Consider the following 183,714-nt stretch of genomic DNA (forward strand, 5'->3'; position numbering starts at 1 on the left):
AAAAACTAACTTCTGAGTTAAATTTAGATGCCAATCAACAAACACAAGTAAAACAACTTTTAGCAGATCGTAATGCTAAAGCTGAAAAGTTTAAAGAAGCCAGAAAAGACAAAAAAGACAGCAATGTAAAACCAACAGCTGCTGAAAAAGAAGCTTTCAAAAAACAAATGATGGACGAAAAAGAGGCTAATGATGCAAAAATGAAAGCGATTTTGAATGCGGACCAATACAGCAAATGGAAAAACATTCAGAAAGAAAATCAAGATAAGATGAAAAATAAAATGAAAGAACGAAAAGACCAAGAATAAAAAAAGAGGCTCGTAAGCCTCTTTTTATTTGTATAAATCTATACCTTAGGATTTAGAATTAAATCAATTCTTTTAATACAATCTTCATAGTGATATTTTGTTTCTGCATTTGTTCCTAATGCTTTTGCTGCCGTAAGCGATTTTTTTAATGTATTTAATTCTCCACGTACTAAAGCTCTAAGATCAGACTGAGAAACATTATAATAACCCGATGATCTTTCTGTTGGTTTCATCTCTTCAGTCATCAAAGTTCCCATTCTGTCGATATAAGCACGTTGAAGATTTCGACGATAAATGGTAACATTTGCAGCGCTGCCAGCCTCTTTCCAAATTCCTTTTCTCATATCTTTAAAGAAATCTAAAGCTTTATAAGTATCAGCACCCAAAATTTCATTATCCATTAATCTGCCAATGCGTCCTAAACTTAATAAGTTATTTAGATGTCTAACTTGTAAATTTCTAAACCTTTCAGTATAACCAGCATAATCAGTATTCTTTAAAGTATTTAAGTTTACAATCCATGTTGGAGATGCAAAAGCATTTGTCTGTAACCAATTCATTGCTTCAATTTGCTTTACCTTTGGAACAACTTCGTATACATTTCCTGCCTGATTTGGGTTTTTAAGGTTTTCATACACTCCCCCAACATTTGTTACAACGTGACCTACATAACGGCTCCAAACATCCAATAATTCCTTATACAATTCATCTAAATCTTCATAGTTGTTGGTAACATTACTCGTCCATTCATTTAAATGATTGGCAACAAATTCAAGATTTTTAAGTCCATAAGAACTCGCTTTCATTGAGTTATTTCCGATATCTTCTGTTTGAGAAGAAGGATCGAAAGTACTGCTTTGTTTACCATATTTATAAACCGGATTTCCTGCCTTATCCAAAATCCATTTGTCTAACGTTGGCGTTTCGTCTTGAGGAGTTTTTGAATTTGGAATTACTCTATACCCCCAATTTAAAGCGTAATGATCGTAAGCACCCATTTTACGAATAAAACGAACATTTTTATCTCCAGGTTGTGCAATATAGTTGTATCTCGCATAATCCATGATACTTGCTGCAATACCGTTTTTTTGTGTAAAATCACCATTTCTGTAACTTTCTGTATCAAAAGCACAACTTGCTCCCATATTATGAGGAAAACCTAATGCGTGACCAACCTCGTGAGCAATTACCATTCGCATCATTTCGCCCATTTCTTCATCACTAGTCTGCAATGTTCTAGCTGATGGATTTGCAGCTCCCGTTTCTAACAAATAACGATTCCTGTATGAACGCAAATGATTGTGATACCAGATAACATCACTTTCTATAATTTCTCCAGTTCTAGGATCAGAAACACTAGGTCCAACAGCATTTCTTGTTGTACTGGCAACATAACGTATTACAGAGTAACGAACATCTTCTGGGCTAAAATCAGGGTCTTCCTCTTTTGTTGGAGCATCTTTGGCAATAATAGCATTTTTAAAACCAGCAGTTTCAAAAGGTTTTTGCCATTCTTCAATTCCTTGTTTAATATATTTTCTAAGTTTTTCCGGCGTAGCTGGATCCAAATAATATACAATTGGTTTTATTGGCTCAACCAATTCTCCTCTTGCGTAAGCTTCAGGATCTTTTGGCTCTAATCTCCATCGTCTGATATACGTTTTAAGATCCGATTTCAATTCGTTGCTTCCATAATCGTATTGACTTATGGTAAACCATCCTACACGTGGATCTGCTAATCTAGGTTTCATCGGCACTTCTGGCAGTAAAACCATAGACTGATTCATCTGAATACTAATTGACTCTGTTTCTTCTAACATTGAAGGTTTTGAGGCATTATAAGTCATATCCTGAATCACTTCAATATTCATAGGAAAACTTTTAATCGTATTAATAAAACTTCTTGAATCATCAAGTCCTTTTACTTTATACGTTTCTCTCATTTGACCAGAAATCCCGCTGATTGCTTTTACATCTGTACTGTAAAATTTAGTAACATCGATAACTGTATTTGCAGAATCTTTACTAAAAGCAACAATATCAAAAGCAAATAATGTAGGATCGTAATTATTTGATTTAACAGAAATACTTATCGGTAAAGTATCATTTGCAACAGCATTATATGATTTTGATTTGATTAGAATTTTATCTTGAAAACGCTGCCAAACGATCAATTGTTCATTTGTTTCAGAACCTGCGTTTACGTATCCGCCACCAAGATTAGAAGGCAGTTTAGACAATCTGCTTACCAAAAGCATATCTTTGTTTAGATATTTATTTGGAATTTCGAAGTAAAACTTTTTATCTACTTTATGAACCGTAAAAAGACCTTCGTCAGAAACGGCATCTTTGGTAATTACTTTACTGTACTCTTTGATAGAAGAATCAGATTTTTTTTCTGCTGGGGCTCCAGCGCTCTCTTCTTTTTTGGATTTCTTTTTTGTCGATTGGGCAAACTGACTTTCAGGAAATAACATAAAAACTGCCATTGCAGTAAAAATGAAAATTTTCTTCATTTATTATAGGTTTTAATGGTTATTTGTTAAACAAAAATAATTTTTGAATGCAATTATACAAGTATTTTACTTGTCATTAACTTTTTATTAACTAAATATAAAATAAAGTTTACAACAATAAAAAAGGTTTGACTTTTTGTAAAGTCAAACCTTTTAAAATAAATAGTTACTATGAATTAAAATGTTTTCGAAACTTTATCGATCGCATTAATTGTAAAATCTAAATCTTCATACGTCAAAGCATCTGTTATAAACCATGTTTCATAAGCTGATGGCGCAATATAAACACCTTCCTGCAATAAACCGTGGAAGAATTTTTTAAACGTTTCGTTATCTCCTTTTGCTGCAGTTTGAAAATCTACAACAGGATTTGCATCAAAATGAACAGAAATCATCGAACCAACTCTATTGATTGTAAAAACAACATTATTTGCTTTTAAAACTCTATCGATTCCCGCTTCTAAATAAGCCGTTTTTTCTTCTAAACGAGTAAAAATTTCACGATCATTATCTAACGCTTTCAACATTGCATAGCCGGCAGCCATTGCTAACGGATTTCCAGATAATGTTCCTGCTTGATAAACTGGTCCTAGAGGCGCTAAATAATTCATGATTTCTTCGCGTGCAGCAAAAGCTCCAACTGGTAATCCGCCGCCAATAACTTTCCCGAAAGTTACGATATCAGCATTGATATTATACAATTCCTGAACACCTCCGCGAGCCAAACGGAAACCTGTCATAACTTCATCAAAAATCAATAAAATCCCGTTTGCAGTACACAGATCTCTTAAGCCTTGCAAGAAACCTTCTTGAGGTGGAATACAACCCATATTTCCTGCAACTGCTTCAATTATAATAGCAGCAATTTCACCTTTATTAGCTTCGATTAAAGTTTTTACATTCTCTAGATCATTGTATTTTGCTAACAAAGTATCCTTTGCAGTTCCTTCTGTAACACCTGGACTATTTGGCGAACCAAAAGTTACAGCACCACTTCCTGCCTGAATCAAAAACGAATCAGAATGTCCATGATAGCATCCAGCAAATTTGATAATTTTATCTCTCTTTGTAAATCCGCGAGCCAAACGAATTGCGCTCATACAAGCTTCTGTCCCTGAATTTACAAAACGTATTTTATCAATATTTGGAACCATTGAAACTGCCAAAGCTGCAATTTCGGTTTCCAATTCAGTCGGCATTCCAAATGAAGTTCCCAATTTTGCTTTTTCGATCACTGCGTCAACAACCGGCTGATAAGCATGACCTAAAACCATCGGTCCCCAAGAGTTAATATAATCTATTAATTTGTTTCCGTCTTCATCATATAAATAAGCACCTTTGGCACTTTTGACAAAAATTGGAGTTCCTCCAACTGCTTTAAACGCTCTTACTGGCGAATTTACACCACCTGGAATTACTTTTTCTGCTTCAGCAAAAAGCTGACTACTTCTTTTATATAACATTCTTATTTTTGATTTTAGAATTCAGATTTTAGATTAAAACTGAAAACCTATTTTAATTTCTAGATTTATTTCAACAGAACTGAAAACTGTCATTGAGACTGAACACTAAAAACTGAATACTTAATTACTTAACCTTAAGTCTCTGCCCAATCGAAATTGCATTATCCGTTAGATTATTTTTTCTTTTTAAATCCTCGACCAATAAATTGAATTTTTTTGAAATGGAATACAGTGTATCTCCTTTTTGAACCTCATACAAATTCGGATCGTATTGACTCATGTTAATCTTTGGATCAGAAGCTGCATCATAAGATGATTTTTTTGGCGGATTCGAGGTATTTATTGGCACATAGTTTCTTCCTGTAACCTGACAATCATATTGATGTAGATTATAGCGCTCAATATAACTGATTAACTTATCTGGATATTTCGGATCTGTTGCGTAGCCACAAGCCCTAAGTCCTTTTGCCCAAGCTTTGTAATCGTCTTTTTCATAAGTAAACAAAGACTCGTATCTCTTTTTTCCAACCAAAAATAAAGCATGGTCTCTATAAGATTCTGCCGGTTCTGGATATTTTCTAAAACATTCCTGAGCTGAATCATCATCGTGACGAACACTTTCTCCCAGCCAATCTTTATGGCATTTAATTCCAAAATGATTATTAGCCTCAAGTGCCAGATCACCTTTTCCCGCACCTGATTCTAAAATTCCCTGCGCCAAAATTATACTAGCCGGAATTCCATATGTTTTCATGTTTCCAATTGCAATATCTTTATACTGCAAAACATAATTATTAATTAAATCATTGGTTACAACTGTTTTTGAAGTAGAATGAATAACCTCAGTTGTATTATTTGTAGAAGGATAATTTTTACCTATTGGTTTAGCAGGAGTAGTTTTTTTAGTCGTCGCTACTCGCGGTTTCTGAACCGCAGCTGCTTTTTTTGTCGTGGCAATAGCTGGTTTACTAGAAGAACAGCTTGCCAAAACCAATATCGTAAATAACAGTACAATTTTTTTAATCATTCGTTTTAAGTATTGGTAATTTTTTCTGCATCAACTTCATATTCATTCCATCAACTCCCTGTAATCCACCTGTGTGAATAAGTAAAATTTTTGAATGTGCAGGAAAATATTTTTTGCCTATTAAATCTATAACGCCAAAAACCATTTTTCCTGTATAAATTGGATCTAAGGGCACTTTTGTTTTTTCAAAAAATGCATTTATAAATTCGATTAATTCTAAATTTATCTTGCCATAACCTCCAAAATGATAGTCAGAAATTAAATTCCAGTTATCTTGTTTGGCAAAAATACGAATTTCATCTTGTAAAAAGTCACCTTTTAACGCTGGAAAACCCAAAATTTTCTGATTTTCCGCTGAACTATTTATTAATCCCGAAATAGTTCCTCCAGTTCCAACAGCACAGCAAACATAATTAAAAACAACATCTTCCTGTGTTAAAATTTCTTCACAGCCTTTTACAGCAAACTCATTTGTGCCGCCTTCAGGCACTAAATAAAAGTCTCCAAACTTGTTTTTTAACTTCTCAATAAACTTATTTTCACTCTTAAGTCGATAATCTTCTCGCGAAACAAATTCAAACTGCATTCCGTTTTCCTGAGCAAATTTCAAAGTTGGATTTTCTTCAATTTTATCCCCAAGTTCATCGCCGCGAATAATTCCAATAGTTTTAAAACCCTGCTCTTTTCCTGCATACGCCACCGCAGCAATATGATTAGAAAATGCGCCGCCAAAAGTTAATAAAGTATCTTGATTTTCGACTTTCGCCTGAATTAAATTGTATTTTAATTTCCTAAATTTATTCCCCGAAACAAACGGATGAATTAAATCTTCTCGCTTTATAGTCAAAGAAATATCATCTGGAAAACTAATATTAATAGGTTGATTGAAAACTGGATTCATTTTAATTTGATATAATTTAAAAACCGAAAAAAAGATCTGTTTTTTAAATAATTTAAGTTCGTTTCATTATGGTAAGCTTCTCTTTCAAAACTAATATTTCGATATGCCAGATCTTTGTTTTTATACTGAATTAAGCGAAATAGAAATTCGAAAGCGTACCAAATAAAAAACGGAATTATTAAAAATTCTAACTGCTGTCTTAAATGAATTTTTTCATGATTAACAAAAACGCCATTTGTTTTATCAAAATCATATTTCATCAAAACAAATGGAAATACAGCCATTCCGCGATATCCTTTTGGAATTAAATATTTGCTAACAATCAGAAACATTGGCTATAAAATTTATAAATTTGTAGCTATAAAATTGTTCATTTTCATTAAAATCATAATCAATTATTTCTATTTTTGATTTTTATATTTATTAAAACTGAACGCGAAGCAGATTTATGAAAGAGCAAAGTAATGAAAATAAATTAATCGAAGGTGAAGATTTTTACTATACAGCCGAAGGTTATAAATGCTTTACTGAAAAACATCATTTAAAACGTGGTTATTGCTGCAAAAGCGGGTGCCGCCATTGTCCGTACGGTTTTGATAAACGAACTGGAGAAATCAGAAAAAAAACAAATTAGATAATGTGGTAATTTGAAAATTAGATAATTGATATAAATTCCAATTTTTGAAATTCCAAATTCCAATCTAAAATCAATAATCTAAAATATTATATGGATATCCATTCAAGAAAATTCAGGATTAAGATCCACAAATCCTATCATAGGTCGGATATCCGTTATCCTTAGTTTTTTTAAAATTAGAAAATGTACCGATGAGTCAATTTGAGAATGAGAATTATTTCAGATCGAATTTACATTGACAGGTATTTCGCTCCTATGGAGCTTTTACCAACTGGCCGTATTCTTTTCTACAAATATTAAGCCTTTCCAAGCCTTTGAACAGCGCCGTTAGGAGCGAAATATTTATAGAAATAAAATTTATCGGTCAGAATTTAGCCCCAGCGGGGCGACATAATCTAAAGAACAAAAAATTAATCTGTTGTTAATCTAATAAAAGTACCTTAGCGTCTTAGAAGCTTAGCAACTCAGCACCTTAAAAGAAAATGACTTTCAAAGAACAAATACAACAAGGAATTCCTTCAATATTACCTTCAAAAGCAGCATACGATCCAGCTATTAATCACGCTCCAAAAAGAAAAGAAATTCTTTCGGCAGAAGAGAAAAAACTGGCTTTAAAAAATGCATTGCGTTATTTTGAACCCAAACATCATGCTGAACTAATTCCTGAATTTTCAGAAGAACTAGAAAAATACGGACGTATTTATATGTATCGCCTTCGTCCGGAGTACAGAATGTACGCAAGACCAATTGACGAATATCCAGGTAAATCATTACAGGCAAAAGCAATTATGCACATGATTCAGAACAATCTGGATTATGCTGTAGCACAGCATCCGCACGAATTGATTACATATGGCGGAAATGGAGCTGTTTTTCAAAACTGGGCACAGTATTTATTGACGATGCAATACTTATCTGAAATGACAGACGAGCAGACTTTAACAATGTATTCTGGACATCCGATGGGATTATTTCCTTCGCATAAAGAAGCGCCGAGAGTCGTGGTTACAAACGGAATGGTTATCCCAAATTATTCTAAACCTGACGATTGGGAAAAAATGAATGCGCTTGGTGTTTCTCAATACGGACAAATGACGGCAGGAAGTTATATGTACATTGGACCGCAGGGAATTGTACACGGAACTACGATTACAGTTTTAAACGGTTTTAGAAAAATAAAACAAAATCCCGAAGGAAGTTTATTTGTAACTTCTGGTCTTGGCGGAATGTCTGGCGCACAGCCAAAAGCTGGAAATATTGCAGGTTGTATTACGGTTTGTGCCGAAGTAAATCCAAAAATCACTAAAATTCGCCATGAGCAAGGATGGATTAATGAAGTAGTAACTTCTACAGATGAATTGGTAGCGAGAGTAGCTTTGGCGAAAGCCAATAAAGAAACAGTTTCAATTGCTTATCTAGGAAATGTGGTTGACGTTTGGGAACGTTTTGACCAGGAAAACATTAAAATTGACTTAGGTTCAGACCAAACTTCACTTCATAATCCTTGGGCTGGAGGTTATTATCCAGTTGGGATTTCTTTTGAAGAAGCAAATGACCTTATGGCCGACAATCCAGAATTATTCAAAGAAAAAGTTCAGGAAACATTGCGTCGTCATGCTGCCGCGATTAATAAACATACGGCAAAAGGAACGTACTTTTTTGATTACGGAAATGCTTTTTTACTTGAGGCTTCACGTGCAGGCGCAGATGTAATGGCAGAAAATAATATCGATTTCAAATATCCTAGTTACGTTCAGGATATTATGGGGCCAATGTGTTTTGATTACGGATTTGGTCCTTTTAGATGGGTTTGTACATCTGGAAAACCTGAAGATTTGCAAAAAACAGATGCAATTGCAAGTCAAGTTTTAGAGGAAATGGCAAAAACAGCTCCAAATGAAATTCAGCAGCAGATGCAGGATAATATCAAATGGATAAAAGGCGCGCAGGAAAACAAACTTGTTGTAGGCTCTCAAGCCCGAATTCTTTATGCTGATGCCGAAGGAAGAATTAAAATCGCCGAAGCTTTTAATCAGGCGATTGCAAAAGGCGAAATTGGTACTGTTGTTTTAGGACGCGATCATCACGACGTTTCTGGAACCGATTCTCCTTATAGAGAAACGTCAAACATTTATGACGGATCACGCTTTACAGCCGATATGGCGATTCATAATGTGATTGGCGACAGCTTTAGAGGAGCAACTTGGGTATCTATTCATAATGGCGGCGGAGTTGGCTGGGGAGAGGTTATAAACGGCGGTTTTGGTATGGTTCTTGATGGTTCTAAGGAGGCTTCAAAACGTTTAGCATCAATGCTTTTTTGGGATGTTAATAACGGAATTTCAAGAAGAAGCTGGGCTCGAAATGATGAAGCCATTTTTGCCATAAAAAGAGCTATGCAAGTAGAGCCATTATTAAAAGTAACTTTGCCTAATATTGTTGACGAAAGTCTGCTTTAATTAAAAAGGTGTTTATTATTTAATAAAATGTCATCCTGAGCGAAGTCGAAGGCTTATAGTAACAAAAGACCTTCAATTTCGCTCAGCCTGATAAATACAAAAGAGAACATTAAATTTTTTATAACTATGAAAACATTCAAATTAGTTCCGATTTTTCTGCTAATGATCTTATCGTCATGCAGCAGTGTTACTGTATATTCTGATTACGACAAAAGTGTCGATTTTGCGCCTTATAAAACGTATGCTTTCTTTAAACCTGGAATTGATAAAGTCGAAATTTCTGATTTGGATAAAAGACGTATTCTTCGCGCAATCGATCAACAGATGCAAGCAAAAGGATTTACAAAAAGTGATAATCCAGACTTATTGGTAAATATTTTTACCAAATCTAGAGAGCAGGTTGACGTAAATCAATTTAGCGCTGGATGGGGTTATGGCTGGGGATGGGGATGGAATCCTTATATGATGTACGGCGGAAACCAAACTACTGTTTCTACTTCTACTGAAGGAACTTTATACATCGACCTAATTGATGCAAAAAAGAAAGAAATGATCTGGCAAGGTGAGGGAATTGGTGTTTTAACTAGAAACATCGATAAAAAAGATGAGCGAATTGCAGAATTTGTAGGCAAAATTTTAGCTCAATATCCTCCTGTAAAAAAATAATTATTTACTTTTGCTATTCAATTAATATAAAAAATGACAAACTTTAACAACATTATTATCGCTATTATCAGCATTATTGCAATTCAGCAATAATAGCGAGGTGTTATATAAGTATGTAAAATATAATTATAAGAACCTCCCACATTGGGAGGTTTTTTATTTTAAAAATAATTAAAAGTCGCCACGAATTACACAAATTAGCACGAATTATTTTTTCTCTTAGAGAATAAAATTAGTGTCAATTCGTGTAATTCGTGGCAAAAAACAAAACAACATGAGTTTATTCAACGAAATCCTTAATGCAAAAAAGCAGCTTGAAAATGTAGTTGCCGCGACGCCTCTTACCCAAAATCTAAATCTTTCAGACGAATTTAAATCGACTATTTTACTAAAAAGAGAAGATTTACAAATCGTACGTTCTTATAAAATTAGAGGCGCTTATAATAAGATTTCTTCCTTAACTGAAAAAGAAAAAGTAAACGGGATTGTTTGTGCCAGTGCAGGAAATCATGCTCAAGGTGTTGCTTATTCTTGTAATCTACTGCAAATAAAAGGCAAAATTTACATGCCAAAAACCACTCCAAAGCAAAAAGTTAAACAAGTGCAATTGTTTGGGAAATCGTTTGTAGAAATTGTTTTAACCGGAGATACTTTTGATGATGCTTATGCTTCGGCAACGGCAGATGCTATCAAGAACCACAAAACATTTATCCATCCTTTTGATGATGAAAAAGTAATTGCCGGACAGGGAACTGTAGGTTTAGAAATTCTCGAAAGTTATAAAGAACCTATAGATTATGTTTTTGTACCCATTGGCGGCGGCGGACTGGCTTCTGGATTGTCTGAAGTTTTTAAACATTTAAGTCCAAATACCAAAATCATTGGCGTTGAGCCCAAAGGTGCTCCTTCGATGAAAACTTCTATCGAAGAAAACAAAAACACAGCCTTAAAAACAATTGATAAATTTGTTGATGGCGCCGCTGTAAAACAAGTTGGCGATAAAACTTTTGAAATCTGTCGTTATAATCTTGAAGATATTATTCTCGTTCCAGAAGGAAAAGTATGTACAACTATTTTACGTTTGTACAATGAAGAAGCAATGGTTGTAGAACCTGCGGGTGCATTAACAATTGCTGCTTTAGATTTTTATAAAGACAAAATAAAAGGAAAAACTGTGGTTTGCGTTGTCAGCGGAAGCAACAATGATATTGAAAGAACTGCCGAAATAAAAGAGCGATCGCTGCTTTATGAAGGTTTAATGCATTATTTTATGATTCAATTTCCGCAGCGCCCTGGAGCTTTAAAAGAGTTTGTAAACAACATTTTAGGACCCGATGATGATATTACTTATTTTCAATTTGCTAAAAAGAATAGTCGAGAAGTAGGTTCTGTAGTTGTAGGTTTAGAGTTGAAAAAGAAAAAAGACATAATGCCTATTAAAATGAAAATGACGCAATATGGTTTTGAATTTCAATATTTAAACGACAATCAGGATTTGTTTACACAGCTGATTGGATAATTATTTCCTGACTGATAAATATCAGCAAATAAAGAAGAAGTTATAACGTATTTTTGCAAATCAATTTTATTTAGACAAACATGGAAACGCTTAAAGACATTTCAAACATAGAAGACATAAAACAAATGGTTAACAGCTTTTATGATAATGTTAGAAAAGACGATCTTATTGGTCCTATTTTCAATGATAAATTGCAAGATCGCTGGGAACCGCATTTGCAAAAAATGTACGGTTTTTGGCAGACTATATTATTTGATGTTCGTGCTTATTCCGGAACACCCTTTCCGCCTCACAAACAATTACCTGTAGATAGAACTCATTTTGACCGCTGGATTCAAATTTTCAATACTACAATCGATGCGCAGTTTGCTGGAGAAATTACCGAAGAAGCGAAAATGCGTGCAACGAACATGGCTTATATGTTCAATCATAAAATCGAACATTTTAGAAATGTCGAAAATGAATTAAAAAGCGCACTTAATAAATCTTAAAAAAACAATACTTTGATTCAATTTAAGTCAAAATCATAATATATCCTTCGCCTGTAAACTTCCTTTAAAACCTATAAAAACGCAATAAAACTTAATTTCGAACAAAAAAATTGTAATGAATAGCAAAAATTAGCGACCTAAATTCGTAATTTTACATTCTAATCTACAACGTTTTCGAAATGAATGCATCTATAGAAACCAATCCGCTTTTAGAGAGATTGCCAAAACATTTAAAGCAATTTATTAAACCTCAAGATTATAGTGATTATACTCCAATTAATCAGGCGGTTTGGCGATACGTTATGCGCAAAAATGTAGATTATCTTTCAAAAGTAGCGCACCATTCGTATTTAGAAGGTTTACGCAAAACAGGAATCGAAATAGATTCTATCCCAAGTATGTACGGTATGAACCGTATTCTTACTGAAATCGGCTGGGCTGCTGTTGCTGTTGACGGATTTATTCCGCCAAATGCATTTATGGAGTTTCAAGCCTACAATGTTTTGGTTATTGCATCGGATATTCGACAATTAGAACATATTGAATATACTCCTGCACCAGACATTATTCACGAAGGTGCCGGCCACGCCCCTATTATTGCCAATCCAGAATATGCAGAATATTTAAGACGTTTTGGTGAAATTGGGTGCAAAGCGATTTCTTCTCATAAAGATTATCAGATGTACGAAGCGATTCGTTTACTTTCTATTTTAAAAGAAGCCGAAGATACGCCGCAGGAAAAAATCGATGAGGCTGAAAAAGCGGTTGCCGATTTACAAAACGATATGGACGAATTGTCTGAAATGGCTCAAATTAGAAACCTGCATTGGTGGACTGTTGAATATGGTTTAATTGGAACTGTCGAAAATCCGAAAATTTATGGTGCAGGATTACTTTCTTCGATTGGAGAAAGTGCTTGGTGCATGACAGATAATGTAAAGAAAATCCCTTATGATATTTCGGCTGCAAATCAAAATTTTGATATTACGCAGTTGCAACCACAGCTTTATGTAACCCCAAATTTTTCTTATTTAAGTTTAATTTTGGAGGAGTTTGCTAATAAAATGGCATTGCGAACCGGCGGTCTTTCTGGAATTAAAAAACTAATTCATTCAAATGCTTTAGGAACAATTGAGTTAAGTACTGGTTTACAAATTTCGGGAGTTTTTACCAATGTTATTGAAGATGAAGGAAAGCCTGTTTATATACAAACAACTGGAAAAACAGCTTTGGCTTACCGAGAAAAAGAATTAGTCGGTCATGGAACGTTAACGCATCCGCACGGTTTTGGAAGTCCGATTGGAAAGCTAAAAGGCTTTAATCTTGCCATTGAAGATATGAGCCCGAAAGATTTACAGGCCTACAGCATTGTTGAAAACGAAACTGTAAAACTGGAATTCGAAGGTAATATTATTGTTGAAGGTGAAATTATTACAGGATCAAGAAACTTACATGGAGAAATTATTCTGATCAGTTTTAGAAATTGCACAGTAACGCATGGCGAAACTATTTTATTTCAGCCAGATTGGGGAAATTACGATATGGCAATTGGTAAAAAAGTCGTTTCTGCATTTTCTGGTCCTGCCGACGTAAATAGCTTTGACTTAATTAATATAGTACCAACAACAAAAACTATTAAAGCAAAACATTCTGAAGAACGTGGTGATTTAGAAGGTTTATATGCTAAAGTTAGAGATCTTAGAAAAAATAAAGGCTCTAAAAAAGAGCTGAAATCTGTTTTTGAAAATCTAAAAAACAATCATTCAAATGATTGGCTGTTGTCTGTTGAAATTACAGAACTTTTGAAAGATTCTGAAGAAAAACAACTTTTACAGGAAGTATTGGTTTACTTGGATCAATTGAAAGAAAAACGTCCTGAAATTGCGCATTTAATTTCTGGAGGATTGGATTTGATTTTTGATAAAGAAACTGTTTAAGCTTTAAGGCACAAAGTTTTTCTTCATCAAATTGCAAGAATTGCTTCCTGCTTTAGCTGGAGGCAATTCAAAAAATCATTTTAATCCTTTTATCTCGATAGCCATCGCGAGTGGTAAAAAACCTCTGTTTCTTTGAACCTTTGCCTCTTTGAACCTCAAAAACTACAATTTCAAATCCTCACTTAAATCTGCATCAGATTCAATCGTTTTGCCATTGTATTGTAATTTCCAGCCCATTGAATTAGTTAGGATTAAAATTTTAGACAACTCACTTATCAAACGGTTTTGTGCGTTACTTTTTAATGAAGATTTTTCGATTTTCTTTGCCAGATTGGCTTTTACCGATTTGTTGATTTTATTGTAATCATCACCTGTAAAGGGATTCAGCTTGCTTTGTTCAACATCGTAAAACTGAATATCAGGATTTATAGTAATCTCTTCTTTTGGAATATTTAAAATCGTGATGGTTTTATTTTTTTCATCGATGTCGTATTTCATTTTATGCAAATCATAAGCAACGGTAACATTTGCATTTACCACAATAAGTGCTTTTTTCTCAAATGAAATCATATCCATCAAATACTTCTGCTGGTTTTTATAAGTGATTACTTCAGAGAAATGCCCTTCGGTAACAACCAATTTTCCAACATTAAGTATTTTCTCTTGAATTAAATTGGTATTATAATCGATTGTTGAATCGTCATCTTTTTTGAACTCGCAATATTTAAAAGCCAAAACGATGACTAAAATAATAACACCAACGCCAATAATTCTTTTTACTAAGTTTTGCATTCTGATAAAATGTTTAGACGAATTTACTTCTTTTTTTAGTTTTTTTCGCCACGAATTTCACTAATTACGCTAATTTTTTAGTATGTACTTTTTTAAATTAAGAAATAAACACAAAGCATAGAATTAACAAAAATTCGTGAAATTCGTGGCAAAAAAGCGCAGCAAAATCCATTAAAATGGATAACCAATAGCGATATTCAAAATCAGATTATCTTTTCGCCATGTACTGCTTCCAAAATTAATATCATCGATAACCCAGCGTTGTCCGTCTGGCAATGCAGGATTTCGAAGCGGGAAAGCCAAATCTGTTCTTAGAATCAGGAACGATAAATCAAATCGTAATCCAGCTCCAGCGCCTATTGCAATTTGTTTCATAAAATCTTTTGAAATTTCGGCTCCAGGTTTATTCGGGTCGGCATTTAGAAGCCAGATGTTTCCAGCATCGAGAAATACTGCTCCTCTTACAATGCTAAAAAGCTTTGCCCTGTATTCTGTATTAAATTCCAACTTTATATCTGCAGATTGATCTGGTGTGTAATTATCGTTTGTTGTTGGCGGAATCACATAACTTCCCGGCCCTAAAGTTCTTGCTCTAAAGGCACGAATACTATTTGTTCCTCCAACTACAAACTGCTTTGAAGCTGGCAGTGTATTCGAATTTCCGTAAGCAAACCCCGCACCTACTATAAGTCTGCTTGCCAATTCGCTTTCTTTTCCTAATTTTAAATAATGTCTAAAGTCAGATCTAATTTTTACATACTGACTAAATGGAACATCGAGTATTTTTATTGTGTCATTTTTCTTGATATTAGCTCCTGTAACTAAACCTGTAAGATTTCCTGCTAAATCTATTTCGCCATTAAAATAGATTGTATTTTTTCGGCGCTTTTGCATTGTATTGGTATACGTATAACTGTAGGTAGGGCCAAAAATAAGCTGCTTTTCAATTACTTTTCCCAATGCTGCATCTTCTTCAATATCTTCTAAATATTCTGGCGTAACATGATTTGGGCTTACATAAGTTATATCTATAACGTTCAATTGATGCTCTTTACGAATGTTTTCTTTCCATAAATAACCAAATGATGTATTAAAAGAATTCAAAGCATACAACTGCGTTCTTTTTTGATATTCATATCGCACTGTAGCTTTAGTTCTTGGCACAAATTCGCTGTTTCCTTCAATATTAAAAGGAGTTACAAATCTTGGCCAAGTCAAACTTGTTTCGGCCCCAAGCTTATAAATATTTTTACCTTTATTTACACCTCCAAGCTGAAAATCGGCTCCGCCAAAAATAGAAGCCGTCAGCAGTTCCGCACCTTTAAGTAAATTTCGGTTATTCCAATTCAAGTTAATCTCCGTTCCCGTATAACTCGCTGAATTTGTTTTTCCTAAAACTTCAACCCGTATAAACTTTTTAGGCAGAAGCGTTAAATAATAATAAGAATCTAAAGCATTTTTTATGCTGTCTGAAGGCTTGAATTCATTTTTCACAAAACTAAAAGTTCCCAGATTCACAAAGCGATTCAAAGTAAGATTATGATCTTTTCGATTATACAAATCTCCTTTTTTAAAATATATTGTTCTGTCAAAAACCCTTGGTTTAAAAGTCTCTGTCGTGTCAATAATTGTAAAATCCTTGTATTGTGTAATATTCTTTTTTCTATAAACTGCACTGTCGTTTGTTAAAGAATAATTTGGGTAAACAAATATGTTATTAATTTTATATGCGGTTAATGCTTTAGGCGGCGTATCAGGTTTTATTATTATTTTGATTTTTACCTCGTGATCGCCTTTACTGCTGTCTACTCTAGCTAAAAGATAATCCGGATTAAAATAAAAATAACCTTTCTCTTTTAGTCTGGCATCAATACGTTCACGTTCTGCTTTTATAACGTCTAAGTCGTATGGTTTTCCTACTTTCAATAAACTTCTTCGGCTTGATCTTCCAATTATTCTGGACATTGCCAGAGAATCATCAGGAAAAGTTACACTTTTTATTATATACTGTTTTTTTGGTATAACGGTATATTCTGCTGTAACACGTTTACTTCTAACGGTAGAATCTGCACTTACCTGCGTTTTAAAATAACCTCGATTTTCAGTAAAATTTCGTAAAACTGCGGCATTATAATCTAAATCGACTTTGCTAAAAAGTACGGGCGCCTCGCCTACTTTATTTCGCAGCCAATATCTGGTTCCTTTTTGTTTTTTAGGTTCACCGGCAAGATTATAAATCAATAATTTAGGGCGCAGGCCAAAAATCTGTTTGTTAGGTTTTGGGCGCAACAAACCTTCTAATTCTGTTTCTAGAGCTTTTCTATCTTTCTTTTTCATGATCGAGTCTTTCACCGTTACAGATGCTCCTGTATAAAGTAAATCGCCCTCTGGCAGATATTTTGTATTACTGCAGCCTAAGACAAAAAAAAGGCTGAATAGTACAAAATACTCTACATATCGATTTTCTATATGATTATGTTTTTTGCTCATTACCTTTTATTTGATTTTCTTTTAGCTCTTGCTCTTCTTTCTCTTTCTGTTTTCTTTTTTCTTTGCGAATTTTCTCTTCCTTAATCATTTGCTTTTCTTGTTCTGAACGATGAAAAAGCTCTCTAAACTTATTGTAGCTCATCGTAATAATAAAAGCAACTCCAGTTTCTACAACCTGACCTTCTACTGCAACTTGGTATTGATTTTTTCTGTAAGCACGAACCATATATCGGCCGTCTTTTGTAATTTGATAATCTAAGGCAACATCGCCGGCAATATTGGTGCTTTCTTCATTGGCGCGTTCTGCACCTTCAACTCCAAAACTGCTTCCAACAGTTACTTTCAAACGATCATCAAGGAGTTTTTTAGAAACTGCAACATTCAAATCGGTTCTATTTTGCATCGTTCCCGAAGTATAATCTTCAGATGATTCTAAATCAAAATTAATTTCAAATCCTGTAATTAAATCACCTGCCAGATTATTTAATTGCTGCGAAAGAATTTTACTCACACTTTGTCTTGCCAAAGATTCTGCACTCGTACCTCCGCTCTCGCTCGCAAATGGATTTTCACCCACAAATCTATTCAACAATAAAAGGGCAAAAACCTGCTTATTTAATTCTGCAGGATCTTGTTCTAACTGCTTCAGTTTTGCTTGCGTTTTCGACACAACATCAGAAGAAACATCATAATTCCCATCAGGAAGATTGATTCCAAAAGAAATATCTGGCTTCATTAATTCTCCATTCATCTTCAACAAAGTCTGAAAAGGAAGTTTTTGTTTATATGTATTTCTAATCGCTGAATCATCACTTGGAATCTGATTTCCTAACAAATCAATCGGCGCAGCATTTACTTTATAAATTGCTGTAATATTTAAATTTGCCATTGTAGGCTCACCATTCCAAGTAATATAACTTCCTTTTTGAATATCGAATTTTCTTTTAATTCCGTTAAAATTCATTTCATACGCTCCATCCGAAAATTCATATTTCCCTGTTAAAGTTGTTTTTCCTGACTGGTCAATTCCGCCGACTAATTCTGCTTCTCCTTTTAGTTTTAAATAATCTCCATTTGCTTTATCAATCAACAAAGTAAGTTCTGCTTCTTTATCAATTGAAATCGCAACATTTACATCCATTCCTTTTACTTGCGATTGATCCAGTTTATTTTGCAAATCAACAGTTTGTTTTAGATACATATTATCTTCATCAACAAACTCTACAATTCCTTCACGATCGGCTATTGAAGGATCTGACTGCGGCATTACGACCGTAAACTTAGTTTCTTTATTGATTTTGATTGTTCCGCCAACCACAGGACTTTCAAAATTTCCTTTGATAGTAAGTTTGGTGTCTAAAAATAAATCTCCATAGAATAAATCATTATCAACTTCTTTAGAATGTATTGCTCTAAAATCGTCTGCAGTAACAGTCAAATCAAAATTATAATCTCTAAAATCTGTCGATTTTATAGTTCCATTTACTTCTAATTCATTTTGATTTTCATCAGAAAGAGAGAATTTATCAAATAAAATGGTTTCATTATTAAAAGCAATTGTCTCATTTCCTGTTTTAAAATAAGAGTTTAACTGCGTTACTCTAAAACCGGCATCATTAAAATTAAGTTCTCCGTTTATTTTTGGAGCAGCTGCGTTTCCTATAATTTTAAAATTACCCGATAAGTATCCTGTTCCCTCAGTAATGTTTCCCATACTAAAACCTTGAATACTTTTAATATTCAGTTTATTTATGGCAACGTCAAAATCGAAATTTCCTGCATCAATTGTGTAGGTTCCATTCAAATTAACATCATTTCCTTCATCACTCAAAGTCACATTTGCGGCTAGAAGATTTGCTGCTTTGTTGTCTACTTTTACTTCTAAATCTCCTACTTTTTCACCTTTAAAAGTAAAATCATCAATTTTTAAATTTGAAGTAAAAATTGGATTCGTCATTATATTTTCGACTAAAGCAGAACCGTTAATCAAACCTTGCATCAACAACTCATCTTTTTTAACCATATTCATAATGGTTTCGATTTTGAAGTTCACAAAATCAACTTGAAGCGGTGCATTATTCTGTGTTCCCTGCGATTGAACTTTTAATTCATTTCCGTTATTATCCAAATAAAATTTACTGACATATAAACGCTTGCCTCCAAATTCAATCGCATTCTCTGAATCGATATTCCATTTATCATAATTTAGAATAAAGTTCTCAGCATCTATTTTAAATATGTTTTTCGAATCTTCTGCCTTAAATTCCCCGGCAATAAAATACTGTTGCTTATCTTTTGCATCTTTCACTTCAAGTGCATAATTCAATACATTATTTTCAACTTTTCCAGACAAACTGGTAAATGGAATTTTTAACGAGCCGCTTTCAATTGTTGCAATTGAAACTGAGTATTCTAAAGCATTTTCTTTCGCTTCGATATTAATTTTTCCATCAGCAATTGTATTTTCAGCATATACAATTCTTGGGATTGTTCCTTTTATTTCTAAAGAATCGGTTATGTTATTGTAGTTTCCTGAGATTTTAATGGGTTCTAAACTAGTAAGTTTTGGAATCAGTTTAAACAAAATTGGATCATTGTTTACGGTCAAGGTAAAAGCTAATCTTTGTTCATCAGATTCTCCGTTTACTTTCGGATTTTTTAAATCGATATATTTTGACAATGATTTTTTAATGGCTGCAGCCAAAGTTGTCAATTTGTATTTTCCATCTACTTCTGCTTTTAAAAACTGAGAAGATATTTTAATATTATTTCTAGTATTATCTGAAAAAGCAATTACACGCACCGAATCTAAAACAATCGGCTCAGTATCTTGCAAAATCTGAATATTCGAAAGAAACACTTTTCCGTTCAAAAAATCTGGATTACTATTCGCGATATCTGCGTCGATATTTCCACGAAGTTTCATTGGCCCCGCATGCAGATTCAATTTTTCTAAATCGGCAATGTCAAGATTTAATTTAAGTTTTACGGTTGGAAATTTATCTTTTGTATCACCGCTCGCTGTTAAAGTAAAATTCAAATTAGGGTCTTGCATTCCTGATTTTACAGCAAAAGAACCATTTGCAATATTTCCTTTTAATGCTAAATCTTTATAAGTATAACGATTAAAAACGGCTTTCTTAACCAATCCGTCAATTGCTGCATTTGCCGTTTTTGGGTCTAGACCGTTTCCTTTTACTTTCGCTTTAAGCGTAATTTTTCCGATTGAGTCATTTTTGATCAATCTGCCTAAATCAAAATCAAGCAAATAAACGGTCGCGTCATATTTCTCTCTTTTTTTAATTCGTTGATCAAATAAAGCGTCCACTTTTGCATTTCCAAAACTGCTGTTTAAAGTCAAATTGGTTTTAAAATTCTGAGCCGAACCTTTAAACTTTCCGCTTAGATTAAGCTGAGACGGCAATTGAATGTTTTTCGGAATTGTTCCTGCGGGTACAAACGAATTAATATCTTTTGAAGTGCTCGACAGTTTTTTAATATCTAAATCATAATATGCTTTTTGTGCGTCAGGAAGTCCCGTAATTTTTCCCGAAAGAGAAACTTTTGTAGTTCCAATTCCGCTCATTTCAAACTTCGGAATATTTAAGTCTTTTACCTTTCCGTTTACACGACTGTTTACATATAAAATTGCATTTGGATTACTTTTAAAAGGGTTTGTTTTCTGTAAATCCGGCACAAACAATAAAATATCTTTAAAACCTATTTTTGATTCTTTAAAATCAGCATCAATAGAAAGATTTGCAATGTCTTTTTGAAGTGCGGCAAGTGATTTATATGCTGCTTTAATTTTATCTTTTACAAGTGTTTGCGGAGTTTTTAAATACAGATTGTTTAAATAGGCATTTTGAGGTCCGTAAAAGAAATCTGTTTTTAAAGCCTGAATATTCAAGCCGCTTTTTTCGCTTACCGTCAGTGCTTTTATGTTTCCCGAAATCGTATCATTGGCATAATACAATTTCTCAGCCTGAAAGTTCATTTTACTTAAATCTAAATGACTGTAATCTAAACCCTTTGAAATTGGTTTTGACTGCATATCATCAAATTTAAAAGCAACATTTTCTATGTCGATTTTATTTAGTTTCGCTTTCCAGCCGGCTTGCTTGATTGCTGTTGTATCTAAATTTGGAGTTTGAATTTGTTTGTCTTTTATTCCCAATCTCAGATTTCCGCTTAAATCTTTAAGTTCAAAAGCATTAAGATCAACAAGCTGTTTGTCTAAATTAATTTCATTGAATGATAATTTTAAACTTCCGAGTTTTATTCCTGAATCTAATTTTGAATCTTTGTTATCATAAGCAATATCAATTTTTGACAAACTGATTTTACCTAATTTTAAATTGAAATCCGTTCGCTGCGAAATTGTATCAGCGGTTTTTACTGAAACTTCGGCAATTTTTTCTACAACGTCCTGATTCAAAACTAATTTTAATCCATCAAGATCAATATTCGGAATATCAAAATTCATTTTATCGAGATCAAATTCCTTGAATTTGGTGCCAAAATGTGTTAGTTTTACGCGAACATCGTTCTTCGAATAATCATCTTTAAAGTTGAAATTAACGTTATCGAGATTTATTTTTACAACTGATATTTTAAAGGGTTTACTATCTGGATCCTCTACTTGTGCCTCTTTAGATTCAAAGGCTTTGATGATATAATCGAAATTGAAAACGCCGTCTTTGTTTCGTGAAATATTGGCTTTTACATTTTCTAGCGAAACAGAGTTAATCTCTAGTTCACTGCTGACAATTTTAAAAAGATCTACATCCAATTCTAAACGTTTTCCTGCCAGAAGTGTATCTTTTTTTTGATCTTCAAAATAAAATCCCTCCAAAACTATGTCTTTTGGAAATTTAATTGAGATATGGTCTAAGGAAACTTTAGTTTTAATTTTATCTTGAAGATAAGTAACTGCTTTGTCTTTTACATAATTCTGAACTGACGGAATCTGAATTAGGATAATAAGAAGTAATAAAAGCGTAATTACAGAAACCAAGCACCATAATAGTACACGTAATGTTTTTTTTATATAATGAATGGTTTTCTTATTCATGCGCTGCTAACACAATTAGATTATAGTTGCATTTTGTATAAAACGGCATCGCTGCTGTTTACAAATTTGTAAATTTTAATTCTTAACAATTTACACAATTACATGCAATTATTCCAAATTTTATAGGTAAATAATTGTTTTCTTACTTTTTTTTGTTCAACCGCGAAGACACTAATTTGCTGATTTTTTAGAATACATTTAGCAAAAATCTATTGTCCAATACTAATCAAACAACAATATAGTTCTCAAAATTAGAACTTAATATGCGGTAATTTTTCTCCTAAAAGATCTATTTTATTCTGAAGTTTTGCTAAGAATTTTTGATGCTGCTCTGATTCAGGATTAAAACTGCGATGGCGTAAGCTTTTTTGAATTTCATCTACTTCCTGCATTGCTGAAAAGTTTTCTTGTGAAATACAATTCTCACTAAAAAGTTTCCAAATATAATCGATCGCTATTTGGTTAGGATGCAGCATATCTTCGGCGTAAAAACGATAATCGCGAAGTTCGTCCATCATAATTTCGTAAGAAGGGAAATAGTTGAAAGTCGAAAGTCGAAAGTCAAAAGTTTGATGCAAAGCTGTAAATAAATGTGACTTGCTTAATTGATTTTCGACAAATCCATCTTTTATATGACGTACTGGAGAGATCGTAAAAATGAAGTTTATATTAGAATTTAAAGCGTTAATTAAATCGATTGTGTTTTGAATACTTTTCTGAATTACATCAACTGATAATAATTGCTTTGAAAATTGCTTTTGAGGCACTTTATGACAATTGGCAACGACTTCATTACTTTCAATATTTCTATAAATCCACGAAGTTCCAAAAGTGATAATAATGTGAGTAGCTTCTTTAATTTTTATGTGCGTTTCTGTAACAGCTTTATTAAGTGTTTCGAGTAATTCTTGCCTGTCTGAATTGCTTAAATCAGAATGGACTTCAAAACTATGCCAGCGCTCGTTATGAAAAAAAACATCTTTCTCTGTAAATAGATCTTGCTTGCAAACTCTTTCCACTATTTTTTCAATTGAAACAGGATTGAATATAATTCCAAACGGATTTGTCTCATTCTGAAATTTAAAATAATCAAATTTATCCGCCATATTTTCTGCAAAACAAGAACCAATAGAAAGTACTCTCGAATTATAATCGATTGGATGATTACTTTTTGAAATTGGAATTTGGGTTCTGAATTGCATGGCTTTTTATTTAAACACGAATTTCACCAATTTTCACCAATAAAAAAACCAAATACAAAAGTATTTGGTTTCTAGTTGAGTTTTAAACTTATTTGTATAATTAATAAGTGTATATTGTAGTCTCTTCATTCTTAAAAGAGTCAGTTTCAGTTTGTTTTACAGGATACCCTTTTTCATTGTATTCATAAACAGTATTCAAAACACTTGTTGTCGTGTTTTCTCCATATTTATAAACATTTGTTGATTTTGTTACATTATTAATAGAAGCACTCGTATCAAAATCAACTAACAAATTAAAACCTAAAATATTTTTACGTGGACTGTTTTTACTGTCATACTCATATGTTTTATTATAAGTATTGCCACTATAAGTCTCTGTTTTATTGATAAGATTACCATTTAAATAGGTTAAAACTCCTTCTGAGCTTTTTTCTTCTTTTTTTGTCACAGGGTCAACAGAATATGTTATAAATGAAATTGTACCATTAGCATTATGCGTATATACATTTTTAGATATATATATTTTCTCTTTAGATATTTCTGTTAATAAATCTATTTTTAATTTTCCATTTTCATAGGTAAACTCATTTTTTGAACTAATATTTCCTTCTTTTGCAATATCTTCAATTTTAGTTATTACACTTCCAGTGTATGTATAAACTTCTTTGTCACCACCACTATATGTTGTACTTACTATTTTATTCCCATTATACACAATTGTTGACAAATCGTTGTCTCCAGGTTCATTTGAATATATATAATTAACCGTTTTTGGTAAAATTACATTTGTTTCATTTTCAGAATCATCACTAGAGCAAGAAGAAATTAATACTGTTGATAAGGCTGTAAAAAGGCATAAAATTTTTTTCATTTTGATTTGGTTAAAATTATTATTGCTGCAAACGTACTGTTATACAAAATCAAAACCTTACGGGATTCCACATTAAAAAATACAAATAAGCTTTATATGCTTCGTAATGTATTAATGGTAAACAAAATATATAAGCAATTCCTTAGTAAAAAAACCAAATACGGAAGTATTTGGTTTTTTGTCAACATAAAATTATTTATACTTAATAAGTATATTCTGTTGTAGAATTGATTGTCGTACCATCAGTTCTAAATTCAGTTTTCTTAGTTGGATATCCATCTGAATTATATTCATATGTTGTTTTATAAACATAAGTACCAGAAGTAGATGTATCAGTATGTTTAAGAAGATTATTAACATCTGCCTCATCCTGATCAAGCAATAAACTAAATCCTAAAATATTTTTACTTGGATTATTATTTGTATCGTACTCATAAAGTCTTGTAGTAACATACACTGGCTCTGAAGCTGTTTGAGAATCTACCTTTTTTATCAAATTACCATTTTGGAATGTCAAAACTTCAAGATAAGAATTTTTTGTTTCTATTCCTGTTGTAGCGTTTGTACTGTATGATTCTTTATTAATTGTACCATCAGTATTATAAGTGTAAACTGATCTGCCTTTGTATTGACCAGTTGGAAATTGTGAAGTAAAATTTTCAGCGTAAGCAACACTTGTTAACTTTTCTAAGTTGTAACTATATACTACTTCATACGTTTTTGTAGCTTTACTATCTACAATATCATAATCAGCTTCTTTTATAATTTTATTTCCGTCATAAGTATATTCAGTTTTGTTATTATTACTGACAATGCTCACAATTTTATTTCCATCGTAAGTAAATGTTGCAGTATTATTTTCTTCAGGATAAGCGGGATTAGTATATTTTACCGTTTTAGGCAAAATTGCAGTTTTTGTTTTCCCTGAGTTATCATCATTTGAAGAACAAGATGTAATTGTTAAAATCAAAGCGCCAAATAAGCATAAAAATTTTTTCATAATCAATTAAGTTTATAGTTTATATTATTTTGCAAAAATAAAAACACACAAACCTGAAAATAAGAACTATACGCTTTTTAAATATCAAAATAAGACAACATACACTTTGATAATTAGATTATAACATTAAACAAAATTTACATTTTTAATAACAAAAACCAACTTCACAAACTAAAACAATTCCTTACTTTTGCATCTTCCACTTTTCTAAAAAACATCTATGAAATTATTATATTCTTATATAATCAAACATAAAATGCTCTTATTTTTTGCTTTGATTATGGCCTCTATCAACATTTGTTTCAGTTTATCAGACTCTATTATTACAGGTAAATTAATGCAGGACTGCGGTGTTGGACTGGCAAAATACAAAGGAAACGAAATGGCTTTTATAAAATCGTTATCCTTCTGGCTTGGGCTTTCGCTTGCTGCAGCGATGATTTCCAGGATTACCAAAAACTTTCAGGATTATTTTACCAATGTTGTAATTCAGAGAACTGGTGCTCAAATGTATACGGACGGAATTAAAAAATCACTCGATTTACCTTATGCCGAATTTGAGGATCAACGAAGCGGTGAAACTTTGAGTAAATTAACTAAAGTTCGAACTGATTCTGAAAAGCTGATTACGCTTTCTATTTCATTGATTTTTCAAACTATAATCGGATTCATATTTGTAATTGTTTACGTTGCTCGAATCGATTTTCGTATTTCAATCATTTTTTTAATCACAGCTCCAATTATTGCTTTAGTAAGTTCTTATTTGGGTAAAAAAATTAAAGTTGTTTCTAGAAAAATCGTGAATCAAACTAATGCTTTGGCTGGTTCTACAACAGAGAGTTTACGAAATATCGAATTGGTAAAAAGTCTAGGTTTAACGTATCAGGAAGAGAAACGTTTGAATTTAAATACATTCAAGATTCTGCAGTTGGAATTAGAAAAAATCCGTTTTATTAGAAGTTTGAGTTTTATTCAAGGAACAACGGTTCATTTTTTAAGAACTTGTGTCGTTTTCACGTTGTATTATTTCTTGTTTGGAAATAAAATCATTGTGGGTGATTTACTAACAATGGTATTTTTTACTTTTTTCATTTTTGGTCCACTTCAGGAACTTGGAAATTTCATTATTGCAGTTAATGAAACTAAAGTTTCAATGGAGAATTTCAAAACTTTACTGAGCGCTCCGAAAGAATTCCGCCCGAAAAACCCTAAACATGTTGGAGCCATTCAATCCTTATTATTTTCGAATGTAAGTTTCAAACATAGAACGGCAAAATTTAAAGCGGTTGAGAATATTAATTTTGAAATTAAACAAGGACAGACTGTTGCTTTTGTTGGTCCGTCGGGCTCAGGAAAAACCACTTTAGTAAAATTATTGGTTGGTTTGTATACACCCGCAGAAGGCCGAGTTCTTTACAATGATATTGATTCGACCGAAATTGATTTACTTGATTTACGAAAACAGTTAGGTTTTGTCACACAAGATGCACAGTTATTCTCAGGAACTATTCGTGAAAACTTACTATTTGTAAAACCAAATGCAACCGATGAAGATTTATATGATGCTTTAAAGCGTGCAAGCTGCGACAAACTTCTTAAACGTGCCGAAGATGGTTTAAACACTACAATAGGCGAAGGCGGAATAAAAGTTTCTGGCGGAGAAAAACAACGTTTATCTATTGCCAGAGCTATTCTGAGAAACCCGAATTTATTGATTTTTGATGAAGCAACTTCGGCTTTGGATTCGATTACTGAAGAAGAAATTAATGCTACAATCAGAAATATATCTGATAAAAATAGAATAACAGTTTTAATCGCGCATCGTTTATCAACTGTAATGCATGCTGATAGAATATTTGTTTTAGAACAAGGTAAAATAATCGAGCAAGGTAAACATGAAGATTTGATTATTGAAAAAGGACTTTATTACGCTATGTGGCGCCAGCAGATTGGCGAGCGTAAGTAGGTTTTCTAAAGGTTCTAAGATACTAAGGAACTAAGGTTCTAAGTTTCTTTAACAATCGAAAAACTTACTATTTGTCATTTCAACGAAGGAGAAATCGCACTAGTATATCGACAAAGATTGGCGACTTTCTTTTACGGATTTCCGCGTGTGATTTCTCCTTTCAGTCGAAATGACATAAAATGAGAAAATATTATAAATACAAAACCCGACAGATTTTAAAAATCTGTCGGGTTTGTTTTTCATATATCAAAACCTCAGAGCCTTAGTCCCTTAGTATCTCAGAACCTTTATTTAACAAAATCAACCGCTTTAGCCAAAGCCTCAGCAATTCCGTCAACATTTTTACCTCCTGCAGTTGCGAAGAAAGGTTGTCCTCCTCCTCCACCTTGAATATATTTTCCTAATTCGCGAACAACTTGTCCAGCGTTTAAGTTTTTGGCAGCTACAACTTCTTTAGAAATATAACATGTTAACATTGGCTTACCTTCGTGAGCTGTAGCGAAAACTACAAATAGATTATTATAAGAATTACCCAATTCATAAGCTAAATCTTTTGCTCCTTCTGGATTTAAATCTACTTGTTTAGCTAAGAATTGAACTCCGTTGATTTCTTGCAATTCTTTCGCCAAATCCGCTTTCATATTTTTAGCTTTATCTTTCAATAAAACCTCCAATTGTTTTTTCAATTGAGCATTTTCGTCTTGCAATGCCTGAATCGCTTTTACAGGATCTTGAGCGTTTTTAAGTGCTTCTTTAATTTCACTAAAAGAAACAGCTTGAGACTCAAAATACTCTTTTGCTGCCTCACTTGTAATGGCTTCAATTCTTCTAATCCCTGATGCAACAGCACCTTCAGAAACAATTTTAAAATGCCAAATATCAGATGTATTTGCAACGTGTGTTCCTCCGCATAATTCAACTGAATCTCCAAATTTAATCATACGAACTAAATCGCCGTATTTCTCTCCAAACAAAGCAATTGCGCCTTCTTCAAGAGCTTGATCTTTTGGGATTGCTCTTTTCTCGATTAATGGTAGACTTTCACGAATCCTTGCATTTACGAAATTCTCTACTTCTGCCAATTCCTCGTCACTAACTTTAGAAAAGTGTGAAAAGTCAAAACGTAATGAAGAATTACGAACCATCGAACCTTTTTGCTCAATATGAGTTCCTAAAATTTTTCTCAAACCTTGGTGCAATAAATGCGTAGCCGAATGATTTGATGAAGTTTTAGCTCTTTGAGTAGCATCTACAACAGCATTAAAAGTTCCTGTAATATTTTCAGGCAGCGATTTTGCTAAATGTATTGTTTGGTTATTCTCTTTTTTAGTATCGATGATATAAATAATATCTCCGTTTTGAGATTCTAAATATCCTTTATCACCTGTTTGTCCTCCGCTTTCTCCATAAAATGGAGTTGCATTGAAAACCAATTGGTAGATTTCACCATCTTTTACACTGTCAACTCTACGGTATTTTGTTATTTTTACTTGGTGAGATAATCTGTCATAACCTATAAACTCCTGAATATCATCTTCAACAATTACGTTCCAGTCTCCAGCCGTAACTTTTGAAGCAGCACGAGATCTTTCTTTTTGTAATTGCAATTGTTCTTGGAATCCAGCTTCATCCAGTTTCAATCCTTTTTCAGAAAGAATCAAAGCCGTTAAATCGATTGGAAAACCATAAGTATCATACAATTCGAATGCTTTTTTACCATCGATTGTATCACCTTGATTATTTAAAATTACAGCATCTAAAAGAATCAAACCTTGATCTAATGTACGTAAGAAAGAGTTTTCCTCTTCACGAATTACATTCGAACAAAGTGCTTTCTGCGTTCTGATTTCTGGGAAAGAATCTCCCATTTGCTCGCTCAAAGTTTCAACCAATTTATAAATGAATGGCTCTTTTGTGTTTAAGAATGTAAATCCGTAACGAATTGCACGACGCAAAATTCTACGAATTACATATCCAGCTCCTGTATTTGACGGTAATTGTCCATCGGCAATAGCAAAAGCTACAGCACGAACGTGATCTGCCACAACACGAATTGCGATATTTACTTTGTCTTCGGCTTCGTTTGAAGCTTTAACAGTATAATTTGCTCCTGTAATAGTTTCGATTTCTCTAATCAAAGGCATGAAAACATCAGTATCATAGTTTGATGTTTTTCCTTGTAATGCCATACACAAACGCTCAAATCCCATTCCGGTGTCAACGTGTTGTGCAGGAAGTTTTTCTAGAGAACCGTCAGCTTTACGGTTGAATTCCATGAATACATTATTCCAGATTTCAACAACTTGCGGATGATCGTTATTCACCAAACTTTTTCCAGAAACTGCAGCTTTTTCTTCTGGAGTACGTAAATCAACGTGAATTTCAGAACAAGGTCCGCATGGTCCTTGATCTCCCATTTCCCAGAAATTATCTTTTTTATTTCCAAGAATAATTCGGTCTTCGTCAATTAAAGTTTTCCAAATATCCCAAGCTTCCTGATCAAACGGAACGTTATCTTCTTTACTTCCTTCAAAAACAGAAACATAAAGATTCTCTTTTGGAATTTTATACACTTCTGTCAATAATTCCCAAGCCCAGTTGATTGCTTCTTTCTTAAAATAATCTCCAAAAGACCAGTTTCCTAACATCTCAAACATAGTGTGGTGGTAAGTATCGATACCAACCTCTTCAAGATCATTATGTTTTCCTGAAACACGAAGACATTTTTGCGTATCGGCGATTCTTGGACTTTTTGGAGTTCCATTCCCTAAGAAAAATTCTTTAAACTGGGCCATTCCCGAGTTATTGAACATTAAGGTTGGATCGTCTTTAAGTACAATAGGAGCCGAAGGAACAATTGTATGCCCTTTACTCTCAAAAAAATCTAAAAATTGTTTACGTACGTCTTGTGATTTCATGTTTTATAATGAGATAATTTGAAAATGTGTCAATTAGATAATGCGACAATTAAATAATTAAAAATAATTCTTAAACAATAATTAACTAATTGTCACATTTTCTAATTATCTAATTATCTAATTGCTTTATCTTGAAAAAAAGCCCCGAACAACTGAAACATTTACTAATTTTGTTCGACTAACTACTTTTACAAGCTGCAAAAATAGGGTATTTTAAAATATGGCGAAAGTAAAATATTATTACGACTCAGAAAATCTGGCTTATACAAAAATAAAAACCAGAAAAAGGATTAAATTCGGCTATGTTATGCTGTTTTTATTGGCTTCGGCGTTATTTGGTTTTTTAGTTTTTGTACTTCTGCTAAACACTCCCTATTTTGAAACCCCAAAAGATCGTTTGCAAGCACGTGAAATCGAAAATCTAAAACTGCATTATTCTATTTTGAATAAAAAAATGGATGAAATTGACGCTGTTGCTGAAGCACTAGAAGATCGAGACAATAATATTTACAGAGTTTATTTTAATAAAGCTGAAATTCCAGATTCTATTAGAAAAGCTGGATTTAGAGATCCTGAAAGATATAAAAGATTAGAAGGATACAATAATTCGCAATTGGTTCTAAACACCACAAAACGAATCGATAAACTTTCAAAGGAGCTGGCAATTCAATCTAAATCATTAGACGAAATATTAAAATTGGCAAGCACTAAAGGAAACTTATTGTTAGCCATTCCGGCAATTCAGCCCGTTCAAAATGAAAGTCTAAAAAGAGTTGCATCTGGTTTTGGATATAGAATCGATCCTTTTACGAAAGTGAGAAAAATGCACAACGGAATGGATTTTACTGCCAGCACTGGCTCTCCTGTTTTTGCCACTGGAGACGGTGTTGTCGAAAGAGCTGATGCGGCTGCATCTGGATTTGGAAATCATGTTGTAATCAGGCATGGTTTTGGTTACGAAAGTTTGTACGCTCATTTAAGCAAGTACAATTGTCGACCGGGACAAAAAGTAAAAAGAGGAGATATAATTGGTTATGTAGGAAGCACCGGAAGATCTGAAGGACCGCATTGTCATTATGAAGTTCATAAAGATGGTAAAGTCGTAAATCCGCTGAATTTTTATTATGGAAACATTTCTGCAGTCGAATATGTTGCGATTTCTCAAATGGCAAACCAAGAAAATCAGTCATTAGATTAATAGTATAAAAAGTACTATTTTTGAAATAAATTAGAAAGAAAAAAACATGCACATTGAGCTTTCAAAAGATAAAAGATATTTCAGTATTGGCGAAGTTGCCAAAGCTTTTAATGTCAATGCATCATTAATTCGGTTTTGGGACAGCGAATTTGATATTCTGAAACCAAAAAAGAATGCCAAAGGCAACAGAATGTTTACGCCTGATGATATTACCAATTTACAATTGATTTATCATCTTGTTAAAGAAAGAGGTTTTACACTGGAAGGCGCAAAAACACACTTAAAAGAGGGTCAAAAGAAAACATTAGATAAATTCGAAATAATACGTAAATTAGAGACGATAAAAACACAATTGAACGAAATAAAAAACGAATTGTAATTAAAAATAGAAATAAACTTAAATCAAAACTAATATGAAAAAATGGTTAATCCCTGTAGGAATTATTGTTGTACTAATTGCTATTGTTGCATTTTGGTCAATTGGAATTAAAAATACTGCTTTACAGCACAGTCAAGCGGTTAACAAAGATTGGGGAAATGTACAAACTGCTTACCAAAGAAGAAATGACCTTATTGGAAACTTAGTAAACACGGTAAAAGGTGCTGCTGATTTTGAAAAATCAACTTTAACGGCGGTTATTGAAGCTCGTGCAAAAGCTACTTCTGTAACTATTGACCCAAGTAATGTAACTCCAGAACAATTAGCACAATTCAACCAAGCTCAAAGCGGCGTAACTTCATCATTATCAAGATTATTGGTTTCTGTTGAGCAATACCCAACTTTAAAAGCTAATGAGAATTTCTTAAAATTACAGGATGAATTAGCTAGTACTGAAAACCAAATTTTAACAGCTAGAACTCGTTTTAACGAAAGCGTACAAGTTTATAATGGTTACATTTTATCGATCCCGAACAAATGGTTCTTGAGTGAATACAAAGAAAAACCATACTTTGAAGCTGTAGCAGGTGCTGATAAACCAGTTGAAGTAAAATTCTAAGAATTAGATTTAATATTTTAGATTAACGATTGTAGATTTTAGAATTAATCTGAAATCTACAATCGTTAATTTTCACTCAAAAATAATTTCAATGTCAAAAGTAGAAGATTTTTTAAGCAAAGAAGAAGAGCAAGAAATTGTTGAAGCTATTCGTATGGCCGAAAAAAACACTTCTGGCGAAATTAGAGTTCATATAGAAAGAACATCTTCTAAAGCTCATTATGACCGAGCTTTAGAAGTTTTTCATGAATTAAAAATGCATGAAACCAGATTAAAAAATGGTGTATTGCTTTATTTTGCTGTTGATGATAAAAATTTTGTAATCTGCGGCGACAAAGGAATTAATGATTTAGTTGCAGACGATTTTTGGCATTGTACCAAAGACATTATGACTAATCATTTTAAATCCGGAAACTTTAAACAAGGTATTGTTGATGGCATTTTGAATGCAGGCGAGCAATTGAAAAAATATTTTCCTTCATTGGCAGACGATACAAACGAATTATCTAACGAAATCTCAAAAGGATAAATAATGAAAAATTCAAAAAATAAAATCTTAAATTCCAATAGAATTTTTCAGTTTGCCTTTTTACTTATAGTGCTTTTTACTTCTAATAGTATTTTTGCACAATTTGAGATTCCTAAAAAACCTGATTTTCAAACCTCGGTATATGATTATGCGAATGTTTTAAGTGCTTCTGAAAAAACGCAGTTAGAAGAAAAACTAATTCGATATTCAGATTCTACTTCAACACAAATTGTAGTCATTACAATTGAAAGTTTAAAAGGAGAAGACGTTAGTCAATTGGCAACAAAATGGGCTCAAACTTGGGGGCTAGGCCAAGCAAAAGAAGACAATGGTGTTATTATCTTACTGGCAAAAGCCGAAAAGAAAATCGCTATAAATCCTGGATATGGCTTGGAAGATAGATTGACAGCTGGTATTGGCGGAACCATTATTCGTAATATTATTATCCCTGAATTTAAAGCAGGAAGTTATTACCGTGGACTTGATAAAGGTGCCGACGCACTTTTTGACGTTTTTACTGGCAAATATAAAGGCGAACGCAAACAATCTAAAGGGAAAGATTTCCCAATACTCCCGTTCATTATAATTGTTGTAATTGTTTTAATTTTACTCTCTCGAAATAAAAGAGACGGAGGAGGAAATTCTGGCAACAATGGCGGCGGCGGTCCCAGCCTGCTCGATGTAATTATTCTAAGTAATCTTGGTAGAAGCAGCGGCGGATTTGGAGGTTTTGGCGGCGGATCATCTGGAGGTGGTTTTGGCGGAGGCGGAGGCTTCGGCGGTGGATTTGGCGGCGGAGGATTCTCTGGTGGTGGTTCTAGCGGAGGCTGGTAAACTAATTTTGTTTTATATACCAATTCGGCTAAAGCTTAGTATCAAATTTTCTTTGTTTTAGGTTTCAAGTTTAAAAAATCTTACTTTTACAAATTACAATTCAATATAGATGTTATCACATAAAGCAAAATACGCCCTTAAGGCCTTACTTTATTTAGCAGAACAAGACGAAAATCACATTTCTAGAACTATAGAAATTGCTGATGGCGCTAACATTCCTAAAAAGTTTTTAGAACAGATTTTATTAGATCTAAAACGAGGACGTTTTGTGAGCAGCAAGCAGGGAAAATTTGGTGGATATTATCTGATAAAATCAAAAAACGACATCACTTTGGCAGAAATTCACCGATTATTTGACGGTGCAATTGCACTTTTGCCATGCGCTTCTTTAAATTTTTATGAGCCTTGCTCTGATTGTAAAACCGAGTCTGAATGCAGTCTGCGTCACGGTTTAATGCTTATCAGAGATAAAACTTTGAAGGCAATGGAAGGCATCACAATCGCTTCATTAGTAAACAAATAAAAAAATATTTTCTAATTCCTAGTAAATCCATAGAATTAATTATATATATTTGCCAAAAATAATTAACAAACCATTTACAAAATTTTAACTCATGAAAGTACATTTTAGTTCATCAGGTGTAACAAAACTTTGGCAAAACAATTCTACAAGACTTTTCGAAGCTGTGAAAAGCAATTCCTCTATAATGTGTATGTGTTGATTTAAAAAAATTTTATTTTAAACTCTACTAATCACATATACTTAATATAAAAATGAAAACATTTACACAAAATATCTTTACAATAGTATTCTTTTTAATCTTCTCTGTCTCATTTGCACAAAACATTGAAGGTGTTGTTACAACAAGCGAAAATATACCTTTAGAAGCCGTTAACGTAGTAGTTAAAGGAACTACTAACAGCGCTGTTACTGACAACAGCGGAAAATTCACAATCGATTCAAAAGGAAGACTGCCTTTGACTCTTTTAATTCAGTACGTTGGATATACAACAGCTGAAATCGAAGTAACTGCAATACCAGTAAATCCAATTCAAGTTCTGCTAAAAGAAGAAAATGAACTTATTGAAGTTGTAGTATCTTCAAGACGTCGTATCGAAAAAGTTCAAGATGTGCCAATTGCGATCTCAGTTATTACTGGAAAACAGGCTGAGCAAACTGGAGCTTTTAATGTTAATAGAATTAAAGAATTAGTTCCATCAGTACAACTTTATTCTTCAAACCCAAGAAATACAGGTATCAATATTAGAAGTTTAGGCTCTCCTTTCGGATTGACAAATGATGGTATTGATCCAGGTGTTGGTTTCTACGTTGATGGTGTTTACTATGCACGTCCGGCAGCTACAACTCTAGATTTTATCGACATCGAACAAATTGAGGTATTGCGTGGTCCGCAAGGATCATTGTTTGGAAAAAACACAACTTCGGGAGCCTTTAATATAACAACTCGCAAACCAAGTTTTACTACTGGTGCAGATTTTGAAGTAAGCTACGGAAATTTTGCTTTCTTGCAAGCCAAAGCTTCGGTAACTGGCGCTTTAGGTAAAAAGGTTGCTGGTAGATTGTCTTTCTCTGGAACTCAACGTGATGGTTTAGTTGATAATATTGTAACTGGAAGACCTACAAATACATTAAACAATCAAGGAATTAGAGGTCAATTACTTTTTACACCTTCTGTAAATACAAATATTATTCTGGCTGCTGATATTACAACACAGCGTCCAGATGGATACGCTCAGGTTATTGCAGGTGTTGCGCCTACACAAAGAGCAGCTTATCGCCAGTTTGATGCTATTATCAAAGATTTAAATTATAAGCTTCCAAGTCAAAATGCATTTGATCGTAAAATTGATCAAGATACACCATGGCGTTCTGGACAAGATATGGGAGGTGTTTCGTTGAATATTGACACAAAAATTGGAGGCGGAACTCTTACTTCTACAACTGCTTGGCGTTTTTGGAATTGGGATCCGTCAAACGACAGAGATTTTACAGGATTACAAGTATTGGCTAAATCGCAAAACCCAACAAGACAAACACAGTTAACACAAGAAGTACGTTATGCAGGGCAACTTACATCAAAATTAAGCGGTGTTGCTGGAGTATTCTTCATTGACCAAACATCGCAAACAAATGGTACCGAAGAATCTGGAAATGCACAATGGAGATTTGCTCAAAGTTCAACAAGCCCATTATGGAAAACTCCAGGTCTTTTTGAAGGTTACGGCATCAAAACCGACGCTCGTATTAGAGCATCAAGTGCTGCAGTATTTGGACAATTGGACTGGGCATTAACGGAACGTTTACATGTTTTACCAGGTTTGAGATATAACTTCGATAAAAAAGATGCTCATTATGCTAGAACAACATACGGCGGATTGCAAACAACAGATCCTGCATTGCTGGCTTTGAAAAAACAAGTTTACTCAGATCAAGCTTTTGATTCTAGTACTGATAATACTGATTTTTCAGGAAATATTACTGTTACTTATAAATTCAGCGACAAAATCAACGCTTACGGAACTTATGCTAAAAGTTACAAACCAGTAGGTGTAAATGTTGCTGGTCTGCCAACAGATTCAAAAGGACAGCCATTGTTAGATCTTGCAGTTATTAAACCTGAAAAGGTGAATCACTATGAGATTGGAATTAAAACTTCTCCGTTTAAAAATTCTATTTTCAATTTAGCCTTTTTTGATACTGATATTAAAGATTTTCAAACAAACGTTCAAGCTGCAGAATTGGGTGTAAATAGAGGTTATCTTGCTAATGCTGACAAAGTACGAGTAAAAGGCGCCGAGCTTGATGCTAGTTTTGTTGTAAACACACACTTAACTATAAATGCAGCTGCGACTTATACTGACGGTAAGTATGTTAAATTTACAAATGCACCGCTTCCATTAGAAGAAACTGGAGCTCCGGTATCGTTCAAAGATGTTTCTGGAACTGCTTTACCAGGTGCTTCAAGATGGGCAGGATCTTTAGGAGGTGAACTTTCTGATAATGCAAGATTTTTTGGAAATGCAGGAAAAGTTTTTGTAGCTGTCGATTCATACGCTCGTTCTGAATTTTCCTCAAGCCCTTCGGCATCAAAATATTTAGTTGTTCCGGGTTATGCAATCTTTAATGCTCGTTTAGGTTTCCGTGCATCACAAGGATTATCAGTTCACTTTTGGGGACGAAATCTTTTAAACAAAGATTATTATGAGCAATTATTGCCAGCGGGAGGAAACGCTGGACAATATGCTGGTGTACTTGGTGATCAAAGAACTTACGGAGTTACATTGAAATACAACTTATAACTCTAACTTAAAGTTAGAAACTAAATGACGAGATACGTTTAAAGCGTATCTCGTTTTTTTTTATCAAAAGAATACAAAAGACATAAACTGTTATTTTAAAAACTTTTAGCAGCATTTTGTTTCATTTTTAAAAATGATCTTTATTTATTGATGATTTTATGTAAATGAATCTTTTTCTTAATCTCGGCAATAGCAATATCAAACGGGAATTAATCAAATACAAAAATGCAGTACTACTACAATTTTACAGTTTCAAAAAACCAGATTTCATTTGATCCATATTGGTATCGTAAATCTAATTTACTTCAAAACTTCATTTTAGGGGTAATTATTTTAGTATTAGGAGTCTCCTCTTCGCATTTAATCGAGTTAAGAGGCGGATTATTTATCTCCTTTCTTATTACTACTTTTATATTTCTCAATGGCATTTACAGATGGAAAATTAAAAATAAAACAACATTACTTTTTGACAAAACTGATGGTGCTCTTTATAGAATTACACCGCTTGAAAAAAAGAAAATCATTGCATTTAACAGCATTTTAAGTATTACGACAAAATCAAGATCACTCCATTTTAATTATATTCTGACAGTTAAAAACAAAACTTTAATTAAAAATATTTATTTAACTGATGATATAAAAGTTGAAAATCAAAATAATCCTGAGGTACGTTTTTTAGAAATGGAAATTATCCCTCAATTGGAGTCCTTTTTAAACTTAAAAAAAGAAGGTTTTACGGTTGTTGATTCTGAATTAATTAACATTTAATTTTCAAAACAATCACAAAATCAAACCAAAAGCGTAATAAAAAACGATTCCTATTTCAATTCATTTATTCTCATTTGTATATATTCGCAGCCTGAATTTATTGGTTGAATGAAGTTTTTCAAATTAGTACTTATTTTAAGCTTAATAAGTCCCTCTTTATCGGCGCAAAATCAAAAGAAAACTGATCAACAGACACTGACTTGGATTAGGTATTACAATATCTTGCCTTTGAGCGAGAAATGGGCATTTCACTCTGAATTTGACAATCGAAGCTTTCTTAATCCTATTCATGAAAACTTATTTGCAATACGAATTCAAGGACGATATCGTGCTACAAAAACTATCGATTTAGGCGGAGGTTTTGCTTATTTTAATGTAAATACTCAAGACCCAAATGTTGATCCTGATTTTTCGATTCCAGAATATCGAGCACAGCAGGATATTACTTTTATAAACGATATCGCCAAAATCACTTTTCATAATCGTTTTCAGCTTGAAGAACGCTTTTTTCAGAAAGCGACCAAAACAGAATTACTTGACAACTATTGGTTTGCTTACCGATTCCGTTATAGACTGCAGTCAACATTTACGTTATGGGAAAAAGAAAAACGAAGTTTAAAAGCAACAATATCTGATGAAATCATGTTTAATTTCGGAAAAGATAACAAGCGAAATACATTCGATCAAAACAGACTTTATGCAGCGCTTCGCTATCACATTAACCCAAACATTGGTTTAGAACTAGGTTACTTAAAAAGCTTTCAAAGACGCGCCAGCGGAATCGATTTTTATGACCGAGATATTATCCGGTTTACAATTTATCATAAGATTAATCGAAGATTTTAGATTTAAAAAAAAAACCGANNTCGGTTTTTTTTTTAAATCTTTGCTCCTTTGCTCCTTTGAACCTTAAAATCAAAATCCTCTTTGTTTTCTTCCTTTTTTACTTTCGGCAAAGTTTCCAATTTTATAAGCTAGAGAAAACATTACATATCTTTTTAAAACTGTATTTTCTTCATCTCGAATCGAAGTTGGCGAAATGGTTCTTGTCGCGCTTTGATTCTGATTTAAAACATCATATACTTTTACTTTTGCATATAATTTTTTATCCAAAAACCCATAAGATAAACTTGTATTCCAAAGGAAAAAATCCTTTTTAAAATCATCTGAAATATTTGAATTATATGTATATCCAAAATCATTTCCGAAGATTAAATTAGCAGGCCAATACGATGTTGTCTGCATATTAATTCTGTGAATTACGTTTGAAGTAGCATCTCTCGAATAATTTTCATAACGTGTTTCATTATAAGATAAACTATAAGATGGCGCAATTGAAAGCACTTCTCCATAATCATAAGAAGCATATACACTTGGAGTAATTACAACTGATTTTGCATAATACAAAACCGCATTTGTAAATCCTTTATCAAAATTATAATTACCGCTTAAACGCAAACCGTATCTGATTGTATGTGCATCTTTCTTAATCTGCTGATTCCAGTTTCCTCCAAGCGAAGCTGAATAAGTTCCTGAAATGTTTACGTAAGTTGTGTTTCTTTTTCCACTATCATCATAAATCGAGGTAGAAACAACATCATTATTATAATAATCTCCTTTAAGGAATAAACTATAACCTGAACGCGTTCTAAAATCAAAATTTTTAAAATCGATACCTGCTGTATTTTTTTCAATCGGATTTAGATTTGGATTTCCTACAACGCTATTCAGCGGATTATTTAAATCAGCAACTGGCATTAATTGTGTTGCTGACGGAAGCGCATTAGAATAATCGTATTTAAAAGTTAAGTTTTTAGAACGATTAAATTTATATCGAAGCTGTGCTGTTCCATAAGGCAGCATATATCTTTTATTCAGATCTGTAGTTTGATTTAAATAAAAAGAATGATTATCAAACTCTACAATTGATGTTCTCGAATTTACATTAAGTGTAAATTTACTTTTCTGCCAGGAAATACCAACTTTTGGTGTAATCGAGTTTTGCTTTGATGTTGTATAATTAGTCAGCGATAAATTTAAATCTGAATATTCTTGTGATGCATCGTCAAAATTAAATGTTTTTTGATCGTTCATTGAACTCTGCCAGTCAAAATTGGTTCCGAATCTTAATCTAAGTGAATCTGTAACTGGTTCTGTATATTCTACATCAAGTGAATACGCATCACTTTTTGATTCATTTTTTGCATTCTGATTTCTTTCATCATTTGGCTTATTATCCTGATAAAAAATAGTCTCAGAAATGTTGATTCCGTTCGAATCATTTTTAGTGTTATTGTTATTAAAAACCACACTTAAATTTCGCGATTCCTTTTCAAAAGTTTTGTTGAAATTAATACTATTGGCAAAACTCGTATTAGAACTTTCTGTATGCGATGCAGCTGTACTTTCGTTTAAAGCGTCGCCATTTTCATTCTCAGAAAAAGTCGAAGAAGAAGAATTGCTGTTTGATTGAGATAAATTCAATTTAGGAGCAAAAACAATCTGCATAGAAGGATTGATTTTGTATTCTAATTCAAAATTGGCTTTGTTTCCTGTGTTTTCATTTTTAGTTTTAGAATCCGCTTCGGTCAAAATATTTCCTGTTGGCAAGAAACTAAGCTGATTCGATTTACTTTCGTTTTTGGTCACAGCATTGGTAAAATTATAACTGCTCATAAACTCCAAATTTTTTGTCCAGTCATCAGAATAATTAATTCCAGCCAAAGTAGACTGCGTAATTCCCTTTCCTCCGCTTCCAGAACCTTGACCGCCGCCTCTTGCATTTCGTCCGCCTCCCATATTATCAAATACCTCATCCATCGAGAATCCGGTTGAGTTGATATTGTTGGATGAAGCCAGTACACTTATTTTTTGTTTGTTCTTAAAAAAGTTCATCATTAAACTGCTCTCATAACGTTCGTCTGAACCATATCCGCCAAGCACTTTTCCGAAATAACCTTTATTTTTTTTCTCGTCGATTGTAATATTTATACTCGAATAATCTGAAGTCGATTCTTGTTTTGCAAGTTCTTCTTTTTTGGTTTTAAAATCAGAAACCTGAACTTTTTTAATAATATCAGCCGGAAGATTTTTAATAGCAATAGCTCCATCTTTATCAAAAAATGCTTTTCCGTTGACTAAAACCTGATTGACTTCTCGCCCATTTACTGTAATTTTTCCAGTATTATCAACATCAAATCCTGGCAGCTGTTTCAATAAAGTTTCCACGTTTGCATCTGGACGCACTTTATAAGAACCAGCATTAAATTCTAGTGTATCTTTTTTAATGGTAATTGGCGGTGCTTCACTTTTAACTATTACTTCATTTAAAACATTTGCATTTTCAAGCATATACAGCTTTCCGAAGTCTTTACTTTCTGTAAGTCCTTTTTGTTCTTCGTAATAGGTCTGATATCCCGTATAATTTACTTTTAAAAAAACTGGTTTATCATACTTTTTAGTATTGATAATAAAATTTCCGTTTTTATCGGTCGTAGCATATTCTATAATTGTAGAATCTTTTACAGCTGTAAAATAAACCGTAGCGAGCTCGAGAGGAAGCTGTGAATTAATATCAACTACAGTTCCTTTAACAACAATATTATTCTGTGCATTTGCCGAATAAACAAAAGCTAAAAACAATAGAAATGAATAAATTTTGGTCATAAAATTGGGTTAGTTAGATCAGTAAGACTTAAATAATTGCAAAAGGTTTAATTGTTTATTTTACATTTATTTAAATGTAATTCCGATAAAAAATTGATACTGTTATAGTATAGACACAAAACATAAAAAAATCCCCTATTCAAGGGGACTTCTTTTTTTACTTTTCTCTAATATAAATATCAATCGGAACTCCTGCAAAGTCCCAATTATCTCGAATTTTATTCTCTAAATATCTTTTGTACGGCTCTTTTACATATTGCGGCATGTTTGCAAAAAACACAAACTGAGGTGTTTGCGTTGGCAATTGCATACAATATTTAATTTTTACATATTTACCTTTTGTAGCCGGCGGCGGGTATGCTTCAATTACTTTCAACATGTATTCGTTGAATTTTGAAGTCGAAATTCTTTGTTTTCTATTTTCAAAAACTTGAACTGTAGCTTCTAATGCTTTTAGTAAACGTTGTTTTGTTAATGCCGAAACAAACAAAATTGGCACATCTGTAAATGGCATTAATTCTTTTTTGATTCTTTCTTCGTAATCACGGCTTGACATGGTGTCTTTTTCGACCAAATCCCATTTGTTTACTAAGATTACAACACCCTTACGGTTTTTCTCGGCAAGCCAAAAAATACTTTGATCCTGACCTTCAAAACCACGAGTTGCATCAATTACTAAGATACAAACATCGGCATGTTCAATAGCTCTTACAGAACGCATTACAGAGTAAAACTCTAAATCTTCTTTAACTTTTGCTTTACGACGGATTCCTGCAGTATCAACTAAATTAAATTCAAAACCAAAACGGTCAAATTTTGTATCAATCGCATCACGAGTTGTACCAGCAATATCTGTTACAATATAACGATCCTGACCAATTAAGGCATTGATAAAACTTGATTTTCCTGCATTTGGACGTCCTACAACTGCAAAACGAGGTAATTCTTCAGTAACTTCAACTGGTTCTTTTTCTGGAAATGCGTCAATTAAAGCATCTAATAAATCTCCAGTTCCGCTTCCTGAGATACTTGCAAACGTAAAATAATCTCCTAAACCAAGATTATAAAACTCAATTGCATCTTTCTCACGCATTGCGTTATCAACTTTATTTACAGCCAACAAAACTGGTTTTGTTACTTTGCGCAACAATTTAGCAACCGTTTCATCCATTGGTGTAATTCCTTCTTCAACATCTACAACAAAAATAATAACATCGGCTTCGTCGATAGCAAGCTCAACTTGTTTACGGATTTCACCTTCAAATACGTCATCAGATCCGCGAACGTATCCACCCGTATCAATTACAGAAAACTCTTTTCCGTTCCACTCGCTTTTACCATAGTTTCTATCACGGGTAACCCCAGATACTGAATCTACAATAGCTTCTCTTCTTTGTATCAGCCTATTAAAAAGGGTCGATTTCCCTACATTAGGTCTTCCTACTATCGCAACAATGTTATTCATTTTTTTGAATTTTAGATTCCTGATTTACAATTTTAGATTTGTTTTTTGACTAAATCACAATAAATTATAAATCTCAAATGCTTTATTTAAATTTTTTGCAAAGGTAGTTAAAAAAAGTTGCTGAGATGCTACGTTTCTAAGTACCTAAGATTTTATATTTTTTGTTTCTAGTTCAGGTTTCAGGTTGAACGCTAGAACCGAACTTGAAACCTGAAACTTGAAATAGTTTAAACTCTATTGATTATAACCAAATCGTTTCAACATATTAGCGTTGCTTCTCCAGTTTTTATTCACCTTTACATAAAGCTCAATGTGAATTTGCTTTCCGAAGAATTTCTCTAAATCAACACGAGCATCCATTCCTACTTTCTTTAGAGCGGCACCTTTATGGCCAATGATAATTCCTTTTTGAGTATCACGTTCTACCATAATTACTGAACGGATTCTGATAATATTAGCATCTTCATGAAATTCCTCTGTCACGATTTCAACCGCGTATGGAATTTCTTTAGCGTAATTCAATAAGATTTTTTCACGAATAGTTTCATTTACAAAAAAGCGTTCCGGTTTATCCGTTAACTGATCTTTAGGATAATAAGCTGGCGATTCTGGCAATAATTCGATAATTCTGCCAAAAACTTCCGGTACATTAAAGTTCTGTAAAGCTGAGATTGGAAAGATTTCTGCATTTGGCACTTTTTCTTTCCAAAAAGCAACCTGCTCTTCTAATTGTTCCTGATTTGAATTGTCGATTTTATTCAACAATAACAAAACTGGGATTTTAGCATAAATAATTTTATTGAAAAAAGCTTCATCTTTTAAGTCTTGCTCTCCTATTTCGACCATATAGATTAAAATATCAGCATCTTCAAAAGCCGATTTTACGAAGTTCATCATCGACTCTTGCATTTCATACGCCGGTTTTATAATTCCGGGAGTATCAGAAAGTACCAATTGAAAATCTTCGCCATTTACAATTCCTAGAATTCTATGACGTGTTGTTTGTGCTTTTGATGTAATGATAGATAGTCTTTCACCAACAAAGGCATTCATTAGTGTTGATTTTCCAACGTTTGGATTCCCGATGATGTTTACAAAACCTGCTTTATGTGACATTTGCATAATATTTTAAGGTGCAAAGGTAGTCATATCAACTCAATACAGAAAATAAAACATTTTTTTAAGTTTTCGTTGGATTTCTAAAAAATCGGCGTATCTTTGCACCCGAAACATCGCGGGATAGAGCAGTAGGCAGCTCGTCGGGCTCATAACCCGAAGGTCACAGGTTCGAGTCCTGTTCCCGCTACTAAGAAAAACACCACTTGAAAAAGTTGGTGTTTTTTTCGTTTATAGCATTTTGTATTATGGAAGAATTTGTAGTTTACATTCTTTACTCAGAAAAATTTAATAAAAATTATACTGGCTTTACTTCTAATCTAATTGAAAGATTCAAATCTCACAATCATCTTGAAACAAAAGGTTACACACTAAAATTCAGACCTTGGACAGTTATTCATATTGAATTTTTCAGTTCTAAATCTGAAGCAATGAAAAGAGAAAAATACTTAAAAACAGGAATAGGAAGAGAATTTATTAAAAATATCATTTTAAACTTATAGCTCGCCGGACTCATATCCGCCGCGGCGGACACAGGTTCAAGTCCTGATCCCGCTACTAAGTAAAGCTTCAGAGAAATCTGGAGCTTTTTTTGTTTTCTACCTTTCTGATTCTCTTTGTGGGCACAGATTGCAAATCTGCGCTATCGCTATCTACATATCGGAGCGATCAGGGTTTCAGTCCAAAATTCTCCTTCTTTACTACATTTAAAAAAACTACAGGACTAACTCCTGCAGAATATCAAAAATCCCTTCTAAAATGAGTTCAATATTATAGAATTGAACTCCTATTTTATAAATTAAAACCTCGAAACAATCTGCATTCGGGATATTTGCGCTTATTATTAATAATCTTAAAAAATGATAAAAGCATCGAAAGTTATAATACAAAGTATTTTCATCTTCCTTCTTCTCTCAGCTATTTAACCCTTTAATCAGGGAATTAAACTATAAATTACGACAATGAAATATTTAATCACTATTTTATTTTTCACATTACTTGCCTGTAAAAGTGTTCATCAAACCAATATTCAAAGTGTTGAAAATGCGATTACAAATAATGCTGTTCAGTTATTAGAAGACAAACGATTTCATTCTGTTTCCGTTGCAGTGCTTAAAGATGGAAAAAGCACAATAAAACATTTTGGTGAACTAACTATCGGAAAAGGAAACAAGCCAAACGATTCTACACTATATGAACTAGCTTCTGTAACTAAAACTTTTACAGGATATATAGCAGCGAAAGCTGTGCTTGACAAAAAAATAAATTTAGATGATGATATTAGAGTTTATCTTGATGAACCTTATCCTAATCTTGAATTTAAAGGTGAACCTATAAAAATCAGACACCTCATCACCCATACAAGTGGATTTCCTAATTTCCCTATAAAAAGCGAAAATAAAAAAGCTTTTTTTGAAGGATTAAAACTAATCAAAATTGAAACAAAACCTGGAGAAGTATATTACTATTCAAACACGGCTCCAGAGTTGACAGCATATATACTTGAAAAAGTATATCAAAAGCCTTTTGAGGAATTGGTAATGGATTTTGTTTTGAAGCCAAATAAAATGAACGAAACCAAGTTTGCACTAAATGAAAATGATAGAACAAAATTAGTAAAAGGTTATAACGATAAAAACGAGTTAATGCCTAACTTCACTAGGACTTTATGGGGTGGAATTTCGGGATTGCATTCTACGACTACGGATTTAGTGAAATATATGAAATTGCAACTAGACAAGTCAAATCCTATTGTAAACGAATCTCATAAAAAATTATACAAAGAAGGTACTGATTTTTGGGAAGGTTATCATTGGTACATCATAAAAAATGATGACGAATTAATTTATAGACATCACGGAGGTATATACGGAATGCAGAATTGGTTTGTGATTTATCCAAAACAAAATATAGGAATATCCATATTGACAAACACCAGCTTTAATGAAACAGGCGAAATTTTAGAAAAAGTAGTTGATAAATTGTATGCTGATATAAATAAAAAATAAATAGCGCATAACAACTAAGTGCTAAATTCTAATTTAGTTTCTGGATTGAACTTTAATGCAAAACTGAATATTTCCGCTTCAATTTCCACCAGTTAGCCAAGCTGCAACCGCTTGGATTTAAATCAAGTCAATTTATATTATTTTTTTTAATTATTAATTTTAAGATGTTAATGCAAAAATCGCATAATAACCTCAATAAACTAGTGAGATAATTGACAGCTCCTGTTACTAAGACAAAGCTTCAGAGAAATCTGGAGCCTTTTTTTTGTTTATACCTTGATTCTCTTTGCGGGCGCGAAATCACGAGACATTCAGACAGCTTTCCCCAAGAAATCTTCGAAGAGCGGGGTTACAAGCCAGTCGCTACAAGCCAGTCGCCAAATGAATATAAAACCACAAGCAAATAGGTACCAATTTATACAGTTTTGAGCTTTTGAGACCTTTTCTAATTTTTCTTATATGAATTTTGGATTTAAATAATTCAAAGCACTTTTTATGAAAAAAAACTTTTTACTACTGATCATTTTATTTGTCTTTTATTCTGCCAATGCTCAAAATGGAACTGATCTTTATCAGAAAAATAATGAAATTAAATTAAACGCTCTTGCTCCTTTATGGCAATCTTTTCAGGTTGGTTATGAAAGACATTTAAATCATAATTCGTCATTAGGAATTTCTTTTTATTATGTGTTTGACAATAAAAAGAATGAAAAGGATTTAAATTATTCAATATCTCCGTATTACAGAAGATATTTTGGTAAAAAATACGCATCAGGCTGGTTTGTTGAAGGATTTGGAATGCTGGCTTCAACAGATGGCAAAAAAATATACGCTTCAGAAGATCATTCTATATATACTGAAAATCCCGACGTTATTAATTTTGCTCTCGGTGCCGGCGGAGGCTGGAAGTGGGTCAGTAAAAGCGGATTTCTTTTTGAAGCAAATATTGGTTATGGTGGTATATTAATCAATGCAGATAAAACAGATCATACTATTGTTGCAAAATTTGGGCTTAGTGCTGGATATAGATTTTAATAAAACTTATGATTCAATCTAAAAAAAACGTCAAATTCTTACGACAACTTTATTAAAATCATCCATAAACTGGTTAGATATTTGAATGCTTCCCACTACTAAGACAAAGCTTCAGAGAAATTCTGAGGCTTTTTTTATATCTGATGTTTTTTATTGCGGACCAATAGTAAATACAATACGAGCAGTGTAGTTATCAACCGGAGTTGTAACAGACACTCCTCGTACTCGAAGGTTTAAACCAATATTAGTTACTTCTGCTAATGATAAAACAGCAACTACTCTAAATAACTCTGTATCATTTGTAAGAACCTCCTGATAGGGCGCCGCTTGATTTGGAGTCATACTACAAAGCACACATAATCCTGATCCGTTATTTAGTTTTCTTACATCGATTTTTAGCGCATTATTCCAGGTAGGATTGGGTTCATATCGTACCGAAATCTTACCAGTACCTAAAAGAGCCGGCACTGTCAAATTTAAACTCATTTGAGTAGAGGTACTTTCATAGGTTCCTGCATAATCAGATCCTGCTTCTGTAATGGTTGGAACAACAGGACTCCAATCTGTACCTACTACTGTAATCGTTTGAGATTTAGCAGCTATACATACCAATAAAGCGCCCGCTAAAAGCAATAACCTTATAGATGCATTTATTCGATTTTTCATACTGGAATGTTTCACCATCTTTTTAGTTACTAATAGTATAGGTTATCGTAATTATTTTACTAGTTGTTTGTACCAATTTCTTATAATCATCAACTTCTAAAGAAATATTCAGCAAGTGTCCGTTATTAATACCATTTCCTGTATAAGCACCGCCAATACCCGTTATAATTGTAGTAGGCGAAGTGGTTAGTGTAACTTTACCGGCTGAAGTTCCAAGAGTACCTCCGCCGCTACCAGTAGCAGCTGCAGCTTGAAGTTTTACAAATAGTCCCGCAAAGGACTGATCAATTTGGGCACTAATAAATCTTGAAGGCGTTGTTGTTTTTTTAGCAGAGGTATAGTTCAACCATTTTGTGGTATTAACAGCAGGAATCGTCAGCGGACGACCCGCTTCTGTTGGAGCCAAAAAGTTAAAAGAAATAGCAGTCATACTCGGTTCAACATCAAGTAATGCAACTTCTGAAAGATTTATATTAATATTACGGTTTCCAGACGTTTGCGCTGAAAGAAAAAAAGTACCACAAAAAAACAGCAATACCCCAAAAACAAATTGAATTGAATTAAAAATCATTTTTTATCTTTTGAAGTGTTAAAACCTACTTTCATTGGTTTTTGCAAATATTTTATTTCTTTCTCTGTTTTACTTATCTTAATCTGAACTTGTTTTTCTTCATTAGGGTTAAGTGTTAAATTTATTTCATTAGTAAGAATTTTATATTTGCTGTCTAATGCGCTGCGATATACCTTTAACTTCCAATCTCCTGGTCTTAGGTATGTAAAATCAAAAGGCTTGGTTATTTTACATATTTTTCTAAAAACCTGATTATCTGATATTATTTCGACAATTACACTTTGTTCTTTGTTGGCAATATCTTTGTCATCGAGTATTATAATTCCTTTAATATTTGAGGCTTTTGTAATACCAAAATCGAGATAATTTCCTCCTTCTACTATCGTGACTTTAGCAGGAATATCAATATCTGTAATATCTTTTACCCCCAGTGTTCCTTGTTCTATCTCAAGAAAATAAGTATCGGGTTTTACATTTTTAAACAAAAAATGACCCCGTTCATCAGTAATAGCTGAGTAAGGCCCCAAATGAAGTTTTACACCTTGTATTTGTGCACTCTCTAAAGTAGTGATATTTCCTTCAAAAAAACCATACTCTTTGACTTTTTTAATAGGCGCATGAATATCCAGCGCATACCGTACAGAAAATGAAAAATCTTTATTCTCTAGTTGCTTTTGTGCTAAAGCATATCGAGAAAGCATGTTTATTTGCTGTCTTGGTGATATTCTGTAATTTAATGCCAGTTCCAGAAGATTTCTATCTCTATAGTATTCCTCAAGATAGTATGTATTTTGATAGAATAAACTCAGATACCATCGATCATCAATAGTCGCATTTATACGTCCTCCATATAAAAACAGTTTCTCATCCTTTGCTGCATATCGACTCACAGTGGAATAACTGCCATAAAGGCTTATAGAATTTCGCTTGTAATTATAGCTTACGTTTGCAGTTTGTATTGATGTTTTACCCGTTGAATTAATCAAAAAATTAGTTGTTTCTGCGAAAAACATTTGAAAATTGACCGAAAACTTATAAATATCCTGAGTTAATTCGATACGATTAAATCTTTCTTTATAAAAAAACTGTTTATGCTCCATTCTGTCTTCATATTCCTGAGTTCCGCTAAACAAAGAAACCGCTCCACTTTTTAAATAGTTATAACGTATTCCTATTTGAAAAGCTTCTCTAAATGGAGCCGCACCATAGAGCGTATCTCTTTCAAAATTTCTCGCATCCTTTTGATAATTAGCAGAAAGGTTCAGTTTGGGTAAAACCCGGTAATTAACGTTGGAAGTAAAAAATTGCGTATCTGTATAATAACCTGAAAAATGAGGAGATGCATATATATAACTTGCACTAACATTTAGATCATTAAAATAAGTTTGGGCTTGCAGCTGCCATGCAGTTCCTTGTGTTTTTTCATTATTACTTACAGCATATTCTCCTTGTATACCAATTTTATCAAAAACATTTGTCTCACCAGAAACATAATGCAAATGATCCTCCTGATCAATATCTTTTCGTTTCAGTAAATATCCGTAGCGTATATTATTTTTGGCATTAAAGTTCACTTTAGCATAAACATTAATCTCCTCTTTAATATCTTTAAAAAAACGCGGTTTATTGTAAAACCCACCTACCTCTAATTTCTTGTATTTTTGTCTTAGTTCTATACCTCTTCCATATCTTGAAAACTCGGTCAAAAATGATGAGTAAAAGATCTTATCTCCTAAATGAACATAAAAATTATTGGATTTATAATTAATAAAATATTCTTCATACTGAGAAAAGACAGTTAATCCGAAACGATCCGGACCGATTGCCCTAAATTCAAGAAATTTTGTATTCTCTTCATTTAAAGCTCCTCTTCCATAAATTTCTCCCTGAAAACCAGAGTCATAGTCATTTCGCTGCTGCGTCCCAATATACGTTGCAGCTACTCTAATAGGAAAACGAAGCCAGACATCTTCATTTACCGGAAAAGCGGGAATAACATTTGTAATCTGCGAGGCAAAAACAGATTGCGTAGTGTCGCTTTTTATAGAAGCCGTAAGTTTAATTAAGTTTTGTGACGGCTTGGGTTGTTTAAGATCAGTAGATTGATATGCGTTTATTGTTGCCGCCATCCCAGGTAATAACAAAATAGGATTATCTCCTTTTACAAAAGTTGCTGCAGAAGTCTCGATAAAGATATTTTCTTCAACGTTTCCCTCATTTTTTAGAATAAAAAAGCTATGAATAGTATCTCCAGCTTTTACATAGCTTGGCGTAGAAATAACATCTAATGTTATCCGCTGTACCTGACTTACCATTAACGCAAAATCTTGAGAATACAAAATAGCATTTGTTTTATCATTAATAATTAAATGCATGCTGTCTTTACCTTTTGATGCATTAATTGGTACTTGAATAGCTGCTAAATATATTTTAGTTTCATTTGCAGCTAAATCAAGTTCATAAGGAGCTGCGGCTAAAATCCAGCCTTTTGGAAGTGTGACTTTTGGAGTAACCAAAATATCTTTTGAAAATGGATTAGTAATCTTAAAAACCAATGTCTGTACTTTTCCCGGAGTAAGAAACTCATTCTGGTTTACTAAATTAACCGCAAGGTTTTGCGCCTGAAAAAAATAAGGAATAATGAATAATAATATAATTATTATTTTATTCATTTGGTATATTTAGTTCAACATTTATTCCAAAAACATGATCATCACTACTACTCGCAAGTATCGAAGCATTATATTTTCCAGAAGGAACTGAACTTAAATCTATAGTAAACAGCTTGGAATTGTTAGGCAGCAAACTCATTATATCGCTCTTGAATTTTCCTTTATTACTACCGTCTTTACTGTCAAATATCTCGATGGAAGCTTCAACAAGATGAAATACTTCTCCATTATTTGAAATTGAAAGTTCTAAAATATTCTTTCCGGTAATTTTCTTTAAATCAATAGCATCAAAAGTCATTAAAGCACTTGCTGGTTTTTCATTTGTGGTAATGATCTGAATGCTATAACGAATGAGTGTTCGCAGCTGAATACCATTTTTGACATTATTGGGTACAATATCATCAACAGGTTCGACCATTACAACGCTCCAAAAACTGCCGCCGGGAGTGTTTTCTGGAATAATGATTTCATAAGATACACTTGCCTTACCTTTACCTTCTATTTTTAATAAATCAGTATTTAATTTAATCCATTTTAAATTGCTCCTCTTATTTTTTCCATAATCTTCATAAAATGAAGTACCTGTCGCATTATAGCTGTAGTCTTGCTGATAAAGCCTTACATTTTGAGGAGCATCGGAAGTGTTTTCAATTGTGATAATTCCTTTTTGCAGTGTTCCTTCTTTTAGTCTGTAATTATGCGTCAAACCATTGGTAATAACAATACTTGCGAATAAATTAGTGTACGCAAAGAAAACTGCAATAAAAAAGAGTGCTTTTTTTAAAGTCATTATAGTAGGTATTTAAGATATTCAGGTAGTTTTGGGGAAACAAAAAAAGTGCCTCCTGATTTTACGTAAGCGACACTATTTTTGTTCAAAGATCTTGTAAAAAATACTGCTTTTAGTTTTCAGCAATAGTATAAGTAACTGTTACAGATGGCGTAGAGGCAAATAAACCTGTGTAATTATTAGCATGTAATGAATAAGTCAAATTGTGTCCGTTTGAAGCACCATCTCCAGTATATGAAGCTCCAATTGCTGATACAATTTGCTGGTCAGCAGCAGTAAGAGTAATTGCACTGCCGGCAATAGTCCCCAGTGTTCCTCCTCCATTTGATCCAGTAGCTGTAGCTGCCTGAACTCTTACATCTAATCCAGGTACAACTGCATCCATTTTGACAGATACTTTAGCCGTTTTTGCACTTGCTGTTGGAATGTAAGAATAATTGAGCCACAAACTAGCATTGTTAGCAGGAGCTACAATAGGCAGACCTGCCTCTACAGGAGCAGTAAAAGCCATAGTAATATTTTTTGACAACGCTGGTTCAATATCCACAATAGCGACTGTGGGAATTGTAATTCCTACTGTGTGAAAATCTGTTCTAGTGTCTTGAGCATGGGCTTTGCCAAAAACAACCATAAAAAATACAACCGATAAAATGTTAAATTTTTTCATACGAAATGTTTTATATTTTATATAAAATTATAAAATTTTCAAACATATCTCTATAAAATCTTACAATTTTAATAAGTTTTTTTACTTAACAATCTTCAACTTCCTATTTTATGTATAACAGCCGCAACAATGATTAACAATACCATTACTACAAATTAAAAAAAACATAATTGCTTCTTTTACAAAATCTGTTAAGCAAATCTATATCGATCATAAGTCATAAAAATCATTTTGATGCATTCATTTTAATAAAAAAGATTAAGCTGGCAATAGTATAAAGCATTGCTGAAAACAAAAAATATCATTACTCTATTTTGTAAGATCCAGAGAAAAATTTACGACCCGAAAGTAACGGATTAGCTTATCTTGTTCTAAAATAGTTTTACACAAAACGTAAAAATATTGAAAGATAATTTATCTCAAATTTGAATATACTATCTAATGAAAAATGCTTCTATGAGATGCTTTTTTATCTTTGAAATTAAGACTTTTTAGTCTGGACTTTGTTTTTAATAACATTCATTCTGGAACAGAAAACAGAACAGGGAAGAAATGCAAAAAAGATTCCGAGAAATCTGAAGTTTTTTTGTTTTTACAGCTTTTCAAATTGAAATTAAAAAAATATAAAAACTAGATATGCAGATTGACAAGAAATGCTAACAATTAAGACTTTGGTGATTTTTTAATTATTTTTTTCCATATCAGAACAAAAAATAATGAAGTTACTGCCAAGATAAAAAACATATTACTAAAGGTAAATTCCGATGTAACAGTTGTAAAAATATAATCGGTATGCTGTTCAGGAATAAATCCTCCTTTTGTTTTCGAAAAATCTTGCTGAGATGTATCATAACCTTTTCTGTTAAAATCCTGAAGACCAAAATAACACAATAGAAAGATTGAAATTAAAGTTATAACGAAATAAAGAATTGTTTTGTTTCTCATAAATTTAAATAAAGATTAATCGACTCTATTTTTATTTTTCATTGCATCATAATTATCAATAAAAGCTGAAAGTTCAAATAATGGTGTTAATTGATTTAAGTCTTCTTTTCTTGTTGGCATATTATGAAAATCATAATTATCTACTTGTGTCATAAATTTGTATTCCCCAACCAAATTATCTAACAATACCGAGCCGCCATAAAATATTTCGTTATAATTTTCTTTATTAATTCCGGGAGAATATATTATCAATTGTAAGCTATCATTTTCAACTATTGGAAAAAATTTCATTTTAGAAGGTTCCAATTTCAACTGATCCGACAAGTAAATAATCTCCGTTGATAACTTCTTATCTTTCTTTTGTCTAAAAGCTATAAATTTCCAGCTTTTAATTTTTGGAGATTTTTCTACCATTTTCTGCACGGTTGGTATTAATTGTTTTACACCATCTGCAGAAATGGTTAAAGATTTAATTCCATTTTTTATTGAGTTTACTTCAAATGCGAGTCCACCTTCAATTGTGCTTGCATGGTTTAAAATTTCTTTTAAGACTTTATCATTATTTGTTACTTTACTAAACCTTTCTTCATTTGCCACAAACCAATTCCAAAATAACCTGATCTGTTTATCCTTTAATTCTGCTGTATTTTCCTGTTCTATTTTTTTGTTACAACCTGCAATTGATATAAATAAGATCAAGTATATTAGTATGTTTTTCATTTTATATCACAACATTTTTATAGTAAAACAAATATAGAAATACTAATAGATATGTAAACAAAAAATTGAATCTACAATATCTAATTAAGCTCCAACCACTTTTTTTATGATAGCTTTTTATAATAACTAATTGGATGAGCGGCGGTTCTTTTTATTTACTTTTCGCAATTCTAAATCCAAAACCGTCATTTCGAGTATCTTTTGGAGATTGGTATCGCACTTCGGGCATATGAATTCCATATTCTAATGGTTTTCCATCTGCACTTTGGGTTTCGTAAAACCAACTAACGCCTTTCGAAATTTTATATTTTCCTTCTCCTTCTATTGGTCCTTGAGGATTCTGTTTGCTTACCAAGCTATCCTTTTCAGGATTATACCAATCAGAAACCCATTCACCCACATTTCCAGTCATATCATGAATTCCTAATTCATTAGGTTTAAGAAGTCCAACTTTATGAAAAATGCTGTCTGAGTTTTCTTTTACCCAACCAATCTCGATTGGATTATTGCTGCCGCTATATTTGTAGTTTTTAGTTTTCTTTCCACCTTTGGCAGCATATTCCCACTCGGCTTCTGTTGACAATCTTCCTCCTGCCCATTTTGCATAGTCATTTGCTTCATCCCAAGTTGCAAGCATTGGATTATTATCTATCCATTTATAATGCACCCTTTTTCCGTAGGCATTTTCAATAGGTGCGTCAGGCATTTTTCTGCCTGTTTTTTTACAAAACTCTTTAAACTGCTTGACCGTTATTTCATATTTACTTATATAAAAGTTATCAAGTTCAACCATTCGGTGTGGACTTGTAAAACCATTTATTGTGTCACCTTTGGGAGTAATAATAATTTGGTTTTTGCCTTGCTCAAAAGTCCCTCCTTCTACAAAAATCCAATCAATATTGTCTTCTTTACAGGAAGTGAATGCAAAAAAAACAAGAAAAATTATAACTATTTGTGTTTTCATACTATGTGTTTAAAATTACTTCTAAAATGTGCAAAAATACCAGTGTTAACTGACAGAAACTACCGTTAGAAGTTCGAGCTTTTCTACTTGATTTCTTATTCAGGCTTTATTAAATTGTCTTTTACTTTAGCATAAATATCAAGACTTATAAACTTGTCATTTTTAATTTCACAGTCTTTCATAGTTCCTTCGTATTGAAAGTCAAGTTTAGCCATTGCGTTTTTACAATTCGTATTTTCCGACTCAACAAATCCTTCAATTCTGTTAAGGTCTAAATTTTCAAATCCATAATTACAAATTAAGGGCATTGCTTCTTTCATAATTCCATGTCCCCAAAAATTTGGAATTAACCAAAAACCGATTTCTGCTTTTTTATGTTCTTTACTTAAATTATTTAATCCACCCGCTCCGTAGAATGTTTTGTTATCAGCCGAACAAATAGCAAACCAAATTCCTGTTTCATTTTTTTCAAGGTCAGCAAAAAAGGACATTTGTTCTTTAGTTGCTTCCAATGTTTGAAAACTCACTCCATAATATTTAATAACTTCTGGATGTGAAAGTCCTTTGAAAACATTTTCAAGATCACTATCTGCAAATTGCCGCAGTAAAACTCTTTCGGTTTTTATAGTTGGAAATTCTTTTTTCATGATTTTTTATAAGTTTCTGATTATTTGTTTTAGTCTTCAAATACTGAACGCTAACTTATTTATATGTAAGACAAAACCATAAATATCCATCCAAATTTGAATAGACATATATAATAAATTTCACACATCTTTGACTTTCAAATATATAATTTTTTCAATACAAACTATCAAAAGGATTTTCAGTTTGATTGCTATTTATCGACACTTATAGGACTGGTTGTGAAAGCAAAAAGAAGAGAAAATTTAAGATGTGCATTCTAAAATATTGTAATAATCAAGGGTCATTTGTTTAGACATTTGAATACTTCCTACTACTAATAAAAAAAGCTTCAGATTTCTCTGAAGCCTTTCTTGTTTTTAAATGAATGTCAGCATGAGCAAAACGCTACCAAATCGTTATTCTATCTTTCTCTGGTAAAAACATTTTATCTCCAGGTTTTACATTAAATGCATTGTAAAAAGGTGTCGTATTCATTAGCGGACCATTAACACGCCAATTTGGCGGCGAATGCGGATTATTGTTGATCCATAAACGCAGGAACTCGTCTTTCATTTTTACTCTCCATATTTTGGCTATAGAAATAAAGAAGCGTTGGTCTGGAGTAAAGCCGTCAATTTTTTCATTCCCTTTTCCTTGTTCTGTCATTTTAAAAGCATCGTAAGCAACTGCTATTCCAGCAATATCTGCCGTATTTTCGCCAACTGTCATTGCGCCGTTAATATGTAAATCCCCCAAAACAGTATAGGTACTATACAAATTGATAACCTGTTGTATTCTAGATTTAAACTGCGCGTAATCTTCTTTTGTCCACCAGTTTTTCAGGTTTCCATCCTTGTCATATTGCGCACCTTGATCATCAAAAGTATGGGTTATTTCGTGGCCAATAACCATTCCGATACCTCCATAATTAAGTGCATCATCTGCATTATTATCAAAATATGGAGCTTGTAAAATCCCTGCAGGAAAAACAATTTCATTTGCAGTAGGATTATTATATGCCGTAACTGTTGGAGTTGTAGTATACCATTCTGATTTATCAACTGGTTTGCCCAATTTTACCAATTGAAACTGATATGCAGCCGCAGCGGCCGAAACCATATTTTCAAAATAGGTGTTTCTAGCTATGTGTACATTGCTATAATCTCTCCATTTATCTGGATATCCTATTTTCTTCGTAATGGCAAATAATTTTTCTTTGGCTTTTTGTTTCGTAATAGGACTCATCCATTCTAATTTGTCAATTCTTTTGCCATACGCTTTTTGTAAATTATTCACGAGAATTAACATGCGTTTTTTAGCATCTTCTGGAAAATATTTCTTTACATACAATTCTCCCAGCGCATCGCCTAAGTAATTATCAACAACATTAGCCATTTTTTCTCCGCGTGATTTTTGTACAGCTTGACCAGAAAGCACCTTAGTGTACTCAAATGAGGCATCTACAAAAGGTTTACTCAAATCATCTGCATATCTTTCTATAGCATTTGCTTTCAAGTAAATTTTCCAATTATTAATAGGAATGGTTTTTAAGAGCTTATTTAGAGCGTCATAATAGGCTGGCTGACTTACATTAATAAAATCGGTTTTAGCTCCTAAATTATTTAAAAAAGTATTCCAATCTATGTTCGGATGTCTTTTTACAAGATCTGTTACAGCCGTTTTATTATAATTTGCCTGCACATCTCGAAGTTCAACTTTTGTTTTATGTGAACCAGCAATTTGTTTGTCAATACCGTAAACTAAATCAGCATTCTTTTTAGCCTCTTCGGCACTGCTGCCTGTTTGTTGAAATAATGCAGTAAGGTATTTTTTGTATGATTCCTGTATAGCTGCAGTCGATGAATCTGATTTGAAATAATAATCCCTGTCAGGCAAGCCAATCCCTGTTTGATAAAGTTGAGCAATGTTCATGCTGCTGTTTTTATCATCGGGTGACACTCCAAAAGCTATAATAGAAGAATTGCCTGCTTTTTCTTCATTAGCTACAAATTTCATTAACGACGGTAAATCACTAATGGCTTCAATTTTAGCAAGCAAGGGTTTGATTGGTGTATAACCACGTTTGTCAATGGTTACAGTATCCATACCTGATGCATAAAAATCGCCTACTTTTTGCGCTATACTTCCTGCTGAATTCTCACTTTTAGAAATACTGTCTAATATTCGCTGCAGGCGCATTCGCTGCGGAAAATTCATAAACATATAGGCGCCTACTCCGGCTTGAGATGGTGGTATTGATACAGAATCGTACCATTTGCCATTTACATATTTAAAAAAGTCATTACCAGGTGTCAATGTAGAATCTATTCCAGTGATGGCAACATTTTTTTTCTCCTGATGTTTTGAACACGCTGTAAAAGCTAAGAATGCAATAAAGAGCACTAAGGATTTTTTCATAAGCTAGATGGTTTCTATTAAAATAAACACAACAACGTTTAAAAAAAGTTGTTTTAAAATGGATATGCCTGGCATAGTTAATTTTAGCAGAACAATATACGAATTCAGTTTTTAATTCTAAAGTTTTTTATCAAATCCAAAGTAAAGACAAATGCCGCTGACTCTTGCATGAGAACTTTTTACAAACAAAAACTAAATACCTATTAATCAAAACACTACAATTCTATCCTGTTTATTTTCATTGCTTTTCATTAAATCTCTTTGCATCATTTTTCTTTTATTGTAATGCAATTTTATCTTACTTTTATCACAAGAATGCCACTAAAAAAATAAAGTAAAAAATGATTGCCAACAGCGAATATTAAACTCTAAAAATTAACCCCTAAACCTTAACCTATAGCTAATGTACTACATGAATAACAAAAAACTGATCCCCTTTTTTATACTATTATTTTTCTTGTCCTGTAAAATTCAGGCGCAAGGACTTGATAAGAACACGAAGGATAGTTTAATAATCTACAATAAAATGCTTTCAGAAAAACAGATGCATGAGGATCTTAAACTACTTCTTGCCATAAATGAAAAAGCAAATTCTGGCTTGTATCAATACCGTTCTAAAAAACAAATAGACAGCATTTATAGCGCAGCCATTAAAAGTATTAAAAAGCCTTTGAGCGTTAGTGAGTTTTACAAAATAATGCTCCATCTGGCAGATTATGAAGGAAGTGTACATAATTATACTATACCTGATCTAGATTTAATAAATTTTTTAAATCGGCAGAAATCATTTTTCCCTTATCCTCTTATCTATATTAACGGACAAATTATTTTCGATGGTCAATCATCAGAAATCCCTTCTGGTTCGAGAATAAGAAGCATAAACGGGGTAAATGACGCACAATTGATGCGCTCTTTTTATAAATATTATACGGCGGATGGTCATAATATGACAGAAAAGTTATCGGCAAGCGTAAATAAATCGTTTGGGATAAACTATTTGCTGGAATATGGTCTTTGCAACGAATTCATTATAGAATACAATGCACCAAAATCTGAGTCTCTTGAAAAAAAGGTGCTTTCTGCAGTAACACTGAAGCAAAGAGAAACAAACATTAAAAATAGATTTAGCGCTCCTGTTACTGATTTGATAGATTACAAAAAGCAGGCTCCTTACAGCTTTAGCATGCTTAATCCCGCTGCAGGTTTATTAAATCTAAGATGGTTTGGCATGGCGTACGGATCTGATGATCCTAAGTTTCAAACGTATGTTCAATTTTTGGACAGCGTTTTTACAAAACTGGACAAAAACAAAGTTGCTAATCTGATAATTGATGTTAGAAATAATCCAGGCGGAAGTGATCCTAACTTTGAACAACCTGTAATGTACCTTACAGATAAGCCATTCAAAGAAAATGTAAAGGCGACCATAATCTTTGATCCTAACTTTTTGCCTTTCGAGAAATATTTCTGGGGCGTTTCGACATCAGAACGCATGGATAGTATTACCAAAAAAATGGGAAAAGAATACTTAAAAGATGTGTATCCGGTTTTCAAAAACAACATAAGTGTGCAAAACCAAAAATACAATCCAGTTTATTATCCAAAATCACCAAGATTTAAAGGCAAAATTTATCTTTTGATTAATGAAAATGTGGCATCAGCAGCTTCACATTTTGCTTCTCTGGTAAAAGCGTATGTTGAAAATGTTACCATAGTTGGTGTGGAAACCGTAGGTGGTTACTATCGTCACAATGGGCATTCGCCACTGGTCTATGAACTTCCAAATTCAAAAATAAAAACACAATTTTCAATTGTAAATCTGGTTCAGGATGCCCCAAAAAAGGCTAATCAACCAGAAGGTCACGGCATTATGCCTGATCATGAAGTATGGCCTTCTCTAGATGATTTTTTTCAACATAAGGATACGCAAATGGAATTTACGCTTAAACTTATAGAGATGAAATAATTTGTTTTTTATACTTTAAAAAACAACAAAAAAGCTTCAGATCTCTCTGAAGCTTTTTTGTTTATATATTGTCTGACTCAGATTACAGATATGAAGTCAGAGACATCTGCGCCTATTTTCATAACGAAATTTTCTATAAGCGGCAGTTGTATATGTGTTTTATTTATTCAGCTCTTTTTCAATTTCTTTAATAAGTTCAATTGTTAGTGGTTTTGTATTTTTTTCATAAACTCTTATGTTATTATTACCTAGTTTGACAAGAAATTCAACTGTCTTTTTAAATTTTGGGTCTGCATACATCTCTTGTTCTGATTTATCCGCATTTTCTATCATTTTATCAAAACACTTAAACAGAAAATCATTATAATATTTGTCGACTTCGTTGATTGCCGGTACATATATTTGGTAATAATTTAAGATTTTCTGTTTTAATTTTTCGTCTTCAATATACCCAATTTTACCACTAGATTTAAAGCCTTCAAAATTACCAATATTCATTTTTGGTCCATGTGAATAAATTGGGAACTCAACTTTATTTTTAGACTTATAAATACTGTCAAGTTGATGAGGCGTTAGTGCTAAAATTTTTTCATAATCCATGTTTGATTTTTTGTATGCTTCCTTTTCAATGTCGATGCTTTTTACATCATTTTGCAAATCATTCTTTAAATTTTCAAGAAATACCTTTACTTCTTCTTGTTGATGTTTGTGTTCGCTCCAACTGTGCAGCGATATTGAAAGTGTTACTGCAAAAACAATTATGAATATTTCTATTAGGATTTCTTTCACTTTATCTCCCAATGAGTGCTCTTTATTTTTCGCCGCTTTGTAAATTCTTTGAGTGTGTTTTTGTACTTCTTCTTGCATAGTTTTTGGTTAAAATATTCTCTGATTAATTTGTTTTTGTCTTTGTTTTATAAAATAGCGCAACTTATTATACATTTGGAAAATGAATACTTATCCATGCAAATTTGGGCTAATATTGTGATATAAATATCTCACAATATTAATTCTCAAATATATAATTTTTCAATTATAAATCATCATATGGACTTTTATTTTACTGTTGTTTTTGATGCATAAAACGAATCTGGACAAGGAAACAAAAAAGGTTTTCGTTCTATTTTACAAACAAATCATCGCGATGTTTTAAAATTAAGATGCTCATTCTGCTATACTATAACGATCCTCAATAATTTGGCCGGTTAATCAACTGTTTCTACTACTAAAAAAGCTTCAGATTTCTCTGAAGCTTTTTTATTTTAATCTGTTTACACTTTGAAATAACTTTATACTCACCATCGAGACACTCGCATCAGCAAAAGATTATTGTTCATTGGTAATTGCGACATTTCTCTTTAAAATTTCTTTCACTCCTCCTTTTGTTAGAAATATTGAATTGTAAGCACCTGATTTATCAAGTATAAATTCTATCGTCCTATCATTATTATCTGCTCTAAAAAATTTTGTTTTTGACTCAGGCAAAAGCTCCATATCTAAACTGTTATAAAATAGTTTTTCTCCAATTTTAATTATTTCGATTTCTCCATACTTGCCTGCGAATTTATCATACTGAGTACTATCTGCCTTCGCTTGATGATGTTTATAAGGAAGTTCAACCCCCATCTGTAATGCAATTGCCGAAAGGCCATAAGCTATGATCTGTGAAGATGATTCGTTGTTTGAAAGTACTGTTACAAAAATTTTATCCTCTGTAAATCGATTAAAAGAAGTCATTGTGCCAAAAAAACCTCCATCATGTCCAATTAGCTGATGTCCATGATTATAAAATGGATTAATCATAAATCCATACCCAAAACCTTCATCACTATAGGAAGTAAACATCAGTTTTTTCATTTCGGCTGTTAGTATTGTTGTTCCATAAAGTATATTGTCCCATAATGCCAAATCTTCAATAGTAGAATAAATGCCGTCGTGTCCAACATTAAATCCCCAATTGATATAAGGATTCTGAACAAATCCCGTTTCGGTTCTATAATAAACTCTTGCTTTTTTTGAAATTATCGAATCATTATTACTTACTCCTGTATTTTTCATTCCTGCTTTGTCAAATATATTTTTCTTCAAAAAAACCGCGTATTTTTCACCAGATGTTTTTTCAATAATCTTCCCCAATAAATAATAGCCAATATTACTATAAGCACTTTGCGTTCCCGGCGAAAACTCATAGGGTATTTTTTTTATTTCGTCGTACGCAACATCACTAGAAACAGTAGTTAATGCCAATTCTTTAAAACCTAACGCTAGTCCTGAAGAGTGACATAATAACATATGAATAGTAACATTATCGGCTTTTGGATAGTCTGGAAAAAATTTACTTAACTTATCAGTAAGTGACAATTTCCCTTCTTGGACTAATAATAGAATAGCAGCTGCCGTAAATTGCTTTGTAACAGATGCCAACTGAAATTTAGTATCAATTGTGTTTTTAATATTCCATTCATAGTCTGCCAAACCATATGCTTTTTTTAGTAAAATCGAGCCATTTTTTGTGACTATGACTGCACCGCTAAAATTATTTACATCAACCTGTGCCTGCATATATTTTGCCAGATTAACCTCTTCCTTTTTTTGTCCAAAAATTAGTGTTGAGAAAAGAATGAATATCAAACTTGGCAGCAATTTATTGATTAGATATTTTTTTTTCATATTATTTTTTTTCCGTTTGAGATTGTTTTAGTCTGTTTGCTTTCTAGTAATTTAGTTTTATTGATACAAATATAATTGATACATCAATTATATTTGTATGTTTTACTTAATTATTTTAAAAAAGTTTCTTTTAGATCAGATTTCTAATTTCCATTTTAGTTAATCATTTCTTAATCCCTTCAGAAAATCATTTGCATTAACCTAAATTCGTTCTGTAATTTAATATGAAATAAGCTATGTTTTAAAAACCAACTAAATACCATTATTCCTCAAAACAAATCTTAAAAATAACTTTTACTTTATAAAATTGATTTATACCACAATTTTAAATATTGCGATTTTTCAAGGAGTAATCTTGGGCATCATTATTCTAAAATCTTCCTTATTCAATAGTAATTCAAATAGATATCTAGCCTACTTGTTATTTACACTTTCCATCGTTTTACTAAACTATGTTTTTGAACTTGAAAATGTGTTTAAATCCTATCCCTTAATACGTTTTACAGACGCTGTCGATTGGATATTTCTATTACCAGTTTTCACTTTTCAGTTTATTATAAACCGCATTGACGATGCCGTAAAAAACAAACAAAAAACGTATTTGTATTACATTCCATTTGTCTTTAACAGTATTCTTAATGTTGCCGTTTGTCTTGACATTATAGCAGGAATTTATAAAATTCCCGAGGCATACATCCCTGTAATCAATATACTCAGGATTATTCAGCTTTTAATGGCCGTTATCATTGTCCTGTTTCTGCCCCTTTATTCTTATTTTATGATAAGGCATTTAAAAGACCCTCAGGAGAAAAAATGGGTCATTACCATATTAACCTTCATGCATTTGCTGCTGGTTACCTGGCTGACTACCTATTTGGCTGGTTATTTTTTTCAATTAGATATTTCTGCTGCCATGAGCTGGCTGGCAATATGTGCTACATTTATAATTCATTGGACAGCTTATGCAGGTATTTACAAATACAAACTTGCCAAGAACAAAGATGCTATTTATCATTTTCTAAACAATGATTTAGCTGTTTCGTCTGCCGGCTTACAAATTATAGAAAGCAGGCTGACAGAAGAAAACAATGCCTCGGAAGAATACCGAGAATCTATCACGGCAGATAATCTTTATTTTCAAAAACTAGAACTTCTTTGCAAAGAGCAGCACATTTATACTGACAGCACATTAAACAGAGAAAAAGTTGCTGAACAACTTGGCATAAGTGCAGGTTATGTTTCACTAATTATAAATACGATTACTGGAGACAATTTTGCCAATTATATAAATAACTATCGAGTTGAAGCGGTCAAGAAAATGATTTCAAATTCTGACTATGAAAACTACAATTTACTGGCAATGGGATTAGAATCTGGGTTTACTTCAAAAACCACTTTTTATAAGGCGTTTAAAAAAGTAACCGGCCAAACACCCAATGAATACAAAAACACAATTAAATAAGTACCGATTTGTACAGATTTAAGCTTTTGAAACCTTTTCTACTTTTTAAAAAATCAATTTTGTATTCAAATAATTCAAATCACTTTTTATGAAAAAACTATTATTACTAGCTGTTCTTACAGTTTTAGGTTTTGTAAATGTTAATGCACAAGAAATTAAATTTGGTGCAAAAGGAGGTTTAAACTTCGCAACTGTCAGCGGAGATAACACCAAAGGCATTGATTATGTAACAGCATTTAATTTAGGTGTTTTATCAGAAATTCCAATTTCAGAAAAATTTTCTTTTCAGCCTGAATTAATGTATTCTGGTCAGGGATATAGTTTCAATGATAATACAATTGCTTTAAGTTACCTAAACCTTCCTTTAATGGGAAAATATTACCTAACTAAAGGTTTTAGTGTTGAAGCGGGACCGCAAATAGGCTTTTTGCTTGCTGCTAAAAATGAAAAAATAAACGTAAAAGATTCGTTTAATACTTTTGATTTTGGCGTTAATTTTGGCTTAGGCTATAAACTTGAAAACGGTCTTAATTTTGGCGTAAGATATAATCTAGGATTAACTGACATTAATAATGTAGATAATTCTTCCAGCAAAAATAAAAACGGAGTATTTCAAGTATCTATTGGTTATTTCTTTTTCTAAAGCTTATGATTTGGTCTAAAAAGGAATTCAAATTCTTGTAACAACATTATCAAAATCTTAAAAAAACTGGTCTGACATTTTAACGCTGCCTGAAACTAAGTAAAACACCACTTGAAAAAGCTGGTGTTTTTTTCTATTTCAGATTCAGCAAAATCATATCCGTAGTAACAAATACAAGTTCCAGTTGTGTTACGTTTCTAAAATTCATAAAACAATTCAAAGTCTAAACTCAAGTACATTACTCACAAACATTTCATAGTTAAAGCAATATTTTAAAAGGACAGCTTCTAGATTGACACTTTATTTTATAATTACAAATCTGTCTGCAGGTCCGAAGAATACAGAGACTTTTCTACAGCAGTATTTTGAGATATTTTTTGAATATCTACCAGAATATCAACATCATTTTTAAAAATTGTGTTCAACACTTCAGCAACTTCCTTCGAAGTATGTTCATTAGAATATCCTACAAACTGAATCAGCTTATCTTTTTGTTGATGCATTTTAAATCCTGCCAAAGACAACTGAGACAAACGATTAGAAACATCAATATTATTGATTTTCACATTTGATTTTGTCAAAAAAACTATTGGATTTCGAGCTTCTAAATCTATTAAAAACGGAACTCCATTTTCTATCTTTAAACTACAAAAATCACCTGTTCTATATCGTATTAATGGCAAGAAAGGGTTACTGCCTCCGGTGACTACTAATTCTCCTCTTTCGCCATAAGGAAGCTTCACATCTTGATATTCATCAAAAATTTCTAAATACAAATCCGGCCGAATAACCTTATATCCAATTTCTGAAGCATAAGCTATGTTTCTACATTCTGTTAACGAATAAAGATCGATAACAGGGCATTTAAAATAATTTTCTAATTTGCTTTTGGTGCCTTTTGTTAACTTCATAGCAGAGGATATTAAGGCCTTTGGATTCAGTTTAGGCTTTAAATCTAGTAATGCTGTAAAAGCGATTGGATCACCAGTAAGAATTTGCGGATTATACTTCTCAAGGTATTTTTTACAATCATCAGGATGATTCCAATCTGACGGATTTAGATTTATTTTTAAAATACCTGCTCCTTCTAAATAGGTTGATAAAGAAGCATATGTCAATGTTTTTTGCTGCGCACAAATCAAAGCAATTGCTGCTGTATTTTTACTTTCTTTTATATGAATATCGAAATCTTTTAGAACCGATTCTATTTGCGGCAGCCAATTGGCTTGTGAAACGGCATCAAAAAGCACATCTAACTTTGGTCCTGTAGATCCTGAAGTATGATACACTAACAACTCCTCTAAATTTGCATCATTAGAAACAAATAAATAAGGATATTTTCTAATGTCTTCTCTGGAAATGGTTGGAAAAGAACCTAAATCAGTGCCTTTTTTGTCATAAAAAGGTACTGTTTTAAGACACCATTTTAAATAGTCATTTACCCAAACTGGCGTTTGTCCTTCGTTCCAAAATACTGTTTTATCATAGTACTTTTTTTTATAGGAATGGACTTTTGAAAGTTGTAGTGCGTTTAATCGATCGCCGCTTTTAAAATTAAATTTTGGAGCAAAAGCATCTTGTCTAAGTTCATTTAAGAAACTTAAATCATCAAGCAGCGGAAAACGCTCCTCATCTGTTAATGCAATTTGTGGATTACTACTCGCGTCCATATGTATTTGCTGCTTCTCTGGCTTTTTTCTCTGCCATTTCTCTTTTAATAGCCATTATTCTTTCGTGCGCTTCGTAGGATTGTTTTAAAACTTTATGCCTGTCTGCACTGCTTAATGAAGATAATTTATCTGCAGCTTCATCATAACTTTCGCTGTTAGGTATGATCTCACAACAATTTAGCAGCAAACGCACCATTTCTTCCGCACGTTCATCATCATTAATCCATTCCTTAAATTTTACATATGCAGCAGCTTCACGCAAATCTTCAAACCAAAATTTATAGAGTTTATCTGCAATAAATGGCTTATCTATAAAATCTTGATGACTAAGAAGCCATAAAGAAATATGAATTGCCAGCCAATGATTATCTTTAATAAGATTTAAATCAGTATTGGTTGGTATGTTAAATTCAGTTCGTAAAAAATCATTACTTACAATTCTGTATGTATCACAAATTAAAGCTGTTGAATTCAATCCATCTTTAAGAAGAAGATTCGAAGACTTTAAAAAGCTGTCTGGGCATTTTCTTAAATAGGTAACTAGTTCAAAAACATCATATTTAGACATAGGCATAATTTTGTTGTGAAAACTCTGATGCAAATTTTAAAAGTTCAGCTTCGTTTGTGACATAATATACTTTCCAACCCATTTTTTCTAATCGTATTACTAAATCTTTTTGATAATCTGGTAGAGAATGCAAAACCATAGTTCCGTGTCCACCAGCATTTTTTAATGCAATTTCGGCCAATTCCCAATGTGTTTGTTTCTTTTGTGTATCAGAATTTAACATGCTGAATATATCATTGTCCGTAACGATTACAATATGTGATTTTTTATTTGTTTTTTCTCCAAACGGTTTTCGCAATCGCTCAATTCCGTAGGCATAACCAGTTCCCAAATAAGAGGTTAAGGTAGTTAGCAAATCTGTTTCATCAGAAATAAAACCATCTGTTTCCAAATAACTTCCTGGTTCACCAGATAAACACCCCATAACGGATGCTCCAGCACGTAAAGCAGATAATCCAATAATTGTTGCTGCGAGAACCGGCCATGAAAAATTTTCTATTGGATTCATCATCGAACCAGAGCAGTCTATCCCCATATATACATCTAAAGGTCCTTCTGAAATATTATTATCAGAGTCTGCACCGTAAGTTCTTTTTTGAGTGGTTAATCCGGGAATAATTGCAGGTGATAAAATAGCCGATTGCAGCCAGTCTACTTCTTCGATGGCGTCTCCAATATCCCACGTTTCCAAACCTTCTGGTAAATCCATAGAAACATTTTCTGAAGTCTCTACAGGAAAATCGATTAAATGAGATAAAGCAATTTCCTTATAATAGGCATTAACCAAACTCTGCTCATCAGCATTTGGGTTGACTTGCTGCATTAAGTCGATATAATTTCCCGGCCCCATATATCCATTTCTTGGTCCAAATCCGCCTTTTTTATTTTTATCTAAACCTAAAACATCGATGTTTTTCTTGCCGCCGTCTTCTTTTAAACTAATCGCTTCTTTTCGCATATCGACTATTTCATCATAGCCTTCTAAATCAAGTTCTGTCATACCCGAGATATCCATAGCTCCTTTGCCTGCATCTTCTGCATCTAATAATATCAAAATCTTTTTGCGTGCATCTCGAAACGTTTTATCATCCATTAAATAGGGATATAACATTACAGCAAATCTTCCTCCTCCATGAATCCAGCCCTTTGAATAACTTCTAACCAAAGAAGCTAATAATGAAGCATCCGCATCTATTTTTTTACTGTGAAATGATAAATTCACTGCTAATTCGCCGCGTTTCAAACGCCACAAATATTCATAGGTACGCATCATTAATGTCCATAATTCAGAAAAATTATCTTCTGAATTAATCGCTTTATAAACCTCTGAAATTTTTAATTTATTGACACGCTGTAATTTATCATTAATTAAAAAATCAGTATATAAATTTGACACCATAGGTGCTCGATCCTCAATACCGGGTAAAGCAAAACGAATTCGGTTCAACAAAACAGCGTTGTCGTATAAATTTGCAGGTGCAAAAATGTGATGCCCTATTTCGTGCGCCAATACCTCAACAGCGTAATCGACAATACCGCGTTCTACAATTTCTTCTAAGTTTATCACTATGCGATGATCTGTTAATCGAATCATTGCAAAGCTGCCCGAAAGCCCTTCTTTTTGAGCTTCCTGATGCGACAAACACCAAATAGGTTCTTGCAAGCGCAGCAAAGGATTCCACTCCAGTTTTGCCTGCTGCCAACACGACTTCCAAGAGGCTAATGTTTCTTTTATTTGAGTTTCATTATGCATTTCCAAGACTGAATAAGTATAAAAAATAGGAATTTTGCAACGTTAAAACCAATGTATTTTCTGTTGTCGCAAAAGATGAAATCTTTCTTGTGTCAATTTTTTCGTTGCCTTTTCCGAGCCATTTCTCCAAGTTATCTAATCGATTAGAATTTGATAAAATTAGAGATGCATCAACAGAATTTGCAGGAACCAAAACTTTTCCAAATTGGTCTGCAAAAAGTGCATAACTGCTTTTCGAATCGGTTACAAATATGTTTCCATCAATTTTTGCTAGTCTCGGCGGATTTTCAAAAAATCCATCTGTGTCTTTAAAACCTCCTTGTACGCCCTCAAATTTTGCTTTTTCATTCGCCCAAGGATTCTTAAAAAGCTGAATCGAACTTTTGTCTGAACTTATGGCATTACTAACTATTTCTTGCAGATTCTCAGAAAGTTCTTTGAAATCTGTATTTAAACGAATCCTCAAATGCGCCAAACCGCATCTCCACGCATAAATACGTCCTGCAATTTTAAAATCCTCAATAGTTTTAATCTCAGAGTTGCTAATCTTGATTAGATTACACCAATCTATTGTTTTTTCTGGTGCATATATATGCAGATTAAAAAGAACGTCATTTAACAATGAAATTACTTTTACAGGAAATTTCACGACCAAGTTTGGCATTTGCTCCATTAAGAGCCAAGCCTCTTTGTATTCGTCTTTATAGCGAATTGCAGATCCGTTTCCAATTAACTTCAATGATTCTTGATAAAGCGCTTTTACGATTTCATGAATTTTTTCTGGAGCTGAATTTAAAGCAGTCGTTTCTTTTACAATTGGCTCAACAACTTCTACCATCCAACTCGTAATTGCATGAGCAGGCAAATTGCCATATTTCATTTCGCTCTCATTGTACCATCGATTGTACAACGTGCTTTTTTCGCTTAATTCTGCAATAAGTGGTTGAAAGCTTATTTTTTCCATTGCAGCCATCTTTTGTAATTGGTGTATCGTTGATGCAGATATTTTAGTTTTAAAATATCATCAGCTCGGTAACCGTACAGCTTTTTCTCTTCAGACCACTTTTGCAGCTGCTTTTCAATACTTAAAAGGCGATTATCAATTTCTTTTGAAGATATATTTTCAAGACCTTTTTTAAATTCCTCTTCAAATCGATCAACTGGATCATTTCTATCCAAATCCTGACTCACATATTCATCGCAAGACAAATCGAATAAGTTTCGCAGCCACACAATTCGATCTACTCTGTATACTTCATTGCCTATTTGATCGAAAAATGGAGATTCTAAATGCGGCGTCAAACTGTCGTGTAAAACAAATGGCAGAACTTGTCTAATATCTTCTAATTCTACTTTTCGATTTCCTCTAAAATAAGCCAATGCTTTAGAAAACATTAGTAATGTCATGATTTTTCTAACAGATAAACCATTCTTTGCCTGCGAACCTAAATCTTTAATCGGATCTTTTCCTGTCTCTTTCCTAAAAAGAACACGCATATCCATACCAGATAATTTTGCCGTGTCTTTGGTCATATATTCCAGTCGGTTAGACGCAGGTTCAAAAAATTCAAACTGGCGGCAGAAAAACTCGATACGTTTACGTAATTCTGGATCTATTTGAATTCCTCTAATTTGCTTATTTACAGTCGTTAATTCTTCTTCTGTAAAAATAATTTCTTCCGGAATTATTGCTTCTGGCTTAAAATTGAGCTCAATGCGCTGCAATAAATCTTCAATAAACCTTGTATTAAAGTGCATAGCTCTAATAACAATATCAATTCTATCCTTTAAGGCTTCAATAACCTGATAAGTTCCTCCTCCTGCATCATCGTTAGCAGTTAGATACCATGCGCCATCAGGACATTCATAAATCTGATCAAAAATTTCAGCGTAGTTATCGGCCAGCACGGTTAATAAAGCGGATTGCGTTCTAGTTGGAATTCGATTATATTCATCAATAATTTTTACTCTCATGCCTAACCATTTTCGCCAAGCAATTCGAATATCTGAAGTTTTTTCGGCCTTTACCATATCCGAAGGCAATGGATGTCCTAATAAATCTGAAATTGTCATTTGAGGCTGACCATGCTGAATGGCTCGCATTACATCTTTATTATCATATCCAGCCAGCAAACCCATCAAAACAGAAGTAGCTGTTTTTCCGCGGCCTGGCCCGCCAACAATAAGACATTTACCTCTTACAGCTAAATTTAACAGAGGCATTAATACAAAACTAGAATAGCTTTGATCTGTAGGCAGATAAACGGGTACTTTACTGTCTCCAAATAAAAACTTTTTAGGATCACTGTCATTAAATTCGATATCATAATACGGACTAATAATGGCCGTATTAGCGATCCAAAAATACGCTTGGCGCAGTTTCTCATCTAAAGTAATTGCATCACCAGATTCTTTTTGAAAATCATCACTTGAATAAAGATCTTCTACTTGAAATTTATTATTGCTTTTGGCATCTTGTGGATTCGTTGGTGATTCCGGAACTTTCTTAAAAAATCCCATCGTTTTATTTAATAAATCAGACATAGCTATATTTTGATTCTAAGTTATTTAAAATTTACAATTCTCTGAGGCAGATAATACTTTTGATACTTGCTCAATTCGTTCATCAATAGTACCATTGAGCATATAATATTTAAGATTTCTATTGTTTAAATCTTCTATTATTTTTTGCTGAAATTCCTTTCTTTTCACATCACCGGATCGATCCCAAGTGTCATCATAAGGAATATCAGTATCACAAACAAAAATAATATCGTGCCTATTCTCTGCTGCTTTTGCTAAATTTTCTAAGGCTGCAAGAGCAGTTCCATGATAATCCAGCGAAAATAAATAGGTCGTAATCGCATTAGTATCTGAGAACAAAATTCGATTTGATTGCAGAACAAGAGCATCTTCTCTCTCAATGTGTGTTTCAGCAATTTTTAAAAGATCTTCTAAAGTTAGTCTTTTATTTATTTGATGCTTCTCCCAATATTCTCTTCCGTATTCAGGCATCCATTGCGTATCAAAATGAAAAGCCAATTTTTCTGCTAACGTAGTTTTACCAGTTGATGGAGCTCCAAGCAATACCACTTTTGTTATCAAATCTTTATAAACTATGGGATGAATAAATTTCTTATTTTCAAATGAATCTTTTCTAATTTTTGTGGCGGAGATTGGAATAATATTCCGACTAACATCAACTTGTCGATTTACAGCATTCAGCGCAATACTCATATGTACGCCATAAGGCTCACTCGAGTAAAAATGCGAGATAGTACGATTACCTAAAACACTTAAAACATAATCTTCCTGAATTTTCATAATCTCTGGTGTATAACCAGTATCATTTGGCGAATTCACACCTTCAATGACTACAATTTTCGGGTATATTTCACGTATCCAAGCTGCTCTGGTCGCTAAAGCAATATTTATTACTGGATCATCATAAATTAACACTATTAATTCATCAACTTCATTAACAGCAGTTTCTATTAATAATTGATGCCCTTTATGAAAAGGCGCAAACTTACCTAGTGTTAATCCAACTTTATGCTCGCTCATATTCAAATTCTTCATTATATACTTTTCTCCATTCTAGATAACCAATTATTGCCATAATTAAAAAAAGCACATACAAACCTGTTGTAAAATACAAACCTTTGTACCAATATACTCCTATAGCAACTACATCTACAACTATCCAAAACATCCAAGAATGCAATACTTTTTTAATCATTAAATATTGAGCAACAAGGCTTGCAATGGTTATAAAAGCATCTTCATAAGGAAAAGATGCATCAGTTTTTGTCTGCATAAAATAACCTAAACAAAAGGATAATAAAATGGTTGAACCAATCCAAAACGTTTCGTTTTTTATCAATGTTATACGCAATTTACTGTGATTTGAACCGCCATATTTCCAATTATACCAGCCAAATACCTGCAGAAAAACATAAACAACATGCAAAATCATATCTGAATATAATTTGGCTGTGTAGAAAATAAAACAATATAATATTACTTGAAGTAAACCAAAAGACCAACACCAGATATTTTGTTTAATAGTAAAATAAACGGCCATAAAGCCGAAAAAAGCGCCAAATATTTCTAAAGTTGTATCCATAATTGGGTATAAATATATAATAATGAATCAAAATTTTAATTGATAACGAATAACATTTAAACAATTTACATCTCTTTATTTAAGTACTTTTTGAACGACTAATACTTTTTGAACAGATTAGAATCATTAACCATCTTATTGTCTGTAAAATGGAGATCTAAAAAAATACCAAAAGCGATTGTGAACATAATTAACACAAGTAATTTTAAGAAATTAGAAAAACACATCCTTCCGTTTTTGATGTGTTCTTTCAAATTATGGACGAAGAAAAAACTATACAATTGTCTAAAAAAGGAGATATTGACATTTATTTTCGGCTAAACTTTTCAAAAAAACCACAAAAAATCCGCAAGAATATTCTTTAAAATAAAACATTTTAAAATTTTATTGATTTTTTTATTCAAATAAAAATCTTCTTTCCCTTATTTTTAAGGATAAAATAACCTTCTATTATCCAAATAAATACACTTCAACTAACTTGCTTCGCTTGTGAATTTTTAGCTCAAAACGTGTTATTTCAAGTCTAATTTTAAAAAGTTTTTTTCAGAATCTTTTTGTGTATTTCAAAAATAGTTGCATTTTTGCACCCGCAATAGCAAAACAGGTCCGTTCGTCTATCGGTTAGGACGCCAGGTTTTCATCCTGGTAAGGGGGGTTCGATTCCCCCACGGACTACAAAAAAAGCTTCAGAGAAATCTGAAGCTTTTTTGTTTTTAGGTACTTGCACTGCTTTTAATTTAACCAATCGGAAACTAATTTTCGGTAAGTTTCACCAATTGGAAGCTGTTCTCCGCTAATCAACTGGATTTGGTTTCCATCAATAATTTTTATCTTGTTCTTTGGAATAATATACGAACGGTGAATGCGTACAAATTGGTTTACAGGCAGTTTTTCAAGAATATCTTTCATATTTTCGAGAACCATAATTTTTTCACCTTTTGTGTGTATTCGGATATAATCTTTTAATCCTTCAATGTAAAGAATATTATCTGTCGCAATTTTATAATGCTTCCTTTCGGCTTTAACAAGCAAAAAATCCTCAGAATCTTGGTTCTGAAAAGTTTCCTGCCAGCGAATGAATTTCTCAACGCTTTGATAAAACCTATTGAACACTATAGGTTTCAATAAATAATCAATTACATGAAACTGAAAAACATCTAAAGCATAATCTGTATAAGCAGTTGTAACAATAAAGTTATGCTTTTGGTTAAACATCTGCATTAGTTCGATACCGGTAAGCTGCGGCATTTGTATATCAATAAAAACCAAATCGACTGTTTCATTATTCAATATTTCTATTGCTTTAAAAACATCCGAATCAGCATACAAAACATTCAATCTAGGAACTTTTGATGCATAATCAGCCATAAGTTTTACCGCAAATGGCTCATCGTCTAATATAATACAATTTATTTTTTTCATTTTAAATCTATTTCAAGTTCAGCTGTAAACTGATTATTTTGATTCACTAATTTTAATTGATGTTTTTGAGGATAATGAAATTCTAATCGCTTTTTTAAATTATCCAGCCCAATTCCGCCCAGCTTATCTTTCTTTTGTATTGCGATGCTATTTATCACTTTAAAATGGAGCTTTTTGTCTTTCAAATTCAAATTAATTACAATAGGATTTTCGTTCGAAGTTAATCCATGTTTTAAAGCATTTTCAATTAATGGAGATAAAACATAGGGCGGAATTTCTTCTGAAACCTCTGCCGTTTCAATTCGAAAATCGATATAAGCATTTTCCTGATGTCTTAATTGCTCAAGTTCGATGTAGGCTTTTATATAATCAATTTCATCTTGCAATCTAATTTTTTCTTTTTGAGATTCATAAGTCGTAAAACGCATAATTTGACTTAATTTTTCAATCGCTTCCAAAGATTTATCCGATTGAAAATACACCATCGAGTAAATATTATTTAGTGTATTAAAAACAAAATGCGGGTTAATCTGTGCTCTTAGAAATTTGATTTCGGTATTTTTATTTTCTTCTAAAATAATCTGATTGTACTCTAAAAGACGAATAAAATAAATCACAAACCAAAGCAGTGAACTCAAAATTACAGCCGAACTGCAGTAATTCAAATTATCCAACATATAGTTAAAAAAATCAGGATTTGTATAGTTTATTTTATCAAACAAAACTGCTGTTATAACTTGCTCAATCAGCCATCGTAATAAGGTAAAAAACAGGTAAGAAACCAATACACCTGCAAAAAACATTTTCCATTGAAAGGCTTTAAAAACCCTTTTCATTACAATTAAATAATGAAAGTAAAAGGTAAAAACAAAAACAATGCAATAGGTTATAAAAAACAAATCTGGAACAAAAACATTTGTTTGTATTGGATTTTTGGCAAATGTAAAATAAACCATCAAAAGCCAATATATAACATGAATGATAATCTCTGCCTTTAGTGATAATGTTTCCTTACGCATATTGTTATTATTTTTTTTCAAAGATATACATTCATAAAAAAGTCTAAAAACGGGTTTGTAGATTATTCACGGGGGTTTGTCGATAAAAGTAGTTTTAAGCATTTTTTCAGCACAGTTTTGCATGGTAATTAAATCAAAACCCATGAAAAAAGTTATCATCCTATTGTTTATTCTTCTTAGTCAAACTAATGTATTCAGCCAGCAATTTTCTATTAAAGGAAAAGTAATAAATCAAAATAAAGAGCAAGTCGAGTTTGTAATTGCCAGTTTATTTAAGGACAACAAAATAGTTACATCAGTTTCGACCGACAGTTTGGGGAATTTTGAAATGAAAACTGAAAAAGGAAGCTATAGATTGCAGCTGGAACAATTTGGAACAGAATACGTCAACAAAGAAATTACTCTTGATCAAAACATTGATCTAGCCATAATTGAAATTAAAGAATCAATAAACCTTGAAGGAGTAACCATAAAATCTAGAAAAAAACTGGTTGAACAAAAGGTCGATCGACTTGTTTTTAATGTCGAAAATTCTGTAACTGCCACTGGCGGAACAGCTTTGGATGCCTTAAAAGCAACGCCAACGGTTAGGGTTCAAAATGAAATTATTTCGATTGTTGGAAAAGGCGAAATCTTTGTCATGATCGATGATCGCCTGCAAAAAATGCCGCAAGAAGATTTGGCTGCGTTTCTAAAATCAATTCCGTCTGATAACATCAAAAGCATTGAAGTGATAACGACTCCGCCAGCAAAATATGATGCAGAAGGAAACAGCGGACTTATTAATATCAAATTAAAGAATGCAAAAGCGAATTCATGGAATGCTAATATTGGAACTTCATACACACAAAAAACGTATGGAGGCGAAAACTTAAATGGATTATTTACTTATAATCATGATAAAATTTCGGTACAGGCTTCTGTTAACAAAGGAAAACAAAAATTACGCTCTACTTCAGAAAGTGCAATATTTTACACGAACGAGTTATGGAAAGAAGATATTAAAAATAAATCGGTGATTGATGTATTGAGTTTAAGTTTTGGTCTTGATTACAAACTAACTAATAAATGGACAGCAGGAATTCAATATCTTGGCAGTTTTACAGACAAAACCTCAACTAATAATCCGTTTACAACTATATATAATAATAGCGGAACGGCAGATTCTTATATCACTTCGGATGTTAATGCAGCCAACAATCCAAAAATGAATACTGTTAATTTTCAAAATTCTTTTGTATTAGACAGCTTAGGAAAAAACATTTCGATTAATATTGATTACTTCAATTACAGTAAAAATGATTATCGTTTCTTTTCTGGAAATGAATTAGATCGCAATAAAAATGTTATTCCTAACACTTTTTTTTCGTCGACCACCAGCAATGTCAATGAAATCAAAAATTACTCTGCAAATATCGACGTTTCGTTACCGTATCAATGGGCGGACATTAGTTTTGGAGCAAAAGCTTTTCATACCAATACTGATAACAATTTAGCCGTATACAACAACGAAACAGGAACTGCGGTTTTCAATACAAACCAGTCGAATATTTTTAATTACAAAGAGTACAATCAGGCTGTATATTTTTCGGGAAGCAAAAAGATAAATTCTAAATGGGAAACACAAATTGGTTTGCGAATTGAAGCTACACAAACCAAAGGTTACTCTGAAAATTTAAATCAAACTACTGCAAATCATTATGCAAAATTATTCCCAACAGCTTATTTAACGTATGCGCCAAATGAAAACAATTCTTTTTCTTTAAACTACAGTCGAAGAATCCGCAGATCTGAGTTTGAGTATTTAAATCCTTTTGTAATTCAAACAAGTCCTTATTCTTATTCGCAGGGAAATCCGTATTTAAAACCTTCGTTAATTGATAATTTTGAATTTTCGTTTATCCGAAATCAAAAATGGGTTAACTCTGTGTATTTTTCTCAGGTTTCAGATTTCGGGCAGGAATTATCTATCATCGATCCTGAAACAAACAGCACCAAAAGAATGCCGTTAAACTATGCCAATACGTATCAAATAGGTTTTTCTACTTCGTACAACTTCAATAAATATTCTTGGTGGAACAGTTTTACAGGTTTTAATTTAAACTATCAAAATGTAAAATCAAGAACAAATTTCATTAGTTCTATAGATGGATACAACGGATATATTTACAGCAATAATGACTTTACTATAAACACTAACAAAACAGTATTTATTGGATTAAATTACGGTTTACAGCTTCCTGGGCGTTATCAAATTTTTAATATTTCGACTTTGAACATTTTAGACATTTCGGTTAAAATGCTCACTTTCAAAAAAAACCTGTCAATTACATTTCTAGCCGAAGACGTATTGAATGCACAAAAACCATTAATTACCTACACTTCAAACGGAATAAAAACAAATATAAAAAGTTACGGAGACACTAGAGGTTTTAGAATTTCGTTAAGTTATAAATTTGGCAATCAAAACATTAAATCAAAACAGCGCGATTTTGGAAATGAAGACGAAAGAAATAGGATAAACTAATTACACCAGCAAAAACAGGGCTTCAGAGAAATCTGGAGCTTTTATTTTTAATTTGATTTGAAATCATCTTGAATCTGTAAATCAACTAAGTCTTGTAAACATACTTCGCATTCACATACCCATAATTACCACTCTCAATCACTTTAACTTGTAACCATTCGCCATCAATAGCAATAAGTTTCAATAGCGCATGCTTTTTAAGTATTTCAATCGCTTCATATTCAATTCCAGGTCCATTACGTAGATTAAGAATATCAGAATCAACCGCTAACATGTCATTGGAGCGATAATTATTCATAAAACTTTTGTTTTTAATTCTTTCTTTGGGTTGAGTAGAAAAACTTGATTTACTAGGATTACTAACAGTACTTTTTGACACCGTTTTAACTGCCTTTTCAGATGCTCTGCGAGGCGCCTTATATCTCACTGGTTGTGAATAAGTAGCACATACCCCGCAACTGCCTCCATTTGAGCAATGTGCACACCTGCTACAATTAGAACAAGCACTACATGAAGCACTCCCTGTACATCGTCCGTCTTCTTTAGGCTTTGTATCGCAACAGCTCGCCAAAAGCTTCCTATCCTGCGCATAGACAGATAAAAAAGAAAAAAACAGCAATAGAATTAAAGGTATTATTCTCAACATAACAATATATTTTAAGGTTATCTGCAAACCTAAAGAAAGGTTTCAATTATCCTTTACGGTTTTCCATAAAAGCAGATTTTTTTGGCTTTATGCTACCTGCATAAATTCAAATTGTAAAACTATGGAAATCGCAAAAAAACAATAAAACTTGTAACAATTATCAAATCAATCCGTTTCATTGTGAGATTCAACAATTAACAATCCTTTAATTTTATCCAACAATTCAAATTCGTCTAAAGGAAATAATTCGATAATGTGCTCTAAAATTAATCCAACATTAATTGAGGAATCTTTATCATTATCAAGTCCCAAAACACATAATTTCAGCATATTATTAATCATACAACCGAGCTCATAATAAGTTGAAAATTTGATTTCTGTTTTACATCCTTCGCTATTATCGCTTGATTTTTTTAAAACACTGAAATACTGCTTCATATGCTCTAAGCTTTTAGTTTCTTTCGTCTCCATACAATATATATTTTCTAATTAAATTATTTCATTACGAATATTTTTGTTATCATAAAAGATAACTGAATTAAGCAAATATATAACAAAATTTGAATTATCATAAAAGATAATTTATTTTGAAACAATCCTTACAACAAAAAGTCGGAAAACGAATTCAAGAAATTAGAATTGAGAAAAACATTTCTCAGCAAGATTTAGCAGCGAAATGTAATTTCGAAAAGAGTAATATGTCTAGATTAGAAAAAGGAAATGCAAACGCCACACTTTCTACTTTAGAGAAAGTTTGCGATGCTTTGCAAGTAGATTATATTGAATTATTTAAGTTTTAGATTTATAAAGCTGTTTTAAACTACTTTCAATTGCTTTACAATCTCAAGAATATGTTCCTCATCGGTACCGCAACAGCCGCCAAGCACATTAATATGCGGAAAAGAATCTTTTAAACTTTTATATTCTTTGCCCAAATCCTTAGGAATTCCTCGATCTAATTCTGTGGCTTCGTCTAATTCGGCGTGGCTTTTACAAGACGCATTTGCTCGAAAACCTTTTATTCTTTTTACCCAATTTTCATTTGCATTCGCTTTCAGTTCGTTTACAAAATGCGTAGGATGCGCACAATTTATCATATAATACAACGGAGGTACATTTACACTTTTGTCTATTTTTTCGATTGCGTCTTTTAAGCTCATTCCGGTTGGCAGTTTTCCATCAGTTTCGACTGTAAACGAAATAACTACAGGCAAACTTACAGTTTCGGCAGCTTGAACAATACCTATCACTTCTTCGATATAATTCATGGTAAGCGCCGAAACAAAATCAACCGGCATTTTACTTAGAACTTTTATTTGTGCTAAGTGATATTGTTTTGCCTCTTCGACATTCATACAATTATCAGGCACATAACCGTCGCCTCGAGGACCAATACAGCCGCTTATAAGAATTGATTTTATGGAATTCGAAAATTCTGTTTTTAAATCTGTTAAAAGGGAAACTGCTTTTTTATTCAACTCAAATAAGGAATCTTTTGAGTATCCAATTTTTTCAATCCACTCTGGATTTGCGCGCCAAGTTGGACTTTCTAAAATAAAATTTGTTTTATACTTTTCGGCAATTTTTAAATAACGCGAATAATAATTTTTCATGCTGTCGTATCCTTTTTGATCTTTTAATATATCAAAAGCAGCAAAATAAGGCAGATCAAAACCTTCTAGAAAAACTAATGTTGTTTCGAGTCCGCCATCAGTTAAAAACAAATCTTCAGATTCATTTGGCAGTGTATTTTTAGTCTTTTTCATCTCCACTTCACTAAATACAAAACATTAACAATCAAATAAATAACACTATAAATATACAAAATTTAGACTTCTTCAAATAAAAAAACAAACAAAAGCAAAATCAAGAACTTTGCTTTTCAAGAATACTTTTCAGCAATTTTTCCAAAAACATAACCATAACCATAAAGAGTTTATTTACTTTTGCACCCGCAATGGTTTAGCTGCAACTTTTCAAGTGCAGTTAACGAAGAGGGAATTAGGTGCAAATCCTGAACAAGCCCGTTACTGTAAATTCCATGCAACATTTTGACAGATTAGGAAAGCTTTTTTAGCTTTCGAAATCAAATCTTTTGCCACTGCATTTTTATCAAATGTGGGAAGGCGGCTCAAAATGGGAATAAGTCAGGAGACCTGCCACTGCATATAATTTTAGGCTCTCGCGGACCAGAGTTTTAAAGACAAACACATTTATCAAACTAAACATTTGATTTCATTTTTTCCGTTTAAAACTATTTGTCACAAATAGACTATTTTGCTATGCACGTATGTAAAAACAGGCATTTAAGCCTGCTGCATTGTGGATTATGTGCCTTATTATGGATTTTATTTATAAATCCGATTATGGCACAGGATAATCCTAAAACTAAGGAGCGAGACTCTTTAAAACCACTTGTGTTAAACGAAGTGATTCTAACCGCAAGCAAACGCGAGTTTAGGATCGAATCGCCTATGCCTGTTCAGATCTTATCAGGAAAACAGCTTGAAGCACTAAACAGTCTTTCGGTTGCGGATGCTGTTCGTTATTTTTCGGGTGTTCAATTGAAAGATTACGGTGGAATCGGCGGTTTAAAAACCATAAACGTTCGAAGTTTAGGAAGTGCTCATACGGCAGTTTTTTATGATGGAATGACAGTTGGAAATGCGCAAAACGGTCAAGTCGATTTAGGAAAATATTCTTTGGACAATATTGAAGCTATCGAACTTTATAATGGTCAAAAATCGACTATTTTTCAACCTGCACGAGGTTTCTTCGCTTCAAGTACACTTTTACTTAAAACAAAAATTCCTGTTTTTGAATCGGGTAAAACCACAAATATTAGAACTTCTTTTAAAACTGGATCTTTTGGATTAGTAAATCCTTCTGTTCTTTATCAGCAAAAAATAACTTCTAAAACAGCGCTTTCGTCAAATATTGAATGGCTTAAAGCCGATGGAAAATACAAATACCGCTATCAGAAAAAAGACGGTTACGATACAACGGCTGTTCGCCAAAACGGAGACATAACTGCACTTCGGGCGGAATTGAACCTGCATACCAAATTTGGTTCAAACGCTATTGCCAACTTTAAGGCTTATTACTACGATTCTGAAAGAGGACTTCCGGGCGCAATTCTAGCCAATAGATACGAACATGTGCAAAGGCAATGGGATCGCAATTTTTTCATTCATGGTTCTGTAGAAAATTCCTTTTTCGAAAAACACAAAATGCTTACTAATGTAAAATTCAGCCGAGACTACAGCCGTTATATCGATCCTGATTATAAAACCCTTGAAGGCGCATTGGATAATAAATATTATCAAAACGAATTTTACGCTTCGATTGTCAATCTCTACGCTATAAAAGATTGGTGGAAAATGTCATTTGCAGCAGATTTCTCTCTTAATACGCTTGATGCCAATTTATACCGTTTTCCCTATCCTGCCCGATATTCTTATTTGGGCGTTATTTCCAGCGAAATGCATTGGAAACGACTTGATATTCAAGCCAATTTACTTGGAGCTTATATCGATGAGCAGGTTAAATATTATCAGCAAGGCGATAGTCAGCATGTTTTCTGCCCTGTTGTATCCGCTTCTTATCAACCTTTTACGATAAAGAATTTCAGAGTTCGAGCGTTTTACAAAGAGTCTTTTAGAATGCCGACTTTCAATGATTTGTATTACACTTTTATAGGCAACAGTTCTTTGCGTCCAGAATTTACAACGCAATACGATGTGGGAACTACTTACAGTATTGAACCTAAAAAATTACTGCAATCGGTATCATTTCAAGCCGATGTTTATTACAATCGTGTAAAAGATAAAATTATCGCTATGCCGTCATCTAACCTTTTTAGATGGACCATGATGAATTTAGGCGAAGTCGATATTCGCGGCTTGGAACTAAACACCAATTTCGTTTTTAAATTTCCGCAGCAAATATTTCTAGATTTAGGTTTAAGTTATACCTATCAAAAAGCAATAGACATTACTGCAAAAGGCACAACTTACGGCGACCAAATTCCTTATACACCAAAAAACAGCGGTACAATAACCTCATCTATCAACTGGAAAAACTGGAATCTTAACTACAGTTTTATATATACCGGCGAGCGCTACAGTCAAAAAGCAAACATTCCTGTTAATTATGTTAAGCCTTGGTACACCAGCGACATGGCTCTTATTTGGAACGGAAAGTTCTCAAAAATTCCTGTAAAAATAAGCGGTGAAGTCAATAATTTATTCAATCAATATTATGACGTAGTACTCAATTTTCCTATGCCGGGAAGAAACTACCGATTAAGCCTTTCTTTAAATTTTTAAAATAAAACAGCAACACTAAATAAATTCTCAGCAATGAAAACAAATTTCAAATTTTGGCTTTTACTCGCTTTTGCAGCAATAGCTCTTCAAGGATGTCAGGAGGATGACCCTATTATTCCTGAAGAAGTAGAAGTTTTACCGCCCGAAACTGTTACAACTGTACAAGGTTTTTATCTTCTTAACGAAGGGAATATGAACATGAATAAAGCTTCATTAGATTATTACGATTATGAAACCGGAAGTTACAAGCGTAATGTTTACGGTCAGGCAAATCCTGATGCGACTTTAGGTCTAGGCGATGTAGGAAACGATATTGGCATTTACGGTTCAAAATTGTATTCGGTTATCAACAACTCGAACAAAATTGAAGTTATGGATGTGGTTACGGCAAAACGCCTTAAAGTAATTGACATCAAAAATTGCCGATATGTAACTTTTGCTAACGGAAAAGCTTACGCAAGCGCCTATGACGGCGAAGTACAATTGGGAGAAAATTCGCCAAATGGCTTTGTTGCCGAAATAGATACCACTTCGCTTTCGATCACAAAAACGGTAAAAGTAGGCCGTCAGCCCGAAGAAATGGCTGTTGTAGGCAATAAACTTTATGTTGCCAATTCAGGAGGATATAGTCCGCCAAATTACGAAAGAACGGTTTCTGTAATCGATCTAAAAACTTTTACCAAAATAAAAGATATTGATGTTGCCATAAATCTGCACAGACTTGAAGCTGATGAAGACGGTGATTTGTATGTAAGCTCTCGCGGCGATTATTATGATATTCCTTCAAAATTATTTGTTATTGATACTAAAACTGACCTCATTAAAAAAACTTTTGATATTGCCTGCTCCAACCTTACTATCGTTGGCGACAAAGCTTATATAATTGGATCTGAATTTAGTTATGCCACATTCGATTATATCATAAACTACAATTTGATTAATGTTAAAACCGAAACTTTACTTACAGAAAGCTTTTTACCTAAAGCCGTCAGCGACGAGATTAAAACTCCATACGGGCTTGCGGTTGATCCAGTTTCTCTAAATGTTTTTATAACAGATGCTGGAGATTATGTTTCGCCCGGAAAATTATACTGTATTGATAAAAACGGGAATACAAAATTCACGGTTACAACTGGAGATATTCCAGCACATTTTGCCTTTAAAACAAAAAAAACAATAATTAATCCATAAATTTTAAAAATGAAGAAAATTCTACTTGCATTGTCGGTTGTCCTGCTTCTTTCGGGCTGTTATAAAGACGACATTAACGATCTAAAAAATGATGTCAATGATTTGAAAAACCGAATGGCACAATACGAGAACCTGCTTGATGTATTAAACAAAAGGTTGTATGTGGTAAACTACGAAACTAAAGACGGAAGTTATGTAATTACAATGAGCGACGGATCTAAATTAAATGTTCGCAATACCTCATCTTTTATAAAAATTGGCGAAAACGGAAACTGGTGGATCGATGGTGTAGATACTGGAAAATCTTCAAAAGGTGAAAGCGGAGCCAAAGGCGAAGCTGCAAAAATCACTATTGGAGCTAACGGAAACTGGTTTGTTGATAGTGTAGACACTGGCGTTTCTGCTTCTGGTCAAAAAGGAAAGGACGCTGCAGAAATTACATCTGTTGCATTGGCAAACGGAATTATGACTTTTACTTTTGCCGATGGCCGTACAATCAGCATCGTTGCAAGCGCTCCAGAAATTACACTGTCAAATCCAGCTGGAGGTTTTGCTGTTGATAAAATGCAATGGTTTAAAGTTCAGCCTCAATTAACAAACGCTGCAAACGCAACTTATAAATGGATTGTAAACAGCCAAGAAATTGCTGCAACAGCTGACTTGTTCTATATTTTTAGTGCTGCAGGAACCTACAATATCGAGTTTAAAGCTAAAAATGGAGTTGGCGAAAGTTCTAGATCTTTTACTGTTACTGTTGCTGAAAAAGCATATTTAAACAAAATTACACGTGTTTTTGACTTCTTTCCTGCTCCAGGACAATTTGTAAATGCTCTGCCTGCAGCAACTGCCACAGATACTGACGAAACAATGCGTGTAAAAGCCGAAACAGCTTTAACAGCAGGAAACATGATTAGTCTTGGAGGATTTGGAGGATATGTACAATTTGGTTTTGACCATACGATTATCAATAAAGAAGGAAATGATTTTGTAGTTCTTGGAAACGCTTTTACAGATTGGGCTGAACCAGGAATTGTAATGGTTTCTTACGATGCAAATGGTAACGGAAAAGCAGATGATGAATGGTTTGAAATTGCAGGTTCTGAACACAATAAAACTACGACTATCAAAAATTACGAAATGACGTATTATAAGCCAGAAGCCGAACCAACTAATCCGAACGAACCAAATTACATTCGTTGGACAGACAATCAAGGGCAAACTGGTTATATAGCAAAAAATCAATTCCACAAACAAACGTTTTTCCCTTTATGGAAAGGAAACAGTGTAACCTTTAAAGGAACTTTCTTAAAATCTAATATTTACGATAAATCTGGCGGAAAAGGAAACAACTGGGCAAATCCTGCTTACGAATGGGGCTATACTGACAACTGGGCTAATGCTGATGTAAGAGGTCAAATCGACATAAGCTGGGCTGTAAATGCAAAAGGAGAATCAGTAAAACTAAAAGGAGTTGACTTTATTAAAGTATACAATTCTAACCGTGCTGAAGGCGGATGGCTTGGAGAAGTTTCAACAGAAGTTTCAGGATTTAAAGATTTAAATTTACCATAATACAGCAATCTTATTTTTGAATAAAGGAAAGTCTCAGGATCTCTGAGACTTTTTTTATTTTGACGCCTAAAAATCTTTCTAATCTGCGGCTGAAAAATAATTACACTTCTAAAACTGACTTAAAAACAAAACACTCAACACTTTACCTAAATCACACTCAAATTGTGAATATCTATTTGTGTATTTTATGAGTTTTTTTTCCTGTAAAATCTATCTTTGGCATCCTTAAAAAAATTAAAGAGATGAGCGCAATTTGGTACGAATGCAAAGTAAAATATAGAAAAACAGATGAAACTGGAGGCCAAAAAGTACTAACAGAACCTTATTTGGTAGATGCAGTATCTTATACAGAAGCTGAAAAAAGAATCAATGAAGAAATGGCTGCTTATATAAGTGAAGAATTCAAAATCACGAACATAAAAGTGGCAAATTATGCCGAAATTCATCCTTTTGAAAACACAGATCGCTGGTTTAGATCAAAAGTTTCATTGATCGCTTATGACGAAGAAAGCGGAAAAGAAAGAAAATCGAATATGTATATGCTGATTCAGGCAAATGATGTGAGAGAAGCTTACGACAATACGATTCATGTTATGAAAAACACTATGGGAGAATATTCGATTCCTGCCATTTCTGAATCACCAATTATGGATGTTTTCCCATACTTCAGCGGTGAAGAAGGAGAAACCGAAATGCTGGAAAGATTCAATGCTCTAAAAGCTTCTAAAACTGTAAAACCAGACGAAGAAACAGTAGATCATATGGAATTTGAAACTGCATTAGAAGAATAAATTTCTTAAACTCCAAAAATTAAAATTACAAATAAGCTTCAGAGAAATCTGGAGCTTTTTTTTATCTGCCAACACAACTTCTATTAATTATAAAATTAAAATAAATCATATATTCGTTATTACAAAACTGACCTAAAAGCACTTGTACACTAAACCAAAAATCCCATGACAAAAAAAACACTTGTTTTAATTGGATTTATCATTTTAAAATTTGTTTTACAGTACACGCTTTTAAGTCCTGAATATGATTTGCAGCGCGACGAATATTTACATCTCGATCAGGCGCACCATTTGGCTTGGGGCTATTTATCAGTTCCTCCCGTTACCTCATGGTTTTCTTACCTAATATTTCAACTCGGAAATTCCGTTTTTTGGGTTAAGTTCTTCCCTGCCCTTTTTGGCGCACTCACTCTTTTATTTGTTTGGAAAACAATTGAGGTTTTAAAAGGAAGTTTTTATGCATTGGTTCTTGGCGCTATATGCATTTTGTTTTCGTCTCTTTTAAGACTCAATATGCTATATCAGCCCAACTCGCTCGACGTTTTGTGCTGGACACTATTTTATTATATCATAATTCAATATATCACGACTCAAAAATCAAAATGGTTTTATATAGGCGCAATTGTATTTGCTTTTGGTTTTTTAAACAAATACAATATTCTTTTCCTGCTGATTGGTCTTTTACCCGCACTTTTACTGTCAAACCAAAGAAAAATACTAACCGAAAAAAAGCTGTATTCTGCCTTGCTTTTAGGACTTCTTTTAATCTTTCCAAACTTATTATGGCAGTATAACAATCATTTTCCGATTGTACATCACATGAAAGAATTAGCAGAAACACAATTGGTAAATGTAGATCGTCTTGATTTTCTAAAAGAACAACTTTTGTTTTTTATAGGATCTATCTTGGTTCTTTTGGCCGCTTTATACAGTTTATTATTTTACAAACCTTTTGCAAAATACAGGTTCTTTTTTGGGTCGATAATTTTTACGCTGATTGTCTTTATTTATTTCAAAGCCAAAGCTTATTATGCCATTGGCTTATATCCTATTTATATTGCTTTTGGAGCCGTATACCTTTCTGAAGTTTTACAAAAAGGATGGAAATATTATTTGCGATATGTATTTGCAGCGATTCCGATATTATTGTTTATTCCGATGTACAATATTGCGTTTCCAAACAAAACGCCAGAATACATTGTAAAACATCCTGAGAAGTATAAAAAACTAGGAATGCTTCGCTGGGAAGACGGAAAAGATCACAAACTGCCGCAAGATTTTGCCGATATGCTGGGCTGGAAAGAACTTGCCCGAAAAACGGATTCTGTTTACGGTTTATTCCCAAAATCAGAAAATACATTAGTGCTTTGCGATAATTACGGACAAGCGGGAGCAATAAATTTTTATACTCAAAAAGGAATAAAAGCTGTTTCTTTTAATGCTGATTATGTGAATTGGTTTAATCTGAATATCAAATACCAAAACCTGATTAGAGTTAAGGAATTTGAAGAAAACAGCAATGAACTCGCAGAAACAAGTCCGTATTTTGAAGCTGCTTTTATTGCCGGTGAAATAACAAACCAATACGCAAGAGAATACAAAACAACCCTTTTTGTTTTTACCAATGCCAAAATCAATATCAACAAAAGATTGGAGCAGGAAATTAAAGAAGAAAAAAATTATGCCGACTAAAAATATGATTGATTTTAGTTCTATTACCTATTTAAAAACAGGAAATTCAAAGCAAGTTCGAGTTTATGAAATCTTAACCCAAAATAAGATTTTAGAAATGCTGTCTGAATTTGATCCTATTTTAACCGGCACTATTCCTATAAGTATTGATATTGAAAACAGCGATCTCGATATTATTTGTTATTGGACAAACAAAACCGATTTTGTATCCAAAATTTCCACAGCTTTTAGTACTAAACCTGAGTTTAAAATTAGAAACAGTTTGATCAATAATAATGAATCTGTTATTGCAAATTTTAAAATTGATAGTTTTGAAATAGAGATCTTCGGGCAAAATACTCCGACTAAAAATCAAAACGCCTATAAACATATGCTTATTGAACATCAAATTCTACAATCCAAAGACGAGAATTTTAGATTAAAAATCATAGCACTCAAACAAAATGGTTATAAAACAGAACCTGCTTTTGGCAAATTATTGGGTTTAAAAAACGATCCTTACGCAGAATTACTGAATTACAAAATCTAACCAAGAACAAACACCAAATACAACACATTAAAAAACAATCAATTAGAATCTAAAAAGCAATAATTCAAAATTTTTCAGTTATTTCTTTGGATAACCGTATTTAGTGCTTATCTTTGCACCCGAAACATCGCGGGATAGAGCAGTAGGCAGCTCGTCGGGCTCATAACCCGAAGGTCACAGGTTCGAGTCCTGTTCCCGCTACTAAGACAAAGCTTCAGAGAAATCTGAGGCTTTTTTTTTAAACTACGACTTAAACTATTATAAACAATAGATTACCTACAGTCTTTGTTCGATAAAAAATAAATTATATTATAATCGTAATTAAAATCCAATGCTTAAAAAAAACAAACCCCAAGTTCTATTTTTTATTCTTTTAAATTTATTTTTCACCCTTAACTCATTTGCTCAAAAAAGTATTTACGCTGGAATTGAAATTGGACGCAGAGCTATTAAAGTTTCTGTTGTTGATGTAAATAATATTAAAAAAGCTGATTATAAAATACTTTCTTTCTGGACAGAAAGAATTCCATTTGCCGATCATATCAGCGCTTCTGGAAAACTTACACCAGAAGACATAAACAAAACGAGTCTGACTATAGTCGATCAATTAAAAAAAATCAAAGCCGACTATAAAATGCTGGACGAAAATATCTTTATCGTTGCGGCTCCTGTCTTTGCATCTGCCAGCAACTTTGATGTTTTAAAAAGTAAAATCATTTCTCTTACCAGTAAAGAACTTGAAATACTTGATGGTACTGAAGAAGCCAAAACGTTAGTTAAAGGTGCAATACCACCTGTTGATTATGCAAATGCTTTTCTTTTGGATATTGGCGCTCAAACTACTAAAGGCGGTTATATTGACGAACTTAAAGACAATAAATTAGAGTTTATTCCTCTAGAACTTGATTTTGGCACCATGACGCTTACCGATGCTGTAGAAAAAACAGTAACCAATAAAAGTCAGCTTAATGATATGTCAACCTATCAAGAAAAGTCATTTGATTTTAATCCAAAATTACGCAAGAAAACTAAAGAGCTGTTTGACGCGAATCCGCTTTTAATGAAAAAAGACAAATTATATTTGTCTGGTGGTGCTGTTTGGGCGTTTTCAACGTTGTACTATGATGAAAACGTTAAAGATCATTACATTCCTTTGACGCTTCAAGATGTTATCGATTATGATGCTATTCTGAAAAATAACTTTGGAAAATTTACAAACCTTGCCAAAACCAACAAAGAAATGGCGAGAGTTTTAAGCACTTATGACCAGAAATACCTTATTTCGGCAAACAACATATTGGTAACGTGCTTAGAAAGTATTCCAAATTTAGAAACAAAGAAAATATATTTTGTAAAAGAAGGACAGGTAACTTGGCTGATCTCTTACATTGCCGATCGCTCTAAAAAAGTAAATACTAATTTTTAAAGATCACTATTTAACACACATATTGCACAATTGTTATTCGATTTTGCATTTTAAACTCATTAAAGCTTCAGAGAAATCTGGAGCTTTTTTTATTGATTTTGGTTGGAAAGTGAAGAAATGCTTTAATATGTGTGTTTTTAGTTTTGAATAAAAATGAATACTTGCGTAATTTTTTTAGTTAAAACTCTTTGCGGAGCGGGGAATAAATTATTACGAGCAATCCATGACCATTATCTACCATAAATGCAGTTTATTTAGTATGTATATTATACCTAACAGTATAAAGGCAATACCCCCGCATAACCCCTAAAATTAACACTTACTAGTGGATATGAAGGTGATCTTTTTAACATAAAAACAATAATTCCTACTCCAAAAATGATCATCAAAATGCCAATACCAGTATCATCTATTACCCCCATTTTGTTACTTTTTAATTAGATCTTTTATTTATGTTTAAGTTTTCAAATTCTTCGATAATATCATGTATAATCTCCCGCTTCCATCCATCAAAACCTCTTCCTATTCCAGTTATTTTCTTTCCGTTAATGAAAAATCTCAATTCGTCAGCCTCACTTCCTCTTGCTCCTATTTCAGGTTTGTATGAGAAACTAAGTTGTTCTTTCTTCACTTTTTCAGAATAACTATTTATCATTTTTTTTTTATAACAGAAACATATTGAATTCCTGCTCTGCAAAGTGTTCATGACAAGCGCTGCGCAAATGTCTCTGACTTTGCGCTACCTTATCTTTCTTCTTAAAAAATGTAAACCTCTAAAAGTCTCTGACTTTATTACAAAAATCACTTAATAATGATTATCCCTAAAAACAGATTTTAGATCAAAAACATTTACAATTGGATTATCTGCTTTCTCAATATTTAGCAATCCAGAATCATTAACATAGTTACTTGCACTTGAATAAATATATTCTGACGCTCGATTTACATAACCAGCTCTTACTGGATTTAAATGTATATAATCTAATTTAGTCCACATAAATTTATTACTGTAAATTTCTTCTGCATGGTTTCCATACTGCCAAAATTGATAAAGCTTGTTTCTAGTATGTTTTTCTGCCGCTAGTTTAAATCGCTCAAGCATCCACTCTCTCCTGCTCTCTGGGCTGTTTTGTATTTTTTCTAAAATAGATTTTGCTATAAACTTTTTAAAATCTCTTATTAAATCCGATAACTTTCCGTCTTCTGATTGTATAATCAGATGAATATGATTACTCATAATTACATAACCATACAATATCATTCCTTTATTTTTAATACAATAATCCAAACACTCAATTACGATATCTCTATAACTTTGACGTGTAAAAACATCTATCCAGTCCACTACAGTTGATGTGATAAAATGTGGTAGTTTTTGATCTCTAATAACATATCCTTCTTTCATTGCGTTTTTCTTACAAAAGTATAAGTTTTAGACTACATACTTTAAAAAAAATAACCATAAAAAGTCGGGAGACTTTTAGCCCATTATAATTTCTAAGGAATAAAAAAATTGCGCAAAGTCAGAGACATTTGCGCAGCTTTTTATGAGAACTCTTTGCGGAGCGGGGAAATACTCTCTATTTATTGCTCTTTGCTCTTGGATTTGATTTTTTTTTATTAACAGAGTCTAATTTTTTTACAACAAAATTTTTAATTGTATCCAGTGGTTCTTCTTTTTTCTCTTTCCATTCTTTTTGGACTTTATTTAAATCCTTAGCCATTTTTGCTACGCCATTACCGAAATTGATTCCGATAAAAGCATAAAAACCAACAACGACAATTATTAAAAATAGTATAGTATAAAAAAGCTTTTTTTTCATTTTTTATTTTTTCTTTTCTTCATCTTTTTTTTCTTCCTCCTTCTTTTGTTGTTCTTCATCAGCATAGGAAAGAACCCTGCTCTGCAAAGTATTCATGACAAGCGCTGCGCAAATGTCTCTGACCTTGCGCTACCTTATCTTCTTCTTAAAAACGTAAGGTTCTAAAAGTCTCTGACTTTATTACAAAAATCACTTAATAATGACTATCCCTAAAAACTGACTTAAAATTATTCTATTTTATTCAATGTTGCTTCTAATTTAATTACTTTGCATAAAATTAAGAGTCAAATGAATAAAATTTACTACCATCTGCTTTTTTGGTTGTTTATCTCATTGTATGTATTTGATTACATAGCTTCATTTTACAATCTAAAAGAGAGTATACTTTATACTTCATTTGAAGTTGCTGCTTTTTGCTCTGAATTTTACATTAACCTATTCATTCTGCTGCCTTTTGTTTTGAACAAAAAAGGAAAAACAGCTTATGTCTCAGCTTTAATTCTGCTGTTAAGTCTTAGTTTTTTAATCTATTACAGCACTGGATTGAATGTTGTTTTGTATGACGATGATTTGCTAAAATCATTTATCTCATTCCTTCTAAATCATTCGCTTTATCTTTTCATCTCTTATATTGTTTGGTTTTTCAATAAATATTTTACAGAAAAACAACTTCGCCTGCAGGCAGAAAATGAAAAACTGCAAACCGAAATGATGCTGTTAAAATCACAAATCAGCCCGCATTTTCTTTTTAATGCCCTTAATAACATTTATGCACTAACATTGATAAAAAGTGACAATGCTCCAAAAATGCTTGCTTGTTTGGCTGATATACTTCGTTATTTTCTGTATGAAGGCGACAAGAAAAGCGTATCTCTTCTCTCAGAAATAGAAATAATTCACAAATACCTTCAAATTCAGGAATACCGAGAAATTGCAGGAATGAAAAATATAAGCTTTACCATTTCTAATGACAACTCTATTCCAGAGGTTCCTCCCCTATTATTTCTTACATTAATAGAAAATGCTTTTAAGCATGGAGATATTATTGAAAACAAAAATGGTTTTGTCGACATAATTCTTACCGCTGTCAACAATAAAATTGAGTTTAGTGTTGTTAATTCTTTTCAGCCTAAATCAAAAAATCAAGGTATTGGATTGAAAAATATAGAATCGCAGCTCAAAAATCTGTTTGGAGACAATTACCAATTAAGTACCGAAGAAATCGATTCAATCTATAAAGTAAGTTTAAGTTTTTATGGAAACAAAGACAATATATAAATGCGCCATCGTAGATGATGAAACTTTAGCTCGTACTTTAATACGCACTCATTTAATGCATATTCCTGAGCTCGAAATTGTCTACGAATGCTCGTCGGCACTTGAGGCCGGCAATTATTTAAAAACAAATAAAGTCGATTTACTGTTTCTAGACATTCAAATGCAGCATTTGTCTGGAATCGATTTCTTGAGGTCTCTTCAAAATCCGCCAAAAGTAATTTTTACAACAGCTTACTCTGAATTTGCTTTAGATGGTTACGAATTAAATATTATAGATTATTTACTAAAACCCATAACTTTTGAACGCTTCTATAAGGCTGCAGCCAAAGCGCTGGAATTACTAAAATTAGAAAACGAGAGCAAAGATGCTGCTGAAGCCTCAGTTATAGATCAATCGATAGTTATAAAATCCAGTCATCAGCATATTAAAATTCTTTTGAGCGATATATTGTTTATTGAAGGTCTTCATAAATATGTAAAAATCGTAACCGAGAAAAAAACATATACTACTTTAATTGCTCTTACAGCGATGGAAGAAGAACTTTCAAAACAGCTTTTTTACCGCTGTCATCGTTCCTTTATTGTCAACCTAAGTAAAGTGGAACTGATTGATGGAAATTTAGCCATTATTGGGACTCATAAAATACCCATCAGCAAATTAAACAAACAAGAACTTCTTACCAAATTAGGTAAGAAAATTGGGTAAATTAAGCGTTAAATAAACTTTCTGTACCCAAACTAGTTCATTTGGGAGAAAAAAAAATATCAGGGTTTTAAAAATTATTCTCTTTGTCGAGTAATTTTTAGAACCCTGAACGCATTTATTCAATAATTTAAAACATCAAAATGTACAACAAAGCAATTTTATCAATGATTTTTGCCATTTTAATTTCAGCTTGCGACAGCAGCGAAGTCGAAGGATCGACACCAAATCCTGATCCAACTTTACCAGTTACTAATGTTCTTTATACAATGCCTGAAGAATCTGCACCGCACGAAGGTACTTGGCTGCAGTGGCCGCATCAATATGAATATGGTGTAACATACAGAAACAGTTTAGACGCAACATGGGTAGCAATGACAAAAGCCCTTCAATCAACAGAAAAAGTTCATATTATAGCTTATGATGCTGCAGAACAATCAAGAATTGAAACTCTGCTGACAAATGCCGGTGTGCCATTAACTAACGTAAATTTTAAAATACACGAAACAAACGACGTTTGGGTGCGAGACAACGGTCCTATTTTTGCAAAAGACCAATCTGGTCAATTGGTACTTCAAGATTGGGGATTTAATGGCTGGGGAGAAAAATTTGGTTATAAAAAATGTGATAAAGTCCCATCATTTATCGCTGGTGAAATTGGTATAAAAGCGGTAAACGTACCAATGGTAAACGAAGGCGGATCTGTGGAATTAGACGGCCACGGTGTAATGATGGCTACAAAAAGTTCTGTCCTGAGCCAAAAGAACAGATCAACTCGAAATGCAGGTATGACGCAGGCTCAAGCCGAAGCTAATTTTACAAAATATTACGGTGCAACAAAATTCATATGGTTAGAAGGCGGATTCAGCAAAGAAGATGTAACAGATATGCATATTGACGGTATTGCTAAATTTGTTCCTGGCAATAAAATGGTAACCATGAATAACGATGATTTATTGAACTGGGGATTAACGCAAACCGATATAAACGTGTTATACAGCGCTTCTAACAAAAATAATGAAGCTTATACTAAAGTATTTCTGCCATTGTCAAAAAATGATGTTGTGACTACAAATGGTACCAATCTAGGATACAAAGGCTGTTACATAAACTTTTATGTTGCCAACGGAAAAGTATTAGTTCCAAACTATCACGATCCAAACGATGCTGTTGCCAATACCATTATTGCCGGCTTATTTCCAGGAAGAACTGTTGTAGGTATTGATGTTCGAAATTTATACAAAAACGGCGGAATGGTTCACTGTGTAACACAACAGCAGCCTCAATAATAAAAACGCGCAAAACTCAAAAGCTCCCTAAACAATACTGTTTTAAGGAGCTTTTTTCATTTACATGATCAATTGTTTTATTCCCGCATTGGTATGTTTTTAACACATAGAAACATAGATTTCTTTGTCATTAAAGGCGTTTCACTTGTTTTAAATACACAAAGTATGCCTATGCGCGATGTCATTAAGTTAAAGAATGATTTAAAAATGATTTAAGATTTTTGACTAACGATTTTTGATTTCAGAATTACAAAATGGCATAGAATCAACGGTTTTATTATTAAGTAACACAGAAATCAAAAATCAGCAATCGTTAATCTTCAATCTAAAATCTCTTAACTTAATGATATTGCATTATGCGAAAGAAATGTATTTCTTTACGCATCTTTTTCCAGCTATAAAACCTATGTCCCTATGTGTTTTAAACATTTTTTTTAAATTACAGCCAACGTTTATACCTTTTGTTTCCACTTCAATCTTTGAGATTTCCGATAAACTAAAGGAGAGACTCCTTTGATTTCTTTAAACTTTCTATTGAAATTCGAAATATTATTAAAGCCGCACAATTCTGAAACTTCCAGAACCGAAAGCTCATGCGATTTCGACAACAGCTTCCCTGCTCTCTCAATTCTTATTTCGATCAAAAACTGAAAAAAAGTTTTATTTGTCCGCACTTTAAAATATTTACAAAACGCATTTTTGGTCATATTCGATAAAGCAGCAATTTCGTCGAGCGTAATATTTTTTTGAAAATTAGTCATTACATATTCAAAAACCGTCTGCATTCTCTTGCCTTCATTGTCCGTGATTTTCTTATCATATATATAACTCGAAAGCGGCGTTTTTTTATCCTGCGAAAGCTTTTTTGTTATTTCTAAAAAAAGCATAAACCGATCAAATTCATTAACCGATTTAATCTTTTTAAAAGATTTAATAACTTTATTAGATGGATTATTAACCACAAAGCCATTTTTACAGCCTTCCCAAAACGGTTGAATCTCTTTTAATGCGGGCAATGAAAAGAAATCCTTCCCAAAAGAATTGGCAGTAAAAAACAATGTTAACATCACAGATAATTCTTCTGTATTGGCATCACTTCTAAATACGTGAGGCAAATTACTGCCTATAACTACCACATCCCCTTTTTGATAGGGTGAAATAGTATCACCTACAAAAATGGTTCCTTCGCCATTTTCAATGTAGCTGATTTGTATTTCTTCGTGCTGATGCAATTTATCATAGAAAACAAACTCAATATCCTCTTGATAAATCAGTGAATCTTCTTTAGTTTTTGGAATCTTAAATGGAAATACTTTCATAATCAATTTAATTACATGTGATAAATATAAAAAAATGTACACATATTAAGTAATAATTTTAAAAATTAATACTAAATCGGATAATATAGTATCTTTTTGTGATAACTTCCCTAAGCACATATTTACCACTTATAAATATTTTTGAAAAAATTAAAATCGTAATTATGAGTATTCAATGGAAAGGCGTTATGCCAGCAGTAACCACAAAATTTACTGCCGATGACAAATTAGACTTCAATATGTTTGGAGTAAATGTTAAAGCTCAACTCGAAGCAGGTGTTTCTGGAATAATTTTAGGAGGTACACTTGGCGAGGCAAGCACTTTATTACAAGATGAAAAAAAAGAATTAATTCAAGAAACAATCAATATCGTTAACGGGCAAGTTCCGGTAATTATGAATATAGCCGAGCAAACTACTCGTGCCGCGATTCTTGCTGCTAATGAAGCAGAAAAAAATGGAGCAAAAGGTTTAATGCTACTTCCTCCTATGCGTTACAATGCTGCAAGTCACGAAACAGTAACTTATTTCTCTGAAATTGCAAAAAGCACTTCACTTCCTATCATGATTTATAACAACCCTATAGATTATAAAATAGAAGTAACATTAGATATGTTTGAAGAAATTTTAAAATTCGACAACATTCAAGCCGTAAAAGAATCTACAAGAGACATCTCGAATGTAACTAGAATTATAAACCGTTTTAACGGAAGATTAAAAATCTTATCAGGAGTTGATACGCTGGCACTAGAAAGTATCTTCATGGGATCTGACGGATGGGTTTCTGGTTTAGTGGATGCTTTCCCTGCGGAAACTGTAGCGATTTTCAAACTGGCAAAAGCAGGAAGAGCCGAAGAAGCTTTGGCTATTTACAGATGGTTTTTACCTCTTTTAGAATTAGATATTAATCCGCTTTTAGTACAAAATATAAAACTGGCTGAAGTTGCCACAGGTTTAGGAACAGAACATGTTCGTGCACCAAGATTACCGCTTCACGGAGCTGAAAGAGAAAGAGTGTTGGCTATTATCAGCGAAAGCCTACGCACAAGACCTACACTTCCAGATTACAAGTCTATAGTATTATAAGCTTGTATTAAACAGAAAATTAATCTTTTTTCTCAAAAAGTTTAATTTGGTTGATTTAGTTTGTTTGTTTTTGAGCTGGTTATTACATTAATAACCAGCACACAAAAACACTGTAATTTTTAACAAATCTGGATTTAACTTTAATCTTAACATATAAAAAAATGATTACAGGAAAAAATTATGTGGGAAGTCAGCTTTTAGCAGGCGGAACCAAAACATATAAAACCATAAACCCACAGTGGAATATCGAAAATCCCTGGACATTTACAGAAGCTTCTCCTGAAGAAATCGAACAGGCGATTGCTTTGGCTGATGATGCTTTTAAAATTTATAAAAATTATCCAGCCGCAAAAAAAGCTTCTTTCTTAAATTCAATTGCAGACGAAATTCTGGAATTGGGAGATGCTTTATTAGAAATATACTGCACCGAATCAGGTTTTTTAAAAGGCAGAGCAGAATCTGAAAGAGGACGTACTATTTTTCAATTACGTTCTTTTGCTAATATGCTTTTAGAAGGAAGCTGGCTTGAAGCGACTATCGATACTGCAATTCCAGATCGAACACCGCTCCCGAAAGAAGATTTACGCAAAATGCTGGTTCCGTTAGGTCCAGTTGTTGTTTTTGGATCTAGTAATTTCCCTTTTGCCTTCTCTACCGCAGGAGGCGATACAGCATCAGCTTTAGCTGCAGGATGTCCTGTAATTGTAAAGAGCCATTCGATGCATATTGCAACAGGCGAAATGGTTGCATCGGCAGTGATCAAAGCTGCAAAAAAACACCAAATGCCCGAAGGTGTTTTTTCTAATTTAATTGGCAGCGGTACAACACTTGGTACAAGTTTAGTAAAACATCCGCTTGTAAAAGCTGTTGGATTTACAGGAAGTATAAACGGAGGACGCGCTTTATTTGATCTGGCTTCACAACGCCCAGAACCAATACCTGTTTTTGCCGAAATGGGAAGCATTAATCCTGTCGTTATTTTACCAGAAGCATTAGAAAAAAACAGTAAAAAATGGGCAGCCGTTTATGCTGGTTCAATCACACTTGGAACGGGACAATTTTGTACCAATCCGGGGTTGCTTTTAGGAATAAAAGGAGAAAATTTAGATCAGTTTTCAAAAGAATTAGCAGACGAAATCGAAAAAATAGCGCCTTCTTGTATGCTGCATCCGTCGATTAAAGCTGATTTTAATAACGGCAGAGAAAAAATCAGATCTCAAAACGGAGTTACAACTGTTGCTGAATATAAAGAAGAAACTGCTCCTAATTATGCACAGCAAACCGTATTGAGTGTAGATGGCAAAACATTCTTAGAAAATACAGTATTAAGTCATGAAGTTTTTGGTCCGTTTTCTATTATTGTTCAATGCGAAAATCTAGAAGAACTTACTGCAATTATTAATAAATTAGACGGACAGCTGACTGGAACTATAATTGCCGAATCTGCCGAAATTTCAAATTACGACACTGTTATAAGTGCTTTACAAAACAGAGTTGGTCGTTTAATTTTTAACGGAGTTCCAACTGGTGTTGAAGTATGTGCTTCGATGCTGCACGGAGGCCCTTACCCTGCATCGTCGGATTCTAGGTTTACTGCTGTGGGAATTCATGCCGTAAAACGATGGGTACGTCCTTTTAGTTATCAAAATTGGCCGGATGAATTACTTCCGGAAGCACTTCAGAATAAAAACCCATTAAATATCAATAGAACTGTTAATGATGTAATAACAAACAAACCTATTTAATTTATGCCAAGAAAAACTTTTTTTTGTGTCGATGCACACACCTGTGGTAATCCAGTGAGAGTGGTTGCCGGCGGCGGTCCAAATTTAATTGGTAACAATATGAGCGAAAAACGCCAGCACTTTTTAAAAGAATACGACTGGATTCGCAAAGGACTAATGTTTGAACCCCGAGGTCATGATATGATGAGCGGCAGTATACTTTATCCGCCAAGTAATCCTGATAATGATTTTGGTATTTTGTTTATCGAAACTTCTGGCTGCTTGCCTATGTGCGGCCACGGAACTATCGGAACAATTACAATTGCTGTTGAAGAAGGATTGGTTACTCCAAAAATTCCAGGAAAAATAAAAATGGAAGCGCCCGCTGGTTTAGTTCAAATTGAATATCAGCAAACAGGAAAAAAAGTAGATTGGGTACGTTTAATCAATGTAAAATCATATCTCGCTGCCGAAGGACTTACTATTGATTGTCCTGAACTTGGCGAAATAACTTTTGATGTTGCTTATGGCGGAAATTATTATGCCATTGTAGATCCGCAGACTAATTTTTCGGGAATACAAGATTTTACGGCAGCAAAAATTGTACAATACAGTCAGGAAGTTCGCAAACGCATCAACGAGAAATATCCTGACAAGTTTATTCACTCAGAAAACAGCACTATTAGAGATGTAAGTCATATGCTTTGGACAGGAGATCCGTTAGATTCTTCATCATCTGGACGAAATGCGGTTTTTTATGGAGACAAAGCAATCGATCGATCACCTTGCGGAACAGGAACCTCAGCCAGATTGGCACAGCTTCATGCGAAAGGTAAACTAAAAAAAGGCGAAGATTTTATTCACGAAAGTTTTATTGGCAGCAAATTTATAGGAAGAGTTGAAGAAGAAACTTCTATCGGAGATATTAAAGCCATTGTACCAAGTATTCAAGGATGGGCAAAAGTATATGGTTACAACAATATAATTATTGATGAAGAAGATGATCCTTACGCATTTGGATTTCAAGTAATCTAATTTTTTCTGCCTATTAATACAATTATTTAACACATAGAAACATAGATGCTTAATCTTGAAAAAAAGGCGTTTCACTTATTTTAAATACACAAAGTAAGCTTTGTGAGAGAAATGTATTTCTCTTTTGTATTCTTTTATTATACAAAAAAAGCCTATGTTTCTATCCGTTGAAGAAAATTACAGCCAGCAGATCAATTTAATTTAATATCAAGTAAAATCATTGGTTTTAGCACATAATTACGCTTACCAATGCTTTTTAAAATGCATAATTTTAATGAAAAAAGTAAGTATTATTGGCGGCGGAATAATAGGACTGTGTTCTGCATACTATCTCGCTAAAGAAGGTTATGAAGTAGTTGTTTTTGACAAATCAGACATGACCGACGGCTGTTCGTATGGCAATGCCGGAATGATTGTTCCTTCGCACATTATTCCATTGGCACAGCCCGGAATGATCGCACAGGGAATAAAATGGATGTTTGACAGCCAAAGTCCGTTTTATGTAAAACCAAGATTGAGCAGTGATCTAGCAAAATGGGGACTTCAATTTTATAAACATGCTAATAAACAGCATGTCGAAAAAGCAATGCCGGCACTTTGCAATTTATCATTATTCAGCAAAGAATTGTACGAGGATTTTACTAAAGAAAATGATTCCTTTTTTTACGAGAAAAAAGGTCTTTTAATGCTTTATAAAACAGAAAGAACAGGCGAGGAAATTATCCATGAAGGAGAACTGGCCGCTTCCTTTGGATTAGAAGTCGATTTTTTATCAAAAGATGAAGTAACAAAACTTGAGAAAGGAACTCGAACAGACGTAATTGGCGGGGTGCATTATAAAAGTGACGCACATCTTTATCCGCAAAAATTCATGCGGTTTTTAAAAGGTGAATTAGACAAATTAAATGTAAAAATTTACAATAGAACTTTGGTCGAAGATTTCGTTATAAAAAACAATTCTGTTACAGAAATAATTACTGACATAGGACCTTTTAAAACAGATGAAGTCGTTTTAGCAACAGGATCATGGAGCCCGGAAATTGCAAAAAAACTACATCGCTCTATTTCAATTTTACCGGGAAAAGGATATAGTTTTACTTTACAGGATACCAAACAAAAACCATCAATTCCTGCCATTTTATGCGAAGGAAAAGTCGCTGTTACACCTATGAACAATGATATTCGTTTTGGCGGTACTATGGAAATAACCCATACAAACGATACTCAAATAAACAAAAACAGAGTACAGGGAATTGTCAACAGCATCAATGAATTTTATCCCGATTTAAAAATCGAAATGCCGGAAGAAAAAGAAACTTGGTTTGGTTTTAGACCTTGCACGCCATCAGGAATGCCAATAATTACTCGAGACAAAAAAATAAAAAACTTAACTTTGGCAACAGGACACGCGATGATGGGATTAAGTTTAGCACCCGCAACAGGAAAGCTGGTTTCGGAGATTATTTCGGAAAAAACCACATCTGTCAATACAGAAATGTTTCAATTGTAATTTTATGAGATACGAATCGATATCACCTTCTTTATTCATCGAAAACAGAAAACGTTTTTCTGAAAAAATGAACCCAAACACCATTACGGTTTTGGTTTCGAATGATGTAATGCCCAACAATACAGATGACGTAATGGGATTTGCGCAAAACAATGATTTATTTTACCTGTCGGGAATTGATCAGGACGAAACTATTTTGGTTATTTGTCCAGATGCGTACAAAGAAGAAAATCGAACTATTTTATTTATAAAAGAGGTAAACGAGCATACCAAACTTTGGGATGGCGATTTTTTGACCAAAGAAGAAGCCGCAGCAATTTCGGGTATAAAAACCATAAAATGGGTTCATGAATTCGAAAAGACTTTACAGCTTTTTGCTTTTGAAGCCGATGCTTTTTATTTAGGTCATAATGAACACATCAAAAGAGTAACCGCCGAAATGACGACTCGTCAGGATCGAATGATTCAGTGGTGTAAAGAAAAATATCCATTACATCAATATTACAGAGCAGCAAAAATTACACGTGAATTACGTCCTATAAAATCAAATGAAGAAGTTGCTCTTATAGAAAAAGCTTCTGAAATCAGCGTGAAAGGTTTTGAACGTCTTTTAAAAGCGGTTAAACCAAACATTAAAGAGTTTGAACTAGAGGCAGAACTGATTTACGAAGTGATTAAAAATGGTGCTTCCCGTCATGCTTTTCGACCTATTATTGCTTCAGGAAAAAATGCCTGCGCTTTGCATTACAATACTAATGATGCCGTTTGCAAAGAAAACGATATGATTTTAGTAGATTTTGGTGTTTGTTATGCCAACTACAATTCAGATACTACAAGATGTGTTCCCGTAAATGGTGTTTTTTCACCTCGTCAGCGCGAAGTATATTCCTCTGTTCTGCACTGTTTAAAAGAAGGTTCTAAACTGCTAAAACCTGGTATTCTTCATAGCGATTACGAAAAACAAATGGCAGCTTTAATAGAACAAGAACTGATTAAATTAAAACTAATTACTGCTGACGATATTGCCAATCAAAATCCCGATTATCCGGCTTACAAAAAATACTTCATGCACGGAACGGCTCATCATTTAGGCCTTGATGTTCATGATGTTGGATTGTATTCCCGCGTTTTAGAAAAAGGAATGGTATTTACCTGCGAACCCGGAATTTATATTAGAGAAGAAGGAATCGGCTGTCGATTAGAAAATGATTATCTGCTTACAGAAGATGGAAACATAAATCTTTCGGAAGCATTGCCTATCGAAATCGCAGATATAGAAAATTTGATGCAGCGCAAATAGCTTTTTTTTTTAAGTCCCAGAGGTCAATATCATTAAGTTAAGGAACAAAATCGCAAAGCTTTGTCATTTCGACGAAGGAGAAATCTTCGCGAGTAACTCCGCAACGTAAGGCCAATCTTTGTAGAGTTTCTTACGGAGATTTCTCCTTCGTCGAAATGACAATATTGTGCCTAAAATTTAATCCTTTGCGAAATTAATTTTATTTTCTAAAAGCCTAACTTAATCACATGTCCCGTTGGGCTTTAAATTTATCATCATAAAAAAACAGTTACAAGAGCAATTTTGTAACTGTTTTTTTTATTCTGAAAATGAAGTTTTTATACTTTTTTAATATCTAGATTATCTTAACCAAATGTCTTCAAGTTTTAAAACATATAAAACAACAACATCCTTAAGCAAATAAATACTTACAAGCGCAAAACAATAAAATAAACAATACTCAAAACACGATAATATAATCTGATTTTATGATAATATATTGGCATAAAAAAAACCATAAATGCAAAATATTTGCACTTACTAATCATAAAATCATAATATGAGAATTAACCTTTATTTTAGAAAGATTGCGATACTCTTTTTTGTATTTGCAACGCAGCTAATCTTTGCCCAGGAAAGAATAGTGACAGGAGTTGTTACCGATGATGCAGGACTGCCTTTACCAGGCGTAAGTGTATCCATCAAAGGAACCAAAACAGGAACACAAACAGACTTTGACGGCGCTTTTTCCATCAGCGCATCTGCAAACCAAGTTTTAACATTTAGCTATATAGGACTGAAATCTCAAGAAGTACCAGCATCTACAAACAAGATAAACATTAAGATGTCCGGAGGTTCAACAGCGCTTCAAGAAATTGTGGTTACAGCCTTAGGTGTTAAAAGAGAGAAAAAATCTCTTGGTTACGCTACACAAGAAGTAAAAGGCGAAGATTTGACAAGAGTTAACAGTGGAAATGTCGCCAACTCTATTTCGGGAAAAGTAGCTGGTGTTGACATTAGAAGAAACAACAACATTGGCGGATCAACAAATGTTATTATTCGTGGATCGTCTTCTCTTACAGGAAACAACCAAGCTTTATGGGTTGTAGACGGAATTCCTTTAAATAACGACAACACAAATTCAATCGAACAAAAAATTGGTGGAAATACTGGTGGATACGATTACGGAAATGCGGCATCAGATATAAACCCTGACGACATTGAATCTATGAACGTTTTAAAAGGTGCTGCGGCTTCTGCTTTGTATGGTTCTAGAGCAGCAAATGGTGTTATCCTTGTTACATTAAAAAAAGGAAGCAAATCTAAAGGCGGACTAGGAATTACTTTTACAAGTGGAGTAAATGTTGGATCTGTAGACAAAAAAACATTACCAGAATACCAAAATCAATACGGCAGCGGATATGGTGATTTTTACGGAACTGTAGATTTAGGCAGCGGTACACACCCGTATGCAGCAACAGATGATGCATCCTGGGGACCAAAATACGATCCAAATTTATTGGTTTACAACTGGAACTCTTTTTACCCAGAATTACCTACGTATGGTATTGCAAAGCCTTGGACACCTGTAAAAAAGAATCCAAACAGTTTTTACCAAAAGAGTCTTACCTATACGAACAACATCGCTGTTTCGGCATCAAATGAAAATGGAGATTTTAGATTTGGATATACAAACTATAACCAAACGCAAGGAATTCTTCCAAACAGCAGTAACAAAAAAGACAACTTTAACTTTTCGTCAACTTACAAACTTAGTTCAAGAACAAAAATTTCTGCTTCAGCAAATTACTTGAAAGCATACGCTAAGGGAATGAACGAAACGGGTTACGGAGACGGTGGAAATAACTACCTGAGCAGTGTAAGACAATGGTACAATATGAGTGCTGATTTTCAGGATTTAGAAGATGCTTACAATTTAACCAAAAGAAACACTACTTGGAGTGTTGGCGGACCAACAGACTTAAGTGTTCAGTTTCATGACAACCCATACTTTCAGCGTTACAACAATTACAACTCTTTAAACAGAGATCGTTTCTTTGGTAATTTTGCATTAAGCACAGATGTAGCAAGCTGGTTAAACATTGTAGGTAAAGGATCTGTTGATTACTACACTCAATTGCAAGAAGAACGTATTGCTGTAGGCTCTAAAAGAACAGCCAATATGCTAGGACAGTATTCTAGATATGACAAAACATTCCGTGAGATAAATTTAGATTTAATCTTAAACTTTAAAACTGATATTACAGAAACAATTAAATTTTATGGATTATTAGGAGGCAATACAAGACGCTCAGTAAATAGTAATACTTATGCCAGAACCAATGGAGGTTTAATTGTTCCTGGTAAATACATGTTAAGCAACACGATTGCTCCTATTAACTATCCTGACGAGTTTTACGAAACAATAGGTACAAACAGTGTTTATGCAAATGCCACTTTCAATTTTGATGAAACTTTTTTTGTTGAGGGTTCATACAGAGTAGATCAATCTTCTACACTTCCTAAGAAAAACAATACTTATACATACCCATCTATTACAGGAACTTACATTTTCAGTAAACATCTTAATGCAGACTGGTTATCTTTTGGAAAACTTCGCTTAAACTATGCCGAAACTGGTAACGACGCTGAGTTTGCTGTTATTCAATCAACGTTTGCAAAAAACAGCAATTTTGGCCCTGATGGAATTCGTTTTTCAAATGAAAACAACAAAAGCAATTCTAACTTAAAAAGTGAGCTTACAAAAGGTGTTGAGGCCGGTGTTGAGCTTAAATTCTTAAAAAACAGAATTGGTTTAGATTTTTCATACTACAAAACCAATACTACAAACCAAATTTTATCTATCGAAGTACCAGTGCAAACAGGTTACAGCAGACAATGGATTAATGGTGGTAATGTTGAAAACAAAGGTTATGAACTTTCGCTGAATGTGATTCCGTTTCAAACCAAAGACTTTTCATGGGAAGCCAGAATCAACTGGGCATCTAACAGAAACAAAGTTATTGATCTAAATGGCGCTGAGAGACTTTCGATAAGTTCGTTTCAAGGTGTAGGATACATTGCTGAGGTTGGAAAACCAATTGGTCAATTTATTGGAAGAGGATTTAAATATTTAGATGGTGAAAGAGTTGTAAAAGCCAACGGTCTATATGAAGTGGTAGCCGGAGCAACAATTGGTGACGTAAATCCTGACTGGACTGGCGGTATCAACAACGTTTTCCGTTACAAAGATTTCGCATTCAACTTTTTAATAGACATGAAAAAAGGCGGAAGCGTATGGTCGCTGGATCAACAATATGGTCACACCACAGGTATTTACCAAAGTACCGTTGGAAACAATCACTTAGGAAACCCTATAAGAAATGCAATTGCTGATGGCGGTGGAATTATTCTTCCAGGAGTAAAAGCAGATGGTACACCTAACACAACAGTTGTTCCTGCAGATTACAACACCTACAACTCTATGCCGCAGGAAGCTTATGTTTACGACGCTTCTTATGTAAAATTACGCGAAGTAGGTTTAAGTTATAAATTCCCTTCAAAATACCTGACACATACTTTCATCAACAGTCTTGTTTTTGCAGTAAATGGAAGCAATTTATGGATTATCCACAAAAATCTTCCATATGCTGATCCAGAAGCTGGAACATCATCTGGAAATATGCAAGGTTTCCAAACTGGAGTATTACCAACAACAAAAGAGTACAACTTTAATATCAAAGTTCAATTCTAAAAACAAACAAAATGAAAAAAATAACAACCATACTCCTTGCAGGAATATTGCTAAGTTCTGCCGTTTCTTGTGAAGATATCGATAGATTAAACGAGAATACAAAAGCATACACCTCAGCCTTACCAGGAAGTTTAATGACAAGTTCTCAAGTAAATTATTCTTATTTCTTGACTAATGCTTCTGTTAATGACAATAATTTTAGAGGATATGCCCAGCACTGGACTACATCGACTTATACAGACGAAGTAAATTACAATCAAGCCAAAAGAAACCTAGGCAACTCGCATTCTGTAATACTTTATAGAGATGTACTGCAGGATTTCGTAATTGCAAAAAAGAAAATAACCGAAGAGCAGGCTTTAGGTCCTGTTGAAGCAGCAGTTAAAAAAAATAGAATTGCTATTTTGGAAGTTCAAATTATAATGGCTTACCAAACACTTGTGGATCTTTTTGGAAACATTGTATATTCAGAAGCTTTAGATATAGAAAAATATCCAAATCCAAAATACGACGATGCAAAAACGGTTTATTTAGATTTAGCTGCTCGTTTAGATGCTGCGATTGCAGATATGGATAGCAGTTATGACAGTTTCGGATCAGCTGATCTTATTTACAAAGGAAAAGTGTCACAATGGAAAAAATTAGCTAATAGTGTTAAACTAAAATTAGGAATGCACTTAGCCGATGTTGATGCCGCCAAAGCTAAAGCAATGGTAGAATCTGCATACAGCTCGGGCGTAATTGGAAATAATGCCGAAAATGCTTTATTTCAATATTACAAAACTATCGTTGACCAAAATCCATTATACAACAGTTTGGTAAACGAAAGCCAAATCATGCCAACAGAATTTTTTGTAAACGAATTAAACGGAAAATCTGATCCTAGAAGAGACATCTTTTTTAATCCAGCTTCAAAAATTGCCGGAGCCTACAAAGGCGCGCCTTATGCACAGCAAGTCAGTTACAAAAACTTCTCGAATGTAGGTGTAAGAATCAAAGAAAGATCAAATCCTGGGGTAATCTTTGATTATACTGAAACTTGTTTTTTACTTGCAGATGCTGCGAGCAGAGGTTTTAGTGTAGGCGCAACAGCGGCTGAATATTACGAGAAAGGAATTCGTTCCAGTATGAATTACTGGGGAGTTTCAACTGCAGATACTGACACTTATCTAGCCAGAACAGATGTAGCTTATGCTACAGCTTTTGGAACTGATAAACAAAAAATAGCGTATCAGCTTTGGATTGCATACTACAACCGCGGGTTTGAAGCTTGGACGGAATACAGAAGATTAGACTTCCCTATTTTAGCTGCACCAATAACAGCAGTTACTGAAGCAGAAGGAAAAGTACCAGTAAGAAACATTTATTCTTTATTTGACGCTACTTTAAATACGGCTAACTACAATGCAGCCGCAACAGCAATTGGCGGTGATAAAATGACAACAAAATTATTCTGGGATAAGTTTTAATTTGAATTAGTAAGCAATTTAATATCTCATTGAATTGAAGCAGGCGCCTTAAAAACGCCTGCTTTTTCTTTGGAATAAACTGAAATATTCGGTTTCCTGCACAAACATTAAAAAAAAAAAAAAAAATAGCACACGTAATTAACTGAATAAAAACACATAACATAATTTTAAAGCTAATTTTAAGATAATTTCATATCATAACCGAATAAAATAGTATAAGTATGTCTTTTCATATAAAAATATCTTTGGTTCAACTAAACAAATACCTACATTTATGAAAACAAAATTATTTTTATTCGCGTCATTACTTATGATGCTTAAAATGAGCGCTCAAGGTCTTCCCTGTCGGACGAGCGAGGAGAACGAAAAAATCTACAAATCAAATCCTCATGCACTAAAAGAAAAACAAGACTTTGATGCTTTTAGTAAAAACTTTAGTGCAGCCAGAAAATCAAAAACAGGTAAAATGGCAGAAACCTCTTATGTCATCCCTGTAGTATTTCACATTTACGGCGATGTTCAAAGCGGAAAAACGGTTACTTATCAAAAAATAGTAAACCATTTACAACATCTTAATGATGATTTTAACGGCCGTAATGCCGACTATCAAACGGTTGACCCTTTTTTTCAAGCCAGAAGAGGCACTCTAAAAATCGAATTTAAACTTGCCAAAATCGATCCAAACGGCGGCTGTACTTCGGGAGTTGTATTTCATCCTGCTAAAAACGGTTTTGGTAACGGCGGCGGTTACGACGATCAAATTGCAGCCGATGCTTGGGACAATACAAAATACATGAATGTTTACATTCAAAACGATTTATACGCAGATGGAGCTTTAAATAATTCGGGCGTTGCGTGGTATCCTGATTCTGGAATGACTGCGAGTAATACGGCGAGAGTTGTTTTTAATGGAGCTTATCTTTATGACAACTCCTACAGCACAGAATTTTCGGCTACACTTACTCATGAATTCGGGCATTTTTTGAACCTAATTCATACTTTTGAAGGAGGCTGTACAGGTACTGATGAGGTAGACGACACTCCTCTTGAAGACGGAAAACATACTTTGGCCTGTACTCAAGGTACAAACTGCAACGGAGATAGAGTTAACAATGAAAACTACATGGGGTACAATGGTGCTCAAGGCTGTTACAAAATGTACACTCAAGGACAAATTGACCGAATGCTTGCAGCACTGGAACATCCGTCAAGAAAATCACTTTGGCAGGCAGCCAATCTTATTGCCACTGGAGTAAACTCGACTGGAGGTTTATTAACAGTAAACACGAGTTCGTTTAAAGAAGCTGTCTCTAATAATGGTTCTTTTGATACCGCATCAATTGTAACGCTTTCCGGAAAAACATTTGCTCTTTCATCGGGAACAATGACTTCTGGAACTCACTTTTCTCACACTTTTCCAGCAGGAATTATACCTGTAATCACTGTTAATTCAAACTCACAATTAACGGTAACTTTAACGGGAAATGCTGCAAATCATCAAACTGTCAACAATGCAAAAGGGGCGATTACATTTTTACCTGCGGCTTTCACAGGCGGAACTGCAGATTTAACTTGTACCAGTTTAAACTACGACTTTAAGTTTGTAGATCCTTATGGTATTTACTTTGTCGATATGCCAGACGCGACAGCATCTGCAGCTCAAACCTGGAAAGCGTTTAAAATAAACAAAGGCGATGATCCCGCTTTTGGCTCATGGAGATATACTGCAAATGCTTTAAAAATTGAAACTTACGCCAAAAAATTAGTGTGCGAAGCTGGAACGAGAAACATTACGCTGCTTCCTGCTAATTCTCCTATAAGCGCTTCAAGTAATTTTACAGCTCCGGGTGCTTATCCAAATCAATTAGATTTACGCACAGCATCTTACACCAATTGGGACGGAAAAACAGGATATGTTGGTTTCGATTATCTTATTGACGGTTTAACTTGTTATGGCTGGTTTAAAGTTACAGTTGACGCAAACGGTGACGGTTTCAGCATTACTGAATATGCGTATAATACACAGCCGGGAGCCACGATTTATACTGGAATGACTCCAAAAACAGCTGTTGTTCTTTCTACTGATACTTTGTATGAAGCAGATGCTAATGATGGAGGCATTACCACAAATGCTGTAATTTCGTTATCAACCAACAATGGAACTTTCACAAAAAGCTCTGGAACTTTTACTGCAAATACAGACTACACTATTACTGGCGTTCCAGCAGGTTTAACAGCGGTTTTAACCTTGCAGAGCAACTCAAAAGCGGCTCTTACTTTTACAGGAAAAGCAAGTTCACATTTACCAGCTAATGATGCTGCGGTAATTGTAACGTTTAAAGATGCTGCAATTACAGGCGGAATTGCAACACTAGACAATGCTGCAAAAACAATAAATTTAAAATTCGAATCTCCTTATGGAATCTATTATGTGAACAATCCAGATTATGTTGCTTCACCAGCAGCAGTATGGCAATATTTTGATTTAGGAATTGGAGACAATACAGAGTATGGTGCATGGCAATATGCGGCGAACGCTTTAAAAATTGAAACGTATGGCAAACGACTGGTTGCTGAAACTGGAACGCGAAACATTACTAAAATTGCGGCAGGAACATCTATAGGCGCATCAAGTAACTTTACTGCTCCAGGCGCATATCCTAATCAATTAGATTTACGTACCGCATCTTACACTGCTTGGGACAATCAAACGGCTTATGTAGGTTTTGAATACAGCAGAAGAGGCAGAACTTGCTACGGATGGTTTAAGGCAAAAGTAACTGCAAACGGAGATGGTTATACGATTTCAGAATTTGCTTATAATACACAGCCTAATCAAGCTATTATTGCTGGAGCAACAGGCGGAATAACTGTTGCCGCTCCAACAAATTTAGTTGCAGCAGCAAATTCAACCAGTCTTCAAGCTGTTTTAACTTGGGCAGATAATGCCACTAACGAGACAGGATATATTGTAGAAAGAGCTTCTGCAGATGGTGTTTACAGCAGTATTGCAACCTTAGGAGCAAATGTAGTTACGTACACCAATACAGGATTAACTGCTGGAAACACGTATACATACAGAGTTAAGGCAAATGCTAATACTGTTTCTTCAGATTATTCGAATGTAGCAACTGCTGTTATTGAAGCTGCATCTGCTTATTGCACAGCACAAGGAAGCAACTCATACGAGTATATTAAAGATGTTACAATTGGAAGTTTCACTACTACATCTGGCGCAGATGCTTCGGGTTACGGAAATTATACTTCTAAAAACATAACATTAACACCTAATACAAGTGTTGCCGTAAGCTTAACACCAGGTTTTTCAGGCTCTAATTATTCAGAGTCTTGGGGAATTTGGATTGATTACAACAAAAACAACACTTTTGAACCTTCTGAAAAAGTAATCAACGGACTTTCGTCAACGGGCACAGTTACTGGTAATTTTACAGTTGCAGATGGAACTGGAACAACGAGAATGCGTATTGTAATGAAATACAACGGAAACCCTGCGACACCCTGCGACAATATTGGCGATGGAGAAGTTGAAGATTACACGGTAACTTTTGGAGCTTCAAACCCTAATCCGGTTACTTTAAATACTCCGACAAATATTGGAAACTCAGGAGTTTATTCATCTGGATTCTATGCTTCTTGGACAGAAGTTGCTAATGCAACAAGCTATGAAGTACAGTTATACAAAACTGCAACTGGATGGACAACTACAGGAACATCAACTACATACTATTTATGGATTCCGAAACAAGGAACTGAAACAGCTTACCGATTCAGAGTAAGAGCCGCAAATGCATCAGGAACGAGCGCTTGGAGTAATTACCTTGACATCAATCTGCCACTTTCTGGAGCTGAAGGAAATGATCTTTTAATGGGTAAAAAATCATTCTCAATGTTCCCGAATCCAGCAACTGATGTTGTAAATTTCAATTTTGAAAATGTAAATATTGCAACTGCTGTAATCACGATTTACAATAATGTTGGCGCCGTAATTGATACTGTTCGTAATACATCGAGTTATACATTAAAGAATCTCCCAACTGGCATTTACCACGTAGTACTTACTGATGGCAATTTCACTCAGAGAAAAAAACTAATCGTTAAGTAATTATAACTCATAAACATAATTTAGAATACAATTCTAAAAAAACAAAACCGCTGAAAGAGATTCTTTCAGCGGTTTTTCATTTTATCTAACTTTGTATTTCTAACAAACGAGAACTATGAGAAAACAATACAATCTGCGCCCAAGCGAAGATGGTCTAAAAGCTTGGGATGTGCATCGATTAATAGAATTATCAAAAAACTTTCCAATAAAGAATATTTTACTCAGCGAAATAAACGAGATTAACGAACCTTATTGGTTTCAAGATTCAGATCAACAGCCAACTTGTGCTGCGATTCTAGAACATATTAAACTTATAGATGCCGTAGATTTACAATATCCCATTATTTTATGTGCCGATGGGCGTTTAATGGATGGCATGCACCGCATAATGAAAGCTTTGCAGCGAGATCAAACTCATATTAAAGCTGTACAATTTGAAATCACACCTGATCCGGATTTCATAGGAATTCCGGCGGATCAATTACCTTATTAAATTTTATATAAATACCTTAAAATAAAAATCCCATCTATTTATACGAATTGATTCGAATAAATAGATGGGATTTGTGTTTCTTATTTAATTAATACCCAAACGGATTTTCAACACTTTCCATTGGATTTGTAAACCATTTTGGTCCATTTTCTGTCATATAGAAATGGTCTTCATGACGAATTCCGAATTTTCCAGGAATACAAATCATTGGTTCGTTGCTAACCACCATTCCTTCAAGAAGTTCAATTTTACTGCCTCTTACTAAATATGGGTATTCATGAATATCTAAACCTGTTCCGTGCCCTACTCTATGCGGTAATCCCGGCAAACTATAATCTGGACCTAAGCCCGCTTCTGCCAATACTTTTCTAGCTGCATCATCAACAGATCCGCATGACGCTCCGATTTGAGCAGCTTCGAAAGCAGCATGCTGCGTTGCTCTTTCTAAATTCCAAATCGTTTTATATTCTTCAGACGGAGTTCCGTAGGAATAAGATCTTGTAATATCTGAGATATATCCTTCTAGCTTACAACCAGTATCAATAATAACTGCTCCATTTTCCTTTAAATCCTGAGGTACAGAAACACCATGCGGATATTGTGTATCATCAGCAAATAAAACAATACAAAAATAAGAACCAGCAACAGCACCTGCTTTTATGTGCGCTTCATTTATAAATTTAGTAACCTCCGCAGCCGTAATTCCAGGTCGTAATATTTTTGCCGCTGCACGCTGTACCACCATTGTAATATCTTTTGCTCTTTGAATAATTGCAATTTCATTAGCCGATTTTTGCATACGACAGGCTGATGTTATAGCAAGTGCATTGATAATAGTATATGACTGATTTGTTTTTACAACACCATCAACCAAAAAATAAGGAGCTGATTCGTCTATTGCAATATTTCCACTTATAATATTTTTACTTTTCAATAATTCTCCCATCAAAGCGTAAGGAGATTCATGCTCTTCCCAGCAATTAATTTTCCCGTTTAATTGCATGTATTTTTTAAAAGTACCTTCTTCAAACTTTGGAACAATATAATCCAGTGTTCCATCGTCATACAATAAAGCGCCCACCATTCTTTCTGACGGATTCCATTTGGTTCCCGTAAAATAATAAAGATTCGTGCCTGCGTTAACATAAAGCACTTTTACATTGCTGTCTTTCATAACAGCGACAGCCTTTTTTAAACGAGCTAAATATTCTTCTGGTTGAATTGGCTTTACATCCAATGTCATATTTTCTATTTTCTCTAACTCCGCAGCAGCAGTTGAGCCTCCTATACCAATTGTCATTTTATATATTTTTTTTAAATTGATTAATTACATTATCTAAACCCGTTTGAGCGCGATTACTTTCAGCACTATAGAAACATAGCTACTTATCGCGTGAAAAGGCGTTTCACTTTGCATGAATGCACATAGAGCATCTATGTGTAAATGATATGTCATTTATTTTAATCTTTTATCCAATAAAACAAACCTATGTTTCTATGTGTTAAATAATTTTTAACAATTACACTACACTTTTTAATTATCTAAGTATAAAACCATTTTTCATAGGATCTTTTGGATCTATTAAAAACGTATTTATTCCGGTTACAAAAGCAGTTCCTTCTACTTGCGGAATTACAGCTTTAAAAGGTCCAAATTTTTCTTCTCTAACAAGAGATCCTGTAAAAGTACTTCCTGTTATGCTTTCTATCGTAATAAATTCATTCAAATTTATAGCATTTCTCGCTTTTTCAATCGCAATTCTTCCAGAAACACCTGAACCTGTTGGGGAACGATCAACTTCTCCATCAGCAAAAACACAAACGTTTCGGCTGTGATTAGAAATATCAAGCGGTTCATCAATAAAAATAGTGCCGTATAAAAAACTCAAATCCTCCTCAAACGGATGCTGAATTTCTTTATCCTGATCCATTACGGCATGTTTTATATCAACACCGTTTTGAATAATAGTACGGTAATTTTCTTCGGTTAAACCAAAATTCAAATGCGTATTTTTCCTCAAATCAACATAAGCATAAAAAGCACCGCCATAAGCCAAATCATAAACAACATCGCCAACGCCCTGAACATTTACAATACGATCTAAACCTACAGCAAAACTAGGCACGCAATGAAATCTCACTCCGGTTACTTCACCATTTAAAATGGTAACAAACGATAAAATTCGTCCGCACGGAGCATCAATTTTCAATTCATTCTCCCCTTCTTTTATTGTTATCCAATTCATTTTTGCTGCCAAAGTGCTTATCCCAATAACCGCATGACCGCACATACTGCTGTAACCTTCATTATGCATAAAAAGAATCCCAAAATCGGCATCATCATCATTTGGCGGAAGCAAAATACAACCGTACATATCAGCATGACCGCGAGGTTCAAACATCAATGCTGTTCTTAAATAATCGAAGTTTTCTTTTATATCTCTTCGGTATTCTAAAACAGTCTTTCCTTTCAGTTTTGGAAAACCAGAAACAATTACGCGCAAAGGTTCACCGCCTGTATGCATATCAATTGTTTTTATTTGCAGTACATCTGCCTCTGCTTTATAATCAATATTATTACAAATATTTTGATATGTTTTAGACATTTTTTTGTGTTTTTAAATTATACTCTTCATAAAAATATCCAGCTGCAACAAGATCCTCTAAAGCATGTCCAACGGATTTAAAATAAGTGATTTCAGTATCAGATGTTCTGCCCGTTTTTGTATTGCTGCACAGTTCAAACAAATCTGCTTTGATCGTTTCTTTTGTGATAATTCCACTTGTCAGTGGAATCAAAATATCACCGCTTTCCTTAAGTCCGCCTTGATAAGTATCCAGAAATAGGCTCGATTTTAAAACGGCTTCATCATCTGCTTCACGCATGTCTTTTTTATACGCGCCAACAAGATCTAAATGCTGTCCTGCTTTCAGCCATTTTCCAAAAACAAGCGGAACAGGAGATAAAGTCGCAGCCGAAATAATGTCAACTTGAGAAATAGCTTCTTCTACAGTTGAAACCGGCTTGCAGGTAAACGAAGAATTTTTGAGTACATCACAAACCAATTGTGCTTTTTCTATAGTTCTTCCCCAAACATAAACCTCTTTAATTGGTCTGACGCTTGCATGCGCTTGAATCAAATTTATAGCTAAAGCCCCTGTACCAATCATCAGCATAGATGAAGACTCTTTTCGAGAAAGATAACTGCTAGCCAATGCAGATGTCGCTGCGGTACGTTTTCCTGTTAATGATTTTGCATCCAGAATTGCTTTTATATTTCCTTTATGCCCGTCGAGATAAATGTAAGTTCCTTGTATTGAAGGCAAATCGTATTTACCATTATTAGGACTTACAGTTACTATTTTTACTCCTAAATCTCTACCCGCTTGAAACGCCGGCATTAACAGTAATGTTGAATCTTTCTCTTCTGCAGGATTAGGATAATCGTGATGATGACGCATAGGTACTTGGATAGCCGAAGTCGAAAACCCAGCGCGAAGTCTTTCTATAAGTTCTTTAAAATTGCATTTTTCTTCAATGAAATGATCTGAAATAAGTTGTATTGGTTCCATGTATTTTGTTGAAATTTTACTAAAAATAGAAGATTATTTTATGATAATACTATTTCACCCCAAAACCAGATAACATATGCTAACTTAAGGTTAATATAGTACAAATTGATTAGACTTTATGACCTTATTTTTATAAAAAACAATTTTAAACAATAATGAAAAAGTTAAAACACATTTTAGCAGTACTGACTGTTTCCTTAACATTCTGGACTAGTTTTGCTCAAACTGAAACCGCAGCTCAGACAGGTTTAGAAAATAAACTGAAAGAATTATTTCCTGATGCTGCTATTACAAAAACCAAAAACCTTGACGGTTTTAGCGAGTCGTATCAATTAGTTCTTAACGAACCTTTAGATCATAACAATCCGAAAAAAGGCACTTTTAAGCATTATGTGTATTTATCGCATTTAGATTTCAAAAGTCCAATGGTGATCGAAACCGAAGGTTATGCTGCACGTTATAAAAAAACAGAATTGAGTTCTTTATTACATACAAATCAGGTAATTGTTGAATATCGCTTTTATGGAAACTCGAGACCTAACCCAATTCAATGGAAATATTTAACAAATGATCAGGCGATCGAAGATTATCACTCGATTGTAACAAAATTGAAACAATTGTATACAGGGAAATGGATTTCGACAGGAATTAGTAAAGGCGGAGAAACAACTTTAATTTACAAATCGAAATATCCTAATGATATTGATGTTGCGGTTCCATATGTGGCTCCTTTAATAAACACTCAAGAAGATCCTAGAATCGAACAGCATCTGGCAACTGTAGGAACTGCTGAATGTCGCAAAAAAATAATTGATTTTCAGCGCACTTTATTACAAAACAGAGCAGCACTTCTTAAAGAAATTAAAGCATATGCTGACCAAGAAAAAATGACTTTTACTGAGGTTTCTTTTGATGAGGCTCTAGAATATGGCGTTCTTGAATTTCCTTTTTCGTTCTGGCAATGGGGAGGAAAATGTGAAGACATTCCTGATAACACAGCATCATCAAAAGCACTGTTTGATTATATGAACAAAATTGTTGGAATTGGTTATTACAACGACAAAAACTATTATGATCTATTGCCATCTTACTACCAACACATGAGCGAACTAGGGTATTATGGATTTGATTTTACACCTGTTAAAGACTTATTGACGACTGTAAAAAGCACTTCAAACAATCGATTCGCACCAAAAGATGTTCAAATAACCTATAATCCAAAATACATTAAAAAAGTGAGGGATTATGTAGAAAACAAAGGCTCCAAAATACTATACATTTATGGAGGTTATGATACTTGGGAGTCTTGTTCTCCTACTCCTAATTCGAATCTTGATGCTTTAAAAATGGTTTTAGCCGGCGGAAGTCATGCCACTAGAATAAAAAACTTTTCAGAGCAAGATCAAGACAAAATAATGAATACACTAACAAGATGGTTAACAGAACAACCAAACTTAAATTAAAAAATAAGGCTGAAGAAAAGTTTCTTCAGCCCTATTTTTTATAAATCAATTTTGAACACAGATTGTACTAATTTTAATAGATCAATCTTGTTTGTGAAATTAATTTCACAAACAAATTAGTGACAATTAGTGCAATCTGTGTTGCTTTTTTTACTTGTCTCTACAAGGCAACTCTAGTGAGCGTTTTTTTAATTATTATACAGGCACATTTTTTTCAAAGGCAGAACCAAATGAGAAAAAAGAATCGGTGCTTCCTACACCTTCAATTTGATGAATTTGCTCGTATAAAATCTTACGAAGTTCTTCATTATTATAGGATACAATTTTAATAAATAAAGCATATTTTCCAGAAACCCAATGGCATTCAATTACCTCAGGAATTTCTTTCAATTTTTCAGCAATTGAGTAAGAAAAACGGGCTTCTTTAGTAACAATTCCTGTATAGGTAACCGTTTCATAACCAAGTTCTTTGGCATTCAGTTTTACTGAAAATCCGGTAATAATTCCAGACTCTTGCAATTTCCTGACTCTCAAATGTACGAGCGAATTTGATATGTTTAATTCTTTAGCTAAATCAGAAAATGGCACTCTTCCGTTTTCACTAAGTTTTTTGATGATTTCTTTATCTAAATAGTCAGTATTTTCATTGTTTTTTATGCTTGCCATGGCTCATTTTTTTGGATTGATTATACTATTTTGACAATTCTAAAGCTGATTCCAGCATTTAAAGTGTCAAAATTACAAAAAAACAATCACAAAATGTCTAATTATTAATAATCACGTACACACAGTGTTATAATAACATCGTTTTATATAGATTTGTGTCATAATCACACATTTTTAACACAACCAAAATGAATAAAGATCAATTACTTACAAAACTATGGGAGCAGTATGCTGCTATCACTCCATCAGCAAAAAAAATTCATGAATTATTAGAAGAAAAAGGTGAAGTAATAAAAAATGACCATATCGCAATTCGAACTTTTAATGATAAACGTATTAATATAGAGGTATTAGAAAAACCATTTTTAAATGTTGGTTACGAAGCAAAAGGAGAATACAATTTTGAAACCAAAAAATTATTTGCCAAGCATTATGAACATGCTACAGATAAAGATGCACCGAGAATTTTTATTTCTGAACTGGAATTAGAAAAATGTTCTGCTGAATTACAGGAAACTGTAAAAGACATTTTGAACAGCTGTGACGATGATACATTCAAGAATCCTGAATTAGTATTAAGCGGTTCTGTTTGGAAAGCAGATTCTCAGAAAATCTATAAATCATTATTGAGCGAATCTGAATATGCGGCCTGGATGTATGTTTATGGATTTAGAGCCAATCACTTTACTATAAATACAAATGCTTTAAAAGATTTTGAAACATTAGAAGAGCTGAACACTTTCTTAGAAAACAGCGGTTGGAAATTAAACGAATCTGGCGGGAAAATTAAAGGTACTCCAGAACAATTATTAGAGCAATCGAGCACACTGGCTGATTTGTATACAATTGATTTTGAAGAAGGAGCTCTAGAAATTCCATCTTGTTACTATGAATTTGCACTTCGTTATCCAATGTCAAACGGAGAATTATATCAAGGATTTGTTGCTTCATCTGCCGATAAAATATTTGAGAGTACAGATGTTAAACTGCAAAAATCATAATATTCAGATTGATTTACAGCAATCTACATTATCAAATAAATCAACTTTTTTAATGTCCGATAAAAGTTGAATAACATATCAAAAAAGGTCAAAATGACAACAACAGAATTACAATTTGGAATAAAAGAAGCTTTAGACCAATTAGGCATAAAAGAAATTAACGACGGAACCTCAACAGGATTAAACCATTTTTCGAACGGAGAACTACTAGAAAGCTATTCTCCTGTTGACGGACAGTTAATTGCCAAAGTTAAAACTTCGACAGCTGCAGATTATGAAAAAGTAATGGAGGCCGCAACAACTGCTTTCAAAACATTTCGAGTAATGCCGGCACCTCAACGTGGTGAAATCGTACGTCAGTTTGGAGAAAAACTGCGTAAAAACAAAGAAGCTTTAGGTAAACTGGTTTCTTATGAAATGGGAAAATCATTGCAGGAAGGTTATGGCGAAGTACAGGAAATGATCGATATCTGCGATTTTGCCGTAGGACTTTCACGTCAGCTTCATGGCTTAACCATGCATTCAGAACGTCCAGGACATAGAATGTATGAGCAATACCACTCTTTGGGGGTTGTTGGGATAATTTCAGCGTTTAATTTCCCTGTAGCCGTTTGGGCTTGGAATACAGCGCTGGCTTGGATTTGCGGTGATGTCTGCGTTTGGAAACCATCTGAAAAAACACCTCTTTGCGGAATTGCTTGTCAAAATATTATTGCCGAGGTTATCAAAGAAAACAATCTTCCTGAAGGTATTTCCTGTTTGATTAACGGCGATTATAAAATTGGTGAAATACTAACAAATGATAGCCGTATTCCGTTAATTTCTGCGACAGGTTCTACTCGCATGGGTAAAATAGTCGCACAGACTGTTGCAGGACGTTTAGGAAAATCGTTATTAGAATTGGGCGGAAACAATGCTATTATTGTAACGCCGGATGCTGATATTAAAATGACCGTTATTGGTGCAGTTTTTGGAGCTGTAGGAACTGCAGGTCAAAGATGTACATCTACACGTCGATTAATTATTCATGAAAGCATTTATGATAAAGTAAAAGATGCAATCGTGTCGGCTTACAAACAATTACGTATTGGAAATCCTTTGGATGAAAACAATCATGTTGGACCGTTAATTGACAAACAAGCTGTCGAAATGTATAATTATGCTCTTGAAAAAGTAGTTGTCGAAGGAGGTAAAATTCTAGTAGATGGCGGTATACTTTCTGGCGAAGGATATGAAAGCGGCTGTTATGTAAAACCTGCAATTGCTGAGGCAGATAATTCATTCGAAATCGTACAGCATGAAACTTTTGCTCCTGTATTATACTTGCTTAAATACTCAGGAACTGTTGAGAATGCGATTGCTGTTCAAAATGGTGTTGCGCAAGGATTATCATCGGCAATAATGACCAATAATTTAAGAGAAGCTGAACTGTTCTTATCCGTTACAGGTTCTGATTGTGGTATTGCAAATGTAAATATAGGAACTTCCGGCGCTGAAATTGGCGGCGCTTTTGGAGGAGAAAAAGAAACCGGAGGAGGAAGAGAATCTGGGTCTGATGCATGGAAAGTATACATGCGAAGACAAACCAATACAATCAATTATACTACTAGTTTACCATTGGCACAAGGAATAAAATTTGATCTGTAAGCAAAAACTAAAAAAAACTAAAAAAAAAAACAGATTAAAAATTCATCGCATTTTATACATCAGGTTTGAAACCGAAGCCAAAAAATAAACTGCTTTTATAACAATTAAAAAAAACTAAAAAAAAGAAAAACTATCGGATTTTAATTAACCAAAAACTATCACCAAATGAAAAAACTATTAATTAGGAAGCTGAATTTTATTCCTTTACTATTATGTTTATGGCTGCCAACTCTCCATTATGGTCAAGCGCAAAAAAGCATAACCGGAAAAGTAACTGATGATAAAAACAATACGTTACCAGGCGTAAGCATTTCTATAAAAGATTCAAACTACAATGCTTCAACGGATTTTGATGGAAATTATACATTGTCATTCCCCTCAAATTTAACAAATCCTACAATCATTTATTCGTTCTTGGGTTTTACTCAAAAAACGGAAATCGCAGACAACCGGACTACGATTAATGTAACAATGATGGAAGAAACCAATAAACTTAATGAAGTTATTGTAATTGGTTACGGCTCTCAGAAAAAAGGCAACGTTACCGGAGCAATTTCATCTGTTAAAAAAGAAAGCATTGAAGCAAGGGCTGCAACAAATCCTGCCGAAGCACTGCAAGGTTTAGTAGCGGGTGTAAATGTGCAAAAAAGCGGTGGTATTGCCGGCGCAGATGTAAGAGTAAAAATACGCGGCGTAAATACCTTTGGAGCAACTGAACCGCTTTATATTATTGACGGCTTTCAAGGCGATATTAAAACCATAAACCCAACAAACATCGAATCGATGGAGGTTCTTAAAGATGGAGCTGCTGCTGCTATTTACGGATCTGTTGCGGCAAATGGAGTAATTATCGTTACCACCAAAAATGGTCAAAAAGAAGGTATAAAAGTAGATTTCAGTTCATTTTTAAGTTTAACGAATGTTGCTAACACTTTAGACTTATTAGATGCTGACGGTTATCGCACAGTACATAAAAGAATGTATGATGAGTATAACAAATATGCTACATCGCCAAAACCGCTTCCTGCTTATATTACTGCTCCATCTGATGTTAACACAGACTGGCAGGACGAAGTTTTCCGTTCTGGACTTACACAAAATTATGGCTTAGGAGTTCAAGGAAGACAGGGCGATATTAAATTTGCTTTGTATGGTAACTACGTAAAACAAAAAGGAGTTGTAATTGATAATGATTTTGGCCAGCAAACAGCAAGTGCAAGAGTAAGCTTTAAAAAGTCTATTTTTGATGTAGACGGAAAAATGGCCTATATAGCAACACAAAATGCACTGCCTAATTTTCAATTAAAAGAGGTATACACGATGGCTCCTTTAGTTCCTGTTTACGATTCAAACGAGCAATACGGCTATGGATTAACGGGTAAAAATGGACTTCCAGCAGGAACAAATCCAGTAGCCGAAGAGCATTTTAGAAAAAGCAAAGACAACGGACAAGATTTGACAGCAAATATTGCTATTACAGCAAACATTACTTCATGGTTGAAGTATAAAATTGCTTATTCATACCATATGAAAAACAACCAGCAAATGGCTCATTTTCCGCCATTTATTGCTAACCCAAAAGAAGTGCATCTTTATCCGATGCAAACGGAATTAAGATCACATTGGGATGAGCAGATATTAGACAATATCATCACTGTTGATAAAACTTTTGGAAAACATACTTTTGGTTTAATGCTTGGTAACACTATTAATGGTCAATCATCAAACTGGAATCAAGTAAGTGTTGAAGGAAAAACAACAGACTATTCTGTAGAAAACGGAGAGCTGGTATCAATCGATCGTCCTTCTGGATTTTTAGATCCAAATTTTGAAACTATCGGTGCAGGTAAAGGAGGAACTTACTCTGCTGACGGTTCAAAATTTCAATACAATCGTGTATCCTTTTTCAGCCGTTTAAACTACTCTTTCAACGATCGTTACTTGCTTCAAATGACGGTTAGAAAAGATGGTTCATCTAAATTTGGAGAAGACAGCCGTTGGGGAACTTTCCCATCGATTGCTTTAGGATGGAAAATAGATCAAGAAAACTTCTTCCCAAAAGATTTTTTCATCTCAAATTTAAAATTACGTGCAAGCTGGGGACAATTGGGTAACGAAGCTGCTTTAGGATATTACTCTGCAAATACTTTAATCAAAACTGGAAATAGTTTAGGCAACGGTTATGTACAAGGTGTTGGAAGCAACCCATGGCCGGGAAGTATTGCAACTGCATTAGAAAACAGAAACTTGCAATGGGAAACAACTGATTCTAAAAACGTTGGTATCGATTTCACGCTTAAAAACGGAAAAATCAGTGGTTCTATGAACTACTACCACAATGTTACTGATAATTTATTAATTACAAAAAGATTAGCACCATCTGCAGGTATTGATAATCCGATACTTAACGTAGGTAAAATCAGCAACAGCGGTTTTGAACTTGAAGTAAACTATCGCGATCAAGTTGAGGAATTCAAATACAATGTAGGTTTCAACCTTACTACACTTAAAAATAAAGTAGAGTCTTTGGCAAACGAAGGACAAACTATTTATGGTGAAGGATTGAAATTTGGAGAAGAGCATTTCCCAACACAAGCACGTGTAGGAAGTCCAATAAGTGGTTTCTATTTGTACAAAACTGATGGTATTTTCCAAACTGTTGAGGAAGTAAAAGCACACAACAAAAATGGTGTTTTATTACAGCCAAATGCACAGCCTGGAGATATTCGTTTTAAAGATTTAAATGGAGATGGTTCTATAGATGAAAATGACAAAGCTTATGCTGGAACGGGATTACCAAAATTAGAAGCAAATCTTAGTTTAGGAGCGAGTTACAAAGGTTTTGACTTCTCTGCATTAATTGGAAGCGGATGGGGTAACAAACTGTATAACGGAAATAGATATTTTTACGAATCTATGAGTGCAGGAACCAATATGCTGGCTTCGACTCTAAATTCTTGGACACCAGAAAACCGCAGTAATATGCCGCGTGCCGTATTGCAAGATCCTAACGGAAACAGCCGTGAATCTGATCGTTTTCTTGAAAGCGGAAACTTCGTAAGAATGCGTCAAATACAATTAGGATATACTATCCCAAGTAAAATGTTAGGTAAAGCTAAAATAGACAAACTTAGATTTTATGTAAGTGTTGAAAACCTATTTACAATCACCGATTACTCAGGTATTGATCCAGAATTTTCTCGTGCATCTGTTCTTGACACTGGTGTTGATCGTTTTGTTTATCCATTTACAAGATCATTTGTATCAGGTGTTCAATATATATTTTAATTCTATTTAAAAAAGACAAAATCATGAACAAGATATTTTATTTACTATCCATCATAAGCTTATTCACTATTACAAGTTGTAGTGATTATCTAGACCAGCAATCTCCAGACCAGCTTACCTCAGGTAATTTCTGGAGAAATAAAGCCGATGCAGAATCTGCTTTGGCAGCAACGTATTCACAACTTGAAGCAGCCGTAGACGAATGGGCTTTTGCCGAAGTAAAATGGCCGGTTGAAGCTTATCGTGAAGACATTTGCGACTTAGGAAGCGATGCCTTAAACTACCAAAGCTGGGTTGAACTTTCAACATTTACCTATACAAATGGTAATCCTCAATTTACAACGTATTGGAGACTTAACTATAGAGGAATCAGTAATGCGAATCAAGTTATCGATAAATTGCCACAAGTTCCTGCAGCTAACTTAAACGATGCTGACAGAGCACAAATTGAAGCCGAAGCTCGTTTTTTACGTGCTTATTACCATATGAAACTGCTCCTAAATTGGGAACAGATTTATGTTAGAAAAAAATACATTACTAAAGAAAGCGATCTAAGCATTCCGTTATCAACACGTGCTGAAGCATGGGATTTTATTACAAGCGAACTTAAAGCTGCGGCTGCAGTACTTCCTGCAAAACAATCTACAGATAAAACGGGACGCGCAACGAGCGGAGCTGCAAACAGCTACCTTGGATTTGCTTATTTAACCAGAGCTTATGAAGAAACTGCTCAAAAACAAGCTTTCTTAAACGAATCTCTTACTGCACTTAATAAAGTACAAGGATATGACTTAGTTAAAGATTACGTTTCTATGTTTGATGGTACCTCTAAAAATACCAGAGAATCAATATTCGAATTGCAGTTTACAGAAACAACAGCAAATGGTGCTTTTTATCGCAATGCACTTCATTATTGGATGGCTGCTGCAGAATTAGGCGGATGGGATGAAATCCTTCCAAGTAAAGTACTTATAAACGAATTTAAAAAAGAAGGAAAAACAGCAACTACAGGTAACTACGACACTCGTTTTTACAGTACCATTTTCTTCAAAGATCCTTATTTTAATGATCCAAGCAATCCGTTAGTATTAGGAACTACTTATGATGATAAATTTGGCGATACAGACAAACCAGTATTCCGTAAATTTATTCCAAGTACACAGGAAAAAATGAATCAGGAATTTACAGCAATCAACGTTCCATTAATGAGATACTCAAACGTATTGTTGATGCAGGCCGAAGTATTAAACGAATTAGGCCGTACAGCAGAAGCAATTCCGTACATCAACAAAGTGCGTAATAGAGCCGATATGACGGCAATGACGGGAACAACTGCAAGCGCTGTAAAAGCTCAAATCGAGCACGAAAGAATTCTTGAATTTCCGCTTGAAAACTATCGTTTTTATGACTTACGTCGTTGGGGAAAAACAAAAACTGCTCTTGATGCTGCAGGACGTACTGGGTTTGATGCTGCAAAAAACAACTTCTACCCTATTCCGATAACAGAATTACAAGCAAATTAATCCATTAAATAATTACGATTTTTAAAAGAATAGCCCTATATTTCTTGGGCTATTCTTTTTATCTAATAGCAAATTGCTGAAGATAGTTTTTTATAAACCATTCTCCACAATATTATATTTATCGAAAAGCATCGATTCATATAAACAGCTGAAATAAAAACAAAAAACATTCAATAAAGACGAAATAACATGGGCAAAAGGCATATACTTTTTATTCTATCCTTCTTTTTTATCTTACAATCCGGCTCGGCGCAAAAAGGATTTCCAATTTTAGAATCCGCAAAAAACAGCTTAAATTATAAGGGAAATCCAGCGAAAGCTGAAGATCGCAACTCATTGGCTTTCTCAGATAAAGGCGCATGGTTTGCATTTGGATTCTTGGACACATCAAATACGCAGGCAGGATTTTCAGGTCCATTTTTAATGACAGAACAAAACGGAGTTTGGCTGAGTCCATCATTTGTTTCTTTACAGCTTACTGACGAAAACAAAAATGAAGTCATTAACTGGAAAAACGCTTTAGTAAATCAAAACAGTTACAACAGTCATCTTGAACAGCAGTTTCAAAACGAAAAAGTAAGCGTAAAACAACAACTGGTTTATTTATCAGGCCATTCGGCGCTTCAAAAAACAAGTATTACCAATAAAACAGGAAAAGCAATAACACTTTATCCGTCTTATAACGCCTCTCTTTTTTTAAATGATTTAAAGTTATCCGATGAAAACAAAACTTTAAAAATAGTTTCTTCAAAAAGTACAGCGATTGGATACATTCAGTTTTTAAACTCAAATCCGGTAATCGAAATTACAAAAGAAGGTTACAAAGCTCAAACTGAAAAACTGACTTTAAAACCTAATGAAACTAAGGAAATTGTTGTTTCTCAAACCTATATTTTTCCACAATATTCATGGCAGAAAGAAAAAGAAACGATCGCTAAAACAACATTTAACACACTATTAAACAACACACAAAAAGAGAAAGAAAATCTATTGGCACAATTAATTGCCAAGAAAAAAGTAATTTACAAAGACAACATTTATTCTGATTTAATTGCAAAATTAGAATTGACATTACAAAACAATACCAGAATTGCAGCAGAAGGTTTAAAACACGGAGGCCTTTTTCCGAGCTACAATTATGAATGGTTTCATGGATTTTGGGCGTGGGACAGCTGGAAACACGCGGCAGCGGTAGCTAATTATGATACTGAATTGGCAAAAAACCAAATGCGTGCTTTATTTGATTATCAAGAACCAAACGGATTTATTCCTGACTGTGTTTACAGAAATAATCTTATCGAAGAAAACAATTACCGTAACACAAAAGCGCCACTTGCAGCATGGGCAATATGGCAGATTTATGAGAAGACAAAAGACGCTGGTTTCTTAAAAGAGTTTTATCCAAAATTAAAACTATACCATGACTGGTGGTACAAAGAACGCGATCACGATCAAGATGGTTTATGCGAATTTGGCTCAACAGACGGAACTTTAATTGCTGCCAAATGGGAAAGCGGAATGGACAATGCAGTTCGTTTTGATGATAGTAAAATCTTGAAAAATGCAGAAAAAGCTTTTTCTTTAGATCAGGAAAGTGTCGATTTAAATTCATTCTTGTATGCCGAAAAAAACTATTTAAGTAAAATGGCACAAGTTTTAAAATTGACCAAAGAATCAAAAGACTGGCAAGACGAAAGCACAGCACTAAAAGCTAAAATTCAAGCTCAATTTTGGGATGCGTCTACTGGTTGGTACTACGATACAACAATCGATGGAAAATCGTTAATAAAGATTATGGGATGCGAAGGATATCTGCCAATTTGGGCAGAAGTTGCAACTCCTGAACAGACTAAATTAATGAAAGAAAACATGCTAAATCCAGCTATTTTCAACACATTTGTTCCTTTGCCAACATTGGCAGCCAATCATCCGAAATTTAAACCCGAAGGCGGTTATTGGAGAGGACCAATTTGGCTTGATCAAAGTTATTTTGGTATCAATGGATTAGAAAAATACGGATACACAAACGAAGCAAATCAATTAGCGCATAAACTTATTCATAATGCTGATGGTGTTCTGGACAAAGGAACTTCTATTAGAGAAAATTATCAGCCTTTAACCGGAAAAGGACTTGAAGCTTATAATTTCAGCTGGTCAGCAGCGCATTATTTAATGCTTCTTTTAGAAGATAAATAATAAAACGCTGGATGCAATAATTCTAAACACATAGAAACATAGTTTTTTTTAATCAAAAAGAAGGCGTTTCACTTGTTTTAAATAAACATAGATTAACCGTGTGAAAGAAAGCAACAGATTTAGGTATTTGATTTGAATTTCCTCCTGCTTTAGCTGGAGGTTTAAGAATTGATAATGTTTACAATGGCTTTAGCCAAATTAAAGAGTTTTCGGCTAAAGCCAATTTATGTTTTCATTCCAATTACTCCAGCTAAAGCAGGAGCCAATTCAAAACATTAAAAATGATAGAAACAAAACCAACTATTAACTCAATGATAAGTGAAATAGTTAAATTTTATTAACACAACAATATTACAAAGTATGTTCAACCAAAATATATCTCTTGCAAAATTTATTGCTGCAGTAACATTTATTGCAGGCAGTCATTCGACACCTATTTTTTCGCAAAATAAAAAAGCAGTCTCTTCAGAAAAAAAAGATCCGCAGCGTTTTTTCTCAAAACCTGATTTAATGCAGATTGGCGTTTATTATTATCCTGAGCAATGGCCGAGAGAACAATGGGAACGCGACTTAAAAAACATTAAAAAACTTGGTTTTGAATTTACGCATTTTGCTGAATTTGCTTGGACTTACATGGAACCTCAAGAAGGTGTTTATGATTTTAAATGGCTGGACGATGCTTTGGCAATAGCCGAAAAAGAAGGTTTAAAAGTAATTCTTTGTACGCCGACTCCAACTCCGCCGGCATGGATGGGAGAAAAATATCCTGAGATATATTTAGTAGATGCAAACGGCCACCGCAGGGAACACGGAAACAGAGCAAATGTGTCTATAACTAATGAAAAATACAGAGAATTTACAGATCAAATTGTTGCCGAATTAGGAAAAAGATACGGTAAGAATAAAAATATCATGGGCTGGCAGATCGACAATGAACCTCTTGGCACCGCAGATTTTAGTCCATCAGCACGCAAAGCATTTCAGATTTGGCTTAAAGCCAAATACGGAACAATCGAAAAGTTAAACACAGAATGGGTTGGAAATTTCTGGAGCACACGTTACAATAACTTCGAGCAGATTGTTTTACCAAATGCTGAAATGTATTTTGAAGATAAATTGAGTCCGCATGCTGTTTTAGATTTCAAAAGATTTACTTCTGATGCTCAAGCTCAGTACTTGAACAGACAAGCTGAAATACTTAGAAAATATGTTGATACAAAACAATGGATTACAACAAACTTTACCAACGTAATTTATGATGCTGATCCAAGAAGTGCTGACAAAATGGATTTTATAACCTATACAATGTATCCAGTAAGCGGTCAAAATCCGTTAGGCGGCTATAGTTTTAGAATGGGTTCACCAAGCAAAATTTCAGAAGCAAATGATTATTACAGATCAATAACAGGCGTTACTGGTGTTATGGAATTACAACCTGGGCAGGTAAACTGGGCGAGTATTAATCCGCAGTTACTGCCTGGAACAGTACACATGTGGATTTCGCAGGCTTTTGGCGGCGGCTGTTCTTTTACTTGTACTTATAGATATAGACATCCGCTTGGAAGCAGCGAAATGTATCACGACGGAATCGTAGGTACAGATGGCGTAACACTTACTCAAGGCGGAAAAGAATTTGTGCAATCTATCGAAGACATGAAACTGCTTCGTAAAGAATACAATCCGAAAGCCGTAATACCGCAAGAAATTGCAAAAAGAAAAACTGGTTTTTTATGGAGTCATGACAATCTTTGGGATTTAGAAAACCAGAAACAAACCAAATTCTGGAATACTTGGAAACATAGAAACACTTATACTTCGGCCATTAAATCAACAGGTGCTCCAATGGATTTTATTACTGAAGAGGCGAATTTTGATGATTACCCATTTATTGTTGCGCCGGCTTATCAACTTGTTGATCAAAAACTAGTGGCAAAATGGCAAAAATATGTAGAGAATGGAGGAAATTTAATTCTAACTTGCCGTACAGGACAGAAAGACAGAAATGGTCATTTTTTTGAAGCAAATTGGAATGCTCCTATTGTTCCTTTAATTGGTGCTGATGTTGACTTTTTTGACATGTTAGTTTCTGATGTAAACGGAACTATTAAAGCTGGAAACAACAATTACAAATGGAATACTTGGGCAGATGTTTTATCGCCTAAACAAGGAACAGAAGTTTTAGCCACTTATGACGATCAGTTTTACAAAGGCAAAGCAGCAGCTGTAACCCGAAAATTAGGCAAAGGAACTATTACTTATATTGGAGTAGAAAGCAATGATGGAAATTTAGAGAGACAAATTGTACGTGACACCTATTCTCGTGCAAAAGTTGCAATTGAAAACTTACCAAAAGGTGTTTTTATAGAATGGAGAGATGGTTTTTACGTAGGTGTAAATTATACCAATGAGCCTATTAATCTGCCTATTCCTCAAGGAAGTAAAATACTAGTTGGACAAAACCCATTACAGCCTGCACAAGCTGTGATTTGGAAATAAAATAAGACAAGATTAGGTTTGCCACGAATTACACGAATTGGCACGAATTTTTTTTAATAGATTGCGTATAATAATTAGTGCAAATTAGTGTAATTGCTTCGCCTGTTCGCTATCGCTCGGGTCGTGACAAAAAAAGTTTTACAAGATCGCAGAAACAAAATATAATTCGCGCTAATTCGTGCAATTCGTGGCGAAAAAATAAAATAAATAAAATATAATACAAATGACTTTTTCAGAAGCAGCTATTCAAGACTTAGTAAAAGAGCATTACGGATTAAACGTAACCGTAAAGGCATTAAATGGATATGATGAACTAAATTTTCTTTTATCGAATGACAAAAATGAAAAGTACATTCTAAAAGTATCAAATGAAAGTCATCCATTTCCTTTTTTAGAAGCGCAGGTTGAAATCATAAAACACTTAACCAGAAGTAATATTTCTAATTGTTTTCAGCAATTTTGCATTAATAAACAAGGCGGTGAATTAACCAAAATAGTACTTGACAATCATATCTATTATATACGAATTCTAAACTTTTTAGAAGGTACTTTTTGGGTTGATGAAAAAGCTAAAACAACTGAATTACATTCTAATTTAGGTTCTTTTTTAGGTAATATGGACAATGCTTTGAAGGATTTTTCACATCCTGCAATGCACCGCAATTATACTTGGGACATTAGTCATGCGAGTGAAGCCGGAGACAACTTAAAACACATTCTAAATCACGAAAAAAGACGTATTGCAGGTTATTTTCTACTGCAGTTTGATACAGAAGTTCTGCCTCAAATACATCGACTGAGACATGCTTATATACACAACGATGCCAACGACTATAATGTATTAGTACAAGGTAATCGTATAAGTGGTTTGATTGATTTTGGCGATATGGTTTACACCGTTCTTGTCAATAATCTAGCTATTGCTTGTACTTATGCCATGCTCGATGAAGAAGATCCGCTTGCTGTTGCGGCATCAATTGTTCAGGGGTATCATAAAGCCTACGCACTTACGGAACAGGAATTAGATTTATTGTATTATTTAATAGCCGGAAGACTTTGTATCAGCGTTACACAATCTGCTTACAATGCTTCGTTAGACAGTAATAATGAACATCATTTTATTACCGAAAAACCGGCTTGGGATTTATTGTATAAATTAATTCAAATTAATCCAATAAAAGCGCAAGATGCCTTTAGAAAAGCTTGTGGTTTTGAAGGATTAATTAATGATAATGATTACAGCGATTTACTTGAAGTTCGCAAAAAGAAAATTGGTCGAAATCTAAGCATTGGTTACAAAGACAAATTAAAAATTGTTAAAGGCGCGTTGCAATATTTGTATGATGACAAAGGAAGAACCTTTGTAGATTGCGTAAACAATCCGTCGCATGTTGGGCATTGCCACCCAGTTGTAGTTAGAAAAATGCAAAAACAAATTGCAACTTTAAATACAAATACAAGATACTTAAATGACGCCATAACGGAATATGCTGAAAAATTAACAGCAACATTACCCGAAAAACTAAGCGTTTGTTATTTTGTAAATTCTGGAAGCGAAGCAAATGATTTAGCGATTAGAATGAGCCGTCATTATACCAAACAAAAAGATATTATTGTACTGGATCATGCATATCACGGAACCTCAACTGTGGCAATGGAAATGAGTCCGTATAAATTTGACAGCAAAGGCGGTTCTGGTCAAATGCCATGGATTCATAAAGCAATTAATCCTGATTTATATCGAGGTCCTTTTAAATACGGCGATGCAAAAGCAGGCGAAAAATATGCTGCTGATGTACAACGAATTATCGAAGATTTAAAAAAGGAAAATAAAGCACCTGCCGTATTTATTTGTGAAACTTTATTGGGAGTCGGCGGGCAAATTCCGTTACCCGAAAACTATTTAAAAACAGCTTATGAATATGTCAGAGCTGCTGGAGGTGTTTGTATCGCCGATGAAGTTCAAGTAGGATTTGGAAGAATCGGAGATCATTTCTGGGGATTTGAATTACAAAATGTAATTCCGGATATTGTTGTTTTAGGGAAACCAATTGGCAACGGACATCCGCTCGCAGCGGTAATTGTAACAGAGGAAATTGCTGATTCATTTAATAACGGTTTAGAGTATTTTAACACCTTTGGAGGAAATCCAGTTTCTATGACAACAGGATTAGCAGTTTTAGATGTTATTCAGGAAGAAGAAATGCAGCAGCATGCACTCGAAGTAGGAAATCATTTGATGAACGGTCTCAAAACTTTGATGGCAAAATACCCAATAATAAGCGATGTTCGAGGACACGGATTATTTATTGGTGCCGAAATGGTAAAAGACAGAACAACAATGGAACCTGCCGTTCCTAAAATAGATATTGTAGTCGAAAAAATGAAAGCCAATGGCTTTTTACTCAGTACAGACGGTCCCTTACATAATGTTTTAAAAATAAAACCGCCTATGACATTCAGCAAACAAAATGCCGATGAAATGGTGCGTTTACTTGACATTGCATTAAGCGAATTGTAGAAAACATTTAACACATAATTCTCACGCTTAAACACAATATTGTCATTTCGACTGAAAGGAGGAATCACACACAAGATTCGACAAAGATTGGCGATTGTGATTGCGGCGTTTCTCGTGTGATTTCTCCTTTTGGTCGAAATGACAAACTAAACGAAAATATTGTTATTAAAATCATTGACCTAGCCCCGATAGTAGTGGAAATCCTTTTGTGGCGGGATTCGCCACAAAAGATTGAAACGGATAGCGGGATTAGCTCCTGAAAAAAGATTTGATTTTATCATAGAAATCGAAGTGACAAAACTCTAATTGAGTTTCTGGATTATGTGTTAAAAAACAGCAACAACAAACAAAGACTATTCCTGACTTCTTATCCGAATAATTTTGGATAAGGCAATCTTCTCTATAATTACTGTATTAAAATGAATAACAATAATATCCTTTCCAAGAATTCTATTAATCTTGAAAGTTTAGAAAAGCAGCTAGAAGGTAAATTATTTTACGATCATACTATGCGCTTGCTTTATGCTACTGATGCAAGCGCTTACAAAGAAATGCCTTTGGCAGTTGCAGTTCCAAAAACTAAAGAAGATATTCAAAAAATTATCGCATTTGCAAGAGAAAATAAAAGCAGCATAATACCGCGTGCTGCCGGAACCTCGCTTGCTGGTCAAGTGGTTGGAAACGGAATTATAGTCGATATTTCGCAGGAATTTACCAAAATCATTTCAGTCGATGCAACCGAGAAATCGGCTTGGGTAGAACCTGGAGTTATTCGTGATGAATTAAATCTTCATTTAAAATCATATAAACTGTTCTTTGGACCAGAAACTTCTACCAGTAATCGCTGCATGATTGGCGGTATGGTCGGCAATAATGCCTGCGGTGCACGATCTGTTGTTTATGGTTCTACCCGTGAACATTTACTTGAAATTAAAGGTTTTCTGGCTGATGGCTGCGAGGTTACTTTTGGTCCTTTGACAAATGCTGAATTCGAAGACAAATGCAACGGAATTAATGTAGTAAGTCCGCTAGAACAAGCCATTTATCTTCAAGCTAAAGATATTTTATCATCTGAAGCCAACAGAACTTTATTTGAGAATAATTTTCCTAAAAAAACAATTCCTAGAAGAAATACTGGTTACGCTTTAGATTTATTAGCAGATTCTATGCCTTTTGGAGATTCAACCGAAAAGTTTAATTTTTGTAAATTAATTGCAGGATCCGAAGGGACTTTGTTCTTTTCTACAGCCATAAAATTAAATTTAGTCGACGCTTTAAAACCCCAAGCTGCTTTAGTCTGCGTACATTTTGAAAGCATTAACGAATCATTAAAAGCTAACATTGAAGCCTTAAAATTCAATCCAGACAGCGTTGAGTTAATCGATCATTATATTCTAGAATGTACAAAAGAAAACATTGAGCAAAGCAAAAATCGCTTTTTTGTAAAAGGCAATCCGCAAGCAATTTTAGCAATCGAATTTTTACGTGATACTCAAGAAGAAATTGACGCTGTTGCGACAGAAATGGAAGCTTTGATGCGCTCTAAAAATCTTGGCTATCATTTTCCGATAGTTTACGGAGAAGATACTAATAAAGTCTGGACTTTAAGAAAAGCTGGATTAGGTTTATTATCAAATATTCCCGGCGATGCTAAAGCTGTCGCTGTAATTGAAGATACAGCTGTTGATGTAACCGATTTACCCAATTTTATTGAAGATTTCAATGCAGTTTTAAAAGAAAGAAATTTAAACTGTGTACATTATGCTCACGCCGCAACCGGCGAATTGCACCTGCGCCCTATTATCGATTTAAAAACAAAAGAAGGTACTGCAATTTTTAGAACTATTGCGACAGACATTGCTCACCTAGTTAAAAAATATAAAGGTTCTTTGAGCGGTGAACACGGTGACGGAAGGCTTCGAGGAGAGTTTATCCCTTTGATGTTAGGCGAAGAAATCTATCAAATGTTTGTTCAAATAAAAGAAGTTTGGGACCCTTGGGGTGTTTTTAATCCTGGAAAAATTGTGAATACACCGCCTATGGATACCAGTTTAAGATATACAGCTGGTCAAGAAACTCCAATGCCCGAAACTTATTTTGATTTCTCTGAACATAACGGAATTCTGCGTGCCGCCGAAATGTGCAATGGTTCTGGAGACTGCAGAAAAACTGAAAAAAGCGGTGGTACAATGTGCCCGAGTTATATGGCAACGCGTGACGAAAAACACACTACACGTGCAAGAGCAAACATTTTAAGAGAAACCATAACGAATTCAAAAAAAGAAAACAAATTTGATGATGAAGGTCTTCTTGAAGTTCTCGATTTATGTTTAAGCTGTAAAGGCTGCAAATCTGAATGCCCGTCGAATGTTGATATGGCAAAATTAAAAGCCGAAACCTTACAACAATATCACGACAAAAACGGCATTAAATTCCGTTCGAAATTGATTGGAAATACGCCCAAAATAAACCATTTATTTGCAGCAATACCTTGGGTTTATAATTTATCAACTAAAGGTATTTTAGGAAATATTATCAAAAAAACATCGGGTTTTGCAGTGGAGAGAAAATTGCCTTTAATGCATAAAATCACTTTTGAAAAATGGATGAAAAACTATACTCAAAAAGGCGATTTTACAAATGGTAAAGTGTATTTGTACAATGATGAATTTTTGAATTATTATGACGTTGAAATTGGTCAAACGGCTGTTAAACTTTTAAATCGTTTAGGTTATCAAGTGGAAATTCCGAAAATCGGCATCAGCGGAAGAACTTATCTTTCTAAAGGAATGCTGAAAGAAGCTCGTAAAATAGCCGAGAAAAATATTCTTGATTTTGAAAAAGCTATACCTCAAAACGGAATTTTAATTGGAATAGAACCTTCGGGAATATTATCTTTCCGAGATGAATATCCCGATTTATGCCGCGGCGATTTAAAAGAAAAAGCAAAATTAGCTGCTACAAAAACCTTTTTAATCGAAGAATTTTTAGCCAAAGAATTAGACGAGGGTCGTATTTCATCAGCTAGTTTTACGGATAAAACGGAACGTGTACGCATGCATGGTCATTGTTTTCAGAAAGCATTGTCATCATTAGTGCCGCTAAAGAAAATTTTAATGCTACCAAAAAACTATACCGTTTTAAACATTCCGAGCGGATGCTGCGGTATGGCGGGTTCTTTTGGTTATGAAAAAGAGCATTACGATATCTCTATGAAAATAGGAGAACTGGTTTTGTTTCCAACAATCCGCTCAGAAGAGCAGGCTACATTAATCTCTGCATCAGGAACAAGCTGCAGACATCAAATTACAGATGGTACAGGTCGTAAAGCGCAGCATCCGGTAGAGATTTTGTTTGAGGCATTAAAATAGATTCTTTTTAAACTCGTTGACCATATTTATTTTTTAAATATCTTTATGTTAAGATTACAGCTTTCACAAGAAAATGACTCTTTTTTAATGATCTAAAAAGTAATAATTTTGAGCACTACAGAATTTTTAACAAGACTTGCCGCCGCCACTTTAGCGGGATTAATTATAGGTTTTGAAAGACAATGGAATCATAAAGAAACGGGACTAAAAACGAATACGCTGGTAGCTATAGGAGCTGCAACTTTTGTATTATTATCTATAAAAGTTGCCAATACTGTATCAAATGTTGATGTTACTCGTATAACAGCTCAAGTTGTTATGGGCGTTGGCTTTCTAGGTGCAGGAGTCATTTTTAGAGAAGGCGATAATGTACATGGTTTAAACTCGGCCGCTACAATTTGGTGCAGTGCTGCTATTGGTTGTATTGCCGCTACTGGTTATTTTGTTGAAGCTTTAATTTGTACACTTATGGTCATTATTATAAATACTGCTATCGAACCAATCGAAAGATGGTTGAAAAACAGGAAATAGTAAGTTCTAATTAACTTGTTCTTATTCTTTTTTCTTAATCTTTCAGAAGCTTTTTAGCAGAATCAGAAGCGACAATCAAACCGCCGGCCATCATAATAATATCTTTTACAACTAAACGACCGGCCCCTGATAAATAAGGAAAACCAAATTGCGGAGTTGGCAGATCGCCTCCCAAATTGGGAACCCAAGTTTCTGGAGTCGTAATTAAAAAAGTAAGAGTTACCAATGCCATTCCTGCAGTAAGCAATCCGCCGATAAGTCCCAAACGATTATTAAAAATACCCAAAAAAGTCAATGTACCAATAATGACAATAACGGTTCCTAAAGCATACGAAAAACCATACGTTCCGTTTTGATGATTCCATTTAATATTCTTTTGAACCATCTCCCCTTCTTTATTTTTATGTTCTTTATATTCTTTAGGATTATTATAAAAGAAACTCATCAAAGGACTATTGGCTACAAAAGGAACGATTCCGTCAGCCTCATATTGAAAAACTTTAAGTCCGCCAATCCACACCATAACGATAAGAATAGCGATTCGCATAAAATTGATAAACTGCCCTTGTAATTTTGATAAAATGATTAAGATTTTCATAGTCTAAGTATTTAGACACAAAATTAAGAAGAGCCAATTTAGACTACAATGGACAAATATGGCTATTCTCTGGACAAATCTGCTACGATAGATATTCCAACATTTTCACGAAAAGCTGTTGGTGTAATTCCAGTATGTTTTTTAAAATAACGGCTAAAATAATTCTCATCATCAAAATTCAATTCAGCTGCTATTTCTTTCATACTCTTATAAGTCAGATGAATTAACTTTTTAGATTCAAGTATTACTCTTTCATGAATTAATGTCGAAGGTGTTTTTAAGAAATACTGCTTGCAGATCTTCGAAAAATTATTGGGCGAAATTCCCATTTTTGCGGCATAAAAAGAGGGCTGTCTTTCTTTATGAAAATTATTTTCCAGCAGTTCCTTAAAATTCATCAGCGGATGATGTGCATTCTTTTCTGCTTCGATGCTGTTATCTTTAGATTTAATTTTACTGCATAACGCCAGAATCAATTGTAAATATGCTTTTACAACCGCTGCAGCATACGTATTCGACTCTTGAAGCTCGATTATCATTTTTCTTAAGATGTTGTCAATTTCAGTATAGTCTTCTTGCTCAAGATTTATAAAAGTCTGCTGATAAATATTATTAAACAAAAGTCCATTGCAGGCGACTTCTTTTTTATGGTATTCAATACAATAAAAATCGCCGTGAAACTGCAGTTTCTTTACTTTAATTGGAGATTCAGATTCAAAATAAACCATTTGATATGGAGTTGAAAACAATACAATTTTGCCATTAAAAGAGTACTTTACCAAATCTACGCTTACTTTCCCATTGCCTTCAAAAAGAAATATAGTATAGAGCGGCGAACTGCCTAAACGGTTAATATCATCTGTAGTACATTCCTGAACTGAACAGCCTTTTTGATTATTTTCTTTATCTTTCATTGATGATTTATACTGCAAATTCTATTTGCTGTTTTAAGCAGTACTCAAAGTTAGAGTATTATTTTGGGGAACTGACTTTTAAAGAATAGAAAAGAATAGGTCGATCAATGCTGTTTTTTTTAAATTTCTTGTCATAGATTAAGTCTACTAAGTTTTATACTTACTAATTTTACAATACTAAAAAAAACAATTATGGAATATACAGTTATAAACAACGAAAAAGACAAACGTTTTGAGATTCACGTAGATGGACATATGGCGTTTGAACAATATAAATTATTCGATGGCGGTATTGCCTATATTCATACTGAGGTTCCGCCAGAATTATCTGGACAAGGATTAGCGGCTTACATCGCAAAATATGTTTTGGATTACGCAGAAGAAAATCATCTTAAAGTAAAACCCTATTGTCCTTACATAAAAGCTTACATCGACAAACATCCAGAATATCAAGCTAATTCATTATTTCATAATAAAGAATTATAAAACTGATAAAACAAAAAAAAAGACTACTCAACCGAGTAGTCTTTTTTATATAACTGCTAAACGGCTTTTAAGCCATAAATAGTGCATGTTTATTATAATTGTACAGAACCTTATCATAAGGTACATAAAGTGACGTTATCTTCTCTGATACTTCATTAAACTTGATTCCATTATGTTTTCTAAACAAGTAAATTTCTTTCAAGCAATTCGACAGACTTTGATGAATTGAAGTTGTAAAAGTTGGCAGTTTATTATCTCCTACTAATAAATCAATTTGATAATTAGAGCTGCTTTTTGACAAGTTGTTACCAATAATTCTTATTGTAAAAGTAGTCGCTTTTCCGTGTTGTTCACCTTGATATTGTAATACCATAATTTTATAATTAAAAAGGTTATATGTTTTCTCTTTACTCTTATTTAAAGTTATGAAAAAAAATGACTGTTTTAAAAATTAACATCAAATTTATTTGACAAAATTAAAACAATAAAAATAACTGCAATGCCTTTTAACAATTCATAAACTCAAAAAATTAAATAAAAAAAAACGTAAAGAATTACGGTTTTTCGGCAATTAACTAAATATATTTAATCAACTTTTTTCAACGAGTAAAATTCATTCATAAGCACGATTAATTTGCGATAATATTTTCAAGTGTTTTTTCTTCTATTAAATCTAATAAAAATGGATTTCCATCTTCATCAAACATTGTCATATTCAACGAATCCAACAAGGTTAATTTTTTTGAAACAGCTCCTTTAAATTTATTGTACGAAAGATTCATCTCTGACAAATTCTTTAATTTCTCCAGTTCTTCAGGAATTTCACCATCAAAACTGTTATTAAATAAACTTAGGTTTTGTAAAGCATTTAAATTCAATATCTCTTTACTCAAATTTCCAGAGAATTTATTACTGTTTAAAAGCAATACTTTTAAGGTTGTAATCGTGTATATTGAACCAGGCAATTGTCCTTCAATTTGATTGTCGAACAATGAAAGTATTTCTAACTTTTTTAAACTCCCAAAACTTAAAGGCAATTCACCAGATATTTTATTCGATGAAATGTCTAGAACTTCAAGTTCTTTAAAGCTATTTACTTCATTTGGTAATGTTCCTTCTAATTTATTTTTATGCAGATCAATCCTTTCTAAATTGACTAAATCAAAAAATTCAATGGGTAATTCTCCTTGCAGATTATTGTCTGGTAAATTGAGCGCCGCTACTTTTCCATCTTCTATTTCAACACCATACCAAGTCGAGACCGAAAGTGATAAATCCCACTTTATTTTCCAATGCGAGCCATTTGTAGCATGATAAAATTTTAGTAACGCTTCTTTCTCTTTATCTGAAACAGTATCTGCAAAACTATTTAGAGAAAAAACAAGCATTAAAAAAAGTGTGGTTAAGCTTTTCATAACTAATTTGGGGAATTAGGTTTTTCTATTTTCAAAATTAAGAAATTACTAGATATAAAGCATATATTGTCGATAAAGTGTTGATAAATAAAGAATACGTATTACTTTTACTACTTATTTAACTCTTAACAACGTAATCATTTTTTAACTAATTTTGAATCAACTAATTATAAAAAACCTCATAATATGGAAATTCACTTCTCTGCGCTTTTACTAGCCGCAATTGTCACATTGGTAGTTGGTTTTATTTGGTACCATCCTAAAGTATTTGGTACAATTTGGATGAAAGAAAATAATTTTACCGAAGATGATCTTAAAACTGGAAATATGCTCAAGATATTTGGGTTTACTTATATTTTCTCTTTAATGATTACCGTAATATTAATGGGATTAACCATTCATCAATCTGGAGCCGTAGGAATGGTTGGCGGTCCGCCTTTGATTGATGCTGCAAAACCATCATTTAAAGCTTTTATGGCCGATTATGGTACTGCGTATCGTACATTCAAACACGGTGCACTTCATGGGTTTATGTCAGGCTTATTCTTTGCGCTTCCAATTGTTGGAATTAATGGTTTATTTGAAAGAAAGTCTTGGAAATATATTTTCATTCATGCAGGTTATTGGATGGTCACACTTGCTTTAATGGGCGGTATTATCTGCGGATTTGCATAAATAACAAATAACTAACCCGTTTGAAAAAGTAAATTCAAACGGGTTTTTCTTAATAATAACTTAAAGCAATTGAGTTATTATAAAAATTATCTAATTTTGAACAAATTAGCACTCTCTTTTGAATACAACTTATTCTTTTCAAATTTACAACAGCACATCATTACTGCCTTTAGAATGGAACTCGCTGGCTGATAATAACATCTTTTTGACACGGGAATATCTCGAGATACTCGAAAATTCTTCTCCTGTAAATATGATTTGCCATTTTATTGGAATTTTTGATAAAGAAACTCTTTTAGGAATTGCATTAACTCAATTTTTATTTGCCGAAAAACTAGAATCTTTTGGCGAACGCGATCAATGCTTGAAAACTTCTGTGCGTAATTTTGCTTTCAAAAACTTTGCATCACATGTTTTATTTGTTGGTAACAATATGCTGACAGGACAAAATGCCTTTGCTTTTAGTGCAAATATAAAAGAGGCAAAAGCCATTAAAACACTTCATAAAGCAATTACACAGCTCAAAAAAGATTTAAAATCACAAGGTAAAAAAGTACATATTACAAGTATAAAGGATTTTACAGCAAAAGAAATTGAGCCTTTGCAAGCTGAATTTAAAAACAATTATACTTTTTCGACTCAGCCCAATATGGTTTTTGAAATCAATAAAAATTGGAAAACTGAACAAGATTATATCGACGCTTTGTCAAAAAAATATCGAGATCAGTATAAGCGGGCTCGAAAAAAATCTGAAGGAATTGAAAAGAAAAAAATGTCACTTTCAGATATTCGAAAATATGAAGATGTTATTTATGAGTTGTATTTTCATGTGGCAAGAAATGCGCCTTTTAATACTTTTTTCTTAGCTCGTAATCATTTTAGCTTTTTTAAAGAAATCATGAAAGATGATTTTTTGCTTTACGGTTATTTTCTAGATGAAAAACTAATTGGTTTTAATACTTTGATAAAGAATGGAACTGTAATGGATACTTATTTTTTAGGATATGATGAAAGTATTCAACGCGAAAAAATGCTTTATTTAAATATGCTTTACGACATGATTGCCTATTCCATTAATCAAGGCTTTGAGTCAATTGTATTTGCTAGAACTGCTCTTGAAATTAAAAGTTCTGTTGGTGCAAAACCAGTAAAAATGTATGGTTTAATTACGCACAGCAATACATTAATCAATCACAATATTGGCAGATTCTTTAATTACCTGGAACCTAAGACGGAATGGCAGGAACGAAATCCTTTTAAATAGTCATAAAAACTTTGGCAAAGCTCAATTTTCACTTATGGAATTGCTATTTTCATCTGCTTATGCAAAATATGAACTTCTAGATTAGTCTGTGCTCCACAATATTCACCATCAATCTGAAAATTGACTGGATAGTCTGTTTTTATCGTTGCTTTATCTGTTGAAATAATAACAATATCATCAGAATCAATTGGCATATTACCTGTAATAATTTTTCCGATCAACAATAAATCGAGACTTTTTAAAATTACTAATTCAAATTTCCCGTCATTCATTGCACCATTCGGATTAATGACTACTCCTGTTCCATACTTTTGTGAATTGGCAATTACAAGCATTCTTGCTGTATGTTCAACTTCTTCATTATTCGCCAAAATAGTTGCAATAAAAGGTTCTTCTGATTCTTTTAGAGCCGAAAACGCCTGCAAGGCATATCCCCAAAAACCTCTCAAATCACTTTGTTCATAGTTTTTGACCAAATTAGCATTTAAACCAAGATCGCTTAAATGAATACTTTTTTTACCGTTTATACAAATCATATCCATCTCGATATAATGGTGCAAAAACGCAATTCTGAGATTCTCTTCGATACTTGATGGTAAGTTTAAATCGACTGAAAGACCATTCGCAGAACCTGCGGGTAAAATGCCAAGAATTATATCATATTGCTCCATTGCTTCGGCTACCATTTTAATGGTTCCGTCACCTCCAGCTATAATAATTCGTTCTGGATTATATTGATTGTATAGTGTTTGTATTTCTTTTAAATCATTTTTTCCTGTGGTTTCATAAACCTTCAAATCAAAATGATTTACTGCTGCAAATTCTCTAACAGCATCGATTAAATCTGTTTTATCAAGATCTCCAGAAATAGGATTTACAACAAATAGTATATTCTTTTTCAAAATTTTATTTTTAAAACCAATTAAAATAATTAATTTACAGTACTCTATAAAAGTACGGAATTAATGAAACCAATTTTACAATTATATCGAGGTTATGCCAATGAAGAAGAATTAATTGTAATGGGGCATGTCTTTAAAAGAACTTACGACTACGATTTTCAGAAAAAAAACTTCAAAAATGCCAGCTCAATTATCAATCAGTTTAGGATAAAAACACTTGAAAATTTTGATGTTTATTTAAAATACGGTAACCAAGAGATTCATACCAAAACACTGGATGATGGCTATTTTAAATTTTGCATTCCGCTTGAAAAAGAAACACATTTTGGATGGATCGAATATGAAGTAAGCATAAAATACGATACGGAAATTATTGTTTCAAAAGCAAATTTCATTAGACCGCATAAAGGAAATCTAGGAATCATTTCTGATATTGATGATACTTTTTTGATTTCGCATACTCAGAATATCTTTAGGAAAATATATATTTTACTCTTTAAAAATGTAAACGACCGCCGAGTATTCAAGGATGTTGTATCGCATTATCAAGCATTAAGTTCTGCCGGACGTCATAATACTGAAGGCGAAAATGCTTTTTTCTTTATCTCAAGCAGTGAATGGAATTTGTACCGATTTATTGTAAAATTTGCCAAAATACACCATTTACCGAGAGCCGTAATTCTATTAAAAGATATTAAACGAAGTCTTACTGACTTTTTTATGAGCGGACGCGGTAATCATGATCATAAATTTGATAAAATAAAACACGTTTTAGAATTCTATCCCAATCTTAAATATGTATTATTGGGCGACGATTCGCAGCAGGATCCTGTTTTATATGAACGAATTTGTAAAATTTTCCCCGTTACTGTAGTTGCTGTTTACATAAGACAAACTGGTAAATCTCAGAAGAGTGAAGTAAAAAAAGTGATGCAAAATTTAGAATCTCTCAATGTTGCCATTTGCTATTTTAAGGAAAGCAGCGAAGCAATTGCTCATTCTAAATCTATTGGGATTATTTAATTTGATTCAGGTTTCAAATTGCCATCTAGACTAGTAAATCTAACCGCAAAGCACGCAAAGTTTTTTGATTTGCGAGATTTTATAAAACACAAAGTTCGCAAAGCTTTGTCAAAAAAACTTTGCGAACTTTGCGTAATCCTTTGTGTGCTTTGCGGTTAAACTCTACGTAAAATATTCAACTCTAAACTTGAAACAATTTTATATTAAGCATTAAAATTGTCAATCTCTTCCTGAACGATCTCCCAATCTAAAAGCAATTGATCAAGATCTTGTTTCTTTTTATTATAAGCAGTAAAAAATGAAGCATCTTCGATATGTTTGTCATAATTAGAAGCCAGCATTTTATCATCATGCTGAATATCTTTTTCTAATTGTTTGATTTGACTTTCGACTTTACTCAAACGGTTTTGAAGTGCTTTTCCTTTTTTCTGATCTTCGTAAGAAGTTTTATTATTTTCTTTAGGAGCGGCTGTTTTTACAACATCTTTTTTCTCAACTTCACGCATATTTTCTAAATTACGCTGTTCTAAGAAAAAATTAATATCTCCTAAATATTCTCTGATTTTTTGATCCTTGAATTCATAAACAATATTCGACATTCCTTGCAAGAAATCCCTGTCGTGAGAAACCAACAATAAAGTTCCACCAAATTTTTGAAGAGCAGCCTTTAAAACGTTCTTAGATTTAATATCTAAGTGATTCGTAGGCTCATCCATTAACAACACATTGATTGGCTGTAATAATAGTTTACAAAGTGCTAAACGGTTACGTTCTCCTCCAGAAAGTACTTTTACTTTTTTCTCTACATCGTCGCCACGGAACAAAAACGAACCTAACATATCACGAACTTTAGAGCGATTTGTATCTGTCGCCGCATCTTCCATGGTTTGAAGCAAAGTAATTTCGCCATCTAAGTATTCCGCTTGATTCTGTGCGAAATAACCCAATTGCACATTATGTCCTAGTTTGATATTTCCTTGGTACTCAAACTCATTAACCAATGCTTTAATAAAAGTCGATTTTCCTTGTCCGTTTTGACCAACAAAGGCAATTTTACTGCCTCGTTCAACCAATAAACTAATATCTTTTAAAATCGTTTTATCGCCGTAAGCTTTTGTAACATCTTCTGCTTCAATAACTACTTTTCCAGGTTCTTTTGAAACTGGAAATGAGATATTCATTACTGAATTGTCATCTTCGTCAACTTCGATTCTTTCAACTTTATCTAACTTTTTAATCAACGATTGCGCCATTGAAGCTTTTGAGGCTTTTGCACGGAATTTCTCGATTAATTTTTCTGTTTCTTCAATTTTCTTTGCCTGATTTTTTTGCGTTGCTAGTTGCTTTTCGCGAATTTCATGACGTAATTCTAAATATTGAGAATATGGTTTATTAAAATCGTATGCTTTTCCTAAAGAGATTTCGATTGTACGGTTTGTAACATTATCAAGGAACATTTTATCGTGCGATACAATTACGACAACTCCAGGATAATTACGAAGAAAGTTCTCTAACCAAATGATACTTTCAATATCTAAGTGATTTGTTGGCTCATCCAGAAGCAATACATCGTTTGCCTGCAAAAGTAATTTTGCTAATTCGATACGCATTCTCCAGCCGCCAGAGAACGTTTCGGTTTGATTATTAAAAACTTCTCTTTTAAAACCAAGTCCTAAAAGAATTTTCTCTGTATCTCCAACATAATTATAACCTCCTAAAAGATCAAAACGATGTGTATAATCAGATAAATCCTCGATGATCTGACTGTATTCTTCACTTTCATAATCAGTTCTGGTAACTAATTGATGATTGATTTCTTCCAGTTTTTTTTCTACAACCTTAATTTCGGTAAAAGCTTCATAAGCTTCTTCAAGCACGGTTCTTCCTTGTTCAAAATCAATATCCTGACGCAGAAATCCCATTCTGATATCTTTCTCTTGAGAGATAACTCCTGAATCTGGAGCAAAATCTCTTGCTAACATTTTTAGCATTGTCGATTTACCAGCTCCGTTTTTACCAACAAGACCTACGCGGTCGCCGGCACCTAAACGAAAAGTAACTTCTTCAAATAAATATGTTCCTCCAAAAGAAACCGAAAGATTGTGTATATTAAGCATAATTTATGACTATTGTTGCAAGCAGTATTCGTACAAAAATGTACCTTTGTTTTAAATTTTTTGCAAATGTTAAAAAAAGGATCCAAACTAAATAGTATTTTAACAGGAAGTTGTCCAAAATGTCAAAATGAGAGCATGTATTCAGACAAAAATCCGCTTCATTTGACTAATGTTCTAAAAATGAACGAGAATTGCAGCCATTGCGGTTTCAAATATCAAATAGAACCTTCGTTTTTTTATGGCGCAATGTATGTTAGTTATGGTTTAAATGTTGCCGTAGGAATTGCAGCATTTATTGTTTCTTTTGTGTTTTTTGGAGCCAATATTGAACAGTCTTTTATTGCCATAGTTATTACACTAATTCTATTGTTTCCATTTGTTTTACGACTTTCTAGAAATTTATATATCAATATGTTTGTTTCTTATGATCCAGAAACAAATCGAAAATAACTTATTTTCTCTTTTTATAGAATCGCTGAATATCAATTGTTGGATCTAATGGCTTTTTATTTTCGATAAAATCAAATAAATCTTTAGCCATTGCAGGTCCCAACATCACCCCTCTTGTGCCTAAACCATTTAGCAAATGAAGTGATTGCTGTTTATCATGTGTTCCAATAATAGGTCGCCTGTCGCGAACCGTTGGGCGAACACCGCCAAAATGAGATACAATTTCGAACTCACAATTGATAATTTCCTTAATTCGTTCGACTAATTCAGTCTTGCCTTCTTCTGTTGGCAGATCTGTTTTGTCTTTCCAATTATAGGTTGCTCCAACTTTGTACAAATGATCACCTAAGGGCAGAATAAAGACACTGGTGTTTACAATCACATCTAGATCTAGTTCTGGCGCTTTTATAATTAAAAGCTCTCCTTTTGTACCATCAAGCGGTAATTCTTGAAAAAAAGGATTTGCATGAAGTCCAAAACCTTCAGCGAAAATTATATTTTTTGTTTGATAGTCTTTGTATTGAATTGAATTATCGTTAATTATTACTTTTGAATGATCAAACGACTCTTGCAATAACAAATTATTTTCTAAAAGATATTCTTTGTATTTATCTAACAAAAGTGAGGTATCAACATAACCTGTATGCAAAACTTCACCATAATCAAAAGGTGAATCTATCCCGAAATATTTTTTAAAAACTAGATTGATTGAAAGAAAGGGTGCCAAAAGAGGCTTATCTGAAGCTGCAAACCAATTATTTTGCTCTTCTATAGAGAAAAACTTTCTAAGAATTGGCAATTTAAAATTAAACTTTGTTTTTAATTTAGCCTCAACATGATTATAAAAATCTTCCATTAATACTAGTTGCTCTTCTGCTTTCCAAACCTCGCTGAAGCGCTTTAAAATAACAGGATTATATAATCCTCCAGCAACTCGGGATGAATTTTGAGAATTATCACTAATTACCAAAATAGATTTATTGTTTCTAAGTGCAATCTCTGCAAATGAAATTCCAGCTAAACCAGATCCAACGATAATATAATCAAACATGTTATTGTGAATAGATAAAATAAAAAAAACTCTTACTACAAAGGTAATAAGAGTTTTGCTTATAATTTAATATTAGAGCATTAGTAGTTCCACATATCTTCTTCGAAATTACGAATTTTCTCTTTTACTCGTTCAGATTCCAACAATTGCTGCTGTGCATTATCTTTCATATAATCTTTAATTTCACGGTCACCATACATATTTTCTTCCTTGTAAATTATAGCATTAAATCGTCTAGAATTTAAAACTTGATCAAATGAAATTGGCGCTGCAGAATTCTTGTCGTTAAAAGCTTTTGCCTGATTCAAAACATCACGAGCATTTGGAAAGAACACCCAAAACAATTCGATATAATCCTTTTCGTCACTATTCATAGTATAAACGTCGGGCGTAACTGGACAAATCCCCAGCAAACGATACTTTAATTCACTCTGGCGTTTATCAAAATACCAATATCCTTTAATTTTATATTGTGTAACATCAGCAGCAGTAAGATCCTGCTTCAAAATATATTCTGCAGGAACTGTTCTTGTTGGACCAACTGTTTGATCGACATACGAAACAACTTTCTTTTTACCAGTTCCGGTAACTACCTTTTTCTTTACAACTCGAGATTTATAATCATCTGGATATTGATTAATAAGTTCCCTGCCTGCATCTGTAGTATCAATACGCGTAAGGGATCCTGCAATATCCTTCATTGTTTTTTTGGTATTAAAATAACTATCCGAATATACTTCGGTTATTTTACCCTCCCTGATCGCTCTTGTCAAAACATCATAAAGTGAACGCCTATCCGGACCAATGTTTGCAGTATCTACAGGGAAATACAGCGGGAAATTAATCTTTTCATTCAGATCAATGATCTCCCATGTTGTCTTACCCATTAGTACATCACGATCGTCTACATAACCGTAAGATAATGGTTTGTCATTATCAGAAATCAATCTTCCAGGAGATTTTTGCCCAATTTGAGCAACTGTCTTAGCATTAAGCAAATTTGATTGTGCATTTGAAGCAAAACTTCCCACAACCAAAACAAACACCATTAAAAATCTTGTTACTTTCATCATAATTTAATTATAAGACGTTATAACGCAAAAATACGAAGTTTGTTGTTATTTTTCCTACAACAAGTTAAAAAAAATAAATTCAACCTTAAGAAACAACTAAATCTGAAGCTCCTTAAAATGCAGACAAAATAAAAAAACTCTTACTACAAAGGTAGTAAGAGTTTTTCTTAAAATTTAATATAGATACTTAATAGTTCCACATATCTTGCTCGAAGTTACGAATCTTCTCTTTTACTCTTTCAGATTCTAACAATTGATTTTGAGCATTATCCTTCATATAGTCACTGATTGCTCTGTCTCCATATAAGTTCTCTTCTTTGTAAACAACTGCGTTAAAACGACGAGAATTTAATATTTGATCAAATGAAATTGGCAATGCCGAATTGTTATCATTGAAAGCTTTTGCTTCATGCAGTGCTTCACGTGCATTCGGGAAGAAAACCCAGAATAATTCGATATAATCCTTTTCGTCACTGTTCATCGTATAAACGTCTGGCGTTACAGGACAGATTCCAAGTAAACGATACTTCAATTCACTTTGACGTTTGTCAAAATACCAGTATCCTTTAATCTTGTACTGTGTAACATCAGCAGCAGTCAAGTCTTGTTTCAAAATATATTCTGCAGGTACAGATCTTGTTGGACCAACTGTTTCGTCTACGTAAGAAACAACTTTTTTCTTACCAGTACCAGTAACAACTTTTTTCTTAACGACACGTGTTTTATAATCATCCGGGTATTGGTTGATTAATTCTCTACCAGCATCTGTAGTATCAATACGAGACAATGCACCTTCGATGTCTTTCATAGACTTTTTAGTATTGAAATAACTGTCACTGTACACTTCAGTTATTTTCCCTTTTTTGATAGCTTTCGTCAAAACGTCGTAAAGCGAACGTCTATCTGAACCAATATTAGCTGTATCTATAGGAAAGTACAATGGAAAATTGATTTTTTCATTTAAATCAATAATTTCCCAAGTAGTTTTTCCCATCAAAACATCTCTATCATCCACATAACCATAAGCTAAGGGCTTATCGTTATCAGAGATAAGCTGAGCAGGAGTTTTAAGTCCAATTTGGGCTGGTGTTTTCGCGTTAAGCAAATTAGATTGCGCATTAGAAGTTAAACCTCCAGCGATAGAAACAATAGCTATTAAAAAATTTCTTACTTTCATCGTGGTATCATTATAAGATATTGAATGTAGTTTTCACTACTTATATTATTGTATTTCGTAAATTACCGGAGCAGTTCTTGGCAATAAATAACTACCAGCTCCAACAAGTTTAGTTTTAATTTCAGAAATAGTAACTTGGTCTCCTTTACCAGCTCTAGAAAGAACTTGTTTACATTGAGCATTTAATCTGTTTCCGCTTACAACAACCGTAGGCTGTCCAGCAATTTTCATATTAAATCCAACAACATCTAAACCAACTTCAAAATCAAAATCAAGTAATTTAGCTCCAATAGTAGCAATTTCTAAGTTAGATTTAGGTCCTTTTACAACACCCATCTCACCTCTAATTGTTCCTGTTGGACCAGGAATACCTTTAATTCTGAACGTTTTCTTATCTGTTACTTTATCTCCATTTGGCAATGTTCCAGTTACAGAAATAGTAGCTTCTGTACCTTGACCAGGGCTCATATTATATTTTCCAGGTTTTCCAGCTGAAGCTAAACCAGGAGCACTTGCAACAATTTTATTAGCATCAACACCTGCGAATGATACAGAGATTGGGTTAACAACTCCTCTATAAACAACGTTCATTTTATCAGCAGAAATTGTAGCAGAGTTTGGACGTGGCACTACAACGTATGGCTGCTCAAATTTAAGAGGAATAGTTTTCCCATCCTCTATAAATGTAAACTGACCAGTAATGTTTTGTTCTCCAACACTTCCAGCAGTCATTTCCACAACAGCCTGACCATTAACAATATTACCAGGTCTTCCATTAAGAGTAAAAGAAGTAGGTTTTGTGTTATCATCATAACGACCTAAAACAACTTTACCAACAACCTTTTCTCCTTGAAAATAAGCTCCTTTATTCAAAACAACAATTGCTTTGTAATTGCTGTAAGATGCCGCAGCAACTGCCGCTTTTCCTAAAGCACTGTTATAAACATCTGCTTCAACTTTTTGAACATCATTTTGCCAAGCTGAAAGTTTTGCTGCAGATGCAATTGCAGGAAATCCTTTGAAGTGATAAGCTAAATATTTTTCTTTAATTCCGTCTTTATTTTTTACATCAGAAACGTCGAACTTTTTTTCAACTTCTGAAATAATTGCAGCATATTTTTTATCTGTTCCTAAAGCCGCTTTGATATCTGATTTGTACTTTTCGATTTTAGCGATAATTTCAGTACCTTTTTTAGTGTACCCGTCTCCTGTAAACCAGTCGTCGATATTATCACCTCTATCCATAGACTCATAAGGCATTTTTCCAGTTGCTTTATCAACTTCGAAACCTTTAACTGCCTGAGTTTTTAGAGTAGCTATATAACCATAAAAATCTTTTGAAATTACTTCTACCTTGTGAGCTGTTTCTGCAGCAACGGCGAATTCACCTTTTGCTTCTGCAGCTTTTTGATCTAAAGCTGTTAATAAACTTGCATTTGTTTCAATTGAACTCTTATTTGAACCTTCAAATTTTTCGTTCATTAGACCAAAAGCAGATATAACTTCTTTTGATACGTTCATTGCTAACATTGCGATGAAAACCAGATACATCAGGTTAATCATCTTCTGTCTAGGGGTTAATTTTCCTCCTGCCATTTTTTCTAATTAGTTCTTATTAATAAATTTAATATAATAGTCAAAAACTAATTATCCTTTGTTACTCATTGCAGAAAGCATACCACCATAAACACTGTTTAATGAAGCAATGTTTGCAGTCATAGATTGCATTTGTTCTTTTAATTTAGAAGCATTTTCAGCGATTTCGCTGTTTGCTTGTGCATTTCTTGAAGCACTTTCTAATTGTACTTTATATAAACTGTTTAATGATTCCATTTGAGCAGCAGCCATAGACATTTCTTCTGCATATTTCTTTTGTCCTGCAATAGAATCAACTGTTGGTGAAATTGCTTTTGCAGCTCCTTCAAAGTTTTTGATGCTGTTTCCTAAGCTTGACATCAACTCACCGTCAATTTTAGCTTCTTTCAACATAGCATCTAATTTTTGAGATAATAATCCTTGGGCATCAGTTGGAGTTTCTACTTTCTCAGCTTTTTTTCTCGCTTGACCATTCGCTAATTCAGGATAAACAAGAGTCCAGTCTAGTTCATCTTCAACTGGTTCAAAAGCAGATAATGCAAAAATTATTGCTTCAGTAACCAATCCGATTGAAAGCATAACAGTTCCTGTTAATGGTCCCAATTCAAAGTGAGTAATTTTGAATAAAGCTCCAATAATTACTACTGCCGCTCCCATACCATAAGCGAAATTCATTGCTTTTTTACTTAATAATGCCATAATTCTTTTTTTTAGGTTTTAATTTAAATAGATTCGATTTGGATTTGTATTGATTTTAATTGTAATATACTATTTCTTTTTACCGGTTCCGTTTCCAGTTACTTGAGTTCCCATGTAATCTTGTACAGTTCTGAAACCAATATAACTTCTTGCTGAATCAGCGTATTCGTGATCACGTGTACTTACCTGTAGGAAATAAGCAACGTCTTTCCATGAACCACCACGAACAACTTTTCTTTGATTGTTTCCGTCAATTACGTTAGGGTTCATTGTAGAAACATATTCATATGCGTTTGGATTGTAAGCTGAATCTGTCCACTCTGAAACGTTTCCTGCCATATTGTATAATCCGTAACCATTAGGATCGTATGATTTTGCCTCAACTGTATACAAAGCTTCGTCAGCTGCATAATCTCCTCTGTTAGGCTTAAAGTTTGCTAGGAAACAACCTCTATCACTTTTAGTATAAGGACCTCCCCAAGGGTAAGTTGCAGACTCAAGACCTCCTCTAGCAGCATATTCCCATTCTGCCTCTGTTGGCAATCTGAATGCATTAACTAAATCACGTCCTTTTTTCTTTGATTTGATATAACCGTTTTTGTTTAATGTTCTCCAAGCACAAAATGCTTTAGCTTGTTTCCAAGTTACACCAACTACTGGATAATCTCCGTAAGCTTTATGCCAGAAATAATCATTATGCATTGGCTCATTGTACGAATAAGCGAAATCTTTAATCCAAACTGTTGTATCTGGATAAACACTTACTTGCTCTGTTTTAACAAAGTCTTTTCTTTTTCCAACTTTAGCTTTTGCTGCAGCTTGAATATCCATCCAAGAATAACGGAATTTCAATTTATTTACATCAATTGTTCTTAAACCATTATATGATTCTTCAATTGGCAAATACATCGAATCCATTACCTCAGCATAGTACTCATCTGGATAAGCTTTTGTATCTTTTATTAACTTAATTTTTTTGTTTAATTTTCTCCCAGCATACGGATCATCTTTTGTTCCTACACTATAATAATTATCATACATATATTTATCATAAGCTGTCATTTTATCCGGCTCAGAATCATTAAATGCATAATCAGCGATACTACCACCTTTACTGCCTTTACCACCAGTACTTTTTTGACCAGTTTCATCAGCTAAAATAGCCAGACGAACTCTCATTGTAGAATCTTTTACCCATTCTACAAATTGACGATACTCACTGTTAGTAATCTCAGTTTCATCCATATAAAATGAACGAACCGTTACTGATTTAGTTGGAGCATCTTCCACATTAGCTAAATCAGCATCTGATTTACCCATAATAAAAGATCCACCCGGAACCAATGTCATTCCATAAGGCTTTTCAGGATGCCATTTCCCTCCTGTAACACCGACTAACTCACCTTTGTCACCTGACTTACCACAGCCAATTACTAGTGTTAACATTGCTGTAAATGCAATAAACTTCTTCATATAAATTTGGGATTATCTATTCATTATTATAGTTCGTAAACGTATTTATTATTTATCTAAAAAACAATACTACTCGCGAAATTTATTTTACCGTTCAAAAATAATGTTAAATAAAATAAAAAAAAAATATTTCATCGACAAACTAACCGAAAAAATCGACGTAAAACACGTTTTTTTATCATATATAAACCTTATCTTACTAAAAAATATTTTGTAATATTTTGTAATTCAAAAAAATTAAGAATTCTATTGAATTTTTGCCCTATAAAGCATTTTTTCGCTGTGCTTTCCACCATCTTTCTGGCAATTCTTGGTTGCAAGCACTCAAATATTCTTCATATGAACATGGTAATAACGTATTTCTTTTTAGTTTATTGCTGCCATTTGTTTCAAATGGAATTTCTATCCACCATCGGTCTGTTTTATCACTTTTATAAAACACCAACTCCTCTTCTTCCAAAGGAACAATATACTTTAAATAATTCGTTCTGCTTCCAAAAGGATACTCTTTTGAACGATAATGATACCCTTCAATAAAATACCACACAATTTGAGCAATAATAGGTGATTCCTGCGCAGTACTGTTGTGATTAAAAATTCCAAATGAAGAAACTTTATCACTAATTCCAGCATATCTCGCCAAAGCGCAAATTTCTTTTCCGTTAAAACCGTTTGGCTCAAAAGTAACAACATTACCTGAAGCCGAAGACTTAACAGAATTCAAATCAATACTCACTAAATCAGCATCTCTGAATACTGGTTCAGCCAGCGTAATTTTATTTGAAATTTCACCTAAACGGTAAGCATCAAAAAACAACTTCTCGATTAAATCAATTTCTTCTTGTGAATTATAATAGGTCTGATAACCAATATTACAGTAGTTAAAAAGATTATTTGGCGCATCAATAATGATTTTAGTCAGATAAGAATTAGCCGAAACCAGTTCGTTTTCTTTACCAAAATCAAACCTATTATCTACAGAAACCAAATTCACCATTTGCTCTAAATCATCGTAAGCACGATACAAAGCATAGGTCAAATCTTGTGAACCTCCAAGGACTATAGGAATCACTTTATTCTTAATTAAAGTCGAAGTAACTTTTTTTACTGCAAAATAAGTATCCTCTACTGAATCACCTGCAAGAATATCCCCAAGGTCAGCTATAGACGCATCCCAATTACCAGGAAACATTCCATACAGTTTTTTACGAACCGCTGTAAGGTTTACTTCATTTATCATATTGATATTTCGGCGATCTTCAAGAACGCCGACAATAGCAATATTAATTTTATCAATATCAGGAAATTGATCTTGTGTATGCAACACAATTTTACTGCCGAGTTCTTGCGAAGACAATGAACTAATGAAGTTTACCATACCTTCATTTAGCGGTTGTAGAAAATCAAATTCCATTTATTATTTCTTTTTAGCAGCTGGTTTTTTAGCTGGAGTTTTTTTAGTTGTTGCCGCTTTTTTCGCTGGCGCTTTTTTTGCTGGAGTTTTCTTAGCAATCATTTCTTGAACTTCTGCCAATGTTAATTTTGTCGCATCAACATCTTTACTCAATTCAATTTTGATTTTACCTTTTGTAATCACTGAACGCCCCCAACGCGCTTTCTCTACCAAAATCCCTTCGTCTTCCCAATTGTGAAGTACTTTATCTATATTTTTTTGCAATTTATCTTCAATCAGTTCTTCAACATCAGCCTGAGATAGATTATCAAAATTGTATTTTTTGCTCACATTTACAAAAAGACCATTCCATTTGATGAATGGACCAAAACGCCCCACACCTTTCTGAACAGGTTCTCCTTTGTACATTGCAATTGGCGCATCAGCAAGTGCTTTTTCGTCAATTAACTCCTGTGCTCTTTCTTTTGAAACCCCTAAAGGATCTTCACCGCGAGGTAATGAAATAAATACACTTCCGTGACGAACATACGGACCATATCGACCGTTACTGACTTCTACTTCCTCTCCTTTATATTCTCCTAAATTTTTAGGAAGCAAAAACAAATTCAGAGCTTCTTCAAGCGTGATATTTCCAATGTTTTGATCTGCCATTAAGCTGGCAAACTTTTTATCTTCGTCGTCTGCTTCTCCAATTTGAGCCATTGGTCCAAATTTTCCTAAACGAACAGAAACTTGTCTTCCGTCAGCATCTTTTCCTAGGATTCTTTCACCGCTTTCACGTTCAGCATTTGCCTCAACTTCTTTTACATTTGGGTGAAATTTATTGTAGAAATCCTGCATCATTTTTGCCCAGTCAATATTTCCCTCGGCAATTTCATCAAAATCCTGCTCAACTTTTGCAGTAAAGTTATAATCTAAAATATTTCCGAAGTTTTTAACCAAGAAATCTGTTACGATAGTTCCGATATCCGTTGGAACCAATTTTCCTTTATCAGAACCTGTATTTTCTTTTAAAAGCTTCTCTCCTACTTTACTGTTTTGCAAAGTAAGCTGTGTATAATTACGTTCCTGACCTTCAAGAGTTCCTTTTTCAACATAATTTCTATTGATAATAGTTGAAATAGTTGGCGCATAAGTAGACGGACGTCCAATTCCAAGTTCCTCTAGTTTCTTCACCAAAGATGCCTCAGTATAACGTGCCGGCGGTCTTGAATATCGTTCTGTAGCTGTAATATAATTATTCGCTAGTTTTTCGTTTACTTTTAATGCAGGAAGCATTCCTTCTTGCTCCTCTTCATCATCATCGTGACCTTCTAAGTACACTTTTAAGAAACCTTCAAAAAGCAAAACTTCTCCAGAAGCTGTAAAAATTTCACTGTGATTATCTGCTTCGATTTTTACGTTTGTTCTTTCCAACTGCGCATCACTCATTTGTGAAGCCAAAGTTCTTTTCCAGATCAAATCGTACAAACGAGCCTGATCACGATCAATGTTTACCGTGTGACGAGACATATCAGTCGGACGAATTGCCTCGTGAGCTTCTTGTGCCCCTTTATTCTTGTTTGCAAAAACTCTCGGTTTCGAAAATTCTTTTCCGTACGATTTTATAATTTCAGCTTCAGCGGCATCCATTGCTTCTTTTGAAAGATTTACCGAGTCCGTTCTCATATAAGTAATAAGTCCGGCTTCGTACAAACGTTGTGCTAATTGCATTGTAATTCCAACAGGTAAATACAATTTTCTTGCTGCTTCTTGTTGCAGCGTTGAAGTTGTAAAAGGTGCTGTTGGAGATTTTTTGGTAGGTTTAGTTTCTAAATCAGCAACCTTATATTTAGAACCGATATTTTGATTTAAGAAATCTTCGGCTTCTTTTTTAGTATTGAAGTTTTTTGGCAGTTTTGCTTTAAAAGCTTTTCCAGCTTCGTTTACAAACTCGGCAACAATTGAATACGTTGCAACTGCATTAAAGTTTTGAATTTCGCGCTCTCTCTCCACAATCAAACGTACAGAAACTGATTGTACACGACCTGCTGAAAGTCCGCCTTTAATTTTTCTCCATAAAACCGGAGATAATTCGTAACCTACTAAACGATCCAGAACACGACGTGCTTGTTGTGCGTTTACTAAATTATAATCAATTTCTCTTGGATTATCGATTGCTTTAAGAATCGCCGATTTTGTAATCTCATGAAAAACAATACGTTTCGTCTTCTTTTTATCAAGTTTCAATTCTTCCGCCAGGTGCCAAGAAATAGCCTCCCCCTCGCGGTCCTCATCGCTTGCTAACCAAACCGTTTCGGCATTCTTAGATAGTGTTTTAAGTTTACTTACCAAAGCTTTTTTATCCGAAGAAACTTCATATTTTGGCTTAAAACCATTCTCTACATCTACTCCTATTTCCTTTGATGGTAAGTCGGCTATGTGACCATAACTTGACTCCACCTGAAAATCGTTCCCTAGAAATTTCTCGATTGTTTTCGCCTTTGCAGGTGACTCCACTATTACTAAATTCTTTGCCATTGCTCTATTTTTCTGCAACAAAAGTATTTATTTTTTTTAAATATTAACCTCGTCAATTCATTTTTGAGTTATTTTAGTATTATGTTTCTTAAAATTGAAGATTTATCTGAACTATTCTTTATTATATATATAGGTGTAAATTTTACTATTCGATAACCGAGAAATATGCTTTTTATTTATGAGTTTAGACAACCATCTATATTGCTTTTCTAATCTAGAAATAGTACTATAATCTTTGAAAATTAAATTTGTTAATTCTTTCCCTGCCATCTTGTCATATTGACTGTATTTACGCTATCTTTGCACTTTGAATTTTTACAATGGAAAAGATTATTGAAGAAAGCAAACAAGGCGAAAGTCTTGTCTTAGAAAATAAACCTGAGAATACTAAAAAACTTTTTATAGAAAGTTACGGCTGTGCGATGAATTTTTCAGACAGTGAGGTTGTAGCTTCCATTTTGTCTGATGGCGGATACAACACTACTTCAGTTCTTGAAGAGGCTGATTTGGTTTTGGTAAACACTTGTTCTATTCGTGACAAAGCCGAACAGACGATTCGTAAACGTCTAGAAAAATACAATGCAGTAAAACGTACTAATCCTAAAATGAAAGTGGGAGTTTTAGGCTGTATGGCTGAGCGTTTAAAAAGTCAATTTTTAGAAGAAGAAAAAATAGTCGATCTTGTTGTCGGCCCTGACGCTTACAAAGATCTTCCGAATTTATTAGCGGAAGTTGAAGAAGGTCGTGACGCTATCAATGTAATTTTATCAAAAGAAGAAACTTACGGGGATATTTCGCCGGTTCGTTTAATGAGCAACGGAATCACCGCTTTGGTTTCGATCACTCGTGGATGCGATAACATGTGTACATTCTGCGTTGTGCCTTTTACACGCGGACGTGAACGCAGTCGTGAACCGCAAAGTATCATGGCTGAAATTCAGGATTTATGGAATAAAGGTTTTAAAGAAATTACGCTTTTAGGACAAAACGTTGATAGTTACCTTTGGTACGGCGGCGGTTTGAAGAAAGATTTTGTAAATGCTTCTGAAATGCAAAAAGCAACTGCTGTCGATTTTGATCAATTACTTGAAATGGTTGCGGTTGGTTTTCCTAAAATGCGTATCCGTTTTTCAACCTCGAATCCGCAGGATATGCATGAGAGTATCTTGCATGTTATTGCGAAGTATCCAAATATCTGTAAACACATTCACTTACCAGTTCAATCTGGAAGTAACCGAATTTTAAAAGAAATGAATCGTCTGCATACTCGTGAAGAATACATGACTTTGATTGACAAAATTAGAGCGATTATTCCAAATGCTTCGATTTCACAAGATATGATCGCTGGTTTCCCAACAGAAACAGAGCAAGATCACCAAGATACTATGAGTTTAATGGAATATGTAAAATATAATTTCGGTTATATGTATTCGTATTCTGAACGCCCAGGAACTTTAGCTGGAAGAAAAATGGAAGATGATGTTGAAGAAGAAACTAAAGCTAGAAGATTACAGGAAATCGTCGATTTACAGCAAAAACACGCTTGGTTTAGAAGTGAAGAATTTGTTGGACAAGTTGTTGAAGTTCTAGTAGAAAAAGTTTCTAAAAAATCAAAAGAAGAATTCTCTGGAAGAAATTCTCAAAGTATAACAGTAGTTTTCCCGAAAGAAAGTTACAAAATTGGAGATTTCGTAAACGTAAAAATCACAAGCTGTACTTCAGGAACCTTAAAAGGTGAAGCTGTAGGATTAAGCAGCATGAATTAATTTTTTTTTGCCACAGATTAAAAGGATTAGAATGATTTTTTTATTATTTTTCTTACTTTTAATTTAGCGATTAAAATATTTATGCATTATAGAGAAAATGAAACTTACAAGATTATTGGCATCTGTATGGAAGTACATCGCAATCTTGGACCAGGCTTACTAGAAGTAATCTACAAAGATGCTCTGGAAGTTGAATTTAAAGAAAACAACATTCCTTTTGAAAGAGAAAAGGAATATTCAATTGAATATAAAGGTAAAATTCTGCCTCATAAATTTTATGCTGATTTTGTTATTAATGAAAATATAATTTTAGAAGTAAAAGCGATTAAAGAATTTTCAACTGAACATATTGCTCAGATTTTGAATTACATAAAATTATCAAATTCAGAAGTAGGTCTTTTGGTTAATTTTCAAACCAAATCACTTCAATACAAGAGATATGTCATTTAAGTATAAAAATCTGTGTTAATCAGTTTAATCTGTGGCAAAAAAATAAATACATGGAAACAGTTCAAGCAATAAAACAACGATTTGAGATTATTGGTAATGACCCAAAATTAAATCGTGCTATCGAAAAAGCCATTCAGGTTGCTCCTACTGATATTTCGGTAATGGTGACTGGAGAAAGTGGTGTTGGTAAAGAAAACATTCCTAGAATTATACACTCGCTTTCGCACAGAAAGCACGGAAAATATATTGCGGTAAACTGTGGAGCGATTCCGGAAGGAACAATTGACAGTGAACTTTTTGGACACGAAAAAGGAGCTTTTACAGGAGCCACAAGCACACGTGAAGGTTATTTTGAAGTTGCCGACGGCGGAACAATCTTCTTGGATGAAGTTGGAGAATTACCACTGACAACACAAGTGCGTTTACTTCGTGTTTTGGAAAATGGAGAATTTATAAAAGTAGGTTCGTCTCAGGTTCAAAAAACCAACGTTCGTATTGTTGCTGCTACAAATGTGAACTTGTTTAATGCCATCGAAAAAGGAAAATTTCGTGAAGACTTGTACTATCGTTTAAGTACAGTCGAAATTACATTACCTCCATTGCGTGAACGAAATGACGATATTCATTTATTGTTTAGAAAATTTGTGGCAGATTTTGCTCATAAATACAAAATGCCTCCTTTAAAATTAGATGACGATGCTGTAAATGTATTGCAAAAATTTAGATGGAACGGAAATATCCGTCAGCTTCGAAATGTAGCTGAACAAATTTCGGTTTTAGAAACCAATCGCGATATTTCGGCAGCCACTTTACAATCGTATCTTCCTGCCGAAGGAAGCAATCTGCCATCTGTAATAAGCGACAGTAAAAAAGAAAGTGATTTTAGCACAGAAAGAGATATTTTGTACAAAGTCCTTTTTGATATGAAAAGTGATCTGAATGATCTTAAAAAATTGACTTTAGAGTTAATGAAGAACGGCACTTCTAAAGTTCAGGATATTAATCCGAATTTAATTCAGAAAATATACGGTTCACAGGAAAATGAAAGCGAGATTGATTTTGAAGAAGAACCAAGAACTGCTGTTATGACTCCTGCAGGCCGCGAAGAAAATTATCAAATGCCCGAGGATAATTATTTGTTTGCCGAAACTATTGAAGAAGAAGAGATTTTACGTTTAGAACAAAAAGAAATCGAAATGATCAAAAAATCATTAGAAAAAAACAAAGGAAAACGTAAAGCTGCTGCTGATGAATTAGGTATTTCTGAAAGAACTTTATACCGAAAAATTAAACAATTTGATTTATAGTTTTAGTGCAAAGTCGAAAAAACACCAAAACATTTTAAACCAAAAATGAATACCTTTGATCCAAGCGTCAGTAAACTGGCGAAGTAATACTTAAAATAAAAAATGAAAAACTTAAAATATCTTTTTATTCTATTAATAGCAACCACTTTCAGCGGTTGCGGTGTTTACAATTTTACGGGAACTGGAACAATTGACGCAAAAACTTTTCAAGTTAACTTTTTCCAAAACAACGCTGATTTGATTGAACCCGGAATAGACAGACAATTTACATTGGCATTGCAAGATTTAATTCAAAATCAAACCAATTTAAACTTGGTAAGTACTGGTGGAGAATTAACATATGAAGGAGAAATTGTAGATTACAGAATCACGCCAATGACAGCAACTGCTGTTACATCAACAGGTGACGTGGGAGCAGCACAAAACCGTTTGACGATTCGAATAAATGTTCGCTTCACAAACAAAAAGAAAGAAACAGATGATTTTGAAAGAACATTTGAATTTTACTTCGATTTCCCTGGAAATGAATTACCAACAGGAAGTGTTTTAAACACAGCAATTCAAACTATTTTTGAGAGAATTACACAGGATGTCTTTAATGAATCATTAGCAAAATGGTAGTTTTAGTTTAACTATTAAAACGTTTATTCGTAAAATCGATAAAATGATTCAATAGACAAACCTTTCAAATCAAAACAATAATAATTAGACGATTAAAAAAAAGAGAAATGAATGTAACTGATTATACTTACTTAATGAACAAACCCGATGCTATTACAGAACAGCAGGCAGAAGCATTAGGAAGTGTTTTGAATGAATTTCCGTATTTTCAAAGTGCCAGAGCACTACGATTAAAAGGACTTTACAACCAAAACAGCTTTAAGTATAACTACGCCTTAAAAGTTACTGCTGCTCATACAGCTGATCGTTCAGTATTATTTGATTTTATTACCTCAGAAAATTTTACTACAATTCAAGGCGAATATTACGATCGTAAACTTCACGATTTACTAGAAATAACTGTTGTTGACAGCGAAATTGTCTCGCCTAAACCAATCGATAAAGTTACATTTACAAAAATTGACCCTATTGAACAGTCTATTTTAAACTCGATTAAAGAAGCTTCAAATGTAGTATTTGAAGAACCTGCAAAAATTATAGAAAAACCTATTGATCCTATTATTGAAAAATCAATCTTAAGTTCGATAAAAGAAGCTGCAGCAAATACTTTTGAAGAAAAAGTAAAAACAGAAGAACCAGCAACTCTTGTTAGCGAATCAATAATTGCAAGCCCTAGCGAAGAAGAAATTTTAAACACTTTTAAAGAGGCTGAAAAAACAGAGGACACTCCAACAGAAACTATTATTGAGTCCTCTATTATAAGTCCTACTGAAGAAGAAATATTAAATACTTTTGAAGAAGTGACAAAATCAGAAGAAAAAACAATTGAACCGGTTACCGAACAGAAAGCAGTTACACCAATAAAAGGAGCAATTCCAACTTTCTTCGAAGAAATTGTAGACGACGAAATCGAAGAAGTAAGAGTTTCTCCAATCGAAGAATCAATTTTAAGCTCAATAAAAGAGGCATCAACAGTTGTTTTTGATAAGGTAAAAACAGAAGAAGAACCAAAAGAAACGGAGAGCTCTGAACCTGTAAAAAATGCCGAAAAAAATCTTGAAATAGGAAAACCATTAGATTTCTCTGATAACGAAAAGCATTCTTTTCAAGAATGGCTGCAATTGGCAAAAACTGAACCTATTGACCGAACTGAGGACACAGCAAATAATAATGAAGCCAAAACAACTGAAGAGATTGATAGAATTGAGGAAGAAAAAAAGAAAAAGTCAGAAATAATCGATAAGTTTATTGAAACAAATCCTAAAATATCTCCAATAAAGCAGACTGCAATAACCCCTGCAGTACAATTCGACATCAATAAAGAAGATAATTCTTACTTAATGACAGAGACTTTAGCCAGAGTATATTTAGAACAAAAAAAATATACCAAAGCGATACAAGCATATGAAATATTAATTTTGAAATATCCAGAAAAAATTACTTTCTTTGCAGACCGCATTTCGGATATAAAGATTTTACAACAAAATAACAATAACAATTAAGCAATGAGCACATTTTCAATTTTTTTAGTTTTAATCACAATAGTTTGTTTTCTATTGATCGTAGTAATCATGGTTCAAAACCCTAAAGGAGGAGGATTATCTTCTACTATCAGCGGAACTCAAATGTTAGGCGGTGTTCAAAAAACAACTGACTTTTTAGATAAAAGTACTTGGACATTAGCAACTATTTTGATTGTTTTAATTTTACTTTCAAGCTTAAGCTTTACAGGATCATTAAACGATACTGGATCTAAAATTATTGAAAAAACAGAAGCTCCTGCTGCAACTACACCAGCTGCACCTGCACAGCAAACTCCTGCTCCGGCAGCACCTGCTACAAAATAATAATTTTGATATAAATTAAAATGCCAGCCTGTCAAAGCTGGCATTTTTTTTAAGAAATAATGTCAGTTTTATGAGCATGGCACAGTTTCTGAAAGTTTATAGAACATTAAAAAACGTATAACCTAATAACATAATAAAATCATGGCTTTAAACATAAAACCGCTTTCAGACCGCGTACTTATTGAGCCTGTTGCAGCTGAAACTAAAACTGCTTCAGGAATCTTTATTCCAGATACTGCCAAAGAGAAACCACAAAAAGGAACTGTAGTTGCAGTAGGAAATGGATCAAAAGATCACACAATGACTGTAAAAGTTGGCGACACTGTACTTTACGGTAAATACGCAGGAACTGAATTAAAACTAGAAGGAACTGATTATTTGATTATGCGTGAAGACGACATCTTAGCGATAATCTAAAAAACACATATTGTATTAAGTACCGAAGACTTAAGAATTAAGAACTTCAATAACTTGAAACAAATCAAACTTTAAACAAAAATTAAAATGGCAAAAGATATAAAATTTGATATTGAAGCACGTGACGGATTAAAACGTGGTGTTGATGCATTAGCAAATGCTGTAAAAGTAACTCTTGGACCAAAAGGTCGTAACGTAATCATCGGAAAGTCATTTGGCGGACCAACGGTTACTAAAGACGGTGTTTCTGTTGCAAAAGAAATCGAATTAAAAGACCCATTAGAAAACATGGGTGCGCAAATGGTTAAAGAAGTAGCTTCAAAAACTAATGATTTAGCGGGTGACGGAACTACAACTGCTACAGTTTTAGCACAAGCTATCGTAAAAGAAGGCTTGAAAAACGTTGCTGCAGGTGCAAATCCAATGGATTTAAAACGCGGTATCGATAAAGCGGTTGAAGCTATCGTTGCTGACTTGGCTTCTCAAGCTAAAGTTGTTGGAAGTGATTCTGACAAAATCAAACAAATTGCTTCTATCTCTGCAAACAATGACGAAGTTATTGGTGAGTTAATCGCTACAGCTTTTGCTAAAGTTGGAAAAGAAGGTGTTATCACTGTTGAAGAAGCTAAAGGAACTGACACTTTTGTAGATGTTGTTGAAGGAATGCAGTTTGACAGAGGATACCTTTCTCCTTATTTCGTAACAAACCCAGAAAAAATGGAAGTTGAATTAGACTCTCCATACATCTTATTATACGACAAAAAAGTTTCTTCTTTAAAAGAATTACTTCCTGTTTTAGAGCCAGTTGCTCAATCTGGAAAACCTTTATTAATTATTGCTGAAGATGTTGACGGAGAAGCTCTTTCTACTCTTGTAGTAAACAAATTAAGAGGTGCTCTTAAAATTGCTGCTGTTAAAGCTCCAGGTTTTGGAGACAGAAGAAAAGCAATGTTAGAAGATATTGCAATCTTAACTGGTGGAACTGTAATTTCTGAAGAAAGAGGATATACTCTTGAAAATACAACTATCGAAATGTTAGGAACTGCAAAAAGAGTTTCTATCGATAAAGACAACACTACTATTGTAAGTGGTGCTGGTGAAGCTGACATTATCAAAAACAGAGTAAACCAAATTAAAGGTCAGATGGAAACTACTACATCTGATTACGATAAAGAAAAATTACAAGAGCGTTTGGCTAAATTAGCTGGCGGTGTTGCTGTTCTTTATGTTGGTGCTGCTTCTGAGGTTGAAATGAAAGAGAAAAAAGACAGAGTTGACGATGCATTACATGCAACTCGTGCTGCTGTTGAAGAAGGAATTGTTGCTGGTGGTGGTGTTGCTTTATTAAGAGCAAAAGCTGCTTTAGCTTCTCTTAAAGCTGACAACGCTGATGAAGCAACTGGAATCCAGATTGTATCTCGCGCTGTTGAATCTCCATTAAGAACAATCGTTGAAAATGCAGGTCTTGAAGGCTCTGTAGTTGTAGCAAAAGTTGGTGAAGGTTCTGGTGATTTTGGATACAATGCAAAAACTGACGAATATGTAGATATGCTTAAAGCTGGTATTATCGATCCTAAGAAAGTAACTCGTGTAGCTCTTGAAAATGCTGCATCTGTTTCTGGAATGATCCTTACTACAGAATGTGCATTAATTGATATTAAAGAAGAAAACGCTGGCGGAATGCCAATGGGAGGCGGAATGCCAGGAATGATGTAATTCATTCTCTTCTTAAAACTTAAAACGCTGGATTTCTATCCAGCGTTTTTTTTGTTTGCTACAAATTACACGAATTTTCACGAATTATTTTTTAGCCACTCCCGATAGCTATCGGGATAAAAGGATTAAAAAGATTATAATCTGTGAGAATCCTTTTAATCTGTGACAACTTTTTTTTGCGCAAAGCATTCGTGGAAATTAGTGTAATTTGTGGCAGCCTTTTATATTTAACATTCTCTTTTTCTTTAAAAAATCTGTTATCTCTACCTTTGCAGTTCTATTAAAATTACAAAATGAGAAAATTCACAACTCGCCTCTTATCTTTTACACTCTTATTTCTTACTACTTTTTCACAAGCCCAAACCAACAAAGATTCCTATGTAGTTTTAGTTTCTATGGATGGTTTTCGATGGGATTATGCAAAACAATATAAACTTCAGAATTTAAAACAAATTGCATCTGAGGGTGTTCATGCAAAATCAATGAAACCGTCTTATCCAAGTAAAACTTTTCCAAATCATTATTCTATTGTTACCGGGCTTTACCCTGATCACCATGGAATTATTAATAATGTTTTTTATGATGCCGCTTTAAACGAATCTTTTTCATTATCAAGCGATGCCAAAACTGATTCTCGCTATTACGGCGGAAATCCAATTTGGAATCTCGCGGAACAGCAAGGTGTAAAAACTGCTTCTTTTTTCTGGCCGGGTTCTGACATTGACAAAAGAAACCCAAGTTATTTTAAAAAATACGATAGTAAAATTCCGTACGGAGCTCGAATCGACACTGTCCTGAAATGGCTTCAGCTTCCAGAAAAACAACGACCTCATCTTATTACTTTGTATTTTGACGAGCCAGATCATACAGGTCATAATTTTGGACCATTATCGGCAGAGACTAAAAAAGCAGTAATAAAAATGGATTCGATTATGGGCGCATTGTCTCGCAGGTTAGATCAATTAGAAATTGGAAAAAAAATCAATTTGATTATTGTTTCAGATCACGGAATGGCGAGCATCAGCAATGATAAAAAGGTGGCTGTTTTAGATTATTTAAAACCAGAATGGCTTGGATATAAAGCTGTAGTTAACCCAATTATGAGTCTTCAGGCAAAAACCGGCTGTCAAGATTCAATTGCAAAAGTCTTAAAAAAAGTACCGCATATTAAATTTTGGAAATCAACTGAAGTTCCTAAAAGACTTCATTATGGCACCAATCCACGTATACATGATTTTGTTATCGAAGCAAAAAAAGGATACAGTCTAGTCAGCAAAGAAAGTCAAAATATAAAAGGCGGAACTCATGGTTATGACAATAACGAAAAAGATATGCACGCTATTTTCTATGCAAAAGGCCCTGCATTTAAAGTAGATAAAAAGGTAAAAACTTTTCAAAACGTTTCAGTTTATCCTTTAATTGCACATATTTTAGGCTTGCAAATTGGCGAAATCGACGGAAAGTTCAGCAACGTAAAATCCATGCTTCGTTAAATTAGATAATGTGTCAATTTGATAATTAGATAATAATCTGATTGTCATCCTGAGCGAAGTCGAAGAGCACTCCAATTTGCAAGAGCTTCGACTCCGCTCAGCCTGACAAAAAAAACGAGCCCAACAGATTTTAGTAATCTGTTGGGCTCGTTTTTTTGATATACATTACGTAGACGCACTGCAGTGCGCCTCTACAATACACATTATCAATACAATTATCTAATTATCAAATTGACACATTATCTAATTAAGAAACCACTTTATACGTAGGATCTTCTATTACATTTACGTTGATAACAGCATCAGCATTTTTAAGCAATTGCCTGCAATCTGCACTTAAATGCTGTAATTCTACAACCTTGTTTAGCTGATTGTATTTTTTAGTCAAATTATTTAAAGCTTCGATTGCCGACATATCCGAAACTCGGCTTTCTTTAAAATCTATAATAATATGATCTGGATCGTTTTTGATGTCGAATTTCTCTGTAAAAGCAGCTATCGAACCAAAAAATAAAGGGCCAAAAATTTCATAATGCTTTATTCCGTTTTCGTCTATATATTGTCTAGCTCTAATTCTTTTGGCACTTTCCCACGCAAAAACCAAGGCAGAAATAATTACCCCAATTAAAACTGCTAATGCTAGATTATGCAATACAATTGTAATAAGAGCAACTAAAATACCAACGAAAATATCATGTTTAGGCATTTTATTGATAATTCTGAAACTCGACCATTCAAATGTTGTAATTGCAACCATCATCATAACACCAACCAAAGCCGCCATTGGCAATTTACCAATAACAGGAGCTCCAAAAAGCACAATCAGTAAAATTGTCAAAGCAGCAATAATCCCTGAAAGTCTTGCTCTGGAACCAGCACCAAGATTTACCAAAGTTTGTGCGATCATTGGACAGCCGCCCATTCCGAAAAAGAAACCGTTTAAGATATTTGAACTTCCTTGCGCAATACATTCACGATTACTATTCCCTCGCGTTCCTGTAATCTCGTCAACAAGATTCAGTGTAAGCAAACCTTCGGTCAAACCAACGGCCGCGACAATTACAGAATAGGGAAATATTACTTTAAGAGTTTCAAAAGTAAAAGGAATATTAGGGATATGAAACGGAGGAAATCCGCCTTGAACTGAGGCGATATCTTCGACTGTTTTGGTCTCAATATTAAAAAAAAGTACGATGGCAAACACTACCATAATTGCCACTAAAGAAGCTGGAACTGCTTTTGTAAGTTTCGGAAAAAGCAGAACGATACTAATTGTAAGCGCGGTTAAACCTAACATTATATACAGCGGTGTTCCTTGCAGCCAAGTCGTTTCGCCATTTACAATAGTTTTAAACTGCTCCAGCTGCGACATAAAAATCACAACTGCCAATCCGTTTACAAAACCAAACATAACAGGCTGAGGCACTAAACGTATAAATTTTCCCAGTTTAAAAAGTCCAATAGTTATTTGCACCAGTCCGCCAAGTGCAACCGCAGCAAAAACATATTCTAATCCGTGTGATTTCATTAAAGCAATCAAAACAATCACTGTAGCTCCGGCACCTCCAGAAATCATTCCGGGTCTTCCGCCAAAAACTGCGGTAACTAATCCAGCTATAAAAGCGGCATACAACCCAACTAAAGGTGGAAATCCTGCCAAAATTGCAAATGACAAAGATTCTGGAATCATTGTCATTGCAACGGTTAAACCCGCTAAAATTTCGTTTTTGTAATTGACTTTTTGAGTAAAATCGAAGAGTTGAAAAGCTTTTTTCATAGAGCACAAATGTAAAAAATAATGCCCATAAAGTAAACAAAGCATTCTTCTATAAAAAATACTAAAGTGATAGCAGTAAAGAAAATTTTAACTTAGAACAACTGCTTTAAAACCAAAACTAAAACAGAGAGAATAAAATGTATCATAATCTATTTTTGACTTTTATAAGAAATTAAAATCCAAAATTATTTATAAAACAATATAAAAAACTAGGTATTTATACCTGTTTTCGCACTGTCTTATCTTCTTCTTGTTGTGGAATCAACTAAAAACACAACTTCTTACTTCTGATCTCCTTCTGCAATTTGCGCTTCTAAATATTGAATTACTTTTTGAAGGCTTTCAATTGTCTCTTTTCTAGCTTCTGCAAGATCTTTGTAATTGACAGCTTCTTCTTTATCTGCCTTTTCCGTTTTGTAATATATAACAGGTTCTTCACGAAAAGCATCCAACTTTATCATACTGCCTGTACCTTTTAAAAGCCACTCGAGATTTATATCTGAATATCTTCTTAGAATATTTTCTAACTTATCAAGTCCTATTGTTTTGTTTCTCTTTAATTGGCTAGCAAAAGACCCATTAGACATACCAATTTCTCTTTCAAAAGCACTAATTCTAATACCTTTGTAATCAAGATATTGTTTTATTCTCTGTAAAGTGTTTTCTGACATAATACATTATTTTATTAGAAAATATTCTATTTATTTTGCAATTAAGAAATATCTTACTGTATTTGTCTCGTTTTTAATACAAATTAAGCAATGGACAAAAATATGAAAACTAAACCAAGTTACAATCAAGATGTCTTAAAGATTATTAAAAATAGATACGGATATTCTTACGACTATATTCGAAAATCTATTCGAGGCGATAGAACTGGGATTACTTGCGACCTTATTAAAGCTGAATATTCCAAGCTTGTTAATGAGTATAAAAAACTAATGGAAAGCCAAATAAGTAAATTAAAAGATGTAAAAAAATAACCGCTGCCATCAAAAGTTACTCGATTTTAAACTCATAAAAACTAAATTATATAAAAAACAGACCCTACACTAGTCTCCATAATAGTGCTTATAATATAAATACAGAAGAATCCTCACTCTCTGCTATTAATACTATAAGAAGGGTCAATGCAAATCTATTCATGCAATAGAAACGATTTTAGATATGTAACTGATCCGCACATATCTAAGGTACCCCTCAAGAAAGTCAAAGCCGTAAAGAGGTTTTCTTTATGGCTTTTGTCTTTTTATGCAGATTCTTATTTTTAATTAAATGAGTATCAAAATTTTTATTCCTTTCTAAAAAACTTAAAAAAATCAAATTTGGAGCAGTATTTTTGCGTTACATATATACTTCAAAAATTAAAGCCTCAAAAATCGATATGACACGAGAACATTATATTCCCTTTAACAAGGAATTTTTACTCGAACAACAAATTACTGCTTTCGCTAAAGACTCAAAAAAAGTTGACGATTTCAAAAAATTATTCGACATCATAGAACATTACTATCATTACGAATCTTTTAATCTAAATCGAAATTTAAAACAAAATTATTCTCTTTTTGATCCTGATTTGAGCGAAAAAGAACGTGAGGGTTTTATTGGAAAAAGTGATTTTTCTGTTTTCAAAAACACTTTACTCACAGTTCTAGAACGCGGCAATTATCATCGCATAGACAAAGAAACACTGGAAGTTGCTTTTAAAGAATCTGACTTGATTGGACTCGATTTATCGATCGATTTTAATGCTTTTAAGGACTACGAACTTTATGTTCGCGGTCATCATAAAGCCAAAGAAAAAATTACAAAACACATTTTCTGGAAGAAAGAAGTTGAGATTGAATATTACGATCGGGTTATGATTTTTCTTAATTACAACGAAGCTGATTATTTGAATGAAAAGAAGGTTAAGTTAGGAAAAATGCCTATTGATCCAGGATCGATTGCATTAAAAATCTTTAAACGCGTTCCTAAAAACGACCTCGAAACTATTTTTCCAAATGCCATTCCAAAAATGTCTTTAAAAGACAAATTACTGCTTTGGGTTCCTGGAATTTTTGGCGGTCTTTCCTTATTAAGTGCTAAAGTAATTCCGGCTTTAATTAATATGTACGGCGCTTATGAAACGAGAGAGGCTATTGATTTACTTAACAGCAAAACCTCACTAAATCAAGGCTTGATTGCTTTAGGAATATTATCTGCCTATTGTTTTCGACAGTACAACAACTTTGTAAACAAAAAAATCAGATATTCTAAAATGCTTTCTGACAGTTTGTATTTCAAAAATTTAGGAAATAACAGCGGTGCTTTTTATTCGCTTTTAAATTCATCTGAAGAAGAAGCTTTGAAAGAAACCATTTTGGCTTATTCTTTTTTAAATAGAAGCCAATATCCGTTAACCGCCGAAGAATTGGATTTACAAATAGAAGCTTGGTTTGCCTCAGAATTAAAAACAGAATTGGATTTTGATGTGAACGATGCTTTATTCAAATTAAAAAACATTGGAATTGGAATTGAAACTAACGGAAAATGGAGCGTCATTCCGTTAAACGAAGCATTGATAAAGATTGACGAATTGTGGGATGGCGTTTTTGATTATAATGAGCGTAATAAAATGCAAACTAAAGTTCTCACCTAAAAAAAACAGATCAAGAATAATAGTTCTATAAATTCAATCTGCTATTTTTTTATTACCATTCTCAATGAAACATTCAAAACAGAATAAGTAAAATCTAAAGAAAATTTTACTAGATTTACAAATACCTAAATCCAAAGAGAATGAGAACATTAGACCAATGGTTCACTGAATATGCTGTAAGTCATCAAAACCCAAAGAACAAAGCGATACACTACATTTGTGTGCCCGCGATTTTCTTTTCTATCGTTGGTTTATTAATGAGTATTCCAAGCGGTTTAATTGCAAATACGCTAAAACTAAATGCTCCGCTTATCGAGAATTGGGCATTTGTCGTTTTACTTTTTGTTCTAATTTTCTACATCCGATTATCGATTGCAATGGCGGTTAAAATTGCCATTTTTTCGGCTCTTTGTTTAATTGCAAATTACTATATCGGACAGGCTTTCCCGTTATGGATTTTCTCGATCGGCGTGTTTGTAATTGCATGGATTGGGCAATTTTACGGACATAATATTGAAGGCAAGAAACCTTCTTTCTTAAAAGATCTTCAGTTTTTATTAATTGGCCCAGCTTGGGTGGTTGAAAATTTATTTTCTAGAAAACAATAATCATTATTTTACTTCAACAAAAGTAAACATCCACTTTACGGGATTTTGCCAATCTTTACCTTTAAAACTCCCTACCGGCAGCTTAACCCTGACGGTATTCCAGCCTTTTTTCAATGCAATTTTCGTTGGATCCCTAAATTCATACCCTTCATCAATTAATGGAATTTCTGAATTACCTTTCATATCAGGATGTTTCCAAATTGGCGGATTAATTAACATATTATTTACCCAAACTGCGCTATTTAAATTATTCCAAGTACCTGCAGCAGGTGAATCTGTACTCATTGAACGCGATAAATTATTAAAGCCTATCCAAAATTCCTGTTCTTTATCTTCATCACTCCAAATTTGAGTTTGAGCGTACCATGTTGTATTTTCTTGCGGTTTCTCAATTACTCCAGAAATTTGGGGCGCCCACCAATGTCTCATAATCAGAGTACCGCCAACAGCTTTGTAAACCGGTTTTTCTTTTACTGTATTAAATGTCTGTTTTTCGAATGCAAAAGCTTTCGACAAATCTCCTTTGTTATCATAAGATCCATAAATATCCCAAACTAAATCTGCCTGTTTAACGTAATTAAAAGGCAAGTTTTTGAAATATTGCTTTTTTTGATCTAATAAACGATTTTCAAAGGCTGCAAATGATTTAGCTCTTTCGGTTTCGGGCTGACCAATAGCTGCTGTCCAACCTGCATAACCGCCGCCTTGCCAGCTGCGTTCTGCAAAAGCCAGCATACCGGGATAAACGGGATTCATTTTCATAACATCTTCTTCATTCGCCGCAGCTCTATCGTTCCAAACACAAACAGTCCCGCCTAAAGCATTCTCATTACCCTCAGTCAAATTACATATTTGACGATTAAAAATCGTAACGACACTTTCTAAAGGATCCATATGATTTAGATACAGATGTCTAGAATCTAAATATTTTATATTTTTATTTTTACTAACACTTGTCGCACCTTCCATCCAAAGCTGACGAATTACACCATCGTTAAAATTTCCGCCGGGCTCCCATCCTATTACTTTTTTACCTAAACTTTCAGTCAAAGCAATAACTTCGGGTAAAAATTTCTGATTCGTTATTTTAACTTCATCAGCACCTAAATGCAGATAAGGAACATCATAAGTCACACAAAATTCTTTGATTATATTTTTTACAATTTCTAAACCTGCATCACTTTGCATATCAACTCCCATAGCTCTTTTGAATGCTACACTATGTCCGGGCATATCAATTTCAGGAACTAAAGTTATGTATCGTTCTTTGCAATACTTAATGAGTTCTTTTAAGTCGGCTTCTGTATAATATTCACCTTTATCACGAAGCATATACTCTGGAGCTGTTAACTGCGGATATAACTTACTTTGCAAACGCCATGCAATATCTTCTGTAGGATGAAAATGAAAGATATTTAATTTATAAGCAGCCATTACATCAATTTGCTGTTTTAAAAGCTTAATTGACTGGTAATTTCTTCCCACATCAACCATAAATCCACGCCAGGCAAAAGCAGGCCAATCTGTAATATCAGAAGCATCTACAAAGGTATTGTCCCGCATTAATTGCAGCAAGGTTTGAATACCATTAAAAATTCCCTGCGAAGTATTGGCTGTAAGGATTATTCTATCTGATGTGGTTTCTAAATGATACGCCTCAGATTGATTTTTTGGAGCGGAAACATTCCCTAAACAGAGCTGAATATATTTTTCATTGTGTGCCGTTTTATTTGTCACTTTTACTCTCAATCCTTTTTGCTCCATAGCTTCTTTCAACATCGAAGCTTCTTTCTCTAAAACTGGATTATCTACAAGAATTGCTGTTTCTGCAGTTAACGAAAAAGCGCCTGTTTTCCAATTCAATTGTTGCGGCTTTGGCAGTAACGAAGGTTTTGATTCTAGATCAAAAATGTAAGGATAAACTAAATGCTTCCACAACAAATAACCGTCTCCTTTAAGATGCAAACCATCATTAGTTAACTCTTTTATTAACTTTCCGTCTTCATCACAAAAGGAAGTATGCAAATCAATATAAATATACTGATAAACAGCCGAATTTTGTTTCAAAACAGCATTTAAACGTTTTATCTGCTCTCCTTTACCTGTATGGTTTTCAAATTTTTTATAGAAATCATTTACAGGTAATACACTTTGCACAAACAATTTTGTCGAAGGAGATTCTTGTTTTAAATACGAAACAATTTTTGCAATATTTTTAAAAATACTATCGGTCGAAATATTCCTTGACAAATCATTAACTCCGATCAGTAAAAAAACTTTTGCCGGTTTTCTAATGGCTATTTCATCAATTCGATTCAAAACTGCGGCACTTACATCACTGCTTATTCCACGGTTTTTTATCCGATTATCTGCAAATAATTCAGCCCACTCCGCGCCATTTGTAATGCTGTTTCCAACAAAAACAATGTCGTTTTTTGTCAATGGAAGTGTTCTAAAATGAGAAACGCGCTGATGATAAAAAGTAGAAAACAAACTATCTGGCAATACTGTTTTTTTTATCTGACAATTTGCACTTATCGTGATACACAGCATAACAATCATTGCAAAATGAAACCAGCTGTATTTTTTATAATAATTCATAATTCAATTCTAATTTTCTCATTTTAAATAGTCGCTCTTCAAATCTAACTTTAAAACATTCTGTAACAATTACTTCTTCTCCCTTAATTATTCTTTTACAATGACGCTGTTTATTTAGAGAATTACACATCAACAAACCTGCTCGATCCTCCTTTGGCAAGATTATCTTCAAACTCTCATCACCATAACGTAATTAAAGCTACTCCATTATTAAAACTTTTTATTTCATTTTTCTTTTTCTTTCATTTCACCAAACAAAACCTCGTCTTTTCTTCTTTTTCATTCCAATAAATTTAATATTTCCTAAACATCATTCCTCCTCTCTGATTTTTAAAAACATTCTTTTATTAGCTAAAACACAAAACTAAAACCTGTCTTTATTTAATAAAATATTTTAATATTTAACAAATGTATATATTATTATTTAAGAAAAAAAGCAAAATAGTAAAAATGTGTTCGAACACATAACAAAACAATACGAATTAATAAAAATATTTAAAATGCTTTATTTTAAGACAAAAAATTACAATACAACAATATAAGCGTTATTAGCTGATTTCTTTACGGTTTGCCTCATTGTTAAAAAATACTTAATAAATTTTTTTAATAATTAGATTGATTTATTAAAAACATTTCATACATTTACAACCTAGAAAAACGTTTTAGTCAAAATCATTTAGTTCTTTTTTGATCTTTTGCTCTTTTATGCAGTAAAAATGGAACTAAAATATTTTAGCATAATCAACTAAAACCAACATAGAATTACTATCGCAAAAAAAAGAATCCTCCCTTCTTTGAGCAATAAGTAATCTTTAAAGTTATTTACATTGAAATAACTGACTTGATTTGATTATAAGCACATCAAAAAGGAAAAGAAGTTTTACTGGAACTTTTTGATTGAAGTTTATAAGTACTAAAAGAACACTAAACCAGTATTTAGAAAGAAAGAATATCAATATAAAAACAACAAGCTAATTTGACTAAAACGGGGAAACCCATTTTTATACTTTTTTTTTCATAAAAAAGCCAGCAGATGCTGCGAACACTACTGGCCGATTTCTTCTTATCAAGAAATATAGATTGGAAAAAATAAACATGACCACGAAGGAAAATTATTATTAACCAAACCATTACAAAAGTATGAAATTACTACCAAAAAGCAAGCCTGAGAATTACTGGCTTATGCCTAAATTCGGGAACGTTATCAAATTAACACCCTTATTTTTGATACCTTTTACTATACAGGTATCGGCAGCGAAATCTACTGCAGCGACTATTTTATCAGAAAAAAATGAAGTCGTAAAAGCAGCAAATGACAGAACAGCAATTAAATCATCTTTTTTTCAAAAGCAAATAAAAGGAAAAGTACTCGACGAGGCTGGAAATCCACTCCCTGGAGCAAATATTGTCGTTAAAGGAACTAAGGTTTCAACTCAGACTGACTTCAATGGCAACTTTGAATTAAATGTTCCTGAGGGCGCTACAAAACTTATCGTTTCTTACATCGGTATGGATCAACAGGAACTAACCATTGGAGCTTCATCAATTACGGTTGTCTTAAAAGAATCGGGACAAAAACTAAATGAGATTGTTGTTGTGGGTTATGGTACTCAGAAAAAATCTAAAATAACTGGTTCTGTATCAAAACTAGACAATAGAGTTTTAGAAACTGGAGTACGTTCTAATCCTGCTTCGGCTTTGGCTGGTACGATCCCAGGCTTAAGAGTGCAGCAAGCTTCAGGAAGTCCTGGTGCTGTTCCTGTTATTACTTTACGTGGAGGAACTAATTACGACGGAAGCGGATCTCCATTAGTAATGGTCGACGGTTTTTTGAGAGCTAGTTTCAGCGAAATCAATCCTGATGACATTGCGTCTATTGAAGTTTTAAAAGATGCTTCAGCCACTGCTATTTATGGGGCAAGAGCCAATAATGGAGTAATTTTGATTACTACTAAAAAAGGTAAAGCAGGCGTTTCAAACATCACTATAAATACAAATCTTGGTATCAATACTTTAAACATACCGTTTGATTTTATTAATGCGCAAGAATATTTATACTGGTCTAGAAAAGCTATTCAAACTTCTGGTTCTTATGACGCCAGCCGTCTTAGTCAGTTAAATTCTACTGGGCCATTTGGTACTGGAAATTTATACAAAGATGCATCTGGAAATATTCTTGATGGCAACAAAAATGCATCTGCTGTATGGAGCCCAATGTTTAGAAACCCAAGTAACGAAGAGTTATTGGGACAAGGCTGGCAAAGTATGACCGACCCTGTTCGTACAAATGCTGCCGGAGCTTATGATCCAAATGGAACTAATAAAGAAATCATTTTCAAAGATTTTAATTATAAAGATTACGCGCTTAGACCTCAGGGCATAACTAAAGATATTAATTTATCGATGACAGGCGGCAGCGAAAAAGGCAGTTATTACGCCGGTATTGGTTCTTATAACGAAGAAGGCTTACCAATTAACACTTTTTACAAAAGACTGACTTTTGTTTTTAATGGTGATTATAAAATAAAGTCTTGGCTTACTTCTACTTCTGGCTTGAACTTCGCAACAGCGCAATGGAGAGGTCCGCAAACAAATGGCGAAACCAATTATTTAACTCGTTCTCTAGGTGCACCGCCAACAATGAGAGGAACAAATGCTAATGGGGATTTATTAGTAGGTAGAGATTATACAGATGGTAATCCAGCTGTTAATGATGATAAGTTCATCCGCAAAAACCAAACCGATAAATTTACAATGACGCAATCTTTTAAAGCTGATATATTAAAAAATCTATATTTTAGAACTAGTGCCAACTGGTTTTATAATGAAGGTTTTTATGAATCGTTCAATAAAGACTTCTTATCAAGCCCTAACAACATCAACAAAACCCGTTCTTCGTCGGCTCAATTTGACCGATCATTCAGCCAGACTTATAATGGCACTTTAAACTACAATACTGATTTCTTAGGAAAAAATCATGTTGATGCTATGATTGGAGCGGAATACTATGACATCTATTCAAATGGTGTTTCCGCTGCAGGTTCAGGCGCACCATCTGATGATTTTATGGATTTACAGTACACTAGTTCAGACAAAGACAAAAGAAGCATTGATACTTACCACACCCGTCAACGCATTTTATCTTTCTTCGGTCGTGTCACATATGATTATAATGAGAAATACTTAGCAACTTTCACTATCAGACGTGACGGATACTCTAAACTGCTAAACAATCGCTGGGGTAATTTCCCTGGAATATCTATTGGTTGGAATGTACATAAAGAAAGCTTCTTAAGCGATTCTAAAATAATCAATACTTTAAAACTAAGAGCGAGCTATGGTCAAAACGGAAACGTGAGCGACAATCTTATTGGTCCATACCAGTTACAAGGATCTTACGGGAGCAGCAAATACGACGGAACTGTTGGTTATCAGCTTAACGGACTTCCTTTTCCTGATTTATTATGGGAACGTTCTGCAACTTATGAGTTTGGTTTAGACACGCGTTTATTTAACAGATTAGATCTTTCACTAGCTTATTATAATAGACAAACACAAGACAAAATTTCAAGCTTCACTCTGCCTGCTACCTCAGGTATAACGTCGATTACTACAAACTTAGGTAATATGCAAAACAAAGGTTTGGAGGTTGATCTGAATTACAAAGTCATCAAAACAGCTGATTTCTCATTAGATTTTAATGCAAATGCAGCTTATAACGTTAACAAAATATTAAAACTGCCAAGCAACGGATTAGAAAACAATAGAGTTGGCGGAAGTCAGGTTACAGATAAGGATGGTAATTTAATTTGGGTTGGCGGTCTGCAGGAAGGTCAAGATCCAAACGTTGCTTATGCTTATGTTGCCGAAGGCATTATTAGAACTCAAGCCGACTTAGATTCTTATGCTTTAAAACTAAGAGATTTAATTGGTGCCAAAGTTTTAGTTCATCCAGATGTTTTTAATGCTATGAGCCCTTCTGAAAAAGCATTGTCTTATCCTATCGCTTTAGGTGATGTAAAATGGAAAGATGTAAACGGAGATGGTATTATCAATAGTTATGATAGAGAATACATGGGACGAACTGTTCCTAGAGTAACTGGTGGTTTTGGCTTTTATACTACTTATAAAGGTTTCTCTTTTAGCTCTCGTTTTGACTATGCTTTAGGCTTTGTTCAATATGATGGTCCTAGATCTTGGTTTTTAAGTAATGCACAAGGAACATTTAATACTACCAAAGAAGTTTTTGATACTTGGACTCCTGAAAACCCAAATGCTAAATACCCAACATATTACTGGGCTGATCAATTGTTTAAGAACAACACTATGCGTACTTCGAGCATGTTTTACAATAAGGCAGATTATCTATCCTTTAGAGAAATCAGTTTATCGTATTCATTGCCTGCCGACTTAATGACTAAATTAAAAATAGAGGGAATCAAACTTACTTTAACTGGGCAGAATTTAGGCTACATAAGTAAATCGACTTTGTTTTCGCCAGAGAAAACAGATCAAGGAATAAATGTTACTGGAGGTTACCCACTACCTCGTACTATGGTTTTTGGTGTTCAAATTATTTTATAAAAAAGATATGAAAAAGATATTAATAGGAATTGCATTTTTAGCGTTGTCAATTACGTTTAATGCCTGCGACAAACTGGATTTAGCTCCAGAAGATTATTACGCTAGTGAAAGCTTTTGGAAAACTCCCTCTCAAGTAGATGGAGCAATGGTAGGATTACACAGCCAACTAAGAAGCTATCAATTTACATTGTTTACATTAGGAGAACTTAGAGGAGGAACATTAAGAGACGGAACCAGCTTTACTGGAACTGCATCTTTAAACTCAGGATCTATAGTTCGTCAGGATATTAGAGAATCATCGCCTGGTATTTCAGGCTGGGCAGGACTTTATGCACCAATATTTCAGGTAAACAATTTTATCTATCAAGTAGAAAAAGCCCAATATTTGACTGCTGCTGATAAAAGTTATTATCTTGGTCAGGCTTATGGCTTAAGAGCTTTTTATTATTTTCAATTGTATCGTACTTATGGAAGACTTCCTATAACCAAAGAACCTAAAGTAGCTATCACGACACCTACAACAGCTCAAGATGCTTATTTGCCTCGTACAAAAACAGAAAAAGAGACTTTAGACTTTATCAAAGAAGACGTAACAAAATCTATTGCAAGTTTTTCTGGAGATTATACGTCTAAAATGCAAAAAGGACAATGGTCATTAGGAGCTTCACAAATGCTTCAAGCCGAAGTATACCTATGGTCGGCTAAAGTAAAAATTGATGGCGCAAATCCAACATCCACAGCTTCTGATTTAGCGATTGCGAGAACTGCAGTAGAAGCAGTTATCCCTAAATACAGCTTACAATCAAGCTTTTCCAATGTATTTAATTCAGCCGCTACAGCTTCAATAAAAGGAAATAATGAAATTATTTTTGCTTTGAGATTTGGTTTTGGAGAAGCAACAAACAGCTACGGTCAATTTATTTACGCTATTACAGATCCATTAGCGGGTTATGTTGACGATAAAGGTGTTGCTATTCCTTCTAACGATCCACTTAAGGTAAATGGAGGCGGAACCATTATAAGATATGAGTACAAATATGACTTATATCAAAAATATGAAGCAGCCGACACGAGAGCAAATGTTACTTTCTTAAACTTCAACAAAGGAACAGTTCACGCTACTAATCTGCGTAAATTTATCGGAACTATTGTTGATGGCGCACGTACTTTTTCAGATGATTTTCCTGTTTACCGTCTTTCTGAAGCTTATTTAATGCTGGCAGAAATAAAAAACAAACAAGGACAAGATCCTTCTGCCGAAATCAACATTATCAGAACTCGCGCATATGCCGGCGGCGGCGGCTCTGCCCCAGTTTACGCAAACGGTTCTTTCGAACAAAACGAATTGACTATTTTCACTGAAAGACAAAAAGAATTCGTAGCCGAAGGAAAAATTTGGTACGACTTACGCCGTATGCAAGATGCAACGGGAACTCCTTTAGTATTTAGAATAGACCTTCCTTTAGTAGGTGTACTGCAAAATATTGATGGAATAAACCATAAAATAATATGGCCAATAGATGTTCCTACTTTAAACAGTGATCCAACTCTAGAACAAAACCCATTATACAAAGGCACTTAATGCTTTTTAACTCAAAGCCCCAACAAAAATGTTTTGTTGGGGCTTTTTTAATTAATAAAACTGATTCTCATAAATCGAGTCCTCAAACTATCCTATAAAATCGATGTTTAAGATTAAATATACTGGATTAAATTTAATTTGTTACATTTTTTAATGACATTGCCGGCATAGAACTAGAACCTTTTATTTGAAAATTCTAGTGAAAATTTAAAAGTTAGCTTCACTTATTTTCTCGCTCATTTATTTCTTCTATTGCACTTTGAATAAAATATTTTAAATCATTGCTTCTTGTTCTTTTAAGCTCTGCCTTCAAAGTTTCTATTGACTGTATTGTCCCTGTTGATCTAAGTGTCGCACAAATCATACATTTGGTATGTTGATCGCTAGTTTTAAATTTCAGTATTAAAATTTCTTCTAACTCTTTATCTTCAGAGTTTTTTAAGGCATTAAGTGCATCAATTCTATTCTGATATGTACCTTTTAATAATAAGTGTTTTAGATAATCAATGTTCAGATTAGCTGGTTTTCGCAATTCATTAAGCCTGCTTAATACAGCTGTAATTACTTCTTCTTCATCAGTTTTTTCGAGCTCTGAAATCAAAAAATCGAAAAGTTCATAATCTTTACAGTTTACACATAAACTGCTTAAACATCTTAAAACGTATTTTTTATATTGAAAAAAATCTTTGTCTTTGAGTAATTCTATGAGTTCCGGTTTTAAGTTTATATCACTTAATTCATCAGAAATTCTATAAGCATGCCAACTAGGAAAATCTTCGCTTTCAAGAGACTGATCTCGCTTCTGCCTTTTAATTATGTTATTTGAAATAGGCTTATTGTTTCCCATTTCTACAATCAAAGTCTTTAACTCAGAGCTCTTTAACCTAGTTATTAGGCTTTCTTTATCTTCTTTAACCTTTTCGTCTAAACTTTTAAATAGTCCAAATAGCATAATTTTGTTTTTTCGCAGCTGCAAGCTAGTTATCTATAAACTTATTATTATAACTGAAAATAGAATGCTTAATAAAACGAATATAAAGTTAATTCATGGATTGCCTGCCATTGTTGAAACAAAAAATCTTAATTTATAAATTGCAGATCCATGGTAAAGCTTGAACGAAAACTATCAACAAACACAGGTTCTGTTAGTAAGTAATGAAACATTCAAAGTGTTTTTAAACCATAAAAAAAGCCTGAGAATTTGTACTCTCAGGCTTATAATTTTTATAGTGACCTTGACGGTACAGAATTAGAACCATTTATTAGAAGATTTAAAGATTTTGGGTGATGCGTAATTTTGCTATTTGAATTTAATATCATTATTAGTTAAAGTCAAGTTCCCGTAATTCATCAAAGTAGCAAGAGCAACGAAATTCATATTAATTTTAATACGAAAAGTATTCAATAAATAAAAGTCCGCTTGGTGGTTTATAAAATAAAAAAACTATTTTTGAAAACAAATAAATACTGACATTTCTCAGACATAGCACCCCATAAACGATAAAAACAAGTCAATAATGAAAATGACAATCTTAACAACAGTACTACTTTTGACATTATGTCAAATCGGATTTGCTCAAACAAATTACACAGCAAAATTAGACAATTACTTCAATGCACTTGAAGTAAACGACAAGTTTATGGGAAGTGTAGCAATTTCACAAAATGGTGAGATCGTTTACACAAAATCAATTGGATTTGCAGACGTTGAAAAAAAAATTAAAGCAACCAAAAATTCAAAATACAGAATTGGTTCAATTTCTAAGTCATTCACAGCGGTTTTGATTTTAAAAGCAACTGAAGAAAAAAAGCTGGACTTAACCCAAACTATTTACAAATGGTTTCCAACAATAAAAAACGCAGATAAAATATCTATAAAACAGTTGCTTAGCCATAGAAGCGGGATACATAATTTTACGGATGACAATGAATATCTAACTTGGAACACACAACCAAAAACAGAAAAAGAAATGCTTGAAATTATAGCAAAAGGAGGCAGCGATTTCGAACCAGACAGCAAAGCAGAGTACAGCAATTCAAATTTTGTGCTTTTGACTTACATTGCAAATTCCGGTTATAT

At 33.5% G+C, this 183,714-nt stretch carries 139 protein-coding genes, 3 tRNA genes and 1 riboswitch (1 of these 143 cut by a window edge); of the genes, 77 read left to right on the top strand and 65 right to left on the bottom strand.

Annotated features, from left to right (window positions below):
* Nucleotides 1-308 carry the 3' portion of a hypothetical protein gene (locus B0A75_RS08590; RefSeq protein WP_089053874.1) on the top strand. It extends 130 nt beyond the left edge of the window, so 308 of the gene's 438 nt are visible here — the last part of the coding sequence; its start codon lies beyond the left edge, outside the window; it ends in the stop codon at nucleotides 306-308.
* A 38-nt stretch (nucleotides 309-346) separates the two neighbouring features.
* On the opposite strand, the gene B0A75_RS08595 is transcribed toward B0A75_RS08590, so the two are convergent.
* The 5 genes from B0A75_RS08595 to B0A75_RS08615 all read right to left on the bottom strand — a co-directional run bounded on the left by B0A75_RS08595 (nucleotide 347) and on the right by B0A75_RS08615 (nucleotide 6,547).
* The gene (locus B0A75_RS08595) at nucleotides 347-2,824 is read right to left on the bottom strand and encodes a zinc-dependent metalloprotease (RefSeq protein ID WP_089053875.1); all 2,478 of its coding nucleotides are present in this window, start codon (nucleotides 2,822-2,824) and stop codon (nucleotides 347-349) included.
* A gap of 176 nt (nucleotides 2,825-3,000) precedes the next feature.
* Nucleotides 3,001-4,287 carry a glutamate-1-semialdehyde 2,1-aminomutase gene (gene hemL / locus B0A75_RS08600; protein WP_089053876.1) on the bottom strand — a complete coding sequence of 429 codons (1,287 nt, stop codon included), beginning with the start codon at nucleotides 4,285-4,287 and terminating at the stop codon, nucleotides 3,001-3,003.
* A gap of 124 nt (nucleotides 4,288-4,411) precedes the next feature.
* Nucleotides 4,412-5,314: a glucosaminidase domain-containing protein gene (locus B0A75_RS08605; protein WP_089053877.1), complete on the bottom strand. Its 903-nt coding sequence runs from the start codon at nucleotides 5,312-5,314 to the stop codon at nucleotides 4,412-4,414.
* Nucleotides 5,307-6,215 (bottom strand): 1-aminocyclopropane-1-carboxylate deaminase/D-cysteine desulfhydrase, encoded by a 909-nt coding sequence (locus B0A75_RS08610; RefSeq protein ID WP_089053878.1) that lies wholly within the window; start codon nucleotides 6,213-6,215, stop codon nucleotides 5,307-5,309. The genes B0A75_RS08605 and B0A75_RS08610 overlap by 8 nt, the downstream gene beginning before the upstream one ends.
* Nucleotides 6,212-6,547, bottom strand: a complete 336-nt coding sequence (locus B0A75_RS08615) for a hypothetical protein (protein WP_089053879.1) — start codon at nucleotides 6,545-6,547, stop codon at nucleotides 6,212-6,214. Before B0A75_RS08615 ends, B0A75_RS08610 begins: the two co-directional genes overlap by 4 nt.
* A gap of 116 nt (nucleotides 6,548-6,663) precedes the next feature.
* On the opposite strand from B0A75_RS08615, the gene B0A75_RS08620 reads away from it, so the two are divergent.
* The 6 genes from B0A75_RS08620 to B0A75_RS08645 all read left to right on the top strand — a co-directional run bounded on the left by B0A75_RS08620 (nucleotide 6,664) and on the right by B0A75_RS08645 (nucleotide 13,924).
* Nucleotides 6,664-6,849 carry a DUF5522 domain-containing protein gene (locus B0A75_RS08620; protein WP_089053880.1) on the top strand — a complete coding sequence of 62 codons (186 nt, stop codon included), beginning with the start codon at nucleotides 6,664-6,666 and terminating at the stop codon, nucleotides 6,847-6,849.
* Between the two features lie 485 nt (nucleotides 6,850-7,334).
* The gene (locus B0A75_RS08625) at nucleotides 7,335-9,311 is read left to right on the top strand and encodes a urocanate hydratase (protein ID WP_089053881.1); all 1,977 of its coding nucleotides are present in this window, start codon (nucleotides 7,335-7,337) and stop codon (nucleotides 9,309-9,311) included.
* Nucleotides 9,312-9,437: 126 nt separating this feature from the next.
* A complete protein-coding gene (locus B0A75_RS08630; protein ID WP_089053882.1) occupies nucleotides 9,438-9,977 on the top strand; it encodes a DUF4136 domain-containing protein in 540 nt (179 codons plus the stop codon).
* A 274-nt stretch (nucleotides 9,978-10,251) separates the two neighbouring features.
* Entirely contained in the window at nucleotides 10,252-11,496 is a 1,245-nt protein-coding gene (gene ilvA / locus B0A75_RS08635) for a threonine ammonia-lyase IlvA (protein WP_089054004.1), read from the top strand.
* A gap of 80 nt (nucleotides 11,497-11,576) precedes the next feature.
* Nucleotides 11,577-11,987 carry a group III truncated hemoglobin gene (locus tag B0A75_RS08640; RefSeq protein WP_089053883.1) on the top strand — a complete coding sequence of 137 codons (411 nt, stop codon included), beginning with the start codon at nucleotides 11,577-11,579 and terminating at the stop codon, nucleotides 11,985-11,987.
* Between the two features lie 179 nt (nucleotides 11,988-12,166).
* Nucleotides 12,167-13,924, top strand: coding sequence for an aromatic amino acid hydroxylase (locus tag B0A75_RS08645; RefSeq protein ID WP_089053884.1), 1,758 nt, complete (start codon nucleotides 12,167-12,169; stop codon nucleotides 13,922-13,924).
* A 162-nt stretch (nucleotides 13,925-14,086) separates the two neighbouring features.
* On the opposite strand, the gene B0A75_RS08650 is transcribed toward B0A75_RS08645, so the two are convergent.
* The 6 genes from B0A75_RS08650 to B0A75_RS08675 form a co-directional block, all read right to left on the bottom strand.
* A complete protein-coding gene (locus tag B0A75_RS08650) occupies nucleotides 14,087-14,716 on the bottom strand; it encodes a DUF4230 domain-containing protein (RefSeq protein ID WP_089053885.1) in 630 nt (209 codons plus the stop codon).
* Between the two features lie 171 nt (nucleotides 14,717-14,887).
* A complete protein-coding gene (gene tamL / locus B0A75_RS08655) occupies nucleotides 14,888-17,206 on the bottom strand; it encodes a translocation and assembly module lipoprotein TamL (RefSeq protein WP_089053886.1) in 2,319 nt (772 codons plus the stop codon).
* Nucleotides 17,190-22,280 (bottom strand): translocation/assembly module TamB domain-containing protein, encoded by a 5,091-nt coding sequence (locus tag B0A75_RS08660; RefSeq protein ID WP_089053887.1) that lies wholly within the window; start codon nucleotides 22,278-22,280, stop codon nucleotides 17,190-17,192. The genes tamL and B0A75_RS08660 overlap by 17 nt, the downstream gene beginning before the upstream one ends.
* Nucleotides 22,281-22,531: 251 nt before the next feature.
* Nucleotides 22,532-23,482, bottom strand: a complete 951-nt coding sequence (locus B0A75_RS08665) for a GSCFA domain-containing protein (protein ID WP_089053888.1) — start codon at nucleotides 23,480-23,482, stop codon at nucleotides 22,532-22,534.
* A gap of 100 nt (nucleotides 23,483-23,582) precedes the next feature.
* Nucleotides 23,583-24,353 carry a hypothetical protein gene (locus tag B0A75_RS08670; RefSeq protein ID WP_089053889.1) on the bottom strand — a complete coding sequence of 257 codons (771 nt, stop codon included), beginning with the start codon at nucleotides 24,351-24,353 and terminating at the stop codon, nucleotides 23,583-23,585.
* Nucleotides 24,354-24,555: 202 nt separating this feature from the next.
* Entirely contained in the window at nucleotides 24,556-25,353 is a 798-nt protein-coding gene (locus tag B0A75_RS08675) for a hypothetical protein (RefSeq protein WP_089053890.1), read from the bottom strand.
* A gap of 220 nt (nucleotides 25,354-25,573) precedes the next feature.
* On the opposite strand from B0A75_RS08675, the gene B0A75_RS08680 reads away from it, so the two are divergent.
* Nucleotides 25,574-27,319: an ABC transporter ATP-binding protein gene (locus B0A75_RS08680; protein ID WP_089053891.1), complete on the top strand. Its 1,746-nt coding sequence runs from the start codon at nucleotides 25,574-25,576 to the stop codon at nucleotides 27,317-27,319.
* Between the two features lie 287 nt (nucleotides 27,320-27,606).
* Here B0A75_RS08680 and alaS read toward each other — a convergent pair whose 3' ends face one another.
* Complete coding sequence (alaS, locus tag B0A75_RS08685; RefSeq protein ID WP_089053892.1) at nucleotides 27,607-30,237, bottom strand: alanine--tRNA ligase; 2,631 nt, start codon at nucleotides 30,235-30,237, stop codon at nucleotides 27,607-27,609.
* A gap of 220 nt (nucleotides 30,238-30,457) precedes the next feature.
* Here alaS and B0A75_RS08690 point away from each other — a divergent pair, with 220 nt between their 5' ends.
* The 9 genes from B0A75_RS08690 to B0A75_RS08730 all read left to right on the top strand — a co-directional run bounded on the left by B0A75_RS08690 (nucleotide 30,458) and on the right by B0A75_RS08730 (nucleotide 38,731).
* Complete coding sequence (locus B0A75_RS08690) at nucleotides 30,458-31,435, top strand: peptidoglycan DD-metalloendopeptidase family protein (protein WP_089053893.1); 978 nt, start codon at nucleotides 30,458-30,460, stop codon at nucleotides 31,433-31,435.
* A 46-nt stretch (nucleotides 31,436-31,481) separates the two neighbouring features.
* Entirely contained in the window at nucleotides 31,482-31,814 is a 333-nt protein-coding gene (locus tag B0A75_RS08695; protein ID WP_089053894.1) for a MerR family transcriptional regulator, read from the top strand.
* 34 nt (nucleotides 31,815-31,848) lie between these two features.
* On the top strand, nucleotides 31,849-32,433 hold the full coding sequence (locus tag B0A75_RS08700; protein WP_089053895.1) for a LemA family protein: 585 nt from the start codon (nucleotides 31,849-31,851) through the stop codon (nucleotides 32,431-32,433).
* 91 nt (nucleotides 32,434-32,524) lie between these two features.
* Nucleotides 32,525-32,962 (top strand): TPM domain-containing protein, encoded by a 438-nt coding sequence (locus B0A75_RS08705; protein ID WP_089053896.1) that lies wholly within the window; start codon nucleotides 32,525-32,527, stop codon nucleotides 32,960-32,962.
* A gap of 3 nt (nucleotides 32,963-32,965) precedes the next feature.
* Nucleotides 32,966-33,796 (top strand): TPM domain-containing protein, encoded by an 831-nt coding sequence (locus B0A75_RS08710; RefSeq protein WP_089053897.1) that lies wholly within the window; start codon nucleotides 32,966-32,968, stop codon nucleotides 33,794-33,796.
* Between the two features lie 109 nt (nucleotides 33,797-33,905).
* A complete protein-coding gene (locus tag B0A75_RS08715) occupies nucleotides 33,906-34,319 on the top strand; it encodes an RrF2 family transcriptional regulator (RefSeq protein WP_053470541.1) in 414 nt (137 codons plus the stop codon).
* Nucleotides 34,320-34,570: 251 nt separating this feature from the next.
* Nucleotides 34,571-37,117 carry a TonB-dependent receptor gene (locus B0A75_RS08720; protein ID WP_089053898.1) on the top strand — a complete coding sequence of 849 codons (2,547 nt, stop codon included), beginning with the start codon at nucleotides 34,571-34,573 and terminating at the stop codon, nucleotides 37,115-37,117.
* Between the two features lie 225 nt (nucleotides 37,118-37,342).
* Nucleotides 37,343-37,885 (top strand): hypothetical protein, encoded by a 543-nt coding sequence (locus B0A75_RS08725; protein ID WP_089053899.1) that lies wholly within the window; start codon nucleotides 37,343-37,345, stop codon nucleotides 37,883-37,885.
* Nucleotides 37,886-37,993: 108 nt separating this feature from the next.
* Nucleotides 37,994-38,731 (top strand): DUF2490 domain-containing protein, encoded by a 738-nt coding sequence (locus B0A75_RS08730; RefSeq protein ID WP_089053900.1) that lies wholly within the window; start codon nucleotides 37,994-37,996, stop codon nucleotides 38,729-38,731.
* Between the two features lie 69 nt (nucleotides 38,732-38,800).
* Here the strand turns inward: B0A75_RS08730 and B0A75_RS08735 are convergent, their stop codons facing one another.
* From B0A75_RS08735 to era, 3 genes are all read right to left on the bottom strand, one after another.
* Nucleotides 38,801-41,551 carry an outer membrane beta-barrel protein gene (locus B0A75_RS08735; RefSeq protein ID WP_089053901.1) on the bottom strand — a complete coding sequence of 917 codons (2,751 nt, stop codon included), beginning with the start codon at nucleotides 41,549-41,551 and terminating at the stop codon, nucleotides 38,801-38,803.
* A gap of 157 nt (nucleotides 41,552-41,708) precedes the next feature.
* Nucleotides 41,709-43,016 (bottom strand): ribosome biogenesis GTPase Der, encoded by a 1,308-nt coding sequence (gene der / locus B0A75_RS08740; protein ID WP_089053902.1) that lies wholly within the window; start codon nucleotides 43,014-43,016, stop codon nucleotides 41,709-41,711.
* 234 nt (nucleotides 43,017-43,250) lie between these two features.
* Nucleotides 43,251-44,132 (bottom strand): GTPase Era, encoded by an 882-nt coding sequence (era, locus tag B0A75_RS08745; RefSeq protein WP_089053903.1) that lies wholly within the window; start codon nucleotides 44,130-44,132, stop codon nucleotides 43,251-43,253.
* Between the two features lie 117 nt (nucleotides 44,133-44,249).
* Between era and B0A75_RS08750 the strand changes: the two genes are divergently transcribed.
* The 4 genes from B0A75_RS08750 to B0A75_RS08765 all read left to right on the top strand — a co-directional run bounded on the left by B0A75_RS08750 (nucleotide 44,250) and on the right by B0A75_RS08765 (nucleotide 47,176).
* Nucleotides 44,250-44,322 (top strand) — tRNA-Met (locus B0A75_RS08750).
* Between the two features lie 58 nt (nucleotides 44,323-44,380).
* Nucleotides 44,381-44,635 (top strand): GIY-YIG nuclease family protein, encoded by a 255-nt coding sequence (locus tag B0A75_RS08755; protein ID WP_089053904.1) that lies wholly within the window; start codon nucleotides 44,381-44,383, stop codon nucleotides 44,633-44,635.
* Nucleotides 44,636-45,094: 459 nt separating this feature from the next.
* On the top strand, nucleotides 45,095-46,141 hold the full coding sequence (locus tag B0A75_RS08760) for a serine hydrolase domain-containing protein (RefSeq protein ID WP_244284368.1): 1,047 nt from the start codon (nucleotides 45,095-45,097) through the stop codon (nucleotides 46,139-46,141).
* A 495-nt stretch (nucleotides 46,142-46,636) separates the two neighbouring features.
* Entirely contained in the window at nucleotides 46,637-47,176 is a 540-nt protein-coding gene (locus B0A75_RS08765; protein ID WP_089053905.1) for a DUF3575 domain-containing protein, read from the top strand.
* Between the two features lie 150 nt (nucleotides 47,177-47,326).
* Here the strand turns inward: B0A75_RS08765 and B0A75_RS08770 are convergent, their stop codons facing one another.
* The 10 genes from B0A75_RS08770 to B0A75_RS08815 form a co-directional block, all read right to left on the bottom strand.
* Nucleotides 47,327-47,842, bottom strand: a complete 516-nt coding sequence (locus B0A75_RS08770) for a hypothetical protein (protein WP_089053906.1) — start codon at nucleotides 47,840-47,842, stop codon at nucleotides 47,327-47,329.
* A 22-nt stretch (nucleotides 47,843-47,864) separates the two neighbouring features.
* Complete coding sequence (locus tag B0A75_RS08775) at nucleotides 47,865-48,413, bottom strand: hypothetical protein (protein WP_089053907.1); 549 nt, start codon at nucleotides 48,411-48,413, stop codon at nucleotides 47,865-47,867.
* The gene (locus tag B0A75_RS08780) at nucleotides 48,410-51,085 is read right to left on the bottom strand and encodes a hypothetical protein (RefSeq protein ID WP_089053908.1); all 2,676 of its coding nucleotides are present in this window, start codon (nucleotides 51,083-51,085) and stop codon (nucleotides 48,410-48,412) included. Before B0A75_RS08780 ends, B0A75_RS08775 begins: the two co-directional genes overlap by 4 nt.
* The gene (locus B0A75_RS08785) at nucleotides 51,078-51,875 is read right to left on the bottom strand and encodes a hypothetical protein (protein WP_089053909.1); all 798 of its coding nucleotides are present in this window, start codon (nucleotides 51,873-51,875) and stop codon (nucleotides 51,078-51,080) included. The genes B0A75_RS08780 and B0A75_RS08785 overlap by 8 nt, the downstream gene beginning before the upstream one ends.
* 112 nt (nucleotides 51,876-51,987) lie before the next feature.
* Nucleotides 51,988-52,542, bottom strand: coding sequence for a hypothetical protein (locus tag B0A75_RS08790; protein ID WP_089053910.1), 555 nt, complete (start codon nucleotides 52,540-52,542; stop codon nucleotides 51,988-51,990).
* 663 nt (nucleotides 52,543-53,205) lie between these two features.
* A complete protein-coding gene (locus B0A75_RS08795; protein ID WP_089053911.1) occupies nucleotides 53,206-53,487 on the bottom strand; it encodes a hypothetical protein in 282 nt (93 codons plus the stop codon).
* A gap of 15 nt (nucleotides 53,488-53,502) precedes the next feature.
* Nucleotides 53,503-54,207 carry a hypothetical protein gene (locus B0A75_RS08800; protein ID WP_089053912.1) on the bottom strand — a complete coding sequence of 235 codons (705 nt, stop codon included), beginning with the start codon at nucleotides 54,205-54,207 and terminating at the stop codon, nucleotides 53,503-53,505.
* Between the two features lie 151 nt (nucleotides 54,208-54,358).
* Nucleotides 54,359-55,171 (bottom strand): formylglycine-generating enzyme family protein, encoded by an 813-nt coding sequence (locus B0A75_RS08805; protein WP_089053913.1) that lies wholly within the window; start codon nucleotides 55,169-55,171, stop codon nucleotides 54,359-54,361.
* Between the two features lie 95 nt (nucleotides 55,172-55,266).
* Nucleotides 55,267-55,818 carry a GNAT family N-acetyltransferase gene (locus B0A75_RS08810; RefSeq protein ID WP_089053914.1) on the bottom strand — a complete coding sequence of 184 codons (552 nt, stop codon included), beginning with the start codon at nucleotides 55,816-55,818 and terminating at the stop codon, nucleotides 55,267-55,269.
* A gap of 385 nt (nucleotides 55,819-56,203) precedes the next feature.
* Nucleotides 56,204-58,216 carry a M13 family metallopeptidase gene (locus B0A75_RS08815; RefSeq protein ID WP_089053915.1) on the bottom strand — a complete coding sequence of 671 codons (2,013 nt, stop codon included), beginning with the start codon at nucleotides 58,214-58,216 and terminating at the stop codon, nucleotides 56,204-56,206.
* Between the two features lie 526 nt (nucleotides 58,217-58,742).
* Between B0A75_RS08815 and B0A75_RS08820 the strand changes: the two genes are divergently transcribed.
* Nucleotides 58,743-60,182 carry a S41 family peptidase gene (locus B0A75_RS08820; RefSeq protein ID WP_165765106.1) on the top strand — a complete coding sequence of 480 codons (1,440 nt, stop codon included), beginning with the start codon at nucleotides 58,743-58,745 and terminating at the stop codon, nucleotides 60,180-60,182.
* A gap of 159 nt (nucleotides 60,183-60,341) precedes the next feature.
* On the opposite strand, the gene B0A75_RS08825 is transcribed toward B0A75_RS08820, so the two are convergent.
* Both B0A75_RS08825 and B0A75_RS08830 read right to left on the bottom strand, forming a co-directional pair.
* Nucleotides 60,342-61,049 (bottom strand): DUF6090 family protein, encoded by a 708-nt coding sequence (locus B0A75_RS08825; protein WP_089053917.1) that lies wholly within the window; start codon nucleotides 61,047-61,049, stop codon nucleotides 60,342-60,344.
* A 459-nt stretch (nucleotides 61,050-61,508) separates the two neighbouring features.
* Nucleotides 61,509-62,852: a serine hydrolase gene (locus tag B0A75_RS08830; protein ID WP_089053918.1), complete on the bottom strand. Its 1,344-nt coding sequence runs from the start codon at nucleotides 62,850-62,852 to the stop codon at nucleotides 61,509-61,511.
* A 307-nt stretch (nucleotides 62,853-63,159) separates the two neighbouring features.
* On the opposite strand from B0A75_RS08830, the gene B0A75_RS08835 reads away from it, so the two are divergent.
* Both B0A75_RS08835 and B0A75_RS08840 read left to right on the top strand, forming a co-directional pair.
* The gene (locus B0A75_RS08835; protein WP_089053919.1) at nucleotides 63,160-64,314 is read left to right on the top strand and encodes a helix-turn-helix domain-containing protein; all 1,155 of its coding nucleotides are present in this window, start codon (nucleotides 63,160-63,162) and stop codon (nucleotides 64,312-64,314) included.
* A gap of 88 nt (nucleotides 64,315-64,402) precedes the next feature.
* Nucleotides 64,403-64,957, top strand: coding sequence for a porin family protein (locus B0A75_RS08840; protein ID WP_089053920.1), 555 nt, complete (start codon nucleotides 64,403-64,405; stop codon nucleotides 64,955-64,957).
* Between the two features lie 311 nt (nucleotides 64,958-65,268).
* Here the strand turns inward: B0A75_RS08840 and B0A75_RS08845 are convergent, their stop codons facing one another.
* From B0A75_RS08845 to pnuC, 7 genes are read right to left on the bottom strand one after another with little or no spacing between them, the layout of a single operon-like run.
* Complete coding sequence (locus B0A75_RS08845; RefSeq protein ID WP_089053921.1) at nucleotides 65,269-66,627, bottom strand: AMP-binding protein; 1,359 nt, start codon at nucleotides 66,625-66,627, stop codon at nucleotides 65,269-65,271.
* Nucleotides 66,614-67,195 carry a hypothetical protein gene (locus B0A75_RS08850; RefSeq protein WP_089053922.1) on the bottom strand — a complete coding sequence of 194 codons (582 nt, stop codon included), beginning with the start codon at nucleotides 67,193-67,195 and terminating at the stop codon, nucleotides 66,614-66,616. The genes B0A75_RS08845 and B0A75_RS08850 overlap by 14 nt, the downstream gene beginning before the upstream one ends.
* The gene (locus B0A75_RS08855) at nucleotides 67,188-68,948 is read right to left on the bottom strand and encodes a hypothetical protein (protein WP_089053923.1); all 1,761 of its coding nucleotides are present in this window, start codon (nucleotides 68,946-68,948) and stop codon (nucleotides 67,188-67,190) included. The genes B0A75_RS08850 and B0A75_RS08855 overlap by 8 nt, the downstream gene beginning before the upstream one ends.
* Entirely contained in the window at nucleotides 68,941-69,912 is a 972-nt protein-coding gene (locus tag B0A75_RS08860) for a hypothetical protein (protein WP_123872346.1), read from the bottom strand. The genes B0A75_RS08855 and B0A75_RS08860 overlap by 8 nt, the downstream gene beginning before the upstream one ends.
* Entirely contained in the window at nucleotides 69,900-71,492 is a 1,593-nt protein-coding gene (locus B0A75_RS08865; RefSeq protein WP_208861260.1) for an AAA family ATPase, read from the bottom strand. The genes B0A75_RS08860 and B0A75_RS08865 overlap by 13 nt, the downstream gene beginning before the upstream one ends.
* A 24-nt stretch (nucleotides 71,493-71,516) precedes the next feature.
* On the bottom strand, nucleotides 71,517-72,512 hold the full coding sequence (locus tag B0A75_RS08870) for an AAA family ATPase (RefSeq protein ID WP_208861261.1): 996 nt from the start codon (nucleotides 72,510-72,512) through the stop codon (nucleotides 71,517-71,519).
* Entirely contained in the window at nucleotides 72,499-73,074 is a 576-nt protein-coding gene (gene pnuC / locus B0A75_RS08875) for a nicotinamide riboside transporter PnuC (RefSeq protein ID WP_089053925.1), read from the bottom strand. Before pnuC ends, B0A75_RS08870 begins: the two co-directional genes overlap by 14 nt.
* A gap of 603 nt (nucleotides 73,075-73,677) precedes the next feature.
* On the opposite strand from pnuC, the gene B0A75_RS08880 reads away from it, so the two are divergent.
* Nucleotides 73,678-73,749, top strand: a tRNA-Glu gene (locus B0A75_RS08880).
* 57 nt (nucleotides 73,750-73,806) lie between these two features.
* Here the strand turns inward: B0A75_RS08880 and B0A75_RS08885 are convergent.
* The gene (locus B0A75_RS08885) at nucleotides 73,807-74,496 is read right to left on the bottom strand and encodes a LytR/AlgR family response regulator transcription factor (protein WP_089053926.1); all 690 of its coding nucleotides are present in this window, start codon (nucleotides 74,494-74,496) and stop codon (nucleotides 73,807-73,809) included.
* Nucleotides 74,493-75,515 (bottom strand): sensor histidine kinase, encoded by a 1,023-nt coding sequence (locus B0A75_RS08890; RefSeq protein WP_089053927.1) that lies wholly within the window; start codon nucleotides 75,513-75,515, stop codon nucleotides 74,493-74,495. Before B0A75_RS08890 ends, B0A75_RS08885 begins: the two co-directional genes overlap by 4 nt.
* Nucleotides 75,516-75,657: 142 nt before the next feature.
* Here B0A75_RS08890 and B0A75_RS08895 point away from each other — a divergent pair, with 142 nt between their 5' ends.
* The gene (locus B0A75_RS08895; protein WP_089053928.1) at nucleotides 75,658-78,042 is read left to right on the top strand and encodes an outer membrane beta-barrel family protein; all 2,385 of its coding nucleotides are present in this window, start codon (nucleotides 75,658-75,660) and stop codon (nucleotides 78,040-78,042) included.
* 85 nt (nucleotides 78,043-78,127) lie between these two features.
* On the opposite strand, the gene B0A75_RS20400 is transcribed toward B0A75_RS08895, so the two are convergent.
* Both B0A75_RS20400 and B0A75_RS08905 read right to left on the bottom strand, forming a co-directional pair.
* On the bottom strand, nucleotides 78,128-78,688 hold the full coding sequence (locus B0A75_RS20400; RefSeq protein ID WP_123872347.1) for an SH3 domain-containing protein: 561 nt from the start codon (nucleotides 78,686-78,688) through the stop codon (nucleotides 78,128-78,130).
* A 165-nt stretch (nucleotides 78,689-78,853) separates the two neighbouring features.
* Complete coding sequence (locus B0A75_RS08905) at nucleotides 78,854-79,159, bottom strand: hypothetical protein (RefSeq protein WP_089053930.1); 306 nt, start codon at nucleotides 79,157-79,159, stop codon at nucleotides 78,854-78,856.
* 116 nt (nucleotides 79,160-79,275) lie between these two features.
* Between B0A75_RS08905 and B0A75_RS08910 the strand changes: the two genes are divergently transcribed.
* Entirely contained in the window at nucleotides 79,276-79,488 is a 213-nt protein-coding gene (locus B0A75_RS08910) for a helix-turn-helix domain-containing protein (protein ID WP_089053931.1), read from the top strand.
* A gap of 15 nt (nucleotides 79,489-79,503) precedes the next feature.
* Here B0A75_RS08910 and B0A75_RS08915 read toward each other — a convergent pair whose 3' ends face one another.
* A complete protein-coding gene (locus tag B0A75_RS08915; protein WP_089053932.1) occupies nucleotides 79,504-80,454 on the bottom strand; it encodes a homocysteine S-methyltransferase family protein in 951 nt (316 codons plus the stop codon).
* A 175-nt stretch (nucleotides 80,455-80,629) separates the two neighbouring features.
* A riboswitch (cobalamin riboswitch) is annotated at nucleotides 80,630-80,866 on the top strand.
* 80 nt (nucleotides 80,867-80,946) lie between these two features.
* On the opposite strand from B0A75_RS08915, the gene B0A75_RS08920 reads away from it, so the two are divergent.
* The 8 genes from B0A75_RS08920 to B0A75_RS08955 all read left to right on the top strand — a co-directional run bounded on the left by B0A75_RS08920 (nucleotide 80,947) and on the right by B0A75_RS08955 (nucleotide 90,217).
* On the top strand, nucleotides 80,947-83,016 hold the full coding sequence (locus B0A75_RS08920) for a TonB-dependent receptor (RefSeq protein WP_244284369.1): 2,070 nt from the start codon (nucleotides 80,947-80,949) through the stop codon (nucleotides 83,014-83,016).
* Between the two features lie 33 nt (nucleotides 83,017-83,049).
* The gene (locus B0A75_RS08925) at nucleotides 83,050-84,207 is read left to right on the top strand and encodes a YncE family protein (RefSeq protein WP_089053934.1); all 1,158 of its coding nucleotides are present in this window, start codon (nucleotides 83,050-83,052) and stop codon (nucleotides 84,205-84,207) included.
* A 9-nt stretch (nucleotides 84,208-84,216) separates the two neighbouring features.
* Nucleotides 84,217-85,779 (top strand): PKD-like domain-containing protein, encoded by a 1,563-nt coding sequence (locus B0A75_RS08930; protein WP_089053935.1) that lies wholly within the window; start codon nucleotides 84,217-84,219, stop codon nucleotides 85,777-85,779.
* A 242-nt stretch (nucleotides 85,780-86,021) separates the two neighbouring features.
* On the top strand, nucleotides 86,022-86,570 hold the full coding sequence (locus tag B0A75_RS08935) for a DUF4494 domain-containing protein (protein WP_089053936.1): 549 nt from the start codon (nucleotides 86,022-86,024) through the stop codon (nucleotides 86,568-86,570).
* Between the two features lie 165 nt (nucleotides 86,571-86,735).
* Nucleotides 86,736-88,262 carry a glycosyltransferase family 39 protein gene (locus B0A75_RS08940; protein ID WP_089053937.1) on the top strand — a complete coding sequence of 509 codons (1,527 nt, stop codon included), beginning with the start codon at nucleotides 86,736-86,738 and terminating at the stop codon, nucleotides 88,260-88,262.
* Entirely contained in the window at nucleotides 88,252-88,791 is a 540-nt protein-coding gene (locus tag B0A75_RS08945; protein WP_317044185.1) for a DUF4269 domain-containing protein, read from the top strand. The genes B0A75_RS08940 and B0A75_RS08945 overlap by 11 nt, the downstream gene beginning before the upstream one ends.
* Before the next feature lie 128 nt (nucleotides 88,792-88,919).
* A tRNA-Met gene (locus B0A75_RS08950) sits at nucleotides 88,920-88,992 on the top strand.
* Nucleotides 88,993-89,122: 130 nt separating this feature from the next.
* Entirely contained in the window at nucleotides 89,123-90,217 is a 1,095-nt protein-coding gene (locus tag B0A75_RS08955) for a Ppx/GppA phosphatase family protein (RefSeq protein ID WP_089053938.1), read from the top strand.
* 433 nt (nucleotides 90,218-90,650) lie between these two features.
* On the opposite strand, the gene B0A75_RS08960 is transcribed toward B0A75_RS08955, so the two are convergent.
* The 3 genes from B0A75_RS08960 to B0A75_RS08970 form a co-directional block, all read right to left on the bottom strand.
* Nucleotides 90,651-90,872: a hypothetical protein gene (locus B0A75_RS08960; protein ID WP_123872349.1), complete on the bottom strand. Its 222-nt coding sequence runs from the start codon at nucleotides 90,870-90,872 to the stop codon at nucleotides 90,651-90,653.
* Between the two features lie 150 nt (nucleotides 90,873-91,022).
* Nucleotides 91,023-91,622 (bottom strand): REP-associated tyrosine transposase, encoded by a 600-nt coding sequence (locus tag B0A75_RS08965; protein ID WP_089053940.1) that lies wholly within the window; start codon nucleotides 91,620-91,622, stop codon nucleotides 91,023-91,025.
* 175 nt (nucleotides 91,623-91,797) lie between these two features.
* On the bottom strand, nucleotides 91,798-92,040 hold the full coding sequence (locus B0A75_RS08970; protein ID WP_089053941.1) for a hypothetical protein: 243 nt from the start codon (nucleotides 92,038-92,040) through the stop codon (nucleotides 91,798-91,800).
* Nucleotides 92,041-92,328: 288 nt separating this feature from the next.
* Between B0A75_RS08970 and B0A75_RS08975 the strand changes: the two genes are divergently transcribed.
* The 3 genes from B0A75_RS08975 to B0A75_RS08985 all read left to right on the top strand — a co-directional run bounded on the left by B0A75_RS08975 (nucleotide 92,329) and on the right by B0A75_RS08985 (nucleotide 95,310).
* Nucleotides 92,329-93,318 (top strand): sensor histidine kinase, encoded by a 990-nt coding sequence (locus tag B0A75_RS08975; RefSeq protein WP_089053942.1) that lies wholly within the window; start codon nucleotides 92,329-92,331, stop codon nucleotides 93,316-93,318.
* Nucleotides 93,296-94,024, top strand: a complete 729-nt coding sequence (locus B0A75_RS08980) for a LytR/AlgR family response regulator transcription factor (protein ID WP_089053943.1) — start codon at nucleotides 93,296-93,298, stop codon at nucleotides 94,022-94,024. The genes B0A75_RS08975 and B0A75_RS08980 overlap by 23 nt, the downstream gene beginning before the upstream one ends.
* 140 nt (nucleotides 94,025-94,164) lie before the next feature.
* Nucleotides 94,165-95,310 (top strand): agmatine deiminase family protein, encoded by a 1,146-nt coding sequence (locus B0A75_RS08985; RefSeq protein ID WP_089053944.1) that lies wholly within the window; start codon nucleotides 94,165-94,167, stop codon nucleotides 95,308-95,310.
* Between the two features lie 452 nt (nucleotides 95,311-95,762).
* Here B0A75_RS08985 and B0A75_RS08990 read toward each other — a convergent pair whose 3' ends face one another.
* Nucleotides 95,763-96,629, bottom strand: coding sequence for an AraC family transcriptional regulator (locus B0A75_RS08990; RefSeq protein WP_089053945.1), 867 nt, complete (start codon nucleotides 96,627-96,629; stop codon nucleotides 95,763-95,765).
* Nucleotides 96,630-96,793: 164 nt separating this feature from the next.
* Here B0A75_RS08990 and B0A75_RS08995 point away from each other — a divergent pair, with 164 nt between their 5' ends.
* The 9 genes from B0A75_RS08995 to B0A75_RS09035 all read left to right on the top strand — a co-directional run bounded on the left by B0A75_RS08995 (nucleotide 96,794) and on the right by B0A75_RS09035 (nucleotide 113,101).
* Complete coding sequence (locus tag B0A75_RS08995; RefSeq protein WP_089053946.1) at nucleotides 96,794-97,714, top strand: dihydrodipicolinate synthase family protein; 921 nt, start codon at nucleotides 96,794-96,796, stop codon at nucleotides 97,712-97,714.
* A 161-nt stretch (nucleotides 97,715-97,875) separates the two neighbouring features.
* A complete protein-coding gene (locus B0A75_RS09000; protein WP_089053947.1) occupies nucleotides 97,876-99,459 on the top strand; it encodes an aldehyde dehydrogenase (NADP(+)) in 1,584 nt (527 codons plus the stop codon).
* Between the two features lie 3 nt (nucleotides 99,460-99,462).
* On the top strand, nucleotides 99,463-100,473 hold the full coding sequence (locus tag B0A75_RS09005; RefSeq protein WP_089053948.1) for a 4-hydroxyproline epimerase: 1,011 nt from the start codon (nucleotides 99,463-99,465) through the stop codon (nucleotides 100,471-100,473).
* Nucleotides 100,474-100,747: 274 nt separating this feature from the next.
* Nucleotides 100,748-101,983: an NAD(P)/FAD-dependent oxidoreductase gene (locus B0A75_RS09010; RefSeq protein WP_089053949.1), complete on the top strand. Its 1,236-nt coding sequence runs from the start codon at nucleotides 100,748-100,750 to the stop codon at nucleotides 101,981-101,983.
* Between the two features lie 4 nt (nucleotides 101,984-101,987).
* Nucleotides 101,988-103,283: an aminopeptidase P family protein gene (locus tag B0A75_RS09015; protein ID WP_089053950.1), complete on the top strand. Its 1,296-nt coding sequence runs from the start codon at nucleotides 101,988-101,990 to the stop codon at nucleotides 103,281-103,283.
* Between the two features lie 538 nt (nucleotides 103,284-103,821).
* On the top strand, nucleotides 103,822-107,016 hold the full coding sequence (locus B0A75_RS09020) for a SusC/RagA family TonB-linked outer membrane protein (RefSeq protein WP_089053951.1): 3,195 nt from the start codon (nucleotides 103,822-103,824) through the stop codon (nucleotides 107,014-107,016).
* A gap of 11 nt (nucleotides 107,017-107,027) precedes the next feature.
* On the top strand, nucleotides 107,028-108,485 hold the full coding sequence (locus tag B0A75_RS09025) for a SusD/RagB family nutrient-binding outer membrane lipoprotein (RefSeq protein WP_089053952.1): 1,458 nt from the start codon (nucleotides 107,028-107,030) through the stop codon (nucleotides 108,483-108,485).
* 274 nt (nucleotides 108,486-108,759) lie between these two features.
* Nucleotides 108,760-112,608, top strand: a complete 3,849-nt coding sequence (locus B0A75_RS09030) for a M43 family zinc metalloprotease (RefSeq protein ID WP_089053953.1) — start codon at nucleotides 108,760-108,762, stop codon at nucleotides 112,606-112,608.
* Nucleotides 112,609-112,723: 115 nt separating this feature from the next.
* Entirely contained in the window at nucleotides 112,724-113,101 is a 378-nt protein-coding gene (locus tag B0A75_RS09035) for a hypothetical protein (protein ID WP_089053954.1), read from the top strand.
* An 88-nt stretch (nucleotides 113,102-113,189) separates the two neighbouring features.
* Here the strand turns inward: B0A75_RS09035 and B0A75_RS09040 are convergent, their stop codons facing one another.
* From B0A75_RS09040 to B0A75_RS09050, 3 genes are all read right to left on the bottom strand, one after another.
* Nucleotides 113,190-114,401: a M24 family metallopeptidase gene (locus tag B0A75_RS09040; RefSeq protein ID WP_089053955.1), complete on the bottom strand. Its 1,212-nt coding sequence runs from the start codon at nucleotides 114,399-114,401 to the stop codon at nucleotides 113,190-113,192.
* 238 nt (nucleotides 114,402-114,639) lie between these two features.
* A complete protein-coding gene (locus B0A75_RS09045; RefSeq protein WP_089053956.1) occupies nucleotides 114,640-115,707 on the bottom strand; it encodes a proline racemase family protein in 1,068 nt (355 codons plus the stop codon).
* Nucleotides 115,700-116,674 (bottom strand): ornithine cyclodeaminase family protein, encoded by a 975-nt coding sequence (locus B0A75_RS09050; protein WP_089053957.1) that lies wholly within the window; start codon nucleotides 116,672-116,674, stop codon nucleotides 115,700-115,702. The genes B0A75_RS09045 and B0A75_RS09050 overlap by 8 nt, the downstream gene beginning before the upstream one ends.
* 155 nt (nucleotides 116,675-116,829) lie before the next feature.
* Between B0A75_RS09050 and B0A75_RS09055 the strand changes: the two genes are divergently transcribed.
* Nucleotides 116,830-118,137, top strand: coding sequence for a S28 family serine protease (locus tag B0A75_RS09055; protein ID WP_089053958.1), 1,308 nt, complete (start codon nucleotides 116,830-116,832; stop codon nucleotides 118,135-118,137).
* A 195-nt stretch (nucleotides 118,138-118,332) separates the two neighbouring features.
* Here the strand turns inward: B0A75_RS09055 and B0A75_RS09060 are convergent, their stop codons facing one another.
* On the bottom strand, nucleotides 118,333-118,803 hold the full coding sequence (locus tag B0A75_RS09060; RefSeq protein WP_089053959.1) for an Lrp/AsnC family transcriptional regulator: 471 nt from the start codon (nucleotides 118,801-118,803) through the stop codon (nucleotides 118,333-118,335).
* A gap of 188 nt (nucleotides 118,804-118,991) precedes the next feature.
* Between B0A75_RS09060 and B0A75_RS09065 the strand changes: the two genes are divergently transcribed.
* The 9 genes from B0A75_RS09065 to B0A75_RS09105 all read left to right on the top strand — a co-directional run bounded on the left by B0A75_RS09065 (nucleotide 118,992) and on the right by B0A75_RS09105 (nucleotide 137,377).
* Entirely contained in the window at nucleotides 118,992-119,804 is an 813-nt protein-coding gene (locus B0A75_RS09065) for a DUF1338 domain-containing protein (protein WP_089053960.1), read from the top strand.
* 93 nt (nucleotides 119,805-119,897) lie between these two features.
* On the top strand, nucleotides 119,898-121,451 hold the full coding sequence (gene amaB / locus B0A75_RS09070) for an L-piperidine-6-carboxylate dehydrogenase (RefSeq protein WP_089053961.1): 1,554 nt from the start codon (nucleotides 119,898-119,900) through the stop codon (nucleotides 121,449-121,451).
* A gap of 165 nt (nucleotides 121,452-121,616) precedes the next feature.
* Nucleotides 121,617-124,739, top strand: coding sequence for a SusC/RagA family TonB-linked outer membrane protein (locus B0A75_RS09075; RefSeq protein ID WP_244284370.1), 3,123 nt, complete (start codon nucleotides 121,617-121,619; stop codon nucleotides 124,737-124,739).
* 23 nt (nucleotides 124,740-124,762) lie between these two features.
* Nucleotides 124,763-126,262 carry a RagB/SusD family nutrient uptake outer membrane protein gene (locus B0A75_RS09080; protein ID WP_089053962.1) on the top strand — a complete coding sequence of 500 codons (1,500 nt, stop codon included), beginning with the start codon at nucleotides 124,763-124,765 and terminating at the stop codon, nucleotides 126,260-126,262.
* A 189-nt stretch (nucleotides 126,263-126,451) separates the two neighbouring features.
* Complete coding sequence (locus tag B0A75_RS09085; protein WP_089053963.1) at nucleotides 126,452-128,458, top strand: MGH1-like glycoside hydrolase domain-containing protein; 2,007 nt, start codon at nucleotides 126,452-126,454, stop codon at nucleotides 128,456-128,458.
* Nucleotides 128,459-128,818: 360 nt separating this feature from the next.
* A complete protein-coding gene (locus tag B0A75_RS09090) occupies nucleotides 128,819-130,954 on the top strand; it encodes a beta-galactosidase (protein WP_089053964.1) in 2,136 nt (711 codons plus the stop codon).
* Nucleotides 130,955-131,177: 223 nt separating this feature from the next.
* Nucleotides 131,178-133,475 carry an aminotransferase class III-fold pyridoxal phosphate-dependent enzyme gene (locus tag B0A75_RS09095; protein WP_089053965.1) on the top strand — a complete coding sequence of 766 codons (2,298 nt, stop codon included), beginning with the start codon at nucleotides 131,178-131,180 and terminating at the stop codon, nucleotides 133,473-133,475.
* A gap of 419 nt (nucleotides 133,476-133,894) precedes the next feature.
* Nucleotides 133,895-136,846 carry an FAD-binding and (Fe-S)-binding domain-containing protein gene (locus B0A75_RS09100; protein WP_089053966.1) on the top strand — a complete coding sequence of 984 codons (2,952 nt, stop codon included), beginning with the start codon at nucleotides 133,895-133,897 and terminating at the stop codon, nucleotides 136,844-136,846.
* Between the two features lie 108 nt (nucleotides 136,847-136,954).
* A complete protein-coding gene (locus tag B0A75_RS09105; RefSeq protein ID WP_089053967.1) occupies nucleotides 136,955-137,377 on the top strand; it encodes an MgtC/SapB family protein in 423 nt (140 codons plus the stop codon).
* A 34-nt stretch (nucleotides 137,378-137,411) separates the two neighbouring features.
* On the opposite strand, the gene rclC is transcribed toward B0A75_RS09105, so the two are convergent.
* Both rclC and B0A75_RS09115 read right to left on the bottom strand, forming a co-directional pair.
* Complete coding sequence (gene rclC / locus B0A75_RS09110) at nucleotides 137,412-137,975, bottom strand: reactive chlorine resistance membrane protein RclC (protein WP_089053968.1); 564 nt, start codon at nucleotides 137,973-137,975, stop codon at nucleotides 137,412-137,414.
* 62 nt (nucleotides 137,976-138,037) lie between these two features.
* The gene (locus tag B0A75_RS09115; RefSeq protein WP_089053969.1) at nucleotides 138,038-138,889 is read right to left on the bottom strand and encodes a helix-turn-helix domain-containing protein; all 852 of its coding nucleotides are present in this window, start codon (nucleotides 138,887-138,889) and stop codon (nucleotides 138,038-138,040) included.
* 192 nt (nucleotides 138,890-139,081) lie between these two features.
* Between B0A75_RS09115 and B0A75_RS09120 the strand changes: the two genes are divergently transcribed.
* Nucleotides 139,082-139,375, top strand: a complete 294-nt coding sequence (locus B0A75_RS09120; RefSeq protein ID WP_089053970.1) for a GNAT family N-acetyltransferase — start codon at nucleotides 139,082-139,084, stop codon at nucleotides 139,373-139,375.
* 67 nt (nucleotides 139,376-139,442) lie between these two features.
* Here B0A75_RS09120 and B0A75_RS09125 read toward each other — a convergent pair whose 3' ends face one another.
* Both B0A75_RS09125 and B0A75_RS09130 read right to left on the bottom strand, forming a co-directional pair.
* Complete coding sequence (locus B0A75_RS09125; protein WP_089053971.1) at nucleotides 139,443-139,748, bottom strand: hypothetical protein; 306 nt, start codon at nucleotides 139,746-139,748, stop codon at nucleotides 139,443-139,445.
* Nucleotides 139,749-140,004: 256 nt separating this feature from the next.
* Entirely contained in the window at nucleotides 140,005-140,790 is a 786-nt protein-coding gene (locus B0A75_RS09130; RefSeq protein WP_089053972.1) for a leucine-rich repeat domain-containing protein, read from the bottom strand.
* Nucleotides 140,791-140,976: 186 nt separating this feature from the next.
* On the opposite strand from B0A75_RS09130, the gene B0A75_RS09135 reads away from it, so the two are divergent.
* Together B0A75_RS09135 and B0A75_RS09140 are read left to right on the top strand one after the other, a co-directional pair.
* The gene (locus B0A75_RS09135) at nucleotides 140,977-141,465 is read left to right on the top strand and encodes a DUF1761 domain-containing protein (RefSeq protein ID WP_089053973.1); all 489 of its coding nucleotides are present in this window, start codon (nucleotides 140,977-140,979) and stop codon (nucleotides 141,463-141,465) included.
* Between the two features lie 118 nt (nucleotides 141,466-141,583).
* Nucleotides 141,584-142,729 (top strand): GNAT family N-acetyltransferase, encoded by a 1,146-nt coding sequence (locus B0A75_RS09140; protein ID WP_089053974.1) that lies wholly within the window; start codon nucleotides 141,584-141,586, stop codon nucleotides 142,727-142,729.
* A 32-nt stretch (nucleotides 142,730-142,761) separates the two neighbouring features.
* On the opposite strand, the gene B0A75_RS09145 is transcribed toward B0A75_RS09140, so the two are convergent.
* Complete coding sequence (locus B0A75_RS09145) at nucleotides 142,762-143,631, bottom strand: diacylglycerol/lipid kinase family protein (protein ID WP_089053975.1); 870 nt, start codon at nucleotides 143,629-143,631, stop codon at nucleotides 142,762-142,764.
* Nucleotides 143,632-143,694: 63 nt separating this feature from the next.
* On the opposite strand from B0A75_RS09145, the gene B0A75_RS09150 reads away from it, so the two are divergent.
* On the top strand, nucleotides 143,695-144,654 hold the full coding sequence (locus B0A75_RS09150; RefSeq protein WP_089053976.1) for an App1 family protein: 960 nt from the start codon (nucleotides 143,695-143,697) through the stop codon (nucleotides 144,652-144,654).
* 203 nt (nucleotides 144,655-144,857) lie between these two features.
* Here B0A75_RS09150 and abc-f read toward each other — a convergent pair whose 3' ends face one another.
* Nucleotides 144,858-146,771 carry a ribosomal protection-like ABC-F family protein gene (gene abc-f / locus B0A75_RS09155; RefSeq protein ID WP_089053977.1) on the bottom strand — a complete coding sequence of 638 codons (1,914 nt, stop codon included), beginning with the start codon at nucleotides 146,769-146,771 and terminating at the stop codon, nucleotides 144,858-144,860.
* A gap of 66 nt (nucleotides 146,772-146,837) precedes the next feature.
* Here abc-f and B0A75_RS09160 point away from each other — a divergent pair, with 66 nt between their 5' ends.
* On the top strand, nucleotides 146,838-147,221 hold the full coding sequence (locus tag B0A75_RS09160) for a DUF983 domain-containing protein (protein ID WP_089053978.1): 384 nt from the start codon (nucleotides 146,838-146,840) through the stop codon (nucleotides 147,219-147,221).
* Nucleotide 147,222: 1 nt separating this feature from the next.
* Here the strand turns inward: B0A75_RS09160 and B0A75_RS09165 are convergent, their stop codons facing one another.
* From B0A75_RS09165 to topA, 8 genes are all read right to left on the bottom strand, one after another.
* Nucleotides 147,223-148,272, bottom strand: a complete 1,050-nt coding sequence (locus B0A75_RS09165; RefSeq protein WP_089053979.1) for an NAD(P)/FAD-dependent oxidoreductase — start codon at nucleotides 148,270-148,272, stop codon at nucleotides 147,223-147,225.
* Between the two features lie 80 nt (nucleotides 148,273-148,352).
* Complete coding sequence (gene porN, locus B0A75_RS09170) at nucleotides 148,353-149,342, bottom strand: type IX secretion system ring subunit PorN/GldN (RefSeq protein WP_089053980.1); 990 nt, start codon at nucleotides 149,340-149,342, stop codon at nucleotides 148,353-148,355.
* 190 nt (nucleotides 149,343-149,532) lie between these two features.
* Nucleotides 149,533-150,522: a type IX secretion system ring subunit PorN/GldN gene (porN, locus tag B0A75_RS09175; protein ID WP_089053981.1), complete on the bottom strand. Its 990-nt coding sequence runs from the start codon at nucleotides 150,520-150,522 to the stop codon at nucleotides 149,533-149,535.
* A gap of 45 nt (nucleotides 150,523-150,567) precedes the next feature.
* Nucleotides 150,568-152,118, bottom strand: coding sequence for a type IX secretion system motor protein PorM/GldM (porM, locus tag B0A75_RS09180; RefSeq protein WP_089053982.1), 1,551 nt, complete (start codon nucleotides 152,116-152,118; stop codon nucleotides 150,568-150,570).
* Nucleotides 152,119-152,169: 51 nt separating this feature from the next.
* Entirely contained in the window at nucleotides 152,170-152,817 is a 648-nt protein-coding gene (porL, locus tag B0A75_RS09185; protein ID WP_089053983.1) for a type IX secretion system motor protein PorL/GldL, read from the bottom strand.
* Nucleotides 152,818-152,886: 69 nt separating this feature from the next.
* Nucleotides 152,887-154,290 carry a T9SS ring complex lipoprotein PorK/GldK gene (gene porK / locus B0A75_RS09190; protein WP_089053984.1) on the bottom strand — a complete coding sequence of 468 codons (1,404 nt, stop codon included), beginning with the start codon at nucleotides 154,288-154,290 and terminating at the stop codon, nucleotides 152,887-152,889.
* 262 nt (nucleotides 154,291-154,552) lie between these two features.
* On the bottom strand, nucleotides 154,553-155,704 hold the full coding sequence (locus B0A75_RS09195) for a formimidoylglutamase (protein WP_089053985.1): 1,152 nt from the start codon (nucleotides 155,702-155,704) through the stop codon (nucleotides 154,553-154,555).
* A gap of 3 nt (nucleotides 155,705-155,707) precedes the next feature.
* Nucleotides 155,708-158,224, bottom strand: coding sequence for a type I DNA topoisomerase (gene topA, locus B0A75_RS09200; protein ID WP_089053986.1), 2,517 nt, complete (start codon nucleotides 158,222-158,224; stop codon nucleotides 155,708-155,710).
* Between the two features lie 320 nt (nucleotides 158,225-158,544).
* Between topA and miaB the strand changes: the two genes are divergently transcribed.
* The 9 genes from miaB (at nucleotide 158,545) to B0A75_RS09245 (ending at nucleotide 167,841) form a co-directional block, all read left to right on the top strand.
* Nucleotides 158,545-159,990 (top strand): tRNA (N6-isopentenyl adenosine(37)-C2)-methylthiotransferase MiaB, encoded by a 1,446-nt coding sequence (gene miaB, locus B0A75_RS09205; protein ID WP_089053987.1) that lies wholly within the window; start codon nucleotides 158,545-158,547, stop codon nucleotides 159,988-159,990.
* 81 nt (nucleotides 159,991-160,071) lie between these two features.
* On the top strand, nucleotides 160,072-160,440 hold the full coding sequence (locus B0A75_RS09210) for a GxxExxY protein (protein WP_089053988.1): 369 nt from the start codon (nucleotides 160,072-160,074) through the stop codon (nucleotides 160,438-160,440).
* A gap of 50 nt (nucleotides 160,441-160,490) precedes the next feature.
* Nucleotides 160,491-161,747, top strand: a complete 1,257-nt coding sequence (locus B0A75_RS09215) for a sigma-54 interaction domain-containing protein (RefSeq protein ID WP_089053989.1) — start codon at nucleotides 160,491-160,493, stop codon at nucleotides 161,745-161,747.
* 102 nt (nucleotides 161,748-161,849) lie between these two features.
* Nucleotides 161,850-162,368: an LptE family protein gene (locus tag B0A75_RS09220; RefSeq protein ID WP_089053990.1), complete on the top strand. Its 519-nt coding sequence runs from the start codon at nucleotides 161,850-161,852 to the stop codon at nucleotides 162,366-162,368.
* A 107-nt stretch (nucleotides 162,369-162,475) separates the two neighbouring features.
* A complete protein-coding gene (locus tag B0A75_RS09225; protein ID WP_089053991.1) occupies nucleotides 162,476-163,870 on the top strand; it encodes a tetratricopeptide repeat protein in 1,395 nt (464 codons plus the stop codon).
* 3 nt (nucleotides 163,871-163,873) lie between these two features.
* Complete coding sequence (secG, locus tag B0A75_RS09230) at nucleotides 163,874-164,215, top strand: preprotein translocase subunit SecG (RefSeq protein WP_089053992.1); 342 nt, start codon at nucleotides 163,874-163,876, stop codon at nucleotides 164,213-164,215.
* Between the two features lie 141 nt (nucleotides 164,216-164,356).
* Nucleotides 164,357-164,632, top strand: a complete 276-nt coding sequence (locus B0A75_RS09235) for a co-chaperone GroES (RefSeq protein WP_012023920.1) — start codon at nucleotides 164,357-164,359, stop codon at nucleotides 164,630-164,632.
* A gap of 87 nt (nucleotides 164,633-164,719) precedes the next feature.
* A complete protein-coding gene (gene groL, locus B0A75_RS09240; RefSeq protein WP_089053993.1) occupies nucleotides 164,720-166,348 on the top strand; it encodes a chaperonin GroEL in 1,629 nt (542 codons plus the stop codon).
* A gap of 293 nt (nucleotides 166,349-166,641) precedes the next feature.
* Nucleotides 166,642-167,841 (top strand): alkaline phosphatase family protein, encoded by a 1,200-nt coding sequence (locus B0A75_RS09245; RefSeq protein ID WP_089053994.1) that lies wholly within the window; start codon nucleotides 166,642-166,644, stop codon nucleotides 167,839-167,841.
* 247 nt (nucleotides 167,842-168,088) lie between these two features.
* Here the strand turns inward: B0A75_RS09245 and B0A75_RS09250 are convergent, their stop codons facing one another.
* Both B0A75_RS09250 and B0A75_RS09255 read right to left on the bottom strand, forming a co-directional pair.
* A complete protein-coding gene (locus B0A75_RS09250) occupies nucleotides 168,089-169,618 on the bottom strand; it encodes a SulP family inorganic anion transporter (RefSeq protein WP_089053995.1) in 1,530 nt (509 codons plus the stop codon).
* A 281-nt stretch (nucleotides 169,619-169,899) separates the two neighbouring features.
* The gene (locus B0A75_RS09255) at nucleotides 169,900-170,289 is read right to left on the bottom strand and encodes a hypothetical protein (protein WP_089053996.1); all 390 of its coding nucleotides are present in this window, start codon (nucleotides 170,287-170,289) and stop codon (nucleotides 169,900-169,902) included.
* 90 nt (nucleotides 170,290-170,379) lie between these two features.
* On the opposite strand from B0A75_RS09255, the gene B0A75_RS09260 reads away from it, so the two are divergent.
* From B0A75_RS09260 to B0A75_RS09270, 3 genes are all read left to right on the top strand, one after another.
* On the top strand, nucleotides 170,380-170,601 hold the full coding sequence (locus B0A75_RS09260; RefSeq protein ID WP_089053997.1) for a hypothetical protein: 222 nt from the start codon (nucleotides 170,380-170,382) through the stop codon (nucleotides 170,599-170,601).
* Between the two features lie 401 nt (nucleotides 170,602-171,002).
* Nucleotides 171,003-172,259 (top strand): TMEM143 family protein, encoded by a 1,257-nt coding sequence (locus tag B0A75_RS09265; protein WP_089054010.1) that lies wholly within the window; start codon nucleotides 171,003-171,005, stop codon nucleotides 172,257-172,259.
* A gap of 140 nt (nucleotides 172,260-172,399) precedes the next feature.
* Nucleotides 172,400-172,867: an Mpo1 family 2-hydroxy fatty acid dioxygenase gene (locus tag B0A75_RS09270; RefSeq protein ID WP_089053998.1), complete on the top strand. Its 468-nt coding sequence runs from the start codon at nucleotides 172,400-172,402 to the stop codon at nucleotides 172,865-172,867.
* Between the two features lie 3 nt (nucleotides 172,868-172,870).
* Here B0A75_RS09270 and B0A75_RS09275 read toward each other — a convergent pair whose 3' ends face one another.
* On the bottom strand, nucleotides 172,871-175,468 hold the full coding sequence (locus B0A75_RS09275) for a family 20 glycosylhydrolase (RefSeq protein WP_208861262.1): 2,598 nt from the start codon (nucleotides 175,466-175,468) through the stop codon (nucleotides 172,871-172,873).
* Between the two features lie 1,140 nt (nucleotides 175,469-176,608).
* On the opposite strand from B0A75_RS09275, the gene B0A75_RS09280 reads away from it, so the two are divergent.
* Nucleotides 176,609-180,052: a SusC/RagA family TonB-linked outer membrane protein gene (locus B0A75_RS09280; protein WP_208861263.1), complete on the top strand. Its 3,444-nt coding sequence runs from the start codon at nucleotides 176,609-176,611 to the stop codon at nucleotides 180,050-180,052.
* Between the two features lie 7 nt (nucleotides 180,053-180,059).
* Nucleotides 180,060-181,634 carry a RagB/SusD family nutrient uptake outer membrane protein gene (locus B0A75_RS09285; RefSeq protein ID WP_165765107.1) on the top strand — a complete coding sequence of 525 codons (1,575 nt, stop codon included), beginning with the start codon at nucleotides 180,060-180,062 and terminating at the stop codon, nucleotides 181,632-181,634.
* 220 nt (nucleotides 181,635-181,854) lie between these two features.
* On the opposite strand, the gene B0A75_RS09290 is transcribed toward B0A75_RS09285, so the two are convergent.
* A complete protein-coding gene (locus B0A75_RS09290) occupies nucleotides 181,855-182,586 on the bottom strand; it encodes a hypothetical protein (RefSeq protein ID WP_089054000.1) in 732 nt (243 codons plus the stop codon).
* A gap of 565 nt (nucleotides 182,587-183,151) precedes the next feature.
* Here B0A75_RS09290 and B0A75_RS09295 point away from each other — a divergent pair.
* A partial coding sequence (locus tag B0A75_RS09295; protein ID WP_133063518.1) for a serine hydrolase domain-containing protein occupies nucleotides 183,152-183,714 on the top strand: 563 nt, incomplete at its 3' end.

This window comes from Flavobacterium oncorhynchi (assembly GCF_002217355.1).
GTDB lineage: Bacteria > Bacteroidota > Bacteroidia > Flavobacteriales > Flavobacteriaceae > Flavobacterium > Flavobacterium oncorhynchi.

Coding starts and splice junctions, on each gene's coding strand:
- B0A75_RS09060 (WP_089053959.1), bottom strand. CDS start 118,803: ATGGCAAGCATAAAAAACAATGAAAATACTGACTATTTAGATAAAGAA.
- B0A75_RS08980 (WP_089053943.1), top strand. CDS start 93,296: ATGGAAACAAAGACAATATATAAATGCGCCATCGTAGATGATGAAACT.
- B0A75_RS09260 (WP_089053997.1), top strand. CDS start 170,380: ATGGACAAAAATATGAAAACTAAACCAAGTTACAATCAAGATGTCTTA.
- B0A75_RS09000 (WP_089053947.1), top strand. CDS start 97,876: ATGATTACAGGAAAAAATTATGTGGGAAGTCAGCTTTTAGCAGGCGGA.
- B0A75_RS08960 (WP_123872349.1), bottom strand. CDS start 90,872: ATGATAAATAGTTATTCTGAAAAAGTGAAGAAAGAACAACTTAGTTTC.
- B0A75_RS08795 (WP_089053911.1), bottom strand. CDS start 53,487: ATGAGAAACAAAACAATTCTTTATTTCGTTATAACTTTAATTTCAATC.
- abc-f (WP_089053977.1), bottom strand. CDS start 146,771: ATGCTTAATATACACAATCTTTCGGTTTCTTTTGGAGGAACATATTTA.
- B0A75_RS09010 (WP_089053949.1), top strand. CDS start 100,748: ATGAAAAAAGTAAGTATTATTGGCGGCGGAATAATAGGACTGTGTTCT.
- B0A75_RS08720 (WP_089053898.1), top strand. CDS start 34,571: ATGAAAACATTTACACAAAATATCTTTACAATAGTATTCTTTTTAATC.
- B0A75_RS09035 (WP_089053954.1), top strand. CDS start 112,724: ATGAGAAAACAATACAATCTGCGCCCAAGCGAAGATGGTCTAAAAGCT.
- B0A75_RS09065 (WP_089053960.1), top strand. CDS start 118,992: ATGAATAAAGATCAATTACTTACAAAACTATGGGAGCAGTATGCTGCT.
- B0A75_RS08680 (WP_089053891.1), top strand. CDS start 25,574: ATGAAATTATTATATTCTTATATAATCAAACATAAAATGCTCTTATTT.
- B0A75_RS08610 (WP_089053878.1), bottom strand. CDS start 6,215: ATGAATCCAGTTTTCAATCAACCTATTAATATTAGTTTTCCAGATGAT.
- pnuC (WP_089053925.1), bottom strand. CDS start 73,074: ATGGATACAACTTTAGAAATATTTGGCGCTTTTTTCGGCTTTATGGCC.
- B0A75_RS09195 (WP_089053985.1), bottom strand. CDS start 155,704: ATGGAATTTGATTTTCTACAACCGCTAAATGAAGGTATGGTAAACTTC.
- B0A75_RS08670 (WP_089053889.1), bottom strand. CDS start 24,353: ATGAAAAAAATTTTATGCCTTTTTACAGCCTTATCAACAGTATTAATT.
- B0A75_RS09280 (WP_208861263.1), top strand. CDS start 176,609: ATGAAATTACTACCAAAAAGCAAGCCTGAGAATTACTGGCTTATGCCT.
- B0A75_RS08755 (WP_089053904.1), top strand. CDS start 44,381: ATGGAAGAATTTGTAGTTTACATTCTTTACTCAGAAAAATTTAATAAA.
- B0A75_RS09235 (WP_012023920.1), top strand. CDS start 164,357: ATGGCTTTAAACATAAAACCGCTTTCAGACCGCGTACTTATTGAGCCT.
- B0A75_RS08625 (WP_089053881.1), top strand. CDS start 7,335: ATGACTTTCAAAGAACAAATACAACAAGGAATTCCTTCAATATTACCT.
- B0A75_RS09265 (WP_089054010.1), top strand. CDS start 171,003: ATGACACGAGAACATTATATTCCCTTTAACAAGGAATTTTTACTCGAA.
- B0A75_RS08885 (WP_089053926.1), bottom strand. CDS start 74,496: ATGAAAAAAATAAATTGTATTATATTAGACGATGAGCCATTTGCGGTA.
- B0A75_RS09030 (WP_089053953.1), top strand. CDS start 108,760: ATGAAAACAAAATTATTTTTATTCGCGTCATTACTTATGATGCTTAAA.
- B0A75_RS08840 (WP_089053920.1), top strand. CDS start 64,403: ATGAAAAAACTATTATTACTAGCTGTTCTTACAGTTTTAGGTTTTGTA.
- B0A75_RS08650 (WP_089053885.1), bottom strand. CDS start 14,716: ATGCAAAACTTAGTAAAAAGAATTATTGGCGTTGGTGTTATTATTTTA.
- B0A75_RS08675 (WP_089053890.1), bottom strand. CDS start 25,353: ATGAAAAAATTTTTATGCTTATTTGGCGCTTTGATTTTAACAATTACA.
- B0A75_RS09290 (WP_089054000.1), bottom strand. CDS start 182,586: ATGCTATTTGGACTATTTAAAAGTTTAGACGAAAAGGTTAAAGAAGAT.
- secG (WP_089053992.1), top strand. CDS start 163,874: ATGAGCACATTTTCAATTTTTTTAGTTTTAATCACAATAGTTTGTTTT.
- B0A75_RS08815 (WP_089053915.1), bottom strand. CDS start 58,216: ATGAAAAAATCCTTAGTGCTCTTTATTGCATTCTTAGCTTTTACAGCG.
- B0A75_RS08895 (WP_089053928.1), top strand. CDS start 75,658: ATGAAAAAAGTTATCATCCTATTGTTTATTCTTCTTAGTCAAACTAAT.
- B0A75_RS09120 (WP_089053970.1), top strand. CDS start 139,082: ATGGAATATACAGTTATAAACAACGAAAAAGACAAACGTTTTGAGATT.
- B0A75_RS08700 (WP_089053895.1), top strand. CDS start 31,849: ATGAAAAAATGGTTAATCCCTGTAGGAATTATTGTTGTACTAATTGCT.
- B0A75_RS09250 (WP_089053995.1), bottom strand. CDS start 169,618: ATGAAAAAAGCTTTTCAACTCTTCGATTTTACTCAAAAAGTCAATTAC.
- B0A75_RS09270 (WP_089053998.1), top strand. CDS start 172,400: ATGAGAACATTAGACCAATGGTTCACTGAATATGCTGTAAGTCATCAA.
- B0A75_RS08705 (WP_089053896.1), top strand. CDS start 32,525: ATGTCAAAAGTAGAAGATTTTTTAAGCAAAGAAGAAGAGCAAGAAATT.
- B0A75_RS09135 (WP_089053973.1), top strand. CDS start 140,977: ATGGAAATTCACTTCTCTGCGCTTTTACTAGCCGCAATTGTCACATTG.
- B0A75_RS09215 (WP_089053989.1), top strand. CDS start 160,491: ATGGAAACAGTTCAAGCAATAAAACAACGATTTGAGATTATTGGTAAT.
- B0A75_RS09020 (WP_089053951.1), top strand. CDS start 103,822: ATGAGAATTAACCTTTATTTTAGAAAGATTGCGATACTCTTTTTTGTA.
- B0A75_RS08860 (WP_123872346.1), bottom strand. CDS start 69,912: ATGGAAAAAATAAGCTTTCAACCACTTATTGCAGAATTAAGCGAAAAA.
- B0A75_RS08915 (WP_089053932.1), bottom strand. CDS start 80,454: ATGAAAAAGACTAAAAATACACTGCCAAATGAATCTGAAGATTTGTTT.
- B0A75_RS08800 (WP_089053912.1), bottom strand. CDS start 54,207: ATGAAAAACATACTAATATACTTGATCTTATTTATATCAATTGCAGGT.
- B0A75_RS08855 (WP_089053923.1), bottom strand. CDS start 68,948: ATGCATAATGAAACTCAAATAAAAGAAACATTAGCCTCTTGGAAGTCG.
- B0A75_RS08820 (WP_165765106.1), top strand. CDS start 58,743: ATGCTTTCAGAAAAACAGATGCATGAGGATCTTAAACTACTTCTTGCC.
- topA (WP_089053986.1), bottom strand. CDS start 158,224: ATGGCAAAGAATTTAGTAATAGTGGAGTCACCTGCAAAGGCGAAAACA.
- B0A75_RS09210 (WP_089053988.1), top strand. CDS start 160,072: ATGCATTATAGAGAAAATGAAACTTACAAGATTATTGGCATCTGTATG.
- B0A75_RS08935 (WP_089053936.1), top strand. CDS start 86,022: ATGAGCGCAATTTGGTACGAATGCAAAGTAAAATATAGAAAAACAGAT.
- B0A75_RS08695 (WP_089053894.1), top strand. CDS start 31,482: ATGCACATTGAGCTTTCAAAAGATAAAAGATATTTCAGTATTGGCGAA.
- B0A75_RS09225 (WP_089053991.1), top strand. CDS start 162,476: ATGAATGTAACTGATTATACTTACTTAATGAACAAACCCGATGCTATT.
- B0A75_RS08995 (WP_089053946.1), top strand. CDS start 96,794: ATGAGTATTCAATGGAAAGGCGTTATGCCAGCAGTAACCACAAAATTT.
- B0A75_RS08890 (WP_089053927.1), bottom strand. CDS start 75,515: ATGCGTAAGGAAACATTATCACTAAAGGCAGAGATTATCATTCATGTT.
- B0A75_RS08660 (WP_089053887.1), bottom strand. CDS start 22,280: ATGAATAAGAAAACCATTCATTATATAAAAAAAACATTACGTGTACTA.
- B0A75_RS08665 (WP_089053888.1), bottom strand. CDS start 23,482: ATGCAATTCAGAACCCAAATTCCAATTTCAAAAAGTAATCATCCAATC.
- B0A75_RS08735 (WP_089053901.1), bottom strand. CDS start 41,551: ATGACCAAAATTTATTCATTTCTATTGTTTTTAGCTTTTGTTTATTCG.
- B0A75_RS09115 (WP_089053969.1), bottom strand. CDS start 138,889: ATGAAAGATAAAGAAAATAATCAAAAAGGCTGTTCAGTTCAGGAATGT.
- B0A75_RS08870 (WP_208861261.1), bottom strand. CDS start 72,512: ATGAGCGAGCATAAAGTTGGATTAACACTAGGTAAGTTTGCGCCTTTT.
- B0A75_RS08710 (WP_089053897.1), top strand. CDS start 32,966: ATGAAAAATTCAAAAAATAAAATCTTAAATTCCAATAGAATTTTTCAG.
- B0A75_RS09285 (WP_165765107.1), top strand. CDS start 180,060: ATGAAAAAGATATTAATAGGAATTGCATTTTTAGCGTTGTCAATTACG.
- B0A75_RS09045 (WP_089053956.1), bottom strand. CDS start 115,707: ATGTCTAAAACATATCAAAATATTTGTAATAATATTGATTATAAAGCA.
- B0A75_RS08785 (WP_089053909.1), bottom strand. CDS start 51,875: ATGACTTTAAAAAAAGCACTCTTTTTTATTGCAGTTTTCTTTGCGTAC.
- B0A75_RS09255 (WP_089053996.1), bottom strand. CDS start 170,289: ATGTCAGAAAACACTTTACAGAGAATAAAACAATATCTTGATTACAAA.
- B0A75_RS08810 (WP_089053914.1), bottom strand. CDS start 55,818: ATGAAAAAAGAATTTCCAACTATAAAAACCGAAAGAGTTTTACTGCGG.
- B0A75_RS09245 (WP_089053994.1), top strand. CDS start 166,642: ATGAGAAAATTCACAACTCGCCTCTTATCTTTTACACTCTTATTTCTT.
- B0A75_RS08965 (WP_089053940.1), bottom strand. CDS start 91,622: ATGAAAGAAGGATATGTTATTAGAGATCAAAAACTACCACATTTTATC.
- B0A75_RS08780 (WP_089053908.1), bottom strand. CDS start 51,085: ATGAATAAAATAATAATTATATTATTATTCATTATTCCTTATTTTTTT.
- B0A75_RS09100 (WP_089053966.1), top strand. CDS start 133,895: ATGAATAACAATAATATCCTTTCCAAGAATTCTATTAATCTTGAAAGT.
- porM (WP_089053982.1), bottom strand. CDS start 152,118: ATGGCAGGAGGAAAATTAACCCCTAGACAGAAGATGATTAACCTGATG.
- B0A75_RS09055 (WP_089053958.1), top strand. CDS start 116,830: ATGAAAAAGTTAAAACACATTTTAGCAGTACTGACTGTTTCCTTAACA.
- B0A75_RS08715 (WP_053470541.1), top strand. CDS start 33,906: ATGTTATCACATAAAGCAAAATACGCCCTTAAGGCCTTACTTTATTTA.
- B0A75_RS08645 (WP_089053884.1), top strand. CDS start 12,167: ATGAATGCATCTATAGAAACCAATCCGCTTTTAGAGAGATTGCCAAAA.
- B0A75_RS08830 (WP_089053918.1), bottom strand. CDS start 62,852: ATGAAAAAAAAATATCTAATCAATAAATTGCTGCCAAGTTTGATATTC.
- B0A75_RS08730 (WP_089053900.1), top strand. CDS start 37,994: ATGAAGTTTTTCAAATTAGTACTTATTTTAAGCTTAATAAGTCCCTCT.
- groL (WP_089053993.1), top strand. CDS start 164,720: ATGGCAAAAGATATAAAATTTGATATTGAAGCACGTGACGGATTAAAA.
- B0A75_RS09050 (WP_089053957.1), bottom strand. CDS start 116,674: ATGGAACCAATACAACTTATTTCAGATCATTTCATTGAAGAAAAATGC.
- B0A75_RS09075 (WP_244284370.1), top strand. CDS start 121,617: ATGAAAAAACTATTAATTAGGAAGCTGAATTTTATTCCTTTACTATTA.
- B0A75_RS08790 (WP_089053910.1), bottom strand. CDS start 52,542: ATGAAAAAATTTAACATTTTATCGGTTGTATTTTTTATGGTTGTTTTT.
- B0A75_RS08725 (WP_089053899.1), top strand. CDS start 37,343: ATGCAGTACTACTACAATTTTACAGTTTCAAAAAACCAGATTTCATTT.
- B0A75_RS09090 (WP_089053964.1), top strand. CDS start 128,819: ATGTTCAACCAAAATATATCTCTTGCAAAATTTATTGCTGCAGTAACA.
- B0A75_RS08640 (WP_089053883.1), top strand. CDS start 11,577: ATGGAAACGCTTAAAGACATTTCAAACATAGAAGACATAAAACAAATG.
- era (WP_089053903.1), bottom strand. CDS start 44,132: ATGTCACATAAAGCAGGTTTTGTAAACATCATCGGGAATCCAAACGTT.
- B0A75_RS09125 (WP_089053971.1), bottom strand. CDS start 139,748: ATGGTATTACAATATCAAGGTGAACAACACGGAAAAGCGACTACTTTT.
- B0A75_RS08990 (WP_089053945.1), bottom strand. CDS start 96,629: ATGAAAGTATTTCCATTTAAGATTCCAAAAACTAAAGAAGATTCACTG.
- porL (WP_089053983.1), bottom strand. CDS start 152,817: ATGGCATTATTAAGTAAAAAAGCAATGAATTTCGCTTATGGTATGGGA.
- B0A75_RS20400 (WP_123872347.1), bottom strand. CDS start 78,688: ATGTTGAGAATAATACCTTTAATTCTATTGCTGTTTTTTTCTTTTTTA.
- B0A75_RS09160 (WP_089053978.1), top strand. CDS start 146,838: ATGTTAAAAAAAGGATCCAAACTAAATAGTATTTTAACAGGAAGTTGT.
- B0A75_RS09015 (WP_089053950.1), top strand. CDS start 101,988: ATGAGATACGAATCGATATCACCTTCTTTATTCATCGAAAACAGAAAA.
- B0A75_RS08690 (WP_089053893.1), top strand. CDS start 30,458: ATGGCGAAAGTAAAATATTATTACGACTCAGAAAATCTGGCTTATACA.
- B0A75_RS08595 (WP_089053875.1), bottom strand. CDS start 2,824: ATGAAGAAAATTTTCATTTTTACTGCAATGGCAGTTTTTATGTTATTT.
- B0A75_RS08865 (WP_208861260.1), bottom strand. CDS start 71,492: ATGTCTGATTTATTAAATAAAACGATGGGATTTTTTAAGAAAGTTCCG.
- B0A75_RS08955 (WP_089053938.1), top strand. CDS start 89,123: ATGCTTAAAAAAAACAAACCCCAAGTTCTATTTTTTATTCTTTTAAAT.
- porN (WP_089053981.1), bottom strand. CDS start 150,522: ATGAAAGTAAGAAATTTTTTAATAGCTATTGTTTCTATCGCTGGAGGT.
- miaB (WP_089053987.1), top strand. CDS start 158,545: ATGGAAAAGATTATTGAAGAAAGCAAACAAGGCGAAAGTCTTGTCTTA.
- B0A75_RS08850 (WP_089053922.1), bottom strand. CDS start 67,195: ATGTCTAAATATGATGTTTTTGAACTAGTTACCTATTTAAGAAAATGC.
- B0A75_RS08940 (WP_089053937.1), top strand. CDS start 86,736: ATGACAAAAAAAACACTTGTTTTAATTGGATTTATCATTTTAAAATTT.
- B0A75_RS09040 (WP_089053955.1), bottom strand. CDS start 114,401: ATGACAATTGGTATAGGAGGCTCAACTGCTGCTGCGGAGTTAGAGAAA.
- tamL (WP_089053886.1), bottom strand. CDS start 17,206: ATGAGCAAAAAACATAATCATATAGAAAATCGATATGTAGAGTATTTT.
- B0A75_RS08770 (WP_089053906.1), bottom strand. CDS start 47,842: ATGAAAAATCGAATAAATGCATCTATAAGGTTATTGCTTTTAGCGGGC.
- B0A75_RS08620 (WP_089053880.1), top strand. CDS start 6,664: ATGAAAGAGCAAAGTAATGAAAATAAATTAATCGAAGGTGAAGATTTT.
- B0A75_RS09275 (WP_208861262.1), bottom strand. CDS start 175,468: ATGAATTATTATAAAAAATACAGCTGGTTTCATTTTGCAATGATTGTT.
- der (WP_089053902.1), bottom strand. CDS start 43,016: ATGAATAACATTGTTGCGATAGTAGGAAGACCTAATGTAGGGAAATCG.
- porN (WP_089053980.1), bottom strand. CDS start 149,342: ATGAAAGTAACAAGATTTTTAATGGTGTTTGTTTTGGTTGTGGGAAGT.
- B0A75_RS08630 (WP_089053882.1), top strand. CDS start 9,438: ATGAAAACATTCAAATTAGTTCCGATTTTTCTGCTAATGATCTTATCG.
- B0A75_RS08775 (WP_089053907.1), bottom strand. CDS start 48,413: ATGATTTTTAATTCAATTCAATTTGTTTTTGGGGTATTGCTGTTTTTT.
- B0A75_RS09005 (WP_089053948.1), top strand. CDS start 99,463: ATGCCAAGAAAAACTTTTTTTTGTGTCGATGCACACACCTGTGGTAAT.
- B0A75_RS09165 (WP_089053979.1), bottom strand. CDS start 148,272: ATGTTTGATTATATTATCGTTGGATCTGGTTTAGCTGGAATTTCATTT.
- amaB (WP_089053961.1), top strand. CDS start 119,898: ATGACAACAACAGAATTACAATTTGGAATAAAAGAAGCTTTAGACCAA.
- B0A75_RS09085 (WP_089053963.1), top strand. CDS start 126,452: ATGGGCAAAAGGCATATACTTTTTATTCTATCCTTCTTTTTTATCTTA.
- B0A75_RS08985 (WP_089053944.1), top strand. CDS start 94,165: ATGTACAACAAAGCAATTTTATCAATGATTTTTGCCATTTTAATTTCA.
- B0A75_RS08760 (WP_244284368.1), top strand. CDS start 45,095: ATGAAATATTTAATCACTATTTTATTTTTCACATTACTTGCCTGTAAA.
- B0A75_RS08605 (WP_089053877.1), bottom strand. CDS start 5,314: ATGATTAAAAAAATTGTACTGTTATTTACGATATTGGTTTTGGCAAGC.
- B0A75_RS08970 (WP_089053941.1), bottom strand. CDS start 92,040: ATGAAAAAAAAGCTTTTTTATACTATACTATTTTTAATAATTGTCGTT.
- B0A75_RS08615 (WP_089053879.1), bottom strand. CDS start 6,547: ATGTTTCTGATTGTTAGCAAATATTTAATTCCAAAAGGATATCGCGGA.
- B0A75_RS08930 (WP_089053935.1), top strand. CDS start 84,217: ATGAAGAAAATTCTACTTGCATTGTCGGTTGTCCTGCTTCTTTCGGGC.
- ilvA (WP_089054004.1), top strand. CDS start 10,252: ATGAGTTTATTCAACGAAATCCTTAATGCAAAAAAGCAGCTTGAAAAT.
- rclC (WP_089053968.1), bottom strand. CDS start 137,975: ATGAAAATCTTAATCATTTTATCAAAATTACAAGGGCAGTTTATCAAT.
- hemL (WP_089053876.1), bottom strand. CDS start 4,287: ATGTTATATAAAAGAAGTAGTCAGCTTTTTGCTGAAGCAGAAAAAGTA.
- B0A75_RS08945 (WP_317044185.1), top strand. CDS start 88,252: ATGCCGACTAAAAATATGATTGATTTTAGTTCTATTACCTATTTAAAA.
- B0A75_RS08825 (WP_089053917.1), bottom strand. CDS start 61,049: ATGCAAGAAGAAGTACAAAAACACACTCAAAGAATTTACAAAGCGGCG.
- B0A75_RS09150 (WP_089053976.1), top strand. CDS start 143,695: ATGAAACCAATTTTACAATTATATCGAGGTTATGCCAATGAAGAAGAA.
- B0A75_RS08975 (WP_089053942.1), top strand. CDS start 92,329: ATGAATAAAATTTACTACCATCTGCTTTTTTGGTTGTTTATCTCATTG.
- B0A75_RS08925 (WP_089053934.1), top strand. CDS start 83,050: ATGAAAACAAATTTCAAATTTTGGCTTTTACTCGCTTTTGCAGCAATA.
- B0A75_RS08765 (WP_089053905.1), top strand. CDS start 46,637: ATGAAAAAAAACTTTTTACTACTGATCATTTTATTTGTCTTTTATTCT.
- B0A75_RS08905 (WP_089053930.1), bottom strand. CDS start 79,159: ATGGAGACGAAAGAAACTAAAAGCTTAGAGCATATGAAGCAGTATTTC.
- porK (WP_089053984.1), bottom strand. CDS start 154,290: ATGAAGAAGTTTATTGCATTTACAGCAATGTTAACACTAGTAATTGGC.
- B0A75_RS09025 (WP_089053952.1), top strand. CDS start 107,028: ATGAAAAAAATAACAACCATACTCCTTGCAGGAATATTGCTAAGTTCT.
- alaS (WP_089053892.1), bottom strand. CDS start 30,237: ATGAAATCACAAGACGTACGTAAACAATTTTTAGATTTTTTTGAGAGT.
- B0A75_RS09220 (WP_089053990.1), top strand. CDS start 161,850: ATGAAAAACTTAAAATATCTTTTTATTCTATTAATAGCAACCACTTTC.
- B0A75_RS08845 (WP_089053921.1), bottom strand. CDS start 66,627: ATGGACGCGAGTAGTAATCCACAAATTGCATTAACAGATGAGGAGCGT.
- B0A75_RS09130 (WP_089053972.1), bottom strand. CDS start 140,790: ATGAAAAGCTTAACCACACTTTTTTTAATGCTTGTTTTTTCTCTAAAT.
- B0A75_RS08805 (WP_089053913.1), bottom strand. CDS start 55,171: ATGAAAACACAAATAGTTATAATTTTTCTTGTTTTTTTTGCATTCACT.
- B0A75_RS09080 (WP_089053962.1), top strand. CDS start 124,763: ATGAACAAGATATTTTATTTACTATCCATCATAAGCTTATTCACTATT.
- B0A75_RS09095 (WP_089053965.1), top strand. CDS start 131,178: ATGACTTTTTCAGAAGCAGCTATTCAAGACTTAGTAAAAGAGCATTAC.